The organism is Pyrinomonadaceae bacterium (assembly GCA_036277115.1).
In the GTDB taxonomy this organism is placed as follows: Bacteria; Acidobacteriota; Blastocatellia; order Pyrinomonadales; family Pyrinomonadaceae; genus UBA11740.
In genome coordinates, this window is sequence record DASUNM010000023.1 from 748939 (window position 1) to 979624 (window position 230686).

The 230686-nt window shown below is 56.6% G+C and carries 194 protein-coding genes and 1 riboswitch (2 of these 195 running past the window's edge); of the genes, 89 read left to right on the forward strand and 105 right to left on the reverse strand.

Annotated elements, in window-relative coordinates; translation table 11 throughout:
• The 27 genes from VFX97_10100 to VFX97_10230 form a co-directional block, all read left to right on the forward strand.
• Positions 1-304, forward strand: partial view of a phage tail sheath C-terminal domain-containing protein gene (locus tag VFX97_10100; protein HEX5703537.1) — the end only. Its footprint begins 1715 nt before the window's first position; 304 of the gene's 2019 nt are visible here — the last part of the coding sequence; its start codon lies beyond the left edge, outside the window; its stop codon occupies positions 302-304.
• A gap of 3 nt (positions 305-307) precedes the next feature.
• Complete coding sequence (locus VFX97_10105; protein HEX5703538.1) at positions 308-811, forward strand: phage tail protein; 504 nt, start codon at positions 308-310, stop codon at positions 809-811.
• A 17-nt stretch (positions 812-828) separates the two neighbouring features.
• Complete coding sequence (locus VFX97_10110; GenBank protein HEX5703539.1) at positions 829-2238, forward strand: hypothetical protein; 1410 nt, start codon at positions 829-831, stop codon at positions 2236-2238.
• A gap of 36 nt (positions 2239-2274) precedes the next feature.
• On the forward strand, positions 2275-2445 hold the full coding sequence (locus tag VFX97_10115; protein HEX5703540.1) for a hypothetical protein: 171 nt from the start codon (positions 2275-2277) through the stop codon (positions 2443-2445).
• Complete coding sequence (locus VFX97_10120; GenBank protein HEX5703541.1) at positions 2438-3520, forward strand: contractile injection system protein, VgrG/Pvc8 family; 1083 nt, start codon at positions 2438-2440, stop codon at positions 3518-3520. The genes VFX97_10115 and VFX97_10120 overlap by 8 nt, the downstream gene beginning before the upstream one ends.
• Positions 3517-4191, forward strand: a complete 675-nt coding sequence (locus VFX97_10125; protein ID HEX5703542.1) for a phage baseplate assembly protein V — start codon at positions 3517-3519, stop codon at positions 4189-4191. The genes VFX97_10120 and VFX97_10125 overlap by 4 nt, the downstream gene beginning before the upstream one ends.
• A 2-nt stretch (positions 4192-4193) precedes the next feature.
• Positions 4194-5858: a hypothetical protein gene (locus VFX97_10130; GenBank protein ID HEX5703543.1), complete on the forward strand. Its 1665-nt coding sequence runs from the start codon at positions 4194-4196 to the stop codon at positions 5856-5858.
• Positions 5855-6244 (forward strand): GPW/gp25 family protein, encoded by a 390-nt coding sequence (locus VFX97_10135; GenBank protein HEX5703544.1) that lies wholly within the window; start codon positions 5855-5857, stop codon positions 6242-6244. The genes VFX97_10130 and VFX97_10135 overlap by 4 nt, the downstream gene beginning before the upstream one ends.
• Positions 6245-6250: 6 nt before the next feature.
• Entirely contained in the window at positions 6251-8413 is a 2163-nt protein-coding gene (locus VFX97_10140; protein HEX5703545.1) for a putative baseplate assembly protein, read from the forward strand.
• Between the two features lie 3 nt (positions 8414-8416).
• Positions 8417-10918: a phage tail protein gene (locus VFX97_10145; protein HEX5703546.1), complete on the forward strand. Its 2502-nt coding sequence runs from the start codon at positions 8417-8419 to the stop codon at positions 10916-10918.
• A gap of 10 nt (positions 10919-10928) precedes the next feature.
• Entirely contained in the window at positions 10929-12581 is a 1653-nt protein-coding gene (locus VFX97_10150) for a hypothetical protein (GenBank protein ID HEX5703547.1), read from the forward strand.
• Positions 12574-14589 (forward strand): ATP-binding protein, encoded by a 2016-nt coding sequence (locus VFX97_10155; GenBank protein ID HEX5703548.1) that lies wholly within the window; start codon positions 12574-12576, stop codon positions 14587-14589. The genes VFX97_10150 and VFX97_10155 overlap by 8 nt, the downstream gene beginning before the upstream one ends.
• A 19-nt stretch (positions 14590-14608) precedes the next feature.
• Complete coding sequence (locus tag VFX97_10160) at positions 14609-15973, forward strand: hypothetical protein (GenBank protein ID HEX5703549.1); 1365 nt, start codon at positions 14609-14611, stop codon at positions 15971-15973.
• A 15-nt stretch (positions 15974-15988) separates the two neighbouring features.
• Positions 15989-17515 carry a hypothetical protein gene (locus VFX97_10165; protein HEX5703550.1) on the forward strand — a complete coding sequence of 509 codons (1527 nt, stop codon included), beginning with the start codon at positions 15989-15991 and terminating at the stop codon, positions 17513-17515.
• 48 nt (positions 17516-17563) lie between these two features.
• Entirely contained in the window at positions 17564-22036 is a 4473-nt protein-coding gene (locus tag VFX97_10170; protein ID HEX5703551.1) for a DUF11 domain-containing protein, read from the forward strand.
• A gap of 155 nt (positions 22037-22191) precedes the next feature.
• Positions 22192-24747, forward strand: coding sequence for a DUF4157 domain-containing protein (locus VFX97_10175; protein HEX5703552.1), 2556 nt, complete (start codon positions 22192-22194; stop codon positions 24745-24747).
• A 19-nt stretch (positions 24748-24766) separates the two neighbouring features.
• Positions 24767-25321, forward strand: coding sequence for a hypothetical protein (locus VFX97_10180; GenBank protein HEX5703553.1), 555 nt, complete (start codon positions 24767-24769; stop codon positions 25319-25321).
• A gap of 155 nt (positions 25322-25476) precedes the next feature.
• Positions 25477-29151, forward strand: a complete 3675-nt coding sequence (locus VFX97_10185; GenBank protein HEX5703554.1) for a DUF4157 domain-containing protein — start codon at positions 25477-25479, stop codon at positions 29149-29151.
• Positions 29152-29173: 22 nt separating this feature from the next.
• Positions 29174-32155, forward strand: coding sequence for a DUF4157 domain-containing protein (locus VFX97_10190; GenBank protein ID HEX5703555.1), 2982 nt, complete (start codon positions 29174-29176; stop codon positions 32153-32155).
• A 47-nt stretch (positions 32156-32202) separates the two neighbouring features.
• Positions 32203-33090 (forward strand): hypothetical protein, encoded by an 888-nt coding sequence (locus VFX97_10195; GenBank protein HEX5703556.1) that lies wholly within the window; start codon positions 32203-32205, stop codon positions 33088-33090.
• 123 nt (positions 33091-33213) lie between these two features.
• Positions 33214-34014 carry a hypothetical protein gene (locus tag VFX97_10200; protein HEX5703557.1) on the forward strand — a complete coding sequence of 267 codons (801 nt, stop codon included), beginning with the start codon at positions 33214-33216 and terminating at the stop codon, positions 34012-34014.
• A 242-nt stretch (positions 34015-34256) separates the two neighbouring features.
• The gene (locus VFX97_10205) at positions 34257-34676 is read left to right on the forward strand and encodes a hypothetical protein (protein ID HEX5703558.1); all 420 of its coding nucleotides are present in this window, start codon (positions 34257-34259) and stop codon (positions 34674-34676) included.
• Between the two features lie 385 nt (positions 34677-35061).
• Complete coding sequence (locus tag VFX97_10210) at positions 35062-36234, forward strand: patatin-like phospholipase family protein (GenBank protein HEX5703559.1); 1173 nt, start codon at positions 35062-35064, stop codon at positions 36232-36234.
• Positions 36235-36257: 23 nt separating this feature from the next.
• Positions 36258-38171, forward strand: a complete 1914-nt coding sequence (locus VFX97_10215) for a S8 family peptidase (protein HEX5703560.1) — start codon at positions 36258-36260, stop codon at positions 38169-38171.
• A 20-nt stretch (positions 38172-38191) separates the two neighbouring features.
• A complete protein-coding gene (locus tag VFX97_10220; protein HEX5703561.1) occupies positions 38192-39364 on the forward strand; it encodes a hypothetical protein in 1173 nt (390 codons plus the stop codon).
• Between the two features lie 1048 nt (positions 39365-40412).
• On the forward strand, positions 40413-42203 hold the full coding sequence (locus tag VFX97_10225; GenBank protein HEX5703562.1) for a S8 family serine peptidase: 1791 nt from the start codon (positions 40413-40415) through the stop codon (positions 42201-42203).
• A gap of 34 nt (positions 42204-42237) precedes the next feature.
• Positions 42238-44406, forward strand: a complete 2169-nt coding sequence (locus VFX97_10230) for an EAL domain-containing protein (protein HEX5703563.1) — start codon at positions 42238-42240, stop codon at positions 44404-44406.
• 55 nt (positions 44407-44461) lie between these two features.
• Here VFX97_10230 and VFX97_10235 read toward each other — a convergent pair whose 3' ends face one another.
• The 21 genes from VFX97_10235 to VFX97_10335 form a co-directional block, all read right to left on the reverse strand.
• Positions 44462-44872, reverse strand: coding sequence for a response regulator transcription factor (locus VFX97_10235; GenBank protein HEX5703564.1), 411 nt, complete (start codon positions 44870-44872; stop codon positions 44462-44464).
• Positions 44873-45102: 230 nt separating this feature from the next.
• Positions 45103-45747 (reverse strand): response regulator transcription factor, encoded by a 645-nt coding sequence (locus tag VFX97_10240; protein ID HEX5703565.1) that lies wholly within the window; start codon positions 45745-45747, stop codon positions 45103-45105.
• Positions 45748-45761: 14 nt separating this feature from the next.
• Positions 45762-46925 carry a PAS domain-containing sensor histidine kinase gene (locus VFX97_10245; GenBank protein HEX5703566.1) on the reverse strand — a complete coding sequence of 388 codons (1164 nt, stop codon included), beginning with the start codon at positions 46923-46925 and terminating at the stop codon, positions 45762-45764.
• 33 nt (positions 46926-46958) lie between these two features.
• Complete coding sequence (locus VFX97_10250) at positions 46959-47321, reverse strand: response regulator (GenBank protein HEX5703567.1); 363 nt, start codon at positions 47319-47321, stop codon at positions 46959-46961.
• A gap of 387 nt (positions 47322-47708) precedes the next feature.
• Positions 47709-48335 (reverse strand): response regulator, encoded by a 627-nt coding sequence (locus VFX97_10255; GenBank protein ID HEX5703568.1) that lies wholly within the window; start codon positions 48333-48335, stop codon positions 47709-47711.
• A complete protein-coding gene (locus VFX97_10260) occupies positions 48332-50299 on the reverse strand; it encodes a PAS domain S-box protein (protein ID HEX5703569.1) in 1968 nt (655 codons plus the stop codon). Before VFX97_10260 ends, VFX97_10255 begins: the two co-directional genes overlap by 4 nt.
• A gap of 334 nt (positions 50300-50633) precedes the next feature.
• Positions 50634-53771 (reverse strand): carboxypeptidase regulatory-like domain-containing protein, encoded by a 3138-nt coding sequence (locus tag VFX97_10265; GenBank protein ID HEX5703570.1) that lies wholly within the window; start codon positions 53769-53771, stop codon positions 50634-50636.
• 237 nt (positions 53772-54008) lie between these two features.
• Entirely contained in the window at positions 54009-54947 is a 939-nt protein-coding gene (locus tag VFX97_10270; GenBank protein ID HEX5703571.1) for a BamA/TamA family outer membrane protein, read from the reverse strand.
• A 313-nt stretch (positions 54948-55260) separates the two neighbouring features.
• Positions 55261-56262 carry a hypothetical protein gene (locus tag VFX97_10275; GenBank protein ID HEX5703572.1) on the reverse strand — a complete coding sequence of 334 codons (1002 nt, stop codon included), beginning with the start codon at positions 56260-56262 and terminating at the stop codon, positions 55261-55263.
• A 163-nt stretch (positions 56263-56425) separates the two neighbouring features.
• Complete coding sequence (locus tag VFX97_10280; GenBank protein ID HEX5703573.1) at positions 56426-57613, reverse strand: hypothetical protein; 1188 nt, start codon at positions 57611-57613, stop codon at positions 56426-56428.
• 69 nt (positions 57614-57682) lie between these two features.
• Positions 57683-58477: a DUF4239 domain-containing protein gene (locus VFX97_10285; GenBank protein ID HEX5703574.1), complete on the reverse strand. Its 795-nt coding sequence runs from the start codon at positions 58475-58477 to the stop codon at positions 57683-57685.
• A gap of 51 nt (positions 58478-58528) precedes the next feature.
• Complete coding sequence (locus VFX97_10290) at positions 58529-59257, reverse strand: hypothetical protein (GenBank protein ID HEX5703575.1); 729 nt, start codon at positions 59255-59257, stop codon at positions 58529-58531.
• 48 nt (positions 59258-59305) lie between these two features.
• Complete coding sequence (locus tag VFX97_10295; protein ID HEX5703576.1) at positions 59306-60463, reverse strand: formylglycine-generating enzyme family protein; 1158 nt, start codon at positions 60461-60463, stop codon at positions 59306-59308.
• A 355-nt stretch (positions 60464-60818) separates the two neighbouring features.
• The gene (locus VFX97_10300; protein HEX5703577.1) at positions 60819-61211 is read right to left on the reverse strand and encodes a hypothetical protein; all 393 of its coding nucleotides are present in this window, start codon (positions 61209-61211) and stop codon (positions 60819-60821) included.
• A gap of 237 nt (positions 61212-61448) precedes the next feature.
• Positions 61449-63902 (reverse strand): arylsulfatase, encoded by a 2454-nt coding sequence (locus VFX97_10305; protein ID HEX5703578.1) that lies wholly within the window; start codon positions 63900-63902, stop codon positions 61449-61451.
• A gap of 143 nt (positions 63903-64045) precedes the next feature.
• Positions 64046-65008, reverse strand: a complete 963-nt coding sequence (locus VFX97_10310; GenBank protein HEX5703579.1) for a DUF2950 domain-containing protein — start codon at positions 65006-65008, stop codon at positions 64046-64048.
• 26 nt (positions 65009-65034) lie between these two features.
• Positions 65035-66243 carry a DUF3300 domain-containing protein gene (locus VFX97_10315; protein ID HEX5703580.1) on the reverse strand — a complete coding sequence of 403 codons (1209 nt, stop codon included), beginning with the start codon at positions 66241-66243 and terminating at the stop codon, positions 65035-65037.
• Between the two features lie 68 nt (positions 66244-66311).
• A complete protein-coding gene (locus VFX97_10320) occupies positions 66312-66908 on the reverse strand; it encodes a hypothetical protein (protein ID HEX5703581.1) in 597 nt (198 codons plus the stop codon).
• A 16-nt stretch (positions 66909-66924) separates the two neighbouring features.
• On the reverse strand, positions 66925-67842 hold the full coding sequence (locus VFX97_10325) for a transporter (protein HEX5703582.1): 918 nt from the start codon (positions 67840-67842) through the stop codon (positions 66925-66927).
• Positions 67843-67980: 138 nt separating this feature from the next.
• The gene (locus VFX97_10330; protein HEX5703583.1) at positions 67981-68676 is read right to left on the reverse strand and encodes a DUF2490 domain-containing protein; all 696 of its coding nucleotides are present in this window, start codon (positions 68674-68676) and stop codon (positions 67981-67983) included.
• A 128-nt stretch (positions 68677-68804) separates the two neighbouring features.
• Positions 68805-69335, reverse strand: coding sequence for a DUF4136 domain-containing protein (locus VFX97_10335; protein HEX5703584.1), 531 nt, complete (start codon positions 69333-69335; stop codon positions 68805-68807).
• A gap of 509 nt (positions 69336-69844) precedes the next feature.
• Here VFX97_10335 and VFX97_10340 point away from each other — a divergent pair.
• From VFX97_10340 to VFX97_10370, 7 genes are all read left to right on the forward strand, one after another.
• Positions 69845-70783 carry a protein phosphatase 2C domain-containing protein gene (locus VFX97_10340; protein HEX5703585.1) on the forward strand — a complete coding sequence of 313 codons (939 nt, stop codon included), beginning with the start codon at positions 69845-69847 and terminating at the stop codon, positions 70781-70783.
• A 75-nt stretch (positions 70784-70858) separates the two neighbouring features.
• Positions 70859-71884 carry an OmpA family protein gene (locus VFX97_10345; protein HEX5703586.1) on the forward strand — a complete coding sequence of 342 codons (1026 nt, stop codon included), beginning with the start codon at positions 70859-70861 and terminating at the stop codon, positions 71882-71884.
• 372 nt (positions 71885-72256) lie between these two features.
• On the forward strand, positions 72257-73003 hold the full coding sequence (locus VFX97_10350; protein ID HEX5703587.1) for a hypothetical protein: 747 nt from the start codon (positions 72257-72259) through the stop codon (positions 73001-73003).
• Positions 73004-73332: 329 nt separating this feature from the next.
• Entirely contained in the window at positions 73333-74571 is a 1239-nt protein-coding gene (locus VFX97_10355; protein HEX5703588.1) for a VWA domain-containing protein, read from the forward strand.
• Between the two features lie 294 nt (positions 74572-74865).
• The gene (locus VFX97_10360; protein ID HEX5703589.1) at positions 74866-77460 is read left to right on the forward strand and encodes an oligopeptide transporter, OPT family; all 2595 of its coding nucleotides are present in this window, start codon (positions 74866-74868) and stop codon (positions 77458-77460) included.
• An 18-nt stretch (positions 77461-77478) separates the two neighbouring features.
• A complete protein-coding gene (locus tag VFX97_10365) occupies positions 77479-78303 on the forward strand; it encodes a hypothetical protein (protein ID HEX5703590.1) in 825 nt (274 codons plus the stop codon).
• Between the two features lie 27 nt (positions 78304-78330).
• Positions 78331-79323, forward strand: coding sequence for a VWA domain-containing protein (locus tag VFX97_10370; GenBank protein ID HEX5703591.1), 993 nt, complete (start codon positions 78331-78333; stop codon positions 79321-79323).
• On the opposite strand, the gene VFX97_10375 is transcribed toward VFX97_10370, so the two are convergent.
• From VFX97_10375 to VFX97_10385, 3 genes are all read right to left on the reverse strand, one after another.
• Positions 79307-80068, reverse strand: a complete 762-nt coding sequence (locus VFX97_10375; protein HEX5703592.1) for a TMEM175 family protein — start codon at positions 80066-80068, stop codon at positions 79307-79309. The two genes, VFX97_10370 and VFX97_10375, sit on opposite strands and share 17 nt — an antisense overlap.
• Positions 80069-80254: 186 nt before the next feature.
• Positions 80255-80776 (reverse strand): TlpA disulfide reductase family protein, encoded by a 522-nt coding sequence (locus VFX97_10380; protein ID HEX5703593.1) that lies wholly within the window; start codon positions 80774-80776, stop codon positions 80255-80257.
• On the reverse strand, positions 80754-80957 hold the full coding sequence (locus tag VFX97_10385; GenBank protein ID HEX5703594.1) for a DNA gyrase inhibitor YacG: 204 nt from the start codon (positions 80955-80957) through the stop codon (positions 80754-80756). Before VFX97_10385 ends, VFX97_10380 begins: the two co-directional genes overlap by 23 nt.
• 207 nt (positions 80958-81164) lie before the next feature.
• Between VFX97_10385 and VFX97_10390 the strand changes: the two genes are divergently transcribed.
• Positions 81165-82163 (forward strand): hypothetical protein, encoded by a 999-nt coding sequence (locus tag VFX97_10390; protein ID HEX5703595.1) that lies wholly within the window; start codon positions 81165-81167, stop codon positions 82161-82163.
• A gap of 23 nt (positions 82164-82186) precedes the next feature.
• On the opposite strand, the gene VFX97_10395 is transcribed toward VFX97_10390, so the two are convergent.
• From VFX97_10395 to VFX97_10405, 3 genes are all read right to left on the reverse strand, one after another.
• Positions 82187-82720 carry a hypothetical protein gene (locus tag VFX97_10395; protein HEX5703596.1) on the reverse strand — a complete coding sequence of 178 codons (534 nt, stop codon included), beginning with the start codon at positions 82718-82720 and terminating at the stop codon, positions 82187-82189.
• An 86-nt stretch (positions 82721-82806) separates the two neighbouring features.
• Positions 82807-83835: a site-2 protease family protein gene (locus VFX97_10400; protein ID HEX5703597.1), complete on the reverse strand. Its 1029-nt coding sequence runs from the start codon at positions 83833-83835 to the stop codon at positions 82807-82809.
• A gap of 210 nt (positions 83836-84045) precedes the next feature.
• Positions 84046-84333, reverse strand: coding sequence for an HU family DNA-binding protein (locus VFX97_10405; GenBank protein ID HEX5703598.1), 288 nt, complete (start codon positions 84331-84333; stop codon positions 84046-84048).
• 229 nt (positions 84334-84562) lie between these two features.
• Between VFX97_10405 and lepB the strand changes: the two genes are divergently transcribed.
• From lepB to carA, 4 genes are all read left to right on the forward strand, one after another.
• Positions 84563-85258: a signal peptidase I gene (gene lepB, locus VFX97_10410; protein ID HEX5703599.1), complete on the forward strand. Its 696-nt coding sequence runs from the start codon at positions 84563-84565 to the stop codon at positions 85256-85258.
• A gap of 1 nt (position 85259) precedes the next feature.
• A complete protein-coding gene (locus tag VFX97_10415; protein HEX5703600.1) occupies positions 85260-86663 on the forward strand; it encodes a tetratricopeptide repeat protein in 1404 nt (467 codons plus the stop codon).
• A 196-nt stretch (positions 86664-86859) separates the two neighbouring features.
• On the forward strand, positions 86860-87705 hold the full coding sequence (locus VFX97_10420; protein ID HEX5703601.1) for a TIGR00266 family protein: 846 nt from the start codon (positions 86860-86862) through the stop codon (positions 87703-87705).
• A gap of 58 nt (positions 87706-87763) precedes the next feature.
• On the forward strand, positions 87764-88858 hold the full coding sequence (gene carA / locus VFX97_10425; protein ID HEX5703602.1) for a glutamine-hydrolyzing carbamoyl-phosphate synthase small subunit: 1095 nt from the start codon (positions 87764-87766) through the stop codon (positions 88856-88858).
• A gap of 5 nt (positions 88859-88863) precedes the next feature.
• On the opposite strand, the gene VFX97_10430 is transcribed toward carA, so the two are convergent.
• From VFX97_10430 to acs, 5 genes are all read right to left on the reverse strand, one after another.
• The gene (locus VFX97_10430; protein ID HEX5703603.1) at positions 88864-89448 is read right to left on the reverse strand and encodes a PIN domain-containing protein; all 585 of its coding nucleotides are present in this window, start codon (positions 89446-89448) and stop codon (positions 88864-88866) included.
• A gap of 43 nt (positions 89449-89491) precedes the next feature.
• Positions 89492-90730, reverse strand: coding sequence for a VWA domain-containing protein (locus VFX97_10435; GenBank protein HEX5703604.1), 1239 nt, complete (start codon positions 90728-90730; stop codon positions 89492-89494).
• 43 nt (positions 90731-90773) lie between these two features.
• Positions 90774-92036 (reverse strand): AI-2E family transporter, encoded by a 1263-nt coding sequence (locus tag VFX97_10440; GenBank protein ID HEX5703605.1) that lies wholly within the window; start codon positions 92034-92036, stop codon positions 90774-90776.
• A gap of 33 nt (positions 92037-92069) precedes the next feature.
• Complete coding sequence (locus tag VFX97_10445) at positions 92070-92453, reverse strand: hypothetical protein (GenBank protein ID HEX5703606.1); 384 nt, start codon at positions 92451-92453, stop codon at positions 92070-92072.
• Between the two features lie 298 nt (positions 92454-92751).
• Complete coding sequence (acs, locus tag VFX97_10450) at positions 92752-94710, reverse strand: acetate--CoA ligase (protein ID HEX5703607.1); 1959 nt, start codon at positions 94708-94710, stop codon at positions 92752-92754.
• Positions 94711-94901: 191 nt separating this feature from the next.
• On the opposite strand from acs, the gene VFX97_10455 reads away from it, so the two are divergent.
• Positions 94902-95372, forward strand: coding sequence for a hypothetical protein (locus VFX97_10455; GenBank protein ID HEX5703608.1), 471 nt, complete (start codon positions 94902-94904; stop codon positions 95370-95372).
• A 55-nt stretch (positions 95373-95427) separates the two neighbouring features.
• On the opposite strand, the gene VFX97_10460 is transcribed toward VFX97_10455, so the two are convergent.
• On the reverse strand, positions 95428-96144 hold the full coding sequence (locus VFX97_10460) for a hypothetical protein (GenBank protein ID HEX5703609.1): 717 nt from the start codon (positions 96142-96144) through the stop codon (positions 95428-95430).
• A 196-nt stretch (positions 96145-96340) separates the two neighbouring features.
• Positions 96341-97300, reverse strand: coding sequence for a hypothetical protein (locus VFX97_10465; GenBank protein HEX5703610.1), 960 nt, complete (start codon positions 97298-97300; stop codon positions 96341-96343).
• Between the two features lie 376 nt (positions 97301-97676).
• Between VFX97_10465 and VFX97_10470 the strand changes: the two genes are divergently transcribed.
• Complete coding sequence (locus VFX97_10470) at positions 97677-98516, forward strand: hypothetical protein (protein HEX5703611.1); 840 nt, start codon at positions 97677-97679, stop codon at positions 98514-98516.
• Positions 98513-98830, forward strand: a complete 318-nt coding sequence (locus VFX97_10475) for a hypothetical protein (GenBank protein ID HEX5703612.1) — start codon at positions 98513-98515, stop codon at positions 98828-98830. Before VFX97_10470 ends, VFX97_10475 begins: the two co-directional genes overlap by 4 nt.
• A gap of 1543 nt (positions 98831-100373) precedes the next feature.
• On the opposite strand, the gene VFX97_10480 is transcribed toward VFX97_10475, so the two are convergent.
• From VFX97_10480 to ftcD, 13 genes are all read right to left on the reverse strand, one after another.
• Positions 100374-100616 carry a hypothetical protein gene (locus VFX97_10480; protein HEX5703613.1) on the reverse strand — a complete coding sequence of 81 codons (243 nt, stop codon included), beginning with the start codon at positions 100614-100616 and terminating at the stop codon, positions 100374-100376.
• 1111 nt (positions 100617-101727) lie between these two features.
• Positions 101728-102462: a PEP-CTERM sorting domain-containing protein gene (locus tag VFX97_10485; GenBank protein HEX5703614.1), complete on the reverse strand. Its 735-nt coding sequence runs from the start codon at positions 102460-102462 to the stop codon at positions 101728-101730.
• Positions 102463-102732: 270 nt separating this feature from the next.
• Complete coding sequence (gene lgt / locus VFX97_10490; protein HEX5703615.1) at positions 102733-103566, reverse strand: prolipoprotein diacylglyceryl transferase; 834 nt, start codon at positions 103564-103566, stop codon at positions 102733-102735.
• A gap of 38 nt (positions 103567-103604) precedes the next feature.
• On the reverse strand, positions 103605-104132 hold the full coding sequence (gene lspA / locus VFX97_10495; GenBank protein ID HEX5703616.1) for a signal peptidase II: 528 nt from the start codon (positions 104130-104132) through the stop codon (positions 103605-103607).
• Positions 104129-107068 carry an isoleucine--tRNA ligase gene (gene ileS, locus VFX97_10500; GenBank protein HEX5703617.1) on the reverse strand — a complete coding sequence of 980 codons (2940 nt, stop codon included), beginning with the start codon at positions 107066-107068 and terminating at the stop codon, positions 104129-104131. The genes lspA and ileS overlap by 4 nt, the downstream gene beginning before the upstream one ends.
• Before the next feature lie 251 nt (positions 107069-107319).
• The gene (locus tag VFX97_10505) at positions 107320-107880 is read right to left on the reverse strand and encodes a hypothetical protein (GenBank protein ID HEX5703618.1); all 561 of its coding nucleotides are present in this window, start codon (positions 107878-107880) and stop codon (positions 107320-107322) included.
• Positions 107881-107882: 2 nt separating this feature from the next.
• A complete protein-coding gene (locus VFX97_10510) occupies positions 107883-108344 on the reverse strand; it encodes a YtxH domain-containing protein (GenBank protein HEX5703619.1) in 462 nt (153 codons plus the stop codon).
• A gap of 165 nt (positions 108345-108509) precedes the next feature.
• Entirely contained in the window at positions 108510-109349 is an 840-nt protein-coding gene (locus VFX97_10515; protein ID HEX5703620.1) for a hypothetical protein, read from the reverse strand.
• Positions 109350-109498: 149 nt separating this feature from the next.
• Positions 109499-110032, reverse strand: coding sequence for a DUF4112 domain-containing protein (locus VFX97_10520; GenBank protein HEX5703621.1), 534 nt, complete (start codon positions 110030-110032; stop codon positions 109499-109501).
• A gap of 112 nt (positions 110033-110144) precedes the next feature.
• On the reverse strand, positions 110145-111824 hold the full coding sequence (locus VFX97_10525; protein ID HEX5703622.1) for a M1 family aminopeptidase: 1680 nt from the start codon (positions 111822-111824) through the stop codon (positions 110145-110147).
• 154 nt (positions 111825-111978) lie between these two features.
• A complete protein-coding gene (locus VFX97_10530; GenBank protein HEX5703623.1) occupies positions 111979-114198 on the reverse strand; it encodes a peptidylprolyl isomerase in 2220 nt (739 codons plus the stop codon).
• Between the two features lie 135 nt (positions 114199-114333).
• Positions 114334-114951: a polymer-forming cytoskeletal protein gene (locus tag VFX97_10535; protein ID HEX5703624.1), complete on the reverse strand. Its 618-nt coding sequence runs from the start codon at positions 114949-114951 to the stop codon at positions 114334-114336.
• Positions 114952-115176: 225 nt separating this feature from the next.
• Complete coding sequence (gene ftcD, locus VFX97_10540) at positions 115177-116106, reverse strand: glutamate formimidoyltransferase (GenBank protein ID HEX5703625.1); 930 nt, start codon at positions 116104-116106, stop codon at positions 115177-115179.
• Positions 116107-116163: 57 nt separating this feature from the next.
• On the opposite strand from ftcD, the gene VFX97_10545 reads away from it, so the two are divergent.
• On the forward strand, positions 116164-117141 hold the full coding sequence (locus tag VFX97_10545) for a stage II sporulation protein M (GenBank protein HEX5703626.1): 978 nt from the start codon (positions 116164-116166) through the stop codon (positions 117139-117141).
• A 10-nt stretch (positions 117142-117151) separates the two neighbouring features.
• On the opposite strand, the gene VFX97_10550 is transcribed toward VFX97_10545, so the two are convergent.
• The 18 genes from VFX97_10550 to VFX97_10635 all read right to left on the reverse strand — a co-directional run bounded on the left by VFX97_10550 (position 117152) and on the right by VFX97_10635 (position 144134).
• A complete protein-coding gene (locus VFX97_10550; protein HEX5703627.1) occupies positions 117152-118471 on the reverse strand; it encodes a DUF58 domain-containing protein in 1320 nt (439 codons plus the stop codon).
• Between the two features lie 128 nt (positions 118472-118599).
• Positions 118600-119550 (reverse strand): MoxR family ATPase, encoded by a 951-nt coding sequence (locus tag VFX97_10555; GenBank protein ID HEX5703628.1) that lies wholly within the window; start codon positions 119548-119550, stop codon positions 118600-118602.
• Positions 119551-119701: 151 nt separating this feature from the next.
• The gene (locus VFX97_10560) at positions 119702-121117 is read right to left on the reverse strand and encodes a DUF4350 domain-containing protein (protein ID HEX5703629.1); all 1416 of its coding nucleotides are present in this window, start codon (positions 121115-121117) and stop codon (positions 119702-119704) included.
• Positions 121118-121124: 7 nt separating this feature from the next.
• Positions 121125-122198 carry a DUF4129 domain-containing protein gene (locus VFX97_10565; protein ID HEX5703630.1) on the reverse strand — a complete coding sequence of 358 codons (1074 nt, stop codon included), beginning with the start codon at positions 122196-122198 and terminating at the stop codon, positions 121125-121127.
• A 13-nt stretch (positions 122199-122211) separates the two neighbouring features.
• Positions 122212-123294: a hypothetical protein gene (locus tag VFX97_10570; protein HEX5703631.1), complete on the reverse strand. Its 1083-nt coding sequence runs from the start codon at positions 123292-123294 to the stop codon at positions 122212-122214.
• A 93-nt stretch (positions 123295-123387) separates the two neighbouring features.
• The gene (locus VFX97_10575) at positions 123388-123999 is read right to left on the reverse strand and encodes a hypothetical protein (GenBank protein ID HEX5703632.1); all 612 of its coding nucleotides are present in this window, start codon (positions 123997-123999) and stop codon (positions 123388-123390) included.
• Positions 124000-124029: 30 nt separating this feature from the next.
• Positions 124030-124611 carry a hypothetical protein gene (locus VFX97_10580; protein ID HEX5703633.1) on the reverse strand — a complete coding sequence of 194 codons (582 nt, stop codon included), beginning with the start codon at positions 124609-124611 and terminating at the stop codon, positions 124030-124032.
• Positions 124612-124777: 166 nt separating this feature from the next.
• Positions 124778-128140 (reverse strand): TonB-dependent receptor, encoded by a 3363-nt coding sequence (locus VFX97_10585; protein ID HEX5703634.1) that lies wholly within the window; start codon positions 128138-128140, stop codon positions 124778-124780.
• 299 nt (positions 128141-128439) lie between these two features.
• Positions 128440-129111, reverse strand: coding sequence for a hypothetical protein (locus tag VFX97_10590; protein HEX5703635.1), 672 nt, complete (start codon positions 129109-129111; stop codon positions 128440-128442).
• A gap of 17 nt (positions 129112-129128) precedes the next feature.
• A complete protein-coding gene (locus tag VFX97_10595; protein HEX5703636.1) occupies positions 129129-129782 on the reverse strand; it encodes a hypothetical protein in 654 nt (217 codons plus the stop codon).
• Positions 129783-129860: 78 nt separating this feature from the next.
• A complete protein-coding gene (locus VFX97_10600) occupies positions 129861-130763 on the reverse strand; it encodes a hypothetical protein (protein HEX5703637.1) in 903 nt (300 codons plus the stop codon).
• 178 nt (positions 130764-130941) lie between these two features.
• Entirely contained in the window at positions 130942-134613 is a 3672-nt protein-coding gene (locus tag VFX97_10605; protein ID HEX5703638.1) for a TonB-dependent receptor, read from the reverse strand.
• A 437-nt stretch (positions 134614-135050) separates the two neighbouring features.
• Positions 135051-135704 (reverse strand): hypothetical protein, encoded by a 654-nt coding sequence (locus VFX97_10610; GenBank protein ID HEX5703639.1) that lies wholly within the window; start codon positions 135702-135704, stop codon positions 135051-135053.
• Positions 135705-135825: 121 nt separating this feature from the next.
• On the reverse strand, positions 135826-136707 hold the full coding sequence (locus VFX97_10615; GenBank protein ID HEX5703640.1) for a hypothetical protein: 882 nt from the start codon (positions 136705-136707) through the stop codon (positions 135826-135828).
• Positions 136708-136956: 249 nt separating this feature from the next.
• Positions 136957-140751: a TonB-dependent receptor gene (locus tag VFX97_10620; GenBank protein HEX5703641.1), complete on the reverse strand. Its 3795-nt coding sequence runs from the start codon at positions 140749-140751 to the stop codon at positions 136957-136959.
• A gap of 387 nt (positions 140752-141138) precedes the next feature.
• Entirely contained in the window at positions 141139-141723 is a 585-nt protein-coding gene (locus VFX97_10625; protein HEX5703642.1) for a class I SAM-dependent methyltransferase, read from the reverse strand.
• A gap of 9 nt (positions 141724-141732) precedes the next feature.
• Entirely contained in the window at positions 141733-142737 is a 1005-nt protein-coding gene (locus VFX97_10630; protein HEX5703643.1) for a tetratricopeptide repeat protein, read from the reverse strand.
• A gap of 47 nt (positions 142738-142784) precedes the next feature.
• Positions 142785-144134, reverse strand: a complete 1350-nt coding sequence (locus VFX97_10635) for a DUF512 domain-containing protein (GenBank protein ID HEX5703644.1) — start codon at positions 144132-144134, stop codon at positions 142785-142787.
• Positions 144135-144381: 247 nt separating this feature from the next.
• Between VFX97_10635 and VFX97_10640 the strand changes: the two genes are divergently transcribed.
• Both VFX97_10640 and VFX97_10645 read left to right on the forward strand, forming a co-directional pair.
• Positions 144382-144801 carry a response regulator gene (locus tag VFX97_10640; protein ID HEX5703645.1) on the forward strand — a complete coding sequence of 140 codons (420 nt, stop codon included), beginning with the start codon at positions 144382-144384 and terminating at the stop codon, positions 144799-144801.
• A 247-nt stretch (positions 144802-145048) separates the two neighbouring features.
• On the forward strand, positions 145049-146254 hold the full coding sequence (locus VFX97_10645) for a pyridoxal phosphate-dependent aminotransferase (GenBank protein ID HEX5703646.1): 1206 nt from the start codon (positions 145049-145051) through the stop codon (positions 146252-146254).
• A gap of 9 nt (positions 146255-146263) precedes the next feature.
• Here the strand turns inward: VFX97_10645 and VFX97_10650 are convergent, their stop codons facing one another.
• On the reverse strand, positions 146264-146836 hold the full coding sequence (locus VFX97_10650; protein HEX5703647.1) for a hypothetical protein: 573 nt from the start codon (positions 146834-146836) through the stop codon (positions 146264-146266).
• A 113-nt stretch (positions 146837-146949) separates the two neighbouring features.
• Here VFX97_10650 and VFX97_10655 point away from each other — a divergent pair, with 113 nt between their 5' ends.
• From VFX97_10655 to VFX97_10670, 4 genes are read left to right on the forward strand one after another with little or no spacing between them, the layout of a single operon-like run.
• On the forward strand, positions 146950-148992 hold the full coding sequence (locus tag VFX97_10655; protein HEX5703648.1) for an Ig-like domain-containing protein: 2043 nt from the start codon (positions 146950-146952) through the stop codon (positions 148990-148992).
• Positions 148993-149040: 48 nt separating this feature from the next.
• Positions 149041-149271, forward strand: coding sequence for an addiction module protein (locus VFX97_10660; GenBank protein ID HEX5703649.1), 231 nt, complete (start codon positions 149041-149043; stop codon positions 149269-149271).
• A complete protein-coding gene (locus VFX97_10665; GenBank protein ID HEX5703650.1) occupies positions 149268-149507 on the forward strand; it encodes a type II toxin-antitoxin system RelE/ParE family toxin in 240 nt (79 codons plus the stop codon). The genes VFX97_10660 and VFX97_10665 overlap by 4 nt, the downstream gene beginning before the upstream one ends.
• Positions 149508-149562: 55 nt before the next feature.
• Positions 149563-150042 carry a DUF6265 family protein gene (locus VFX97_10670; GenBank protein HEX5703651.1) on the forward strand — a complete coding sequence of 160 codons (480 nt, stop codon included), beginning with the start codon at positions 149563-149565 and terminating at the stop codon, positions 150040-150042.
• Positions 150043-150082: 40 nt separating this feature from the next.
• Here the strand turns inward: VFX97_10670 and VFX97_10675 are convergent, their stop codons facing one another.
• The 8 genes from VFX97_10675 to VFX97_10710 all read right to left on the reverse strand — a co-directional run bounded on the left by VFX97_10675 (position 150083) and on the right by VFX97_10710 (position 157277).
• Positions 150083-150697, reverse strand: coding sequence for a cytochrome P460 family protein (locus VFX97_10675; protein ID HEX5703652.1), 615 nt, complete (start codon positions 150695-150697; stop codon positions 150083-150085).
• Positions 150698-150701: 4 nt separating this feature from the next.
• Positions 150702-151877, reverse strand: coding sequence for a hypothetical protein (locus tag VFX97_10680; protein HEX5703653.1), 1176 nt, complete (start codon positions 151875-151877; stop codon positions 150702-150704).
• 1 nt (position 151878) lies between these two features.
• Positions 151879-153108, reverse strand: a complete 1230-nt coding sequence (locus VFX97_10685; protein ID HEX5703654.1) for a hypothetical protein — start codon at positions 153106-153108, stop codon at positions 151879-151881.
• A gap of 16 nt (positions 153109-153124) precedes the next feature.
• A complete protein-coding gene (locus VFX97_10690) occupies positions 153125-153901 on the reverse strand; it encodes a carboxypeptidase-like regulatory domain-containing protein (protein HEX5703655.1) in 777 nt (258 codons plus the stop codon).
• Between the two features lie 77 nt (positions 153902-153978).
• Entirely contained in the window at positions 153979-155130 is a 1152-nt protein-coding gene (gene argE / locus VFX97_10695) for an acetylornithine deacetylase (GenBank protein HEX5703656.1), read from the reverse strand.
• A 120-nt stretch (positions 155131-155250) separates the two neighbouring features.
• A complete protein-coding gene (locus VFX97_10700) occupies positions 155251-156738 on the reverse strand; it encodes a formimidoylglutamate deiminase (GenBank protein ID HEX5703657.1) in 1488 nt (495 codons plus the stop codon).
• An 11-nt stretch (positions 156739-156749) separates the two neighbouring features.
• Entirely contained in the window at positions 156750-157088 is a 339-nt protein-coding gene (locus VFX97_10705; protein ID HEX5703658.1) for a hypothetical protein, read from the reverse strand.
• On the reverse strand, positions 157089-157277 hold the full coding sequence (locus VFX97_10710) for a hypothetical protein (protein HEX5703659.1): 189 nt from the start codon (positions 157275-157277) through the stop codon (positions 157089-157091).
• 92 nt (positions 157278-157369) lie between these two features.
• Here VFX97_10710 and VFX97_10715 point away from each other — a divergent pair, with 92 nt between their 5' ends.
• Together VFX97_10715 and VFX97_10720 are read left to right on the forward strand one after the other, a co-directional pair.
• A complete protein-coding gene (locus VFX97_10715) occupies positions 157370-157924 on the forward strand; it encodes a DUF2721 domain-containing protein (protein ID HEX5703660.1) in 555 nt (184 codons plus the stop codon).
• Positions 157925-157941: 17 nt separating this feature from the next.
• Positions 157942-159006, forward strand: coding sequence for a radical SAM protein (locus VFX97_10720; GenBank protein HEX5703661.1), 1065 nt, complete (start codon positions 157942-157944; stop codon positions 159004-159006).
• On the opposite strand, the gene VFX97_10725 is transcribed toward VFX97_10720, so the two are convergent.
• Positions 158969-160996, reverse strand: coding sequence for a SurA N-terminal domain-containing protein (locus VFX97_10725; protein ID HEX5703662.1), 2028 nt, complete (start codon positions 160994-160996; stop codon positions 158969-158971). The two genes, VFX97_10720 and VFX97_10725, sit on opposite strands and share 38 nt — an antisense overlap.
• A 125-nt stretch (positions 160997-161121) precedes the next feature.
• On the opposite strand from VFX97_10725, the gene VFX97_10730 reads away from it, so the two are divergent.
• A complete protein-coding gene (locus tag VFX97_10730; protein HEX5703663.1) occupies positions 161122-162201 on the forward strand; it encodes a TerC family protein in 1080 nt (359 codons plus the stop codon).
• A gap of 302 nt (positions 162202-162503) precedes the next feature.
• Here the strand turns inward: VFX97_10730 and VFX97_10735 are convergent, their stop codons facing one another.
• Positions 162504-164318, reverse strand: a complete 1815-nt coding sequence (locus VFX97_10735) for an SLC13 family permease (protein HEX5703664.1) — start codon at positions 164316-164318, stop codon at positions 162504-162506.
• Positions 164319-164495: 177 nt separating this feature from the next.
• Here VFX97_10735 and VFX97_10740 point away from each other — a divergent pair, with 177 nt between their 5' ends.
• Together VFX97_10740 and VFX97_10745 are read left to right on the forward strand one after the other, a co-directional pair.
• Positions 164496-165377 (forward strand): hypothetical protein, encoded by an 882-nt coding sequence (locus VFX97_10740; GenBank protein ID HEX5703665.1) that lies wholly within the window; start codon positions 164496-164498, stop codon positions 165375-165377.
• A 206-nt stretch (positions 165378-165583) separates the two neighbouring features.
• On the forward strand, positions 165584-165943 hold the full coding sequence (locus VFX97_10745; GenBank protein HEX5703666.1) for a hypothetical protein: 360 nt from the start codon (positions 165584-165586) through the stop codon (positions 165941-165943).
• Between the two features lie 57 nt (positions 165944-166000).
• On the opposite strand, the gene VFX97_10750 is transcribed toward VFX97_10745, so the two are convergent.
• Together VFX97_10750 and VFX97_10755 are read right to left on the reverse strand one after the other, a co-directional pair.
• Positions 166001-167107, reverse strand: coding sequence for a hypothetical protein (locus VFX97_10750; GenBank protein HEX5703667.1), 1107 nt, complete (start codon positions 167105-167107; stop codon positions 166001-166003).
• Positions 167108-167143: 36 nt separating this feature from the next.
• Entirely contained in the window at positions 167144-168163 is a 1020-nt protein-coding gene (locus VFX97_10755; GenBank protein ID HEX5703668.1) for a hypothetical protein, read from the reverse strand.
• A 192-nt stretch (positions 168164-168355) separates the two neighbouring features.
• Here VFX97_10755 and VFX97_10760 point away from each other — a divergent pair, with 192 nt between their 5' ends.
• Entirely contained in the window at positions 168356-169456 is a 1101-nt protein-coding gene (locus tag VFX97_10760; GenBank protein HEX5703669.1) for a hypothetical protein, read from the forward strand.
• A gap of 99 nt (positions 169457-169555) precedes the next feature.
• Here the strand turns inward: VFX97_10760 and VFX97_10765 are convergent, their stop codons facing one another.
• Positions 169556-170110, reverse strand: coding sequence for a hypothetical protein (locus VFX97_10765; protein ID HEX5703670.1), 555 nt, complete (start codon positions 170108-170110; stop codon positions 169556-169558).
• 394 nt (positions 170111-170504) lie between these two features.
• On the opposite strand from VFX97_10765, the gene VFX97_10770 reads away from it, so the two are divergent.
• The 5 genes from VFX97_10770 to VFX97_10790 all read left to right on the forward strand — a co-directional run bounded on the left by VFX97_10770 (position 170505) and on the right by VFX97_10790 (position 176312).
• Positions 170505-172121 (forward strand): GWxTD domain-containing protein, encoded by a 1617-nt coding sequence (locus VFX97_10770; GenBank protein ID HEX5703671.1) that lies wholly within the window; start codon positions 170505-170507, stop codon positions 172119-172121.
• 162 nt (positions 172122-172283) lie between these two features.
• A complete protein-coding gene (locus VFX97_10775; GenBank protein ID HEX5703672.1) occupies positions 172284-173873 on the forward strand; it encodes a GWxTD domain-containing protein in 1590 nt (529 codons plus the stop codon).
• A 144-nt stretch (positions 173874-174017) separates the two neighbouring features.
• On the forward strand, positions 174018-175100 hold the full coding sequence (gene rlmN / locus VFX97_10780; GenBank protein HEX5703673.1) for a 23S rRNA (adenine(2503)-C(2))-methyltransferase RlmN: 1083 nt from the start codon (positions 174018-174020) through the stop codon (positions 175098-175100).
• A 43-nt stretch (positions 175101-175143) separates the two neighbouring features.
• Positions 175144-175689 (forward strand): protein-disulfide reductase DsbD domain-containing protein, encoded by a 546-nt coding sequence (locus tag VFX97_10785; protein HEX5703674.1) that lies wholly within the window; start codon positions 175144-175146, stop codon positions 175687-175689.
• Between the two features lie 89 nt (positions 175690-175778).
• Positions 175779-176312: an RDD family protein gene (locus tag VFX97_10790; GenBank protein ID HEX5703675.1), complete on the forward strand. Its 534-nt coding sequence runs from the start codon at positions 175779-175781 to the stop codon at positions 176310-176312.
• Here VFX97_10790 and pgeF read toward each other — a convergent pair.
• A complete protein-coding gene (gene pgeF, locus VFX97_10795; protein HEX5703676.1) occupies positions 176304-177194 on the reverse strand; it encodes a peptidoglycan editing factor PgeF in 891 nt (296 codons plus the stop codon). The two genes, VFX97_10790 and pgeF, sit on opposite strands and share 9 nt — an antisense overlap.
• Between pgeF and acpS the strand changes: the two genes are divergently transcribed.
• Positions 177169-177552: a holo-ACP synthase gene (gene acpS, locus VFX97_10800; GenBank protein HEX5703677.1), complete on the forward strand. Its 384-nt coding sequence runs from the start codon at positions 177169-177171 to the stop codon at positions 177550-177552. The genes pgeF and acpS overlap by 26 nt on opposite strands.
• Here the strand turns inward: acpS and VFX97_10805 are convergent.
• Positions 177535-179097, reverse strand: a complete 1563-nt coding sequence (locus VFX97_10805) for a M20/M25/M40 family metallo-hydrolase (protein HEX5703678.1) — start codon at positions 179095-179097, stop codon at positions 177535-177537. The two genes, acpS and VFX97_10805, sit on opposite strands and share 18 nt — an antisense overlap.
• A gap of 40 nt (positions 179098-179137) precedes the next feature.
• On the reverse strand, positions 179138-179653 hold the full coding sequence (locus VFX97_10810; GenBank protein ID HEX5703679.1) for a DinB family protein: 516 nt from the start codon (positions 179651-179653) through the stop codon (positions 179138-179140).
• Positions 179654-179816: 163 nt separating this feature from the next.
• On the opposite strand from VFX97_10810, the gene VFX97_10815 reads away from it, so the two are divergent.
• On the forward strand, positions 179817-180350 hold the full coding sequence (locus tag VFX97_10815; GenBank protein ID HEX5703680.1) for a hypothetical protein: 534 nt from the start codon (positions 179817-179819) through the stop codon (positions 180348-180350).
• A 54-nt stretch (positions 180351-180404) separates the two neighbouring features.
• On the opposite strand, the gene VFX97_10820 is transcribed toward VFX97_10815, so the two are convergent.
• The 3 genes from VFX97_10820 to VFX97_10830 are packed head-to-tail and all read right to left on the reverse strand — an operon-like array spanning position 180405 to position 183814.
• The gene (locus tag VFX97_10820) at positions 180405-181589 is read right to left on the reverse strand and encodes an FAD-dependent oxidoreductase (protein HEX5703681.1); all 1185 of its coding nucleotides are present in this window, start codon (positions 181587-181589) and stop codon (positions 180405-180407) included.
• 5 nt (positions 181590-181594) lie between these two features.
• Positions 181595-182140: a YetF domain-containing protein gene (locus VFX97_10825; GenBank protein HEX5703682.1), complete on the reverse strand. Its 546-nt coding sequence runs from the start codon at positions 182138-182140 to the stop codon at positions 181595-181597.
• A gap of 21 nt (positions 182141-182161) precedes the next feature.
• Positions 182162-183814 (reverse strand): M20/M25/M40 family metallo-hydrolase, encoded by a 1653-nt coding sequence (locus tag VFX97_10830; GenBank protein ID HEX5703683.1) that lies wholly within the window; start codon positions 183812-183814, stop codon positions 182162-182164.
• A 248-nt stretch (positions 183815-184062) separates the two neighbouring features.
• Positions 184063-184262: riboswitch (TPP riboswitch) on the forward strand.
• 189 nt (positions 184263-184451) lie between these two features.
• Between VFX97_10830 and thiC the strand changes: the two genes are divergently transcribed.
• Both thiC and VFX97_10840 read left to right on the forward strand, forming a co-directional pair.
• Positions 184452-186371: a phosphomethylpyrimidine synthase ThiC gene (gene thiC / locus VFX97_10835; GenBank protein ID HEX5703684.1), complete on the forward strand. Its 1920-nt coding sequence runs from the start codon at positions 184452-184454 to the stop codon at positions 186369-186371.
• Positions 186372-186859: 488 nt separating this feature from the next.
• Positions 186860-188728, forward strand: coding sequence for a hypothetical protein (locus VFX97_10840; GenBank protein HEX5703685.1), 1869 nt, complete (start codon positions 186860-186862; stop codon positions 188726-188728).
• Positions 188729-188862: 134 nt separating this feature from the next.
• Here the strand turns inward: VFX97_10840 and VFX97_10845 are convergent, their stop codons facing one another.
• From VFX97_10845 to VFX97_10855, 3 genes are read right to left on the reverse strand one after another with little or no spacing between them, the layout of a single operon-like run.
• Positions 188863-189642: a DUF4440 domain-containing protein gene (locus VFX97_10845; protein HEX5703686.1), complete on the reverse strand. Its 780-nt coding sequence runs from the start codon at positions 189640-189642 to the stop codon at positions 188863-188865.
• An 18-nt stretch (positions 189643-189660) separates the two neighbouring features.
• Positions 189661-190251 carry a hypothetical protein gene (locus VFX97_10850; protein ID HEX5703687.1) on the reverse strand — a complete coding sequence of 197 codons (591 nt, stop codon included), beginning with the start codon at positions 190249-190251 and terminating at the stop codon, positions 189661-189663.
• Positions 190248-190565 carry a PadR family transcriptional regulator gene (locus VFX97_10855; protein HEX5703688.1) on the reverse strand — a complete coding sequence of 106 codons (318 nt, stop codon included), beginning with the start codon at positions 190563-190565 and terminating at the stop codon, positions 190248-190250. Before VFX97_10855 ends, VFX97_10850 begins: the two co-directional genes overlap by 4 nt.
• A 540-nt stretch (positions 190566-191105) precedes the next feature.
• Between VFX97_10855 and VFX97_10860 the strand changes: the two genes are divergently transcribed.
• The 9 genes from VFX97_10860 to VFX97_10900 all read left to right on the forward strand — a co-directional run bounded on the left by VFX97_10860 (position 191106) and on the right by VFX97_10900 (position 197331).
• Complete coding sequence (locus tag VFX97_10860; protein HEX5703689.1) at positions 191106-191441, forward strand: hypothetical protein; 336 nt, start codon at positions 191106-191108, stop codon at positions 191439-191441.
• A gap of 53 nt (positions 191442-191494) precedes the next feature.
• Complete coding sequence (locus tag VFX97_10865; GenBank protein HEX5703690.1) at positions 191495-191629, forward strand: hypothetical protein; 135 nt, start codon at positions 191495-191497, stop codon at positions 191627-191629.
• A gap of 107 nt (positions 191630-191736) precedes the next feature.
• Complete coding sequence (locus VFX97_10870) at positions 191737-192201, forward strand: nuclear transport factor 2 family protein (protein HEX5703691.1); 465 nt, start codon at positions 191737-191739, stop codon at positions 192199-192201.
• Between the two features lie 176 nt (positions 192202-192377).
• The gene (locus VFX97_10875) at positions 192378-193196 is read left to right on the forward strand and encodes an AraC family transcriptional regulator (protein HEX5703692.1); all 819 of its coding nucleotides are present in this window, start codon (positions 192378-192380) and stop codon (positions 193194-193196) included.
• Positions 193197-193391: 195 nt separating this feature from the next.
• Positions 193392-193799 carry a DUF1761 domain-containing protein gene (locus tag VFX97_10880; protein HEX5703693.1) on the forward strand — a complete coding sequence of 136 codons (408 nt, stop codon included), beginning with the start codon at positions 193392-193394 and terminating at the stop codon, positions 193797-193799.
• A 3-nt stretch (positions 193800-193802) separates the two neighbouring features.
• Complete coding sequence (locus VFX97_10885; GenBank protein HEX5703694.1) at positions 193803-194375, forward strand: DUF5655 domain-containing protein; 573 nt, start codon at positions 193803-193805, stop codon at positions 194373-194375.
• Between the two features lie 567 nt (positions 194376-194942).
• Positions 194943-195455: a hypothetical protein gene (locus VFX97_10890; GenBank protein ID HEX5703695.1), complete on the forward strand. Its 513-nt coding sequence runs from the start codon at positions 194943-194945 to the stop codon at positions 195453-195455.
• Positions 195455-196237: a hypothetical protein gene (locus tag VFX97_10895; GenBank protein HEX5703696.1), complete on the forward strand. Its 783-nt coding sequence runs from the start codon at positions 195455-195457 to the stop codon at positions 196235-196237. The genes VFX97_10890 and VFX97_10895 overlap by 1 nt, the downstream gene beginning before the upstream one ends.
• A 47-nt stretch (positions 196238-196284) precedes the next feature.
• Positions 196285-197331, forward strand: a complete 1047-nt coding sequence (locus VFX97_10900; GenBank protein HEX5703697.1) for a hypothetical protein — start codon at positions 196285-196287, stop codon at positions 197329-197331.
• Positions 197332-197792: 461 nt separating this feature from the next.
• On the opposite strand, the gene VFX97_10905 is transcribed toward VFX97_10900, so the two are convergent.
• The 4 genes from VFX97_10905 to VFX97_10920 all read right to left on the reverse strand — a co-directional run bounded on the left by VFX97_10905 (position 197793) and on the right by VFX97_10920 (position 201246).
• On the reverse strand, positions 197793-198680 hold the full coding sequence (locus VFX97_10905) for an isocitrate lyase/phosphoenolpyruvate mutase family protein (protein HEX5703698.1): 888 nt from the start codon (positions 198678-198680) through the stop codon (positions 197793-197795).
• Positions 198681-198775: 95 nt separating this feature from the next.
• Positions 198776-199768: an MvdD family ATP-grasp ribosomal peptide maturase gene (locus tag VFX97_10910; GenBank protein ID HEX5703699.1), complete on the reverse strand. Its 993-nt coding sequence runs from the start codon at positions 199766-199768 to the stop codon at positions 198776-198778.
• On the reverse strand, positions 199765-200763 hold the full coding sequence (locus tag VFX97_10915) for an MvdC family ATP-grasp ribosomal peptide maturase (GenBank protein ID HEX5703700.1): 999 nt from the start codon (positions 200761-200763) through the stop codon (positions 199765-199767). The genes VFX97_10910 and VFX97_10915 overlap by 4 nt, the downstream gene beginning before the upstream one ends.
• Positions 200764-200859: 96 nt before the next feature.
• Complete coding sequence (locus tag VFX97_10920) at positions 200860-201246, reverse strand: microviridin/marinostatin family tricyclic proteinase inhibitor (GenBank protein HEX5703701.1); 387 nt, start codon at positions 201244-201246, stop codon at positions 200860-200862.
• 366 nt (positions 201247-201612) lie between these two features.
• On the opposite strand from VFX97_10920, the gene VFX97_10925 reads away from it, so the two are divergent.
• The 14 genes from VFX97_10925 to VFX97_10990 all read left to right on the forward strand — a co-directional run bounded on the left by VFX97_10925 (position 201613) and on the right by VFX97_10990 (position 214351).
• Positions 201613-202422, forward strand: coding sequence for a class I SAM-dependent methyltransferase (locus VFX97_10925; protein HEX5703702.1), 810 nt, complete (start codon positions 201613-201615; stop codon positions 202420-202422).
• A 9-nt stretch (positions 202423-202431) separates the two neighbouring features.
• Entirely contained in the window at positions 202432-202959 is a 528-nt protein-coding gene (locus VFX97_10930) for a GNAT family N-acetyltransferase (protein ID HEX5703703.1), read from the forward strand.
• Positions 202956-203258: a hypothetical protein gene (locus VFX97_10935; protein HEX5703704.1), complete on the forward strand. Its 303-nt coding sequence runs from the start codon at positions 202956-202958 to the stop codon at positions 203256-203258. Before VFX97_10930 ends, VFX97_10935 begins: the two co-directional genes overlap by 4 nt.
• Entirely contained in the window at positions 203258-203767 is a 510-nt protein-coding gene (locus VFX97_10940) for a DinB family protein (protein HEX5703705.1), read from the forward strand. The genes VFX97_10935 and VFX97_10940 overlap by 1 nt, the downstream gene beginning before the upstream one ends.
• A 4-nt stretch (positions 203768-203771) precedes the next feature.
• Positions 203772-204191, forward strand: coding sequence for an MmcQ/YjbR family DNA-binding protein (locus VFX97_10945; protein HEX5703706.1), 420 nt, complete (start codon positions 203772-203774; stop codon positions 204189-204191).
• A gap of 19 nt (positions 204192-204210) precedes the next feature.
• Complete coding sequence (locus VFX97_10950) at positions 204211-204663, forward strand: hypothetical protein (GenBank protein ID HEX5703707.1); 453 nt, start codon at positions 204211-204213, stop codon at positions 204661-204663.
• 151 nt (positions 204664-204814) lie between these two features.
• Complete coding sequence (locus tag VFX97_10955) at positions 204815-205705, forward strand: hypothetical protein (protein HEX5703708.1); 891 nt, start codon at positions 204815-204817, stop codon at positions 205703-205705.
• Between the two features lie 89 nt (positions 205706-205794).
• Complete coding sequence (locus tag VFX97_10960) at positions 205795-208074, forward strand: VWA domain-containing protein (GenBank protein HEX5703709.1); 2280 nt, start codon at positions 205795-205797, stop codon at positions 208072-208074.
• A 16-nt stretch (positions 208075-208090) separates the two neighbouring features.
• Positions 208091-208528, forward strand: coding sequence for a PaaI family thioesterase (locus VFX97_10965; GenBank protein ID HEX5703710.1), 438 nt, complete (start codon positions 208091-208093; stop codon positions 208526-208528).
• Between the two features lie 310 nt (positions 208529-208838).
• Positions 208839-209513: a head GIN domain-containing protein gene (locus VFX97_10970; protein ID HEX5703711.1), complete on the forward strand. Its 675-nt coding sequence runs from the start codon at positions 208839-208841 to the stop codon at positions 209511-209513.
• Positions 209514-209668: 155 nt separating this feature from the next.
• Entirely contained in the window at positions 209669-211837 is a 2169-nt protein-coding gene (locus VFX97_10975) for a VWA domain-containing protein (GenBank protein HEX5703712.1), read from the forward strand.
• A gap of 33 nt (positions 211838-211870) precedes the next feature.
• Entirely contained in the window at positions 211871-212524 is a 654-nt protein-coding gene (locus tag VFX97_10980) for a YceH family protein (protein ID HEX5703713.1), read from the forward strand.
• A 117-nt stretch (positions 212525-212641) separates the two neighbouring features.
• Positions 212642-213442, forward strand: a complete 801-nt coding sequence (locus tag VFX97_10985; protein HEX5703714.1) for a hypothetical protein — start codon at positions 212642-212644, stop codon at positions 213440-213442.
• Positions 213443-213517: 75 nt separating this feature from the next.
• Positions 213518-214351: a hypothetical protein gene (locus VFX97_10990; protein ID HEX5703715.1), complete on the forward strand. Its 834-nt coding sequence runs from the start codon at positions 213518-213520 to the stop codon at positions 214349-214351.
• Between the two features lie 6 nt (positions 214352-214357).
• On the opposite strand, the gene amrA is transcribed toward VFX97_10990, so the two are convergent.
• Positions 214358-215797, reverse strand: coding sequence for an AmmeMemoRadiSam system protein A (gene amrA, locus VFX97_10995; protein HEX5703716.1), 1440 nt, complete (start codon positions 215795-215797; stop codon positions 214358-214360).
• Between the two features lie 201 nt (positions 215798-215998).
• Between amrA and VFX97_11000 the strand changes: the two genes are divergently transcribed.
• Positions 215999-217261 (forward strand): NAD(P)/FAD-dependent oxidoreductase, encoded by a 1263-nt coding sequence (locus VFX97_11000; protein HEX5703717.1) that lies wholly within the window; start codon positions 215999-216001, stop codon positions 217259-217261.
• 72 nt (positions 217262-217333) lie between these two features.
• On the opposite strand, the gene VFX97_11005 is transcribed toward VFX97_11000, so the two are convergent.
• The 9 genes from VFX97_11005 to VFX97_11045 all read right to left on the reverse strand — a co-directional run bounded on the left by VFX97_11005 (position 217334) and on the right by VFX97_11045 (position 226705).
• Positions 217334-218557: a hypothetical protein gene (locus VFX97_11005; GenBank protein ID HEX5703718.1), complete on the reverse strand. Its 1224-nt coding sequence runs from the start codon at positions 218555-218557 to the stop codon at positions 217334-217336.
• 470 nt (positions 218558-219027) lie between these two features.
• Positions 219028-220548 carry a lamin tail domain-containing protein gene (locus tag VFX97_11010; GenBank protein HEX5703719.1) on the reverse strand — a complete coding sequence of 507 codons (1521 nt, stop codon included), beginning with the start codon at positions 220546-220548 and terminating at the stop codon, positions 219028-219030.
• A gap of 264 nt (positions 220549-220812) precedes the next feature.
• A complete protein-coding gene (locus VFX97_11015; GenBank protein HEX5703720.1) occupies positions 220813-221712 on the reverse strand; it encodes a hypothetical protein in 900 nt (299 codons plus the stop codon).
• Positions 221713-221720: 8 nt separating this feature from the next.
• Complete coding sequence (locus tag VFX97_11020; protein HEX5703721.1) at positions 221721-222287, reverse strand: hypothetical protein; 567 nt, start codon at positions 222285-222287, stop codon at positions 221721-221723.
• 252 nt (positions 222288-222539) lie between these two features.
• Positions 222540-222719, reverse strand: a complete 180-nt coding sequence (locus VFX97_11025) for a hypothetical protein (protein HEX5703722.1) — start codon at positions 222717-222719, stop codon at positions 222540-222542.
• Between the two features lie 219 nt (positions 222720-222938).
• Positions 222939-223205 (reverse strand): PqqD family protein, encoded by a 267-nt coding sequence (locus VFX97_11030; GenBank protein ID HEX5703723.1) that lies wholly within the window; start codon positions 223203-223205, stop codon positions 222939-222941.
• 164 nt (positions 223206-223369) lie between these two features.
• The gene (locus tag VFX97_11035) at positions 223370-224437 is read right to left on the reverse strand and encodes a radical SAM protein (GenBank protein HEX5703724.1); all 1068 of its coding nucleotides are present in this window, start codon (positions 224435-224437) and stop codon (positions 223370-223372) included.
• A 14-nt stretch (positions 224438-224451) separates the two neighbouring features.
• The gene (locus VFX97_11040) at positions 224452-225504 is read right to left on the reverse strand and encodes a hypothetical protein (GenBank protein HEX5703725.1); all 1053 of its coding nucleotides are present in this window, start codon (positions 225502-225504) and stop codon (positions 224452-224454) included.
• 292 nt (positions 225505-225796) lie between these two features.
• Positions 225797-226705 (reverse strand): hypothetical protein, encoded by a 909-nt coding sequence (locus VFX97_11045; protein HEX5703726.1) that lies wholly within the window; start codon positions 226703-226705, stop codon positions 225797-225799.
• Between the two features lie 238 nt (positions 226706-226943).
• Here VFX97_11045 and VFX97_11050 point away from each other — a divergent pair, with 238 nt between their 5' ends.
• Complete coding sequence (locus tag VFX97_11050) at positions 226944-227336, forward strand: phage tail protein (GenBank protein ID HEX5703727.1); 393 nt, start codon at positions 226944-226946, stop codon at positions 227334-227336.
• Here the strand turns inward: VFX97_11050 and lepA are convergent, their stop codons facing one another.
• From lepA to VFX97_11065, 3 genes are all read right to left on the reverse strand, one after another.
• A complete protein-coding gene (gene lepA, locus VFX97_11055; protein ID HEX5703728.1) occupies positions 227337-229136 on the reverse strand; it encodes a translation elongation factor 4 in 1800 nt (599 codons plus the stop codon). It abuts the gene before it with no gap.
• A gap of 105 nt (positions 229137-229241) precedes the next feature.
• Positions 229242-229715: an energy transducer TonB gene (locus tag VFX97_11060; protein ID HEX5703729.1), complete on the reverse strand. Its 474-nt coding sequence runs from the start codon at positions 229713-229715 to the stop codon at positions 229242-229244.
• A protein-coding gene (locus tag VFX97_11065) for an aldehyde dehydrogenase family protein (GenBank protein ID HEX5703730.1) crosses the window boundary here: on the reverse strand, positions 229715-230686 show its 3' portion. The gene runs 585 nt beyond the window's last position; 972 of the gene's 1557 nt are visible here — the last part of the coding sequence; the start codon falls outside the window, past its right edge — the gene reads right to left on this strand; the stop codon is at positions 229715-229717. Before VFX97_11065 ends, VFX97_11060 begins: the two co-directional genes overlap by 1 nt.

A 230686-nucleotide genomic window follows, 5' to 3' on the forward strand; every position in this document is an offset into this window, starting at 1 on the left:
ACGCGCGATCGAGCAACAGATGCAGTGGGTCGTGTTCGAGCCCAACAACAAAACGCTGCGCACTCAGGTGCGACTCGCGCTGCAAAGTTATCTGCGGCAGCTCTTTCGTCTGGGCGCTTTTCGCGGCGCGACTGAGGACGAGGCTTTCTTTGTGCGCTGCGACGATACCAACAATCCGCCGTATGTCGCTGATGCGGGTCGGCTGATAGTTGAGATCGGCGTCGCGCCGGCTGAACCGCTTGAATTCATTGTGCTCCAACTGACGCGCGGCGGTGACGGCACGCTCACGCTCGAGGAGAAGTAAACGATGGCCGACCTACTGCTGCGGTCATTCAGATTCAAAGTCACGCTCAAGCGGGCGGCAGTGGCGGCTTCGTCTCAAGCTCCTCCCGACCGGCCGGTTGGGTTTGAGCTGGCCGACGGGGCCTTTCAAGAGTGCAGCGGGCTCGAGATTGAAATGGACGTGCAGGAGTACCAGGAAGGCGGACGGAACGACGCGACGATCCGCCGAGTCGGTCGCGCAAAGTACAGCCCGATCGTTTTGAAGCGCGGAATGTTCTACAGCGGCGAGAACGGGCCGGCGAATCCGTCGCTTTGGAAATGGCTGCAGGACGTCGTCAACGGCGTGCGTCCGGTCGAGCGCTATGACGGAACGGTCGAAGTGATGAGTTCAGGCGAAAACAGCTCGGCGACCTGGACATTCGATCGTGGCCTGCCGATGAAAGTTCGCGGGCCTGAGCTAAATGCCAAAACAGGTGAGGTCGCGATTGAAGAGCTACACATCGCACATGAAGGTCTGAGATTGGTCTAGCAATTCAAGTCGGAACGATGGAACTGCAAAAAGCAAAAATCACTCAACTTGGCGCGCAAGACCAGGCCGGCGAGTCGTTCGATGTTCAGTTCAATCCGACCTCACTGCGGCTGACGCTTACCAACAAGGCCAGCGGCGGCACCAACTCGCGAAATCCGGTGCGGCAGACCGTCGGCCCGAGTGAGAGCACGCTCGCGGTTGATTTGATCTTTGACAGTGCGGATGAAGGCACGACGTCCGAGCCGGTTTCAGTCCGTGATCGCACGCGCAGACTCGAGCTGTTTCTCTTTCCGCGCAGTAACGAAGAACATGCGCCGCCGCGGATCCGATTCGAATGGGGCGACATGATCATGGACGGCACGGTGGACAGTCTCACCGTTGATTTCGATCATTTTGCCGCCAACGGCGCGCCCTTGCGCGCGAAGGTCTCGCTTTCGATCAAGGGTCAGGATCGCGAACGAGAGTTGCAGCCGATTGAACCAGGCGCGAGACAGGGGGCGCCAGCACCGGGTAGCGCTTCGAATAGTGGCCCGGGTTCCGGTGGGCCAGGTTCCGAAGCTACCGGAGCGCCGGCGGCCAAGGCGGCCAAGGCGCTGGGCGGCGAGAGTGCGGGCGAGTTGGCGGCAAGATTGGGACTGGACCCAGCGGCATGGCGAGGATTGCAACTTGGCGGGGAGAGCTCTCTCTCTTTGTCAGCCGGCGCGGAAATCGGTTTCAGCGCGGGTCTCAATGTCAGCGCCGGACTCGGCGTCACGTTAGGCGTTGAAGCCGGTGCTTCTGCGTCACTCGAAGCGTCGTTTGGACTGGAAGCGAGTGCGGCCGTAAGTGCCGTCGGCGGCGTCGGAGGAGGAGCCCAGCGGGCGTCGGGATTTGCGCTATCGGCGGCCGGGGGCGTCAGCGCGGCAATCGAATCCGTGCAAGCGGCCAAGAACCAAGCCGCGGAAAAACAAGCGCGGACTGCTTTTCAAGCGCCGCCGAAACAATTACCTGCCCCGGTTGCCGCCGACCGCGCGCTGCCGAGCGCGGTTTCATCCACCCTGGGGTCGCCGGGCGCTCAGCCAAAGCCTCCAGAGCAGAAACGCGTCCCACTCAAACAGGGAGGTTTGCCTTCGCCGGCAGCGCAAGAGACTTCCAGGTCTGCGCCGCGGACCCCGCGCGCCGATCCGCGCGCAAGTGGGTACGGCTTTGGCGTCCCGCTGCGCGACACAGTTGGACACGCAGCCGACCGGCGCGCTGAGTCAATCCGAGGCGATGTTTCGCTCAAGCCAAAGATCGACGGCGGCGATCCGCCGATCACCAGTGATCCGACGACGCCGGGTTGGATTGCCTTGCCGGCGCATGGTCGTGGCCGGACGACGGCCGACAAAATGCAAACGCGACTGCGGCCAAAACGCCCGTGTGGCTGTGGCGGTGGATGCAAACATTGAAAGCGGAATTCCTTCGCGAAGTCTTAGGGACGATTTATGCCAGTTCACGTTGACGAGATGGTTTCTGAGGTCACTGCCGAAGCTGATGCGCCGGCCGCCGGCGGGGCCGAACCGATGAAGTGGGAAGAACTCGCAAAAGTGCGCGACATGCAGGCGCAAATAGCTCGCGATCGCTGGCGCACTGCGGCTGAAGGTTACGATGACTGAAGCGCTACTGGATTTTGCCGGTCCCATCTTCGAAGTCGATGGCCAGGCCAATGTCGAAATGCCCCGCGACATCCTGCGCCTGGAAATTGAAGAATCAACCGGCGGGCTAAAGACGCTGTCGGCCCGTTTTGTCGGGCCGGGCCCGCCTCCCGGCGGCGGCGATCAGCAGCTGCAATATCTCGACGGAGTGGCGGTTGATTTCGGGAAGAAGATTTCGGTTGTGCTCGGGGCGCCGCCTGCCGCGTTCACAGTTTTCACCGGCTGGATCAGCGCCATCGAAGGCGACTTCAAAGAAGGCGCACCTGAAGTCGTCATCTTCGCCGAAGACAAACTGATGAAACTCAGAATGACACGTCGCATGAAGACCTACGAAAACGTGAGCGACGCTGACATGGCGAGCGCTATTGCCGGAGAACACGGGCTGACCCCGGAAGTCGATGCTGACGGGCCAACGTACGATCTCGTCCAACAGTGGAACATGAGCGACCTGGCGTTTCTGCGCCAGCGGGCCCGGAAGATTCAAGCCGAAGTCTGGGCTGAGGACGAAAAGTTATGTTTCAAGACTCGCGGCAAAAGAACGGCGACAGAACTAAGTCTTATACAGGGCAAACAACTGCTGCAGTGTCGCGTGCGCGCCGATCTGGCCCATCAGCGAACGAAGATCAAGTTGAGCGGATTTGATGCGAGCGAGCGCGATCAAATAGACGAGGAAGCGTCGGCGGACGCGATTCAGGCCGAAGTCTCAGGCGGAGAGACCGGACCGGCGGTTCTGCAGCGCGCTTTCGGCGAACGCGTGTCATATCGGGTGCGCGAAGCCCCTCTGAAATCAACCGAGGCGTCGGACTGGGTGAAGGCGGAAATGTTGCGGCGTGCGCGCGCCTTCGTGACCGTCGTCGGCACTACTCGCGGGTCCGCTGACATGGTTGTGGGCAGCAAGTTAACGCTCGAACGGACCTGCCATCCTTTCGATGGCGCCGGTTACTACGTGACCAAAGTTCGTCACACCTACGATCGGGAGGACGGATTTCGCACCCACTTCGAAGCCGAACGAGCGACAGTTCAGGAGGGATCGTGAGCCAGCCAATCGCGGCCTTTGCACCAGATGGTAGCGCGCAGCGTTACTTCGGTCTCTTTCCGGCAATCGTGGTTGACATTGTCGACCCGGACAGCCTCGGCCGAATTCAGATCAAGTTTCCCTGGCTGGGCGCCGATGGAGACTCGGTGCGTGCGTGGGCAACCCTGCTGACGCCTTATGCCGATGACGATCAGGGATTTGAAGTCTTGCCCGAGGTGGACACGCAGGTCGTCGTTGGTTTTGAAGCGGGCGATTTGAGGCGGCCGTACATCGTCGGCTCAGCGTGGAACGGAAAAGAAGCGCTGCCTGAAACGCCAACCGCCGCGAACAACAAACGGTTGATCAAATCACGCGCGGGTAGTCTGTTCGAGTTCGATGACACTGCGGGCGCCGCGAAGGTGACCATCTCGATGCAGAGCGGTCACAAGGTCGTGCTCGACGACGCCGCGCAGGAAGTAACAGTCCAGCACTCGAATGGTTGCTATCTGAAGATGAACATCGCCGGCCAGGTCCAGATTCAAGCGAACGCCACGGTGGAGATCACCGCGTCAGCGCTCAATGTTCACTGCCCGGTCGCGACTTTCGACGGAATCGTGAATTGCACGACTTTGATTGCGAGCTCGGCGGTCGTGTCGCCTTCTTACACGCCGGGCGCAGGAAACATTTGGTAGTCATGAAGAGTCACCCGTGGAAACTTGTGGGTCCGTGGTATCGCTGGCAGCGTCCGGGCTTGCCCAGCGCGGGGCGTCTGTCTCGTCCCGTATTTCAGAAATATGACGGCTCGAATTTTGTCGACGAGTTTCTGAAAGATCCACAGCGATCACTCAAGTTCCTGACTGAAGACTTTGTTCATCAAGTCGGGACTTTGCCGCCCATGAACCCGGAAACATTCCAAGGCAAGACGCGGCGACTCTCGGACCTGGCGTACCTTCCCACCACGACACGCAAACTTTTCCTGGATACGCACAAGCGTTTCTACCTGGTCGTTTGCGAGCTGCACTGCGACATGACGGGATTTCCATCGGTGACTCCCGATCAGGTCTGCGACGCGGGTTTCGTCGTGCGCCGTCGCATTTTGAAAAATCTGACGAACAGCGCCCGCGAGGGTGTGAAGCCGATTTTCCTGAACCTGACCGCGGCGCAAAAGACGCTGGGCGAGTACGCGGCCTTCGAACCTGAGAAGCAATTGCCGGCCCTGAAAAAGACTCTGGCGCGGCAGGGTGAGGCGATGCTGGCGGGGGCGATAACTGACTCGCTCGGTCGCAATGAAGACCTTGCGAAAACCAGAATTCGCGAAGAGCGAACCAAGCTGGTTGAATGGGCCACCCGCTACGGCGTGTCACTTCAACTGCAGGGCTGGAAACAAATTCGCCAGGGCGTTGGGCAATGGATCAATGTCGGCGCGGACGAAAAGGCGCCGCTCAGCGAACAGGTTTTCAAGCTCTTTCCGTTGATTCCGGATCCGCGCGACGAAAAGCATTCAGCCAAAGGCCGCACGATCTATTTCGGCGTGGTGCCGACCGGCAGCGCGGATACTGACGAGTTCGGCAACGCTCGGTTTGATGAAACGACGCCGTACGAAATCCACTGCTTCGTGAGCCGGCACAAACACGAACCGCCGGCGCCAAACTGCTGTGGCGACATTGTCTGGAGCTTGCCTACTGAGACCTATCAACTGGCCTCACAGTTCGACCTCGTGGGGACCAACAACCGTCCCGTCTCGATGCAGCTTCCCGATCTCAAAGCTCTGCAAGCCCAGGCGAGCGCGTTGCCTCCCAACGAATTGGCGCCTTTCCGAATGGTTTCGCCGCCCGATTCGAACCTGGAAGTTACTGCCGACAAGAATGGCAAGGTCCTGAGCAGCGGCATGTCGAGCGAGATTTGCTCGTTCTCAATTCCGCTGATCACGATCGTGGCAACTTTTGTTTTCAAACTCTTCCTGCCCGTCGTCGTCCTGCTCTTCGGTTTGTTCTTTTTGCTCAAGCTGAAGTTTTGCATCCCGCCAACACTGAGCCTGGATGCGGGCGTCGCCGCGGAATTGGACGCGACGCTGCAGCTCGGGCTGGACGTGAGTGTGGATGCGAAGCTCGCAGTGGGAACCGATCTTGGCAACGCGATCGACGCCGGTTTACAAGCCAACTTCGGCGGCGATGTCATGGCGGGTTTGAAAGGCGGCGTCACTGCGCCTGATGGCACCGTCCGGAGTCCCGCCTACGGCCCGCGACCGATGGGCGAGATGACAGACAGCATCGTGAAATCCGGTAACGAGGCAAACGCGCCTTCGGTAACGGCCAGGATTCAATTTGAAGAACACGTGGAGGCGGTGGTGGTCGCATGACAACGCTGACTTTTCTGGGCACGGGTTGGAACGCGCCGATGCGGCCTGACGATCGCAGCGGCCGGTTGGACTACGCCGGCGGGCCAGAGAAAGTGCGCCAGTCGATTGAAATCATTCTCGACACTGAACCCGGCGAGCGAGTGATGCGACCGACGTTTGGTTGCGGGCTGCGCCGTTTCCTGATGAAACCAAACACCACAGGGACCCGCGCTTTGATTCAACGGGAAGTTGGAATCGCTTTGAAGACGTGGGAGCCGCGGATCGAAGTTCAGCACCTGCAGGTTTCTCCGGGCGATGACCCAGCGTTGGTGCTGATCGAGATTCTATACATTCACAAACGTGACGGAAGTCCGGGCAACTTGGTGTACCCGTTCTACCTGGAGTAAGCCGGCGTGGCAATCCCGAATCCCATACTCGATGATCGCTCGTATCAGCAACTGCGCGATGAGCTGGTGCTGCGCATTCCGGTCTACACACCGGAGTGGACGGACCACAACGCCAGCGATCCCGGGATCACGCTCATTGAGCTGTTTGCCTTTCTTGGCGAAAACCTGCTCTACCGCTTTAACCAGATTCCGGAGGCGGCGCGGCTGGAGTTTCTGCGCTTGCTGCAGATTCCGATGCGGCCGGCAGTCGCGGCGACCGCCCTGGTCACCTTCACCACCGACAAACCCAAAGGTGTGGTCGTTCCGGTCGAAGCAGGATTATGGGCCGGCAAGCTGTCATTCGAAACAAAAGTCGAAGCTAAAGTCTGGCCAATCTCATTTATGGCCGTGGGCCGCGTGAGAACCGCCGATCCTAACCCGGAGGCAGAGCCGGAAGTAAGCCAATCGGCCGCCAACGTGATCGATGCTCTGCGGCCGTTACCGCCGGGGTCCGCGCCGGTTTATTACCAAAACCAAACTGTTGATTTAAAGAATCCGCCGGTTGATTTCAGCAAGACCGTCGACGGCAAGCTGTGGATCGCCGTGCTGAAAGAGAAAGGTTTTGACGAGGCCGAGATGGGCGGCGCCTTGTTGAATATCGGTCTGACGCTCGATCCCGTTTTCGCGTCAATGGATGAGGTGGCGGCTTGTCCTGGCGCCGGCGCAACGACCAAGGCGCCGGCAGTCGAGTGGAAAGTCTCGACCGGAAAAATCAATGCGGGTAAGCCACAATACCTGAGTATCGCTCAGGAAGCAGACTCGACGCGCGGGTTGAGGCAGGACGGTGTCGTGCGCCTCCGGCTACCACAGGATACAAAGCAGTTCGGAAAGTTCACGGTCGATGACCCGGCCAAGCTTGGCACCGGTGATTTCCCGCCGGCTCTGGACGAAGAGACTGAAGAGAACATCTTTTGCTGGCTGTCAGCGTTTCGACACGACGGCAGTTTGTTCGATCGAGTTCTCTACGTCGGCGCGAATGCTGCGGAAGTCGATCAAACGAAGAAGGCTGGTTTGGAATTCCTCGGCATCGGAACGGGCCAACCGGATCAGCGTTACAAACTCGTCAACAAATCAATCAAGCCGAGCAGCGCGAAGCTTGACGTGGACGAAGGACCGCGTTGGAGCGAATGGACCGAAGTCGACAGCTTCCACGCCAGCCAACCCGACGATCATCACTTTGTGATTGATGTCGAAGCAGGCGAAGTGCGGTTCGGCAACGGCCTGCAAGGGCTGCCGCCGCAGCTTGGTCAGCGGATTCGTGTGCGCGAGTACCGGTTCGGCGGCGGCGTCGAAGGCAACGTTCCGGCAAAGGCGATTAGTAAGGTCGCCGAATTTCCCGAGGTGAAGGTCAGCAATCCTTTGCGCGCGCATGGCGGCGCCGATGCTGAGTCCATCAGCGACGCGCTTAGCCGAATTCCGGGAGAGTTGCGCCGCCGCGATCGCGCCGTAACCGCGACTGATTTTCAGGAGCTGGCGTTGGCCACTCCCGGGGCTGATGTGGGCCGCGCTGAGTGCCTGCCACGGTTCTATCCACCAACCAAACAAGGCGGCAAGGCCGGCGTCGTGACCGTAGTTGTCTGGCCCCGCGAGGACGCCGCGAATCCGAATGCGCCTTCACCCGATCGTAATTTGCTCCGCGCGGTTTGCTCGTGGTTGGACCAGCGGCGACTGGTGACTACCGAGCTCTACGTCGTGCCGCCGACTTATCGCAAAGTCGCGGTCGCCGTCGCCCTCGAAGTGAAGGCCGGCTATGGAATCGAGGCCGTCCGGCACTGGGTTGAGTTAGTGCTGCGGCAATACCTCGCGCCGTTGCGGCCGTACGGTCCAGAAGGACAAGGCTGGCCACTCGGGCGACGGGTCCATGGGCCTGAGCTGGAAGCGGCCGCTTTACAAGTCGAGGGGGTGAAGTTCCTCAACGAACTGAAAGTCGCGCGTTTGGATGAGAGATCCAATTCGTGGATAGAGGGCTCAGTCACGCTGGAAGACTACGAAGTGCCTGAGCTGGCACAGATCACGGTGGTCGAAGGCGCGTCGGTAATTCCGTTTGATGCTTCCATTGAACCGCCGCCGCCTAAGGACGGGCCCGTGCCTGTGCCGGTCCCAATTCCGATCATTCGCGAGGAGTGTTAGTTAATGCCTGCACCGCGTCCATTTGCGCTAATTCGCACCAACGACCAGTGGCTTCGTGCCTCGCACGAAGACACGGCGCTGGAGGGCGAGGTGGTGCGTCTGTTTTGGCGGGACAAAGTAGAGATAGAAACCGGTGAATCGTTTGACGCGGCCGGCGCCGGGCTGGCTTTCGATGGCCACTGTCGTCTGTATCACATTAACGCGAAGGAAGAACGCATCGAACGAACGCGGTGGTCGACCGACGACTCGCTGAAGATAAGTGAGCAATCTCTGACGGTGTTACAGGTAGATCAGTCCCGCGGGTTGCTGTTGTTGGACGCCGGCAGAAAACATGGTTTCTACGCAGGGGCTTACTTTGTCGCTTACGAGCTGGACGAAACTTCTTCTGGCACCAGCCGACGGTTGACCGATCTTCGCATCGTCTCGGTCAGCGGCGAGCAATCGTGGGCCGAAATATCGATGGCCGCCGACGCGCCATTCGTTGCGGGCCAGCGGGTGCTGCTGGTCGATCCAGGGAGTGAGCCGGTTTCACTTTTTGAAAGTGAGCGACACGAGAAGCTGGGCGACTTTGTTCCTGTGCAGCCCCTCTCTCCGGGTTTTCGGCCACGCGCACTCGCGATTGACGAAGACGAGCGGTTGTTCGTGGCAGACGCAGAGGGCAGGCGAATACTGATTTATGATCTCTGGTCAAACCGACTGCTTCGTCAAGTGCAACTTGCCGCCGACCCGGTTGATCTGGTTGCCGACGGAAAAAGAGTCTATGTGCTGCTGGCCTCACCGCCGGGATTGGTTCGGCTCGACGCGCGCAGCCGTTTTCAAACGGTCAAGCTGCCGTCGGAAATTACAAACGCGCAGCGAATCGCGCTTAGTCCCGCGCGCGAGCTGTACGTGCTCGAGAATGCCGGCCAGGCCAATGCGCGCGTAGTGAAACTTAGCAATCCGACCTATGTCGTCGATGAAAAGTTTGCAACCGATCTCGATTTTCAAACAAGCGATCCGACGCTGACCGGAGTTTGCACCGCCAAAGACAGCGTGATGGTGATTGCGCGGCGTCCCGCTGACGACTTTGCTCGCTACTGCGTCGGCGAAAAGAAGCCGATCAAATTGCGGCCGCTTACCGCGCGGGGCTACGACGGTTTAGGCATCGTGCGCACGCCAGACGGACAGATTGGTTTCAGGACCGGACAAGCTTTTCGCCAGGCCGTGGCCGCGCGACTCCGTTACTACACAAAAGGCAGCGTCACAACTTTCGCGTTGGACAGTGGTGAGTTTCAGACGATTTGGGGACGTCTGTTTCTGGATGCCTGCATCCCGAAAGACACGGAAATAACCGTCAGGTGCATTACGGCCGATGAGCCGCCGCAAGAACCGACGCCGCCGTCCTCGCTGCCGAAAAACATAAAAGATCCGTCACTGCTGCCGCGGCCGCTCGACAACCCGCCACTGATGGCGCCACCCACGCTAGTGTCGCAATTGAAAGCCGCGCCCCCGCAGACCCTGCATCAACGGGTGACGGGCTACGAACAACCGTGGGTGCGGCGAGCAGAACATGATTCGTTTGAAACCTACGAAGCACCCATCATCGCCGGCGCCGGTCGTTACCTCTGGGTGCTGATCGAAATGGTGGGTAACACGCGCGGCACTCCACGGGTGCGCGCGCTGCGGGCGGAATACCCGACTCACGACTACCTGCGCCGGCTTCCGAAAACACTGTCGCGCGACGAGCAGGTGGCGGATTTCCTGAGACGTTACCTGGCGATGTTCGAAGGACAGCTTGGCGAATTGGAAGGCAAAGCTGATGCACGCGCCACGCTGCTCGATCCACGCAGCGCACCGGCTGAGATTCTGCCGTGGCTGGCGAGCTTTATCGGGCTCTTGGTTGACGAACGCATGGCCCGCGCACCGCGCCCCGGCGGAAAAGTCGCTGATGTTCGCCGCGTGCTGATTGCGGAAGCCATTTGGTTGTTCCGTTTTCGCGGCACCGTGCCGGGACTGCGCCGGTTTGTGGAGATCTACCTCGAAATCGAAACGATTCTGATCGAGAAGTTTCGCGTGCGCGGCTTGGGAGGCGCGCTGCTGCCGGACTCGGCGGGCGTGGCGACTAACTCAATTCTCGGCGCCGGGTTTCGCGTCGGCGGCGCCGTTGGCGAAAGCGAAACTCAACTGCTCGGCGCCACGATCGACGATGCTTTTGAAACGCATGCGCACCGGTTCTCTCTGATTATTCCGGGCGCGCTTACTTCGGTGCAATTGGATGTAGTGAACCAAATTCTGGATTTGCATCGTCCGGCGCACACGCTGGTCCAGGTCTGCACGGTAGACGCTGGCATGCGCGTGGGGCGCGGGTTACATGTCGAACTGACTTCGATCATCGGCCGCAGTGAAGGGTTCAGCCAGTTGCAATTGGGCGGTTCGACGTTGGGCCGCGGCTCGATACTCGGTCGGCCGGACGCCGGCACCGTAATCGGCGGCAGTCACCTGGGCGGAGACAGCCGAGTAGGTTGAGAGGAACGTCGTGGAAGTAGCAATTCACCGATTTGAAGCGCAGTACCGGTTGGCGCCGCCGACGGCGGTAGCACAACGCAGATTAGATCAATTGAGCACCGAAGTTCTGAGTAGGGCGTTCCAGATCGCCGTTGAGCACGAAGGTATCGACGACGCAGCGGAGGTGTGCATGCGCAGTCTATTTGCGCAGGTGCGACTGCGTTTGGATACGGCCGACGAGGCGATCGTGTCGAGCTGGGGCGCCGCCCTGGCCGCGGAAATCAGACGGGTTTTGCGGCACGGCCCAACGACAAACGTGGCCGTCTACCATTCTCGACGTCAGGCACTGGTCGACATGGCATTGGGTGTCGCGCGCGGTGATCGAAGCCGCGCATGGGCGTGGCGGCAACTTGGATTGTGGACCGCGGGACAGACTTCCACCGAGATCGCAGTCAGCGAACTCGTGAAGGCGCTGCAACGAAACCCCGCAATGGTGGTTGCCACCTTGCGGGCAATCGCTCAGCTCGGGTGTCTGAATTTGTTGGCGGCGCGTTTAACCGCCGTGCATTGGCAGGAACTGGCGCGCGCAGCTCTCTTCGAATTTCGCGGGGTGACCTCGGTTGAGCCCGGTGAGTCAGGGCCGTCGCCGCGTGCGGTTCGCGCGGCCCGAAACGTGCTGAAAAGATCCTCGGTTCTCAACGCGATCATTTTGGAGGGGCCGCCGCAAATGGATGCTGCGCGAGCTGTCGCCGCGCTTGCGATTCTCGATGTCGACCCGGGCCTGGTGCGGAGCGACGCCGCGGCAAGCGTCATCGACCTGATCGCCGATGCCGTTTGCGCAGCGAAGGTCGAAGCTCGAGATGGCTTGCGCGCGACCGATTCGGAAGAGACGCGATTCCCTTCCCAGCGCAGATTGACAACGGAGCAAGCGGCGCGCGATCGCGACAATAACCTGATCCGAGCCGCTGAACAAAGGTTGCGGGGTCCGGAAGATTCACGCGCCGGTCGCAAGCAGTTCGGCTCTCCATCCTTGTCGAAAGAAACGATCGCGGCCGAGCTCTCGCAAACAGAAACCGGGCGCCGGGTCGCCGATTATTCTTCAAGAACACAACGCACAGATGTCAGCCGCGCATCTTCCGCCCAACAGCGTTCGGACAAGGAAGCAGCACTCGTCGATCTGCGGCGACGCGCAATCTCGCGTTACGGCGGATTGCTTTTCCTGATCGCCGTAATCGAAGCACTGGATCTCACGACCCAGATTCTGAATGGCGAAGTGTTAGGAAGTCGCCCGCTCGCCTGGACTCTGCACCAGTTGGCGCTCGTGCTCGCACCTGTCGAACCGCACGACCCGGCGGCCCTGGCATTCGCCGGTTTACCGCCTGACATCAAGTGGCCGTTCGCGGGCGAGCCGCCTCTCGAGCAACACGAAGCGCTCGAGCTGAAGGCGCTCGCAGGTCAGATTGAGTCACATCTGTCTTCGGTGGTTGAGCTTGATGAGCTCACGGAGGTTTCCGCGTTTCAGTTTGTAATTCATCGCCGGACAGAGATCGTGGCCGAGCCCGGTTGGATCGAAGCGAGATTTTCATTGGAAGACGTCGCGACCGAAATTCGACGCGCGGCATTGGATCTTAACCCCGGATTTGTTCCGTGGTTGGGCGTCGTGATCATGTTTGTTTATGAGTAATGAGAAATCAAAGCCGCCGGCCCAGGCTGACGTGACGGCCAGGCTGACTCGCGAAGTGGGAATCCTCGCGGGCCGGCTGGCGCGTTTTCTTTCCAGCTCGCGCTTGATGGGAGACGCTGTCGCCGAGGGCCAGGGCTTTTTGCAGGCGTTTTTCGAAATAGTGTCTGAAGGCCGGCCGCTCGATGCGTGGTCGTTAAATCCTCTGGACCGGCGACCCGCCGGAGAACCTCATCCGTTCGATCGGCTGACTGAAACACTTTCGCTTTCACCGATCGAGGCTGAGCTGCTCTTGCTCGGCGGACTCTGCGAAGAGCACGAGGGTTTCGCGGCGGTCTTGCGTTCACTTCACCCCCGCGCCGAGCCGCGCGTTTCAGTCGGATTGGCGGCGCGCATTCTGGGTGAAGACCGATTGGATCGGCACGCGCTGCGCCTGTTGTTGGAAACCAGCGCGGTCGTGCGCAGCCGCACCCTGCGGATCACCGGCGACGGACCTCTGTTCGAGCGATCGCTCCAATTGCCGGAAGCCCTGTGGTCGGCGCTGCACGGGATTGAAGTGTGGCCCGCGTCAGTGAACGTAGTCGACGAACCAATTGTGACGGTGGGACTCGATGAGTGGTTTGCGACTACCACAGCTCGGCGGGCGACGCTCGCGATCCAACGTCGCGAAACCTGCACGATAGTTGTGACCGGCGACAACGACGACACGGCTTTTGAGCGTGCCCGTGCTTTGGTTGCGCATTCCGGAGCGCGGTGCGCCGGCATTCTGTTGCCGGCGGCCAGTGAACCAGGTCTCGAAAGCCTGATTCAAGTCCACTCGCTGGCTCGAGGCGCGGTTCCTGTCGTCAAGCTTGCGCCATCAATTGAGCCGAGCCAACCAACCGTTTCGCTTTTCAAAGACTTTCCTGCCGTAGCAGTTGGCAGCGGTCGTTCCAGCGCCGCCTGTGCCGCGCCCGGACGACGGCTGGTTGCGGTCCCTGTCGAACGGTTGCTGCCCGCAGCACGGAAACTCATCTGGAGTGACGCACTGCCCGAACTGGCGTCGCAGGCGCCGTTTCTGGCAGCTCGTTATCCGGTGGAACCGGCTCTCGCGAAGGCCGTCGCTGCCGATCTCGCGTTGGTCGCGGACCTTGAAGAACGCGCGCCCACGGTCGACGACGCGGCGATCAGCATTCACGCGCGCGGCAACATTTCATTTTCGCCCGGCGTCCGATTGCTCCGCCCGGTGGCCAACTGGCAAGACCTCGTCCTGCCGGCAGATCGTTTGGAGCAATTGCGCGAGGCGGTCGCCCGTCTGGAACATCAGATGCGCGTCTTTGATGACTGGGGTTTTCTGCGGAACCGCGGCGGCGCGCGCGGTGTGCGCCTTTTGTTCGCGGGTCCCCCGGGAACGGGCAAAACTCTTTCGGCGGAAGTATTAGCCAACGCGCTCAAGATCGATCTGCTGGTTGTCGATCTTTCGCGCGTGGTTTCCAAGTGGATTGGCGAAACTGAAAAAAATCTTTCGGGTGTTTTTGACGCTGCCGAGCGAGGACAGGCAGCCTTGTTCTTTGACGAGGCCGACGCGCTCTTTGGTAAGCGCACTGAAGTCGTCGACGCGCATGACCGTTACGCCAATCTGGAGACTGCCTACCTGCTGACGCGTCTGGAGCAGTTCGAAGGACTCGCAATCCTGGCGACCAACCTGCGACAGAACATCGACACTGCTTTTCTCCGCCGCCTCGAATTTGTGCTCGATTTCGAAGAGCCGGATCGTGAGGAGCGGCTGGCGCTTTGGAAGTGTCATTTGCCCAACGATGCGCCCTTAGACGACGAGGTGAATCTGTATGAACTCGCCGCGCTCTATCCAATTGTGGGGGCGATGATCCGCAATGCCGCCGTGGCCGCGGGATTTCTCGCCGCTGCCGACGGCGTGCCGATCGATCGCCACCACTTTATCCATGCGATCCGTCGTGAATACGCAAAAGCCGGTCGCTCGTTTCCAGGCGCGCCTATCGGTCTTGCCGCTTGATTAAGAAAGGAAAAAATTTATGGCTGACCCAACGACAATTGTTCAGTACGCGCAACAGCGAAGTGCCAAGCTTTCCTCGGCGTTAGCCGCCGCCAAACTCCAACTGGCCGACGCGGTTAGCACCATCGGTACTGAGCGCGCCAAGTTAGACGCGGCGACGACTGACTTCGCTTCACTCGAAGAACAAATCGCCGCGATCAGGGCAAAACTTTCCGCGATTCCCACCCCGGCCGATGGCGATTTGCTGCTCGCGCAACTCGAGCAGGCGATTATCGAATCGCGCGCGAAACGGGCCGCCATCACGGCAGCCAAGACTGCCATGCAGGCGGCCCAGAGCGTGGAGACATCGGCCGCGGCGGATGTCACTAGCTTGACTGCGGAAGCCGCGAGGGCCGCGGCGTTTCTCACCCAGGCTGAGGCGGCCAGTGTTGACCGTAACAAGTTGACTACCGACCTCGACGGGCCACTGTCGTCACTAAACGCCGATGCCGCGAAAGCCCTCGATGAAACCAAACCGGCTGGAGCCAACTTTAAGAAAGCAAAAAAACGGGTGGGAGACGATTTACCTAAGCCGTTGCTGGACCGGGCGCTGAAAAGACGAGAGGCCGCCGCGGAACGGATCGCAAAGCTGACGGCCGCCCGGCAAACCGCGGACGCTGCCGTGCGGAAAGAACGCGAGAAGAGCGGAGCTATCGCCCTTGCCGCAAGTTCGTGGGTGACGCTGGTGCGCGCCGAGGCGGCCGCGCGTGAATTCGTGAACGCCGGCAAGAGTCGGTTTGATCAAGCAACCACGAAACTGGCTCAGGTTGCAGATCCAACCGTGGCTCCGCTTACCCCTGAACAGCTTGGCCGCTTAAATGCGCCCGATCCCTTGAAGACCAGCCGCAAGGACGCCGCCGACGAAGAGAAGGCGGTGGCTGCATTGCACAAGACCTTCGAAGATAAGCAAAAGGCCCTCGCCGACGCGATCGTGGCGGCGAAGGCGGAGCCGGACGATGCGACCAAGCAAACCGCGGTCACGACCGCCGAGGGAGAAGTGGCTACTGCGAAACAACTCTTCGAGACGGCCCTGGGCACTTATCGAGGTGGAAACGAACCAATCATGAATGCCTGGGAAGCAGCCGTGCCTGATGCGACGTGGCGTTTGCTACACGACTACGCGGAAGCGGTCGACACCCTCAAGAACATGCCGGACCCGGCCGTGCTCAGCAAAGACGTGAAGGACGCTGAGAAGAATTTCGTGGCGACGCAACTGGTGGCCGACAAGAGTGCGAACGTGCTGGTTGATCTAACGACCGAGCAAAGACAACGCGCGGCCCGGGAAGAAAGTGAGTTACAGAACAGCGCCGCGAATTTGTTCGGAGCTTTGCGGGGAGATAACTGAAAAGAGGAGACGCTTATGGCTAGCCCGTCTGACATCGGAACGAGCCAGGCAGCCGACACCAGTGGTGCCGAGTTACTGCCACTCAGCCCGTTCGATTCCTTGAAATATCACTTTGGGATGCTGCTTGGCGTTGATGACTTTGAAACCGAACAGGCTTATCACCGCGCCAAGATGCGATTGCATAACGCCTGGCTGCATCGGCAGGGCGTAGTCTGGGGTTACGGAGTCGGCGTTGAGAATGATCGCGGAGAAATTCGCGTCAAGGCCGGTCTGGCGTTGGATGCTGCCGGTCGCGAATTACATCTCGACGAAGACCATTGCGTTAACGTCGCGGAATGGTTTGACAAGCACAAGGGCGACCCCGGGTTTGATCTCGTACGTGATGCCTTCGATGTGCACGTCGTCATTTGCTTCAAGGCGTGTCTGGACCGGCAGGTGCCGGCACTGCTGCAGCCGTGTGATAACGGCGGCACTGGCACCACATATTCACGGATTCACGAAACCGTAGAGATTAGACTGTTGCCGGCGCTCGCTGGCGATCGGGCCGAGCCGTATCGCCGTCTACGCATATTGTTCGGCATTGAGGAACCTCAGCCGCTTGATCAGGCAACTTTCGATCAACTTGCGGCCGCAACAGAACTTCGCCCCGAAGATAAACAGCGCCTTGATACCGCGAAGGCGGATCGACAGGTTCTGACGAGCATCGACGAAATTGAAGCGCTGGGCGTCGATCAACAAGCTGCCGCATTGCTCAAGGCTTTCCACGAGTTTGCCGCGCTGGACGAAATCGACTTACAGCCCGCGACCAGCGACGGGCGTCGTCTGCTCTTTCCGGGCACGGACGACGACTGCGTCGTGTTGGCCAACATCACGGAACTGAAGCTTACCCAGCAGGACAAGAAGTGGATTCTGAGCGGCGGCAAAGTCGACAGCTCAGTGCGGCCATCGCACGTGGCGACGACCACGATCCAGGATCTGCTCTGCGGGCGATTCGGAGCGAGCACGTCGCCAAACGCGGACACCGGCCCGCGCATCGATCCTGCTTCGGTTGCTTTGACGTCGAACGCAGTCATCTTCACCAGCGACAAGCCGCTGCACCCCGCGAGCATTGCACCGATCGCTTTCTCGGTGACCTTCTTTGACACCGCGCAGGGTTGGCGGACGTCCAACGTCACCGCCGCTTCATACGCTGGTGACGAAACGAAAACGATTTCACTCCAACTGGATGGCGAAATCAGCGGCCTCGTCCGGCTAATGGTCTCTGGCTCAGGTCCCGCTCCCATTCTGGGTGCGGACTTGGTACCGCTGGCGGGCGCTAAGGGTGGACCACCTGCCTCGCCGCACAACGGGCGTGATTTCGTTTTGATGAAAGACTTTGACGTGACGCCGGAGGATCTGGGTGAAGAGGGGCTTTCCGCGGACCCCGAAAACGGCGGCGGCGGGAACGAAACTGAGCCTGTCGCGGACACCAAAAACGGCGGCGAGCCAGGGCCGAGCAGGGCACCACGCGCGGCGCGCAAACGAAGCACCTCACGGAAATAGACTCGGACCGGTTAGTAGCGAAGTTGTTCGAATAGAAAGGAACCGAACATGGCGACGAAAGAATCACAAGCTCTCGTCCTGGCGAGCGAAGCGAACGGTTACATAGTTATCCCGCAACCCACACCCCTGACGCGGCTGAATTACTTTGATGGAAAGTTTCTGCGCGCCAGCGATCTGAAAGCGGAGCAGGACTACTTGCGGCAGCTCGTCGCCTTATCTAACCAGGCTGGCGGCGCCGGCGTCGCCTACGGTTTCGATGTAACGCTGACCAAGGATGTAAAGGGTGACCAGCTCGAGATCGGCGCGGGTCTGGCCATCGATCCGAGCGGCCGCGTGCTTTATCTGCCACGGAGTGTCTCAATAGATGTCCAGCAGTTGATCGAAAAGTCGCGCTCGGACACAAAGTCCTTCAATGAGATAACCATCCGCGGCAAAGGCAAGTTTGCAGAGTGCGAGATTCCTCCTCCTAATGCGCCCGAGGTCGACAGTTCCCAACCGCGAGACGTTTACAGAATCGTAATTTCGGCTGCCGACGCCCTCTGCGGTGAAGAAGACGTCTACGGAAAGCTGTGCGAAGAAGCTTGTGCGACCAGCACCGATCGCCCGAACGCGATTGAGGGCATCCTCGTGCGCGCAGAACAGCTCAATTTGCGCACGCCCCTGCCGAATCCAAAAGTTATCGCGCTGACGCAGACGCATTTTCGTTCCCGGGTGGCCGCTGCTTATTTCGAAGACGAACGCCGCCGCATCGCAAGCTTGATATCAAAGTCGGGATTGGGACAAGAGACCTGGTGTCTGGGCGCGGACGCCGCAGGCGGAAGCGGTGTCGCGATCGGCGTGATTGCCCGAGGCGCGGCAGCCTTTCTCGATGCCTGGATCGTGCGGCGCGAACGAATCTCTCCTGAGGCCAAGCGCTACTGGCAATGGCGCATGATGATGCGGCCCTGGGACGTTTTTCTGGCCCAGGTACTTCAATTTCAGTGCCAGCTTCGCGACCTGTTTTCGAAAGACGATGCGCGTAAAGGCGACGACGACCCTTGCGGTGGCGCGCGAAGTGCGCTGAAGGACGCGGCTGCGACGATTTCCGAGCTCCGAGAATTCTATGTGTCAACGGCGCAACGCTTCACTCTGCTTAGGGAGAACCGGGAAGAGGCGACTACCTTCTCCGGCGGCATATCGAAGCTGACGACGCTGAATGACAAGTTGGCGGAAGTCATCAAAGGCCTGGGCACTTCAGTCACCAGTGATCGCGTGTTGATTAACGGCGGGATCGTCGAATTGCCGAGCGCCGGATATCTGCCCGTGGTGCCCGGCGAGGCCGCGCCCATCAACCAACAAGTGCGACGGCTGATGGGTGAAGGCGTCGACCTTCGTTTCTGCGTGGTCCGTCCCGACTATGTCGCGCACGCTTTGGAAGAAGCCCAGCACATGGAGCGTATCTCGCTGCTTCAGGGTCTGGAGGATGCCGAGCGTAAACCGGAAGTCGACATTCTGGTTCCGAACGGCGAGGTGCTCGAACAGAAACAGCTCAGTCCTGGTTCGGGTTTCGAAGCCAGCGTCGATCTCGGTAGCGGCCTGATAGCTCCTGTGAGAATTAGCGACGTAGCCTTGCCTCCGGAACAGCCGATCAATTTGAGAGGCGCGGCCCGCGTTGAAATTTTGCCGACCGGAGGCGGCGCATTCTATCTAAGTGCCCAACGGCAACAAACGCGAACAACTGTGGGTCAGATTTCCGGCCCCATGATCGTGGACTCAAAGACAGTCACTCGGGAAGACAGCCGCATAGTCGGCGCTGACAAATCCGCGCACGTTAGCGGATTCGGTGCCGCCGCCGCAGACTCCAAAGCAACCGTCAATACGGACACTGTCGGCGATTTTCTATCCGTTGCCACGCAGTCACCCCCGCGTTTGGGACTTTGGATCAGCCTGCGTTGCGACCCCAACGTGTTCGGGCTCAGGCGTGGCGACTCAGCCAACATTGATGCGCACGCGATCCTGGCCAGCGGCGCCGAGAGGACTCCCCTGCTCGAAGTGGAGTTGCACGGGATCATCCGAATCACGCAACCGACCGTTACCAGTGGAACGACCCAGAAAGTCACCGGCCATGTTGAAAACGCGCGACTTTCATTTCGCGGCACGGTGTTGGGAAACGCGCAAACAATCTCGAACGGCCTCGTTGACTTCGATGTCGTCGCCGAGCTGCGTAACAAGTCAGCGATCACAGTGCGAATTGACGGTCAGAAAGATTTTATTTTCACAGCTGATTGGGGTCAGGAGCCATTGCAGGTTTCCGCCGAATTCGCCGGCCTCTTGCTGAAAGGCAACACCCGGACAGGAGGGAAAACGTTCGCGTCCGCCAATCTCAAAGAGGATGCCGACGTCCTTTCTGACCAAGACAAGAGACATGTTCAGGCGGTGGCAGCCTTAGAGCTGATTGCCAAGATTCTCAACGATCCGGATTTTGCCGACGCGAAACGACGTCTGCTGTTTCCACCGCCGCCGAAACCGGTTGAGGAGTTGCTGGTGCGCGGCACCATGGACTGGGTCTTGTTCCATCGCCGTCGCACGCGCCGCTGTGAACCCGACGTGGTTCCAGCGCCGGTGCCGCTGCCGCCACGCCGCTATATTTTCTGGATGTTAGTGGCGGCCAATGCCGAGGCCGTGCGGACTGTCGCCGCAGATCTCGCTGCCGGAACGCCGCTCAACCGCGAACTGGTTTTCATGAAACGCGTCGATATCGTGGAATTTGAGCCGGGCCTCGCGACGTTGATTTCCGAACCAGACGATGTCGTTGAGGATTGGAAGCTCACCGATCCCGGCCCAAGGATCGCGCATGCCGCCATTGCCAGCGCCACCGCCAACGACGGCGACGCCGTTGCGAATAGCCGTCTGGGGCGGCTGGAAAAAACCGTCGCCGGGGTTTCCAGCGCCACCAACGCAACCTCGCAGGTACTGGCAACGGTGCATCCGGAGTTGGCCGTCGAGAACACGGACGGCTTTGTTGCCTTTATAACTCTCAGGGAAACCAGACCCGTATGTCACAAGGTTTCCACCTCGCGAGATCCTCGTGAATTCGAAAGAGTTCTGAAGGTAATAGCTGAAGGCAACCTGGATGACATTACGGGCATTTCTGAACTAGGACTGTTAGGCACAGCCGAATTCAAAGGCGGCACGGCTGAGGTCCTCACGCCGGACAGCGCTTCCGATCCGAAGACCTGGCGCCAACTGGGCGATACAGCGGAAGCGATGATAGTCGTCACCTCTAACCAGGATGATGACGCCGTTCCAATGGCGCAGGCTAAGCTCATCCTGGATCGCGTCGGCAGTCGGATCGAAGCTCGAAGTGTCAAAACCCCCGGTAAGCTGCCGACTACCAGGATACCTTGTCCGGCATTCTCTGTGGTGCTCGTACAAGAGGCAGAACAAACGGTTGCTTGCCGTCTGGACGCGAGGACCATCATTTTTGTGGCGACACCAGGGTCCCCTTCAACGGAACAGCTCACTATCAACAACGATTCAAAGACGGACTTCAAGGTAACCCTTACGACGACCACGGCACGCTTTGCCGTGACGTCGCCCAAGACTCCATCCGTAACCGTGGCGGCCGGGAAATCGATCAAGGTGGCAATTCAATACTCGCCGGCGGCAGGAGGTACGAGCGGCGAAGACAAGGACACACTTTCGATTATTACCGAACCGACTGCGGGCCTGTGTCCTACGGTGGCGTTGGTGGGCCAGCCAAAACCAGCTCCGCAGCCCGCGGATCTGAGCATTACAAAGAGCGCCAACGCGTCGACGGTAACTTCCGGCAGTACGATCACCTACACGATCACATTACGCAACGGGGCTTCAGTCGCAGCCACCGACGTGAATGTTACTGATCAGTTACCGGGTAAGGAGGCTTTCCTTAGCGCGCGCGTTGTCACCGGCGCGGGATGGGGCGACCCGGTCGCACCCCCAAAGGAAACGATTGGTGGCACGGTTGTTTTTTCGAAAGCAAGCATGGGCGCCAACGAGACTGCCACGTTCGAGATCGTTATTAGAGCCGGCGGCATCGGGCCAGTTATTAACAACGTGCGTGCGCAGGCCAAGAATGATCCGAATCTTAGTCAGACGAGCGTCACCGTGAATGTGGTGCAAGCTTCGGTTACGCGAAGAGCCCTGCTCATCTTTTCAAATCTTTTCGACGGGACGCGCGTTCCTGATGGAACCACGAGCACCGAATTCACCTTTGTCAACGAGCTTCCGAGCGGGACCACACTGGAAAGCACGCTCAAGGGCGCGAATATTCGTGGAACTGATGCCCGCGTAACATTGGCAACGACGGGAACCCTGGATTCAGGTGCCGCGAAACGGGCCACGGCCGTCGGCGACGCTGTGAAAAAGGTTGGCGCTGTAAGCTCTTTGAGTCCGAATTCCCAACAGCTGAGCGCGGCCGACCGGGCATGGCTCGTGCGAAACAAAATTGACATAACGAACATCGACGACGTGATCTTTGTGGATCGAGTAATCCCCGGCTAGAGCGCGGAAGGTGTTCGCTATTCGTAACCGGATCGCGCCGAGCGACCTGCAATCTATTTGGAGGTGGTTGGGCCTTTCATGAGTGAGCAATAGTTTCGTTGTCCGGACGGTCGGCCCCGTCCGCACGCACATGCACGCAGTTCAACCGTGGTGGAATGTTCGCCTCAGACAAAAAATCCGCCAGTCAGCAACCGGCGCCGGCGGAGGGAGAGAAAAGCGGCGCTCAACGCGAAGCCGCGCTGAATCCAATCTGGCGATCGCTCGCCTTCAACTCATATCCCGTTCAAGCGAAGCTCGCCGTAAGCCAGCCTGACGATCCGCATGAACTCGAAGCAGATCGCGTCGCCGATCAGGTGATGCGAATGGCAGCGAGCCCTCCCGACCGGCCTTTGATCACGCCGCTCGGTCCATTAGAAGCGTCACGCACGTGCGCTGCATGTGAAGAAAACAAACAGCAATTCGTCCAGCGGAAGTGTGCCGGCTGTGAAGAAGAAGAGGAAGGACAACGTCTCCAACGTCAAACATCCGCCGGAACTACCGCGCGTCCCGCGGTGCCATGGCAACTACTGGGAACCCTCGGAGCAGGCGGCCAGCCGCTCGATAGAGCAACGCGCTCTTTCTTTGAACCGCGTTTCGGTCGCGATTTTAGCGGCGTCCGCGTGCATACCGGAGGCGCCGCGGAGCAATCTGCGCGCGACGTCCAAGCCAAAGCTTATACAGTTGGAAGCGACATTGTATTTTCGGCGAACCGATTTGCGCCGACCACTACCGAGGGAAAACGGTTGCTTGCCCATGAGCTAACTCATGTGGCGCAGTCGCCGTCGATTACAGCAGGTGGGACGCGTTCCAACGGCAGCCCGATCATCTATCGCACGCCTGAGGAAGCGGAAGCACTTGTCAGCCGCCATACTTCATGGGGGTTTCTTAGCGAGGCTGGGCTCGGTCAGGAACTCTTGCAGATGGCTCTTCGTGGTGAGCTTGCCCTGATCGATGAAGTCTTCACGGCGTTAGGTTCGACCGACCGTGACGACGTAGCGTACGAGCTCACGCTCGCGGCCACCGATGCAGACCTTGTTCAACTCGCAGGTACCAGCCCAGGCCGTCGATTACTTGACCGAGTCTTTGACGAGATGACGGCGGGAAGCGTGGCTGCCGAAGAACAGGCGCAGGCGGATCGGATTCGCCAGGTCACCACGCGCGCAACCGTCAGCGCGAGCGACTTTGATGCCGCCGCAACCTCAGGCCGAACAAAAATCTTCCCGTTTCGCCTGCCGGGTTTCACTGTATTTAACGACGCCCCGATCGAGGCGCGGCGCGTGCCGGGCGGAATTTGGGCCCATTCGTACGTGCGCGTGCTCGGCACAAGTGAGTTCCGGCGCGAAACGTCAACTCTACCGACGGACTATTTCCTCGGCGGAATCACGCTGCCTGAGAGCGAGGTCATCGGCGTTCGCCTTTACGATCAGGGCGGAATCATCCACTACACGACGCCGCTATTCCTGATCCAGCTCGCCAATGCCACGACCCAGCAGGTTCTGGAGAAGATCATTGAAGCCGCCGGAATCGGATTGACGCTCGGCACTGGTGCGTTGGCCGGTCTCGGTGTTGAGGCAACTCTGGCCGCCCGCGTGTTGCTGTGGGCTGATCGCGCGGCCTTCATCCTGGGCACGCTTACATCCGTCTTGCGTGAACATCGAAGTTGGATAATCGAGAACTTCGGCCGCGGATTCATGGATGCGGTCGATGTCGTGCATAGCGCGGTCGCGATCTACGGAATGGCCCGGATCGCCATCGAGGCGCCGCGCATGATCAGGAGCTTGAGGGACAGCTACCGCGCATTCCGCGAGGCAGCGGAAGCCCGGGGTTCCACGTTCGCGCCAGCCGAACAAACCACCATCCGCGAAGTCACCCAGAGCACGGACGAATTGATCGATCAAGTCGATAACATTCGAGGTGCACGTACGCCTGGTTCGACCGCGCCGCGAGAGACCGCGGAGCCGTTGCCCGGTACCGCCGGGCCTGAGGCGCCTGTTCCGGCGACTGAGCCCCGACCTTCGCCAACCACCGAGCCGAGCACGCCGAGCACAACGCGAGAGCCAGTTGCCGAACCATCTGCGACGGAACCGATGGCGCCCGCCGCGGCCGGCGCCCGGGGCAGCTATCGCCCGACGCAGGCGGAACTCGAAGGATATGCTGATCGGGCCTGGAGATTTCTCGGCGGACGGGGGGCTCGTCCGGCCGTGGTAGAGACGCCTCTCCCGCCGCGAACTGCGGGACGGTTTGGATCAGATCCCCCGACGATCGAGATCGGCACGGGCGCGGAAAGCGCCGGCCACGCCATCAATACTGTTTGGCACGAAGCGACGCACGGCCGACTGCGTCAAATATTCGGATTCCTGAATGAGCATTTAGGACATTCGTGGAGGCGAACTCTGCTTCGACCCCTTGATGAAATCGCCTCGTACTTCATGGGTGGCCTTGGTCGTGTCGTCCAGGGACCTACCGTGTTCAGCCGCCTGAGGGGACTTTTGGAAATGTTCGCAGCGCCATTTTCGGCATGGGGATCGATGGCCAATCTTACAGAAAGGCTACTGTGGATACCCCACATGCTGGCTTATTTGGCGGCTTTGGTCACAGCAGAAGTTCTGATTCTATTGCGTATCTTGCGACCACGTGAACCAGAACCACGTCATCCTTCCTCTACTCCGTGAGGTGCGCCGCGTTGAGCGATTGGCGCGACATCTCGCTGAGCCTGTCGATCCCGCGGAAGCGTGGGTCGCGTTCCATACGTTCACGCCGGAAAGCAAAGATGCTCCGGGATGGCTTGATCGTCTAATGGCGCCTGCTACGCATCGCGTTCGGCGAGAACCCTACGGAGACGTGGTGCGTTTTGAGCGCGATGGCTTTTTCATCACTGGCCGGGTGCCCTTCACGGGAATCGCGTTGCCCGACGGCGGTAGTGTGGTCGCGTTTCGCGCGATGGTCCGAAAGGATCTAGCACCGGTGGTACTACGCTTTGCCGCAGAGCGGCTGTGGGCTGCGCATGGTTGGAGATTTCCGGAGGATCTCACGCACCCGATGGCGTTCGCCGCCGTGCTTGAATTGGCTTTTGCGGGTGACTATCAATGCCGCTACCGCCCGACACCCGGCGCCGCAGCGAGAGAGACCGAAGGTTACTTGCCCTTGGAAGCAATCGCTCCGCCCTACTGGCGCGACGATAATGTGCAGCTCCGGTGGGGGCCGAAATCGCTAGGGTTCTATTCGGATCGGTTCGGTTGGTTTTAGTCCCCAACCCTCGGCACTCGACAGCCGCCAACGATGCTTTGGGAGGCGAATCAAACGTTGCTTGATTGCCGGTGTCACCAGAGAGACGCTGTTCAATGTGGATCGTGAAGGACGAGTGTCGGCTCTGCATCCCTAAACATAAATAAGGAATTCGCGTGGGCAATTATTTCAAAACTCAGAAGGCGCGCGTACTTCGCAAAGCTGATGCGGCGAAAGCGGAACCAGTCACCGAGACGCCGGAACTCGAGCGTAACGAAACATGGCAATCACTGGCATGGGCGCCGGTGGCCCTCCACGCAAAGCTCGCCATCAGCCGTCCTGACGACCCGGACGAGCGAGAGGCTGATCGAATTGCCGATCAGGTAATGCGGATGGCAACTCCGCAATCGGAAGTTACCCATGGCTCGACGGCTGCTCCAAGCTCACTAAGAGTGCAGCTTAAGTGCGCTCCGTGCGTCGAAGACGATGAAGAGCAAATGGTCCAACGCAAGTCTGGTGCTTCCGGGAAGGAAGAGCTGGCGCGGAAGGAACTGAGGCCGCGTGTCCCGTGGGCAACGACGTCGCCGGCTATCGTTCGCGCCGCCCTGAGCTCGCGCGCCGAACCGCTGGATCTGACGACGAGGTCATTCATGGAAGAGCGATTCGGCCGTGACTTCGGCGGCGTCCGAGTGCACACCGGAACTCAGGCCGAAGCTTCCGCGTCACAGGTTAACGCGCGCGCTTTTACCGTCGGCCGCGACATAGTTTTTGCTGCCGGTGAGTACTCGCCTGCGTCGGACCGCGGCCGCCGCTTGTTGGCTCATGAACTAACTCACGTGGCCCAGCAGGCAGCGGCCGGTTCAGGGCAAAGCCACGGTCCCGCAGGAGCAACCGCTGCACACCCACCCTCCGCAGCGCCGGCGGTCGCCCAACTTTCTGCGCCAAGAATTCAGCGTGAAGGACCTGACGACGAAGCGCCGACAGAAGGATCACTACTTTCGCCCGAGTCACTTGAAGAACTTCGTCAGAACGCAATCGAGCTTTCGTTGGATGATGAGCAGTGGCTGGCCGACAATTTTCCGGACGGCTTCACCCTGCGCCGGCAGACCGTTGATATTTTAACAATCGGCGGCAGCCGCGCTAACGGCTACAAGCTGAGAGGCGTGCAAGTGGCCGCCCCGACTCCGCTGGAGTCCGGCGTTCAGGCGTGGTTCTTTCATGTCGACAAAGGCCGCGCGATTCTCGTGAATTCTACGCGCACGGGCGAGGGCGTGATGCTCGATCTGGGAACGGGCGGCACCGGGGGCGCGGCCCGTTTGATCGAGGCGCTCGAACGAGTCATCGGCGGCGGCTTGGGCCGAGCGCCGGAACGCGCGATTGTTTCTCATACGGACGCCGATCACATGCGGGCGGGCCGCGACTTTCTTGGGACGGCAACCTTTTCGAATACCGCGATTCAGATCGCGGCTGAACAACTCAACAGCGCGGTCGGCCGCCGCGATTGGCGAAACATGGGAATCACGCTGGCCCCAACGCAGCAGCTAATTCAAATCCAAGTAACCGGCGGGGCCACCGGAGGCGGTGCGGTGCACGAGAACCGTTTGGTTTATGACGGCTTCGTGATGACTGAATTTCGATCCGTAGCCGCGCACCGTGCCTTGACGGCCCCCGGACGGACAACTTTCGACAAGAACGCCACCAGCCCGGTCACGATCGTCACTGACTTGGTCACCGGCGAGCGCATGCTCTACACCGCGGACGGCACCGGTCGTCTTTTCAACGAGGTGATAAATGCCGTCGGCGAGCAAGCGTTCGTGAGACTGTTGGGCGGAGCCGGTCCCGGCGGCGCGCTGCGGACCGTCGAGTATCCGCATCACGGCGGCCGGGTGTCAGGTGGCCCCGATGTCTCGGGAGTATTGAGGATGCTGCGGCTATCCTTCGAGGCCAGCAACGGGCGCGTGGACTTTATTACTCAAACCAGTAACCAGTTCGCCGGCGCGCCGGGGGCTTCGATTCGCTTTCTCGATCTGGTCGGCGTCGACGTTGAAAGAATTACGGGCGGTACAGCCGCCGCCGGAACTTCAGAGGTAACGCGGTTGCGGGGCACCACAACCGAACGAGTGACTTTGGATGTTTCCGGAATTCGTAGCGCCGTCACCATGGCCCAGACTTATGAGACGGACATCATGGTGGCGTACCAACGCTTGCACGAGTTGCGCGTGGTTCAGGAGCGCGCCGGCACTTTACACGAGGGGTTAACCGGCGCGGGTGTCCCGCGTCCGCTACTCGAGTCGGTATCGCAGATACGCACTGATCTACAGAGTTCCGAAACATCTTTGCGCACGGCCGCCGGACGGGTGTGGGCGGAACTCGGCGTGGCCGCGGCGGCCGCCGGTGGAATGCGCAGCACCGCGGACATGACCGCCGTGAACGCTGAGCTGCGGCTCCTCTCGGCTGAGGTTACTCGAGTTGATCCGACCCAGGCGCGGAATGGTCTGCAAGCTCACGAGCTCAATCTTAATGCGTACGGAATGTGCTTTGTGACTTTGGCGCGAATGCTTTCGGCGCTGCACGGCGAACGCTACGAAGAGCTGAATCAGCTGCAGAGCCGCTATCGATCGCTGGTGATCGAAGCGCGGGCCATGCTCGGGCCCGCGGAAGTCGCCGAGCACGTCCGTTCATCCTGGGCCGCGACGCGCGCTGAATGGACACCGGAAAAACTCCAGCGAACCGGCGCAGCGCTCGGCTCAATGTCCGCCGCTCGGCGCGGAATGATGACCGAGTACCGGGCGGACTTGCTGCAATCACTCGGGCGGCAAATGCAGCTACAAAGGCTGATGGAAGAATCGATGGGGGGCCGGACCGTCTACGGTCCAGGCGGTACGGCGGTCATGCCGGCGAGCACCCGCATCGGGGCCGGCTTCATGGCGCTGATCGAAATCGCACGCATCGGCCTTGAGTTGGCGGTGCAACTCGAAGAGGCGAATGCCGCTGCCGAAGCAACTGCGTCGCGGGAACGCGTCGAGGGCGCCATGACCGTTCTCTGGTGGTCTGAACAGGGCGCGACCCCGACGCTCGCGCTGGTGCAGCGTGGGTTCCTGGGAGGCTACAACGTTGTTTCGAACGCCATGTCCCAGTCCGACCTGTGGGATGTCGCTCGCGGCAACTCGCCGGCGGACACACCTGAGCACGAGAAGATCGTAGTCACGAATGTGCCGGATGAAGATCTCCAATTTATAATCGCCCGATACTATCTCAGCACCTTTACGTTGGCGGATTGGCATCGCGCCAACGCGCAGAATCCTTCCGGTGAAACGTTCCGCCATTTTGAGGATGGTTGGGGCGTGCGATTGTGGGACGAAGAAGAAAAACGCTATATGTACATCATCAAAGAGGCGATTCAAACTCCGCTCGAATCGCTCCATCGAAATCTGGAGGCGGGAACGCTTGAATCCATGGAGAGAATGGAAAGTGAGTCCGAAAGCGGGGCCGCCACCCTGAGTGATACGGCCTGGGTCTTCGGACAGGATCGAGTGGCATGGGTATACAACCGCGCCGGGGGCGTGGAAGAGATTGATTTTGACGCAGTGCATCCGCGGTTTATACGCACCGGCGGGACGAACTGGATGTTTGGCGAGGAACTAGTTGTCGTGCGCGCGATCGATATGCCGACCTACAGGCGACTCAGTGAGTACTACTGGAAACGTGTGACGGGCACTTGGATCGGGGCGGGCGGCGGTGGTTACTCGTACGATGTTTATCGAAATCGGGAAGGGCTGGCTATGGTGCGATCCGAAAACCTGACCGCTGCGCCGGCGACGTCGAGCAGCGAAGGCAGCACCGGCGGTTGATCGCTAAAGCGAAGGCAGTCGAATGTTTACGCAGCAAACAAATAAGAAGTCGCCTGCCACGGCTGAAACCCATTCACCGAATCATTCGGACGCTGAACCGAAAAGCGCTCCGCAGCCTAACGAGCTTTGGCAAAGTCTCGCTTTAGAACCGGCCCAAAGTGAAATTGCGTCAACCTCCGCTGCGTCCGCGCCCGGCGGCCCAGCCAAGAACGTTGAGGGCACGGATGGAGCTCGTTTCCACACCGGTCCGAATGCGGCCGCTGCCGCTGAAAGCCTTGATGCCGCCGCGTTCACTGTGGGACGAGATGTGTTCTTCGGCCGGAATCAATTCGCGCCCGGCACGTCTTCGGGTGATCAGATCATACGGCACGAACTGGCCCATGTGGCTCAGGCAAATAACAGCACGATCAGTCCGCACCAAAGTTTGAACGTGGCGGAGCCTTATCATGCCGCGGAAGCCGAAGCCGAACGCATCGGCGCCGTCGGTGGACACGCGGCCATGCGCGTTAGCTCGCCCACCGTATTTCGCGTCAAGCCTACGGCGACGACCGTGGCGCGGCACGACAAGGATCACATCTTTGGAAACCCGGCCGCCGTGCCGCCTCTCGCCGGGCTCAACCTTAGGGATTTTGAAAAATATACGGAGCAGGAGCAGGCAGATTGGTTTGTGCATCCGACCTTGTTGCCGGCGGATCGAGCTTTTCTCTGGGAGATGCTTCTGCTGTTGGGAGAGGGATCCTACATCCGTCTGGCGATCGGCGATGTAATGTTGTCCGAGCTGAAGGCGATCCCCGCGGCCGACTGGCCAGGCCTGAAAGCTTTCTGTCGCGGCATGGGCCGGGACCAGCACACGGTTCAAATCTTTCCCCCGCTTCCGCCGCTCGCCGATCGGATCGCGCTCGGCAAGACGCTGTTCGACCTGGAACAAATCATTCCGCCGGCGGTCCTCGAAATAACCGTTTCTCACTCACAACTGCAAAGACTTCAAGCGTCGCCTGCACTGATGACTTTGCTCGCTGAATACTGGGCAAACTTTGAGCCGTTTCTGGAGGCGAGCTTTTCACCTGCTCCAGGAGGGTTGGGACCAGAGTTCGAGCGGGTGCTCGCTTTTCTCACCGCCCTCGGCGGACCAGGACTCGCACCGTTGCTGCCACTTAAGGGCGGCTCGCCCGCCGACCGCTGGGTGCGAAACCTGCACCGGTTCCCGCTTCCCATGCTGAATCAACTGGTGGCGAACCTGGGAGACATTTCAGGAAAACATCCGTTGGTCTTGATTCTGCACACCGGTCACGACGCGCCCGCTGCGTTTCAGGACGCGGCGAAATTGTTTTCCGACCTGGTGCAGAATGTCGGCGTCAGCAGCGGGATGTGGGGCCTTTGGGATATGACTAATCTCGTCCTAATGATTGAAGGCCAAACTTCGATCGCTGATATGGCACTGCGCATTCCCACGATCGCCAGTACCTGGGGTCACAAGGACAGCGGGGGGGTCCGACGAATTAATCAAACCGTCATCGCCGGCCATGGCTCAGGCCATAGTGTCGCCCTGGCGGGAGCTGGTTTGCCGGCGCCGGGAAGTACTCACTATCCGGAAGAGAGCCTCAACCCCGTCGCGAATAAGAAGCCCACCGAGGATTTGTTGGACGCGCTTGGAAAGCACATGGACCCGGCGACGGCGCGCATCCTGTACGCGGGATGTCTGGTCGGGTCACGCACTGTCGCTGCCGGAACACCGGCAGCCGCGATTCCAGCCGCGGTCGCCGCCGATCAGAGCCTGGCGCAATTCACCGAAACTCGTTTAGCCGGAGCCGGCATTCCCATCACGCCGGGCGTCACGGTGCAAGCGGCCCGTGGCTCAGTGGGACTCGCCGCACTCACGAGCCTGTACGATCCGGCGACCGGCCAACTCAAGCCAAACTATCCGAGTGACCCGAATGTTTTTGGTGCGCCGGGCGCTTATGCGGGCACCGGATTGGAGCCCGAAGGAGTTCTCAGAGCGGCGGTCGAAATCGCCGCCACGATCTCACCCGGAATGGCAGAGCTAACCTTGCGCTCGCGCATGATGATGCCCGCCAGGCCTTTACATTGGTACGACATCATTACCCGCATGCTGGTGCCATTGGTATTGCCGGCGCCAGCATTGCCGCCGACTGGGGTGAACATTGAGTTAGTCAATGAGATGGCGAACGTTGCCCAAGTGCCATTCCTGGTGAAATGGCCAAAGTTTAATGTTACCGCGCACACCTTTGTCACACGTTTGAATCCTAAGGCATTTGCCGCCGATGTCTATACCGGGTTGATCGGCACGGCGTTATACACAGGTGTTGCTGGGCCGGACGAGAAGCGTCTGCGGCTGATGGTTGACCAGGGCAACTTCCGTCGCACACTGGCGCCGGCGGATCTATTGGCAGGCATTCTCGCAACCGGTCTCAATGCCACACAGTTGCAAGTTCACTTGAATGTCACGCCGGCTGTGTTAGGCGGGCACGAGGCGACGCTGATGCCGCTCGCGCCGGCGCCACCTGTCGAACAGATCAGGCTGGCCCTGGCGTGGTTTGGTCGGGACAATACAAATGCACACGTCCAGGCTTTTCTCAAATCGCTGGTGGTCGTCGCGGCGGGGGCGCCGCCGGCCTTCAATGCGGCGGTCAGTGCCGAGGTAACCGCAGCAGGAAAAGATGAAACGGACATTCTCACGTCGCTTGGATTCAAAATGGTCGCCACCGGAGCGGCGATTGGGGGAGGACCTCCGCCTCCTTTGGCGAATGTCCGCGTCCCAGGCAGCGTAAAGAACACCGAGTTCGTCGATGCCGAGCATCCGTATGTCGCTACCGTTACCGTGCCTATCGCCAACGTCCGGCCTTCGGCGTCAACCGCAAGGCCGCCAATCGGCACGGTTAAGCTGGGAGCCACCGTCACCGTCGCCGGTTTTGCCGGCGACTGGGCAGCAATCGATTTCAACGGCAAACTAGGTTTCATTAATAGGAAGTTGATCACACCATAATCCGGAAATCAGGTGACAAGGATCTCTCGAGTGAAAAGCGCTTAAGTATGTCTTCGATCGAAATCGGAACATGGACGCCGATCGGCCCAACCGAAGGCGGCGCGACCATCGCGATCGCCGGTGACCTTACGGCGGTCGCTGGGCCAGGACATGTGGTGGTCTGGACCGGCACGCAGCGAGTCGGCCGGGCGGACGCGCCCTGCCCCGCGCCGGGCACACCTCGGTTTCGAAATGGCAAGTTGCTGTGGGGGCCAGGCGTTCTCGATCTCAACACAAACAGCTATGAAGTAATCGAAACCGCATGCCCGCAGATTTTGCCCGGCGGTGGTGAGCGACCGACCGTATATGCGTGGTCGCCGAGCGGGGCCAGGTTGGTCGCGAGTTATTCAACAGGCGACTCTGATCGCCAGACGAGAGTCACCCTCTTCGACGGTGTGGCCGGACAGCCCATTGCCGATCTTTGGCGCGGCAACGAATTGCCGCCGCAGGCCGTTTGGGTCGGACAAAAGGTCGCCGTAATAGGTTTTCGCGAGCCGCGATTATTCGATCTCGCCAGCGGCGACGCGCGCGGCATGCTCCCACTGGATGCCGGGACAATCACGCGGCTTGATGCTGACCGAGACGAGCGCTTCCTGATCGCCGTGGATCTTAATCGATCCGTTGTTTTGATCGATCAATCTCGATTGACTGTGGTGGACCGTTGGCAAGGCCGGTGGCAAGACGCCGCGATCTCGCCGGATGGAACGTTTCTTTCGGCTTTGGACATGGAAGGCAGAATGCATTTCGCATGTCTCAGTGAACGCGGCTTTCAAACCCTTGGAGAACCCGATGAGTCCATTCGGGCTGGTTCCATCGCGCTGAGCGACAGCGTAATTGCCGTCGCTTCCGGGGGCGTGGCCGCTCGAGCAAGTTTGCGCATCAATTGCGCGGATTGATTTACTCACCTTTCACCTCGCAAAAACATTTGAGCTGCGTCTCAAGAACGTGGTAAACATGCCTCGTTGCTGTGAAACTTCTGGCCGATTAAGTGACCACCGGCGAGAGACAGGCCAACCAGCATGTTTGCACTCAGCTTCGAAAAAGATCCGGCCAAGACGCTCGCGCGATCTCCGGCGACCTGCGCGAATGACTGTAAGTCGTCAGCCCAGCCCAACCAGGCATGGCAAACTTTGGCGACAGACGTGCGTGCTTTGAAAGCGCCGGGCTGCAGTTGCCGCGCCTCCTCTCCGGAAACGGCCAGTCCCGAAACACTGATGGGCGGCGATGACTATCATCGCGAGCATCAGTGCCTCAGCATGCCCGATTCTGACAAGCCAAAAAGAAAGCCATTCACCGAGCGCGAGAAAACCCGAGCAATGTTTGGTTTGATTAACGCCAAGGCCATAGCTTCCCGCGCGTACATGAACCTGGGGAATCGCGACCCCTATCACTTGAAGAAAGCCGAGACCGCTTTTGGAAAACCCGTAAGCTTCGAAACGCTCGACAAACACGTCGCGCTGATCAGATCCACACTTGATCGGGTGGTGATCGACAAGAATCTGCTGGCGGCGACCTGCGACGAGGAAAAATGTAATACCGGGCTTAAGAATGCCGTCGCCATAACGCTGGATGACTTGAGCGCCATCGTGCTATGCCCGTTTTTCTTTGTGCAGCCCGGCCGCACGTTGGCGACAACGATTCTTCACGAAGCCGGACACATGGCGCACATCGACGTCCATTTCGAGCCCGGCAAGGAACAGTATTGCTCGGGCGGCGACAACATCAACTGCGGCGACATCTGCCCGATTACTGGTGAGGACCTGCTTGAAAACGTCGATGCGTGGATGAGATTCATTTACTGCGTTGCGATGAGCAGCTAGGTCGGACGTCTTCCGAAACGGGTGCAACCTCTAACAAAATGATAAGTTATGTCACTACTTGTTACTCTTTGCAGTGACTGCTAAAGTGCGTTCGCAATGCGGAGGTCAGGGGTCGATCCCCCTCTGCTCCACCAATAAATCTCCAATAACAATTTCCAATAAAAAATCTGGCTGATAACTTATCCGTTGTGATACAAAGTTAATTGCGCCCCGGCCCCGATCATCCCTCTCAACTTAACGTTATGGGTTGGCTCACTGATCTATTTGTAGACGTTCCCCTTTCGGCGGAACTGCGCGAGAAGTTAGCTGCGGTTGAGGCTGAGAATGATGCCCTCAAGACAGACAACCTGATTCTGAGAGATGATTTGCGGGAAACGAAAGCTCAAACGCTTAGACTGCAAAAACAGCTTGATGGATATACGCACCAGGCTGAGCTTGATGAAGCCGACATCCGCATATTGAAGGAAGTAGCCCTCACTAGCGAACCTGCCGCAACATACCTTTCAAAGAAGCTGAATATCGATTTCGGCGTGATAGATTTTCGTTTGGCCCAGCTGACGGAAACCGATTACCTCAGCGCGTGGAGTATCGGTGGGGTTGAACGGTATTCACTCCGACCAAAGGGCCGGGAATATCTGATTATGCATAATCTCGTTTCCTGAGGCGCCAGTTCCGAGAACAAATATCAGCTCCTGAACCGCTGGATTCTCGGTTCCTCAGTTTCTGGCAAAGTCTCGATCCCCTCTGCTCCACCAATGACTAAAGGGGTTTTTTCAGCTAACTTCTCCGCGAATTGTCGGAGTTGTCATCCGTCTCGATAAATTCCATGTTCGGAAAGCAGCTTTCTTCGAACTCGAACTTTTCCAGAAACGGGAAGGACGACGAGACATAAAGACTAGTGATTTCCAATAACGTCTTTTTCGACGTTGAAGCAATGCCGGCACGGCATCTCTTTTTTCTGATTGCCTGGAAAAACAAGAAGTGAGACCTACCCGCGAAACGAAAACCCACATCTCGCCATATACGTTAGAACAGCGCGCACACTCCATGAGTTATCCTGGCACAGGTTCACCGGAAAGCGTTCAACCCGTCAGCGCTTCAGCCGCGGAAACAACAGCCCCGCGGCCCGGCATCGCGCTTTGTCTGTCGGGGGGCGGGTATCGCGCGATGCTCTTCCATCTCGGTACTCTTTGGCGACTCAACCAGCTCGGAATTCTCCGCAAGTTGGCACGCGTTTCGAGCGTTTCGGGCGGGTCGATCACGGCCGGCGTTCTCGGCCTGGCGTGGAAAAAACTGCGATTCGGTAACATGGACGTCAGCCCGGATCTTGAGGAGCTCGTGATTAGGCCCGTCAGAGCACTCGCCAACCACACGATCGACCGTGGGTCAATCATTAAGGGCATACTTCTTCCGCGACAGAGCATCGCGGATGAAGTGGCCGACTCCTATCGCGAATATTTGTTCGGCAACAGCACGCTCCAGGATTTGCCGGCCGACAACGAGGGACCACGCTTTGTAATCAACGCCACCAACGTGCAGACGAAAGTCTTATGGCGATTCAGCCGTCCTTACATGGGCGACTACCGCGTCGGCCTTGTCAAAAATCCGACGACGGAGCTTGCGGTTGCAGTCGCCGCTTCATCAGCTTTCCCCCCGTTCCTTTCGCCCGCAGAGCTGGAACTGCGAACGTCGGATTTTGATGCAAGCACACCTGGCGTCACCCTCAAAGACGAAGCTTACCGGACAAACGTGGTACTGACCGATGGCGGCGTCTACGACAATCTCGGTTTGGAAACTGCATGGAAGAGTTACGATACGATCCTCGTGAGCGATGGTGGAGGCGCTGTAAGCGACGAATCCGATCCCGAACGAGACTGGGCGCGCCACTCTTATCGAATCCTGAGCCTGTTCGATCATCAGGTGCGGAGTCTCCGTAAGCGTCAGGTTATCGACTCTTACAAACTTGGCGCGCGCAAAGGTGCATACTGGGGCATTCGAACGAACATTGCCGACTATGCGCTACCCGACGCAATGGCCTGTCCGTTCGCGCGCACTATTGACTTAGCAAACGTCGCAACGCGTTTGAAAGCACTCGACACGACGTTGCAAGACAGAATCGTCAATTGGGGCTATGCTGTTTGCGACGCCGCGTTGCGCAAGCACGTTGACAATACTCTACCCCCGCCCGGGAATTTTCCTTATCCGACCGCGGGAGTTTGAATCTCACCTAGAAGGAGACCCCCATGGCGACAAAGAAACGCCAGCCCTCGAAGACGAAAAACACCATTCAACGTGACGAACTGGAGCAGTTGATCTACAGGAACGCTGGTCCGAAACGCTTCACGCAGGATTCTCCGGTGATGCCTGATGTATGGTTCGAATTTGGCAAAAGTCCGAACGGCAGAGTCGATCTCCTTATGAATCCACATTTCGAAGCTTCACCGGGGCGCGTGGCCAAGTTACTCGAAGACCGATTACTCATCGAACAGCAATCAAAGACGGCCAGCAAATTCGGTTGCGACGAGAAGGGCGGCTACGACATTGCTTACAACCAATCTACAGTCGTCGTTCGACTCTGCTTCCATGAATTAGTTCGTGTTGTGTTGCCGTTGACACCGTGGTGGACCAGGTATGTGTGGCCGGACAACGGTAAACAGATACGGCGCTTTGTGGAAGACAAAAAAGTCCGTGATGCTATAACCCGCTTGCTCGAGGGTGACGAAGATGAGCCGCTAATCGGCCACGTTAATCCTCAGGTCTTCTGGATGATGAAAGTTATTGGCACCATCGGCGCCGTTGCACAAAGTAATACCGGAAGTCGAAGAACTGCGATTACTGCCAAAGCAATCGTCCAGGCGTGTGCCAACCTGGTCACCGATCTGCAATCGCCCGATGAAGTGAGCCCACCGCCTGTTTGGTCTGTTACTCGGAACCGCGAAGCTTCAGTGTCGGTTTGGCGGTCGACAATGGCCGTAAAAGCCGACGCCGCGCGACGACTCTTCGAAATAGACTGTAGCAATCTAACCTGGGCCATTATGGATAGCGGCATTGATGCTCGTCATCCCGCTTTTCGCATCCGTGATAAACAGGGTCAGCCGGAAGTAGACCCGTTCAAAACTCGCATCACTGCAACCTATGACTTCACGGTGATCCGTCGGTTGTTGAGGTCCGAAAAGGAGGCGGAAGCCATCGATGAAGCGGCCGCCAAACCGGGTCTCGCCAAGGCATTGAAACGTCTCAAAAACCAACCCGAGAAACTGAAGCAGTTGCGGACAAGCCTTCAGAGCGGACGTGAAATAGATTGGGACTTTCTTAAGCCACTCATCCAGGTTCCACATGACGAGAACTACCCCGTTCCCAAGCACCAGCACGGTACTCACGTGGCGGGAATAATCGGAGCCGATTGGCGACTAACAGACCCTGTGCCGCCTCCCGACGATCACGCAATGAGCGGTGTATGCCCCGATATTAAGCTTTACGATCTGCGTGTGCTTGACGATGGAGGCAGAGGCGACGAATTTTCCGTGATGGCCGCAATGCAGTTTGTCCGTCATTTGAACGCGAACAAGGACATGATGATGATTCAGGGCGTGAACCTGAGTCTCTCCATCCGCCATGACGTCTCCAACTATGCATGCGGAAGCACCCCGGTTTGTGAAGAAGCAAACAGGCTCATCGGCGCGGGCATCATCGTAGTGACCGCCGCAGGCAACAACGGCTATCTCTATTTCCTGACTGCGAACGGAATCCCAGAAGAAGGGTATCGGAGTATAAGTATTACAGATCCGGGGAACACAGAGAGCGTTATTACTGTTGGCGCCACGCATCGCGATAGCGCTCATCTTTTCGGCGTCAGTTATTTTTCGAGTCGCGGACCGACGGGAGACGGCCGCATTAAACCCGATCTTGTAGCGCCAGGCGAAAAGATAGTAAGCACCACTCCCAACAACAATAAATTGCGAATGGATGGAACCAGCCAGGCGGCGCCGCATGTTAGCGGCGCAGCGGCTTTGCTCCTGGCGCGCTATCCCGAACTAATTGGCCGGCCCACGCGCATCAAGGAGATCCTGTGCAAAACGGCGACTGACCTCGGCCGCGAGCGTTATTTCCAGGGCGCAGGAATGGTCGATGTCCTCCGTGCACTTCAATCCGTCTGATCCACACAAGGAGAAACACGATGTTATTCACACTCGAAGCATTGCAAGCCAAACATGGCGATTCCCTGATCCTGCACTATGGCAAGCCTAAAACGCCGAAAATGATTGTGATCGATGGCGGTCCAGCCGGAGTTTACAAAGCAAGCCTGAAACCGCGTCTAAACGAATTGAAAGAATCGCGGAGTCCCGACGAGGCTTTGTCGATCCGGATGTTAATGGTGAGTCATCTCGACGACGATCACATCAATGGCGTCCTCGCTTTTTTGGACGATCTAGCTGACAAGCAGGATCAGAATCAAGAGATTCCGTACAACATAGTGACGCTCTGGCACAACAGCTTTGACGATATTATCGGGAGTGAGAACGACGCTGATGAGTTGATGGCCGCCTCGCTGCATAAGCCGGTTAAGCCCATTGCCAGCGGAGGTGCAATGGCCGCGGGACTTCCCGTGAGTCTGTCAGGCAGCGCGATTGCGGCGAGTGTGCCCCAGGGGCGCGACGTTAGAAACATCGCAAACAAGCTGGGACTTTCGATCAACACTCCTTTTGAAAAATTGGTCCAAGCACCTGTCAAAGGTAAGAAGGTCGTACCGATTGGCGATGGCCTCAAGTTCACCGTGATTGGACCACTCAAGGACCGCATCGAAGAACTTCAGCTGGAGTGGAACACTGTGATCAAGGCGAAGGGCCTGGCCAAAAACGAGAAGGGACAGGCGTTGGCAGCGGCGTTTCTCGACGAGTCGGTCTTCAATCTGTCGAGCATCTGCGTGCTCGCCGAGGCTGGCGGCAAAACGATGTTGCTGACGGGCGACGCTCGTGGCGACCATGTTCTGAAAGGCTTAACGGGGGCGGGTTTACTCAAGAAGGGAACGATGCACGTTGACCTGCTGAAGCTTCCGCACCACGGCAGCGATCGCAACGTCGAAACCGACTTTTTCCGACAGATCACTGCCGATCATTACGTAATCTCGGCAGACGGAAGACATGGCAATCCGGAAGTGTCAACTTTACAGATGATCTCCGAGGCGCGCGGAAAGGATAAGTACACGGTCCACCTGACGAATCGTGAGTCACGTCTCACTAAGTTCTTTGCGGCTGAGAAGAAAAAAGGAAAGAAATACGACGTCGTGTTTCGTGATGACAAGGAATTCTCACTTTGGGTCGACTTGGGTGATGACGCGCTTGAGGATTGATTTAAGGCGCTCTCTGGCGGACGGCGGCGGTGAACGACGCGCGTCGTCGTGAGATCGGTACTTGTACACCACTTTCGAGTACTGCGACCGAAGCTTCGGTGCGAGCGTCGGAGCCCCGGTTGCTAACATGAAGTTAAGTTGACAGTAACCGCTCGGCAGTACCCAGCAAAACAGGTCTTTATCAAACAGCTCGGTACTCGCAGCTGTTGAGCCGACGTGCGCAAATTCCCGCTTATCGCACCCAGCTAACATAGCGAATGATTCAGACATGAATTCACCGCTCGAAGAAGTTGATACCGGTCATGAGTCCAGGTTGATTCTGTGACGACATAACCGCGGCTATGACTCTGCCATTTCATCCGTAACAGAAAACATCGGACGAGAGAGCGGCCAAAAACCCTTCGTGGTTAGATGTAATCATCGTTATATCGATATTTATCATCTCTCCAATCCTGTATGTATCCTTACGGGTTACGATTCTTTAACTTGGTAACCTGATCCCATTCAATGCCAAGATCTGGGCGAGACTTGATCGAAATAAGCTTATCCTCCGACTTCGATTTTGGGTTTTTTCTGGTCGCCGATAAGTTCGGATCGATGATTAACCAGAGCAACAGCTAGCAAAAAAATCTACATCCTTCTCAGCCTCCGAGAGTCATAGCCAGAATCTTAAGATTCAATTTCGCCAGGTTTGCCACAATAAACTCTCACTGATCCTTTCGCGGATCCGTCAGCCTGACGATTCACCTTGACCGGCAGTCATTCACGATGACTGAGCACAGCTTCCCGCTAAAACTCTTAATCACATTTTTCAGCGGCAAACGCGTACTCGCCGAAATCAAGAACACGGCACGATCGTTGCTCCGCGCGTAGGTGCCCCCGCGCTTTACTTTCCTCTTCTTGTGCGGTTTGAAGGAGGTTCCCCAACGTGGTTGGATTCCGGCACAAACGTGCGACGCTTATCTCGCACTTCGTAATCTTAGCCATTCTGGCTTTTACGACTCCGCTTCCCCGGGCGCAAGCTCAGTTATTAAACCTCAATCAGCTCGTGAGTACCGTCAAAGTGTCTGCCGACCTGGGCAGCCTTCTGCAGAATCCTTTGAGCGCTCGGCAAGACGTTATCGTCCAGCTTAACGGACCGCTTAGTCTTACTCTTCGAACGTTAATTGCCTTACTCGGCGGACAGATAACTGCAGAGTTCGGCAACTTCGATATGATTGCGATCAGGCTTCCGGGCACATCGTTGTTACAGCTCCTGGCGCTGCCGGGCATCGTGTATGTATCTCCCGATCGGCCCACCGTTACGATGGGCCATATAACGACGACCACGGGAGCCGATGCCGCGCGCACTGGTTCGCCTTTGACGCCGGCACTGAATGGCAGCGGCGTCGGAATCGCCATTCTGGATTCGGGTATCTACGACTCTCATAAATCGTTCACCGGAACCGCCAACAACATCCGGGTCATCGCTAACAAGGACTTCACGGGTGAGAACCGTACCGACGATTCTTTTGGTCACGGCACTCATGTAGCTTCCCTGGCCGCCGGTAACGATAGTGTAGCCAGCGGCGCCTATACGGGGATCGCTTCAAATGCAAACTTACTGGACGTGCGCGTGTTAACCGCGAACGGTACCGGTACTACGTCGGGACTCCTGAAAGGCCTCAATTGGGTGATGAGCAACCGTGCCCAATACAACATTCGTGTTGCCAATCTGAGTCTCGGCGCTCCGGCCGTGGATTCGTATCAGTCAGATCCAATCTGCAAAGCCGTGCGAAAGCTCGTGGACGCGGGCGTGGTCGTCGTGGCCGCGGCCGGCAACAATGGCACCGATGCTCAGGGCCGCAAGGTCTACGGACAGATTCATTCACCGGGGATCGAGCCCTCGGCACTGACGGTGGGCGCATCGAACAGCTACGGCACTGATTCACGTCACGATGACACGGTCACGACTTTTAGCTCCCGCGGACCGACACGCGGGTCGTGGACAGACGGTTATGGCGTGAAGCACTACGACAACTTGATCAAGCCGGATATCGTAGCGCCCGGCAACAAGATCGTTGGCGCGGAATCACCAAACAACATTCTGGTAAGCGAGCATCCGGAACTTGACGCCGGAGTCAGCAGCGACGCAGCACGCAAAATGATGCGGCTGAGCGGCACTTCAATGGCCGCGCCGATAGTGGCCGGAACCGCCGCCCTTCTACTTCAAGCTAATCCGAAGCTCACTCCTAATTTGATTAAGGCAATCCTCATGTACACCGCCCAGCCACTGGCCGGCGCCAATACGTTCGAACAAGGAATGGGTCAGATGAATATAGAAGGGGCAGCGAAAATCGCGCGCCTGGTCCGGACGGATTTGCTAAATTCGAATCAGTTGGGAGCCCCTTTACTCACGGGCGCGGTTCCTGATCCCTACTCAACCATCGGCACTTACACCTTTAGTTGGTCTCGCGGCATGCTGTTGGGCCACACGTACGGCGTTGGTACGCCGCTGATTTCCCAGTATCAGAACATTTACCGCCAAGGCGTTCTCATGACTGACGGCGTAGCCATAAACAATGGCGTTATCGCCGGCGACACTACATTAATAAAGGGGGGAATCGGATTTGGCCAGCACGTTATGACAAGCGATGGAGTGATTGCCGGCGACGGAATTATTTTCTGCAGCACGACGATCCTATTCGGAAACGGCGTGATTGCCGGTGATGGAGTCGTCGCGGGCGACGGAGTGATCGCCGGCGACGGAGTGATCGCCGGTGATGGCGTGATCGCTGGGGACACCCTCGCTCGTGGCGACAACACAGCCGGCATGGCGTCAGTCAGAGAGGACGATTAACCCGGCGACTTTAGGTCGTCAGAAAAATCTTGTTATGAACGGCCGTGCATATTTCAGGTGGCTTGTGATCGCGACCGGACTGGTATTGTTCGCGAGCACGGTTTACCAGCTACCCCACGAGCGGGTCGATTTGCGCCTCGCTCTTTTGGCCGCGATCACGCTTATCGGTGCGTCTCGGCTGGCCGTGCCCATCCCCGGAATCGAAGGTCGGATTACCGTCTCTGACACGATGGTGTTTCTTATCCTGCTGCTTTATGGCGGCGAAGCGGCGGTACTGGTTGCGGCCTTCGAAGGCGCATCTTCAAGCCTGCGCATTAGCCGCAAAGCAATCACGGTTCTGTTCAACGCCGCAGTGATGGCGATATCGACGCTGACCGGCGTGACTATTTTGCGCATGTGGTTTGGCTATGCCATTGAGACGCCACCGCACTTCGGCACCGGCCGGCTGATCGGCGCGCTCGCGATTTTGGCACTCGTTCATTATTTCGTGAACTCTGGTTTGGTGGCGATCGATCGCGCGCTCAAGACCGGCGATTCGATGGTCTCGACCTGGCAGCAGCACTATCTCTGGACGTCGCTCACATATTTCGCCGGCGCCGCGGCCGCAGGAACGGTCGCGCGATTGTCAGCCGACTTCGGCTTCTTTCCAGTTTTTCTCACGATGCCGGTCATCGCGATAGTTTATTTCACCTACCGCACGTATATGAACAGCGTCGCCAACGCGGAAGCGCAGGCCATGCGCGCCGAGCTGAGCGTCGAAGAAAAGCAGCGTTACATCTCAGAGCTTGAAATGGTCCGGAAAGAACTTCACGAAAGCCGCGAGTATTTCCGCCACGCGTCGCTGCATGATCGGCTCACTGCCTTGCCTAACCGCGCGCTGCTGGCCGATCGGCTCCAACAGTCAATAAATCGCGCACGCCGGCGTCCCGGATATCTGTTTGCGGTGCTTTTTCTGGACCTCGATCGATTTAAAATCATCAACGACAGCCTTGGTCACGCCGCCGGCGATCAGCTTTTGGTCGCGGTTGCGGACCGGCTTAACGAGGCGGTGCGCTCCGTTGATACCGTGGCCCGACTGGGTGGAGACGAGTTTGCAGTTCTCCTTGATGACATTCAGGACACAGTCGAGGCGCTACAGATTGCCGAGCGACTTCAGGCGCTGGTCCGTCAGCCAGTAATGCTGGATGGTGAGGAAGTCTTTGCCACCGCGAGTATCGGGATTGCGCTGAATGTGACGGGCTATGACGATCCGGAAAGTATCCTGCGCGATGCGGATAGTGCCATGTACCAGGCCAAGCAAAGCGGCAAAGGCCGGCACGAATTGTTTGACAAGAATATTCAAACCCGCGCGCTGATGGCCTTGAAGATGGAGAATCAGCTTCGTCGGGCCCTTGAGCGCGGTGAATTCTTCTTGTGCTTCCAGCCGATTGTGTCCATCGAGAGCGGTGAGATCAAAGGCTTCGAAGCCTTGATTCGCTGGCAGCATCCGGAACTCGGGCTGGTCCCACCGAGCGAGTTCATTTCGATCGCCGAGGATGCCGGCCTCACGGCTAAAATGGGTGAATGGGTATTAGGTGAAGCCTGCAAAGAGCTGGTCACCTGGCGAGAACACGGGCTAACCGATTGTTTCGTGAGCGTCAATCTGTCCGCTACGCAGTTTGCAGATGCCGGTCTGGTCTCTCACGTTGATCGGATTCTCAAGCGGAATTGCCTGCCACCGGCCCTGCTGCATCTGGAAATTACGGAGAGCGTGGTAATGGAACATGCCGAGCGCGCTTGCACGACTCTTAATCAGTTGCGCGCGCTGGGTGTGCATTTGAGTATCGACGACTTCGGCACCGGCTATTCATCGCTGAGCTACCTGGCTCGCTTTCCCATCAACAAACTGAAAATCGATCGCTCATTCATCGCCGAAATGATGACTTCGGATGAAACCCTGGAAGTCGTGCGCGGCATCATTACCCTCGCCTCGACATTAAAGATGGATGTGGTGGCTGAAGGAGTTGAAACCGAGGAGCAGCGACGCATCCTGAACGCATTGAATGTCCCGTACGCGCAGGGCTATCTCTTCTCACGTCCGCTGGAAGTAGACCAGGTAATTGGATTCATCGCCTCCCGAACGACCACGCCTCAAACCGCTACGCAACCGCAGGCCCAGATAGGAATCGATGCCGCGCAACTGCAAAGTATTGCCGTCAATTAACGCCCAGTTGCTTTACACATATCGGGCGCTTTAGGTTTAGCCGTAAATCGTCAAATTATGTTCGCAGCGCGTTCAGCCGTGGTGAGGGCGAGACGAACAGGCGACCGGCGAGAGCTTCATGGATGGCGAGGCACAAATCCGACGTCATTCGGCTTTTAACCACATAGCCTAACGCGCCGCTCGTTAACGCGGCTTCCAGAAAATCAGCATCGTCGTAAACGGTCAGCACAACCACTTTCGTTTTCGAGCCGCGCGCGTGAAGTTGTGCAGCGGCGTCGATTCCGCAAAGCCCCGGCATCGAGATATCAACGACGCAAACATCGGGCTGCATCGTCAGCTCAGCCTCCATCAGGGCGCTACCATCCCCGACCGCCCCAACTACCTCGAATTCGTCCTGCAAGAGGCTGATCACCCGCTCACGCATCTCTTTGTGATCGTCGGCCAACAGAATGCGTGCGCGCGTCAAATCGTCCTCTCCTTCAAATTGTTACCTTAATGGTTAGCTGAGGTCTTCGTGTAAATACAGGAAGCCACTTGCCCATAAGTCTGGCTTGGCAACATGGAATCCTATTCGAAAGACTCCCCCGAGAATACTGTTAAAAGTGACAGTGGGATGGTGAGAAGCGGGAGCCCGCGGAGCGGAGGCGTAGCTTAAAGCCATGGGGGCGTAAGCCCCAGATCGAATGGCGCCCAGCCCTAGACCGTGGCCACCAGCGAGTTGTTGATCGCAAACCGGATCAGATCCGCACTGCTGTGGAGGTGAAGTTGTTCCATCATGCTGTACTTGTGAAAGGCTACGGTACGCGGAGTGACGTCTAACATATAAGCCACTTCCTTCATCGAGCGCCCCTCCACCAGCAATTGAAGGACTTCCTTTTGGCGCAGTGTGAGATGGTTGGGGTTCTTGTTTCGTTCCACCTGATGAAAGAAGGACCCGGGTACGTCGCCCTGTGGGATTAAAGGGGTTAAGTAGGTTCGGCCCACCAGAGCCAGTCGTATCGCCTGAATCAACTCGGTCGCGGCCGAGTTTTTCACCACGTATGCCGACGCTCCCAGCCGAAAAGCTTCCGCAGCCATGTCGGCGTCGAGGTTCATCGTTAGGAAAACCAGCTTAACTTTCGGCAGTAATTGCTTGAGCCGCTGTCCGGCATTAAGGCCGTTCATATTCGGCATATTGATATCCAGCACTACGACATCAGGCTTTAGTTCTGCGGCACCGTTAACCAGTGCTCGACCATCAGTAAAGGTGCCCACCACTTCGAAGTCTGGTCCCAGCAAATTCTTGATTGCATCCAGTAATAGCAGGTGGTCGTCAGCAAGTATTATCCGGGGGCGTTTCATATCTTTTCTCCTGTTCAATAAAACTGAGCACTTGGCTCTGCCTGAGGGCAGAGACTTCGGACAGGAACCACAATGTCGATTTGGGTGCCGATGAATGGTTGGGATCGGATTGAGATTCTCCCGCCCACCAGGCGCAGACGCTCTCTCATGCTGATAAACCCCAGCCCATTTTTTGTTCGCGATGATTGCATATCGAATCCGCAGCCGGCATCCGACACGTGCAGGTGCACTCCCGTTGAGTTTTTTCGTAAGACAACCTGGGCCCCATGTGCCCCGCTGTGCCGGGTCACGTTTTGTAGTGATTCCTGGGCTATCCGAAAGACGCACAACGTTACTTCCCTGGACAACGGGGCGGGAAAACCATTCTGATAAAACTCGATCTTGATCTCGCACCGTTCGGATAGTTCGTCGCACAGGCTTTTGATCGCAGCGGCGAGTCCCAGATGATCGAGCTTGGCCGGGTGTAACTGATAAGAGAGGCGATGAATCTCTGAAGATATTTCCTGGGCCTTTGCCCCGAGCCCGCTGACCAGCGCGCTTAAGTCGTGAAGGCCTTCCGGTATCTTCCGCCGCAGCTGTTCAAGTTCGATCGACATGATCGCGACTTGCTGATTTAGATCGTCGTGCAGTTCTCTCGCGACTCGACTGCGTTCCTCTTCCTGAGCGTTGATTAGCCGGCCACCGAGGTTGCGGAGCGCTTCCTCTGCCTGTCGGTGCCGGGTGATGTCCTCACGAGTTAGCAGAACGCGAAAGCGATTCGTGCCCGGCAAATCGAGCCGGGCCGCGTGCATCAAGAACCACACCGGCCCCTCGTTGCCGGCAACCGAATATTCGCGATGAAACTCGCGTTCGCGGCCTTCGAGAATCCCCTGAATGTTTTCGGCCAGCGCATGGAACCCTTCGGCAGAAGATTTACCAATTCCCAGAAAGCTGCTCTTCCAAGGCGTGGATCCGCCACGATCATCCGGCTCCACTAATGGGCCCCACGCGGGACTGACATACAGCAGCGTCCCCAGTTCATCCAGAACCGCGACACCCGCCGCGCACGTGTCCACAATTCTTCGCAGAAATACGTCACCGTCGACTTCGCCCCCTTCAACGGTCGCAGCTACCGGAAAGCGACAAAGCCGAGGTCCAAGTTCGCTGGCGATCACGATTTGTGCAATGCTCTTCGACATTATGTCTAAGTCATCGTCTCTGCGGTCGTGCCGCTATTTAGTTCTGCACGCGATTGGTTGGCTCAGCGCCAGTTCAATGGCGTCGAGCAGTGCATGATCGTCGACAGGTTTGCGGAGATAAGCCACGGGCATTCCGTCCAATGCTCGGTTGCGCGTCTCATCGGAATCGTGGCCGGTTATGATTATTACGGGCACTCTCGCGCAGGACTCGGCCATCCGCGTTTGGACCTCGAAGCCGTTCACAACAGGCATGTGCAGATCCAGCACGATGCAGTGGGGCCGACGGTCCGAAAGGGATTCGAGGAACTCGGCGCCGGACGGAAAGGTTTCCACGTCCATACCAGCCGAACGTATCAGTCGGCTCAAAGCTTTACGGATGGGTTCTTCGTCGTCCACGACAGCAATTAGTGATCGAATCTTAGTCAAGATGGGCGCACTGTAGCGGGAGCGGGACGAAGAAGATATTGGACCTTGGGTTATTAGACTTTAGGTCAATAGGTGAGGAGACGTCGTCATTTGATTGAGTTGAAAAGGAAACGCAGGAATGAGGCCGAAGGGCCAGGAAGGAATAGCCGCGACCGTTAGATTGTGGTCCCCAGCATTGAAGTGATCCAACGAGGTCCGAAGGACCGGCATGAACATTGATATGTCGGCCCGTCGGGCCTCGTTTGTTTCGATTGGCGATTGTTACCCCGACCTGACGGTCGGGGCTATTCCATCGCGGCCCTTCGGGCCTCAGGTAATTGACGGCTGCTTCGCGCCTGGTGACGAAGATCAACGCGACTATTCGATCATCCGGTTCGTTCCCAAGCGCTCGGTCAGGCGGACAAGTTCGGCCACGGAATTCACCTTCATTTTTTCCATCACGCGGGCGCGGTGGACTTTGATGGTCTGTTCGACTGTACCGAGATTAAGGGCGATCTGCTTGTTCAGCTGTCCTGTGACCACATGGTTGAGAACTTCACGTTCGCGCGGCGTCAGCGTGGCCAGCCGTTCCTGGATGTCATCCATCTCGGCGCGGTGCTGCCGCTCAATGCGATCCTTTTCGAGGGCGGTGTGAACGGCTTTAAGCAGGTCTCCGTCATGAACGGGCTTAATGAGGAAATCCGAAGCGCCTCCCTTCATCGCCTGCACGCTCATGGGAACGTCGCCACGGCCGGTAAGGAAAACGATCGGAATCTTGCTGCCTATCGCCTTTAGCGCCGCTTGCAGCTCAAGTCCATTCAAGCCGGGCATCGCGACGTCGAGCACAAGACAACCAGCGCCGCGAGGAACGTGCTGCTCCAGAAACTCACTGGGCGAACTGAAAGTGGCGACCTTCAAACCAGCCGATCGCAGCACGCGCGCCAGACTCTTAAGCACGTCCAGATCGTCGTCCACCACAAAGACTACTGGCGAAATATCGTTCATGACCGCAGTTCCGGTTTCACGGGAATCGTGAAATAAAATGTAGTCCCGCGCTCCGTATTGTTCGCCGCCCACAATTTCCCGCCATGCGCGTCAATGATCGTGCGACAGACGGATAAACCCAGTCCCATACCATGCGGTTTGGTGCTGAAGAATGGCTCGAACACCTTCTCAAGATTATCCGGCGCCAGACCAACCCCTCGGTCAGCTACGGAAAGGCAGATCCCGCCGTTATTCATTTCAGTGCGGATGATGAGTTTGCGATCGGCGGCCGGACCGCTGGCAATGGCGTCGCAGCCGTTCATCACCAGGTTCAGCACGACCTGCTGCAACTGCACCCGGTCTCCTACAATGGCAGGCAGTTGGGGCGCGAGATCCATTTGCCCGGTTACTCGCTGATTGAGCAAATCATTGCGCACGAGCTTGAGAACTTCACTGACCACCTCATTGAGATCGAGAGGTTGATGCTCAGCCGTGCTCTTTTTGAGCAAGAGGCGCAAACGATGGATTACCTCACCAGCTCGTTTGTCCTGATTCACGATGTCGCCGAGGATATCGCGCACTTCGTCAAGATCGACATCGTCGTGCGCGAGAAAGCGCTGCGCCGCCTGCGCGTTGCTGAGAATGGCGGTGAGCGGTTGATTCAACTCGTGCGCGAGTGAGCCGGAGAGTTCCCCCAGCATCGTCACTCGCGACAGGTGCGCCAGTTCCGTTCGATGCTGTAGTTCCTCGGCTTCAGCCTTTTTGCGGGCCGTTATGTCACGGGCAATAGTCGAAGCGCCCATAATTATGCCGCGCTCATTCTTGATGGGCGAAATTGTCAGAGAGACGTCGATGCGGATTCCTTCTTTGGACACACGCTGCGTTTCCAGATGATCCACGGTGCCGCCGCGGCGGAGTCGTTCAAGAATTTCCTGCACTTCACCTTTCAGTTCAGGAGGAGCCAGGATCGAAACATGCTGCCCGACAATTTCGCTGGCAGTGTACCCATAGATCTTTTCGGCACCGGCATTCCAACTAATGATTATTCCCTCCAGCGTCTTACTCAAAATCGCATCATCCGAAGTCTCGACGATCGTCGCCAACTTACTGTTTGCTTCTTCGGCTTGCCTCCGTTTGGCGCGTAAGAAGAGTAGCCAAACGATACCCAACGCCTGGAGAGCTATGAGTGCGACGGCTCCAACAATGCGCCATTTGTATAGCTCCCAAACCGAAAACTCCTTGTAACGGACAATGCTTCCCGGTGGCAGCCTGGATTCGTCTATGTTCCACCGGCGTAGTTGTCGCCAATCAACAATGTTAACGCTGGGAATAGTTTGCGGCGGAATACTCTGAGCGCTCTCGCCGGCGAGAATGCGTAAGCCCAGTTTTCCAGCAGCGAAGCCGAGCGCTTCATAACTGAGCAATCGCCCACCGACAATTCCATGGTCAAGGTAAATCTCTGACGATGCATAGATTGGGGCCTGCGAGGTCGAGGCTAGTTGAGATACCACATCCGGGCTGAAGTACCTTTTACCGTTGCGGTCAACATTGAAGTTAAGAAAAATTACGACAGTCTTGTCCGGCAGCACTGCGAGGTGCTGACGTGCCTCCTCGACAGTCATGTCGGTGAGATAGGTTACCGACACCCTGCCTTCATACGCACGAAACTCCTTCTGCGCGAGCGTCATTAGGTCCCTGTCTATAGCCGCGTTACCAGCCGTGACCACAACTCTTTGCGTTCCGGGTTGGGACGCGAGCGCCATGTCCAGGGTTGGAGAAAGCTCCACCCTTCCCCAGACGCCGGTAATGTTTGATCGCAGGTCAAGGCCTGCCACCCGTCTTTCGTCATTGACGAGAAACACGATCGGAACGTTTGCGAAGAGTTCGCTTCGATGCTGCACCAGAAATTTCAAGGCTGGGTTTGACATTGAAAAGATCAGGTCAAGTTGTACTCCTCCATATTTCCGTTGTAGTAGCTTGACCATTTCCGCGTCATATTCTTCGGTGGGCACCCGAAAACTATCCAGGCTCTCGTAGTAAATTTGGATCGGAGACGTCGAACCCTCTTTGAGAGTTGAGCGGATAGCGTTATTGACAAGCACCGCGGGAGGTCCAGTAAGCCCGTCTGAATAGAACACCAGAACGTTCTTATTCGGCTCGTCACCGAGAGCAACGGAAGGACGAAGGAGAAGTAGCAGGGAGCAGCCCAGAACAACCAGCAGCTTTTTACTCACCAACGGCCGGAAATTCAGTTGACCAATTCTTTTGAGCGTCGTTTGCAAAGGTTTTTGAGTTTCGCGGCGTTCCGACACCGTTGCACTAGAACAGGAATTTCAAAGCAAACTGCAACTGGCGCGATGAACCCGAATCGCCAGTGGGAAAACGAGTATTGGAAATCTGCCCGAAGGTCGCGCTGCCGACTACCCGGCCAGGCTGTCCGAAACTAGCGTGATTAAGCAGGTCGAAGACTTCTGCGCGGAATTGCAGACGCATCTTTTCGTCGAGCTTGATGTTCTTGAGTATTGAGAAGTCGACGTTACTAAAGCCGGGACCGATGATGACGTTGCGCCCGAGACTTCCAAAACGGGGAACCGCCGTGAACGCACTGGTATCCAACCAGCGATCGACTCGGCCAACATTTTCAACGGGCCCCCTGACGTCCGGACGGAGTGTGTTTGCCACGCCGTTGACTGCGGTGTTCGTGGTAATGATGTTAACCGGATTCCCAGTCTGCGCTTGAAGGATCACCGAAAATTGCCAGCCTTCCTTGAGGCGATTCCCCTTGAACGGCAGCTCGTAAATTCCGCTTACGACAAGACGATGACGAGCATCGAAATCCGACAGCCCGCGATCATTTCGCAGGTCATAACTGTTCTGCACCGTGATAACCGTCGGCGGTGCGTTTATTGAGTTGTAATCGATTGACTTGGACAAGGTGTAAGAAGCACTGAATTGCAGGCCAGATGAGAAGCGGCGGCTGACTGTGGTCCAGAGCGCGTTGTAACTGGAGTTGCCGGTGCCCTCAATCTGGGTAATGTTGCCCAGGCTCGCGCCTGGCAGGACTGGACTCGAGGCGGACAAGAATGGATAGGGTCGAACGCCACTGGTCGGCTGATTGAGGTTGCGCGAGATGCGCAAGTGCGTGCCCTTCGAACCGAAGTAGCCCACCATCACCGCCAGACGGGGAATGATTTCGCGTTGGATGTTCAGGTTCCAGGATTGCACGTAAGTGTTCTTATAGTTGTGATCAACGCTTACAAGTGAAATGCCGGAAGCGCGCGCCAGGTCGATCGCGTTGTTGAGCCGAACCGTTCCCGTGAAACTGAGCGGCGTCGCATTTGGAGGGTTGGCGACTGCGTTTGAAACAGCCTGGACCGTAGGCTGCTCAGTCATGATCGCGTAGGCAACGCGAACGGATGTCTTGCCGTCTCCGAATGGATCCCAGGCCACGCCAACCCGGGGCTGAAGGTTCTGGGCATTTGTTTTGTAGACCTGATCGATATCACGACCGACATTAACCAATGCGACCCGCGTTGGATCAAAGACGTAGAAACGGTTGAAGCGTTCGTTTGGACTCATGTTCCACTCGTAACGGAGGCCGAGTTCAAGAGTTAGATTTCGCCGCCACTTGAAGCTGTCCAGCGCGAAGAAATCAAGGGCCCCCTGTGCGATGCTGCCTGACCGGTTGCCGAGTGTAATAGAGAACGAGTTGGCATTTCCGGCGACGAATGCAGCGACCGAGGGAAACTGAAACACGCCTGAATCGAGCGTATTATTGTTATTGTAAAACCGTCGAAACTCGCCGCCGAACTTGAGTGAGTGCCGGCCGCGCAATTGGCTGAGCGTATCTGAAGCAACAAAGCTGGTGTCACCACGCCCGGTCGGAATCTGAGTCGGTCCGCCAAAATTGAGTCCGCCCGCGACGTTGATCTGAGGTAGCGCACCGACCTGGTTGATGCCGTTGCGAATACCAAAGTCGGCCGGATTTAGCTGTGCTCCCGCCACGGCCGTAAATGAAACACGGTTAAAGCCGAACCGCGCTTCGTTGACCATATTGGGCGTGAATATGTGCGTATAATTCAGCGTGAATATCTGGCGAAAGCCGTGCCGGACGTCGCCGAATCCCGGAATAGTGTTTCCCAGCGCGGTTGGTTCGCTACGCTCGTCGCGCTGCACCGCGTAGTAGCCGTGTAGCTGGTCGCTGTTGTTGAAATTATGATTGACGTCCAGCGCCCACTGATCAACGACGACTGCCACTGGCGCCGAGCCGACAAAGCGGACCGCGCCGGACGCGTCTGTAAAGTTCGCTCGCGGAATTAGGTCAACCAATTTCTTGATCACCGGGTCGGTAACTGATGCGCGTTGAGCGTCGCTCAGCACAAGAGTGTTTACGTCAACGCTCTGCCTTTGTCGTAATCCCTCATAAGAAAAGAAAAAGAAAGTCCGGTTCGTCCCGTTATAGCTAAATGGCGACCCGCCTTCCCCGAAGCGGGGGAACAGGATGGGACCACCGATTGAAGCGCCAAACTGATTTCGTTTGAATGGCGGCGGCCGGCTTGAAGTAAAATTAAAAAAGTTTCGCGCGTCGAGCGCATCATTTCGAAAATATTCCAGCAGCTCACCATGGAATTGGTTTGTTCCGCCGCGAGTGGCGATATTGACGATCGCGCCTGAGTTGCGTCCGTATTCAGCGCTGAACGTCGAGTTGTCGACCTTGAATTCCTGAAGACTACTTATTGGCGGCAGGAAACTGATGATGTTATTGATCTGATCATTCAAGTTGATGCCGTTGATCTGATAGTTGACCGTCTCTTCACGATTGCCGGCTGTGTTCAAAGCAAACGATCCCTGACCGCGCGCCGGTAGCGCGAGGTTGCCATTCTGAGGCGGCGTGACCGAGCCCGGCACAAGCAAGCCTAAATCTATAAAATGGCGACCGTTTAGCGGCAGCTCCTGGACTGAGCGTTGATCGATTACCTGCCCGACTGAAACGGTGGCGGTCTCAACAAGCGGCGTATCAGACGCGACATTAATAGTCTTGGTAATACTGCCAATTTCCAAACGAAAGTCCTGAACGACGATGCGCGCGACTTCGATACTTACGTGCTCAACTAGCTCTGTTCTAAAACCTGAGGCTTTAACTTCCAGGCGGTAGTTGCCAACCGGCAGCGCCGCTATCTGATAATGGCCATCGCTGTCAGTCTCTCCGGTTCGTGCGAATCCGGTTGCCTTATTCTGTGCTGAGATTTGTGCGCGAGGGACCACGGCGCCATTCTGGTCGAGAACTCTTCCTTGCAAGACTGCAGTGGATTGGAAGCGCAGGCGCGACGACGCGCCCACTTGAGATACGAAGACAAACGGCATCAGGCCAATTAACAGAGACGATGCGGAGATGAAGAGCCGCCCTTCACGAAGGATCGGCGAAAGAAAATCGGGGGAACAGAATGTCCGGCTCATATTCGGTACTGCTATTTCTTGTCGCGTCAGGCTAAAACCCGAGTAGGTGAAACTACTCTCTTGAACTTTCGAGGACGTCTACAGATCCCTCGTGGAGCTTCCTTGTTCGAAGCTGATAATGGCTTACAGGATGCGGATGATAGTGATCACGGCTTCAAGTTACGGAGGATCTTACTCAAGAAGGGTAGGCAATGGAAGTCTAAAGTTTGGGGGAACCCGAAGCTGCGCCGCATGCCGCTAAAACGCCTCGCCGATTCCAATCGACAAAGTGCGACCGGCTCTACCTACAGCGAAGTCGATGCGGTAGTTGATGTGGTTCTTTTTGTCGAGTTTGAACCGCAAACCTGCTCCCGCCGCCGGCAATAGTTCGTCACTGCGAAACGCGTTCCACCTGTTTGCAATCCCGCCAATTCCACCAAACGCGACCACCCCAAACCTGCCCTTCAGCTCGCGCCGGTATTCCGCCTGAGTGGCAAACATGCGTCGATTCTGGAACTCGCCGCCCGTGTATCCGCGCAGGTCGCTATTCACGCCAAACATACACAGATCGTAAAAGGGCACACTCTGGTTCGCTGAGCAGATCATTCCCCGGTAAGCCAGGACTTGCTTACTACCGACTGCGCGGTAAACGTTGTACTCGACCTTATAGTTTTGGTATTGCCGTTTGCTACCCCACGACTCATCAAAGAAGTCGCCGGTCGCTTCAAACAACGAACCCTTCGTCGGATAGAAAGTGCTGTCTCGTTTGTCGCGCTGAATGTGAAAGCCCAGCGCTACCGTGGTCGCCTGCAAATCGATCGGAGGAATTTCGAAACCGCCCGGGGTTTGTGGCCCATCAAGCCGGGTATAGATCTTGCGGTGCTGATAACGAGGTCCGACAAAAATATTCTTCCCGACGTTGCGCATGAATTCGCCGAAGAAAACCGTGCCTCCCCCCTGGATGGCAACCTTGACGGCCTCCCCTCCCGGACGACGCCCGACACCATAGAAGTCAAAATTGACGCGCCCCTTCGCGATCGCGAACGTCGTTTGATACTTGTTCTCGCTGAAATACAGCCGTCCGCCCAGGCCGCCTCCGCGGGTGCCGCTGTTCGTGAAAGCGCCCACGACTCCCACCGTAAAAGGCGGCGACAGTTTATCTTCCTGGTTAAGCTTGAAGACGTAACCAATTGCCAAGACCAAGCCTGCTCCGATCGCCGGACTCGAAATAGGAATGGGCGCGATGATCAACTGTCCGCGTTTGGGCTTTTTAGGTTGCGCGGTTGTGGGGTCTTGCGCGGATGAGGCCGAAGCCTTTGGTGTTTTTTTAGCTGTTGTTTGAACAAGGGAATTGGATGATGTCGGCTCCGTCGGCCTGGCTTTGATGTTCTCTTGCGCGTTTGCAGACGTCACAGTCTGGGCCCGGACACTAACAGCGAGAGTCAAAACCAGTGTCAGGGTGAATGACAATCTAATCGCGCGACCTGTTGTTCTTGCATCGAGCATAAATCTAGAACTTGAATCCCAATCCCATGATTGGTCCACGCTGGTTCATGTCGTAGATGAAATTATTCTTGTTGTACTTTACGTCGAGGACGCGGTAGCCAAATATCAAGGCAACTTTCGGGTTGACGTTGTAGCCACCGCCGGCAAAGAGTTGCCAGGTAAAGTCTGACCCACCACCACCGAGATCAAACTTGCCGGTAACGAAGACCTTCGGCGACAGAGCGGCCCTGCCGCGGAGCCCGGCAATCCCATCGACCCAGTTCCGGCTGCCCTGCACTTGTGTAGCCGGCAGGATGCCAGCACCGAAATCGAGATCGGTGTTTACATGCCACACGCGAATGCCACCCAACACGTCCACAAACTGCCCTTTTTCCGGGTTGGCAAACACGCGGTAACCCACCTCCGGATCAAAAATGAGAGTACTGAACCTCGCGTTGACATTAGAAAACAGCGGACCCGGAGTGGCTTTATTGTCCTCGATAGTTACGTATTCCAGGTCGGTAAGCAGCACGAACTTGCCCTTGCGCGCTTCAAACGTGCCCATCAAAGCGAACTTCAAAGCACCAAAGATATCGCCGAAGCTCATATCAACCTGGGCGGTGCGATTGCCGACTCCACCGGTACCGTGAAGACTGGCGAGCCAGAAGTACGGACTAACTTGAAACTCCCAGTTGTCTGACGACGCTGGTTGCGGGCTTGTCGTAGTGGTGGTGACGGCCGGTCCTCTCCCCTTAACTGCAACTCCGGTTGTCACAGTCGAGTTGGCGTCAGCCCTAAGCGACGCTGAATCTTCATCACGAGGACGGACCTTCGCCACCTCCGATCCAGTGGTGCCTTTCGCGGAAACAGTTTTCGTTTCGCCGGCTGTTTCTTTCGTCTCGCGTATCAGTTCGGGCTTTGAGGTAAGACTATTGACCGCCCCAGGTGTTTGAGCGGAAACACTGATAGCACAGGCCGTCATCAGTATGATGATTGCTGCGCTCGCTTTATGTGGATTGGGTGACATTCTGCTCCTTCAAAGAATCTTTGGACTCATAAACCCGGCTAAGATCAGAGTGTATAGAGGTGGAAAGCCCGCGATAACTGTCATTTCTTACAGGTTGGAATGCGGCTTTAAGGGAGTTATGCCGTGCAAAGAGGCAGGTCTATTAAAACCAGCTCGATCTTCGTTAGACGAGAATCTTGATCAGCCGGCGAATCAGTTCCTCCAGGGAAATGACCGTTAACGTTAGTGGCAGAAGCGGCGCGACGGTGGCGGCGGCGAGCCTTACCGCATCCTTAAGTCCAAACGGCACAAATCGCGTTTCTTGAACGACCGCAAAACTGTTTCCGAGGTCGGTGAGAGATTGAATGTCTCCGCTGCCCAGAAGTTCCTCGCGGGACGCGCCTCCGTCTATCCACTTCTCTTGAAACTTCTGAACATAACGGCTAGTCAGCCGGCCGTAGTCACGCAAGCCATTGCGTTTGGCGCGTGACAGATGCGGTGTGAACACGAGGAGGGGGCTCAGAACCAAGAGTGTAAAGAAGGCCACCAAACCCCCGGCTTCGATCTTGAAGGCCATGAGGTCTTGTCCCTCGAACCAGACTCGACTGGCAATCAGGCCGGCTAGCAGGGCGCCCTGGGCAAAGAGGATCGGCGCAAAAGCGTAGGTGCTGGAGCCGAGAAAGCCGAGACCCGCAGCGCGATCCGGATGTGTGGCAATTAGTCGAAGTTTCAGCTTTGAAACTCGCCAAAGAAACTGAAACCAGATGAAGAACCGCCAATACCAACGCAACAGAATGAATTGGAATAGCGGGATGCTCACAAACGCATACCAATACCCAGCAAGTGTCAGTTGCCACTGCGAGCCATCGGACGTTGCGTACCAGCTTCCTATTCCGGTGGCGATCTGCGCCCGCCATACCCATAGTCCAACTGTGTAGACCAGGATCAAAAGGCCAACTTCGACAATCCGCGAGTTGCGTGGCCGCATAGCCGCCGCGATGGCGGCGTGGAATCTCGGGATGTCTTCGCGAACGACAATCCTTCGATCTACAAACATCGTCACCACCGGCCGAAGGCGTGAATGAACGAGCAGCTCGGCAGCGATTAGAATGGGTAATGCGATCAGAAAACGAACGTGTGCTTCAATGTCGTAAAGGAAGGGAACCTTAATTGTGCCCCCAAAGGCATGCCCGCCAACGAGAGCCAACAATAACAGCGGCAGCCAGGCAGCTAACGCAACCACCACGGCGCGTCGGCGCGTCCGCTCCAGTTCAGCTCCCGATAGACCTGCCCGTCGGTACAATTGGAACAGCGGACCGCCGAGCACCAGGGAGAAGTCCGGAGATTCGACTAAGATTTCGGGCTTGGCCATGCGTAGCGCTTCATCTGGCTTCTAATCAGTTCTAGCCACAGTTCAGATTTGTGTCCTTTTTCAACGCCTTCACGGAATACTTTTCATAAGCTGGTCGTAGACTAGCGTGTACGGATCCGCCCCAATTCCAAGATCGCCGCGAAACGGGCGGTCGAGGGAAAGGATCATGAAAATCACCAGCCCGATGAAGATCGCCAGCAACAGCACCTCGAGTATGTGCAACCGCGCATCTTCGACTTTGAAAAAGAAGCAAGCGCTCAAGCTGATGAAGGCACCGACGATGACTACCGCCCACATGACCTTCGGCAACCCGGTGCTCACCGCATCGAGGCGCATGCGGCGCGCCTGGATCAGGGTGTTGTAGGCGCGCAGAGTTTCGCCGTGCAAAAGCTTCTGGCCTTCGGTGGCCGGTTCGAATTTTGTCAACGCTACCTGAAAGCGGGTCATGTGTTCGATCCCACCGCCCGGAACTTTTCCTTGTTGCTGCAACGGCCAGGCTTCGTCAATTACATACCGGTTGTAATCGCGAAGTCCCTTCTGTAGTTCTGTGCGGCTCGGGTCGGGATAGCTGGTCACATCGCGGTAAAGCGCATTCAGTGCGGTGGCCTCCCCGGTAACGACCTTCTGCGTGTCGGAATAGGTTTGGAATACGGTCACAGCGATCAAAGCCACCGCCAGGCCATAGAACACCATCACCGACTGCAACATGGCACCGGTGAATTCCGAGTCTCCCGCATCAACGCGCAGTCTCGGAAGCACAAGACGGCGAACCAACAGCGATCCGCCCACTGCGAACAGGCACAGGGTTGCGATGATCACCGTGCCGGCGATCCAAAGCGGAATATCGAAGAGAGTCTCAAACACGGTATGTATTTTGAGAGCGCGGGCGCCCTCGCTGGCCACGCGTGCACGCGATTAATTGAGCGCGCGGTGACCGCTGTTCTCAACGACGACCGTGATTTGTTTCGCCTTTGAATTGAGGACCGTTCGGCTTGAATAACTGGTTCCGTCAGGCAGTTGGCTAAAGCCGACCTCGAGCGTAATCGCGTCTTTTTGAGATTCGAGCCATGTCGCCACGTTGATCCCCAGGATCGTGTTCGATTGAATATTCAGGGTCGCCGAAAGCAGATCGCCTGTCTTTATGAAATCGTGGAAGCTCACGCGGAAAACCCGGTTTGGCTCGACGGGCTCGACGGCAACCTTCTTGGCGTTTTTTGAATAGGCGATCAACGCGGGATCCGGTGGCACATATTGATGGACGAGACTGGCGGCCTGTTTCATGTAATCCGTCATCTCACCTGTCTTTTTCGCGACGATGCGACTCTTTATTCGGCCACGTCTTCTACCAGACGACTGCTCTTGCGCCGGTGCAGCTTCGCCAATGGTCACTTTTTGGATCTGGCCGTCGGCTCCGTAATAACAGCGGTTCTGCTTCTGAGACTTCACTTCGCCTTTAAGGCTGACCGTGGTCGTCTCTATCCATTCGTATTTACGCAGGCCCGCCATGCTCTGCTGCACCGCCTGCTTTAGTGTGGCCACGCGCTGCTCTTGTTCAGACGCTTGGCCGAAGGCGACGGCGGTGATTACAAACACCGCGAGAAACAGCGCCGCCCTTGTCATGAGATTTTTTCTGTGGTTCCACATGTTCCTGATCTCCAAATCGATCGCTTTTTTTGCGTTAGGTTCGGTCTTCTAACCTTGCTTCGGCGCATCCTTCACGCAACGGAAGCCAAGATGATTGCTGGCCGAGCGCACTTCGCCTTTGCCCCGCGTGCCCACCATATAGCGAGTGCAATACTCGTCTGTGCAAAGGAACGAACCGCCGCGGTGCACCCGCTTAGGCACATTTGGTTCGCTGGGGTCATGGCTGCTGGATGGGCCCTGAGGGTTGCGCGCGACACCGCCTTGTTGGGCCAGAGTTGAATAGTAGTCGGCGCGATACCAATCGCTGGTCCACTCCCATACGTTCCCGCCCACATCAAATAATCCGTAACCGTTGGCCTGAAACCGCGCGACCGGGGCAATGCCCTTAAAACCATCCTCGCCTTTGTCGGCGCCCTTCACCGGAAACTTGCCCTGATAAATGTTTGCCGGCCATTTGCCATTTGGCTTTAAGTCATCTCCCCAGGCATAGGTCTTTCCGCTGAGTCCACCGCGTGCGGCAAACTCAAATTCAGCTTCTGTGGGCAAACGCTTCCCGGCCCACTTCGCGTAGGCCTCTGCATCTTCATAAGCGATGTGTACGACCGGAGATTTCTCGCGGCCTTTCAGATCGCTTTGTGGCCCATCCGGATGGCGCCAGTTAGCACCCGCGACATAGCTCCACCACTGGTAATGATCATGGAGTGAAACAACCGGCCGCGGCGCAGGCGAAAAGACAACCGAGCCGGCCACCAGGTTTTCCTCGGGCGCATCGGGAAACTCTTCGCGGGTGGGCTTGCGCTCCGCCACGGTCACGTAGCCAGTCGCTTTCGTGAACCGTTCAAACTCTTCATTGGTAACTTCGGTTTCGTCCATGAAAAACGCATCGACCGAAACACGATGAATCGGCCGCGCGTCATTCATCGGCTCGTCACCCCCGCAGTACATTTCCGTCGCGACCGGGTCAAGCGAGCCCATCGAGAACTCACCGCCGGGGATGTAGACCATTCCTTCCGGTGGCGCGCTGGGCGCCGAAACCGGATTCGTGATCGTTGCGGCAAAATTGGGTTGGGCGTTGGGAGTGACTGCACGGCTCTTTGTGGCTGAGCTCACACCAACCTTCTGTGCCGGCGAGCGGAGCAGCAGCCATGCCAGTAAGGCAACGACTGCCAGTGCGATGGCAAGGAGGAGCACCGTTCGACCGTTCATCGCGCGCTTATTTCCTTGAAATCTTATCGCCCTTGTCATGGTTGTCATGTCAGCCTCTCGTTTTCTGAAAGTAAGCCGTGGTTAGAGAAGGTCCGAACGGGCGTGACTGCCCAACTCATCGCTACCGCCCTTAGCGTGAACCAGGTTAGGAGTGTATCGGCGGCGGAATTGGACAGTAACTGTCAGTTTTGACAGGCGCGAGAGGGAAGATAGCTGAAAGGCCTCGGTGCGTTTCTTGGTGAATCTTTGTGCCTCTATGGTGAGTGTTCCCCCGGTAAACCCACCACTGAGACACAGAGAATCACAAAGGTGGCACAGAGGAAATCGAACCGGTTATTACTGACCGATGATAACTTCAGAGGCTGGATAATTTTCGGCGCGTAAACCAGATATTCGAAGCGCACCATATGCCGAGACCAAGATGTAAAAGGATCGCCGGCCAGAGCAATGCACTGCGCTGCTCCAAACGAGTGCCGGCATACACGAGCACCAGCGCGGCGGCAAAGTTATAAAACAGCATCGCCTGGACCACTCCACTGGCGGGGCTCCCCCGTTCGCCGTTTCTTGCTTGCCAACAGGCAATGGCAAGCGAAAGAAGCGCCGCACCGGCAATCCGCGCTGCGACCAAACCGGGATCTGTCTCCAGCGGCGCGCCGAGTAACACCGACGTCGCGAGGCCAGGCATGAGAAGCAAGGTGAGGCCGGCACCCGCTTCTACCACTGCCGCGATCATGAGTAGAAGTTTCATGGAGATCTAAGTGGGATCGACTCGCCGTTCCCCCTCCTCGCGTAAACCATGACCGAAGAGTATCTGCGAGTGAATTGGCCGGTAACTGTCAGTTGTGACAGGGGCTGGTCACAATTAGACGTAAACATTCAACGAGCTACGGAGCAGCTGGTCCCGCCCAAAAAAAGAATCGGCTGTAACCATCAAGGGTCACAGCCGATCCAAAGCGCACGGACGACCAGTCACGCACACTTTTAACTAATTGGCCCCGGCCATTCGGATGGCAGTTTGACGACGAGCTTTCTCCGCTTCCGCAGCATCGGCCGCCGCCGGTTTCAACTCGACGGTTACCTTGTGGATCTTGCCGGTGAACTTGAAGGGTATCTCGTAGGCCTTCGTAACCGCGGTACCTTCATCCAGGCCGACGTCGGTCCCTTCGTCCGCCGAAAACATATTCGCCTGGGTATTGTCGATGCGTCCCGAGGCAACCTCTTGCCCATTGACAAAGATCTTGCCTACACCACCTTTACCACGCCCGCCGCCGTCATACGCAAACTCGAAACGGATCGTTACCTTTCCGGCAGGCAAGGCCTGGGTCGAAGAAACCGTGTACTCATGCAGCCCGAGGTAGTTATAGGTATATGACGGCTTGCCGTCCTTTACGTACAGACTCCACCCGCCAAAGCGCCCGGCCTGGGCCAGTATCGCTCCGTTGACGGCAGCGCCGCCGGGGCTCTCAACCTCAGCCGTGATGTTGTGCGACATATTCTTAGCGTTGATAAAGACGTTCTCCGACATTCCGTGCATGCCTTCGTACACGGTCAGACTTTGGCGGCCGTTCATTAGATCCGGCCGTCCTGCGACATTGGGGATCAGTCGTTCAATTCCCCGATCGTCTATGGGGAGCACGCGGTTCTTCTCGGCTTCTACCAGGAAGGCCGCCTGCATCTCCTTCAATTTCGCCGGGTTTTGCTTGGCAAGATCATTCGCCAAGCTGAAATCATTTCGCATGTCATAAAGTTCCCAGATATCGTCTTTCATGGGACGGCGAGGAGTACCTTCCCACGGAGCCCGATGGATGGTTGCTGCATACCAACCGTCCTTATAAATGGCCCGGTTCCCAAATATCTCAAAGTACTGCGTCTTGTGCCGGTCGGGCGACTTAGCATTATCAAAGCTGTACATCATGCTTACGCCGTCCATCGGGATCTGCACGGTGCCATTGACGCTCTTCGGTTCGGGCAGTCTTGCTGCTTCGAGGATCGTCGGGGCGACATCGATAACGTGGTGCCACTGCGTGCGGACCTCATTCTTTGCCTTGATGCCCTTGGGCCAGTGAACGATCATGCCGTTTCGCGTGCCACCGTAGTTCGACGCAACCTGTTTAGTCCATTGGAACGGGGTGTTACCTGCTACGGCCCAACCAGCGGCCATGTGCGGGTAGGTGGTGGGATCGCCCCAAGTATCGATATTCTTGAGCATGTCGGGCACGGTCTCAGGTACTCCATTAAAATAAGTCATTTCGTTATAGAGGCCGTTCATGCCGCCCTCGGCACTCGTCCCGTTGTCACCGAGGATGTAAAAGATAAGCGTGTTATCGAGCTGACCTGTAGCGCCGATCGCGTCAACCAGACGACCGACCTCGCTGTCTATATGCTCACCAAAGGCCGCAAAGACCTCCATCTGGCGTGCGAACAATTTCTTTTCGTCAGCTGAAAGCGTGTCCCAATCCTTGATAGCCGGGGGTTTTGGAGCAAGCTTTGTTCCTGCCGGCACCACGCCGAGCTTGATCTGGCGTGCGAGCGTTTCCTCGCGCAGTTTGTCCCAACCGCCGTCAAACTTACCCTTGTACTTTTCGATCCATTCCTTCGGTACATGGTGCGGTGCGTGGGTGGCACCCGGAGCGTAGTACATATAAAACGGCTTGTCGGGTGTCAGCGATTTTATGCCCTGCATCCACTCGATCGCTTTATTGGTCATGTCGGTTGAGAAGTGGTAATCAGTTTCCTTCGAGATCTCTACCGGTGTCATTCCATCGTAAATGAATGGCGCCCATTGATTCGTCTCACCACCCATGAAGCCGTAAAACTTGTCAAAGCCGGCTCGGGTGGGCCAGCGGTCCGTCGGGCCGGAGGGGCTGACTTCCCAAGCCGCGGTTTCGTGGTTTTTTCCAAATTGCGCCGTGCTGTAGCCATTAAGCCTGACCATCTCTGCCAGGTAAGCCACGTCATCCGGCCGGCTGCCGGTGTTTCCCGGAAACGCGGTCGCGGTTTCGGCGATCGCACCGAAGTTGACCACATGATGGTTTCGTCCCGACATCAGCGCCGCACGAGTCGGAGAGCAAAGTGCCGTGGTATGAAACTGGTTATATTTAAGGCCGGTTGCCGCCAGCCGCGTCGCGGTCGGCATGCGGACCGGTCCCCCAAAAGCGTCTGACATTCCGAATCCCATGTCGTCGATCAGTACGATGAGCACATTCGGCGCACCGTCAGGCGCCTTAACCTGAAACCTTGCCGGCGTCTGAGCTTCGCGTACGTCCTGCGTCGTCAGCTTTGGGATCATGGGGTGCGGAATCGGAAGTATGGTGCGGTCAGTCGGGTAAAGGACCTTCGCTGGTTGAGGCTGCTGCGCCGAGACAGGAACGACTGCCAACGGAGCTGCCAGAAGCGCGACTGCAAGCAGTTGAGTTACGAAAGCTCTAAATCTATCCATGATTTTTCTCCTCGTGATTCCGCGATCGCATTCGCGGCACTGGTCCGATGATTAAGCGTTTTACATTCTTGGCGGAAAACCACCTCTGGTGAACTGTCAAAACTGACAGCTCGCTTGTTCTCAAACGGCGTCTCGTTAACCGACTAGTCACGAACTAACTTCCAGGTTGAATCCGGATTGTATTCAGTCATCGAGCCGGCAATCTCCGCGGTTCGCGCGCCGAGATCCTTTTCATAGACGCGGCCCTCCTGATTCACGACAAAAGTCATCACGCCCGAATTACCCCACATGGCCGGATAAGCAACGAGGGCAAACCCGCCAATCATGTTGCCGTTGATGATGTAGTTGTAGGCGCCACCGGGCGCGCTCGGTCCCTGGCGCGTAAGAATCTTGAAGTGGTAACCGTGAAACGGAGCGGCAGTTTGCGTTCCCGATCCTTTTTTGCGGGTGTAGCCTTCGTTCGCCGCCAGCGCTACGAGCGGACCCAGAGGACTCGGTTCTTCATCACCAACAACTTCCCAGTACAGGCCATCCTTTTTGCCGGCCGAGCTGAGTAGCTTCACTGCGTACTCCGACACCTGGTCCCCATCCCAATCGCCATTGCCGAAATAATCGTCCTGGGCCAAGACATACGCGCGGCAGACAAGCGAGGCATCGATTTCATTGCCACCGATGCGGCGGTTGTGAACTTCCTCCACGCCGTTCTCAATGTCGAAACGCCACTGATTGCCGGCCTTGATGATGGGTATGGGAAACGGCCACTTGTCATTGCCGACTATCAGCGTGACTTTCTGATCACTTTCCTTTTCGAGCTTCGTGCCTTCAGAGATAAAGGCGGACAAGTCTGAAAGATCATTAGCGTCTGAGACCGGGTCACCGGAGAGGAGCTCCTTGATTCGTGGGCCAAAGATCCGCGCCAGCGAGGCCCGGTCCCTGGCCTGGGAAGCAGCCACCAGCGCTCGAGTAGCTTCTTCGGGACTCGAGAAGAGTTGCTGTTGAGCCTGCGCCGATGCGACGACCGCCGCGCTGAGGGTTAAGACAATCAATGCAACCAGGTGCAAGCTGCGCCCGGCGAAATAATGTTTGTTACTGCTGCGGGTTTTCATGATTAGTTCTCTTTCGTACTGATAAATTAATTTCGCCGCCTCCCACCACCACTGAACGAACGAGTCTGTTGCGCGCTGGCGCGGCTGGCTTGTCCACGTTGACTCGCGGCTCTGGTCTGCCCGCCGCTGCGGAACCCACCAAAGGCCGAGGATCGCGGCTGCTGCGTCGCGGTTCGATTTGTAGTTCCTGTATTCGTATGCCCGCGCATTGAGTTGACGCGCGCGTCGTTGGCATTGATGTTCTTGCTCGAGACGCTATTGCGGTTCACGTTGTTCGTGTTGACGTTGTTGCGGTTCACGTTGTTCACGTTCACATTGTTCACATTCACGTTGTTCCGATTGACGTTGTTCACGTTCACGTTGTTGTAGTTAACGTTGCGGTGCACGTTGTTGTAGTGGTTGATGTTGTTGTAATTGACATTGTGATGGACCACATTTCGGTTGACGTGGATGGTCGAGTAACTGCGATTGACGTACACGCTGTTGACGTGAACGTAACGTGAGCTGGTACTGATCCAGCCAACTCCGTGCCAACCGTGGTAGAAGACTGTGTGTGTATGCCAGTTGCAGTCGTTGTTAAGCCAGGCACCGATCGCCAGTCCAACGCCAAACGAAATTGCCGCAGTAGCAATCACCGTCCCGGTGGAGGGACCTGACGGCTGCTGCTGAACGTAGACGACCTGCGGGTTGTAAGTCGGTACATAGATTAGCTGGGGATTAGCCGGCACAATCTTGATTACTTCCTGCTCCACAATCACAGTTTGCTGTGGCGTAGTGGCCAGAAAACCCGCCTTCTTCGCTAGTGACCGAAGTCGCTGGACAGACTTCAACACGTCCGCCGACTGATTGACGTAAGCCTGGCCCAAAGCCGTCGTCCAATCGAGCTTGTCGCTCATCATGTAGACCGCTTGCGGGTAGTGCGCGATCGACCTGACCGAGACATCCCATGCCTGGTTATCGACACCCGCGGTGTTGTTATTGTTGCCGCGCAACCAGCGCGCGGCCTGTTCGACTTGATCGACGAAGGTCGAAGCGGGAAACATCTGCGCCAACAATGGATCCGGGTAAAGCGCAATCGGCGCCAGCAGGTTGTCCATCTGCTCGGCGGAGAGCCCTTCAGGAAGGATGGCAGCCGGTATGTTTCCCGCGGTGCTCCGTCGAGTGGCAGCTTGCGTGGCCACCGTCAAATTGGCGATCAGGCACGAGAGCAAGCAAAACATGATTGTCTTTTTCATACTCAAAGAATCTCCCTCTGGTCTGTGGCAAAAATACTGTCCCGGCCCAGTCGCGCTGCCCCTACGGACTAATTCCTGCGCACGTTTCTCAGTTTGATCGGATCCATTCCGAGATACTCAATCTCGAGCTTGCCGTTCTCAATCTTCACCTGAGAGGCGTAGAGCAGAATGCCCTCGCCGACTTCTTTCCCTTTCTTATTCCTCACGAGATCGAGCACTACAATTCCGAGTTTGTAATCCGTGGACCTGCTTCCGCCGTAGGCTTCTAAAAAGCCAATCGGACGATCCGAGACAGCGATGATTTGGCGGCCGGTCGGAGTTTTACGGGAGCGGATCAGTTTCAGGTCAAAAAACCCGACGCGCCGGCTCAGCGATGCGTGGCCGATGTCCTTCGCCTTTTCGAGATCCTTCACCAGTGCGTCCTGCCCGCCCTCGACGAGAACACCCGCCAGTCGCTTGGTCGTGGCATCGCTCGTGTAACGGTTAATCCAGATATCTACCCAAGCCGTCGCGGCGGCAGCTCGGGGTAGACTGGCCACCGCGCTGAAATGTTCAGTCTTGGGCTTTGGTTTGGGCTTGGGTTTTGATTGCTCGTTCGTCTGTGAAAATGCGGCGACACTGACGCAGCAGATTGCGAACAGCAAACCGATTAATCTTTTCGTCATATGCTTTTGTCCCTTTCTAAAAACTCTTGCCAACTCCAACCACTACGGTGACACCCTGCGTGCGATTGCGGGCGCCAAACTCGGGAAGAACTCGCACCAGGAAGTTGAGCTTTTTGGTCGGCAGGATTACTCCCAGCTCCGGGCCGATCGCGAACACGCGATCCTTGTTGCCGGCCGTGAGCGCGGGAACAGCCGTTCCTGAATCATTCGTCAGTTGGAATTCGGCATATCCAACGACGCCAAACTGCACGAGTTGTTTCCCCTGGTTCTGAACAAAGATTTTGCCGACGCCGGCTTCAAGCGTCATGTTGTTGCCAACTTTCAGATCTTCGTGACGCTTCTTCTGGTGAAACTCCCAGTTGGTGCTGAAAGAAAATTGCGTGAGCTTGGATTTATCCAGATAAGCGGTGGTAGCAAACGTTATCTGATGGCCCCAGTAGTCCGTGGTGGTCGTGTCATTCCCGGTCTCGTCAAATTTCCCCGTGGGCGCCACGAATCCATAGGCCAATTTGACGTCGGCCTTCTTCAGTTTCCACCCGAGATTGATCGGCTCAACGTAAAGGTCGGCTATGCCCGTAGGACTGGCCCCCGCACCGAGACGAGGAAGGGACACCGGCGTATTTACAATCGGCACGGCGACAGCCATGCCATAGTTAGCACCAAGAAATTTCGCTTTGGTCGTGTAGGCGAGCAGATTCACATCAACCAGCAGGTCGAGATCAAAAACGAGTGGTGACGTGTTCCCATTCTGATCTTTAAATTTCGTTGATGGATACCATGTGAATAGATTCGCGTAGGTGATTCCTTCGGGCGTCTGCATGCCCGAGTTGAGTCCAGCGGTTCCAGGAATATATTGGCCACGCTCCTGGGCCATGGCCGGCAGCGAAATGATGACCAGCAATAAAAGACAACCCAAGGCGGCTCGACATTTCATTCGACTTCTCCTCTAAGGGGTTCCCATCTAATGGCTTGAAGTGTATCGGCGTGCCGACGGGCGGGTAACTGTCAGTTTTAACAGGCGCTCAACGGAATTTCTGAAGGGGAATGTCTGGGGAATCTGCCCGGCACGAAATCAGAAGTAGATACTCAAGGCCGCGCCGAAGGCTTTTATTCGACTCGGCTGCGAGCGTGAGTCGTTCTGACGGGTGAAGAAGAGATCCAGCACCACATGGCGTTTGGGATCGGCCAGCTTGATAAGGGGAAAGCCCTTCTTGAAAGGGACCTGGAGTCCAACCGTGAGACGATTTCGATTCCACGTGTCAAACCGGGTGTCGTAGTAGACCTCCGCCGAGGAGTAAGGCGTCAGCTGACGCCCAAGAACTTCAAACTCTCTCTCAACCGTGACGCGATTACGATACCGAGCGGAAAACTGCCCATTGACCCAACGGAAATCTTCCCGATTTCTGTCAGTCAACAACACGTCCAGAGGTAGAGGATGTCGCAGCGTTTGTTCCAGGACGATGCGGTGCTCTTTGAAAGGGTCGCCTTCGCTTAAAGCAAAGCCGTACCGATATCCTCCGCGCAGCATGAATTTCCGGTTGACTGTGTAATCAAGGTGAATGCCGACCTGCCCTTCAAGATTATCTCTGGTCTCTTCAGCCTTAGTGACAGTGCCCAATAGGAACAGCTTGATCTTTGGACGGAGTGGGATAAAGACATCGACTTCTGGCCAGAATTGGAATTCTGCGGCGTCTTGCGCGTAGGTCGCCGTGACCGGCAATACCAAGAACATTACCAGGCAAAGAATCTGCACTATCCTCGGCTTCATCTCATTGCCTCTGGTGACTAACCCGGACTTTGGTAACAGCTGATCCTTCGGAAACAGGGCCGCACCGGTTTATCCGGGTTCATTTGTGGGCGCGCAAGGGTTCCCCAATTGAGCTTTTCCTCAAGAGGTCATTTTTTGACGGGATACTTACTGAACATTTTTTCGACGGACTTTTTCACTACGCTCTCAACACTCTTCGCATCTGCGGCCGCGTCCCCGGTCGGGCCATGACTCAGCGTTTTCTTGGCGATCGCACGCCAGACGTATCTCTCCGTCTTATGATCTTTAAGATCCACCACCAGCGTGCCTTTATTCACATTCATGGGCGGGGGTGGGCGATAAACTGCGCCCGTAGCGTAAGTGACCCGGCTGAAGGAGATGCCGCTCAGTTGCAGATCAAGATCCACCGCGGCCGCATACATGACCTGCAGATCGCCTCCGGCCTCAACCTTGGTGAGTCCTCTCGCCGCCATTTGCTGATCGACGGCGTCAATGATCATCTGATCAATGAGCGGATTTCGAGCCGGCATTCCCTTTACCCAGAAATAAGTTTTGTACTGTGAGAAGTCGACTGCTTTGTCGAGCTGGACCTTAACGCTCTGGCCCCAGACCGGATAAGCGAACAGAAGAAACACCAAACAGATTATTGCTCTTCTCATTTTTCCCTCTCGATCTGAAGCTGCAATGCCGCTGCTGCTAACTCGTCTTCATCCTGGAGTGTATTGCCGCTAACGTCGGGGTCGCTACTGTTAACTTTGACAGGTTAGAAACTGCTCGGGGGCCGAACCAGCTGCGAAGCAGCGCTGATAGTTAAGCCCAAGGCGAGTCTGCGAGCCTTGGGTCAACGACCCCCGAGGTGGGCAAGCCCCGAAGGGGCGACAGCGATCATTGTTAATCGGCGGGCCCTGGTCATGAACCTTCTGTCGCCGCTTCGCGGCTCGTCGACTAATGAATCAAAACCCAAGGCTCGCCAAGCCTCGCCTTGGGCTTAACTACGTCCGCTGCTTCGCAGCTGGTTGACGTCACCCCAGGGTCCAGTATTCAGACTTTGTTGGGCATCCTTACCTGTATGTTTTGACAGTATTCGTCCTCATCGCAATTCCCATAGCATGCAGTCCTTCTGAGAGATCCGCGGGTGTCGGATTAACAGGGCGATACGCGCGATTCTATGAATCCAAATAGAGACATTGAGGATGACGACGACACAGTCGACACGTTAGCGCCCGGCGCAATGCCCCATCTTGCATTGCCGCTTGATCCGGCCTCGGCAAAGGTAGAGGTGGACGTCGCCGGCATGACGCATACGGGACATGTCCGAACAAACAATGAGGATCACTATCTCTGCGTGCGGATCGAGCGATCGCTGAAGACGATGATGACGAACTTAATCGGCGGATCGCTTCCGGAACGTTTTGATGAAGTCGCCTACGGCATGCTGGTGGCGGACGGAATGGGCGGGTATGCGGCCGGCGAAGTTGCCAGCAGCATGGCGCTGGTCAAACTCATCGAGCTGGCGACCGAGACGCCCGATTGGGTGATGCGAATGCAGAAACGCGAGAACGCCGACCGCGTCATGCAGCGCATGACTGAGCGCTTCCGCATAATCGACTCAGCGATGCGCGTCCAGGCCGAGGGCGATCCATCACTTCTCGGAATGGGTACTACCTTGACAGTGGTGGCGAGCCTGGGAGCGGAGCTATTTGTCGGACATCTCGGCGATTCGCGCGCATACCTGTTCCGAAACAAACGACTCCACCAACTGACCCGCGACAACACGCTGGCGCAGGAATTGATCGATGCGGGCATAGCGCGAGCCGAAGACACCGCCACGCAGGCCATGCGTCACGTCCTTACCGCAGCCCTCGCTACCGGCGACCAGGCCGATCCGCAAGTGCAGCGGTTTCATCTTTCACACGGCGATCAAATTCTTTTATGTACAGACGGTCTTACTGGAATGGTGCGGGACGAAACGATAGCTAAGATTCTGAACGATGCGGACTCATCCAACGCGGCGTGCCAAAGCTTGATTGACCAGGCGCTCGCGGCCGGTGGCTCTGACAACATCACTGTGGTTTTGGCACGGTACCGGTTTCCCGCTTCAAGGTAATACCTGCGGAAGTCATGCTCGAAACAAGTCGCGATTCAATTCCAAACTCATTTATTAATTTCAAGGAGCAAACCAATGAGAAGTAACAGACCAGGAATCGCCAGGCTACTGGCATTCGCTTTTGTTTTTATTATTACTGCCAGCGTAAGTGCGCCGGCCCAAAACGCAAGCAACGTCCGTCCGGTACAAGTGGCGCTAGGACAGAAGCAAAAAGTTCAGGGCGTCGTCAGTGTCCGCTCCGGCGATTCGTTCAAAGTCCGGGACCCTGCGGGCAACGAAACTACGGTGCTCTTAATGGCTGACACAGACGTGACTTCCCATCACCGGAGTCGTCTGAGGAAAAAGCACTACCCAATGACCTACATCATGCGCGGTCTTCGTTTGCAAGCTCAAGGCAGGGGGGATGCAAACGGAAATTTGGTCGCGGAATGGGTCAGATTTGATGAGCAGGACCTGCGAAGTGCTCAGGCTCTCGAGCAGACCGCTGAACTGGCCCAGGAAAACGAAGCGAGGATTAGAGCCGCAGAAGAGGCCGCTCGAGTGGCAGAAGAGAACGCGCGCATCATGGCCGGGCAAATCGCGGAAAATACGGCGCTCGCCAATGACGCCCGGGCGAAGGCTGAAGCGGCACAAGCCCAGGCCGATGCAGCTTATAAGGCTGCCGCGTTAGCCAACAACCGTATCAACGGACTCGATGATTACGAGCAGCTTCGGACCGTCTTCGTCCTGTTTAGAGTGAACAGCAGCATCATTGACCCATCTGCCAGGAAGCTGATCGATGAAGCAGCGGCCTGGGCCAAGGAAGAGAAGGCCAAAGGTAACGCAAACGGTTGGCTGGTTGAAGTAGTGGGATTCGCAGATAAGACGGGCAACACGGCGAAGAATCGGGCCCTGAGTGAACGTCGTGCAAGGGCCGTGATTCAATACCTGGTTGGCGTCCATGATTTAGATCTGCGGCGGCTGGTCCAACCCTTTGGATATGGTGATTCCAAACCCGTCGCCAGTAACAAGACGGCCGCCGGGCGCGCAAAAAATCGCCGGGTCGAAATCAGGATTTTGCAAAATAAGGGAATTGCGAATACGGTTGGTTCAAACCAGTAGGGAATGACCTCTCAATCGCGCCCGGCTTCTTCTTTGAAGTTCGAGGCTCAAAGCTGCGCTTCGTTCTTTCGGTGGGAACGGAGCGCAGATTGCTATCCAGGCATGCGTGACGAGGCCACCCTTCACGATCTCTGTTTCGTAACCTGCGACGCAGGTAAGACCGAATTTCCCTCAGCAGGCGAACCATGCTGTGGTAAACTTGCCCGTGCTGGAAATGCGGGTTTGCATGTTTTTCGGGTCGCTCTGTGCGCACTTTCGTCACGTTTTTCACAACCAATTCACTTCGCTAATCATCAACTGCAATAGCACTGCTCTCCTCGATTTGCCTCGCGCGAATCGGCAAACAAATTCTTTCTTCCGTTGGAGGTCGCTATGAAAAAGCTAGTGTTGCGCTCGGCCATCGTCCTGGTCGTAGGTTTGGGATTGACCCTGCCCGTACTGGCGGACACGATTCGTTTAAGGGATGGCAGCGTTATTCGCGGCGAGATCGTCAGCTTTCGTAACGAGCAGTTCACGATTCTGGTCGGCAGCGGCACGCGCGGGCGCAAGAGCCGCATAACCGTCTATATGGAAGACGTCGAATCGATCGAATTCGACGGCGCGGCAGCGGACGAAGGTGGCAACACCTCCACCACGCCGACGCAGCCGAATAACCAGCCACCGGCCAATACGCGGCCTTCGAACAATCCACCGGCATCACAGCCGGCGAGCAATCCGAACACTTCATCGAACCCTACCTTCTTTCCGGTGAACGTGCGCGTGCGTGCGGACAATTCGACAAACGGTTGGACAAACAGCGGCCTGGTTGTCAGGCGCGGTCAGCGTTTGCGAATCAATGCGACGGGGCGGGCAAACCTTGGCGGCAACCGGTTTGCGACACCGGACGGACTGGCAAACGTCCAGGACCGCGAGAAGCTTATGCGGACGCAGCCGACGGGTGGCTTGATCGCCGTCATTGGCGATGACAACGACGATTTCATTTTTGTCGGCAGCAGCCGCGACTTTGTAGCGCAACGCGATGGCGTGCTTTTCCTCGGCATCAACGAAGGAAACCTGAGTGACAACACGGGCACTTTTGAAGTCGTGATCGAGGCCGAAGCCGGCGGAAACCCGCGCTAGTTCAGGGTGTAGGGGATAGGGAGTAGGGTGTAATGAAGAGCCAAAGCTTGAGCCTTCTTACTTAAGTTTGTTCTTAGCGTCCGGCCAAGGAACCGGAACTCCAAGACAAAACCGCCACACCCTAACCCCTACACCCCATACCCTGGATTTAGCGGTTCTTACCGACACCCAACCCCCTACGACCCAAACCCCAGTTCTTCCAGGTAAACTCGGCCACCCCCATCAGCATCACACCTCAGACCGCGGCCCGGCCAGCTTGACCCGTTTTCGGGCGCAACCTATAGTCCAATTCCCAGCTGAACCGGCCTGTAGTTGAAAGGTACGTGATGATGAAGTTTCGTTTTTCCCAACGATTGGCAGTTTTCGTCGTTCTGGTAACGCTCGTTTTCGGCACTCAGACGATTTCGCTTTTGGCGCAGTCACGCCGCCAGCCGCCCACATCCGATCAGAAAAAGAACAAGCGACCGCCGCAAGGTCAGGAGACTGGCGAGAAAGAGCAAGAGCCTTTGCCGACCGACATTGTCGGCAAAGAGACCGAGACGGTTAAGGTCAGCACCAGCCTGGTCAATGTTGACGCAGTCGTTTTCAACAAAAAGTCCGGTCAGATTACGACTGGGTTAAAGAAGGACAACTTCGAACTCTGGGTTGACGGCGTCAAGAGAGACATCACGAACTTCTCGACACCCGAAGCGCCCATCACCATCACGCTCGTGGTTGAGTACAGCAAGCTCGGCCAAATGTTTGGCTTTTACGGGAGCGGCGGCCAGGAGGCGGGCCAACTGGAAGTAATTCGTCCGACCGCAATGTTTCTTTCGCAGTTCATCACCCCGCAGGATTATGTTTCGGTAATCGCATACGACATGCGGCCGACGCCGCTGACAGATTTCACGAACAATCCGCAACGGATTCAGCAGGTGATCAGCCTGCTGCTTCGCAATACGCCGGCCTTTATTGAAACGAATATGTTCGACGCGCTGAAGTTAACGCTGGTCGGCGGCCGTGCGGATTCCGTGGTGCTGGAAGATGCCAAAGAGCGCACCACCGAATATGGCGGCATGGTGAGCGTCGCCAGCGATCGTCGCAAAGCGGTCCTGCTGGTCGCGTCGGGCATCGACACTTTCAGCAAGATCAACTTCGACAAGATACGAAAGATCGTGCAGAACTCGGGCATTCCGATTTACATCATCGGTACCGGCAAAATGTTCGAGAAGAAGTTCGGCGACGGAATGGATCCCGGCCGCGGGAGCATGATCCTGGGCGTGCCGATCGACAGGATGACTTTTCTGCAAGCCGACAACACCCTGAAAACATTTGCCAAAGATACTGGCGGCACCTACTACCCCGTCACATTTGAAGGTGAGTTGCCGAACGCGCTCAACTCGATCAATTCCCTGCTGCGCAATCAATACAGTCTGGGATTCAGCCCCGGTGACATCCGGGACGGGAAGAGCCACAAGATCGTGGTCAAAGTTGATGTCGATGGCGACGGGACGACTGACGAGAAGGTATATACCGTGAAAGCTCGTGAAGTGTTCATCGCGCCAAAGGCGGACACGACGAAGCAGTGAGCAGTGTGCAGTAGGCAGTAAGCAGAATTAAGCAAAAGGCAGTAGCGGAGATCGATGGATCGATCTCCGCTTTTGTTTTGGTCAATCTGGCCTTCGGCTTTCGACCTGCTGCTTGCCTACTGCCTTCTGCTGTCCCCTTCTGCTTTCCGCTTAATGAGTTCCGCCCCCTGCTCACTGCCCACCGCCCACTGGTTTAAGTGCTTGCTCTACCGCGTTCGCCGCGTGTAAAGTAGCGGCGGACAATCCCTTAACAATCTCCCCGCTTTTGCAAAACTCGTTCGGAGGTCAGAACTGATGCCGCGTGAAGTCATCAGCCCCGAGGAAGCCGCCCGTGCTCAGGAGTTTCCTGATCGCGTGGGGTTCAAGCCAGACAATCCATTTCTGGCGTCGTTTCGTCCGTACATCGATGCGCGAACCGTCATTCCTGAATTCACCGCGCGCGCATTGATTCTCGGCACGCTGCTCGGGATTATCTTCGGCGCTTCGTCGCTGTATCTGGTCCTGAAAGTCGGCTTGACGGTCAGCGCTTCAATTCCCGTCGCCGTCATCTCGATCAGCATCTTCGCCTTGTTGTCGCGGTTAAAGATCCGCAACGCGACGATCCTCGAAAACAACATCGTTCAGACCGCGGGTTCGGCGGGCGAGTCGATCGCCTTTGGTGTCGGCGTCACGATGCCGGCGATCATGATTCTCGGTTTCGACCTCGAGCTGACGCGCGTGATGCTAGTCGCGGTGCTCGGCGGCTTGCTGGGAATTCTGATGATGATTCCCCTGCGCCGCGCTCTGATCGTCGCGCAACACGGCTATTTGAAATACCCGGAAGGCACAGCCTGCGCCGAGGTTCTAAAAGCCGGCGCTTCGGAAGAATCGCGCGCGGCGGCTTCGGCTGACGCCAAGGCCGAAATGCAAGCACGCGATGCCGGCGGCGCACACATCGGCGCGAAAACAATCTTCACCGGTTTCGGCATCGGCGTGCTGTATCAAGCGGCCCACCGTGCGTTTTACACCTGGAAAGAAGCACCCGAAAGAATCTTCGGCGCGCCTTTCAACAAAGGCTCGCTCAGCGTTGAAGTCAATCCCGCGCTGCTCGGCGTCGGCTATGTCATCGGACCACGCATCGCTTCGATCATGTGCGCGGGCGGCGTGCTGGCGTACCTGGTTTTGATTCCGGCAATTGCGTATTTCGCCGGTGGCGAAACTACCGGCGCCGTTGCGCCCGGCACCAGTCCGGTGCGCGGCATGAGCCCCGGCGCAATTCGTAACAACTACATTCTCTATATCGGCGCGGGCGCAGTGGCGGCCGGCGGCATCATCAGTCTGTTTCGCTCTCTGCCGACGATTTGGCATGGCATGAAAGGCGGGTTAGCCGACCTGCGCGGTGGTAAAGCAGCCGCGGCGCGCGCGGAACGCACCGATCAGGACATTCCGATGAAGTTCGTGCTCGCGGGCATCATCGCGCTGATCGCGATGATCATGCTCTTCCCGCAACTTGGATTGCAGCAAAACTTTTTCACGGCGTTTCTCGGCGCCATCATGATCATCGCTTTTGGGTTTTTGTTCGTAACTGTCTCTTCACGCCTAACCGGCGAAATCGGTTCATCGTCCAATCCCATTTCCGGCATGACCGTCGCGACGTTGCTGCTGACGTGTTTGATCTTTCTGCTGATGGGTTGGACTGGACCGCCGTATTACGTCACCGCTCTATCGATCGGCGCGATCGTTTGTATCGCCGCGTCGAATGGCGGCACGACGTCTCAGGATTTGAAAACTGGTTTCCTCGTCGGGGCTACGCCGAAGTTTCAGCAGTACGCGATTCTCGTCGGCGCGCTCGCATCGGCTCTGATTTTGGGCCCAATTCTGATCGGCCTGAACGACCGCGGCACGGTTTACGCTCGCCGCATTACGTTTGCCAAAGTTGACGACAAGGTCGCTTCCTTGCCGCCAGACCAGAGCACCGGCCTGACGCCGTACACTGAAGAGTTAAAACCCGCCCAAGCCGGCGACTACCGGCTTCTTGTTCGCGACGCGAAGAGTCCGAAGATCGAAGGGTTGGACGAAGGTGAATATTTGGTGGATCCGTCAGGCAAAATCCTCTACAAGGTCGAGCGGAATTTCACGCCTGAGCTTCGGGCGAACCCGAGCCAACTCGGGCACGAAGAACAATTGAAAGGGCCACAGGCCGGCCTGGATTCAAACACCTATCGTGTCTGGCACAAGACCGATACGAACGGCGGCCGCGCCGGGCGCTATCTGGTCGACGCGCAAGGCGTGCCGCAATATATCGTCGATCCGGCCATCAACGGTCAGAACAAGATGCGTCCCGACGGTTCGACGGTCGAAAAATTCGACGCGCCAAAAGCCACCCTGATGTCCTACATCATCAAGGGCATCCTCAATCGCGAATTGCCCTGGAACCTCGTTTTGCTTGGCGTGATGATTGCCATCGTGCTCGAGATGGCCGGTATCCCTTCGCTCGCATTTGCGGTGGGCGTCTATCTGCCGTTGTCGGCTTCCAGTCCGATTTTCATCGGCGGGATGGTGCGGTGGTTAGTCGATCGGCACTTGCGACGCAAGCACGCGCAGCTTACCGAGGAACAAATCGTCGCTGAAACCGACAAGAGTCCGGGCGTGTTGATGGCCTCAGGCTACATCGCGGGCGCGGCGATCGCGGGCATCATCATCGCGTTCATGTCGGGTTACTTCACCGAAACCTCCGCTGCGGCTAAGGAATGGATGTTGAGTCACAATCCGTTCTTCGACGAGCCGCCGGGACATGTGAAGGGCTACGCTGACCTGTTATCGCTAATCCCATTTATCGCGATTACTGTCTTGCTCTACGCGGTGGGTCGTGAATGGGTTCTGGCGAGTAAGAAGAAGCGCACTGACTAACAGGCCGGGTAAGGAAACATGATTTATCTTCGTAGAAAGCTGACTCTCCCACGCAGTCTGTTCGTTCGTCTGCTCCTGACGGTATTTGCGGTCACCGCATTGGCGGGCTCGCCCGCCGCGTGTACGGCAAAGACATCGTCACCCAATCTGGCCGCCCAACCGCGTACGCCTTCTGATGTCGTCCGTGAATTTTACAAAGCGATGCGCGAGCACCGCTTCCAGGAAGCCTTCGCGTTGACGATCTACAAACCTGCCGTCGAAGGTCTGAATGCCGAAGAGATGGAAATTCTGCGGCCCGGGTTTGAAGAGAAAGCGGCGCAGATTCCCGCCAGTGTCGAAATCATGGGCGAACAGATCAGCGGCAAGATTGCGACTGTCTTTGTAAAGGTGCCTGCCGATGTTTCATCGCCGCAGGTCAATTCGCAACCGCTGAACCTTACCAACTCAGGAGGCACTTGGCTGATCGGCAGCGAAGCCGATGCGGCGGAAGTAAAAAAAGCCGGACGCCGGTATTTTCTTGACGCGCTCATCGCCGAGCATGAAGGCGACGTCGAGGACATTCTGAAACGGCTGGTCCTCTGGCAAGGGGTTTACAGCCAGCAGCACGGGGGACAATACGGGGATTTTCCGGCGCTGATTAAAGCCGGCATGCTCGGCGCCAACGTGATCGATCCGAAACTCAGCGGCTACAACTTCCGTATAACGGTCGGCAAAGACGGCAAGAGTTATGTGGCCAACGCTGAACCGTTGCATCACGGCAAGACCGGCAAGCTCTCATTCTGGATGGATCAAACCGGGCTGATTAAGAGTGCCGATAACGGCGGCAAACCGTTTAAACCTTAACTCTCTCCTCGCGAAACCTTACTTACCATGATGAATAAGAACCGCATCCGTGTGTGGCGCCTCCTCCTGCTTTCCCTGTTTGCGTTGGTTCCATCGTTCCTCGCCGCGCAGGAAGTCGATCCGAGCGAAGTCATCCGCGTGAACACCGACCTGGTCGTTCTCGACGCGCAGGTCATTGATCGGAAGACGCGTAAAGTTTTCGGCCCGCTTCGTAAAGAGGACTTCGAAATCCTGGAAGAGAATGTAAAGCAGGAGATCGCTTACTTTGGTCAGGACCAGTTGCCGCTTTCAATTCTGTTACTGCTCGATGTCAGCCGCAGCGTTCGGCCGGTCATCGAGCAAGTCGGTGAAGGCGCCAACAACGCTCTGCGTCAACTGAAACCCGAAGATGAAGTCGCGGTGATGGCCTTCGCCGATTACCCAAAGCTCATCCAGCCTTTCACGAAAGACCGAACGCTGACGGCGAACAAGATAACGGTTGCAAGCCAGGCGGAACTCGGCGACGGAACTTTTGTGTATGAGGCAATGCTGGTGGCGGTTCAGGAAATAAACAAAGGCACAAATCCGGCGAACCGCCGGGCGATAATTCTGATATCGGACAACATCCCCAGCACCGGTGACGAGGATTATGTCGCCAGATTACAGCGCGAGCTGGCGGAATCCGGCACGGTGGTTTACGGGTTGACCGTGCGCGGCGGCTTCGCGAAAGTCTTCAACGTGCTAACGCTGGGTAAAATTAAAGCCATCGATGTTTATGCCGAAGAGACGGGAGGCGAGGTCCTCGGCGCCAATCAAAGCGAAGTCGATTCACGTTTGGGTGAGATGTTCACGCGGCTCCGCACGCGCTACACGATCGGCTATCGACCGCCTGAGACAAATGAGGAAGGCGCATTTCGGCACGTTAAAGTTCAGCTGGCTCCCGCGATCATGAAAGCTAACAAGAAGCTCGTGGTGCGTTCGCGGCGCGGTTATTACTTCCGCAAGAAGCCGGGAACGATTCCGCCTAGGCCTCAGCCATGAGCTGGTTCGCCAGCTTTTTTCGCCGGCCTCCGTTCCATTTTCCGTGGACAGTCATGACAACCGGCGTCACCATATAAATCATTCCCGCAAAACCTGCGTATTGGCCCCCGCCAATGATCGCAATCGCGAGCGAAACTAATCCGATAGAGACGTTCAGCAGGCTCTCCCGAATGTCCGTGCGCGTGTCAAACGTTTCCAACTCCGTCAGTTCCAACTCAACGCGCTTGCGGTACGCGCGCCAATAGAGCAAGGCAAAGACGGCGAAGACCGCGACATATCCCACGCCGAAAATGATCATGAGATTCGCAACCTGATTGGCGTTCTCAACCATGCCTTCGACGGTTCCATTCGGCAGACGCACTTCGCCGTGGCCGCCCGTAAATTTGTCGATGAGTAAGGTGAAAAGGAACTTCAGCGGATAAACGTAGAACAGCACCACAAACAGCAGCACGGCGTTGATGACAATGGTGAGATTGTCATTCAGGCCATAGCGACGGAAAAACTTGTATTGATTGAACCAGACAACGAACAGTAGCGCGAAGCAAATAGCGAAAGCGCCAAACCCGCGCATTACTCCCATCAGCGCGTCGTAGGTCTTCGGCACTTCCAGCGCGACCACCAGTAACGTGATCGAAAAGGCGAAAACCGCATCGCTCAACGCTTCGATGCGCGAGACTTCATGACTGCGCCAGCGAAACTTTCGCGGATCGCCGACGCCTTTATCGATGAGTTTTTCTCGAATCATTTCATTCACACCTCGCTTCAGTGAGGTCGAAAAAAGAACTTTGTGATTCTCTGTGTGATCTCCGTGCCTCTGTGGTGAAGGTTTTCATAAGCAATTTTCACCACAGAGACACGAGGAACCCAGAGTTAGCCAGAGAGCCAATGTTTCTGACAGACCGTGAGCAAGGTGAAATTTTGCCCGGCGAGTTTACTTTTTCAGCGCGGCCTGCACAACAGTTTCCACTTCAGCCACGCTCTCTTCGCTAAAGCCGATGAAGTGCTTGACGATTCGGCCGTTGCGGTCGATGACGAATGATTGCGGAATGTTCTGATTGACGCCGAGATAACGATCGACGAAATCCGTATCGGGAGTCGCTAGCGGAAACGGAATTCCATACTCCTGCTTGAACGCCGGCACTTCTGCGTAGTCCTCTTCGCCGCCAACATTCAGCCCGACGATTTGCAAACCTTCAGCTTCGTACTTCCGATGCAAAGCAATCAGGTGCGGCATCTCTTGCCGGCACGGGCCGCACCATGTCGCATAAAAGTTCAGCAGCAAAACCCTGCCGGTGTAATCGCCGACGGTGGCGCGCTTTCCATCCTCGAAAACCCATCCCGCGGGTCCGCCGGGATTTGGCGGAGGGGTAACGCTCGGGCGACACGCGAACCCGGCCAGCGTTAGGAGTATCACTGCGAGCAGGCTGAACCTAGCGGGACGGATTCTCTTCATCAGTTTTGTCGGATGGCGGCGAGTCAGAAAGCTCGGCGGCGTCAATCTCCCGTCCCGGCACGCGATACTCTTCTTCGGCCCAGCGGCCGAAATCGATTAGCTGGCAGCGCTCGGAACAGAACGGCCGCCACTGATTGTCCTTCCATTCGACGGGCTTTTTGCAGCTCGGGCATTTGTGCACAAGGCAAAATTACCGGAGCAGTTACGAGAGCGCAAGCCAACGGGACAATAGCCGACCGTAAGGGAGGGCGTAGATAACCGGGGTTTTACGCCCTCCCTTACGGTCGGGCTACTGCCCCGCTTTCATTCATAATTGTCTCGCTCCGCCAGGATCTTTCATTGAACACCACGCCCAGGCCGGGCGTAGAATAAGACCGGGAGTAATTCAATGGCCGACTACAAAGAAAAACTGGATGACCTGCATCGCGCGGCGAAACGCAAAGCGCAGGAGCTGGACGAAAAGCTCGGCGTTAGCGGCATCGTCGAAGACACCGCGCGCGTCGCGGGTGACGCCGCGCGGCGTGGCGCGCGAACAATTGCGGACGGCGCGGGTCAACTCAAGGGGCAGGCAGAGCGATTCGCCGACGACCCGAAAGTGCGCGAGACGGCGCGTCGCGCGGCCGACGAAACCAGGCGACGCGCGAAAGACGCAGGTCGCACCATACGCGATGCCGCGGGTGACGCCGGGAAAATCATTCGCGACACCGCCGGCCCAGCCGGCAAGAAGGCTGAGAAGGCTTTCGACGATGCCGTCAATTACGCGACGACTGCTACGAAGGTGGCCGGCACCGGCCTGCGCGCGACGAAAGCGTCAGCGGCGGCGACGGCAGGACTTCTCAAAGCGAAAGATTGGGTCAAAGAGAATCCCGGTAAAGCGGCGGCCGTTTCGGTTTCACTGATTCTCGGTATTCGTGCCGGCGCGAGCTTTCCCGGCATCGATGCGGTTCTTCTCGGCGCGCATCCGCACTGGCTGACGCATTCGGCGTTGCCGGTAATCGGATTGAGAAAGCTTTACGACAAGTTCGACGACTATCTCAAAAAGCAGGAAGCGTTGATCGCTGCTGGTCAACTCGATGACGCCGAACGCGAGCGCGTTGAGTTTCAGCGCAAAGCCGCAAAGTATGTGGGCGCGCCCTTGCTCGGCGCTTTCAGTTGCGCCGCGGGCGCGGCGATGTTCGCGCAAATCGGTTCACCGACCGGCATCGTCGGCGGGCCGGTCAGTTGGCTGCTCGGCGGCAATCCATTTCTCGACGGCGTCTGGTTGTTCGCGAACGGGGTGATCTGCTTCCACCAGGGCTACAAGTTTTTCATGATCGCCCTCGCGGATCAGGATGACGTGAAGAAGGTGGTGCGAGAGATTAAGGGGCTGCTTCCCGCCGCTTCCTGATCGTAGGTCCCGCAGCGACCTGATTACGGAACATCTTCGATAGTGGGATTCTTCGATTGCGCCCCTTCGACGAACTGCTTCGAGCTCGCCAGAAGCCGGGCCTCAACCTGGGTAAACTCAGGCGCGGTGGTTGACACTTGCTTTCCGTCTTCACCAATCCACCTGATCAATTTGTCGTCTTTGAAGTAGTAGCGATTCTCGGTCGTCCGGACGACCTTCCCGGTCAGCGGTCTGTTGTAATGCGAGTGTTTGCGAAAGATGAAGATGAGTTTGTCGTTCGCGTAATAGAATTCGTCGGTGGCCCTGCCCATCTCGCCATAAAACGTCGCCGTAATCTTTACAATTGATGGCCCCCTGGTAAACGCGACCAGCTCGCCGCCTTCCGCTGAGAATCCCAGCAGTTCCTTCTTGACCTTCTTATACCTGGCGGCGCCGCGATTGATGGCGGCGTACTGCTGACGAATTGTCTGAATCGGGTCTGTGCCTTGAGCCTGAGCTTCATACACAGCCAAAACTGCGAACAGTGCCATCGCGACGGCTGCTGAGATTTTCTTCATTCGTGTCTCCTGCCCGCACCTCGACGGGTTCAGTAAACCGGCGGGCGGTAGCCCGCCTCTAAACTAACCTGCTGGTGTCTGCGGAATTACGTAATCGTAATCGGAAACGGTAAAAAGCACAGCACAAAAACGATCAAGGTGACCATCGCGACGATCTTCCGCGCCAAGCCAAGCGGCTCCATCTGCTGCGGCTGCGGATGACGCATGCGCAGCACAACCGCGAGCAGCACGACGTAAACAAAGCCGCTTGGACTGCCATGCCAGAACCAGCCGAGCACCGACACCACCGCCATGCTGACGAACGCGATGCGGCCAATCCACCAATGCGCTCGCTCGCCCAAAACTGAAAACGTTCCATGTCCGCCATCGAGTTGCCCGACGGGCATCAGGTTCAAAGCTGTGACCAAAGCACCAAACCACGCGGCCAGATAAAACGAGTTTACGATGCCGTCATCCAGCCGAATTCCAAATGCCCAACCGATCAGACGAAACAACAAAGGGTCGTTAAAAGTTATGCCTGACGCTCCCGGCGGGACGACTTGATGTTGCAACGTCAGCAATCCGGCAAACGCGATGGGCACCATGACGACAAATCCGGCCAACGGTCCGGCCAATCCGATGTCGAACAACGCGCGACGCGAAGGTATGCTCGATTTAATTCTAATGAAGGCGCCAAAAGTTCCCGGGACCAGCAGCGGCGGCTGTGGAATGAAGAAAGGCAGCGTCGCATCGACGCCGTAGTAGCGGCAGAAGAAATAGTGTCCCGATTCGTGCGATGCGAGAATCGCCAAAAGCGAACCCGAGAAGATCACTCCCTCTTTCAGAATCGCCGGATTAGCAAACGCGTACCGAATCAGCTCGAAAACCGCGAGGACGTAATACCAGGGTATCAGCCACAGCGAGCCCACGAAGCCACCGGTATCCGCCGAAGTAGTTGGATCTCCGCTCGCCGCGGGCAGCGACATCACGATTCCGCAAATCGTCGTGGTGGCAAACGTTACGAGGAGTAAGCCGATGTGCAGCGCCCATTGACGCGCGGTGAGTTTCGGCAAGCGGCCCCACGCTTCTGCTGTCCGGACACCACGCGAGTTTGAAGGTTTGTTCGAATCAGGCATGCGACATGCGAAATCTATCCGATACCACAATCTTATTGTGCCGTTAGGCACGCGAGGTTTATAGCCATCTTCCCCTCTTTAGAACTAAGCCCGGCGGAATGAAAGCACCGCTCTCATTCCGCCGGGCAATCTCAATCCGCATCCCGGCTATAACATTTAGCGCCTAACGGCGCTTGGCGCTCGCGCCCTGCTTATTAAATCGCGCGAAAGTTATGTATCCGCCAAACCGTCTTCGTGCGCCTGCAACTCTTTGCCCGGCTTGAAGCGAATCGTCTTCCCCGATGGAATCGCCACTTCCTCGCCGGTGCGCGGGTTGCGGCCGATGCCGCGTTTGCGCGGTTTCACCACAAAGACGCCAAAGCCGCGCAGCTCAATCCGGTCGCCGCGCGCCAGTGCGTCTTTCATTGAGTTGAACAGCGCGTCCACCGCCTGCTCTGCTTTTAGTTTTGGAATTCCCGTCTGGTCGGCGAGACGATTGATGATATCAAGCTTAATCACTTTAGTGCCTCCGTTGCGGCGCGCGCCGACTGGTTCGATTCTGACTTTGAAGAGTTTCTTGAACGCGTCGGATGATAGAAAGCGGCGATGCGCACTGTCAAGTTTTCACCGTCTAACTATAGCCGGAACGCTTGCCAACCATAGTTTGACAGGCAAGGAACCGAAGGCTAACCTCGAATTTGCGTGCGTTGAGCAGCCAACTCGCCGGCGTCGCACAACTAAGTAAGACATGTTTGGCAAGCAACCCACAGTTCCGCCGTTCGGCACCATCGACGTCAATGACGACACGGACATCGAAGTGCAGCGACCCAAAGAAGTCGCCCGTAAGCATTTCTGGCAAGAGTCGCGGCTCCTGTTTCGTGATCTGCTTTTCGCGCTCATGGTGCTGGCGCTGGTAATGGTCTTCATTATTCAACCGGTTAAGGTTGAAGGCACCTCGATGCTCCCCTACCTGCACGACGGCGAACGCATCTTCGTCAACAAGCTTATTTACTACGATGAATATCGCTGGGCGCCGAAAGTCTATCGCGGCGACATCGTAGTGTTCTGGTTTCCCGAAGACCCTTCAAAGAGCTACATCAAGCGCGTGATCGGATTGCCCGGCGACACAGTCGAAGTGCAGGAGGGTCACGTGCGCGTGAACGGGCGAGACCTGGACGAGGCTTATCTCGATCCGCAGTTCAACATGTCGCACGCCAGCCGCCCGCCGACGTACGTCAAGCCGGGTTACTATTTCGTGATGGGCGACAATCGCGACAACTCGAGCGACTCGCGCATTTGGGGCCTGGTGCCGAAGAAATACGTTTACGGTAAGGCGCTGTTTCGGTATTGGCCGCTCAGCACGGCGACCGTAATTAAGCGCGACATGCGCAATGGCTCAGTACCACCGGGAAGTTATCGCGGGGAATCCGGCGACGAGAGATGAGGTGGCACAGACTGTTCAGTCTGTGATCCGCCGTGTGCAGCAGACCCCAGACTCAAGTCTGGGCCACGTAATGACTGACTGGCTGCGATTCATTGGAATGATCTTTTACGCGCCGCTGCGCGGGATACGCGAAGTGCGCGATCGCGGCGGACTGCTACCCGCATTTATCTGCGCCTATCTTTCGCAGCTTCTTTATCTCTTCGCGGTGCAGTGGCTGAGCGGTGACCGGGCCTTTCTGGCGCGTCCGTCAGTCATTCTTGCCAACCTGTTCCATGCGGCGACGGCGCTGTTGCCCTTCGCGATTGTCTTAGTGCCGCTGATTGCACTGATCGCAAACCTTTTCGATCGTCGCGGGAGTTTTGGACTGGTCCTGCAACAGGAATACGCTTCGCTTGCTTCGGTCATTTTCTATGTGCTGATCGCGGCCAACCTGATGACGATTTTGATTGCCACCTTCTTTCACTTCAGCGGCGTGCAGGCAGCTTACGTGGCCAGCACCCTGCAGCAGGCTGAGCAAATCAAGTCGCTCTTTAACTTGCCTGCCGAAGTGCGCGCACAACTCGATCAGGAATTGCGCAATCCGGCATTCATCGCGGGCAGCTTGTTTCGCACGGTCAAGATCGCTCTATTCACCGTCGGCGCGCTGGAAACGGTCCGCAAAGTTTTCCGCATGTCGATTCTGCGTTCCCTCGCGGTCCTCGGGCTGACTTACGCCGCGGCCTTCGCGCTGTCGCCGGTTTGGACGTTGTTGTTTACGACAGTCGTGGGGTCGCCGTTCATCCTGCTGATGCTGTTCTTTCTGCTGCGCGGCTATTTCGGCAGCGTCGTCAGCACACAGCGCGCGCGCGGGGCGTTCAAGCAAAATCTGGAAGCAGCCACCATCAATCCGCGCGATTCGTCGGCGCACTACAACCTCGGTTTGATTCACCAGAACCGCGGCGAGCTGGACGAGGCGCGCGAGCGATTTCAACGCGCGATCGACATCGATCCGGACGAAACTGACGCGCACTATCAGCTCGGCCGTATTTCCCGCTCGCAGAATCGCCTGGCTGAGGCGATTGGCCACTTCGAGCAAGTCGTGCAGCGCGATCAGTACCACTCGCAGAATGAAATCTGGCGCGAGATTGGCGCGACGTACATTGCGGCCGGTCAGTTCGCTGACGCACGCGAGGCTTTGCAGAAGTTTCTTGAGCGACGCGAGAATGATCCGCAGGGTCTGTACCTGATGGGCCGCGCGCACGCTGGCCTCGGCGACCAGCAGGAAGCGGCAAGCTCAATGCAGGCTTGCATCAACGCCGTGAAAACTGCGCCGGCGTACAAATATCGCGCTGAGAAGCGTTGGCTGCACGAAGCGCAACAGTTTTTGAAGGGTAAGAAACGCGAAGCGGTGAGTAGTGAGCGGTAGTGACCTTATTCCATCAGCAGACAAGCACAACGCATTTTCCATTTATCATTTTTCATTTATCATTTTCCATCTGAACCCGGTGATGGCGGGGCGTTCAAAGACGTTCCCTCCGTGCCTTAGATAACAAATGACAGCTGTCAAATGACAAATGGAAAATCATTAGTTCTGCTCACCTTCGTATAAAGGAAGCAACATCATGAACTGTCCTAATTGTGGTGCGCCTGCCGTGGCAGGCGGTTTTTGTGGGGGCTGCGGCAAGCGCGTCGAAGCCCGTCAAGGGGCACAACCCGGCACGATCAACCTGGACATGGACGGCGAGGGCACGGGCCGCGGCTACACCTATCACATCGAACATCAGCCCGCTTTTTCGCTCGCGGTGCTTACGCTGCAACCGGAACAGTCGATCATGGCGGAAGCCGGCGCGATGGTTTCGATGTCGGCAAATGTTGAGTTGCAGTCGCAAATGAAGGGTGGCCTGTTAGGCGCCTTGAAAAGGGCCGCCGGCGGCGAATCGGCCTTCGTCTCGACATTTACCGCGCACAATGGACCGGGAGAAGTCACGCTCGCGCCCGGCGCGCCTGGCGACATCGCCGCGATCGAACTGAACAATCAATCGTTCTTCGTGCAGTCGAGTTCCTATCTCGCCGGCGACTCCAGTCTGAATGTCGATACGAAATGGGGCGGCGCGAAATCTTTCTTCGGCGGCGAAGGTTTGTTCGTGCTGATGGTGCAGGGCCAGGGGCTGCTGCTCGTTTCTTCATTCGGCGCCATTCATCGCAAGCGACTGCAACCCGGCGAGCGTTATGTCGTCGATACGGGTCACCTCGTCGCCTGGGAAGGCACAACGCAATACACTCTGCGCAAAGCCGCCGCGGGTTTCTTTCGCAGCATGGTTAGCGGCGAGGGCATCGTCGCCGAGTTCACCGGACCCGGCGAGTTATTAATTCAGACACGCAACCTGGCCGCGATGGCGGGATTGCTGAAACCGTTCTTCCCGTCGCAGGGTAGCGGCGGCGGATTCAATCTCAATCTGGGCGGCTAGTCCGGGGCAGTGGCCCGACCGTAAGGGGCGCGCGCTAATAGATTCCTCTGTGACCTCTGTGATTAATTCACGCAATGCCATTCTCGCTCTTGAAGACGGCCGCGTTTGGCGCGGACGCTCGTGGGCTGCCGAAGGCGAGTCATGCGGCGAGATGGTTTTCAACACTTCCATGACGGGTTATCAGGAAGTGCTCACCGATCCGTCTTACGCGGCTCAGATCGTCTGCATGACGTATCCGCTGATTGGGAACTACGGCGTCAACAAAGAGGATTCCGAGTCCTCGCGGCCCTGGGTTGAAGGCTTCGTCGTGCGTGAAGCCAGTCGCATGCACTCCAACTGGCGTGCGGAAGAATCGCTCCCCGATTACTTAAAGCGTTGGAACATTGTCGCCATCGATCACATCGACACCCGCGCCCTCGTGCGGCACATACGGGATAAAGGCGCGATGCGCGCGTGCCTCTCGACCACCGACGCTGATGCCGAAAGCGTGATCGAAAAAGCACGCAAATCTCCGCCGATGGAGAATCGCGAACTCGCCAGCGTCGTCACTACGACCCGGCCTTATGAATTTCCGGCTGCCGGAGCGGAACGTTTTCACGTCGTGTGTTACGACTTTGGCGTGAAGTTGAATTCTCTGCGTGAGCTGTCGCAAGCCGGTTGTCGCGTGACCGTCGTGCCCGCTTCGACGCCTGCAAATGAAGTGTTTGCGATGAAGCCCGACGGCGTGTTTCTTTCAAACGGTCCTGGCGATCCGGCTTCGATGAACAAGGAAGTCGAAGAGGTGAAGCTCGTCGCACAATCAGGCACACCCACATTCGGCATTTGTTTCGGTCATCAACTGCTCGGGCGCGCGTTCGGTGGAAAGACTTTCAAACTGACTTTCGGTCATCGCGGCGGCAATCAACCGGTCAAGGATTTTCGCGACGGCCACGTCGAGATCACTTCACACAATCACGGGTTCGCGGTGCAGGCTGATTCACTGCCACCCGAAGTTGAAGTCACCCACGTCAATCTCAACGACCAGTGCGTCGAAGGCATGCGCCACAAAACGCTCCCCATCATCTCAGTCCAATACCATCCGGAGGCCGCTCCCGGCCCACACGACGCCGAACATCACTTCAAAAGATTTATTGATTTGATGGAGAAGCGGTGACTGTTTTAGGGATACGCGACTTTTTCCCCGTTGATCTCAATGTGACCCGCTCGCTTTAGCCCGTCGACCACCTTGGTGATTTCTTGCGTGGATAGGTCGCGAAAGTGAGACAGAATGGTGCGTTGCAAAGCTCTAACTGTGGCAGGGCGAGCCTTGTTAGACGCAATCCGCTTCTCGTAGAAATCTGCGGCGCGGTCCTTTGAATTCGCTTTCTCTGAAAGCTTTAAGGGCGGAATGTCCGAGAGTGATGCGACCCTGGAGCAAGAGATCTTCTGCTCTCTTAGATGTTTGACGAGCGGGTCAAAGCCCTTATCCTTGGAAATAATATGAAAGCACGCGTCTGGCTCGGCGGCAGAGAACTTGCCGATGTAATAGGCGATGTGAAAATCCAGGGCGTCTTTTCCTTTGTCGCTGACTTGGACATAACTGCCACTGTCGCCGAGCGAATGCACGGCAAGCACTATCGCTGAATCGATCCGCTTCTGATTTGCGCCCAGAAAGACCACAACCCGAAAATGCTTGTGCTTAAGCTTCTCAACAGACTCAGGCTTAACGTTCTCCGAATCAATCAGAACAAAGTTGGTGCGCATTCTCATCACCCATACTCAGGGGTCAGAAACGAATCGTTTCCAATCAACGTGGGATCGCGTAATAACTAGTGCGCCCCTCGACCACATACTCAGGATGGCCGCGCACTTCAATTCGCACTTTCCTCAGGCCTCCGTCAATGGTCTTATTTGTCGGATAGTAGCTGATGATATAGCGGTGATTTATATCTTCCAGAATTCGCCCATAAACTTTGCCCGCGTCTTTCTCCGACTCTAAAAATGATGTCCACCCGCCGGTTAGGTCGGCGACACGGGCGGCCGCGGTTTGCCCCTTGATCATATTTCTCGTAGCCATTTCTAAGAACTGCTGACGAAAGCCTTGTGGAAGCTCAAATGAATTATTTGAGTTTGGGTTCGGTTTGGGCGGGAGGCGTTCCATTCCGAACCACATATCTTTGTACTTAGCGCGGGCTAGTCTGCGCCTTTCCGCTACTAGCTCACTACGTGTGGCAATCTCTTCCTGCGGAACGTCAATCATCCGGATATCAGGTATCACGGTGTAAATCTTGACGCGCGATCTCTCAGCCTCGGAGTAAACGGTATTTAAGTCATAGGCGGATGGCCCCTGATTCTCCCATCTGACGGCTTCATCCCCGTCCGTTTGAAAAATGATGATTGGTCTCTTCCGGCTCGTATCAATCAACTCTCTAAGAGTCGCCAACAGCGCACTAAACTGCTTGCTGCGAGTGTGGTAACCATTAATGCTCAGCTTTCTGAGCGAGTCCAATGTCTTTTTTAGTTTGCTCTTGTCTTTAGTGAAGCCAATCGCCAGCTCTACGTCATCGGTTACGATCGCCATCTCATCCGACGGCGCGAGCTGATTAACTAAGGCCTTGGCCGCATCAATGCTGGCATCCAGGTAAGCAAACTGGCTTTGGCTTCGATCAAAGATAAGCACAATCGAGCGCGGCAAGCGCGCGGCATCATCACCGACCGTCAAACTCGCAACCGTTTGAAGTTCATTATCTTCGGCGATTACAAAGTCATCTTTAGTTAGCCCCGTAATGTAGCGTGAGCTAGTGGCGTCTTTGACTAAAATATCCAGACTGACCAGCGAGGTATTTACCCTGACGATGTCTTCGACTCGTGGATCGGGTTCAATCGGCTTCTGGCCTAATTGTTCTTTTGTTTCGCTCTTAAGACTAGAGCCGAAAGGAGAAGGTTTTTCGGTGGATTGCGCGGAAGTGGAAATGGCTGACAGGGCGAAGATTAAAACTGTGATTAGAAGCGCTGATGAAAATTTATTCCCTAAGTCGTTTTTCATACCTGCCTCCGATTAAGAAATATTTAGTTCCGTATAGGCGCCACTATTCCTCTTCTTTCGGTATTTTCAATTCACCGGTGACCAGATCAGGACGGGCTTTGGCCATGTCTTCGGGTGTGGTCGTCGCGGTGGGATGAAGCGCTTCGTCTTCAGCCGTCTCGCCGTCAAGTGCGGCGTCAACAACGGCTTCCTCGATTACTTCCGCAATCGTTTCGCTGCCGCGATGCTCGAGCCAGTGGCGATAAGTAACCGTGAGAATTGCGATCACGGGAATTGCGAGAAAGATGCCGACTACCCCGGCGATCTCAGCGCCGGCAAGAATCGCGAGAATAACCGCGAGTGGATGCAGGTGAATTCCTGTGCCGATGATGCGCGGGTAAAAAACATAATCCTGGACGATGCGCAGCACTCCGAGGAACAGCAGCACGATGAATGCTTTGGTGAATCCGAACTGAAGAAGGGCGAGCGCGGAAGCCAAAACAGCAACCACCAACGGTCCGACTAACGGCACAAACTCCAAAATGCCGGCAATCAGCCCGAGCACGAGGGGGCTCGGCAAGCCGAACAGCCAGAAGCCAATGGTGCAAATGATGCCGATCAGCAGACACGCGATGAGCTGCGCGCGGATGTAAGCGGCAAGAGTGCTATTGATGTCCTGAAAGAATTCGTCGCCGCGCCAACGCAGACGCCCGCGCGGCAGCATCGCCAGCACTGAACGCCGAAAGGCGTCGGCATCCTTCAGCATAAAGAAGCTGAGGATCGGAATCAGCACCAGCCAGGGAATGAAGATGACGTAATGCACCATGCCCTCGGCGGCGATGGTGACGAGATCACCGACCTTCCCGATCAGCCCCTCTACGTACTTGGCCAGTCCTTCCGGCATGCGTCGTCCGCGAAAGTAACTGCTTATACTCTCGGTGCCGCCCCGAATCTTCTGGTAGTACGCGATCGCTTGTTGTTTGAATTCGGGAAACTGTGCGCTGAGTGAGGGAATGAGCAGGTAGATCGCCAGGCCAATCCCCACGAACAACACGATGTAAACGATCGCAATGGCCAGGCTGCGGGGAATGACGCGCTCGCGGCCGCCGATTCTGAGCGGTTGCTGGACCAGATCGACCAGCGGCGCAATCAGGTAGGCGAAGAAGATCGAAAGAACAATAAGGAGGATTAGTGGCGTTAGCCGGTAAGTAATCCAGAGCAGACCTGCGACCAACAGCAGGAGCGCGAGGATTCTCAGCACAGCCCGCGTCTGCAGCCAGGTATGGGCGACGGCCTCTGAATGAACAGTTTCCTTGGGGTCGTTCATTGCTCAGGTAGCTTGCGGGTCTCGATTTCCACACTACAACTCGTCGTCGTCGAGTTCGTAGTCAGCTTCGTTCATCTTGATCATTGCTTCATGCCAGATGACTCCGCGCCATTCGTCGGTTTCCCCGACCAGTTGCAAAGCGGCCTGCGGATGGCCCGGGTTCCGCTCAATGCGCAGCACTTCGGCGATCACCCGCAGCTTCTCGCCGTCGTCGTCCATCACCAGGAGATTGACTGTGCTCCCCACCGGCGGCAGGACGCGTTGGAAATGGACCAGTGTGCCTTCGGGACCGACGTTTTCAGTCTCTCCTTCCGAGATCACATGCGCGCCATCGGGCGTGTCCCATTCAGCGCGAATTGGAAATGCAGCAACGTATCTGGGGCCTGAGCGGTGTTCCGCCATGACTGTGTCGGGCATCAACGACTCCTCTTTGGGTGAAGCAGGATCCAACGGCTGCATCATACAAGGAAAAGCGGGATTTGCAGAGAGGAAGTGTGTGTTGCGGCTTCGCCCAAAGGCCATCACGCACTTGAGTAATCCAGAACGCCGTAGGCGTTCACTAACCTTCAGCCCAGGGTTGCCAGAGTTCCTCCAGCAATCAATGAGGCTACCCAGCGAGTTGCCCTGGGCTGGAATTTGCAAACGCCTCTCGGCGTTCTCTCCAAAGCGGTCAGGGTTGATTACCCAAGAATGGTTTCAGAGGGAGAGGGCTTTCCTACTCTTCGTCGCCGCGAAGTTTTTCCAGGACGGAAAAATCTTCAAGCGTCGTGACATCGCCCGCGACGGCTCCGCTGGTAGCAATCTCGCGCAGCAGGCGTCGCATGATCTTGCCGGACCGCGTCTTTGGTAGCGCGTCGGCGAATCGAAGATCGTCAGGCCGCGCCAGCGCCCCAATTTCTTTGGCCACGTGCTGGCGCAACTCTTCTTTCAAGGGCTCAGAAGCTACGCGATCGCCTTCCAGGGTCACGAACGCGACAATCGCTGATCCTTTCAGATCGTCGGGCTTGGCGACAACGGCAGCTTCCGCGACGGCAACGTGTGAGACAAGCGCGCTTTCGATTTCAGCGGTTCCCAAACGGTGACCGGCAACGTTAATGACGTCGTCGATGCGGCCCATGATCCAGAAGTAGCCGTCCTCATCTTTCCGCGCGCCGTCGCCCGCAAAGTAGACGCCGGGAATTTGTGACCAGTACTGCTGTTGGTAACGCTCGTCATCGCCGTAGATGGTGCGCAACATTGAAGGCCACGGCTTTTTGATCACAAGATATCCGCCTTCATTTGCTCCCACAGGCTTGCCGTCCCGCGTCATTACGTCAACGTCGATACCGGGAAAAGGCTTTGTTCCCGATCCGGGTTTCGTCGGCGTCGCGCCAGGCAGAGGCGTGATCATGATCGCGCCCGTTTCCGTCTGCCACCACGTATCAACAATTGGGCAACGCTCTTTCCCGATAACGCGGTGGTACCAAATCCACGCTTCGGGATTGATCGGCTCACCTACGGTGCCGAGCAAACGCAGCGAAGAGAGATCGTGTTTCAAGGGCCACTGTTCGCCCCACTTTATGAACGCGCGGATCGCCGTGGGCGCGGTGTAGAGAGTGTTCACTTTATGCCGCTCAATGATGTCCCAGAAGCGATCCGGCTTAGGCCAGTTCGGGGCGCCTTCATACATCAGCACCGTGGCGCCGTTCGACAGCGGACCGTACACGACATAACTGTGACCCGTGACCCAACCGATGTCCGCCGTGCACCAGTAAACATCTTCGTCTTTGATGTCGAACACCCATTTCGTGGTGAGGTGCGCCTGCAAGAGATAGCCGCCGGTCGTGTGCAGAATGCCTTTTGGCTTCCCCGTCGTGCCCGACGTGTAAAGAATGAACAGCGGATGCTCGCTGTCGAGCTCTTCCGCCTGGCAATTCGCGTCAACTGCCTCCGCTAGTTCGTGCCACCAATGATCGCGCCCGGATTCCATGTGAATCTCGCTGCCGGTTCGTTTGACGACAATGCAGTTCTTAACCGACGGCGTCTGTTTCAAAGCCTCATCAACCGCGGGTTTCAGCTTTACTTCATTGCCCCGTCGCCAGCCACCATCGGCCGTCACGACCAAATTGCACTGGGCATCGTTGATGCGATCGATAAGCGCCGTGCTTGAAAAACCGCCGAACACAACTGAATGAGTCGCGCCGATGCGCGCGCACGCGAGCATCGAGATCGCCAGCTCAGGAATTAGCGGCATATAGAGCGCGACGCGATCGCCTTTCTTAACACCAATCTTTCTTAGGACATTCGCGAAGCGACAGACTTCTGTGTGTAGCTGCTGATAAGTCAGCGTGCGCGCGTCGCCGGGTTCGCCTTCCCAAATCAAAGCAGCCTTGTTACGCCGCCAGCTGGACAGGTGACGATCGAGACAATTGTGAGAGATGTTTGTCTTGCCGCCGATGAACCACTGCGCGTGCGGGGCTTCCCACTTCAAGACCGTGTCCCACTTCGTGAACCAATCGAGCTCACTTTCAGCCATCCGCGCCCAGAACTTTTCCGGATCGGCGGCTGCTTCGGCGCGCAGCGCTTCCAGCTCTTCCATTGATTTGAAATGTGCGTTGGCAGCGAATTCGGCTGGCGGGGGGAAGACTCGCTCTTCGTGCTGCAGCGATTCGATGTTGGTTGCAGGTGTTGACATGGTGGCTGCGTATATTACAACAGCCTAACAATGAAAGCAGGGACGCAACCTGACGTTTCGCTCTGATCTTTCGTGCGAAGAAATACTTCTCCAACTTTGGGCATAACTGATGTAACGCCGAAACGGTGCTCCCTGAGTCCGAACCCTCGCCGGTCCGTGTAGGCGGAAAATTGCCCAACAAGGAGACATATATGCCTGGAACAAATTCTCGTAATCTGACTCTGACCCGCGAAGGAACAAACGTCAGAGTTACCGTGACATACAACGCGCTATTCAGTGCATTTGAACGCGCCTTGGCCGGTCTTGGAATGCAGTTCGTCGAAAGAATTTCGACACTCGGCATAGACCCGCCCGGATCAACCACCGGAACAGTTCTGGCCGGCGGTGACTTCCCGCCGCAAGTGATCCCGGTGCCACCGGGCGCTGGGCCGATTTCGATTCCGCGAAGCCGGCAGATCCTCATGACCAGGACTCAACTGGATGAAGATGGAACCCCTTTTGTCTTCGCTGATTTCGATGCGGACGAGATTAGATGCCGCATCCGAATAGAGTCGCGTGGCCTTCCGGCCGCAGTCACGCCCGATGAATTTACCGATCAAGAGGTATTAGGGCTGGTGATTACCCCTGGGGTCAACGCCGCGGCAGCAGGATCACAAACGTAAGAATTCAAGCGGTGACAGATCAGGGGCAGGTTAAAAACTGCCCCTGTTAAATCTTTCACCAGCCTGTCGCGAACAACCCGCTGGCACCTCGAAGGCCAATGCGTTGATAGGCCGAATAAGCTTTCGCTGCTCGCATTCGAACCTGCTCGTCAACTTCGTGATTCAACCAACCATCTAAGGCGGCTGAGAGAATGTAAGCTTCCGGCGCCATCAGGTTGGTCGTCCACAACAAGGGCTGTGCTCCCGTACTGCGCAAAGGCTCAGTGAAGTAACTCTTGCTCGCGCAAGCCAGGATGATGGCTTCCCGTTTCTCCTTATCACGTTTCTTCGGAATGGCACTGAGCTGGAAATCCATCAAACCGTTGTGGCCTATGTAGGCAAGCAGATCGGCGCTGCCACCCACGTGAATTTCAACTTCCTTACCGTCCACTGAAACAATTAGCTTCTCGCCCGGAACGCCTGCCGCCGCGTCGAGAAAATCCTCTGTAGCTCGCTGGATGTAACTGCCGCGATAAGCTTCCGCGATCAGAAACGCTCCGGTCCGGCGATGCCGGAATACGACACGATCGAGTATGACCAGGGGCAACTTGGATGACGCGTTCGACGGAGTAAGCGCCTGCCAATCTCTGTTCTTATTGAAGAAAGTCCTAACTCCGAACGCCGCGCCCCAATAGAGATTCGTGGCCGGATTATCTCCGTTTCCCAGACTCGCCGAGACCGGCACGATGCCCTGGTTCACGTTGTCGCACAGAGCGACGAACACATGAATCACGGGGACAGAGTTTTTTGTGAGCGGGGGTTCAGTGATCGTTGAGGGCGCCGATTCGCGGACAGAGGCAAGTTGTGGCTGCGAGGCTGGAGCGCAGCCTGGAATGGCGAGAACGAGGCAAAGAAGAAATGCTCGCAGCATCGGCAACCTTCAGAATGTTTGCTTAGACGCCGCGTCAACCGAACCTGTTCCAACTATCTCAACTAGAGGAGAGTTCTTCCACAATTTCGCGCATGACCACGCGTCCGCGCTCCACTTCATCGGGCGCAAACGAAATCGCGCCGACGACTGCGTGTCCGCCGCCACCGTAACGCTCGCAGATGGTCGCGATGTTGTGACGGCGCGGCCGGGGCGCCCAGGGGTTCGAGCCGACCGAGATTTTCGTGCGCTTTGGCGCGCGGGTGAGCGCCACCGTATAAGTCGCTTCCGGAAACAGATAGTAGGGGATGAACTTGTTGAAGCCTTCGAAGCCCTCGTCCACCAGATCGAAGTGCACCACGTCGTGCTCGCAAACTGCTTTGCGCTTGATGGCTTCAAGGGTTTCGCGGTGCAGCTTCAGGATCGGCTGAAACCGCTGTTGTATCTCCGGGCTGGTGGCAACCTCGTTAAGCGGTCTCACCGTGAGGTCGCGGATGATTTGTTCTATGACAGATTCCTCCGGCGTGCCTTCGATCACCTGCATAAGTTGCAGCGCGGACTCTTTCAGCTCGACACACTGCGCGGCCGATTCGTAGAGCGCGCCGTCGATGATGTGCGCCCAATGAATCAGCTCTTTCAAAGGCTCAGGATTGAAGCCAAACTTTGTCTGCGCCACATCCGCGATGAATTCCGTGCAGGACTTTCGGGTCGCATCGAGAAACTTTCTGCCGGATTCATCGGCGCGAAAGTGCGCTTCATCTTCAGGAGTGAGAAAGGCGGATTGATGATGATCGAACCACCAGGTCAGCTTTTCAGACGGCGAGTATTTGAAATCGACGATGGCATTTTCGTCGCCGTCAAACATGTCGCGATCAAAGAGCAGGTTATTCGGGCGATGCAGCAACCCACCGTAACTAACTTCAGCGTTGGGATGTATTCGCTCTTGATAAAAACGGGTGAAGGTCGCCGCCGAAGCGACGCCATCAAAACAATGACCGTGGTAAAGGACGCGAAGTTTCATACGTAGATAAAAAGCTGGTCATCTTAGCAATTGCGCGATACTTAACGCCAGCAAGGTAATTCAACCGGTAGTGTCCTAATTTGAAATCCTTACCGGAATAGTGGCCCAATGCGAATTGCAAGCACTCCCAGCGAGATCATCACGATTATTGCCCCGATACTTGAAATGACACACCCAGCCTTTATTCCTTGCACATCTTCCCGGTTCTTAGGACGGTTACTTATCCACCCTACCAACTGGCCGAAGCCGACGATAACGACACCGATCACCAAGAACAGGATTGGATACCACATAGGTTAGTCCTCATTAAACAATTCCGTAGTACACTAAATGGTATGTAGACAGATGGGAATATCGGTAGTACAGTATTCCCACGATGGCAAACACGTTACCGAAAGACAAACAGATTCAAGTGACAGCGGCGCTAGCCGAAGGTAATTCGATCCGGTCTATTGAGCGAATGACTGGGATTCACCGGGACACGATCATGCGCTTAGGCGTCAAGGTCGGTCAAGGTTGTGCGCGTCTGTTAGACGCGAAGATGCGCGGCCTCGATTGCCAGCGCCTTGAGCTGGATGAGGTGTGGGGCTACATCGGTAAGAAAATGCGCCACTGGCAAGTTGGCGACGATCCGACCTTTGGCGATGTTTGGACATACTGCGCGATTGATGCGGATACCAAGCTAGTCCCTGCCTATCGTGTCGCCAGTGCGCGTGACCATTACCAGACCACGGAGTTTATTGCCGACTTAGCATCGCGTCTTAACAACCGCGTTCAGATTTCAACCGATGCGATGAACGCTTACGAAGAGGCCATCGAAACAGTGTTCGGAATGGATGTTGATTACGGTCAGATCGTAAAAACCTATCAGTCGGAGGACGGTAGAAAAGAGTACAACCCCGAGCGTCGTTACAGCCAACCGCGCATCGCTTCATCTAAGAAAACCGCGATGGCTGGCAATCCTGAGTGGGCACTAATCAGCACGTCCTACGTTGAACGGCTGAATGCCTCAACTCGTTTGCACATGAAACGGTTGGCGCGTCTGACTCATGCGTTCTCTAAGAAGTTTGAGAATTTCGAAGCTGCGGTTGCGTTGAATTTCGCCGCTCACAATTTCGTCAAAACGCATCGCACGTTGAAAATGACACCCGCGATGATGGCCGGAGTGACTAACGACTTTTGGAGCTACGGGGATCTATTCGAGGCGGCATCGTGAATCACGAAGATTACATCGCAGAGTTACAAGCGGCGATCCTCAACGTGCATGGCGCTCAAGCTAAGCACGTTGAGACCGTTGCAGTAACAGAAGAGTTTGAAGGCAAAACCGTTTGGCAAGGTGAAGTCGAAGTGTTCGACATACGCGGCCATCCGAAAGCGAAACGGTGTTATGGCTGGGGGTACTCAACCGATGAAGATAGAGGGCGGCGATACGTTGCGGTGTTAGAACTGCCGCCCGTTGATTCACCACAGACAGCAGTTCAAGCGGCTGTGATTTCGGAGATCAAGAATGCCAAGAAAACAAAAGCCTAAAGTCGGACGCCCTAGCTTGGGCAAGGATGCTAAGAGCGTAGTTCTACAATCCCGCGTTCAGGAATCGGAAAAAGAGACCTATCAACGCGCAGCAAACGCCGCCGGGAAAGACTTATCAACCTGGATTCGCGAGACTTTGAACCAAGCGATCAAAGCGTGATATTCTCCGTCCGGGCTGGGGGGTTCGGAAGACGTAGGAATCGAACCTCACGGTGGTATCAGCACCGCGCCCTATCAGGGTGTAAAGGCCTTACGTGGAGCCAACCACGGGGACGCCTTCCTTACTTTGACAATCTGTTTGGCCTAGACCTCAGAAGGGGCTTTTGATTTACGGTCTGAACCCCTTCTGAGGTTTTTCTGTTTTACGCCCCGCCAAGTCGGCTCTTAACGGTGCTGGCTCTTCTTCTCATTCCACTTGCCCTCACGCTTGCGGCATCTTAAATCGGCCACGTCTGCCAATTCCGCCGGATAACCGAAACAGCCGACCCCCAGTAGCACCTCTGGAAAATCGGCTGTTCCGTTGAACTCGCAAACGCGAGCAACCCCAATTCTATTCGCGGCTGGTGCTATACGCCGACGTACCTTGGAATTACAGGCACATACTTCTATTATCCAGCCGTTGTCCCGTTTATAGCACCGAAAGCGGCCCTCTAGAGCCGTGAAAACGTGACATGCCACCCAAGCCGTGTCCGCCACGTCTAAAAAGACTCATTAAACGCGTGAATGCGGGTTCAGCCGACGAAGCCCACGCGTTAAGGCAAATCCTGCGCGCTTTCCACGCTAGACGCCAGAACAAGGGCGCGGACACGATTGCAATACAGAGCCTCAGTGAAATCACGATCAATCTCACTGAGTACAAGGTGACCGTAGTTAGCGAACTGGCCAAAGCTTTAGACGAGATCGACTCATGGCGGGTGGTTGACTCAATCCGTGAGTGCGTCCACCCGACTTGCAGCCAGATATTTTGGGCTGGCAGGGCCGACAAGGAAGCTTGTGACAAACATGCGCAACAATGGCGCAAGACGAGGCAAAGGCGAAAGGAAAGGGAGAATCAGGCGGAGGCCCATGCCAGACGCGAGGAAGCTCAGCTAAAGAGGACGATAACCCGGCTCAGCCCGACAGCCCATGCTGTGATAAGCGCGATTATGGCGAATCAGAAGCGGGTCTTTCTAAACATTGATGATTCAGCCGCTTCTTACCTTTACGGGACGGTACTGCACGTGCCGAGTCGGTACATCGTTCGCCAAACACTCACGATGCTAGTTAGGCGCGGATACTTAGACTACTTTGAGGATGTTAACCATAACGAGGATCGCTACTCTCCACGACAGAAGTTAATTGACCTTTGGTCAAGCATGCAACGCAAGCCCACAGACGAGTAAATAAACTAAATCTATCAACGGGGTTAGGCTTCCGGCATGGAAGAACACACGTCCAACAAAGGCCTAATTGAGATTGCAAAGCCTTCCGAACTATGCGTAGAGCTTCACACCGTCGTCATCAAAGGCCACCTCATTTGCGACTCGATAGAAAACGGCTCGGCCTAAGGCATCAGTCCAGCCGGAATTGCCGCAAACAGCCGGACGTGAGCGCAATTAGAACAGACCATAGGAACCATCGGCATGTTTTCGCCGCCAATGACCATGTTTCCTGCTGCATCAAGCACTGGGGCGGCGATGAGGCTGCCTAGTTTCCAGTGGTTCTTACGGCACGCTGGGCAGTCGAGGCTGACTCCCTTTGAGGTAAACCACGACTGAATTTTGTTCTGCCGTTCTTGGATTGTCATGAGGGCTTCCTTCCGAGGATTTTGGGATTTAGGGTTAGAGCGAGAGCCTTATATCACCAATCCAAAGGGCTTCACAAAGTAAAAGGGCGACGCCGTTCGCTTCAGAGTAACGTCGCCCTAGATGTCTCAAACGATAGAGGCCTATCTATCCGAGACTGGTTTGTTCAAACTGAACGCCGATGATCATAACCCCAGCGTCAAGTAACGATCTTTTCCTAAGTGGCAATTTATTGGCGGGGCGACGGAGCCAATAGCCCTGCCAATGCGCCTACCGCAGCAGAGCCCAGCGATATTAGAGCGTCGGGAACCCCCGAGGCAGTATTCGCTAGGTATATGGTGCCGATAATGGCTATTACTACAACCAGACCCAGCGAAATGACTACTACTCGGTAAATCCACGCGTCCGATTGAAGAGGAGTTACGAGGTTTGCAATCGCATTCACGGGGTCTGCTTTTATCTGCTCTTGAAGTTCGGGATCGTGAGCGACCCTTTCTGCTAGTTCACTTGCTGATTGTACTCTCACTTGATTTTCTCCTTGAGGCGGAAGGGTTTGAGGAACGAGCGGCTTATATCACCGATCAGGGTGGGTTACAATGGCTAGTCGGACAACTGGCGTGCCACAAAACCGTAGTACAGATTTCAAATTAGGACACTACCAATTCAACCGGTAGTGTCCTCATTGAAATCTAGAATTTCCAGACCCAACGATTTCTTTACATTTCGCGGCGTATAATCGCGGTGGCCGCCAATGGTTCGTCGGATCACACTTGGTATTGTTATCGGAACTGCTTTAGGAGTTGCTGTCGCGGTCGTCTGGGTTTCCATCAATTGGATCTTAACGGCCCGGTCTGGTACTGCTCCTGTCCTCCCGTATGTCAGATATATCTACACAATTACCGCAACATGGTGCGGTTTCTGGGGTGCAGTACTTGGTGGGGTCGTGGGCGCGGCAGTCGGCCTTAACCATCGCCGAAAACGGAAAAATGACGCCGTGAAGTAACAAAACAAAAGCGGCGAAGCTCTCGCTCCGCCGCTGATTAGTGCCGCCCCAGTTTTACGACCGTTCAGATTGTCGCTCCGAACTAGTTCGGACTGAGTTAGGGAAATCTATCAGACTTCGAGGGACTTACCCTCTTCTTTCAGCGCACGCGCCAAACGTTTCCGCCGGCGGACTGCCCCAGCCGTTCCCAACACTCCAGTCCCGAGCAGGAAAAGCGTGGCAGGCTCCGGCACGGCTGACTGTTGCGCGGCCGTAATTTGCCCAGTCAACGAAGCGGTCTGGCCCGGATCAAGCGCCAGGTCATTGACCGAGAACGAAAAACTGCCATTTCCGCAGGTCGTCTGTTGACCGGGAACGGTCGTCGCCCCGCAGTTCGTGTCGGCAAACGTAAAGAGCTGCGGCGTGTTATTGAAATCCACAAAAATACCGCCGTCGTCGGCAGCTCTGACTGCGCCCGTGATCGTCGCGATAAAGTTCGTCGTGCTGCTGCCGTTTATCCCCTGAGGGGCAGTAAAGGTCACTTGCATCGTGAAGAGGGTGTTAAAAGTATTCGGCGCAGTGCTTAGAGTGAGTGAACCCAGGTTGTTTACGTTGGCGCCGGGATTCGGGTTGCCGCCGAGCCCGCGAAAGCCATTGACGGTCGTCCCGGAAAACGTAGCATTGCTATAGGTCCCGCCGGGAATCGAAGCGGACGCGCCGGGTGTGCAACCGGCCCCGAAACAGCCGTTAGTGAAGCCGGCGATGAATACCTCATCGGCGCGGGCCGATCCTGCTCCCACCGTCAGAATCGTGAAAAGAGCGACGACCAAGCCAAAAGCTTTGGCCGCCGTTGTTAAAGTCCTCATAATTGTCCTCCGAAAGAATTGGCACCGGCTGAATGTCCGGCACACAAGCGAGTCGCATCCCACGGCGACGCGGCTGGGTGCCGGCTAAAACTCTGCTTCGGCGCGTTCCGGGGCAACTGAACGTTACGAAGAGAACTGTGGATAGACTGAACGAAGAATCAAAACGGACAATGAACCTTAAGTTCCAGAAGTCATTTTGAAATAGTCAGGGTGAGAGGGTCGGTCGCGGGCCAAGTCTTGAGACCCGATATTTGTCGCGCCGTGGAAGTGTCAGGCTCGGGCACGGGTTGGCTCTCCCGCTTCGTTCAGAGCCCGTGATTCGCTCGCTCGTCGCCAGCGCGTTACAAACAGAATTAACGCGCCAATTCCCACCACGAGCCCAATGATTTGTGAAGTTGAAAGTCCCGTCAGCGTCGTCAGCCCGAGAATGTCGCCACGCGGATCGTCGCGGACAAACTCAATCAGGAATCGCACCGTTGCATAAAGGATCGCGTAAGCGAGAATCACCTGGCCGCTAAACTTTTTCCGCTTGTGCAGCCACAAGAGAAAACCGAAAACGACCAGCATCACAAGCGATTCGTAGAGCTGCGTCGGATGAAGATGCACCCCGATGGGGACGCCAGTGATTTCATGCCCTTCTGGGGGGAAGCTAACGCCCCACGGCAAAGTCGTCGGTTTGCCCCAGCAACAGCCGGCGAAAAAACACCCGAGCCGCCCCAGCACACTTCCCAGCGCGATGCCCGGCGCGCACGCGTCGGCGGTCTTCCACCACGGCAGCTTTCCACGACGCATCAGCAAGTAGCCGGCGATGATCGCCCCCAACAGGCCGCCATAGAAAACTCCGCCTGAGCGCAGGAAATCGAGCGAGAAAAGCAGCAGCGGATTTTGCCGGTACTCAGGCTCAGTCAGGAGCATCAGGAGTTTTGACCCAACGAGAGAAGACAGCAGCAGCCACAAACAAAGATCGTAGATCTTATCTTTCGGCAATCCATCGCGCACCGCCAGCTTAACGGTCACAAAGATCGCGGAAAGAAATGCCAGCGCGAGAAACACGCCATACGCGTTGACGGGAAAGTTACCGATCCGGAAAAGAATTGGATGCATGGGCTAGTGAACAGTAAGCAGTAAGCTGTGAGCAGTTCTCATGACTCTGAAGCCGCACCCTCTTTTGCTAAGCGGGACCTTTGCTCTTTGCGATGTGCGAAGATCATGTCGTAGGCCAAAAGCAGTGCTCCACAAGTAATGCTCGCATCGGCGACATTGAACGTGGGCCAATGGTATTGACCAGCATGCACCAGAATGAAGTCGATTACGTAACCGAGCCGCACGCGGTCAGTTAGATTTCCAAGAATGCCGGCCAACAACAGCGCGCAGGCGCCCAGAACCCGATCGTCATTGCGCGGCGTGCGAAAGAAGTAAAACAAGACAGCCACCGCGGCCGCCGCGGCCAACACCGCAAAGAACCAGCGCCCAAACGCGCCGCCTTCCTGCAACTGGCCGAATGCTATGCCCGGATTCTCAGCGTAAGTGAAATCGAGAAAGCCGCTGATAACGGTGACATCCTGGACACGCAGGCGCCGCACAGCCCAGGCTTTGCTCGACTGGTCGAGTAGATAAATGCCGAGCGACGCGACCAGGTAACCGATACGCCATGGAATGCGGGATTTCAATTCAGTTCAATCTCCTGCAGCGCCGTCACGCACCGCTCGCACACGGTCGGATACTTTGAAGCCTCGCCCACCCGCGTCGAGTAGTTCCAGCACCGCTCGCACTTTTCGCCATGCGCACGCGCGACGGTGACGTCGATCGCGTCCGCGTCCATCTCTACATTTGCCTCTAACAACTGGACTTCAGAAACGATGAAGAGATAGCGCAGATCGTCTGCGTGCCGCTTCAGGTTGTCATACGCATTTGCGCCAGCCGAGATTTCCACGCGCGCTTCGAGCGAGCTGCCGATCAGTTTGGCGATGCGCGCATCTTCCAATTTGCCGAGCACCGCATCGCGATAGCCGAACAAGTGCGCCCACGAGGTCAACAATTCTGCGTTGTCTGCTTCGCTCGCGGCGGGCAGCAGCGCGAGATGCACGGACTCCGCGCGCGGCTCATGCTCATCCGCGGGCAAGTTCTCCCAAATCTCATCAGCCGTGAAAACCAGGATTGTCGCCAGCATCCGCGCTAGCGCATCCGCGATTCTATAAAGCGCCGTCTGCGCAGATCGCCTGGCCGCATTGCGCGGGCCGAACGTGTACAGACGATCCTTGATGATGTCGAAATAGCGCGCCGACAAAGTCACGGTCGAGAACTGATGCAGCCTTTGATAGACCCCGTGGAAATCGTAGTCGCGGTAGGCATCGCGCACATCGACGATTGCTGAATCCAGCTCAGCCAGGGCCCAGCGATCGATTTCGAGCATTGCGCGCTCAGCGACACTGTCGCGTGCCGGCTCAAAACCGGCGAGATTGCCGAGCGCAAAGCGCGCCGTGTTGCGCAGCTTGCGATAACCGTCGGTGACGCGCTGCAGTATTTCATCTGAGCAGCGCATGTCTTCCATGTAATTGGACGACACGCACCACAGTCGCAGCGTCTCTGCGCCAAGTTTTGGAATGACTTCGTCCGGCGAGACTGCATTGCCCAGCGACTTGTGCATCGCTTTGCCCTGCGCATCGAGTGTCCAGCCATGACAGATCACTTCGTCATAAGGAGCGCGATCGTGAACGGCGAGTCCCACCATCAGGGACGAGTTGAACCAGCCGCGAAACTGGTCGCCGCCCTCGATGTAAACATTGGCCGGCCACCGGAGATTTTCACGACCTTCCAAAACCGCGACGGAAGATGAGCCGCTGTCGAACCAGACATCGAGGATGTCCGTCTCTTTCGTGAACTCAGTCGCGCCGCACTCCTCACATTTGAAGGCTTCCGGAAGTAATTCGGCAGCTTCGCGTTTGTACCAGGCATCGGCGGTCTCTTTTTCGAAGATGTCGGCGACGTGCCGGATGACACCTGCTTCGGCGACGACGTGCTGGCACTTGGCGCAGTAGAACGCGGGAATCGGCACACCCCAAACACGCTGCCGCGAAACGCACCAGTCCGGCCGGCCTTTGAGCATGTTGCGCATGCGCTCGCGGCCCCACGCCGGAATCCATCTCACTCGTTCATCCACATCGCGCAAAGCCATCACGCGGAGTGAGTTTTCGTTTGGCGCCGGTAAATGATCGGCGCCCCTCTCCGCCTGCGGCGAGGGAGAACCCCCGCCTTCGTCCATTGAAATAAACCACTGCGGCGTGGCGCGAAAGATGACCGGGTGCTTGCAGCGCCAGCAGTGCGGATAACGATGATCGTAATTTTCGCTGAACAGAAGCACGCCCTGTTCGCGCATGAAATCAACGATCTTTGGATTCGCTTCGAACACTGTCAGGCCGGCGAAGTGTTCGACCTCGGAAGCAAAACGGCCGGCATTATCGACGGGACAGTAAATTTCAAGCCCGTACTTTTTCCCGATTACAAAGTCGTCGTGACCGTGTCCGGGCGCAGTATGCACGAGTCCGGTTCCGGCTTTCGTTGTCGCCGACTTATCGCGCGCTTCGCTGACGTCGAGCTCGGTTTCCGCGTCAGCTTCGCCACCCATCGTCACGTGCTCACCAACCATGAAAAGCGATGGGCGATCGATCCAGGGGTGCTTCGCTTCCAGCCGATCTAGTTTTGATCCGGGAAAGCGGGCCAGCACTTTCGGCTCCGCGAGGTTGCACCGTTTCGCAACCACGTCCAGTAATTCAGCCGCCACCAGATAAACTTCATTGCCACTTTCAACCGCGACGTAATCAAAATCCGGATGCACGGCGATACCGAGGTTGGCAGGCAAAGTCCAGGGCGTGGTCGTCCAGATCAGCGCAAACACTTTGCGGCCGGCGAGCGCCGGATCGATCTGCGCGGGATCGCTTTTCAGCGGGAACTTCACATAAACCGATGGACTGCTGTGCTGATCGTATTCGACTTCAGCTTCGGCGAGCGCCGTCTGATCGTGAATACACCAGTAGACGGGTCGCGCACCTTTGTAGACGAAGCCGCGCTCAACGAAGCGCGCGAACAGCCGCGCCGTCTCGGCTTCATAATGATCGGACATCGTGCTGTAGGGGTTTTCCCACTCGCCCAGAATCCCGAGCCGCTGAAAATCTTTCGTCTGACGCTTCAGCGCATTCGCCGCAAACTCACGACACGCGCGCCGGATGCTCAGCGGCGGCATGTCCTTCTTCTTCTCGCCAAGCTTCCGCTCAACGTGCAATTCAATCGGGAGGCCGTGACAGTCATATCCCGGCACGTACGGCGCGTCGTAACCCAGCATCGTGCGCGATTTGACGATGAAATCTTTCAGAATCTTGTTCATCGCCGTGCCGAGATGGATGTCCGCGTTCGCGTAAGGCGGCCCGTCGTGCAGGATGAACTTTTCGGAGCCCGAACGAGCTTCGCGGATTTGCTCGTACAGCTTCATGTCCGCCCATTTCTTCAAACGAGCGGGTTCGGTCTGCGGCAGATTGGCCTTCTGCCCAAAACTGGTTTTCGGCAGATTGACAGTCTTTTTTAGGTCGAGTGTGGCTTCGTCAGTGGCCATGTTTGACTAGTTAATCAAAAGCGAAATAGTAACAGATTTAAGAAGCATCGGTAGACCGGAGCGCAGCGTCTCGCTTTCCGAATGAAGTCAGTACCACCCGCGTCAGTGGGTGGGTCAGTAACTCAAGGAGCGCTTTAACCCATCGCTGACGCGGATGGTACTGACCTCGCTGCGCAGTGAAACAAAAAGCCCGAACCACGTTGTCGAGACGATGGTTCGGGCTTCAAAGCCTTTCGATGTTCTCTGCCGGGTTAGCCGATAAACATCTCATCGTCTCCATAGCTGCGGTCAATTGGACTGGGCGACGGCGCGACCAGGACCTCAAGGCCCCGCCGCAAACCTGCCAGGATCGCCGCGAGTTCGCGTGCCGGCTCAATTACCTTCCGTTGCAGGAACTCAGTCGTTGTCGCCACGCGATCGTGAGTCGTATCAATCGCGCGACTAACCAATTCGACCTTCTCTTTCGCCATTTCGGCAGTGTCGTCCACGAGCAGCGTTAAGCCGCGCACCTCTTCTTTAATCAGCGCCGCCGATTCTGACAGGTGCATCGTCGCCGTCGAGAGATGGCCGGACATAACGTTAACCTGCTCGGCAATCTGACGCCCTTGCACCGCGATCTTCTGACCCTGTTCGGTCAACGCGTTCGCGCGCACAATCAACGGATCAAGCTTCTCTTCGACGCGCTTGACCGTGTTGACCGCCCGCTTCACCGAAACGGCGATCGCAATCATCGCCGCGGCAATCACAAGGAAAGACACGGCGATGATCCCGGTAATGATTACCAACCAAAAGAGAGGATCGTTCGCGTTCATACTTACATCGACTTCTCAGGCGTGTAGGTCGGCGCGGCTTCCGTGCGGCCGGAGAGTTCCGTCTTGCGCTTCTCTTCGACGTACGCTTTCTTTCCGGCTTCAACGGCGGCCGCCAGTGAACCAGCCTGCGACGACACGGTCTCCTTCGTTTTGGCTACGACTTCGCCGGCCTTTGCCGATGCCGTGTCATACAAGTCAGTAGCGCGTTCGCGTGTCGCTTCGTAGTACTCACCGGCGGTTTCGCGCGCAGAGTCGTACATCTCAGTCGCCTTGGTGCCCAGTTGTTGCGCGGCCTCTTTCGATTTGTCGATGCCTTTACGTGTGGCGTCAGCGATGTCGCTGCGCAGCTCTTCACCTGACTTCGGTGCAAACAACAGCGCCAGCACGGCTCCGATGCCCGCCCCCACCAGGAAATACGTTAATCGGGTCGAAATTCCGTCCCCATAGTCACGATCGTTACCCATAACAATATCCTTTCTAGAGAGGCGAATCCCTGTGAATCCGCCAGTAAATTCAAGTTTTTTGGATGATGGCTGCTCGCGACTATAACAAACACCGCGGAAGGTGCGCAAGGAAACGTCGTTTCTTCATCGCTGAGCCACAACTTGAGTAGATCAGCGGAGAGAGTGTCAGCGAATTTTGACAGCCGTTACCTTCCCCTGTTCGATCTCCACAACATGGCCCTTATATTGAAGGATTGTCTTCTTACGGTCGGCTGTCGTAACTATGGCTTGGGGTTTTCCGAGGATCCGAACGACCTCCTTTTCTTCCATACCGGGAACGATCATTTCCTCGTTGTACAGCTTGAACAGCGCCCACTTGGCGCAATCCCGGATCCGCTCGTTGGAGTGATGGAGAGCAGCATCGACATGTTTCCTTCCATAAACCTTGCCAATCATCATAAGGAGTTGAGTCGGGAAAGCGTTCGAACATTCGTACCAGAATGCATCGAGAAAGGGGGCGTCTGCTGGATTCGTGGGACCTCCGCTGGTTCGCATGGGCGGCGCATCTGTGCTTCCGGAAAAAGCGGTGCTATAGGTTGCTATTGTTGACCACTGCGATTCGCCCGTCGGCACCAATAAGATCTTTCCATCGATCTCGGCTGAGAGGTAAAAGACTGTGCCGGTTGTACCTCGCGTGAGGCTGTACGGGCTGTCGGGTAGTAGCGGCGCTTTGTAATACCTAGTCCCGATAGCGGTTCCCACGACCGTAATCGTGAAGGTCAAGTCGCTAGGCCCTTCTCTATTGACGACCTTGAGCCCAGCAGCAGAAAGAAATTCTTCGGCTAGCGCTACCAATGGCAGATTCATGTTTGCTCCTTCGGGAAGTTTTTGAGTGACGGCAATGCGAACCGTGGTAGCGGCCCGAAACCTCTCGAAACGCCGTTCATCAAAGTCTTGGCCCTGAATTGTCAAGGGGAGAAGGAAAAGAGAGAGAACGACCAAGGCTGTTTTTGTTTGAAGAACCATCGCTGCCCTCCAGCCGCAGGGATAGGAATTTTCATCTCGGCTAACGCCAGCCAGACCAATAAACAGCGTCACGTACGCGGAAGTCTACCCCGTTTGGATCTCGGATGGAACTGGCCTGGCCGGAGGGTCCGGTCCAGCGCGACGGGCGGTTACATGAATTGTAAGCGCGAACTGATGAACACGATGACCGTCGCGACGAGAATGATTGAGCCGAATAACAACGTCAGAAGAAAAGCCACGACCCCGCCCACAAATAGCCAGTCGGTGACGCGACCCTGCCGCAAATCCGTACCCGAAACCGTCGCGCGGGCGCGCAGCAAATTCAGATTGCGCATGTTCGGCTTCCACCAAATGGCGAAGAGGTCGCCGGCCAGGGGCACAAGACCGCCAATGAAATAGATCGCAATGTTAAGCGCCATCCGCAGTAGCGTGACCTTAGGCACTCGATAACGGACCGCGGAAACCAAAAGATAAAGCGCGATGATCGAAGTCGCCACATCACCAATGCCCGGGACCAGATCGAGGATCGCATTCAAGCCAAAGCGCCAACCCAGTACGGGCACACGAAACTGGTTGTCCATGAACTGGCTGAAGACTTCCAGCTCACGTTCGACTTGAATCGTTGTCGGACGAAGAACCTGACGATGCGAAGACACCGGTTCCAATTGCGCTTGAGTAGTCATTTGTACTTTGTGCTTCGTACTTTGTGCTTTGACGTGAGATTCAGGAGGCCTTAAATCCAGGGGAACTTGCAAGGGAGAACTAAGAACAAAGTACAAAGCCCAAAGTACGGTCTTACCTAATCCGTGTCATCTGTTGCCAAAAAAACCTGCCGACGCGAGAGAATACGTTGCCACCCGTTTTCGGGTCTTTCACCGGCAATCCCAGCTCGGCGGCGAGTTTTGGATCCGGAGGCGCAATGTCTTCATCGCCATTCTTACTCGCCAACCAACGATCAAAAGTACGGCTCACGGTTCGTCTTTGTTCGACCGAAGCCTCTCCCACGACGGCGCCGCGTAAATCGTCCATCTGCGCGACTTCAAATCGGTTTGCGGCGTAATACTTGGCCAACGCGGCAAAAAACTTCTCGTCGCCAATCATTTTCCGCAGTGCTTCAAACATCAGCGCGCCTTTCCCGATGACAATGGCTGCGTACTGAAACGAGTTCCGGTACTCGCGCGCCGCGCGATTCGCCTCCATGTCTTCGCCGCCGAAAGTGCGATAGAGCTTGTAAACGCCGCGCAGTTGTTCCTCCAGAGCGACTTCAGCTTTCTTTTCGCCGTGCACTTCGCGGTAGTAAAGCAGAGCCGACCAGTTGGCCAGCGCTTCATCGAGCACCGGCTCGCGGCTTGGATCGTTGCCGACGGATGTTCCCCACCATTGATGAGCAACGACATGCGCGACTGTCCATTCCAGACTCTCTTCAACTGAGGCCCGCTGTTCTCGAATGATATCCGGCATGCTGCTGACGGCCGGCGAATCAAAATCCAGGTAAAAAGCGCTGGCGATTGCGGCGAAGCCAGAGAACTCCGCGTTGCTGAGCGTGGCTACCAGCGGCGCGTCAACCAGGCTAATCGTCCGCAGCGGCAGCGGGCCGATGCGCCGGACATAAACATTGGCCGCGTCGGCCGCGATGGTTAAAGCCCGCCGCGCGGCCGTTTCATGCTCGTTGCGATAGATCGAACGAATCGTGATGCCGCTGATGACGCGCCGCTCCGCGCGCATGTTGCTGCCCGCGACGACGACAAAGTCGCGCAGGCTCTCGGCGGAAAACGTCGCGACTGTTCGTCCCTCCTTGCTGGTAACGTTGGACGCCTCGACCGGGGTGAAGACCGAAACGCCGTGGGGACCATCGATGGTCACTTGATAATCAGCGACGTCGGTGACCACTGAGTCGCCGATGCTCGGTTCCATCCGACGCAGCCAGTCGTCGCCGGCGCGAGCCGCGAGGACCGGATACCAACTGCCGAGTAACAGCACGCCCCGACAACGAAAATTGATCGCGCGTGCGCGTCGCATCTCGCGCGCGCTCCCGATCGCGGCGCTGACCTGTTGCATGACATGCGCCACCAGACCAGTCTCTTCCGGGTCGATCTCCGGCACCGAGCCTTTGAAAGTAATCACGACCTCGGTGGCTGCTTGAGGCGCGATCAACTCGCGGAGGCTGATCCGCAAAGTTGTGTCCTGATCCTCGAGGGTGAAGGGGATGGGCGCGTTTGTGTTCGCGGTGCGTACTTCCAGGACTTCGAGCCGAGGTTCGTCGGAAATTGCGTCACCACTCGCTGTTTTTTTCGGCGGCAAGTAGCCGGGCACCCGCAGATTCGAATACAGGTGAAAGTACAGGGTCGAGGTTGCGCGTGTCCCTCGATTGACGAAGCGTACACGTTCCGTTCCAGTGTAGGTGCGTTTGTCGAAATCGAGCGTCAGTTGAATGTCGTAACGGTGGCGCTCGTTCGAAGCTTCGGTTTGTGCCACCACATCTCCACCACAGAGGGCACAGAGAAGAAGAACGGCAAAGGGCAAAGTGTGAAGGGCGAAGCGCCGATCGTGTTTTGGCGATCCGTCGTTGTTAGCCCTTTGCTCTTTCCACTGAGCTCTTAGCGGCTGTCTGCGTCCTCTGTGGTTGAATCTATCTTTCATTAACAACTACCCGTACGATTCGATCGCCGCGCGCGATCCGATCGACAACTTCCATTCCGCGGATGACTCGGCCAAACACCGTGTAGCCACCGTCGAGATGGGGCTGCGGCGAGTGCGTGACGAACCACTGCGAACCGCCCGTATCCTTACCGGACAAAGCCATCCCGACCGAGGCGCGTTCGTAAGGTACTTCGTTAACTTCACAGCGAATCGAGTAGCCAGGGCCGCCGTTTTGATCGCCGCGCGGGTCGCCCGCCTGCACGACAAAATTCGCGACGACACGCGGAACCGTCTGTCCGTTGAAGTAACCGCGCTTCGCAAGCTGAAGAAAATTATCCACGTTGAGCGGAGCGTCTTCCGGCAAAAACTCGATCGTGAACGAGCCTTTGCTGGTCACAACAGTGGCCGTCGGTTTCTTTCCGATGCGCGCAATCGCTCGCCGGTAGTCCGCTTCGGTGTTCTTTGTTTGCACCGTCCCGATGCGATCCGAAAAATCACCAACCGCGTTCGCCTTCAACAGCGACGCAGCCCGGCGTCTCAGCAGATGATCTTTCGCATCCAACGCCGTCTTAATTGCGTCATTCGCCTCTTTGTTCTTCTGTTTCGCGAGCGCCCCGAGAATCGCCAGCGCCGCATCGTTGTCCGCGTCACGCATCGCAACCGGCAACGCATCAATCAACGCGCGAGTGTTCGCTTCGCCCGGCGGTTGTTCTCCGAGCAGCTCGGCTGCCGTCGCACGGACGATTACGTCCTGATGAAGCAACCGACTTGAAATCGTCTTCTGAAGGTCCTCAGGTTTGAACGCCGCGTACGCGCGCAGAAATCCAGAAATGGAAATGTTTTGCACCGGAGTGCATCTTTGACCGCCCAGCAGCGTCCCTGGGGGCACTCGTAACGGTGCGATGCGTCGCCGCGGTTGAGCGGGGGGACAGCTAAGCGCGCGATAAATATAGTCTCGGGCCGCCTCTTTATTGCCGATATCAACAATCGCCATCCCCGTCTCAATCGTGGCGATCTCAGATAGGCCGCTGGCAAGGCTTGCTGTGTTCTTTCGCGCGGAGTTCAGCTCGGTCACGTACTGTTGGGGCGCGACACGCGCGAATGCGACTTCAACCTCAACTGCATTGCTATCGGTGAGCTGGCGCAATCGCTTTAGAAAATCAATCGCCGTTTGGTTATTGCTATTTGGCAGCAGACGCCCGAGAACCGTCACGATTTCCAGCAGTTCATTCCGCGGTTCAATCGCAAACTGCCCGCTCACCTTTTCGAGTTTCAGGAGATACTCACCTCGTTCGAGCAGAGGCTGCACCGCGCGCGCATCTTTCAAGCTCGCCAAAGAGCGAAGTGCGCTGATCCCGACGCGCGAATCCGAATCATGCAGGGCGCGATCAAGCAGCGCGTCGAAGGCCTGCTTGTCTTCGATGGCGCCGAGCAGGCGCGCAGCGTTCGCCCGCACGATTGGATCGTTGTGCTTTAGCAACTCGCGCGCCTTGTCATTCCCGTCCTTCAAACGCAGCCGCGCGAGCGTATTTAGTGCGTCGGCCACAATTCGCGAATCTTGATGATCAAGACATTGCGCCAGTAGTTTCCCCGCCCCGTCAGGCTTGGCGCGCAGCACGGCAGTCAGCGCCAACAATATCGTCAATCGATTGGCTTGCGCACCACGACCGAGTTCAAACCTTAACGTATTCACGATTGGCGCCTTCGCGATGTCCAACCAATCGTCGTCCGGCTTCGCCGCGCCCGGACTGGTCACCGCGGCAATAATCTTCCCGAGAGCTTCCACGGCGCGCGCTCGCACCTCCGCCGGAGCTGTTTGCACACCGTCAGTTTTTAGGACTTGGGTCAGCGCGTACGCCCCGCCACCCGATTCAATCTCGCCGAGCGCAAATGCTGCCATTTGGCGCACATCAACGTCGCGATCGGTCAATACTCTTTCGGCAAGCAGCGGCACGGCGCCTTCGTTGCCAATGCGGCCGACCGCCAATAGCGCGCGCTTTCTGATTTTCGGATCGTCGTGCGCGATCAGTTTCTCGAGGTCGCCGTCCCAGCGACGGGTATCTTCTGCGCGGATGATTTGCAGCAGAATTATTGGATCAATCCCCGCCGTTACCTCGCGGGGTGCGCGCGTGCGCTGCGCAAAAAGAGGCGGAGCAAGAAACAGAACGGTGACTGTCAGAAAAGACAGTCTCAGGATTAGATGGCTCATCATGATTTGGTGTCCGGGGGTGTGCCCAAATTGTACCTTGCGACAACTGATTGTGGTGAGTCCGCAACGACGCGCAAACAAAAAGGACGGACAATCTGCCCGTCCTTCAAGGTTCAGTTTTGATTTAGAGTAGTCTTAGCTCGCGGCGGCAATGCTCGCCACTTTGGGCGCTTCAGCCTTGACCTCGGGCTTGGGCGTGTCGATCACGTTCTCTTTGCGCTCGACGCGGGCCGGCTTTTCGGATGCAGCCTTCTGCTGAATCATCTTGCAGCTTCCTTCAAACACAGCGCCCTGCTCAATCATCAGCGACGGAGTCTGAATGTTGCCGTTCAATTTTCCCGCGCGGCCGAGTTCGATGCGTTGCGTGGCAATGATGTCGCCATTAACGGTGCCCTGGATCGTGGCGATGGATACTTCGATGTTCGCATCGACAACGCCACCGGCGCCGACTATCAACGTGCCGCTCGGTGACGCGACGCGTCCCGAAAACTTGCCATCGATGCGCAACAGCGATTTGAACGTAGCCTCGCCGGTGATGGCTGTGCCACTGCCGACAAAACCGCTCAAGGTGCCGTCCTTAATCTCGCGAGCGATGGTTTCGCTCTCGCTCAGAGCCCTTTGGGCCGCGGGGACCTCGGGGGCTTTCTGTTCAGGCTGATACGGTGCGTATGCGCGCTGACTGTAATTGTCCGCGCCGGGTTGCGTTGGGGTCGGGCTCTTTTCTTCGTTAGGGTTCTTTCCCATCCTCAGCATATGACTAATCCTCCGATTAAGTATTCAGCGGAAACTAGTCCCGACCGCCTTCGGGGCGACGAACACTTAACTCCGCTGCGAACCTGGAGACTGACCGACCGCCGGTCAGCCGCTGTGTGTGGGGCGCTCCCTCGAGCGGGCAGGAATAATAAACAAAGGAGGCAAGGCTGTCCAGCAGTTTAATTTCCTCGTGGGCCAAGCCCAGCATAAGCGCATGGTTAGACCTTACTGCGGCAGCAAATTCTCGAGAATGAGGTCTTCGTGAAAGTTTTCCAGCAACGGGAAGTAGGCCGCGTCGCGGTCCAGGGCAGCCCTGGGAATGAGCCCGACGATCTCCGCCCCCTGAACTTTTATCTCCAGGCGCGTGGCTTCCGCACGCACAGCGTCGAACGCGCGCGCGATCGAAGTCTGTTCGTAATTGATGAGGTTCATCGACACCTGCACAATGTGGCGCGACTGCAAATCAAACCCGAGGGCCTTCACAAACGGCAGGCCACCGTCACGTTCGCGCACGACCCGCGCAATCCGGCGCGCGATCAGAATGTCATCGGTTTGCAGAGTAACGTTGAAGGCGATCAGGAAAGGTCGCGCGCCGATGGCGATTGCTCCCGCCGTTTTGTGCAGTCGCAACTCGCCCACGTCGGGTTTGCGATCCGGATTCGTCGCGATCTCTTCGCGAAGCGCTTCGAAGCCTTTGCCGCGCACATGTTCCAAACGCTCCCGGTCTGAGCGCAGCGCCGCCCGTTCGTAGTAATAAACCGGAATTGAAAGCTCGCGCCAGATTCTTTCTCCTGCTTCACGGGCGAGCGCGATGCAGTCTTCAATCGTGACGCCGCTCACCGGAACGAAGGGGAGCACGTCCGTCGCGCCAATGCGCGGATGCTCACCCCCATGCTGTCGCAGATCGATCAGCTCAGTGGCTTTCGCGACCGCGCGGACCGCCGCTTCGACGATCGCTTCAGGTGGAGCGACAAACGTGATCACGGATCGATTGTGATCCGAATCGATGTGACGATTGAGAACAGTGGCTCTGTCCACCGCTCTGATCGCTTGCGCGATCAGTTCCACGACCTCGGGCTTGCGGCCTTCACTGAAGTTTGGTACACACTCAACCAGACGGTACTTGGTACTTTGAACTTTGGTCTTTGGATCCACTCGCACGAAACGTCCTCGCTCAAAGCACAAAGTACCAAGTACAAAGTACTAAGCACAATGCCGCTTGATCGATTCATCAACCAACGCAAGAACGCCTGGCAGCGTTTAGAACAGCTGTTGGAGCTGCTCGATCGGATGACGATGCGTCGGCTGCATCGCGAAGAGGTGCGCGAGCTTGGCCGCATCTATCGCCGCACCGCTTCAGACCTGGCGATCGCCCGCGCTGAATCGCGCGACCCGCGTCTCATCAACTATCTGAACAGCCTGGTGATTCGCGCCCACGGCCGCATTTATCGGGCCAATGCCCAGGGCGGTCGCCGTCTGGGCACATTTTTCGCACGCGATTTCCCCCGAACTTTTCGCCGCACCTGGCGGTACACGGCGACGGCTTTTGGCGTCTTTCTTTTATTCAGCGCGGTGGCTTTCTTTGGTACCCGTTATGACCCGAATTTCTCGGAATTTGCAGGGATTACGGCCTCATGGAAGGCCCGCAACACAGACCAGAAAAGACGCTGGTGGGAACGAATCAATCTCGAAAACCAGGTCGAGTCGGCCGGAATCCTGACCAACAATATTCGCGTAACTTTTTACGCGTTCGCGCTCGGAGCGATGTTGGGGTTGGGTACGTTGTACATCATGGCGTTGAACGGCGCGCTGTTCGGTTCGATCCTGGCGCTCACTTATCAGGCGGGTTACGGCAACGACCTGGTCACCTTCGTCGTGGGACACGGGGTCATTGAACTGACGTGTATCTTCATCGCCGGAGGCGCAGGCTTGCTCATCGGCACGGCGCTGGTGATGCCGCGCGATCTCACTCGCGCAGACGCTTTGAAATCGAGAGGGCTGGAAGCAGTGCGTCTGATTGTCGGCTGTATTCCATTGTTGGTGATTGCCGGCATCATCGAAGGCTTCATCTCGCCCGCGCCGATCAATCCCCTGATTAAGTTCACCGTCGCCGGGGTGACGGGCATCGCTCTCTACTCGTATTTGTTTCTTGCTGGACGCGAGAATGATGGGGAAGAGATGAGTCAGTAGCAGGGGATGCTCACAGCAGTCCTCTCTCTTTCACTCGCAGATAAGTTTCCAAGAGCTTCGGCACGAGTGCCGCGGCCGTCACATCCAACGCCAACCCGCCCTGCGATTCAACCAGACGCAAAGCCGCTTCGCGCTGATACATGATCTCTTCAGCAACTGACTGCGTGAACAAATCGTTTTCAGTTTCGGGAGTCTCGCGCACGACGGCTCTCAAGTCTCGATCCGCGATTGTAACCACCAGGGGCAGATGCCGTGGCCGCAGCAGTTTTAGCGACGTCAGCAATTCCGCCGACCCCTCTTCGTCAACCAAATCTGTCAGCACGACGACTAGCGAGCGCCGGCGGCTGTTAGCGGAAACGAACTCAAAGGCGCGCGAGTAGCTCGGCTCAATCATCTCAGGTTCGACCGCGTGCAGAGCTTCAAGCGCCGCATCGAGATGTTCAGCCCCACGCTTGGGCGGCAGAAACGTTTTGATGCGACGGCCGAACACCAGCAGACCCGCATTGTCTCCGGCGCGCGCCGCCGCCGACATCAGCGCCAGCGTCGCGTGCACCGCAAGATCCAGCTTTGATTCATTTTCCATCCGACCGGTCATCAAACGGCCGGCGTCCAGCGCGATTAAGATTGTCTGGTCTCGCTCCATCTGATACTGCCGCGTGACCAACTTGCCGCGTCGCGCCGTAGCGGTCCACGAAATATGCCGCATCTCGTCGCCGCGGACGTAATCGCGCAGCGACTCAAAGTCGCGCCCTTCGCCGCGCCACTGCGATTTGCGGCGCGCGGCGACAAATGAACGAGTGCCGAGCGCTTTCAATTCAGCTTCGCGCGCTCGGCGCATGTTCGGGTAAACCTTAACGGTGATCGGATCGCCAACCATCGTCTGACACCAGGACAATCGCCAACGCGAAAGATAACGAACGGCAATTCGGCCAAATGAAAATTGACCGCGTTTTGGCGGCTTCAGGCTGTAGATGAACGACGCACTGGTTTGGGCCTCAACCTCAAGCCGCGCCTCGCGCGTGCCCGTGAGTATCATCTGCGGCGGATATTCGTCCTTGAGAACAAGGTCGAGGTCGCGCGAAGTGTGATTCGCAACCTCGATGCGCACGTCCGTTTCGGCGCCGACAGCAAACCGCCCCCCAAAGTGACGGGCGATGCGCACGCTTTCTGGAAGTTTGCTATTCCACGCATCGAACAGCGCCGCGGCGATGATGATTAGGTCATAAGCGAGCGCGAGCCAGCCCAGAATCGGCCGCCCCCACGACAGGGAGATCGGGATCAGCCCAACGGCCAATAAGGCGTAGAAGAGTTTGCTGAATACAAAACGCATAAAGATGTCGGGTGTCAGCTGACGGGTATCGGTCGCATGGTATCAGGTGTCAGGTCACGTGTATCGGTCGTTCGCTCAAGCTCCTGCTGTCACCCGACACCCGACACCCGACACCCGGCACCCGGCACCTACCTCGGCACTTCAGAGGACTGCAGGATGTCACTGATCACTGAATCGGGTGTGGCGCCATCGAGTTCGGCTTCCGCGCGCAGCGTCAGGCGATGTCGCAGCACGGGTCGCGCGATGTCACGCACGTCATCGGGAGTCGCAAAGTCGCGACCGCGAATTGCCGACAGCGCTTTCGAACACAACAACAAAGCGACCGCGGCGCGCGGGCTGGCGCCGTAGTGCGCGGCGGCGTGATCGCGCGTGCGCCGAACAATGTCCACTATGTAGCGCTGCACGCCGGGCTCGACCCGCATATTTCGTACTTCGGCGCGACAGGCAGAAATCGCGTCCGGCGCCAGCGGCTGAATTTCAATATCGGTCAGGCGACGGGCGTTAAAGCCCGCATCCCAACGGGCCACCACCTGCTGCTCTTCTTCGGCTGACGGATACCCTAAGAGAATCTTCAGCAGGAAACGATCGAGTTGCGCTTCCGGCAACGGATACGTGCCCTCGTATTCGATCGGATTCTCAGTCGCAAGCACCGTGAATAGCGGCGACAGCGGATACGATTCACCATCGATGGTCACTTGACGTTCTTCCATGGCTTCCAACAAAGCCGCCTGGGTCTTTGGCGGAGTGCGATTGATTTCGTCCGCCAGGAGGAGATCCGTAAACACCGGGCCGCGACGCAAACTGAAATTCGACGACGCCACGTTGAATACATTTGTGCCGGTGATGTCCGACGGCATCAAGTCGGGGGTGAACTGAATCCTGCCAAAGTCGGCATTCAGAATCCGCGAGAGCGTCTTGACCGTCAGTGTTTTGGCGGTGCCGGGAACGCCTTCGATCAAGGCGTGACCTTCGGCCAGCAACGCCACCAGGATCTGTTCGATCGGTTCGTCCTGGCCGACAATTACTTTACGCAGCTCGCCGGTAATGTGTGCGATGGTGTTCGAAACGTATTCAGGCATTTGATTGGATGGTCACTTACTCAAAGGGTTCAGGTGATAGAGCTTTGTACTGTGAACTTTGAACTTGGTGCTTTGTGCTTGGTGCGTAGTGCCTGGTACTCGGAATGCTGATCAAAGCACAAAGACCAAAATACAAAGACCAGCCTTTGCTTCAGTCAGCTTGTTTCACGTCGCGCGATCGGGTGCGCAAGCCGAGCTTCGACTCGATGTCCCGGAGCCGTTGCGCGATGCGCAGGACTTCTTTCGCGTGTGTCGGCGCGCCGTTGATCGTCTCTTCACTCTTTCGCATGAGTGTTTCCAGCTCTGCGCGACCCAGTCCGGAGCGGATTGCGACACGACGGGCAATTTCCGCGCGCGGCGTGCTGTTGTTCACCCCGGCATATCGCACCAGCACGCGCCGCACGCGAGCGTAAATATTTTCCAGGGCCAGATCGTGAGCGCGAGCGCGTTGCTGCAACTCAGCCATCGACGCCACGAATTCCAATTTCGAACGGCGATCGACCTGCGGCAACGGCAGCGGACGAGCAAAACGACGTCCCTGTGACCACACAACTGCGATGCCGATGAGCGCGAGTTGCGCGCAAATGGCCGCTACGGGCGTACCGGAGAAATATTGAAACAGCGCGTTGTGCGTTGCGGGGTGGCCTTGATGAAATTCGTCAAATGCGATCATTCCCCCGCCAGCCGTCACCGCATTCAGAGCCAGCAGCAAATTATCGGCGCGGCTGATTCCGTTATTCGCTACGAGATAAGGATCTGACAGTAGAACGATCCGGCCATTGCCGTACGGATAATCGACCAGCAGCGCACCGCGCTTTTCACCAAAGTGAACCACGGGCGCAGTCGAGCGCTCGTTGTTCTTACCGGCCGGCGTTCCGGCTTCGGTTGTAGGCAGACCAACTCCGGGGGAGGGCTCACGCTCGTAGTCATCCGGCTCTTCTTCTTCATTATCAACCAGCTCGTCCACTTCGTCGGGCGTTGGCTGGCTTTCGGGTGTGCGCGGCGCAAACGTAATCGCACTCATGAATCGCGACGGCATAACTGAATCAACGTTGCGCGCCAACGCCGTCGGCTGTGCCGGTTTAAGCGGCGCCATACCCGAGGTCATCTGTTCGAAGTTATTCGGATCGAGATCATTCCATGGATAACCCAGCTGGTCGCTCGAAATCATCCACTCGCTGTCCGGTCCGAGCAAACCGGGATTGGGGTTTCGATCGACGATGACCAGCCGGCCGCCCGATTCGACCCATTGCATCAGTTCGCGAGCTTCACGCTTTGTGTACCCGACCTTCAGCGGGCCGATTACGACGAGTGTTGATGGCTTCGGGTCAGCCGAACCGAGCAACGATGACGTGCCCTCGCGCCAGCGCATAACCGGTTGGCCCGACTCGTCCAGAAAGTCGTAGAGGGCTTGCGTCCCCGTCTCCCCCGAATTGAAGGTCGAGCGATCAGGTGAAGCTTCGGAGTCCCCGGCCGACTCGACGCGCACGTACGAAGCCGCGTTAAGCGCTATCAGCACAACCACGACGGCGACCAGCGTGATGAAGATGAAGAGACGTTGACGCATCCTGACCTTAACGTGTCCCCCGGTTTACCTCGGTCGAACCTGCGGCTCTGACACCAAGCCGAAACGCTTCCCAGTCAGTGGGCGCCGGCGCGACAAAACCGTACCAGTGAATCTCAAAGCTGGCCGTAAGTTTGCGCAGCGCCTCGTAAAGCGCGTGCCGGTTTCTTACCGCCATCAGGTAATCGCGGTTTGTCTTGTGCTGGGCCAACATAAGGACTTTGCGATCGCCGAGTTCGCACAGCAGAGCGATATAAGCTTTGCGAATTGCGCCGCGCAGATCCCCGGTGCGCGCGAGAGCTTCGGCTTGTTCAAGCAGATCGCTGGCCGTTTGATCCGGTTCCAGCCGCTCGCCCAGCACAATGCGCGGCTCGCGTTTCGCCTTCTTCTTTCTATTGCCGCGGTTGCGCAAATAGCGCGGCAGAAGTTTCCAGATAAGAAACGCAATCAGCAGAACGGAAAAGCCGATTACGACGACCTGAGCCACGCCTGTGAAGGCTTGGCCGGTGCCAGGTTGCAGTGGCCCCACCCTCGGAAAAAGTTTAGCGAGCCAGCGAATGAATTCTTCCCACAAGCGTTCGATCGCGCTTTTTTCGGCTACGCTCTTGTCGTACTGGGATCGCCGCAGGATTTCGGCGAGTCGCGCTTTGCTCGCGTCTTTTCCCTCTGTCGAATCTGCCCACTTCATCTCGTCCAAACGCTCAAGCAGCGCGCGCAACTGCTCACGCGTTCTGGTGACGACGGCGGTTGCGCGTTCAGGCTGGTGGCCCGATTTCTCATACGCGGCGAGCGCCTCGTGGAACCACGCGTTGTCCACGTCGATGTTCTGACCGTTGAAAAGAACTGACTCTCGCTCCGGCAGCAGTTGCCGCAAACGCGCGATCGCGTTCTGCTTGATTGAATCGCGTTGCAACGGATCGTCGGTGTAGTAATCGGGCGCCTCGAGTTGTTGGATAGCACTGACCGACTGAGAGACGCGTGCGCGATAGTCTTCAAAGCTCGCCGCCTGCCCGCGGGCGCAGATGGCGAGGATGAACAGAGTAGCGACCGCCGCGACTCTTAGTGAATGAATTTTCGTACGCATCTACGGCAAACGATTACTGTAAGCCCAGAACATTTTGAGGTGGCATCGGCGCAGGCGGCGGCACAAATTGCGCCATGCGCCGCGTGACCAGCGCCGGCGCGAACGGCGAGATAACGCCAGGCAACTCCGGCATGGGCGGAAGCTGTCGCGCCGCCATCAACTCGATGTCGTAGCCTTCGTGTCGCACGCGCTCGTCCACGTAGAGCAGTGATAGCCCCAGCAGCCAGATCGGCGCCAGCAGAATATAGCTGCAATGTACGATGACTTCGTAAGCGATGGCATACCATGCGGGCCATTCAGAGCTGAACAATGAAATATTCACGCCATTCGCCCAGCCGTACCAGCCCAGCGGAATAATCAGAAGCGCGAGTGCCGAGTAGGTCGCAAAAAAAGTAAACAGCCCCATCGCCATAAGCCGACGGACGTTGCCGCTGGCCAGCGAAAAGCTGCGGCCGATCGCCGAACCTACGGTCCGTCCTTCCACCAGAATTGCCTGCGGCACATAGGCCATGCGTCCGGCCAGCAGAAAGAATAGGATGAGCGCGCCGACCGCGCCCGTAATGATCCCGACAACCACCACAATGGCGGTGACGAACTCGGGTATTACCGAAGCGACCGCGACCACGCCGACAAACACCACCAGCATGACGAGGTAAAAACCAAGAATCGCGAGCCACGAGCAGAAGGTCAGCCAGAGACCGATCAGAATACTCGCGCCAAACAAGCTCCAAAAACGCGACTTGACCGCCGCGTACGTCGCGCGAAAGCTGACCGGCTCGTCCCAGAGCAGATGCGCGACCAGGTTACGCGCTGCGCCCCCCATCACGATCAGGCTAAAAAGCGCGGCCGCCACCATTATTACCGCGCCACCCACGATCATGAAGAAATAGCCCACCATGCGTGCGGTGCTTGGCGTTGTACTAATGGCGTGAATCCCGATCGTGGAGATGGTGGAGCCGAGAGCAAAAACGACCACCGGCGGCGCGGCGATGCGAATCAGCGTGAGAAAGTGGCGCCGGTACAAACGCACCGCGCGATCGATCAGATCACCCGCGCCCAGCGGCGCCAGCGCAAGCTCGGCTTGAGCAGATTTCATGCTCGCCGATGATGTTGTTTTATTAAACTGAAATCAAGTGATTTGAGCGGGAGACTCGTGCAGCGATGTTAACGGACGTGATGTGGGGACGATCTATTGGCGCATCCACACTGAGCCGTCGGCGTAAGCTACGCGCACCAGCACGACCGCTTCGCTGAGACCTCGCCGTTCATGCTTATCCAGCGCATAAACGCTGATGGTCTTCGCGGGTGGCGAGGATACTTGAAAGGTCAGTTCCTTGCTCTTGCCCGGACCAATCTTCTCAACGCCGGTGAACTCGCGCCGGCCAATTTCGGCTCCGGTAGCGGCGTCAAAGAAAACGTAATCCCAATCGAATTCTGTGATTGTTTTGTCGCTGTCGTTCTTGATCCCGACTTTGTATACGAAAACGTACCGGGCTGGTTTGGGTGGACGAGCCTTAATTACCTGCTCGGCCCGAATTTCGCGTTCAACTTTGGCCGCTTCGATGGCGTTGCCGGTGCCACGGGCTCGTTCCAAGCGGCGCGCATCGACCGCTCGCCGTCGGACATCTTCGAAACTTTCAAATGCCCCGGCGAAAGGATCGCCTTCCCAGTTAATCCGTTCCTTGGCCCAGCTATATTTAACGATCGCCACTGAAGGATTGGTCGCAGGCGCCGGTGATTGAGCGGCCACTCCGCTGCCGAGAGCGACCGTAAGCGATATTAGGCATAAGATTTTTTTCATGACGTTTTTCCCACGAAGCGGGATTACGATCTACTCGGTTTTGCCGGTGACGTCGGATAGACGCCACACCGTACCGTCCCCGTAGAGCACCTCGGTAATCTCGAGCTTCAATTGAGTGCCGTTCGCCCCGCGAACCTCTCGCGAACTCTTGACTGTTTTCAGGTAAACATAGCTCTCGCCGGGCTTCAGGCGCTTCCGGCTGCGACGATCGATGCGCAAAACTTCACCGCCGCTGATTGGATCGGTGAAGACAAAAGCCATCCTAATAAACTTGATATTGTTTGGCGATTCGTTTGTTATTCTCACACTTGCCAGCCACCATACCGCGTCGTCACCATACTGTAGTCCTGCGGATAAGGCGCCAGTGGAGTCCCCTCTGTAGCTTAAACGGTTTCCCGGCAATGGCCTCGGATGCGGGACCCCGCCGACAGGAAAGCTTCCAACTGAAGTCTGCGGAAACAAGTTCCCCATTACGAATGCCGGGTATATCGGCTGCCAACTAACTTCTTCAGATTTTAAAGCTGGCGGAGAGGGTTGGGACGCTTGCGGAGTTTGCGCGAGGACGGCGCCGGTGGCGAATGCCACCACGATAAGGGCCAGGATCGTTTTCATGGCGACCTCCCGCATGATGCGTCGTGATTTAGCTATTCGTGCACTTGAAATTGACCGGCATATACCTAAGCGATCCAGGAGGCTGCCGTCAAGGAAAACGGGGGCCGAAGAACTACTTCAGCCCCCATCGGATGTGGCCCGAGCCTGAGAGGCTCAGGACGGTGATTTAGAAGACCAGTCGAGCGCCAACGATGATGCGGCGGTTGCCGCCGTCAGTCGTCCACTGGTTCAAGAAAGCGCTCGAACTAACCGCCGCCGTCGGAATACCAAAGTTGCGCGTATTGGTTGCATTGAACATGTCGGCCCGCAGTTGCAGCCGCGCGTTCTCGCCGATGCGCGTGTTCTTGATGATTCCGAAGTCGAGGTTACCGATACCGTCCGCGCGCAGGATGTTACGGCCGGCACTGCCGAAGCGCTGGCAGATGGTTGCCGGGGCCGTCAACGCGCCATTGCATGTCAGCGGCGCGAAGAAATTAAGCCCGCCAAGTCTGAACAGGTCTTCGGCGGTTGTGCTCGGCAGCGCCGCGGTTGAGTTTGCGCGAATCGCATTGCCGACCAGACCGTCAATTCCGTTCAGCGCGCCGGTTGGATCGGCGCCATTCAGTGGCGTAAACGGCGCGCCACTCTGGAAGGTAAAGAACGAGTTCACCTGCCAGCCGCCGAGTATTCGTCCCAAGACTCCATTCTGCGCCTGGTACCACGGCAACTCGTAAACAAAGTTACCCGATAGACGCAGCGGCCTATCGTAGGTCGAGCGAGCTCGATCATTCGGCAGGTCAAATGAGTTCTGGGCCACGGCAACTTCGCCGCCTGAGGGGTTGAACAACTCTGAAGCCGTATCGATGAACGAACTCCAGGTAAAGTGCAGTCCGGCACTGAAACCTCGACTCAGGCGCTTATCAAAACTGGCCTGCATCGAGTGGTAATCGGACTCCGCCCGGTTCGCGCGGAGTCGGACGATTCCGAGCGTGCAATTCGCCGGATCGACAGTCGTCACGCGGCACGGATCGTTGACACTGCCGTTTGGCTGCGCCGCAATGAATACATTGTTCGTCGGTTGACGCGGATTCCCGTCCACCGTTTGGAACAAATCGCGTCCGCGAGTGCCGACGTACCCAATTCGGAAAACGGAATCGCGCCCGAGTTCACGTTCGAATCCAAAGCTGAATTGGTCGTAAACCGGCGCCCGGAAATCCCCACCTACAATCGTCCGAGCAAACGTCGCCGGGTTTAAGCCTGCGGGCTGGGCTGTCGGTATGGCCGCGAACGCTCCGACAGGGGCCAGGTTGATGGCCGCCACGAATGGAAACGCACTCGCAATGTTCAGGTTGATGTTGATGAAGTTGCTGTCATGCGTGCGCGCATAACCGCCACGAACGACCAGCTTGTCTCCACCGGTTATCCAGCCAATTGGCCCGTCGCTTTCCGTCTGCGGATTCCAGTTAAAGCCAATGCGCGGCTGCCAGTTGTTGGTGTCCGCGGGTGGAACCGGGGTGAACCGGAAGCGCTCATCACCACCTGCGGAGGCGACGATGGCGTTATTAACCGGAACCAGATCGTCGAAGTTGTTCCCTGGCCGTTCGTACCGCAAGCCGTAAGTGAGCGTCAGGTGGGGCGTAATCTTCCACTCGTCCTGGGCGTAGTAGTAGCTGTCCCACCAGTAGTAATACTGAATCTCCTGCCCCCCCGGTAGTGGCCGATTAACTGTGGCTGCCAGGTCGGCGTTGTCGTCCACGAACCGTTGCAGCGTCGAATAGGAAAGGCGTCCGCGGATCGTCGGAACGAAGAAACTCTTTACCTGGTTGCGACGAATGTCCACGCCAAATTTGAAGGCGTGAGACCCTTTGATCCACGTGAGATTGTCGGTCACCTGGTACGTGTTGTTATTACGGAACTGAGGCAGGTTCACGGCCAAACCGATCGCCGTGCGATTGTTGGCGGCATTAAACCCCTGAAGGCCAAGATCTAAAATCTCGATCGAAGGAATGGTCTCCGACAGTGGGTTATCTGAGGCCGTAGTGGTTGCCAATCGCGACCAGGCGCCGCGAAGTTCGTTGATCACGTTCGAGCTTATCCGGCTCGACAAAACGAGGTTAATGGCCTGTGTGCGGAAAATATTTTTCGTGGTGAGGCCCGACGGCGTCACCTGGCCCTGACCGCCCGTATCTCCATCGTCATAGAGATAACGGAAGTTAATATCATTCGAGCCGGTCAGTCTGTGATCCACGCGCCATGAAGCCTGGTGATCGTCAAAGAACGATGAGGCTGAACCCGTAAGCGTTCCGGATGCCACCGGGATGCAGGATGCGTCGCGCGTCTGGCCCGCCGCCAGAGTTTTGGGACAGTTGGCGCCGGGAGTCAAACTAAACCAAGCCGGATCCGCAGTGCCCGTTCCTGCAGGTAGATGGGTCAGAAGCGCTTGAACCTGAGGGCGGTTCCCGACCAGGTTCTGAAGAGTTTGCCGTCCCGCCGCAGTCGGCGCGCCGATCAGGGTAAAACCTGAACCAAGTTGGCGATTACTCCAGCGCTGGTACGATCCAAAGAAGAACGTGCGGTCGCGGCCGCTGATGTACGAGGCGCCACCCTCGCCAAAGCGCGGGAGGTGCAGCGGTCCACCAATCGTGAAGCCCATCTGATTTTCAATGCGGAAGGGCCGCTTGTAAGTCTGACCGGCAGCGAGCGTCGAGCCTGACGGTCTACAGAAGCCGCTCGCCTTGTTCAGGTTACTGCAGGCGTTAAGCGCGTTTGAGTTATGGAACCAGAAAACCGTGCCGTGAAAGTCATTACCACCGGCGCGCGTCACCACATTCAGCACTGAACCGGAGTTCCGTCCATACTCAGCCAGGAATTGATTCGTGATCAGCCGCACTTCCTGGACGATGTCGGGATTGTTAATCGACTGTTGGCCACCAGCGACGCTTGGGTCGTTGATGTCCTGGCCATCGATCATGAAGTTGTTCGAACGGACACGTCCGCCGTTGGCTGAATAGCTAAGGCCGCTCGAAAATCCCGTCTGTCCGGAACCAAGTTGGCTGACGCCCGGCGCAGAGAGCACCACATTGAAGACGTTGCGATTTGGCGCGAGCGGTAATTCGGCGATGCGCCGCCCGTCGAAGCGGGTGGAAACCTCCGCGTTGCTGGTATTGAGTATCGCGGCGTTCTGTTCGACGACATTTACCACACCCGAAACACCTTCAGGATTCATGGCTACGTCGACCACCGCAATCTGATTGACGTCGAGTCCGATTCCGGTCTGGGTAAACTTTGCGAAACCCGATGATTCGACCGAGACCTCGTAAGGCCCAACGGGGAGCCCTTCCATGCGATATCGGCCGTCCTCGTCCGTTTCGGTGGTACGTGAGATGTTCGTCTGAGTGTTTCGGGCCGTAACTGTGGCCTTGGCAATCAGAGCATCTTTGGGGTCCTTAACCGTTCCGGTTATCGTGCCCGTGCCCTGAGCGAATGCCGCGCCTACGAACACGAACCCCAACGCGAATCCAATTGCTAGAACGCGAAGAGCGCTTTTCATAACCGCTTCGTCCTCCTTAAGTTTTTAGAAACTGACCCTGGCTTGTTCTCTCGAGCATCCGTCAACTGTGACTGAGGATGCGAATGGCTTTGCTGGGCTTTTAAGCAAGCAATGTTCCCGTAGAGGAGGTCCGATCAACCCTTGTCTTTCTCGCCTCAATTTGGAGGTTTTCTAGTTTTTTAAGTGAGCAATCAGACAGATTTGCGGCTGAAATTTTGGTTTTTAGTCCAAAATCTTGGATGGCGATGAGTGGCGGGACAATGCGGAAGACTGATAGTGAAGAGTCAGTTAGCCCGCGCTTAGAACGCAGCACACTTGCCCTTCCCAACCGGCGGTAAGGTTCTGGGCGTGGGCGGTTGCACGGTTGTCGGAAGCCTCCAACCGGTTCCGCCGTCGTACTCAACCTGCTCAATCACGATGTCTGACACCGATGACTGGCGCGGGTTGGTGAACGCGACGTTCAGAACTTGCGCGGGGAACCAGACTTTCACGTTCCGTGATTGGCCAGGGGCAATTGGCAAGTGACAGTAGAATTGCTTCTCAAGCACGACTTGCGAATTACGTGTCGGCCGGTAAGCCCAAACGAGTTTTGTAATTGATCTAGGGCCTTCGTTGGCAATGCGGGCGCGGATTTCGTAACCCTGATACGCCCGCGACGGACGCGACCGAGCGCTGTTTCTACTTCTAACATCGAGCGCCCGCAGATCTCGTTGGCGCTGCTGTCCGTCCTCACGGATCTCTTTCAACGACGCGATTTCAGGAGAATCCGTCCGGTCTCGAGTTCCCCGGCCCAGCGTCGGATTTATCTTCGGCGGATAAACCGTGGACGCACGACTGTAGCCGCCAATCCGCTTCTCTTTTACCTTCAACGAGGTGACATTCAGACCAGATGCACCTTGCCCACTTGTCTGGGCTTGCGCAGGTACAATCCCGCAACATGCCAAAATGAATAGGCACCTTAATAACGTCATCTCTTTAGTGATCCAACTCATAGCCCCACACATCTTCCAGCTTCAACGTTCTGGGTCGCTTCAGCAGAAAAGGTTGCGGCATTCCAGCCGGGACGCAACCAGGTTGTGCCGTCGGCGTATTCGATCTTGTTGATGACGACGACGCCTTTCGAACTACCAGGTTTTTCGCTTGCGGTCGTGACGTCGACGACCCTGGAGGGAGCGAGTGAAGTATACAGATCGAATTGTTTCTTTTGGTTCGGCTTCGCGTTTATTACACAGAAGAAATGCCGGTCGGATGGGTCGGGGACACCGTTGGATTCGTATTCCCACGCAAAGCTCTTGATGGCCCGGCTGCCGTTGTTCTTAACTTCCAAATGATAGAAGTAAAGTTTCGCGGTCTTCTGTGTTGAAAGGGCCGCGTTCACTTCTGTAGTCCTCAGTTCTGCGCGTCGTTCAGCCATGTCGCGGCGATTGAGGACCTCTTGCGGCTCGTTGCGACGCTGTTGATTGATTCGAATCGGCTCGTTTCCCGACTCGTCAGTCTCATGCACCGAACGAACCATGCTGCTGCGTCTTTGGTACTCGCCACAGCTGAACTTCAACACCGCCAAATCCGATGACTGTGGGCCCGTCTGAGTCTGCGTTGCGATGAGCAGCAGACTCAATGATGAGAGCATCAGAAATTTCATTTTTCGTCTCTCGTTTTACACCCGCGACCCGGCTTTAAAGGCAGATAGGATGCACCAGCTTCCACACCCGGTTACTAATTAGTTTGGTTTTGGTGCTTCATTGCCAACGACAAACTCGGACGGGTCAACCGGTGCATTAAACGTAAACTCCGCCAGATTGAAAGTCCAGTTAAGCAGTAGCGGACGAGTATTAGACTGAACTGAGAGTTCAAATTTGTATACGTGCGGCAAATTCAAGCCACCCTCAGTTCTAAAGTCTGAAAATGCCTCGTAGACAGTCAGACGCTGCGGTGCGCCGCGCGCCTCACCCGCGCTGGGCAAACGGCCGGGTTGACCGGGTATTCTCTGCTGCGCCGTCGAGTAAAATGTCTTTTCATACTCAGTTCGCACGTGCTGAAAAGTTTCCGCGTCGAAGAAGAGCGTAATGTTCAACTCCGACCCCTTGCGCGGCCGATATTTGATCGCGTGTACGGGCCGGTCACCGATCTTCTTCGCTCCCGAATATTCGAGCTTCGGGTTTTTCTCCTGAAGGTTGAGAAGCGGCCACGACTCAGAGAGCACGCCGCCCACCAGGCCCTCGCCCACAATTCCCTCGTTTTCCGCAAAGAAGTGTTCCAGAGGCGTGTGACGGCCCGGACGAAATTGCGTGACCGTCGTCTTGCTACCGTCAAATCTGAACGACATGGTAGGTTCACCCGCATCGAAATTCATGGTCACCATGTTCTGGCTGCCGCGGGAGGCCAGGACGACACTGCCGGCTGAATTGCCGTTCCCGCCCTCCTTAACGATCACTTCAACACTTCCTTTTATTCGAGTGCCCTTTGCCCGCGCGCGCGCTTCGGCCGATCCGATCGATGCGGTGTGTTTTGCGACTACGTCAGCCGGTGTCAGCTTTTGTGAAGTGGCCGGCACCACGCATAAGCCGACGGCAAGAAAGACGAAAGCGGAGGAAATGAATGCCGGTGCTCGAAAGATTTTCATCGCGATTCTCCAGGGTGATGCAAACGACTCGGGCCGGGTGGCGATACGATATTCATTCCCCGGGCCACGGGCAATAAAAACTTGATCTTAAAAGAGAGCCGGGCGCTGCCTCGTAAGACAACGCCCGGGAAAGGAAAAGTTTTCGCGGCTGCTTAAAACCCAGCCACAGAGCGTGGCGTTAGAAAGTGACTTTCCACGCCCACTGAAGAATTCGGTTTTCGAACGCGGCGTTGATCTTCCCGAAATTAGTGTCGTTGATGTCGAGCACGTTCGGGACCGAGAAGTTGGTGTGATTGAAGACGTTGAAAGCCTCGAGCCGCAGCTCGACACCGATACGCTCCTTAAACCTCGTCCTCTTAATCAGCGCCGTGTCTACGTTCCAATAACCGGGACCGTCGACCGGTGTCAGGCTCAAGCCGCCAAAGGTTCCCGCTGTCGGGTGCGTAAAGATAGTCGAGCTGGCTCGTCCATCTGTCGCGATCCATGCGGGGTTAACCAGCAATGGAAGGCCCGTGCCGCTCGCGGCAAACACTCCGGTGCCGGCTTGCAGTTGAGCCAGGGTCAGCGTTGTGTTGGGCGTGTTATTGCCCGATCGAGCGCTGCGATTGACGGTTCCACGTCCGGAAATAAACGTAATCGGTCTTCCCGTTCTCCACTGGCCAATGCCACTAATCTGCCAGCCGCCGAGCAGCTTGCTGGTCCAGCCGCCGCCGTTCCCGAATCGCTTACCGGGACCGAACGGAAGCTCGTACACAAAGTTGCCTTTGAATACATGCTGGACGTCCTGATTGAGCCGCTTCTTCTCAAGCACGTCGCCAAGAGTGTTGTCCAGATGCGGACTAAACTCGGCTTGCGATTGTTCAGAATTGGTAAAGGCTTTGCTCCACGTATAGTTGATCTGATAGTACCAGCCACCGCTCAGGCGCTTGCGGACTTCAGCTTGCAATCCGTGATAGCTGGACCAACCACCGCTGCCAATGTAATCGGTAACAAACGCGTTGCCGTTGTGCGGCAGGAAGAAGCTGGGGCAAAGGGACCGGGCCCCGCCGGTGGCCGGGGTTACGCAAGGCTGCGACACATTCATGTACGTGTTCCGGGCTGAGACGTACGTGGAGGCTAATTCGCCAACCTGACCCTGAGAAATCAGGTTTCGAATTGTCGCGTTCCCCAGGTTGCCGCGGGCCTGTGCGCCGGCGCCGAGCCGCGGGAAGATTGTCAATACCTGGCAACCGGTTGCGAGCGCCATCGCCGCGGTGCAATCAGGGTTGCCAAACTGCGCCAGGTTGGATTGGGCGCGCCGGAAGTCATCAAAGAACCCATTCTGGAAAATGAGCACCTGATTCGTGTCGAGACCGCGAGTCAACTGCACTCCGCGATTGCCAACATAGCCAATCGAGAATGCGGTGTCCTTCATGAACTCACGCTCGATACCGAAGTTCCACTGAACTGCGTAAGGCGTCTTCAGCTCGTACTCGGTGGTGAAAAGTGTCGGGGTTTGGCTCAGGGTGAGTTGGTCAACCAAGGTGCGCGGAACTAAAAACGCAGGAATAGGCACGGGCACAATTCCACCCCCGCTAACGGTTCCGGTCAGAGTGGAAATCGTGACGGCTGACTGGAGTCCCGCGTTGCCGGCCACCGAGGCGTTGTTAAGCACCGTCGCGTTATTGTCGATGGCATAGGCGATAGAAAAGCCGCCGCGAACGGAAGTCTTGCCCGAGCTAAACGGATCCCAGGCAAAGCTGAAATTCGGGGCCCAGTTATCAAGATCCTTGGCCAGGAATTCTCGACCGGTGCCTTTACCGGCAAAGTCGAGGACCGCGTTCGGGTTGGCCAGGACATTCAGGGATAGATCCTTTGGCATCAGTCCAAGGCCGTCTCTCTCAGTCACCGGGCCAATGTACTCGTAGCGGATGCCGAGGTTGAGAGACAAATTCTCTCTCGCTCGCCAGGTATCCCCCACATAAAACGCCAATGTGTCGTAATCGAGGTGGCGGATTGAACCCACACCGCGGGTAAAGCCCGAGGTGCGGCTGGCCACGTTGAACGTCTCGCTGACACTGCTAACTGCACCCGTGAGCAGCCCCAACAAACCGGTTGCGGTACCAAACTGCGTGTCGGAAAGGCCGCCGGGGAAATTAGTTGTGTTATTCGCGAGCGGCATCGTGTTTGTGGTGGTATTGAAGCCCACCGTGAACTGCGGGACGATGCCGGCGTCGTTAAAGTTCAGGATCCTGACCCAACGCGCCGTGCCGCCGAATTTGATCACATGGTTACCCTTCACCCAGGATGCGTTATCAATCAGGTCGTGATTGCGTGGCGCGCGTCCCTGTTGCAGGAAGTTCTGAATCGGGGTCGTGATGAGCGGCAATGTCAGGCGATACCCTTCCGAAAAATCTTCCCGGTTAAAGAACGTCGGGGTGCTGGAAGAGAACCCAAACCTGAGTTCATTACTGATTGTGGAGGTCAGGCTCGAATGCCAGGCCAGCGCGTAGCGCGGACGTGCCGACTCCTGGCCACCGCCCGGCAAGCCCGGAAACTGCTCGCCGATGTTGTTCAACTGAACGTCATTGGGCAGTTTCGAAAGGAAGTGCGAATAGATGCCTTCGATTCGGTTGCTGGAATTAATGTCATAGTCGAGTCGAAATCCGATGTTCCGTCCCGTGCTTCCGTTGGGCGTATTGAAACGGAATCCCGCCGTGTTGCGCGTGTCGCCGAGAGTGGTGTTGTTCGACGCAGGTGTGAGAGCAATCAACTGGGCAATGCGCGGATCAATCGTACGGCCGGAGAGCGTTAGCAAATTGACCGTATTCAACTGACCATTGTCCGTTCTAACGTAGGTGAAGTTGCCCGTGCGCGCCCCCGCCAGGAGAACGGTGCGATTCGGCGTGAAGTCCTGCGTCGCATCGGTCATTTCATAGAAGAAATAGAAAAAGAGCTTCTTCTTCTCAGTCAAGCTTGGGCCACCTTCACCAAACCTTGGCAGCGCAAAAGGTCCGCCAACATTGAAACCATACTGATGCTGAAGCAGTTTTGGTTTCGCCAATCCACTCACGTTGTTGAAGAAGGTGTTGGCATCAAACTTATCGTTGCGGTAGAAGTCATAAACTTCGCCATGATAGCTGCTACCACCACGTGGTGTGGTGAATTTGATCTGCGCGATACCGAGTCCTTCATCGGGCCCCGCATTCTGCGTGGTCACCTGAAACTCAGCGACGCCGGCGACGCTCGGCGTGTTTACGCCGAACAGCGCATCGGTGCGCACCAGGTTGTCGTTGATCTCAATGCCATCCCAGGTGATGTTCGAAAACGATCCGCGCATGCCGTTGATCACGGACTGGCGGACGTTGGTATTCGTGTTCACGCCGGCCATGCCACCTGCGATATTGATCGGATTCCGACCATTGAGTGGCAGGTCTTGCACTTGTTTGACATCGACCGTGGTCGCCAGCTTCGCATCTTCGGTGCGAATCAAGCTCTGCGCCTCCGACGCAGTGACTGAGACTGTTTGTGTGACTTCTCCAGGTTCCAGCGTGACGTTAATTACCGCCGGCTTATCAATGTTTACCTGCAGGTCGATGACCTGAGCTTTCTTGAATCCGGTACGTTCAGCAACGATTGAGTAGGGGCCGGGCTGCACGTCCGTGAAATTGAAAACTCCTTCGTCGTTGGTCTGTACCGTACGCTCTTGTTTTGTTTTCAGGTCGGTCAGAACGACTTTGACGCCGGGGACTACGGCATCCGAAGTGTCTTTGACAGTGCCGGTGACACGGCTGTTTGACGTCTGTCCAAAGACTACGGATGCCGCCGAAAACACGAAGACTGCTAGGGCGATAACACTAATTCTCCTCATTGGTAGGCTCCTCCAAAGGTAGGTCAAGTTTTCCGCGTGTCCGCGCGCGCGTTTGGTACTGAACTCACGCAGAACGCGCGGTTGAAATGTTCAGCTGTTCGTCGAAACTCACAAGCCGTTGAACCACTCGAACGGCCACTGCGATCAGTTTGTTAAGGTTTTAGGCAAGCTATGTTCCGCCGGGGTTGTGTTCCTTACCGGACGTCGAAGATTAACTAAACAAGCATTTCCGCCCCGATTGAGCCTCCCGGCCCGATCGGTAGTAGACGAAAATTTGGGATTTGATCCAAAATCTTGGATGATGGAGGGCTGAGATAGAAACGCTCTTAACGGTGGGGTTTCGTCAAAGGCGATACTTCCGCAGTGCTTCCCAATTTTTTGGCAAAGCCTTACCAGGATGGGTGCTTCGGCAGGGAATTGTGGAGTAAGAAGAGTCGTCAGAGTCCGACGCACTGGCCGATTTCGACCTTCTTTGTGACCTCGTCGGAAAACGTCGCTTGCTTCCAACCGGGCCGTACCCAGCTGGGCCCTTCGGCGTATTCGACCTTATTGATAACTACGACACCCTTCTTGTCTGTCTTTTGACCTGCGGACGTGGCGTCTACCACTCGAGAGGGAGCAAAGGGCGCAAGCAAATCGAATTCTTTCTTATCGTTCGGCTTGGCGTTTACTGCGCAGTAAAACTGACGGTCCGAAGGGTCGGAAACGCCGCTCGATCGATACTCCCACGCAAAGCTCTTGATCTTGCGAGTGCCTGTATTCTTTACCTCCAAATGGTAAAGGTAGAGTTTATCTCCCTTGTTAGCTGAGTTGGCCGCGTTTATTTCGACACGCCTCAAGGCTATGCGCTGTTCATTCATTTCGCGCCGGGCCTTTTCTACGGCCGTTTCATTTCGCGGTATTACCGGCGTAGAGCGGATAGGTTCCATCGGTTGATCGGGCTCCAGTACGGATGAAACTACCTTGCTCGGCTCGCGGTAAATCCCAGCGCTGAACTTTACAACGGTCAGTGGAACCGTTTGCTGAGTTTCTGTTTGCGCCTGGGTCGCCACAACAAACGCGGTAATGATGATGCACAGCGCCGGTCTCATAACATCTCCTTGGAATATACCGCCGTAACTGACGTGTTGCTTTCTCGCAATCCGCGGGCCGTGAATTCCATCATGTCCCGCGGAACTGAAACGTTCGGCGCGATCCCTTCGGACCGTCCGGTCAGCCTCCCTCAACGTCGAACTCTTTGCCGCTCATCGATTGATTGAAACTGAACTTTTGCAGGCTGATAACCCAGTCCAGCAGCAATGGCGCATTCCCTGATGAAATTTGCAGCTCGAACTTGTACGTGTGCGGCAGCGTCAGGCCGTTTTCCTCTTTGAAGTCTAAAAACTCTTCGATGACCTTGTAACGGGTATCAAGACGGCTACTCGAGTCGATGGGGCGCGCTCCCATGGTGGCAGCAATCACGCGCTCATACTCGGTGCGGATGTGGCGGAAGTTCTCAGCGTCGAAGTAAAGCTTCATCTTGAGGCTTGCGCCCTTGTTTGGCGTGTACTTCAGTTCGTGCGCCAGCCGGCCGTCGATTTTTTTGGTGCCGCCGTACTCCAGCTTCGGCTTACGTTCCGCGACATTCAGCAGTGGCCACGACTGCGAAAGCGTGCCACCAACCAGTCCCTCTCTAAACATCTCATCATGAGTGCGGAAAAATTCGCCGAGCGGCGTTCGCACGCCCGGGCGGACCTCTTTCACGCTGAGCTTGCGGCCGTTGTAACCGATCCTCTCCAATGGATAGTCGGCCCGCTCAAAGGCCATCATAAGCAGGTTTTTGTCTCCTTCCGAGGCCATCAGGGCGCTTCCGACCAGGTTGCCTGTGCCGCCTTGTTTGAGCGTCATTGCAGAGACGCCATTAATGATCCGGTTGCGCGCGGCGGCGCGAGCCTCGGCCGTGCCGATTGAATCAAGGTGCTTTGCGACCAACTCTTCCGGCTTCATCTTCTGTTCGGCGGTGACCGGGACGGTAGTCACGCGCGCGGCGACAATGAAGAGGAACGCGACAACGAATGCGGCGAGGGCGCGTGGAACAAGACGAATATTTCTCACTGTTGAAAATCTCCTTAAATGCGTGAACTTCAGAGGTTGAACTATATCAGCGTCAATTCGGCCGCCTCTCATGTGAGTGCACTGAGGCAGGGGAGAGTTGCCTTGAAAACGCGGGCGGATTCTAACACGAGCGGCGCAACACACGCATGGCTCGCGCTGACCGCACTGGTGAAAAAAAAGGGCGACGCTCCTTGCCGGAAACGTCGCCCGAGGTTGGCGGCCATGATCATGCGATCAGGCCGGGTTAAGTTAGAACTTCAACTTCAGACCGAATTGCATCACTCGCGGCGCAAACGAGCTGGTGATCTGACCGAAGGCGCCCGAGTTGATGTTCTGCGTCTGGCTAACGTCGAAGGCCGTGTGGTTGAGGACATTAAAGGCCTCAGCACGGAACTCGAGGTTCACCTTTTCGGTGATACTCGTGGTCTTGATCATGCTCATGTCGAGGAAGAAGACCGACGGGCCACTGACCGGCGTAAGCTGCAAGCTGCCTACACTACCCGACAAGGGGTTGGTCAGGAACGGGTTTCCACCTGGCTCAGGAGCGGTCGCGTTGGCGCGAACGGCTGAGATCAAGGCCGGATCGAACAACACCGGACGACCGGTTGCGTCGAAGAACAGGCCGGTGCGGTCCTGTAGCTGCTGAACCGACAGCGTTGAGTTGACCGTATTGAGACCCGAGCGGCCTGCACGGTTAAGCGTGGATCGGGCCGAGATGATCGCGACCGGCTCGCCCGACTGCCAACGCATCAAGCCGTTAACACTCCAGCCGCCGAGGAGCTTGCCCGCTACTCCACCCCAGTTCGCCCATCGCTTGCCAGGGCCGAACGGTAAATCATAAACACCGTTAGCCTTGAACACGTGGGTAACGTCGTTGAAGCTACGCTGCTTTTCAATCTCCGTGCCGAATCCCAGGTCCTGCAGACCGGCGAAGTTGCTCTGGCTTCCTTCGAAGTCTGTCATCGCCCGGCTATACGTGTAGTTCGCCTGGAAGTAGAGGCCGTCGCTAAAGCGGCGGCGAACTTCCGTCTGCAAACCGTGATACCACGAGTTGGCGCCATTGATATAGGCGTCAGCGATGAAGGTGTTCGGGTTAGGCAGGAAGTCGGTGACCGGAATCGTCGACACGCCTGCGCCAAAGAAGAACGTACGGTTTGCGCCCGCATAGAACTCAGCCAGCGCACCGGCCTGTCCCTGCGAGATCAAATTGCGCACGCTCGCGTCAGTTAAGAACCCGTTCAAGCCCAGACCAGCGCCCAGGAGCGGAAGGTAGGTCAGTGCCTGACGGCCGGGGCACGCCACCGCCGTTGGGTTCGGGTTACCGGCGCAATTCGTCATGTTGAACTGCGCGCGACGGAAGTCGGCCAGGTACGCGCTGTCGCGCACCTTCAACTGGTTGTAGTCGATTCCGCGCGTCAGCTTCGTACCACGGTTGCCGACGTAGCGGACTTCAAGCGCGGTATCGGCGAAAATTTCGCGCTCGATACCGAAGTTCCACTGCTGGACGTAAGGCGTCTTGAAGTTCGGCTCAAACGTAAAGAACGCACTGGCAAATCCAAAGTCCGTCAGGTTCTGTGCGACGGTCCGCGGAACCTGGAAGACTGGTGGCGCGATAAGCGGGACGCCACCGCCGCCACCGGCGACTGTGCGGCCGGCCACTGAGGCGCCGGTTAGTGTGCGCGTCGTGCCGACCAGGCCCGGGTTGCCGCGGATGGCGTTCAGCACCGTGGTGATGTTGTTGTCGATCACATACGAGATCGAGTAGCCACCACGGATCGAGGTCCTGCCGTCTTCCCACGGATCCCACGCGAAGCTGAAGTGCGGCGCGAAGTTATTCGTGTCGTTGTTGAAGAAACCGCGACGGTCTCCGCCGGAGGCGAAGTCGAGCACGGCGTTCTGTTGCAACACGCTCATTTCAGTGTTCGTCGGCATCAGCACGAGGCCGAGGCGCTCCGAGGGCACCGAGATGAACTCATAGCGCACGCCCAGGTTAAGCGACAAGTTGCTTCTGAAACGCCACGTGTCCTGCGCGTAACCTGCGAGGCCGAAATAGCGGAAGTCCTGTTGCTGGGTGGCACCCGCGACGTAGCCCTGGGTGCGTGTGGCGGCGTTGAATGTCTGCGTGCCCTGCGAAATCGGGCCCGTCAGAATTGCCAGCACGCTGCTGGCGGTGCCGAGGTCCGTGGCGCCGATGCCGCCGGGGAACAAACCAGCCGACAGCGGAGTGGGCGTGCCCGTGGCACTAAACCCGATGTTGTACGAGGGCAGAATGCCCGCGTCGTTATAGGGTCTAATGTAGTTGTCACGGAAGTTGCCGCCAAAGCGAAGGGTGTGATTGCCCTTCACCCACGATGCGTTGTCGATCCACTCCCACGTCTTCACGTCGCGTCCCTGCGGCAGGAAGTTATCCTCCGAGTCAGAGATGAGCGGCTGGACGAGCTGATAACCGCGGCTAAAGGTTTCGTTCGTAAAGAACTGAACGTTGTAGAAGTTGAAGCCGAAACGGGCTTCGTTGCTGATCGAGTTCGTCGGGGCCCACTGCCACGCGAACGAACCGCGCGGACGAATCGAATCCTGTCCGTCGCCAGGGGCGCCGGGGAACGGCTCTCCGCCTGAGTTCGGAAACAGGAAGGTGAAGCGGTTGAAGATCGCTTCAATTCGGTTGCGCGAGTTGATGTCATAGTCAACGCGAAAACCCCAAAGGTCACTCGTGCTGCCTTGCGGCGTGTTGAAACGGAATGTGCCGGTGTTCGACAGCGTTCCGGAGTTCGGAACGTTCGCATTAAACAGGTCGCCCGTTGTCGGGTCATTAGGCAGCGGCGCTCGGCGCGCGAGTTCCGCAGTGATCGGGTCAACCGGGCGGCCCGTCAGGGTCAGCAGGTTGATGGTTTGAATAGATCCGTTCGTGACGCCCGGAGGACACGCCGGCGCGGTGCCCGCGCCGCAGGTTGCGCGATAGCGGAAGATGCCATTGCGCGCATCGTTCCTCAGGAAAGTGCGAGTGACGCTGGCTTCCTGCTTGGTGCGCGTGCCTTCATAGAAGAAGAAGAAGAACAGCTTGTCTTTGCCGTACCACGAATCGCCGCCTTCTCCGAACCTCGGGATCCGCATCGGACCGCCGATGTTAAAGCCGAACTGGTTCTGAAGTAGCACCGGGCGCGGCAGGCGTAAGTCGCCGACCTGCGCGCGGCCGGAAACAACTGCCAAGTCGGAAGCCACAAAGCGACCGGCGGCGTTGTTAAAGAAGGTGTTGGCGTCCAGGACGTTGTTGCGATGGAACTCAAAGAGTTGGCCATGGAACTCGCCGGTACCGCGCGGGGTAACGAGCTTCAGCTGCGCCACACCCAAACCGTCGGCGGCGCTCGCGTTCTGCGTCGTCAGCGTGAACTCCGAAACGCTCGCCACACTCGGGGCGGCGACGCCGAAGAAGCTGTCCGTGCGAATGAAGTTATCGTTGATGTTGATGCCATCCCACGTCAGGTTGGTGAACGTGCCGCGCAGACCGTTAACCGATGCCGTGCGCGTGCCTGAGCCGCTTGAGTTGACGCCAGCCTGAAGTCCGGCGAGCGTGAGCGGGTTACGACCGTTGAGCGGCAGGTCTTGAATCTGACGCTCGAGAACGGTGTTCTTCAACTCTGCGTTCTCGGTGTGGACGACCGCCTGCGCGTCGGACGCGGTGACCGTCACCGTCTCGCCGACGCCACCGACTTCCATGTCGATGTTGACGGTTGACGTCTCGTTGATGTTGACGGTCAGATCGGGCACCGTCGTTTTCTTGAAACCTGAGGCCTCAACGTCGACGGTGTAAACACCGGCGCGTAAATCGTTAAAGGCGAAGCTGCCGTCATCGCCGGTAGTGGCTGTCTTGACGGCCTTGGTGGCACTGTCTGTTAGCGTCACCGTGGCGCCCGTGATGGCCGCGCCTTGCGGGTCTTTTACGGTACCGCTGACACGCGTGACGCTGCCTTGGGCGAAGGCGCTGGAGGCGATGAGGCCACAAAGCGCAATCGCCACCATAAATCGAGCAAATGCGTTACTGAACATTCCAAATCTCCTTTTGCTGGTTATTCCTTCGGATCAAATGACTAAAGGGCACGAATGGTTGAAAGTTCTGCAAGAATTATGCCGACTGGGGAACGCGGCTCAAAAGCGTCGAAACCTCTTATTTACACGGCGGGGAAGATATTGTTAAGTCCAAAATATTGATGATTTTGGATCGATTTACAAATCCATGAACGGAGTGATCGACCCACGCTTGTCATCGCTTCACTAAACGTACAAATTCTTGGATCTTTTTTCGCAGTCGATTGATTCAGCAAGCCGCGAAAAGGATCGTTGTGGGAATGAAATTTATCGTCGCGAATACGAAGGTCCTGGCAGGCACTTAAGCCTTTCAACGGTGACGGTGAGATCAAAGTCCGGTGACGTACGTCATGTTCCTTTCACGACCTGGAACTCCATCTGAAGCTCTTTCCCGCGAAAGACCATGTTTAGGTAGAACTCCCAGAATTTTCTGGTGAAGCGAAACGACGGCCAGCGCTGGTCGAGGTTTACCAGAAACTCCAGTCCGATCGCGCGCCAGAGGTTGGCCAGGGTCACGTAAGTGCGGATGGCTTTGAGGCGAACTTCGGTGTAGAAGGGAAAGAGTTGGCGATCGTCGATGAAACAGTTGAACGAGTAGCTATTAAAATGATTACGGTGCGTCGGGTCGGTCGCCCAGTCGGGATTTGTGTAATGCGGCGTCACGATCATGAGGCGGGCGCCCGGCTTCGCGATGCGATGTAGCTCAGTGACCAGCGACATCACGTCCGGCACATGCTCAATCACGTGCCGGCAAACAATCTCGTCAAATTCGTTGTCAGGGAATGGATACGGCACAACGCCGAGGTCGTGCACTACATCGGCGTGCGCCCGCGGATTCGAATCGATGCCGATTGCGCCCGGGACTTTGTTCCAGCCGCAGCCGACGTCAAGGATCTTGCGAGCCGGGTTTACTTTGTCGTCGGCGTTCGTCATGCGAAGGAATCAATTCTTCTTATTGGCTTTAATGTAGCCTTCCAACTTCTGCCGCTCGGGATAGTTCGGTTGCTTCTTGAGAAACTCCTCGTACTCAAGCGCCGCTTTCTCTTTAGAACCCCCCGCGTCGTAGATCCAAGCGAGGCGCAAATGAGCCTGGGGATAACCCAACCCGGCGGCCGAATTCAGATGAAGAATTGCCTTGGGTCGCTGGTCCATTTGCGCGTAGGCGTCACCGAGGAGCAGATTCGCTTCGCCCGAATCGGGTTGCAATCCGACGAGCTTTGTCAGAGGTTCGACTGCGTCAGCAAATCTCTTTTGTTTTAGTCGCAGCCTGCCAAAATCGAGCAGTGCGAGCGCGAAGTTCGGCCGTGCTGACAGCGCGCTCAGATACGCCTGCTCTGCTTCATCATACTTTCCCTGGCTGCCGAGGAGCGTTCCCAAAATTGTCTGGGCTTGATAGTCAGCTTTGTCGCTGGCCACCATCTGCCTCAACAAAGAGATTGCCTGATCGTAATTCTTATCGACGACCGCGTCTTCTGCTTTCTTGAACAGCCGCTTGTTGGTGACGGTTCGTTCATGAACATCAGCAGCCGAGATCGTGCCACCCTTCGCAGCATCACTTAGCGGCTGCCACTCGAACGCAATGTCGTGCTGAAGTCCGTATGGCGCATGCAGGGACGACAATATTATACGGGTTCGCGACACTTCATGATGATCGACTTCGACGGCCAATTCATACTCACCTGGCGGCAAATCGGAAAAGCGGTAACGGCCGCCGCTAATGACCGTCTGTCTTCCGAATTCAGGGCCGGTCGGGCGCGCGCGTTCCTTATCGGACGGGCGGAAGAGGATCACGCTCGCCTGAGGAGGGGTGGCGCGCTGGGCGGCTCCTTTGACCGTGATCTTAACTTCACCGAATATACTCGGATTGTCTCTTTGGGCGAGGCCACAAATACTGGCCGTTAGAATCACAGAGCAAACACCGGCGAGTCGAAAAAATTTAATAGTCATGATCCCACCGCACAGCAACGCCGAGCCAACGGTTGGCTGTGACTAAATCAATTTGGGTTCGCGATCATCGAGGCAAGCCCCTGGAAATCATGGGCGTACACAGGCACATCAAAATTCTCGCACAACTCCTCGAACCGCATGCCGTCGAGCATTACTGGTTCGTCGCTCTTCAGTGCGACTTTCGGAATAATGACAAAGTCGCCTGACACCTGGCGACGGGCAGCGACAAAATCACCGCCGGTGAGTAAGCCGGCCACGCTCACATCGCCGCCAAAGTATTCGTTGGCCACACCCAGAACAGTGACGCTGGTTCCGAAACGCTGATTAACTCGGTCGATGAGTTTCGTCAACACGGGAGCGAATAGCGTTCCGGTCATAATCGTTCCCGAAAGAGGCTTCGCTGACGGACGGACTGAACCGCGTTCCAGCCTGCGCATCAGAGATTCGAACTCAGTCGCGAAGCTGCGCACCATGCCGATGCCGTCTTCAATCTGCGGATACTCGCCATAATGTTTGCGCGCAGGAATCGCGCGGCCGGCCTTGAGATAGATCTCGTCGCCAAGAAAAGCGAACGTTGTTCCCAGTCGCCCGCGGAGGTCGCGCTGCATCTCAGACACTGCGCGAATCGTTTCGCGGCAAAACTCAGGCGTGACCGGCGTCAGTCGCGGATCATTCAAGTATCTAGTCAAACCCAGCGGCACGATCGCGACGCTGGTAACTTTCGGATGCAGCGCGGCGAGGTCGTTAACGGTGCGTTTCAAAATCTCGCCATCATTAATCTTCGGACAGAGCACGACCTGAGCGTGAATTTCAATTCCCGCGTCCATCAGCCGTTGCAGCTTCCCGGAAATGTCTGCCCTCGTTTTGTCGACCCCCAGGAGGTAGGCGCGCACGTCGAGATCGGTGGCGTGGACTGAGACGTATTGCGGGGTCAGGCGCTGTTCGATGACGCGCTTCATCTCGTCCTCGCTGATCGAAGTCAGCGTGGTGTAGTTGCCGTAAAGGAACGACAGCCGCACGTCTTCGTCACGCACGAACAGCGACGGCCGCGCCGTTTCCGGATTTCCTTTGCAAAAGCAAAACAGGCATTCGTTGGCGCACTGGCGCGGCACGATCTGCTCGAAACTGATTCCCAAGTCCTCAGATTCGTCGCGTTCAATATTAAGTTCCCAGTCTTCGCCGCTGCTTTTGCGCACGTCGATTGTCAGTTCAGTTTCGCCGGCGGTGTGAAAGCGGAAATCGAGATAATCCCGCACCGCGCGCCCGTTCACCCGCATGATTCGATCACCGCGTTCCAGTTCCAGCTCCGCGGCGATTGTTCCCGGTGACACTTCAAAAATCTCGACACCGCGACGGCGGAGTTGGGTTACTGCTGGTGTGACGGCAAATTCGTACATGAAAAATATCTAGCTTCGTCGGCGACTATCGGTAGTACAGGACCGGGATCGTAAAGGACGTATGCGTCGTATAGACCTATGGGTCCTATGAGTCCCATAAGGCTTACCTCATGAACCCACGAGTATAACAAAGGCGCGACCGTTTCCCATTTCGGTAAACCCGTTGACAAGTCCGAAAGCGCAGCTTAATCTCAGATTTACTGAACTAAGTTGTTGACTCGCCTCTTTTCAAATCGCGTCCCCAATCATGAGTGAAGACGAATCATCGCCATTGCGCGAGGCGGCGACCAACGGCGCCGACTCGCAACCTTGCGTGCTGCTGGTAGAGGACGATCGGTCGGTCAGGCGATATCTGGAGGTCACGCTTCAGCGTTCTGGTTATCGTGTGCTGACGGCTGAGGACGGTCTGGAAGCAATGAAGGTGGCCATGTCTGCGGCGATCGACGTCGTGGTCACGGACGCCATCATGCCGAACTTGAGCGGCCAACAACTCGCCGCGTTTCTCCGGAAAAATCCGAAGCTCTCGAGTATTCCGATCGTGCTGCTAACCGGCCAGGAGAATAGAGCAGCTTCGTCCAATGTTGAGGTGATGATTGACGCGTTCCTCTACAAGCCGGTAAAGGCCGATGACTTGAAAGCGTGCCTGAAAACCGTCCTCGGGAAATAATTCAACATCTCGTCCGTTACGGCTCGCTTCGCGGTAGGCTAAGCCTGGTTTCTTTTAAGTGCGAAAACGTTTCGGAAACCCGTTCTCAGATTCTTGATCCGCCCACCGCTCTGAAGCTAGCTTTGGCCGCGTAACGTCTCTTCCGCACGCTTGTCCGACCGGGAAGCTCTGGTATATTCGGTGGGCCGTCCTGCCGAGCAGCATGCGGTCGATCGAGCGAGGTAGAGCTATCGTGAATGGAGTCGTATTGAGCAAAATCGCACTTTCCCGTCGGGCTATCGAAACGCCGGCATCTCCGATTCGAAGGCTGGTGCCGTACGCCGACCGGGCCAAGGCCCGCGGCATCAAGGTCTATCACTTGAACATTGGCCAGCCGGATATCGAGACTCCGGCCGAGATGATGGACGGATATCGGAACGTCGATATCAAGGTGCTCTCTTACGGGCCGTCGCAGGGCTTGAAGGAATATATTGACGCGCTGGTTCTTTACTATAGGGGCGTAGGGATAGAAGTTCGGGCTCAGGACATTCTGGTGACGACCGGCGGCAGCGAGGCAATAATGTTCGCGCTGGACACGGTGGCTGATGCCGGTGACGAAGTCATTGTCCCGGAACCTTTCTACACCAACTATGCGGGATTCGCGTCAACTGCCAGCGTCAAGCTCGTTCCGGTGACATGTCTGGCCGAGACGGGTTTTGCCCTGCCAGCCAAAGCGGAGTTCGAAAGAGCCATCACCAGCAGAACCCGAGCAATCATTTATTCCAACCCGGGGAACCCGACGGGTGCGGTCTTCACCCGAAGTGAACTGGAAATGCTCGCGGAGTTATGCGTCGAGCACGGGCTCTACCTAATCGGCGACGAGGCGTACCGCGAGTTCATCTACGACGACGACACCGAACACACGAGTGTCCTCAATCTACCCGGGATCGAAGACCGGGCTATTTTGGTGGATAGCGTGTCCAAGCGTTACAGCGCATGTGGGGCTCGGATCGGCTGCGTCATCAGCCGGAATGCGGAGTTGATGGCCGCAGTATTGAAGTTTGGACAGGCGCGGCTTTGCCCACCGACGGTGGACCAGTTGGCGGCGATGGCTGCGGTGAAGGTGCCGGACAGCTACTTCGCCGAGACGCGTCGCGAATACCAAAGCCGCCGAGACCTGGTATGCGATGCAATCGCGAAGATACCGGGGGCGGTCTGCCTCAAGCCGCGGGGCGCATTCTACGTTATGCCCAAGTTACCGATTCGCGACGGCGAAGAATTCGCGATCTTCATGCTGGAAGAGTTTCAGCTCGACAATGAGACGGTGATGGTGGCGCCGGCCGAAGGATTCTACGGGACCCCAGGCATGGGCAAGGATGAGGTTCGCATCGCCTATGTACTCAACTGCGATGATCTGGCGCGGGCCATGAAGATCCTCGCGGCTGGGGTGGAAGCGTACAACCGAAGTAGATGACCGCGTTACTTACGGCTTTGCCGTTGGTGACGGCGTCGCTTTCGACGCGGGCGCTTCGATCTTCAAACTGTTGCGCACTGCCTCCCACGTCGGCGCGGCTTTCTTGGTGGCCTTGTCCGGCCCGAACAAGGTCAGCACAACCAGGCGTTCCCCCACGGTCACCCAGTAAATCCCCGCCTCACCAGGTTCACGATCGAGTACCGCGGTGATGCGCACGCCTTCCGCGTCAGCGCCGGCGATCTTCGTAGTTGCCGTAACGCGCTCGGGCTTTGCGCCCATCCCGACGAACTGTTTCTCCGTGTAAGCCAGATAAGGCTCAATGATCTTGGCCTTTGCGAGGGCCAGTTTGTCGGGGGTGTTTACCTTGCCGCGGTGGACGAAGAACTTGATCATCGCACCACTATCGTCACCCGGACTCAGGGTGAGTTGCTGTGCGTCAGAGTTGCTTTCGTCGACAATCGTCCAACCGTTCGGATAGTCGAACGACAGCCCGTCTTTCGTAAAGTGTTTGTTGTTTTGCGCCGCGACGCCGACGGCCATCACCAACGCGAACGCAAAAACGCAGACAATTGCTCGCTTCATTTCTCCTCCAACTGCAGGTTCAGGGTTCAAACTTTAGTTCGTTTTCGAAAAAGCGGCAACCGCCGGCCGTTCACGCTGGGACGATTGCCAGTCTGAGAGAACTTTGCCTTTTCATGAGGCCATTGAATAACATGGCGCACCTGGTTTCATTTGCGAATGCGGAGGTTCGGATGCTCGTCTTCAAACGTCTAACACTCGTCACTGTTTCAATCCTGCTCTTTCACGTTGCGGCGCATGCTCAGCCGGCAGGCCCCGTCGCCACCGTGGAAGTCACGGCTTCGCAAAAGGAGGCAGATGTCGGTCAGACGGTAAAGCTCACTGTGGTCGCGAAAGATGCCGCCGGCAACGTCGTCAAAGAATCGCCATCGACTTACTTTGCGGGCCCTTTCGACGCCGCGGTTGCGGACGACAACGGCGTGATTAAGCTGGTGGCGCCGGGTGAAGTTATCGCCGGGGCCATCGTCGGCGGCAAGACGGGCGTAACGACGATTCGCGTTCGGACGGTGGGCGTCAAATCGATTTCCGTCAGTTCACTCAAATATCCTTTGATTGTTGGCAGCGTCATCCAACTCGAAGCCACGACACGCACGGCCAGTGGTGACCCGCGCAAAGGCGTTCCCGTAACCTGGTCCTCTGACAAACCAGCCATCGCGACGGTTGACGCGGCGGGCGTTGTCACGGCAGTCGCGCGTGGAAAAGCCACCATCACGGCAGCGTCAGGCGAGGCGAAGACGACGACTGCAGTTACCGTCGCCGGGAATACTCTCAGTTCGATCAAGGTCGAGCCGGCATCGGCCAACGCACGCACGGGCGACGTGGTTAGCTTCAAAGCAAAGGGAACTCCGAATGACGCGTTCACCCCGCGCTGGACGGTGAGCGGCACCGGCGCGACGGTTTATCCTGATGGCGCATTCGTCGCTGAACAACCGGGCACGTATGTCGTCACCGCTACCGCCGGAAATGTTTCGGCGACTTCATCGATTCTGGTTGCGCCGCGCAACGCGGAACGACAACTAACCGTTGTGGGCCGGGCGAGATTCAAAGACGTTCAGGCCGCGGAAGTCTGGCTCATCGGGAATTATGCTTACTACTCGACCATTGCCGATCACTTCGTCGTCTATGACATTTCGGATCCGGCGAATCCGAAACTGACTGACACGGTGAAAGTCGATGCGCGTCTCATCAACGATATCAGCACCACCGCTGACGGAAAGATCCTGGTGATTTCCCGAGAGAACGCTTCGAGTCGCAAAAACGGCATCGCGTTCTACGACACCTCTGATCCCGCGCACCCGAAACTGATTTCTGAATACACAGCCACCGTCACCGGCGGGGTGCACAGCGCCTTTGTCGATGGCCATTACGTTTACCTGACCGACGACGCGACGGGCTCAATGCGCGTCATCGATTTCGCGGACGTGAAGAATCCGAAAGAGGTCGCGCGCTGGCAGACCGAACCGCAGCATGCGACGTTGGTGCGCACCAAAGACGGCGAGACGACGGCCGGGCGTTATCTTCACGATCTCCAAGTGAAGGATGGTCTGGCTTATCTCGCTTACTGGCACGACGGCCTGGTGATTCTCGACGTCGGAGCCGGAATCAAAGGCGGCAGCCCGGAAAATCCAAAGCTCGTCAGTCAAATTCGTTTCAATCACTACGAGCTTTACGGCGATGGCTGGCTCGCGGGCACGCACTCAGTTTTTCGCTACAAGAATTATGTGTTCGTGGGCGATGAAGTCTTCCCATCTATCTTCGACCTTAGTTCGCGGCGCCGAGTTCCAGTGCGCGGCACAACGCACGTGATAGACGTTTCCGACATTAACAACCCGCGTAAGGTTGCGGAATACGAGGTGCCCGAAGGCGGCGCGCACAACATGTGGGTTGAGAACGATGTCATGTACATGGGTTACTACAGTGGCGGCGCGCGCGTGGTCGATGTTTCCGGCGAGCTGCGTGGTGATCTCTATCGACAAGGTCGCGAGATGGGCCGGTTGTTCACCGCCGATCCCGAAAGCTTCCGTCCGAACTTGCCCTTAACCTGGGGCGCGCAGCCACACAAAGGCCTGATTTACTTCAATGACATCAACTCCGGGCTGTGGGTGGTGAAGGTTGGCGAGAAAATCGAAAAGGGATCCACTACGAGCCCTGGTCAGTGAATCCAAGAATTGAAAAGCAGTTGTCGGTAGGCGTATTGTTTTCTCATTATGAGCACGACGGTTGAACAACTCGCGGAACAAGCCATGATGTTGCCGCCCGAGTCGCGTGCGAAACTGGCGGATTTGCTGGTGGAGAGTTTAGATTCTGCCGAACTGGGTCGGATTGAGCAGTTGTGGCTCAGCGAGGCCAAACGACGACGCGACGAAGTTCGCGCTAAAGTTAAAACCATTTCCGGCCCGGAGGGCCTTCGCAGAGTTCGCGATACGCTCAAGCGATGAACTGGGAGTTCCACCCAGAAGCCTTGGACGAATACGAGGCCTCCGCGGCTTACTACGCGGCACAAGATCCTGACCTTCAAGTTCGATTCATCGAAGCAATCGAAACTGCGATCGATCAGATTCTGGAATCGCCAACGCGCTGGCGGGTGATCGACGAAGATGTTCGTCGCTCGTCTCTGTTGCGCACGTTTTTCCCTACGGTATTCTCTACACAATCGCACGCGACTTTGTTCTAATAATTGCGGTCTTGCATTTCAGCCGAGAGCCGAATTACTGGAAGGATCGAATCTCATGAATCTAAGATCGGTGACGATCGTTTTGGTTCTGTTGGTTGGATGGGTCATCGTACGCGCCCAAACACCGAAACCCACCATCAATGATCTCTCCTGGTTCGCCGGATGTTGGGAAGCAAACCTTCGCGGTCGTCAGGTAAACGAGCAGTGGATGAAACCCGGCGGCGGGATCATGCTCGGGATGGCCCGCACAGTCTCTCAAGGCAAAGCCGCCGAATTTGAGTTCACCCAGATTCGCGAAGACAAAGATGGCGCGATTTACTACGTCGCGAAACCTTCCGGCCAGGCTGAAGCTTCATTCAAGCTCGTGAAGCTGCAGAACAAGGAAGCTGTCTTTGAAAATCCGCAGCACGACTTTCCGCAGCGAATCATTTATCGCTTGCAGCCTGATGGCTCGTTGTTCGCCCGCGTGGAAGCGACGGTTAATGGTCAGTTGCGCGGAATCGACTATCCCTACAAACGCGCGAAATGCGAGTGAGGCGGCACGAGTTCAGGCTCAGAACCGAAGCTGCGCCAGCTTATTTCAGTTTGTTGCGGACATCATCCGTCAGGTAAGTCCGGAAAACGTAATCTGAATGTGGAAAAGTCACGTGGCAGCTCTGGCAGTTGCTCAGTTTCCCGCGCGACTCCAATTTGGTTCCGGTTCCGTCAAACACTGCATATTCCCAATCACCGCTCTTCGGATTGAATCCCTTTTCACGTTTGATCATTACGGTCAGAAGTTCGGGGGCCTCACTCGATGGTTCGGATAACTTCTCTTTTACAATCACTGAGCCTTGCGGAAACTTCGGCGAGGCCTGTTCCATCATGGCTTTGCGGCCCGATTCGTTGACATAAACCGTAATGTACTTTCGGTGATGAGGGTTGGTCCCGCCAAAAATGTTCGCGCCACTTGGCGAAAGCGAAATCCCGCAGAGTCCGGCAGTCTGGGCATTCATAACTTCGGGTTTGGGATTCACCTTCGTCCAACTTCGATAGCCGGCGATCGCCTTCACCGCGTCTGGAGCGTCCGATCCAGATGCAAGCTCGCGCGAAAGGACCGATCGGAGCGCCGGATAATTGATTGCCAAACCAATTAACAGGATCGTTGCCACCGTAAAAGCCGGCAGCATCCGCCGTTCTTTCTTGATCATTGGCTCATCCTCCGTTCGGCGCTTCAGTTTTATAGAAATCGATTCCCGCTGCTTGCCGGGGAACGTCAACGGTGGCGACGGTCTTCATCGCTTTTAAATCGATTATCTCGACCGTGCCTGGTTCATTTCCGACACCTTCCACCGTGACAAAAGCATAAAGATCGTCGGGCGAGATGATCACGCCGTGCAGCACCTTTCGTTTTGTCGGCAGGCGCGCGAGTTCCTTTCCGCTCTTCAAATCGTAGATTGAAACCGACTGATCCCGTTTGTTCGTCGCCACCAATCGTGCGCCGTCGCGGGTGATCGCAAGGTTGTATACACCGGCGCGCGCCGGGATGCGACGCACAAGTTTCCAGGTGCCCGCATTGATTTCGACGATTTCACTCGACGCATTACAAGCGATGTAGATCGTCAACCCATCGATTGAAGGTTGTGCCCAGGTAGGCTGGCACGAAACGTCGCCAGGTTTGGGCGCTTCCATGCCATGGCCGCCGGTATGCTTCATCGGCTGAGACATTCCAGTTGTATTGGTCTGCACCTTCGGCGCGCCGGACATGCCGAGTTCTTTCCCCTTGGTGACGATGAAATGCCGGCCGACCTTGAAAGTGCGCGTGTCGATCTCAACCAGCATGTCATCCATCATGCACGCCGAATATTGCTTCGTGCCTTGCACATTCAGCCGCGAACCGTGCGGCATCGTGCAGGTTTGAATCCGCGCGACTTCCGTCATCGTCGGCGTTGAGACGACCGAAACAGATGATGGCACCATGTCGCCGTGCAGATTGAAATTCACGACAAACAGGAACTGCCCGTCCGCTGAGACGTCCATCGTCGCGGGAAAGTAACTGAGCGTGGCTTTTCCAACCACGCTGTCGTCTTTCGTCGAATACTTCCAAACTAAACCGAAGGGCCGTCCGTGTCCGATGGAGACGTAATAAAACTTCCGGTCAGGAGACATGACGATGCCGTGCGGCCCGTCGATGTCGATCGGCATGTCGCCGGTGTCCAGTTCGCGCTCAACGCGCGCCCCGTTCGATCCGAAACGCACGCGCGCGATCTTGTCCGCGCCTTCCGAGACGACATAGAAAAGGTAATCCTTGTCAGGCTTTGATTGCGCAGCCGCGAGCGACGCACAGACTAGGATCAGGAGGACGGCGATGCGGCGGTGACCGGTGGGCATGTCACGGTTTCTTCTGTGGTGGAGGCTTGAGTACTGGCGCGGTCTCGGGTTTCTTCGGCTCGTCTTCGGGCGGATCAGCGGGGAAATCAGTTTCATCGATGTCGGTAATCTTCACTTCCGTACCGAACTTGCGATAGCCGCGAAACAAAATGTCGTTGCGCGTCTGCTCAGTCCGTGAACCCAGGCGACTGGTCAGCTCGATCAAAGCGCGCGAGGGCAGCAGGTGCGACACCTCATTGATCGCTACCCATTCGTAATCGATGACGCTGCGCGCGGCGGTGATCGGAAAGTCCGGCGGAATCTCTACTGAAATGGTCTCGAGCCGCAGGACGCGATTGTCGTCGCGATCCACCCAGATGCGGCCGCGGTAGCCGACAATGGTCCCCACGGGACTGGCATCGATACCGGCCTGGAACTGCAAACTCTGCTTCGACAGCTCTCGTTTGACGGAGTACTCGTATACAACCGTGCGGCGACCGCGCAACGTATCCGTGTCCACGGCTTCGAACTCCGCTTGCGTCGCCGGTTCAAACAATTGCACCAGCATCGAGACGTATTCGCCGCTGGAAGTCGTGCCGCCAATTTTGTTGCCGTAGTTCGATCCTTCCCCTTCATCAACATTCGGCGGCATGCCGTTTACGGAAAGAAGTTTGTACTGCTCGCCCAGGTTCTGCCGGTAACTAACGGCAATCGACAGCCGGTCGTACACGTTCCAGTTGCTCGTCGTGCCGATCGCCCGCGACCGCGCGATCTGTTGCTTCACCAAATAGTCCGGCATCTGCTGCGTCGCGCCGAGCGTCGCCTTGCGCGTGCGCTCTAACAATTCAGCGGCTTCAGCAGCGGAAGGCCGCACGGCGAGCGCCGGATTGATGCGGCGGCGATTTGCTTCTTCCAAAGTGTGCCGCAGCAACGTGTCGTTGCCACTCTTCGTCGCAGTCAGGCTCAGCAGACCCGGCGTCAATGGGAATGCGATGCCACGCTTTCTGATCTGATCAATCAGGCGGTCACGCTCTTCCGGATGTCTCGGCAACTGGTAAAGCAGCGCCACGTATTCCTGATTCGTGAGCGGCGGCCCCTGCTGAAGTTCGGTTGGTTCAGCAAAAGGCGAATTGTTCTGCGCCGAGGCTGTAGCTGCGCACACGAGCATCAGCATCATCACAGTGAAGGTCAGCGCGTAGCGCGCGCGCCGCAATGACGATGAGGTATTTCGCAAAACAACAAGTAGCGGCATGGGTAACACGAGTCGCCTAGGGGATCGGAAGTCTCCGAAAGATGTCACTGGTAATAGTATAAGTTAGCCCCGGCTTTGTCGTGTCAACCATCGGTTCGACTAAAACAACGCCTACTAAAACCTCCGTCGCCGGATCAGCAACGGTCAGAATCAGCGTCAAAGTCACAGTTTCCTTTGCCGCGATGGTGAGTTGAGCGATTTCGAGTTTTTTGAAGCCCGCCGATTCCGCAGACACATCATAAACACTCGCTCCGAGCGCTTCTGTCCGAAAACGACCTTCGTCATTTGAAGCGACCTCAATTGATTTCCCGGATTTTCTGTCGGTGATCTTAATCCGCACGCCCGCCACATAAGCCCCGTTAGCATCAACCACCGTGCCCGTAAAGGCGCCGGGTTCCGTGTCGGATTCCTTCCGGGAAATGGTTACCTGTTGCTTACACGAAGGGTGATCTTTTTTCGATGGGCTCTGACCAAACGCTGAGGAAGTTAAGGCGACCAGCGTCGCGAAAACCGCTCCCGCAGTTCGCGCGACGCGCCGGCGGATTGCGCGCAAGCCAACCGGGCAATCTTTGGTGATAACGGTTCCGTCCGATCGGCGATAAATCCTCCCGCAGATCCGACCTTCAGTCTCGGTTATCAGCGCCACCGCCTGCTTTCGCGTCAGCTCAGCGATGTTGTACACGTGCAGATTACACAGACTGCAAAAGCGCGCGCGATTATCGCCCGTCATCTGGTCCCAGTTCATGGGGCAGGGTGAAGCGATGCGAAGGTTTTTCAGCGGATCCGGTTTCATTGCTCGATTGACGGGAACGTCTTAGGCGGAGATTCGACTCCGGCGCATTAAATCAGGTTGCCTGCCGGCGCCCAAGCTTACAGGCAAAAATGGGCGATAGCTGCGCGCAGAATGCCCACGCAGCGAGCTAGTTCATCCACGGGCACAAATTCGCCGGTGCGGTGCGCGACGCGAATGTTTCCCGGACCGAAGACAACAGCTTGAGCGCCGAGCGCAATCATACTGGGCGCTTCCGTGCCGAACGCAACGGTGCCCGGAGCTTTCCCTGATGCTTGCTCGAGGAACTTAACCAGGTCAGAACCGGTGGGCGTTTCGAAGCTGTCATCGGCACGATCAGCCTCGATCTCACAAGCGAACTCCAGATCGACTTTCTCTAACTCTGAAACTGCGGCACGAACCAGATTCAAGACGAAATCGGCTGGTTGACCCGGAATAGTTCGCCACTCGAGCGTGAAACGGCACTCGCCGGGAATTACGTTCTTCGCGCTGCCGCCGTTAATGAGACCAATATTGAGAGTTGTGTAAGGCGGATCAAATCCAGTGTGCGCGTCACTCTTCACGTCTTCGGCAATCGCTTCGATCTTTTCGATCAACTTCGCGGCGCGAAAGATCGCCGACGCACCGATTTGCGGATAAGCGCTGTGAGCTTCGCGGCCATGAACGGTCACATGCGCGAGACAGTATCCCTTTCCCGCGCGCATCGGTTGCAATGAAGTTGGCTCGCCAACGATGGCGTGCCTGGCGGTGAAAGGCTTCGCGTCAGCCAGACGCTTCGCTCCGAGACAACCAATCTCCTCATCTGCGGTGAACACCAACGCGAGCGGTTTGCGAAGCTTCGCGATGTCGATGCTCTCCACCGCGGTCAGCGCCGCGGCGATGAACGCTTTCGTGTCGCACGCGCCGCGCCCAAACAGCTTGCTCTCGCGTTCGGTCAGGGTCAGCGCTTCCTTCCAATTTTGATCGTAAGGAACGGTATCGGTGTGACCGACGAGCGCGAGCTCCGGGGCACAGACTTCAGTCTGTGAACCGGCAATTTGAGAATCACAGAGTGAAGTCTGTGCCACCAGATTTATTTTCTCGATCCCATGTTCATCAACATGTGGAAATCTCTGAATTTTAAATCCGAGGGCCTCGCAACGCTTTTGCAGATACAAAACAATTTCCGCGTTCGAGCGCGCGGATACAGAATCAATGGCGACGAGTTCGGCTAAGGTTTGTTCGACAGTCATTTTATGAAGAAGCGGGGCGAGCCCGCCTTCCCAACCTGAGAGATTAATTCGGCGTCGTTGTCCCTTCAGCTTGAAAGACGTTCAACCACTTTCAATCGGTCAAATAAATCCAGCTCAAGGTCAGGAAGGTGGGCTTGCCCCCGCTTCATCCCACAGTCGCTTCTGCAACTCACCAAAGCGCTCAACAACTTCTTCCTGAATCAAGTGCTGTCCGTCGGAAACGATCGGCTTTCCCCCGACGACGACTTCGCGCACCGCGGCACGCGACGCGGAAAACACAATCGACGAGAGCAGATCGTTCGGTGAAGCTCCCGCTATTGAAGGATCATTGAGATCGACTGTGAAAAAGTCGGCGGGTTTTCCAACGTCCACTGTGCCGCTCGGAGAACTGATGCTGCGTACGCCGTTAACTGTCGCACAGTCGAAGAGATACGCCGCGAGTTGTGATGGCGCATCCGCGGACAAAGGCGTCCGCGCTCCCAGTACGACCCGCTCCATCTTCTGCAGACGCAGGTGATACTCCAACTCGCGCGCCTCTTCAAACGGATCGATTTGCACGTGGCTGTCAGTTCCCAGACAGATCGGCACGCCATGTTTGAGATATTCATCCGCCGGCACAACGCCGTCGCCAAGGTTGCGCTCCGTCGTCGGACACGCGCACACCATCGCCCCCGTCCTGGCGAATGCCGGCATCGCTTTCGGCGTTACGTGAATCGCGTGAACGGCGGTGAAGCGGTCGCTCAATAATCCTTCCGTTTCTAACAGAGCGATCGGCGTCCGGCCGTATTCTTCGACGCACGCTGAAACCTCAGCCGGCTGTTCGGCGACGTGCATATGCACGCTCAGGCTAAGTTTGTTCGCGTGAGCGATCACTTCGCGCAGGTATTCCAGCGGGACAGCGCGTACGCTGTGGGGCGCAACACCAGTCCAGGCGGTCGGTGCGCGTGCCTCTGGCGTGCCTGGGTTGTTCGACGAATTAGCACTCCGGAGCAGTGCGGACCCTAAATCATCGACATGTCGAAGGTAACTCACCGCGTCGGGCTCGATGAATCGCGCCTGCTGCGGATTGGGATCACTGCGAAAGCCTGATCGAACGTAAGCGACTCGCAAAAGCGCGATGCGCAGTCCGACGTCGCCAGCCGCGCGGACAACTTCTTTCGCCAGCAGATTCGGATCGTCGTAAGGCTTTCCGTCCGGCGCGTGATGCAGGTAGTGAAACTCGCCCACGGCGGTGATCCCGCTCAAAGCCATTTCCAGGAACGCCATCCGCGATGCGTCGTAAACGTCTTCCGGCGTGAGCCTCGTCGCCGCCGAGTACATCATTTCGCGCCAAGTCCAGAAGCTGTCGCGATCCCCAGTGCGATATTCGGTGCGCCCGCGCAGCACCCGCTGAAACGCATGCGAATGCGCATTCACCATTCCTGGGAGCATCGCGCGATTCGTCAGCCGAACTCGTTTTTCATCTCGGAGTTCTGCGACGCGCGGCAGACTTACGATCGTCCCGGAAGCATCGCAAACCAGCGCTCGCCCGCTCTCAAACCGGCCGCCCGTGTAGATGAAATCCGGCAGCCACGCGATCGACGCATTGAACTTTTCGGCGTTCGCCATAATCACTTGGCTTAATCGGAGAACTTTGGCGGAGGGGGTGGAGCTGGAAAAACGTTATGCCTGGGTTTGGCCCTCAGGATCCGAATCACCACAGTCACACTGAGTATTGCGGTTCCCAGAGCTAACAAATAGATCAACGCCTGCGTGCCTGTCGAAGGTTCTTCATCCCAACCCCACAACACGCTTCCCATCCCAATCAGAATTCCCGCCGCCGCGAAAACACCCACCTCAGCTCCTATCCATGCACCGATCGCTAAAACGCTCCAGCCCACGGCGCTGCGATTTCTTTCGCGCGCAAGTTGGGTCATCTTTTTGGGCAGCCAATAGAAAAGAAAAAAGAGTTCGAGCATCTACTTAGTGCTGGAATTACGTTTCGCGTTTGGTTTTCGCTTTCGCGCCCGAGCGCCCCCGAACGGCAGGCCCACAGTGCGCCCCATCGCCACGCCACCGCGGCCTGAAGGCGCGCGGTCTTCTGTTTCCGACGACGCCTCAGGACGGTTTCGTGGCGATTTCTTCGGTCGCTTGTTCTTTGTCGCCATCTGAATTTCCTTCTTGTCGGCGAAGCATATCACACCGAGAATTCTTCACGTTGCGTGAGCCACAGCGGTTGACTACTATCACTTCACAGACCATGGATGGTTTATCCGCATCACTCGCCGTGCTGACGGCAATGATTACGCCGGCCGTTTTAATTTCTGCGAGCGGCACGATGATTCTCTCCTCTTCCGTGCGTCTGGGGCGTGTCGTGGACCGCGTTCGATCGCTCTCAGATCGATTGCTGGAGATTTCGCGGGAAGGCTATGAAGAAGAGTTCCTCGAAGAGCGCCGGGCGATGCTTTACGATCAACTCGACAAACTGACCAGCCGATCGCGTCTGCTGCAGCGTGCGCTTACCAGCTTTTATCTCGCTGTCGGTATTTTCGTGGCGACCAGTTTCGCCATCGGCGTTGTCTCGTTCAGTTCGACGAGAAGGTTTGGATGGATTCCAGTTGCGTTTGGTCTGGTCGGCGCTTTCTTTCTTTTCTATGGCAGCATGCTGCTTGTCTTTGAAGCCCGGCTCGCGTTAAGCACCACCCACTCGGAGATGGATTTTATCTGGCGCGTTACCAGACGCGTCGTGCCGCGGGAACTGGTCGAGCAACACAAGACACATTACGTGCATTTCAGGAAAAAGAAATCACCGTGAAACCCGGGGCCGATGTAATGATCGAACATCAACTTCCAAACGAGCCGTCATATCTTAATCTGCTGCGGGCCGGCGAACTGGCGCGCCGTGTGGAAACGCTCGAAGCCTTGCTCGAATGTTGCACTGTCTGTCCGCTGGATTGCGGCAACAACAGAATGCAGGGTCAGTTGGCTCGATGTTACTCCGGCCGTCTGCCAATAGTTTCTTCCTACACTCCGCACTTTGGCGAAGAGCCGCCACTGACAGGGACACGCGGCGCCGGAAATGTCTTTTTCGGCAACTGCAACCTGCGCTGTGTCTACTGCCAGAATTATCAGATCTCGCAAACGCACAAAGAACAAATCAAGAATGAAGTGACGCACGAACGTCTCGCTGAGATGATGCTCGACCTGCAAGCGCGCGGTTGTCACAACATCAACTTCGTTTCGCCGACACATTTCGCACCGCAGATGGCCCGCGCGATTTTGCTCGCGGCGGAAAAAGGTTTGACCCTGCCCATCGTTTACAACACCAACGCGTACGATTCGGTTGAGGTGCTGCGCCTGCTCGAAGGCATCGTCGATGTTTATCTGCCGGACTTGAAATACGCTGAAGACGAAGCGGGATTCCTGTTTTCAAAGGTGCGCAGCTATGCGCCGGTTTCGCGCGCCGCTCTCAAGGAAATGTTTCGCCAAACGGGTGCTGAACTGTTTTTCGACGAAGGTGGTTTGTTGAAACGAGGTCTGGTCATTCGCTTACTCGTTTTGCCCAATGATATTGGCGGATTGCGCGAGTCACTTCAGTGGATTCGCGATGAACTCGGTCCGCGCGTCGCGGTTTCTTTGATGGCCCAGTACTACCCGACCAATGTCGCGGGCACCAACCCGCGCTACACCCTGCTGTCGCGCCGGATTAGCGAGTCTGAGTGGCTGCGCGCCGTGGCGGCGCTCGATGAATTCGGAATGGAAAACGGCTGGATGCAGGAGTACGACGGCTCGGCGTTTTACTACCGGCCTGATTTTTCAGACCGGGAAACACCCTTCCACGACGTCCGCGACTTCGCGACTACTGCGTCGGAATCTGCGGACGCGTCGGCACACTGATGTCGGGTTGTGCCTCCTGATACTGCGCGAGCACTTCGTTGTAAACCTTGATGTCGCCGTCCTGCTTCATCTGCTGCAGCACCTTGGCCAGATAGTCTTCGAAAACTTGATCCTTGCGTTCACTGTGCGCAGTTTCCATCAGGGTGTCGCGCTGCTTGGTAAACTCCGCCATGTCGGCTTCCGTGCGCTTGGTAACGCCGATCACGAGATAGTTCTCGTTGAGAAACACCGGGGCTGACAACACTTCGCCCGCCTTGGCTTTGTCCAGCGGCTGGTCGAGGATGGTGCTCGACCCGAGGTCGGCCAGAGCGGTGCCGATCTTGTAATTAGCTTCGGCCTTCGCTTCCAGCCCGTACTTTTGCGCCGCCGCTTTCAGATCCGCGGGTGTCTTCGCGCCGGCAATGATGTCTTTGGCAGTTTGCTCGAGTTGCGACTTCGCCTTTTCCTGTTTCACCGCCGTGACGACTTTGTCTTTCACTTCGTCGAACGCCGGGATGCGGGGGTCGCGTATCTCGACCAGCATCGGTACCGCAAACCCATCCTTCACCGGCGTGCGCTCGCCCACATCGTTCGGATTGTTCAGCGGCGCGATGCCGTCTTCGAACTGTTGCGAGCTGCCGATGTTCGGCACGTTATCACCCGGTTTTACAAACGGTGTTTCGCGCACCATATCGGCCGGACTCATGTTTGCTTCGGCCGCGAGTTCCTGCGCCACCTTCTGCGGATCTTTGGTTGCTTTCAAACGATCCTGGGCCTTCTGGGCGATGCCTTGCGCGATCTTGTATCCGCGGTTATTGCGCGCCGAAATCAGCAATTCGGGCTTGGCCATCTCGAAAGTTTTCGGGACCGATTCACCGCGCCGCAGAATGTAATAAGCGTTCTTGAATTTGATGGGGTCCGTCACTTGCCCGGGCTCCATGTCGAGCGTCTTCTGGAAGGGATCGTCCGGGTTGGTAATGCTCTTCTTTACGAGTCCCGCGACGCGTCCGCCGTTCTTCGCGGTCGCGGCATCTTCTGAATTCCCTTTGGCGAGCTCGGCAAAGGCTTCTTCGGTCGCAGTGGCCGACTGGCCGCGAGCCTTCGCCACCAGCTCGTTGGCCTTCTTCAGCACCTCAGCATCCAGATCTTCGCGCACGACGCGCAAAACGATCTGCTGCGCTTTAACTCCGGCGATCTTGAATTCCGGTTTAACGTTTTGGAATTCCTCCTGCAGCTCGTTGTCACTCACCTGAACTTTTGCGCCGGCTTTGTTTTGATCGAGAAACACATAGCGAATCTTTTTCTGCGGTACGTCGATGCGATATTCGGTCTTGTGCTTTTCGTAATAGTCCTTCAATTCCTGATCGGCCGGCTGCATCTTCTCCGCCAGCTTCGCGGTTGAGACGGCGACATAAGTTAGATCCAGAGATGAATTCTTTCGTTTGTACTCTTCGCGCACTTCGTCTTCTGAAACTGTGACGCCGGTGGTGACGAGCGCTTCCAGTTTCTCGCGCGCGATGTCGCGGGCGATTCCGCGTTCGAAAGCAGCCACATCGCCGACGCGCTCCTGATATTTCGCCATGTCAAAGTTTCCGGAAGCGTCCACCAGCAGAAACTTGCCCGCCGGATCACGGAACAAGTTTGCGATGCGTTCTTTGACCTCCCATTCAGAGGCGCCGAGTCCGAGTCGCTCAGCTTCCTGCGAAGTGACGCGGCTCGCGATCAAGCTGTCGAGAATCTTTTCATCACTGTAACCCATGCGCGCCAGGCTTATCTGGCTGCCGAAACGTGAGAACTGCTGCTGCAGGTTCTGTTTCTGTAACGTGAAATCGGCGACGGTGATTTCCTCGCCGCCAACCACCGCCAGGACTTCGGTGCTCTTCGTCGGATCGATACGAGCCGCGCCGCCGCCGGGCCGGAAAAACAGAACAAGGCTGATCGCCATCACCGCCACAAAAGCGAGAATCAGGATGTTGCGCGTGCGCTCGAGCCGGCTGAGTTGTTTAAGCATAGATAAGACTTCTCCGTATTGATGAAACGTCGAATTCTAAAGGACAGACAATCGGGCTGCAACTTGCGAGCACCCGATTCCGATTTTGCGTGCGCGGACAAGCGAATGATATTTTATCCGCATCGATGCAAATTGCTGTTTCTACCCTGGCATGGATTGGATTCTGCGTTTTTGTCCTTTTGATGCTGGCAATCGACCTCGGCGTCTTTAATCGCAAGCCTCACGAAGTCAGTTACAAAGATGCGACGATTTGGAGCGCCGTCTGGGTGACGCTCGCGCTCGTCTTCGCGGCTCTGTTGTTTGGGCCGTTGGGCTGGGAGCTGTTCGGAGAGGCGAGAAATCAGAAGGCGCTCGAATTTCTGACGGGTTATCTGATCGAGCTCTCGCTTTCGGTCGATAACCTGTTCGTCTTTGTTCTGATCTTTTCGTACTTCAAAGTCCCTGCGAAGTATCAGCACCGCGTGCTGTTCTGGGGCGTGATGGGCGCGCTGGTGATGCGCGTCATCATGATCCTGGTCGGCAGTGAATTAATCGAGCGCTTTCATTGGGTAATCTACATTTTCGGCGCTTTCCTGGTGTACACGGGCGTGAAAATGTTTCGCTCGGAAGAAACGGACATCGAACCGGAAAATCGCGCGGTGGTGAAGTTAGTCACCCGTTTTGTCCCCATCGTACGGCACTATGAGCGACGAAAGTTTTTCACCGTCGTCAACGGCAAGCGCGTGGGAACGTTGCTCCTGCTGGTGTTGATTGTCGTTGAATTTACTGACCTAGTTTTCGCGCTCGATTCGATTCCGGCAATCTTTGGCGTGACCACCGATCGGTTCATCGTTTACACCTCAAACGTGTTCGCGATTCTCGGGTTGCGCACATTCTATTTCCTCCTGAAAGGCGTCATCGACAGGTTTCATTATTTGAAGTACGGCCTGGCGACCGTGCTCAGTTTTATCGGCGTCAAAATGCTTCTGCCCCTGGGCGCGCAGATTGCGGCAAAGGGACTGGCGGCGATGGGATTTCAAGAATTGGCTCATCGGGTCGGCGAATTCCACGGCATCGGTACCGGGTGGGCTCTGGGCGTTGTCGCGCTGGTTCTGGGGTCATCGTTGGTGGCCTCGATAGTCTGGCCGCGGCCCGAGCCTCTGCCGAAACTGACTGACAGCGGATTTGAAAAACTGGGATTTAACGAAGACGAGGACTCAATATAGCCGGCGGCTCTGTATTTGTGGTGGATATTGGGACAGTAAAAACGACATCGCCCCGAGGGCGTTTCCCACGGGGCGACGGAGCGCGCGCCGGAAAGCTCCGGCAGCATTTTTCGGAAACGGTGCTTAAGTCACCTAAGCTGTAGGAAGTCTCGGTGTTTGACTTCGCGCCCGCTCAGCCCCAAGTGTTGTAGGAACCAACGAGAACAGCCTTCCTTTCGTCTTGGTAAGTTCCCTGAGTCTAGTCCTCGCACTCTTTTCGGTCAAGTAGCAGTTTGACCGCACCCGCGGCATACAGCCTTTCACTAACCCGGCCAAAGCATCGGAGCCAACATTACTACGACGAGTGCCGCAGCTACGGTTAAAGGCGTGCCGACCTTTACGAAATCACCGAACCGATAACGACCCGGTCCATAAACCAGAAGGTTGCCGTGATGTCCGATGGGCGTGAGAAATGAGACGACCGCGGCCATGGCAACGGTCACGACAAAGGCCTCAGGCGGCTGGCCCAGTCCCTCGGCTAAAGCGACGGCGACCGGCGCAAAAAGCGCCGTCGTGGCGGCGTCGGACATGAACTGTGTAATCACCGCGACGACTGCAAAGAGGACCAGCAGAACCGCTCGCTCCGGCCACCCGCCCACCGCCTGCTGAAGCCAACCGGCGAACATTCCTGCCATTCCCGTCTTTTGCATAGCGACGCCCAGCGGAATGGCGCCCGCAATGAAAACGAAGATCCGCGAGTCGATGGATTCATACGCCTGACGGATGCCTATACAACGGGTGAGAACCACGGCGACCGCGCCCGCCAGCGCGGCCATTTCGATCGACATCAAGTCGAAAGCCGCGAGCAAAATGGTTAACAGCATGATTAGTCCCGATACCCAGGCACGTCGCCGCAGTTTCGATTCCCCGTGAAACGGAACCATCATCAGGAATGCGGGATCGGCGGCCACTCTTGCCAGCGCGTCTTCATCGCCTTCAAGCACAAGGACGTCGTTCGATTTGAGACGGACCTTCGAAATCTCCTGATCCAGCCAGCCGTCCTTGCGCCACAGGCCAACCACCACGGCCCCGTATCGCCTTTGGAAATCTATCTGCTTCAGCGTTCGGTTAACCAAGTCTGATTTGGGGGCGACCACGGCTTGAACAAACTCTTCCTCCTCGTCGTCGCCGTTTCCGTTGACGTTGACTTTCGGATCGGTCCGGTCGCCGAACAACTTGATCGGATGCAGGTCGAGATTCGGTTCCTCGCGAATGGCCACTAACTCGTCAGGAGGCGCACGCACAATCAGCACGTCGCCCTCTGTTAACACCTGTTGTTTGTAAGGTGCGCGCAGACGCCGGCCTTTGCGAAGCAATCCGAGAACCTTGAAATGATATTTCTTGTCCGCTTCGAGATCATCGACCGAGCGCTTCAGAAACGGAGACTTCTCAGTAATCACAATCTCGGTCAAATAGTCTTCGAGACGAAAGTGGTTGGCGCGATCCTCCGGGGCGTGACGCGATGGAAGGAGAAACCGTCCCACAAACAAAACGAAGACGGTGCCGACCACAGTCAGCACCAACCCAATCGGCGCAATGGAAAAAATGCCAAGGCCGCTGCGCCCCGATTGCTGCAAAGTGTTGCTCGCGATCAGGAAAGCCGGCGCGCCGATGATTGTGATCGCCGTCCCCAGTGAGGCCGCGAACGACATCGGCATCAGGAGTTTTGACGCAGGAATGCTTCGCTCGCGCGCCAGGTTCAGAGTAATCGGCACCATCATCGCCGTCGTCGTCACGTGATGCGTAAACGCCGAGAGCACGGCTACGGACGGCATAATCACCGCGATCGCGCGCGTGAGGCTCCTTCCCGCCAAACGTCCAATCCAACTACCGATCGTGTCTGATAAACCGGTGGCGTGCATCGCCGCGCTCAACACAAAAATGGCGGCGATGACGATTGCGGGTTCGCTGCTGAAGCCTGAGAGCGCGTCCCTCGGATCGAGTACGCGGGTGACGTACAGCGCGATGACGACCATAACCGCGACCAGATCCGAACGGATCCACTCAGTTATGAAAAGCACGATGGCCGCGGTGAGAATAAGCAGAAAGAAAACCTGCTGCGGGTTCAGTCCAAACAAAATTATTTCTCCTTGATGCGCGGCGGCAGGGGGGCGTCCGCGTCCCGATGTACGGGCGTGAAAATGTTAAAAGGGGTGTCCGAAGGGTAATACGCCGCCAGCATTCACAGCAACCGCCGCCTGGCGGACTTGCAAACGTCCTTTTCCTTTGGCACGGTACGAAGCCTTGGATTAGCCATGAAGATTACGGTCTCGACTCCGAGCAATTTCAACTTCCGGCGCACGGTGATGAGCCACGGTTGGTACGCCCTGCCGCCGTTCGAATTCGATCAAGACAAATGGACGCTCGCACGCGTGATCGATCTCGGGTCAGCGAATCCGGTCACCGTTACCATTTCCGAAGGGAAACGGGGAATGCTGGTTAAGTCCTCGCGGGCGGTCGGCAAGCGAGCCGCAGAAAAGATTGGGCGCGACGTTCGGCACATGTTCCGTCTCGATGACGACATGAGTCTCTTCTACGAAGCCGTTTCCCAGCAGCCCGAATTTACCTGGATTGCGACCCAAGGCGCCGGTCGTTTGCTGCGATCGCCGACTGTCTTCGAAGACCTGGTGAAGATGATTTGCACGACGAACTGTTCATGGGCGCTGACGGAAAAGATGGTGTACAGCCTGGTCAACGAACTTGGCCGCGAATCTAACGACGGCCGTAAATCGTTTCCCACGGCGGAAGTGATGGCTCAGCAATCTGAGAAGTTTTATCGGGATCGAATTCGTTCCGGTTATCGCGCGCCCTACTTACAAGAGCTCGCCACACGCGTCGCTTCAGGCGAATTGAATGTCGAGAGTTGGCTGCACGCGGAACTCCCACACGATCAATTCATGAAAGAGCTGAAGGGCGTGAAAGGCGTCGGCAATTACGCCGCTGAGAATCTGCTGAAGTTGCTGGGACGTTACGACGGATTGGCGCTGGATTCCTGGATCCGCGCGCAGTTCGCAAAACTGCGCAATCAGAACCGCAAAGCCAGCGACAAGAAAATTGCGCGCTTTTATTCGCGCTTCAACTCATGGCGCGGACTGGCGCTGTGGTGCGATATGACTCGCCTTTGGCTGGAACCCTGAGCGCGCAAAAGCCTAATCGCGTGAAGGACTGCCTCGCCTGCGCGTAATCTTCCATCAATCTGGATCGATCATCCAAGTCGTTGGATCTAAAGAAGTTTTTGAAACTTCGCAGACCGCTGCCGCGTTACATCCTTCACAGAGGAACGACCGACGCAGGTTGTTCGAACCAATTTTAGAGTCTCAAAGAAAAACAAGGAGAGTAAAAAATGAAAAAGTATTTATTTCGGTCGTTCGTTGCAGTAATCGTATTGTCGCTCGCTACAGTTACGGCGTTCGCAAAGGTCAAGAAAGTCAGACTGGCGTTTGCCGATGACGTGATGGTGAGCGGAACTTTGGTCAAGGCGGGAACCTACGAGTTCCGCTTTAACGATGAATCCGGCGAGCTTTCCATCCTCAAAGAGGGAAAGGTGCAGGTAAAAACCACTGCACGTCTCGAAGCGCGAAGCGATAAAGCCAAGTACACAGCAATCCGCACGCGTCAGTCAGGCAATGTGAACGAATTTACGGGTCTGGTTTTCGACGGGCAAATGCAGGAAGTTGTCGTGACGTCTGCGACGGCTCGTTAACCGTCAGCCAATTTCAAACAAAACGGGAGGCGCTTCGATGGTTCATCGGAGCGCTTTCTATTTTGCCTGCTCAGGCCCCGTTCGATATCTGAGTCCCGCCCCCATAATCTTTTGCAGCAGCGCTTCGTAATCAACGCCGCAGTGCTGGGCTGAGTCAGCGAAATCTTCGTTCAAGGCAATCTGCGGATTTGGATTTGCTTCGAGCAGGAAAATCTGACCGGCGTCAGTAACACGATAGTCCAGGCGCGCATAACCACTCAGGAACAACGTGCGGTAAATCTTCTTTGAGAGCCGCTCGATCTTCTCGCGCATTTTCTTATCTATCTCCGCGGCCTTTGTTACCACGCCGACTTTCTCCTGGTACGCCGGATCCCATTTCAGTTTGGACGTCGCAATGTTCGGCGCGCCTTCCGGCAGTTTTTCAATCACCAATTCCCAGGGCGTGTAGCACTGCAGCCGTTGATTGCCGAGGACGCCGACATAAATTTCGCGACCGGCAATGTACTGCTCAGCAATCGCATGCGTATTCGTCTGGCGATGAATGAACTCGACGCGCTCGGCGAGCTTCTCGTCGTCGTTCACGATCGACGCGCGCGCGATCCCGACGGATCCTTCTTCGCTGATTGATTTCACCAGCAGCGGGAACTTCAGCCGCTTCGATCGCTTCACCACGCGATTCATGTGAAAGACGGCGAAGGCCGGCACGTGAATGCGATGATAGGCAAGGACCATTTTTGACAGTGCCTTGTCGCGACAGATTGTCAGGCCCCGCGGATTGCAACCGGTATAGGGCTGTTTCATCAGCTCGAGATAGCTGACGACGTGCTGATCGTAGAGCGGATAGCCGTGAAACTCTTCCAACAAATTAAAGGCAATCTGCGGTTTGAATTCGAGGAGTCCGTTACCGATAACACCCAGGTTGTTGTAAACGCCGACCGGCAGAACTTCATGGCCCATTTTCTTGAGCGTCGAGATCACGTCCCACTCAGTTTTGAAGGGCGCAATTTCTTTAGGCGTCAGATCGTCGATGGAATCCGGCGGCACGAGATCTTCGTGACACAGAACCATCACGCGCAGTTTCTTGAACGTGTCGCCGTTTTTAGCGGCGGCTTTGGAACGCCTCGGCTTTGCCGCCGCTTTTTCGTTATTTCCGTTTGCGTTCATTCTGAGTTCCCACTCCCTGGGGAGAGGGAGCACCAATCACAGCGCGATCCGGTAATAGCCCGAATGCACCACGTTCATTGTTTGCACCGTCAGCATGATCAGCAAGTGGCGTTTCAACTTTTCGTCGCCGCCGACAGCGCGCAGCTTCAGTTGCGCGGACCGCTCAATCATTAACTCGAGCACATGATCGATGGCGTAGCCGTGCACACCCGTTCCTTCCGAAACCAATTGCTGAATCTCCGGCGCCACGCGCCGCACGAAACTCGCGGCCGTCTCGCGAGCCCGATGTCGCGGCTCGCTCGAAAAAATTCGCCGCAAATCGTTGTCGAGATAAGCCGGCCATTCAAACGCGTACTTCTTTCGCTTGCGGTCGTAATGCTCACGCAGCGTAATCCGAATCTCCGGCAGCGTTTCGACTTTCTTTCGCAGCCTATTCTTCGGACGCGTGCCCGCGATCTCGCCCACGAGATCATCGACGTACTCAAGCTTGCGCACTGCCGGCCAGCCGCGATAACGACGACGCCAATTCGAGCGCGGCTGCAACCAAACCGCGAACGTCTCAGCAAAATCTTCCGCAGGATGAGCTTGCGCGTACCACGCATCGAGATTCAGGACGTAACGGCGGCTATTCGGCTTAGGTTTGTAGGAGGGCGGATATTTCTGGGTGAACGATCCGAAGGTGCGAATCCATTGCCGCTTGAAATGCAGCCGAAACGCGTTATCGATTGCATGTCCGGCTTCGTGACGCAGGATGCGCATGCATTCGACGTCGGTGCCGCCTTCGACTTCGCGCATGAACTTCCGTTCCAGCTTCATCAGACGCGGATGCGCGAGATAAAACGGGATGGCAAACCCGGGCACGCCATCGGGTGTGAACCATTCGGCCGACAGCCACACGTGCGGCTTGTAACGTATGCCGCGATCGTTCAGCTCGCTGTAGAGACGTTTGATGTGAGGTTCAATGAATGAACCTTTGATCTTAATTGGCAGGTCGCAGATGCGCGTGTCCAACAGCCGTTCATCTGAAACCAGGCTCCATCGGAAACGCGTCGGCACGGAGGGATTGTAGCCGCTGATTAGTTTGCCGCGCCAGAGAAATCGGAATCTCGACCTATCTGCAGCATGGGTTGACTCGACTGATGAATGCTAGCCAAAAGCGAAGCAGGCATACGGGTTGTCGCCAAGACTTCGCATTGCTAGAATCACCGGCCTCTCAACGCTCTTGAACAAGGTCTCACGGAGGTGTTCATGAAAAAGTTGTTACTGGTTAGTTTCACGGTTCTAATTCTTTCGGTCGCTAGCGCGGCGACGGCAGTCGCGCAAGCCGATCAGCCGACCCTTCAATACGACTCTCTCCAGATTACTGCCAGGACCAACAACTCGTACAAAGGAAACTATGACGTGTGGAGTTGGGTGCCGCGGTTTGAGTTCACGGTCAACGGCCCCATCCCGAGCGGGGGCCAGCTCTACGTCGAGGTTCAGCAGCCTGGCGGCAGTGCGCCGTGGCTCAAGTTCGACTGCGACACTAAAGAGACGCAGAAGGGTTACTGGTGGAGGACTGGCGAGTGCGGAGGTCGTGAGGTTGAGGACAAGAGCATCCTGCCCGTCGGTATGGTCAATTTCGCCATCAAGATGCGGAACGAGCTTGCCGGCACAGACACAACGCTTTTCACCGGCAAAATGAAAGTTGCGAAGACGCTAACGAATGAGGTCGGCCCGAAGGCTGCGCAGAAGTTCGTCTACTATGTCGATCACGACTGGAACCTGCCAATCGGCTACATCTACTACACGGCGGACAGCGTTTACGGTTGGGACTACCCGCAGTTCAATGCCGCCTTTTGGGTACGCGGCGAGGCTTACAAGGTTGAGCCGCACCTCTTTTACAAGGGGCAGGAGATCGGCCGCCAGTTCCTCGACGGCATGCAGGTAGGCAAAGCCAGTTGCGGCACCAAAGTGGAGAACAACACCACGCACTACGTCAACGACTCGATGCCGCAGAAGGCGAAGTGGGCGCGCGTCGAGTGCTCCTTCTATACCGTCAAGCAGTGGGACAAGACCGACGGAGGGAAGGGGCAGCCGAACACCAACGAGATGTTCAAGATGGCATCGAACCCTGGCGAGTACGAGATCAAGATACTCTGGAACAACAAACTGGCGCGGTCGATCAAGTTCACCGTCGGGCCTGACGGGAAGCTCGACAACGGCATCGCCACCGCGAACAAGCTCGGCATCGATCGTGTCGTTGTTCCGGTGCAGGTACTTGGCGATCAGGACGGGGTCTGGGACAAGAACGCCTGGAAGACCAACGCCTTCTTTGGAAATCCGCTGACAGGATTTACCTGGCCGTAATTTCAGTTACGAGCGGTTTTTACGAAAACGAAAAGAGCCGCGAGGGGCGATACCCCCGGCGGCTCTATTTCTTTGTCCGAAAAGCCTTGTGGCTCGAACTTACTGTTTGTTGAAAACCAGAGTGGAATCCTGTACGCCGCGCGGCGATTCGCTGTGACGAACGATGGTCAGCACTTTGCCGTCGGCCGACAGCGACATCTTGTCCGTGGTCGTCGCCTTGAAGTCCTGCCCATTGACACTACCAGCGCGCACGGACATTAGCTCGAGCGTCTTGCTCGCGTCTGCCCAGGTCGCTTTCATGGTGCTCGTACCGCCCATTTGCCCACCGCCCTCGCTGGTCACTTCTTTGCCATCTAGATTGAAGGTCTGCGGAGGGGCCGGACCGCGTCCGCCACCCATGCCGCCGCCGCCACCGGCACCGCCAGCCGGGGGCTGACCGCCCTCAACTTTCCATTCGACTGAAATCGTGTTGTCGGTTTGAGTGATCACGCAGGTGATTTTCTCAGCGTTTTGCATCCGCTGACTAAGTCCCTGACTCTTCTCTTTATCAAGAGTCCAAGTGCCGGCAAAGCTGACCGGAAGGCCGCCTGTCGTGCCGAAAGCGGCCAACGCCAGGGCGGTTATGAGCCCCGCCGCAATAATTAACTTTTTCATCAGAATCCTCCGTTTATTTTTTGAATCGGTAGTCCCGGTTGTCTGCCGTTAAGACGCGCCCCGGGCAAAAATGGTTACGAGCATCGTTCGGGGCCAGCTTTGCACAAAGAGTCGGCTTTTCGCGTTCTCCCCTCTCCGCAAGCGGAGAGGGGGTTGGGGGAGAGGTGACGAGCGCCGCAACCCCCACCCCCCCTTACCCCCTCCCCGCTTGCGGGGAGGGGGACAACGCGCCCCCGTAAATTGCCGCAAAGGCAACTTTTCAGCGGGTTTAAGGCATCTTGACTCTGCTCAGAGCGAAACTTAAAATCCGACATTCGTTCCGTGTCCGCGCTTCTCGTGATACAACACCAACGAGCATCTTAACGTTCCCGAGTTTTTGCAGGAGTATTTCGCTATGTCATTTCCCAAGTCGAGCCGGCTGGCCGTTGCCATCCTCGCTTTAGCTTTCGCCGCCGTTCCGCTCGCGGCCCAACCGAAGAATCCTCAGGATCCATCCGAAAAGCCGCGCAAGGTTAAGGAAGAGCTGAAGAAGGCTTACAAAGATTGGCTCGACAAAGACGTCGCCTACATCATCACTGACGAAGAGCGTCGGGCGTTTAAGAAGCTCGAAACCGACGACGAGCGCGAGCACTTCATCGAAGAATTCTGGCGCCGGCGGGATCCCGATCCGGATACAGATGAAAACGAGTACCGCGAAGAGTATTACGAGCGCATCGCGTACGCGAACGAGCACTTCGCATCCGGTATCCCTGGTTGGAAGACTGATCGCGGTCGGATCTACATCATGTACGGCAAGCCGGACGAGAAGGAAACACATCCGTCGGGCGGCATGTACAACCGCGAATCGTATGAAGGCGGCGGCTCCACTTCGACTTATCCGTTTGAGCGTTGGTTCTATCGATACATTGCGGGCGTCGGATCCGGCATCGAGATCGAATTCGTTGACCCGACAGGCAGCGGCGAATACCGCATCGCGCGCAATCCGGACGAGAAGGACGCACTGCTGCATATACCCGGCGCGGGCTTGACCCTCGCCGAATCAATGGGTCTGTCCGACAAAGCCGATCGTGTGGTGAACTCACAGGGCATCGGCATGGCCGGCTATCGACGCGAGCAGGACAGTCCGTTTTCGCGACTGCAACTGTTGGCTGATCTTAACCGGCCGCCGCAGATCAAGTTCAACGATCTTGCCTCGGCGGTGAACACCCCGGTCATTGAGGACAATCCGCTGAACTTTGACGTGCGCGTGGACTTTTTCCGTCAGTCGGATGAGCGCGTGATTACCGCATTTACGATTCAGACCGACAATAACAATCTGGTATTCCAGGACAGCGGTGGCTTGCAGCAGGCGCAGCTGAATATCTTTGCGAAGATTACGCACGTCTCTGGTCGTCGCGCCGGCATCTTTGAGGATCCGGTGATCACTCGCGCGACTCCGCAAGAGTTGGTCGAGGCGAAAGAACGCAAGTCCGCGTACCAGAAGGCAGTGGCGCTGATGCCCGGCCGCTATCGCGTGGATGTAATCATTCGCGACATCGCCTCAGGCGCGACCGGCGTGCGTCACATCGGCTTCGAAGTTCCGAAGTACGATCCGAACAAGCTGTCCACTTCAACCCTGATCCTGGCCGCCAAACTTGAAGGCCTCGGCGAGCAGCCCGCCGTCGGCATGTTCACCATCGGCAACGTGAAGGTGATCCCGAACGTTTCCGGAACCTATCATCGCGGTTCACCCATCGGCGTCTATATGCAGATTTACAACGCCGGGGTCGATCAAACAACGCTACGTCCGTCAGTGGACGTTGAGTACGCGTTGATGAAGGACGGCAAAGAGATTGGTAAGCAGACCGAAGACTGGCGCGGCAACAGCGATTCAGGCCAACGCCTGACACTGGCGCGGCTGGTCGATTCGCGCGGCCTGAACCCCGGCGACTACGCCATTGAAGTTCGCGTTAAGGATCGCGTCAGCGGTCAGAATTTGGTGCAGTCGGCGAAGTTTGCGATTGTGCAGTAGCCAGGGACTCTTGCACCGGCTCTCGATTGAGTAAATCGAGGGCCGGTTTTACTTTATCCCCAAGACGTGGCGTTTAGAGGCGGGCTACCGCCCGCCAACCGTGGAATAGAAAAGGGCGGGCAGCAGCCCGCCTCTAAACTTTTCTTTCAAAGGACCCAACCAATGTTCGGCACTCGAATCATCCTTATCTTCTCGGCGCTGGTCGTGACGGTGAACATTAGCGCCCAACCTGCAACGAAAAGCGGTGACCCGCAGGACAAGCCGCGCAAGGTCAAACAGGAACCACACAAAGCGTTCAAGCAATGGGTGCAGGAGGTCGAAACGATCATCAGACCGGGAGAGTTGAGCGCATGGAACAAACTGCAAACCGACGAGGAGCGCGAGCAATTCATCCTCGAGTTCTGGCGCCTGCGCGACCCCGACCCGGACACGGAAGTGAATGAGTATCGCGAAGCGTACTTTGAACGCTTGGCTTACGTGAATGAGCACTTCGCGGCCGGCATTCCCGGTCATAAAACCGATCGCGGAAAGATATATCTGAAGTACGGCAAGCCGGATGAGATTGAATCGCACCCGAGCGGAGGCATGTACACACGTGCGTCGTACGAAGGCGGCGGCACAACCTCAACCTATCCTTTCGAAAAATGGTGGTATCGCCACATCCCGGGTCATAACGACGTGGAAATCGAGTTCGTCGATCCGTCGGGCACCGGTGAGTACCGCATCGCTCGCAATCCTTTTGAGAAAGAGGCGCTCCTGCGCACACCCGGAGCCGGCGCAACCTTCGACGGCGTGAGCCAGGCCGACCGGCTGACGGCGGCGGGTGGTTTCGGAAATCCATTTTCATCGCGCGCCAAGGATTCACCATTCGAGTGGATGGACCTGATCCGTTTGCGAGATGAAGCACCAAAGGTCAATTTCGATCGCGATATCGGCACCGGAACGAGTTCGCCGATCACCGACGACAACGTTCTCACTTCAGATCTTCAGATCAGCTTCTTCAGACAGTCGGACGATCGCGTCATCGTCGCGTTTACCGTGCAGGCTGATAATCGGGATTTGGTCTTCCGCGAAGTGGGCGGACTTCAGACGGCGCGGCTGAACATTGCCGGTCGCATCATGAACGTGTCGGGCCGGCGCGTCGGTTACTTCGAAGATGCCGTCACCACCACCGCCACGTCAGCTGAGTTGATTGACGCAAAAGAAAGGAAGTCGGCCTATCAGAAAGCGCTGCCGATGCTGCCAGGCCGCTATCGCATCGACTTGCTGGTCCGTGATGTGGAATCGGGCGCGGCAGGCATTCAGCACATCGGATTCCAGGTCCCGAAGTTTGGGAAGGATCTTGCCGCATCGTCGCTGGTTTTGGCGTCAGTCCTGGCTAACGTCTCTGATGTTCCGGCCTCGCGACAGTTCGTGATTGGCGACAAGAAAGTCATTCCGAATCTGACCGCGACTTACCGGCGGGGTTCACCCATCGGCGTCTACATGCAGATTTACAACGCCGGGGTCGATCAAACAACGCTGCGTCCCTCGGTGGATGTTGAGTACGCGCTGTTGAAGGACGGCAAAGAGATCCGCAGGCAAACCGAAGACTGGCGCGGCAACAGCGATTCAGGCCAGCGCCTGACCCTGGCGCGGATGGTCGATTCGCGCGGCTTGAATCCCGGCGACTACGCCATTGAAGTTCGCGTTCGGGATAGCGTCAGCGGTCAGAACCTGGTGCAGACGGCGAAGTTTACGATTCTGCAGTAAGACATTTCACCCGGTCGCTACCGCTCCCGGTACTGACTACATCGGTCCGGCGCTCCTGATAATCAATCGGAACGTCGCGATGGAGTCAGTACCGGGAGCGGTAGCGACCGGGTGCTTTTGCCAGTGCTAGAATCAAATCTCACCATGCAGTCTGTGCAACTTATAGGATTAACTCAGGCCGAGCTTTCGGATTTTGTGACGGAACTCGGTGAGCCGGCCTATCGCGGCCGCCAACTGTTTTCCGCGCTTCAGCGGCGGCGCGTGCGCTCGTACGATCAGATCACCGATCTGCCGAAGGAGTTTCGCGCGAAACTTCAGGAGCGCGCGGACATCTCAACTCTGAAGGTCGAATCGCGTTACATCTCGACCGACGGCACGCGGCGCTACCTGATGAAGACGCACGACGGCCGGCCCGTCGAGACTGTGTTCATTCCGGAAGAGCGGCGCGACACGATTTGTTTCTCTTCGCAATCGGGCTGTCCCCTGCAGTGCACTTTCTGCCTCACGGCGCAGCTCGGCCTGTTGCGGAACCTGACCGCCGGCGAAATCGTCGAACAGATCATCGTGGCGCTCAATGACGCTTACGGTGACGGCATCAGGCCGCCGCGGGGTACGAACCTCGTCGGCATGGGCGCGGGCGAGCCGTTTCTGAATTTCGAGTCTTTGATGAAAGCGCTGCGCGTGATGAGCGATCCTGACGGTCTGTACATCGTCCCGAATCGCGTCACCATTTCGACGGCGGGCATCGCGCCGCGGATTCGCGAACTCGCGGGCGTTTCCGACCGGCCGCATCTCGCTGTTTCCCTGGCGGCGCCAAACGACGAACTGCGAAACGAACTGATGCCCATCAACAAGAAGTGGCCCTTGGACGAACTACTCGATGCCTGCAAGGAATTCGAGAAGTCACTGAAGCCCGGCGAGCGGTTCACCTTTGAGTACGTAATGCTGAAAGGCGTTAACGATTCCGACGAACAGGCGCGACAGCTGGCGAACCTTATTAACCGGCACGCGCTGCGCGCCAAAGTAAATTTGATTCCCCACAATCCGGCTGAGCCATTGCCTTATCAGCCGTCCTCCGCGGACCGCGTGGAATCGTTCCGTGCGATTTTGGAATCCAAACGCGTGTACGCGTTCGTGCGCAAGCCGCGGGGCCGCGACATTCTGGCCGCTTGCGGTCAATTGGCCGCGCGAGGCGAAACCTATCAGGCGCCGGTTTTGATTCGCTAGCAACCGCGATAAAATCTCAGCCATCATAAGCAGAACTACAAACATGAAAAGACCAATTAAGAAACTTATATTGACGACACTTCTAATCTGCGCCGTGGTAGTGTGGACGCCGCTCTCCGCGGCCACGCCGGCGCCCGAACCCAACATCAGCGTCGTAGGCTATTTTTCCACTGACAAAGCCCAGCGCGGCCGGCCCACACGCGTTTCAATCGTGATCGACATTCCCGGCGGCTATCACATCAACTCGAGCCGGCCGTTAGAAACTTATCTGATCGCGACGTCAGTCAAAGTCGAGGCTGAGAATGGCCTGCGCCCCGGACCGGTCAGCTTTCCCCGCCCACTGCTTAAGAAATTCAAGTTCTCGCAGAAGCAGTTGTCGGTTTACGAAGGCCAGATCCGATTGAAATTCAATGTGACGGTACCGGCGAACTATGCTGACGACTCGGGAAAAGTGAAAGCACGCGTCAGAATGCAAAGCTGCAACGATGAAGTCTGCTTCGCGCCAAAAAACTACGATGTGAATTTGAAGATCGGTGTTGTTGGTGCGAATGATGCGGTGAAACGAATCAACGGCTGGGCGTTTAAATAAAGCTTGCGCCAAACTCCCTTTCGGAGTAGCTTGCCCGCAGGCCCAACTCATCGGGCACCCTGAATCTAACCGGCGAAACAGATCCCCTGATGTTTCCGTCATATAACGAACCGTCCTACGCAGGTTTTTGGATACGCGTACTCGCCTATCTAATCGACACCCTTTTGATATCGATCGTTTTCTGCCCTCTCGGTTTCGGGTTGGGTCTGCTCGGTGCGGCGGGTGAAATCGATGAAAACGATCCCGCGTGGGTGGGTATCAATCTGTTGCTGAACGTCGTGTCGGTTGTTGTTGGTTGGCTCTACTTTGCCCTGACGGAAAGTTCATCCTGGCAAGCAACGGTCGGAAAAAGACTGCTCAAGCTAAAGGTGACCGACATGGAGGGTCAGCGAATTAGCTTTGGCAAGGCCACCGGGCGGTACTTCGGGCAGATTCTGTCCGGAATGATTTGTGCTATCGGCTATATCATGGTGGCGTTTACGGAAAAGAAGCAGGGCCTTCACGATATGATGGCCGGCACATTGGTCGTCTGGGATACGCCACCACTTTATGACCCTCCACCGCCACCTGATTTCGCTTATCGCGGCGGCCAAAATCCCGGGCCTTATAATTCGTCACTGTGATCTGCCAATAACGGACATCAGCCGTCCCACCCGGCCGTAAGTCACCTTCTCGCGCCGGTAAGAAAAGAAAAGGTCAGTGCGCTCCATCGTGCAGAGCGGCGCGACGTGAATCTTGCCGGGCTCGAGACCGGCAGCAACCAGTTGCTCGCGATTGGCTGTTTGCAGATCGATACGCGCATGGCCGTCGCGCGTGGGAGCGAACAGTTTCTGGGATTGCGGAAAGCGATCGGTGAACTGCTCGATCACTTCCACACCGACTTCGTAACAGCACAGATTCGCCGCCGGACCAATCGCGGCGCGCAGGTCCCCGGGCTTAGCGCCGTACTGCTCTCGCATCTGTTCGATTGCGCGGCGCACAACCGACGCGGCCGTGCCGCGCCAACCGGCATGGACCGCAGCGAACGCACCCGACATCGGATCACCAATTAGAACCGGCACGCAGTCGGCAGTTTTCACGCCCACAAGAACGTGCGGCACGTTACTGACCAGAACGTCGCAGTATTGAGCTTCGCCGAGCACGCCCGGCGCCGGCTGCGCTTCGGCTTCAGTGCGCACGACGCGCACGTCGGCGCCGTGTACCTGCCAGCATCCCGTCAAAGTCCATTCGCCGGTAAACAGTTTCAGAAAGCGCCGCCGGTTCTCGTAAATATTCTCTGCCGCGTCTTCGTTAAAGCCGGCAAGGTTCAGCGAATTTTCCGGCATCGGACTGACGCCGCCCAGCCGGGTCGAGAACGCATTCGCGAAACCGTCCTGCTCCAGCGGCCCGCAAACCAATGCCTGCACGCCATCGCGTTCGCGCCAGTAGAATCCGGCGTCTTGGAGCGCGGCGTCATTGCGCTTAACATCTGTCTCGCCCGTGATCGTCTCTATCGGAATCGACATCATTGAAGTTAGCCGCGTGCGCGAAACCATCGCGCGCACGCCGCGCTTTGCCGAACGCGTCTTTACCGACGCCGAGCGCGCCTACTGCGAATCGCGCGGCGCCGTGGCCGCGCAACATTATGCCGCGCGCTTTGCGGCAAAAGAAGCCGCGCTCAAAGCTTTGCAAACCGGGTGGAGCGGCGGCATCAGTTGGCAGGACGTTGAAATTTCAGCGAAGGAGTCGGGCGCGCCGTTGATTACTTTCCATGGCCGCGCGCGCGAACTCTACGAAGCGTCCGGCGCTACGACCGCGCACATCTCAATTGCGCACACCACCGAACACGCCATTGCGGAAGTGATTTTAGAGAAGAAAGACTAACCTGGGAGCGCGGGCATCCTGCCCGCAGTTCGTAAACGCCGAAGATTCCTTCGGCTTAATCATCATCACCGCCGCCCACGTCTCAATCCCATCCCAGAGATTCTGCAAACGAATGTTCTCGTTCTCAGCGTGCTGATTGTTGTCGTAGTTTGCAATCGGCACCGTGATGGTTATCGTCCGCAGATGATCGGTGATGATCGACAAAGGCAGACTGCCGCCCAAGGTCGGCAGCCGAACGATCGGATCTGTCGAAGTTGATTGCACCGCCTCGATGACCGCAATTGAGATCGGCAAATCCATCCGCGTCCGTTCGGCGTTGTAGCCACCTGTGCGCGTAACAACTTTCGCAATCAGTCCGTGCTGTTTCCGTTCCGCTTCCGTAGGATCGTGATCGATTACATGGAAGCCTTCCCTCCGAATGTGATCGATCAAACGTTGCGCTTGCCGCTTATGATCGTTTCCTTTGACCAGCCGCAGATCGAGCACTGCCGTAGCCGTCGTGGGAATAACGTTCCGCGCCAGCGAGCCCACGTCGCCGCTGCTGATACCGTTGATATTCAGTGAAGGTTCGTTGATCAATTCCAGCAGGCTCTTCCCTTTGCCTTCCGTTTTCGCGAGCCCAAGCTGCGCACGCAACTGATCGTCGTAAGCCGGCGCCTCGGCAATCGCGCGTCGCTCCGCTTCTCCCAGCGATTCGACGCCGTCGTACCAGCCGTCGATTTTCACGCGGCCGTTTTCATCTTTCATCGTGGCGAGCAGACGCGCCAGCGTCATGCCCGGGTTCGGCGCCCAGTTGCCGTAATGCCCGCTGTGCAAAGGCCGCGTCGCGCCGTACACCGTCACATCAACGTTCACATCTCCGCGCACGCCAAAGACAACTTGCTTGCGACCCGACTGATGCACGGGACCGTCACAAATGATCCACGCGTCGGCCTGAAGTAGGTCTCTATGCAGGTCGAGCATTTCGCCGAGATGCGGCGAGCCGGCTTCCTCTTCGCCTTCGAAAAAGAATTTGACGTTCACTGCAGGCTTGAGCCCGCCCGCTTTTAAAGCATCGAACGCGGTGAGAATCGCCATCACGCCGGCTTTGTCATCAGAAGCCGAGCGCGCATACAAACGCCACTCCGGATTGATCTCGCCGCGCGCCGGCAGCGTCGCGATCTTTCCGTCCTTTTCCAAAGCTGCGGTGCGCCAGGTTGGATGCCACGGCGGCGAAGCGGTCCACGCTTTCGGATCAACCGGCTGCCCGTCGTAGTGCGCGTACACGACAATCGTCTGCGTCGCGCCCGGAATCTTCCATTCGCCGTAAACAGCCGGCGGCGACTCTTTCGATTTCGTCTCGAGCAGGCGCGGATTCAGTCCGCGTCGCTGCATCATCTCGACAATGAATTGCGCACTGCGTCGAATGTTTACCCGATCAGAGGCGACGTTGGGGATGGAAAGGAGTCGAGTGAACTCGGCGAGGATCTGTCGTTCGTGCGCGCGGCGATAGTCGCGAACTGAAGATTGTCCGGCGGAGAGGGTCGCCGTGAAGATGACGAGCATCGCCGCAAAGTATGACCTTTTCGCAAAAGGAATCATCCGCTTAACCAACCTGATACCGCTCGCGCAAAACGCCCATGTGGTGGCGCACGTGACCCACCATTATGTAGACCAACGCGCGCACCGACACCGGCGCGCCATTTGCGATACCCATCCGCGTCCATGCCGTCTCATCCAGGGTTCGCAACATGGCGATATTTGAAAGCCGCACCAGACGGAACTCGCTCAGCAAATCCTCGAGCTCAACGTGTTCGTACGGCGCGTTCGGCATGTATTCGTCCTGGTCAAAGCCCGGCAGGTCCTGCGTCTCGCCTCGAGCAATACACAGCACGCGATAACCAAAAACGCGCTCGCCGTCGATCAGGTGACCAACGATTTGGCGAATAGTCCATTTGCCTTCGGCGTAAGCGAACGTTTCGCGCTCAGGCGCCACGCGATCGAGCAACACATCAAGCGCGTCGATCTGCGAACGCATCGCCGGCAAGATTTCGTCTTCAGTCGCATGCGACACGTAAGTCTGATAAGGGGGCGCGTATTCAGTTTCGGTTGGACGGCTCATGATGAAACCTCTTCGGTCCGGGTTGGTTGATGATCGGAACGCGCATCATATTGCGAGTTTATAAGTCATGCAACGGTAATAAAGGCGCCCCGCGAGCTGTCAGCTTGCCCGGTGCCTTGTCTTTACAACGACGCAGTCCCGACGATTCGGGATTGCGATACTTATGCTCCGCCCCTCTCTTGCCCTGCTCATCCTGTGCTTTTGCTGCGCCCTGGCGCATGGCCAGTCTTTTGCCCACCGCGAACACGCTGCGAATCAAGTCACTGATGAGGCCACTGCCGATCAGGTCGTCGCGGCGCAGGCGATTCTTCTGCTGAAGCGGCTGAATGACGATGTAATTGTTTACCGATCGCTGGGAGAGTTTGAGGAAGGTCGCCAGTTGGCCCGCGTCCCGTTGGCTACTTTCAAAAGAAATTTGATTGAAGTTGGCGCCGGGGCTGAGGAGCTCGCGTCGCGATTGCCCCCGGGGCGTTTGAAATCAGAGATTCGCAACGCGCTCGCCTCGTACCGCGACGGTGCATACTGGTGGGAAAAAGCTGATCAGCCGCGCGTGGTTCACGTTTCTGAGTTGCAATCGACCGATAACACCGTCACGCCGAGCGTTCTTTTCTTCCGCGCGAACCTGCCCTACACGGTCGCCATCCACTGGCGACAAGCAAACAAACACCTTCAACGCGCTGTCCAATATCTCCGTTAGAGTACGGTACGCATGCCACCGGCATGCTGCACGCCAGAGGCGTGCGTACCTGAATTACGATTCGTGGATTTGCTTGATGGCCTGCGCACTCGACGCCAGCGCGCCCTGCATCCATGAAGGCAACATCGAAAGGTGCTCGCCCGCGAAGTGAATTCGCCCTTCCGGCTGAGCGAACAGCAGCAAACCGCCGACGCCCGCGAAGGCCCACGCGCCGCGTGCCCATTCGTCTTCGTTCCAACATTTCGACGTGCCGGTCTCGAAGTTCTCGCGCACCCCGGGCAATAGCGAATCGAGTTGCTTGATAGTCGAGTCAACTCGCTCACTCTCTTTCATCGCCGCAATCGGTTCGGCGGTGCCCGGCCGCGCGTAAGTCATCACGATGCCGCGGTGTCCCGGTTGGTTCCACGTCGGCTGCCACACTTCGACGCCGTCTTTAGTCAGACCGAATCCGCTCAAGCCAAGTTCTTCCCACGAACGCTTCTTCGTTTGCAGGTAAACGCGCGAGACGTTGACGTAGTCCAGCTCGTTGATTGCTTTGACCTTTTTCTCAGAAAAGTTCTCGGGGAACTTAATGTTCCGCAACACCGAAAACGGCACGGTGGACAGGATGCGGTCAGCGGTCAGCGTTTCCGCCTTGCCGTTTTGGGTGAAGACGGCGCGCGCGCTTGTCTCGTCTTGCTCGATTCGGACAACCGGCGAGTTGTAATGAATCTTGTTCGCCAACCGCTCAGCAAAGGCCTTTGGTAAGAGATCGTTGCCCCCTTTAATCTTTGAGAACCGTGCTGGAGAACCGCCGAGTTCACTCCCAAAGGTTTTTCCCAGCTCTTTAACCAAGCGGTCGATCTTCACGCGTTTCATGCCACGATCTTCGGCGATCAGAGCCGATAGTTGAGACGGATACATCGGCACGAGTGGGAGTCCGAAGAGCTTCACGTACTTCAAAACCAAATCGTGATCGTGCGGAATGCGCGCCGCGCCGGCTTCCGCGTACAAACCGTCAGCAAAAGGCTCGCGCAAAGTTTGAATGCGGCCACCCGGTCGCGCGCGCGCTTCAAGAATCGTGACCTGATGGCCCAGCTGCGTCAGTTCGTAACCCGCCGCGAGGCCCGCGATTCCGCCGCCGATAATGATGACTTTCTTCGAAGCGGCGCCGACCGTGATAAACGGCACCCGTGCCAGCGAAACACCGGCGAGTGTAAGCGCGCTGCGCTTGATAAATGTACGGCGATTTATCGGCATCGTGATCAGCCAATCGTGGATTTCTTTTGCTTCGGTGAAGGGCGGTCCTTATCTTCTTTGGAGTAGCGAATCACGCTCAGGTGGCCATCCGGTTCGAGAAACGCACGCTTGACCTCCGCATAGTCCTCGACGCCTTGCAGGCGAAGTTGCTCGGCCAAATCACTTTCCCTGAGCAATTCTGAGCGTAGGTTGCGACGTTGAACCCGGCCGTTCTTGATCAGCAACAAAGGCGGAGAATTGAGCAGGCTGTGCACCCAGCGATAACGAAATGCGAGCCAGTCGAGACCATAGTTCCACGCGAAGATCGTCGCCACCAGAATGGCGCCCTCGGTCAGCGAGCGATATTCGCTGGCCATGGCATTCTGCGCGGCGTCCGCCACCAGGACGATAACCAGCAGGTCAGGAGTGCTGAGGGCGCCCGGATCACGTCGAAGCAACCGCATCAGCGCGAGGATAAACAGGTACATCACTGACCCGCGCAGAATGATCTCTAATGGATGAACCGTGGGAACGAACAGACCGTGCCAGTCGATGACAGTGAGGAAGAGCATGAGACTCCTTCGGGAGAAATTTTATCCACGCGGGCGTCGTGGTGTTGGTCGCGGCGTTGGCGAGGGCGTCGGCTCGGCGGTCGCGCGCGGCGGTCGCGGCATCTCCTCTGTCTTAAACCGCGGCAACAGTTCATCCCGCATCGCAAGTTGATAAACCGCCCACGCGATCGTCGCGGCGTTTTTCTTCACATCGTCTTCGATGATTCGTTCGTAAGTGTCGAGATTCGTGTGCCAGGTATGCGAGTTGTACTCGATCGGATCAATGCCCATGCCGATACCCGGTAACCCCGCCTGATTGAACGAAGTGTTGTCAGATCCGCCGAGACCGCGGCTGCGCGTCGCGATCGCACCGACCACACCGACCTCTTTGAACGGTTTCAAAATTTCCCGCACGATGCCGGCGCCATCGGGTGGACCGAACACACTTGCGCCGCGAATACGACCCGTACCACTGTCGATGTTGAAGTAACCACCGAACTTTTCGTAACCGGGCTTCGGACTCTCGAAGGATCCGAAGGTGTCTTTCACGTAAGCCTGCGATCCGAGCAGCCCCTGCTCCTCACCACTCCACAACGCCACGCGAACCGTGCGGCGTGGTCGTACGCCCAACGTTTTCAGAATGCGTGCCGCTTCCATCATGATGGCGCAGCCGATCGCGTTGTCGGTGGCGCCGGTCGCCGCGTGCCATGAATCCAAATGGCCGCCGAGCATGATTACTTCGTCCGCCTTATCGGTGCCGGGAATTTCAGCAATGGTGTTGTAGGAAGTTTTGCCTTCGGGATACACGCGGTTGACGATGTTGAATTCCAGAGTTACCGGCCTGCCATCGGCGAGCAGACGCGTGATGCGACCATAGTCTTCGTTTCGCATCACCACGGTCGGAATGGCTTTATTCACATCAAACGTCCGGTTATTGAAAGCGCGGATCTGTCCATGCTCGCGGCCGGCATCGTTCACCCGAACCAGCGCGCCGTTGGCTTTCAAGAACGTATCGAGCTGCTCGTCGATCTGTCTGTTCGTCAGCGGCGTCGGCGTTCCGGGAACAGGGGTCGGAGTTGGTGACGGCGATGGTCCGGCAAATTGCTGCGGCCGGGCGTTCGGACCGTAGCGCTGCTCCGCCAGCTCGTCCGTCAATCGTTTCGCCGGCGGATTGATATTGACCGGCAGGATCGCAGCCTTTCCGATCATCACAACGCGTCCGCGCACTTTCGCTTTCTGCGTTTCGAAGAACGCGGTCAACTGCCCCTGCGTCGGCCGGTCCGGGAGAATCACTTGATAGGCATTCGCACGTACGATGCCGCGCGTGCCTGGCGTCCACGCCAGCGCTTCCGCGACGAGTGCGTCTTTCACGGGCGCGACAATGTGCGCCGACAATCTTTCGTTCAGCCATCCCGGATGCTTGAAGTCCCATGCGTGAAGATGCCCGTTCGAAAGTCCCCACGCCGTCATCTGCTTCACCGCCCACTCAGCCGAACTCTTGTGATTGGGCGAGCCCGTGAGCCGCGGACCGTACACGTCGGAAAGCATGTGCATCGTCTTCATGATCTGCGAGTTCGTCATCGCTTCTTTGCGAATCCGTTCGAGCAGGTCTTTGTCTGATTGCGATTGAGCAAAGGTCGGCAGGCAAAGCAGAGTTGAAATCAGGGCGATAGCAACAGCACGGCGATGCAGCATCAACTTGTCTCCGAAGTGTTCAGGTGTGGTAAAGCAGCGAGATTATACAGGTATGAAGTCAGTACCGGGAGCGACCGGGGTTCCCACGCGGGCAGCCCGCGTGGGGGGGTGGTTGCGACCTGGTGGCGTTCCACGCCGCCGCCGGCTCTGTGAGTAACCACCCGATCGCTACCGCTCCCGGTACTGACTTCAAGTAGCCGGTTGCGCCTCACCTGCAACGGTTCTACAATTCGTGCGTTGACAACTGAATAACGTTTCGGGGGAGCCGAAGTCGGAATGACTGAGGCTGAGAGTCCGAAAGGAATTGCGGATTTCGGATTGCGGATTGCGAATTGAACGAGCTTTAAAGCCAATTCGAAATTCGCATTTCGCAGTTCGAAATTCCGGTGGGAGACCCCTTGAACCTGATACGGCTAGCACCGTCGAAGGGAGAAACAGCCATCATGCGGAGGAGTCCTCAAGGGGCAGTCCGCTTAGTGCGAGATGACCGTTCCATCCTTTTCGAGGGTGGAGCGGTTTTTTAGTTTTGCTTTGTGAAACTCTGTGACTCTCCGTGCCTCTGTGGTTAACTTCCTGTCATTCACCACAAAGGCACAGAGGATCACAAAGTTTCACAGAGGTTTAATGGAGAAAGATCATGAGCGCCGCAATCAAACCAACCAAAATCGACAGCACACTTCCAAACTCACGTCGCATCTACATCGACGGCGAACAACCGGGCGTGCGTGTGCCCTTTCGCGAGATCGATCAAAACCCCACCCGTAATTTCAAGAATGAGTTGGAAGAGAATCCGCCGGTGCGTGTCTACGACACGAGCGGCCCGTACGGCGATCCATCTCAGAAAACGGACGTGCGCGAAGGACTGCCGCAGTTGCGACGCGAATGGATCGTTTCGCGTGGCGACGTGGAAGAGTATGCAGGCCGCTCAATCCAACCGATCGACGATGGCTATCTGACGTTCGACGCGGCGCAGAACGCGCGGCAAAAAGATAAGGGCCGGCTGGAAGACTTTCCGGCGCTACGCCGCACGCCTCTGCGCGCAAAAAAAGGCTCATGCGTGACGCAAATGCATTACGCGCGCCGCGGCATCATCACGCCCGAGATGGAATTCATTGCTATCCGCGAAAACCTCGGGCAGGTACGCGCGCGTCTCGCGCGCAACGGCGGCTCGCCGGAGGCGAGCGTACCCAGGGATTCACTCAACCATCAACACCGCGGCGTCTCCTTCGGCGCCTCAATCCCCGAATACGTCACGCCCGAATTCGTCCGCGATGAAGTCGCGCGCGGACGCGCCATCATTCCCGCCAACATCAATCATCCGGAATCCGAACCGATGATCATCGGCCGCAACTTCCTGGTGAAGATAAACGCGAACATCGGCAACTCCGCGGTGCTCTCTTCCATCGATGACGAAGTCGAGAAGATGCGCTGGTCAATCAAGTGCGGCTCAGACACCGTGATGGATCTTTCCACCGGCAAGAACATTCACGCGACGCGCGAGTGGATTCTGCGCAACTCGCCGGTGCCCATCGGCACCGTGCCGATTTATCAGGCGTTGGAGAAAGTCGGCGGTAAAGCGGAAGAGCTAACGTGGGAAATCTTCCGCGACACTTTGATTGAACAAGCCGAGCAGGGCGTGGATTACTTCACCATTCATGCCGGCGTGCGTCTGCCTTTTATTCCGATGACTGCTCGTCGGACGACCGGGATCGTAAGTAGAGGTGGCTCGATCATGGCCAAGTGGTGTCTCGCGCATCATGAAGAGAGTTTTCTTTACACGCGCTTCCGCGAGATCTGCGAAATCATGGCGGCCTACGACGTTTCGTTCTCGCTCGGCGACGGTTTGCGTCCCGGCTCGATTGCTGACGCGAATGACGAAGCGCAGTTTGCGGAACTTGAGACCCAGGGCGAGCTGACAAAGATCGCCTGGGAATACGACTGCCAGGTAATGAACGAAGGTCCCGGCCACGTTCCCATGCACCTCATCAAAGAGAACATGGAGAAACAGCTCGAGTGGTGTCAGGAAGCGCCGTTCTACACGCTCGGCCCGCTCACCACCGACATCGCGCCCGGCTATGATCACATTACGTCGGCCATCGGCGCCGCGATGATCGGCTGGTACGGCACCGCGATGCTCTGTTACGTCACGCCGAAGGAGCACCTAGGCCTGCCGAACAAGAAAGACGTGAAGGACGGCGTTATCGCCTACAAGATCGCGGCGCATGCCGCCGACTTAGCGAAAGGCCATCCCGGCGCCCAATATAGGGATAACGCGCTATCCAAGGCTCGCTTTGAATTCCGCTGGGAGGATCAATTCAATTTGTCGCTCGATCCAGAAGTCGCGCGCGAATATCACGACGAAACCCTGCCGCAGGAAGGCGCGAAGTTGGCGCATTTCTGTTCCATGTGCGGCCCTCATTTCTGCTCAATGAAGATCACGCAGGACGTGAGGGAGTACGCAGCGCAGAAAGAGATTGATGAACAAGCGGCGTTGGATGTGGGGATGAAAGAGAAGGCGGAGGAATTTTTGACGAGTGGTGGGGAGATTTATCAGTAAAGGACTCATGTCATAACTCTCGCGCTGGATTCGGAATTCAGCACTGACGCTGCGGAGTCCGCGCAGCGGACGATCGAGAATAGCCCAGCGATTCATCGCTGGGATCAGAATCACAATCAAGTCGTAGTCCGTGAAATGGACGGCCGAATTTTTGGAGTGCGGCGGCTTGACGCCGCTTTCATTTCGTAAATCCAAAGCGCTGATAAGTCAGCGCACTCCAAATCTGTCGCCCGCTACAGCGGGCTTGGTTTATTAATAACCGCTAACCCAGCGCTGAAGCGCTGGGCTACTTTCAAACGTCCGCTAGGCGGACGAAATCTGCACCCTTCCTCGCGGTCGGGCTACTGCCCCGTTGGCCTTGAGCTCCGGTGCTGATTTTGCGCCGCTCTCCAAAAACCTCCCCACACACAACCATCTAACTCCCCGGCTGAAGCATCAGAAAGCGTGGAAATCCACGTCAGTCTGAACCTCGCTAAAGGCGGTAAACGATGAAGCTAGCTCTCCTACTTATTCTGCTGATCTCCGTTGAGGCGCTCCCACAACAGGTACCCACAACCGAAAAGGAATTGAAGCGGCAGCGAGAGTATGCTCAAGCTGTTTCGATGGTGGAGCAAACGGCCGCTGAAGCGCCGCTCTGGGACGACAAGAAATCCGCGGTCCTCGCCCTCGCAGATGCGGCGGACCTCCTCTGGAAACAGACGCCGAATGCGGCGAGGAAATGGCTCACGAAGGCTTGGGAGTTGATCGATTCAGTACCGGAAGAGTCGCTGGATCCGAACCTCAAAGAGTTCTTCAACCGGTCAAATAAGACTGACCTGCAATCAAGCGTCCTGCGCGTGGCTCACACTCACGATCCCGCGCTGGCGGACACTTTCGTCAAGAGCCTGGACGATAAAGAACTAACTGAGAAGAAAGAGCGGGGGGCCTTTGATGATCGAACTGCGCGCAGCGAACAGTTTCTGAGGCTGGCCCAACAGGCGGTCAATAGCAACCCGGACCTCGCGTTTGCTCTCGCGCAAAGAAGCCTCGCGGATGGCCTGTCCTTTACTCTGCAGGATGTACTCACCGGCCTGCGGCGAAAAAACGTTGAGCTCTCCAATCGCCTTTTTGATTTGGCCCTCGCGCGCTTCGGCGCCGGCATCCCCGACCCGAGTGAGGCAGAAGTGCTGGCGGGTTACCTGTTTCAGCCCGGCATGACCTATTCGACGAACAGCGCGGGTCAGGTGATCGTGTCGATGAATCCAATGCAGCAAAACGAGGCGGTGGTGGCTCAAAGCGAGCCGCAACGCGCCCGAGCATTTTTGGTGGCCGCGTATCAGGCGTTTCTAACGCGGCAAGTTGTGGTGGAAACTCCTGAAGCCAAAACTCGCGCGCAGAAAATTTGGGTTTTTGGCACGCGGAGCCTTAGTCGCTACCAGACCCACGCGCCGGAATTCGCCGGCCCGGCTCGAGATTTTCTGGAACGGTTGCAAGCTCAAATTTATCCGGAAGGTCGCGGCAATCCCTTCTCGTCGAATCGGCAATCTGGGTCCGGAAGCAACACCGCGACAAAGCCCCGGACTGACAAAGAGATTCTCGACGATCGCATTACCGCTCTGGAAGCCCGAGCCGAGAAAGAAACCGACCCGGCGGCGAAGAAGCTGGCATACATTAATGCAGCTCTTGCCGTCGAAGCCACGGATTATGAGCGCGGGAAGCGAATTGCCGAAAAGATCGCCGACGATGATCTGAGCGCTGAAGTTGTTTCGTATGTTTTCTATCGGGCCGCTCTGACTTTGGTAACGAAGAAAGAGATCGACAAAGCATTAGAACTGGCGACGAAGCTCGGCAACCTGCAACGTCGATCGATGGTGAAGCTTGCCATTGCCCAAAGCCTGCTTGCGGGTGCGGTTGATGAGAAGCCGGCAGCAGATGAGTTGACGGTGGATCAGCAAAGGGCGATTGATCTACTCAGCGACGTTGAACGTGACATCAAGAAGGAAGGTCCATCAGCCAATACGGCTAAGATCCTACTTGGACGCGCAACCCTCCTCGGAAAACTGGACAAGGCTCAGGCTTTGCTCAGTCTTAACGACGCCGTGTCAGTAATTAATAGACTCGAGACCTTCGACATGAACGACCCGTCGGCTCCTCGGCTTGGTCTGCGTCTGTCGGCGAGATCAGAAGCCCTGCTCGACTCTCCGCGGGTCGGATTCAGCTTTCGCCGGGCCTTAGAACCGTTAATCGCTACTGAATTTGAGAACCTCGCCGAACTCGCCGGCAGGTTCAGCCGCAAGGAAGTAAGGGGTATCGGCCGGTTGGCGGTTGCGAAGTTATATCTTCAAACTGCAAGTGATAGTCGCAGTGCTGCCCGCTAAAGAAGTCTCAATCAATGAGGGACGTAGGCGCGGCATGTAGTAGCCCCGGGCGTAAGCCGGGGACATTCCCACAAACGTCTGTGACTTGCGCCTCCCCTTACGGTCGGGGTACTGCCCCGGCATCGGGCGCGAAACTACTTCGTACGCGTGGCCCGTAGATCGGCGCCATTAATCCGCATGATGGCGTGAGTTACTTGTCCCTTGCGATTGCGCATGAAAATTACCTGGGCATCTCTGCCTTTCAGGAAGAACTCCGCTTCGGATTCCGGGAACAGCTCGGCCGGAGGCCGCCCCTGACTGGTGCGCGTCTCAGTTCTTTCCGTGGGCACCGCCATTAGACGCTCTCCCTCTTTCACCACGTCAAAGTCGAAGATCGCACTCTCATAATGGCCCAGGTAATCGTCGTAAACCTTCGGGTCGATTTTCACGGCGGTGCGTTCAGCCGGAATCGCCTCTAAATATTCGGCGAGCAGCTGCCAGCGTCCTTGCCGCTTTATGTAGGTCCGCATGTAACGGGCGTAAGCAACACCTTCGCGGTTGTTGTCTTCGCGTCTCCGCCGTTCAACGCGACGGCCAATCACCACCGCGCTGTCCTCATTGATGGTGACGCGCGTGTCTTCGGCCGTCAGCGTAAGCGTTGGATCAACGGCAGTCGATTTGAGATAGCCAATCAGAGTCTTCTTGTTCCCGATGTCCCGGCCCGACGTGAAAATGAACTCGTCGGCGATGAGCCGTTCGCTTTTCGCGACGTCCCTTTGCAGGAACGCGTCACGTTGCTCTCGCTCAGTTTTGAGAACCTCATCCGCCGCCGTCTTCTGCGCTTCCGTCTGATTACCGACCGTCTGGCAGAGAGTGACGATTGGTGCGGCAGCTATTACCAGAGCGACCAACAAGATGAATTTCAGAATCAGCATGGGATTAGTTCCTTTGTTCTATGTAATCGGATCTCGCCGGGAATTTCTGTGGTAAGCCAACATCATCACGAGGGCGTAACCGGCCCCGATCAGTAATGCCAGGTAGCCCATGTTCCGGTGCGGAGGCAGCGCGCCGTAGATATGTATGAGCATTGACAGCACGCCGGTAAGCACTACGAGCCGGCGCACGGCAGGCCACTGTCGTAACATCGCGATCGCTGAAATGATGAACAACACACTGACCACGAGGGCCGCTAAACTTAAAAGGAACGGTTGCACTTTGCCACCGAGTATTCCACCCATGACAAACTCCTGCCCCGCGCCGAATCCCAGCGCCAACGCTACGAGAATGTTGAGCACGACCAGAACCAGTCGCGCTCGGTTCTGCTGAAAGGTGGCCACGTCGCGCGTGGCGCCGGCGACTCTCGCCGTCAGATCCATCTTGCTATTCATGTTGAGCCAGCCCCATTTCTGAAGCACTTGCCAACGATGGACAATCTCGGCTTCCCACTCGCGGCGCCAGTCCGGACGCGATTCGGCCGGCACCAGCAGGCTCAGGGCGTGAACAAAGCGCAGGTAAATGGTTGGACTGTCGAAATTGAGTCTCATACGGTTGAGCGCTTCGGCTTTTTCGCCAGCGTGCCCTCCAATCGGCGATACCGGCCAATCGCGTCGGCCAATGCTTCTTTGCCAGTCCCGGTCAACCGGTAATATTTTCGCGCCGGCCGCTGATCTTTGTGCGCAGTCGCTTCGTCTTCCCACTTGGATTCGACGAGGCCGCCCGTTTCCAGTCGCCGCAAAGCCGGGTACACGGTGCCGCTGGGCAGGCCGGTCACGTCCATGATGTCGAATCCGTATCCGTAGCCCTGCGCCAGCGCCTGAAGGATCGCCGTTCCCGAAAGCGAAAGATTAAGTGTAGCCATCTGCGTCACGGTGTATAGCATACTACATAGCCTCCAGGCAAGCGGATTCAGATCGGGAACCCTCTGTGGTTAAGAAGTTCGCAACCGTCGAGCTCTGCCCAAGGAAGTCTTAGGTGTCGTCGGCGCGCGCTCATCACCGCCAGTCCGCGGAGCGGACGCCAGCATAAAGCCTGGGGCGCAAGCCCCAGGATCGAGTCAAGCAAAAGTGAGCAAGCTCGCGAAGCGGGCGGCAGCCGAATCATTTGGACGAATGTTAAGCGTTACGGCTATCACCCGCTTCGCGGGTTAATTGATATTTTTGGTGCTTTACCTGGGGCTCACGCCCCAGGCTCTATGCTGACGTCCGCTCCGCAGACTAAAAGAGGTGATGCGTCAAGTGTGTTAATGGCCCTCGCAAAGCCTCGCCTTGGGCTTTACTATGACCGTCCCGATGAATCGGGACTCGACTCTTAGTTCGCCGGGACTCTTCGACTATTAGGTCGCCGAATTTTTTGGGCAAAGCCCAACCGCCCGAAACTCAGTGTGGTACCCTCCCGGCCGATGAAGGTCGCCTCGCGAATTCTCTGTACTACGGTCTTTATTCTCACCTTCTTTTCTGCGGTCGCAGCCAAACCAATTCGTCACTATGTCTTCTTCGGAATGGATCGCGAAAGCATTCCGCAGGCGAAAGGGTTCCTCGAAACGCCGGCCTTCGAAGGCGCGCAGGTTTCTTATTCATGGCGGCAGCTGGAACAGGGAAAAGGGAATTATGATTTCAGTCTGATTCGCGAAGACCTGGCGTTCATGAACGCCCACGGAAAGCGACTCTGGATACTGATTACCGATGTCGCCTTTAGTGACCTCTGTCTTTCACCGGTCGCCATTCGCCGGGCATAAAGTTCGCGTAGGTCAGCGCGATCGATTTCGGAAACGCGCGCTTCAACACTTTCATGACGGGAAAACGCATCACGATTGCCGAGCAGATCGCATTTGCCCGCGACTACCTGCGCGCAGATTTCATCTTCTGGTGCACGGAAGAGCCTTACTTTTCTAATGATTTAGTCGCTTTCATGAGGGCGAGGTGATTCGGGGCAGTAGCGCACTCCAGAATCAAACGACCTGCGCTGTGATTGACGGCAATCTTCTTTCTGATTAACTTCCACAATCACCAAATGTCCTGAAGGAGAAGGTCATGAAGAAAGTTTTGTGTTCTGTAATTCTTGCTGTCGGTTTTGGCTTAACCGTATACGCCCAGACTGCGCCCGATGCGGCGGAGCTGACAAAGCTCCTGAATGATTTTCTTGCCGGTGCGTCGCGTAACGACGTAGCGATGCACGACCGGTTCTGGGCTGAAGACGTTATTTACACCGGCTCGGCGGGGCGGCGGCGCGGCAAGGCCGACATCATGAAGGATGTGCGTTCGGCTCCGGCGCCGAAGCCGGGCGATGCCAAGACTACCTACACCGCTGAAGATGTTCGCATTCAGCAATACGGGAACACGGCGATCGTCGCCTTTCGCCTGGTGGGCACGACGGAAAAAGACGGGAAGACCGAAGTAGCGAATTTTCTGAACTCAGGCACGTTTCTAAAACGTAATGGCAAATGGCAGGTCGTCAATTGGCAGGCGACGAAGGCAGCCGAGAATGCGAATCGTTAGGCTTGAACTTCGGCTCTTCAGTCCAAGTCAGGCGCAAGTTTCGAGCGTACCAACCGAAGGGATCGCTCTTAAATGCAATCCTGCCTGCCACAACGTTGGCTTCACAAATCGTGACCGACGAACTCCCTGAACCGTCTTGAAAATCCTGATAATCCTGTCAAACTATGCGCCCGTAAATGATTCTCAAGATTCACATCCCCGCCTTTCCGCTTAATCAGTTCGTCGGAAATTTTGTTTATTACGAAGGATTGAATCCCGAGCACGCGATCGATCGTTTCCTGCCGGACGGCAACACGGAAATCATTTTCGATTTTCACGATACACCGCAATATATCTACGACAACGAAACGCTCAAAGAGATCCAGGCGTGCCATCACGTCTGGGCGTCAGGCGTGCGCACCGGATACATCTCGATTCCTTCCGGCCGCCAGGCCGCCATGTTCATCATCGCGTTCAAGAAAGGCATGGCCTATCCGTTCTTTCCCGTGCCGATGAACGAGATGGCCGATCGCGTGGTGGATGCGGATCTTTTATGGGGAAGAGATCTGGGTCATCTGCGCGAGCACTTGCACGAGATCCGAGACATTGACCTGAAGTTTGCCGCAGCCGGAAGATTTCTACTGAAACACTTTCAGAGAAAGTTCAGTCTTAATCCGGCAGTCGAGTATGCGCTCGCGGAGATCATTCGGTCGCCCGATCAACTTAATCTCGGTCGTGTGAGCCAGCGGATCGGATATTCGCAGAAGCATTTCATTTCAATGTTCAAGCAGCAGGTCGGAGTCACGCCGAAGGCCTACGTAAAGATCATGCGTTTCCAAAAAGCAATTGCCGAGATCGAAGCCAACGGCGAAGTTGATTGGACCGGAATCTCGGTGGATTGTGGCTTTTACGATCAGGCCCATTTCATTCACAACTTCAAATTCTTCTCAGGCTTCACACCCGAAGAATACCTCCAACTGAAAAGCGACACGTTGAATTACGTGCCGGTGGCGTAACTATCCGCAGGGTGACGTTTCATTCACACCTAGCTTTAGCGAGGTGGCTGGAGTTTTGTCGGGCCGATTTAGCCGTTCTAGAATGCGCTATGCCCACCGGCTGAAGCCGGGTGTGAATGAGAAGCCTTTAGCTCCACTCCGAAGGTAAATTTTTTCCAATACGGCGCGCCAAATCCCGCGTAGATTCGGCACGCTATGGAAAACCCCTATATCAACCACCTGGCTGTTTTTGTGTGCGCGCTGCTGAGTTTGGTAATCGGCGCGCTCTGGTATTCACCCCTGCTCTTCTTCAAAGCCTGGCAGCGACAAACAGGCCTTACCGACGAGCAAATCGCCAAAGCAAAGCCAATCAAAACTTACTCGCTGACCCTCGTGCTGGCGTGGATCATTTCCTACAACCTGGCATTCTTCCTGGGCGGCAGCGGAACCACCTGGCGCTTCGGCTTGATTGCGGGGCTGCTGGCCGGCGTGGGCTGGGCGGCGACAATGTTCACCATCATCTCGCTGTTTGAGCAGCGTTCATTGAAGTACATCCTGATCAACTGCGGTTACATCACGGTCTATTTTGGGCTGATTGGATTTTTGCTGGGCATCTGGAGGTGACAAGTGGCGACGAAAACATCCGGCGAGATCGAAAAAGAATTCATCGATAATTTGAAGACATCCACCGGCAAGTCAGTGCCGGAATGGATGAAGCAATTAAGCGCTTCAGGAATCACGAAGCGCAACGACCTAATCAAGTGGCTGAAAGAAAGACAGGGCTTCGGTCATATGAATGCGTCATTGCTGGCGGGGATCCATTTGAACAACGGCAAGCCCGTTTACGGCAACACCGAAGACCTCTTGGATAATCAGTTCGCCAAGGCCGCGGACATGCGGCCGCTCTACGAATCCTTCATCGCATTCGTGCAGAAGCATTTCGGAAACTCGTCGGTGCTGCCGAAGAAGACTTACGTTTCGATTTTGGAAAAGCGCGAATTCGCCGCCATCAATATCAAGCCAAAAGAGCTGCGCATCGGATTCGATCTGGGTGACCGGCCGTTCGATGAGACAGTGAGCAAATCAAAACTGTCGGGGCCGATGCCCCGCATCTCTCACATGCTGGTGCTGACGGACAAAGCGCAACTCAACAGTGAATTGATCGAGCTGTTGAAGAGTTCGTATCAAAGATCTCACTAGGCAGCCGGCTAATCAGACGCGAATGGCTTTGCCTCAAAAGTCAGAGAGTTCCAAGTGTGTTATTCACAACGGGGCTTCAGCCCGGTGATCTTTGGCAAGACGAGATCCGTGAACCGTTTCAACGGCAATAACATACTTGACTCATCGATCAACGATTGTTCATGAATGAGTCAGCCCGAAGGGCTGAAAGATAGTAGCCGGGGGTTGAGCGCGTCAGCGCGATACCCCCGGATCGAAGTGTATGTAATCTCTGACCCTGAAAGGGTCACAGAACTCGTCTTGCACCCCTTCAGGGTGCGAATTCTAGTCGACGTGTCCGGGGGGTTACGCTTCGCTGCGACCCCCGGCTACTCTCTTGCAACCCTGCGGGTTGCGAAACCAATTGATGCGTCAAGTATATTGAAACGTTTAAACGGTTTCCGCTGCTCCTAAGCTTTCAGATCACCCGGCTGAAACGGGGTGTGAATGAGAGCCTCCCCGAAAAGCGGCGTTTGTTTATTTGGCGACTAACCCAGCCCTAAAGCTCTGGGCTACTATCAAGCGTCCACCAAGCGGACGCCGGTAGGAATGCGCAAACGCAAAGTCGCGGTGAAGGTAAATGACCTGATGCAGCAGGGCTACGTCTACTATCTCACCGAACCCGCCGGCAAAAACTTTCATCCTGACTTCAAACCAGAACTGACGCCGAAAGAGATGCTCGAGCTCGGTGTGTTCGGCGGAAGGTACTTAACTGATTGCCGCAAAGAATTCCCGGCGGCGTGGTTCAAACGCGCAAAGCTCTGCCACGAAAAGCACGATGCGAAACTCAATTTCTTCGAAGTGAATGCGTCGCAACCGCTTGCCGTCTGGAAGAAGAATGGCTGGATCTATCATGAGGATCCGCGTGGCTGGTTCCAGTGGTATTGCCGTTACTACCTCGGCCGCCGCTGTCCTGACGACGAGCGGCAAATCAAACGTTGGCGCGCGATGCGTCGCCACATCTCGCAAATCAAAACGAACTGCCCGGCCTGCGCGCTCGATTGCCGGCGACGGCAGCGACAGGCGCTGCTGCACTGGGCTTACGACGCGCGAAAAATCTGATGCTCAATATTGAAACCGTCAGACTGCTGCTGACCGTCATTAGCGGACTCTGCTGGACGATTGTTTACATCGACGGCATTCGCGTCGGCTTCCGTGACAAGTCCTACGCGATTCCGTTCTATGCGCTGGCGCTGAATTTTGCGTGGGAGTTGCTCTACACCTATCACGGCTTTCGCATAAACGGTGTCGATGCGCAGAATATTTTTAGTGCCGCCTGGCTGACATTTGATATCGGGATTCTGTACACGTACTTCAGGTTTGGGCGGAAGTATTTTCCGGACATCGGTGCCTTGGCAACAAGTGGATTGCGATCCGAAAGGGGCGTCGAGAGCACCCCACGCGAGATGCTAGCGCGGGGACCCCGCACGCCGCCGCACTCCAAAAGCGGGTTCATTGGATGGAGTGTGCTCGGGCTGGTGACCGCGTTCGCCGTTCAGTATGCGGTCATTAGGGAGTTCGGAGTCGCGAAGGGCGCCGCGTATTCAGCATTTCCACAGAACCTCATCATGTCGATTCTGTTTATCGCGATGCTGGCGAGACGCGGCAACCGTGAAGGGCAAAGTATTCTAATCGCGGTCAGCAAATGGATCGGAACACTGGCGCCCACAATTCTATTCGGCGTAGTTGGCCAAGGTGGCTTCCCAAATGGCAGTTTTCTCATTCTTACGGTAGGACTGTTCTGTTCCGTCTTCGATGTGATTTACATTTGGCTCCTGGTGAAAACGAAAACCGGCATTCACACTAATGAAGTCATGAACAATTTAAGGTTGGGATCTCGCTAATGAAAGTGAGGCTCTGCCCGACAAAGTACTTCAGGGGACGAGAAACAATGAAACTTCGAAGAATCACGATAGTTGTAGTTGCCATCGCCGCTGTCCTGGCCCCGTCACTAACGCAGCTCGCACAGACTTCAGGCGGAGCAGCTCCGGTATCTGTCGCACCGGCCAGGCGTGTTCATCACTACGTTTACTTTGGAATGGATCGCAATGAGCTTAAAAATGCGAAATCGTTCCTCGAGACGAAACAGTTTGAAGGCGCGCAGGTTGCCTACTCGTGGCGGCAGCTCGAACAGGGAAAAGACAATTACGATTTCAGGATAATTCATGAGGACCTCACATTTCTAAACTCACACGGCAAGAAACTTTGGATTCAGTTTTCGGATGTGACGTTCAGTCCGGAACGCATCAACGTGCCGCAGTACCTGCTGAAAGATCCGAAATACAACGGTGGCGCTGACAAGCAATACAAAAGCCATGACGACAAGGACGAAAATCCCGAGCACGAAGGATGGATGGGCCGGCGTTGGGATCCGGCGGTGCAGGAAAGACTGCACAAATTGTTTGTAGCCCTGGGCAAAGAGTTCGATGGCCGCATTGCCGGAATCAATCTGGCTGAGAGTTCGGTCGGGGTTGGCCGGACCGGCAAACTGTGGCCCAAAGGCTTCACCTATGGGATTTATCGCGACGCCGTCATTGCCAACATGAAAGCGTTGAAGCGCGCCTTTCCGAAATCGATTGCGATGGTCTATGCCAACTTCATGCCGGGCGGACGGCCCTATCTCGAAGCAGTTTACAAAGCCGCGCGTGAATCTAACGTCGCGGTCGGTGGACCAGATCTGATGCCGTTCCGGCCGTTTCAACGCTCGAACAGTTATCCCCTGATCCGCGAATCAGCGGGAAAAGTTCCAACCGGCCTCGCGGTGCAGGATGGAAACTACTCGGACGTGAACAAAGAGACGGGCAAGCGCGCCGACATTGCGGAGTTACTGAAATACGGCAGCGAAGAACTCAAGCTGGACTACATCTTCTGGTGCACGGAAGAGCCCTACTACTCGCAGGAGCTGATCCCGTTCATGCGTGCGGCGAAGCGCGGCTAGTAATTTGTAATCATCTCGAAATTGACTTGCCTCTCTCACGAGGATATCGTCCGCAGGCGTTTTGCAAGTTATTGATCTGGGTCTCCAAATCAAATCAAAGGGGCTAAAAATGATGAAGCGACTAGTAGTGTCGTTTGGGCTCTTGATTCTCGTTACGCTTGCGGTGATTTCTTTTGTGTTTGCCTCTCCAGGATCGCGGGAGTCTGGCAAAGATACGACCCGGGAAGAAACTCGCGTGGTTAGCGAGCTTCAGCGGGAAACAGGTGCGGCTCGGTCGTCGTTTTGCTGCGCCGGTTGCAGCCGCAGCAGCCAGGGAGCGCGGTTCAGCTGTACGGGATGTAGCCCGACTAATAGCTGCCCCGCAGGCAAAATTGCGGTCGGCTGTGAAAACTACACGTTTGACCCGTCGTCCGGAACCTTAACCTGTTTCTGACAGCCAGGCGTAAAGCGGGGCTCGTTGATTATTTCAAAGAGGGACCGCGACTACGGCCTAGAAACAGATCGTTCAATTCGCCGAACGGTGCGGCATGGGCGAAGCTCGCAAAGGAACCGCTCTTCTGGATTTCCTGGGCGGCGGCGATGAATCCGGCCCAAGCCGCACGCGCCAGCGCGCCGCCAATCGATATGCGGCGCACGCCGAGATCGGCAAGCTCCGCCACGGTCACGTGGCAGTTGTTGGTCGAGACCAGAACATTGACGGGTTTGGGCGCGACCGCATCCACGATCGCTGAGATCTCTTCCGCATCGGTAACGCCCGGGGCGTAGAGACAATCGGCGCCGGCATCCGCGAAGGCGACGAGTCGCTCGATTGAAGTGTTGAATGGATCGGGAGTACCGACGAGATATGCTTCACAGCGAGCCGTTAGCACGACGCGAGGATCGCCTGATCCGGTCGCTACCGCTCTCGGTACTGACACGCCGTCGATCGCGGCGCGCGCAGCTTTGATTCGCTCCACCGCCAAATCAAAATCGTAAAGCGGCTCTTCGCTCTGTCCTGAATTGTCTTCAATCGACAAACCGGCGACGCCCGTCTGGACGCACAACCGAACGCTCTCCGCAACGCCTTCAGGATCGTCGGCGTAGCCGTTTTGAAAATCTGCGTTAACCGGCAACGACGTCGCTTCAACCAGCTCGCGGAAGTGTTCGAGCATCACGTCGCGCGTGACGAACTCCGGCCCATCTGGCAGAGCTTTTGAGAAAGCGAAACCCGCGGACGTCGTCGCCAGCGCTTTGAATCCGAGGTGTTCCAGATAGAAGGCTGAACCAGCGTCCCAGGGATTCGGCAGCACAAAGCAGCCCGATTGGTGCAATGCCCGAAATGTTTCAATTTTGGATGATTGTTTCAACATGATATGCGGGCGAGGTCAGTACCGGGAGCGAACCGGGGTCCCGCGCGGGCAGCCCGCGTGGGGTGGTGGTAGCGACCGGGTCTCAACATTCTCTCTCATAACGTGTGTTCGCGCCGGAATGCCCGTCCCAATAGCACGTCGGCGATGGCCGAAGAAATTTTCAGTCCCGGATGGTCTTCGAGCCAGAAAAATTCGCCTACCGGATTGATTTCCAGAAACACATAACGGCCGTCAGGAGTGAGCACAAAATCAATCGCACCGTAGTTGAGGCCGAAATAATCCATCAATCGGAGCAATTGCTGCTCGAGGCTGCGCGGCAATTCAAACCTTTGCCACTCCTTCATGAGCGCAACGCCATCTTTTCGCCAGTCGTGTTGCGCCGCCCTGGAAACCTGCGAGTCAATGGACGCGGTAAACACCCGATCGCCTACCACGGTAGTACGCAACTCCAGCGACTTCGGCAGTTGCTCCTGAAAAGTCATTGGACAAAGATTAAGCCCATCCAAGTCCGCCAAATCTTCGCGGCTGACTGGATTGGTGAAGACGACCTTCTCGACCCCATTCTCATAAACGGCAAATGACGAAAGCATTTTCGTGACAATCCCAGCTTCGCACCCTTGCGCAAATGCCCGCACAGCGTCTGCGTCGTTCGTGATCAGCGTTCGCGGAGTATCCAGGCCCAGTTCTCGGGCCACCTGAAGCTGAATCTGCTTATGCTCGGCGCGGCGAATTACCGGTTCGGGATCCATGCGAAACGCTTTCAGGCTTTCCAGCATTCCTTTCACGGTCCGGCTTGATTCATCCATTGAGGCCATTCGTAGTTGCGGGTCGATGCTACGCGGAATTCGGGCCCCAATTTCCAATCTGCGATGCCAGATCGCAGTGACTTCCTGTAAATCCACTTCACCTTGAGCAGAAATCAGCCGCAGCCTTTCGGAGCCTTTGAGATACTCGGCGATCAGGCGCACTTCGGTCGGAAATCTGTCGGTGTCAAAACGGAATGCGCGGCCGCCCTGGCTTTCTATTGCCGTCATGACCGAATCGACGCTTTGATTGTCCAGGCTCCGCGTGATGATGAGGACCGTCATGTCTGAACTCCTTTATCAAGGAGCGCTTCAGCGATCGCTTCCGAGATCGGGTAATCAAGGTCGCGCTCCAGCATTCCCCACTCTCCTCCCGAATTGACTTCGAGAAAGACGTGCTCACCTCCGGGGGTCCGAATCAAGTCAATCGCGCCGTAGACTAATCCCAACTTCGACATCAACGCGCTGAGTTTCGTGAACACATCGGCCGGCACTTCATCGCGCCGCCAATGTACATCCTCAGGTGAAGAAAGCCGCCAGTCTACCTGGCCGTCTTTTGATCCGCTCGCGTCGATGGCGCCCACAAACATACTGCCGTTCACAAACGCGATGCGTAGCTCGCAGGCCTTCGGAATCTGCTCCTGAAAAACCATGGGGCTGTGGCGCAGCATGTTTCCATCGGCCACGTCCCGGCTGGTTACTTCGCTGGTGTGGACGAATGCGGGCGCAGCATCCATGCTGATTGAGATCGGCGTGAGAAGTTTGGCGACCATCTTTTTGTTTACTTCTCGAAAAAAGCTCCTCATTTGGACGGGATCATTTGTCATGAGCGTCCTCGGCACCGTCAGCCCAACCTCCTGCGCCGTTCGCAGTTGCCACAATTTGTTTTCAGCTTGCCGATCGTTCCGCGGCTCATTTACCCACCGCGCGAAAGAGAGGCCGTTGAGAAATGATTCAAGGGCGGCCATCGATTCGCGCATGCACATGCCCTGGAAATCAGGGTCGAGATCCTCGGGAAGGCTTGGCCACCAGATCTTTCGCGCCCAAACTGCCCGGATCGCGCTTGCGTCGACGCTCTTTGCGCCGTCCTTAATCACATGGGTGACGGCGCGGCCGGTGAATTTGGCAATTAGTTTTGTTTTTTCAGGAAAACGATCGGTGTCAAAGCGAAAAGTTTTCACACCCCGGCGCACAAGAGCAGCGGCGACTCGATCAACTGTGAAGTAGTCCCCGCTGTGCGTCAGCATTAGCACCGTATCGGCTGTTGACCGGCTTCCCATCTTGGTCTTCGGGAGGGCGCAGCCGCGCCTTCGTTTTAAAGAGATAAGGACACCGGGGCAGGTGTCCTTATCCATCTTGCACGAGGTGAGCTCTTCCTATTTTCCCTTGAGTGTCCTTTTCTTCTTGAGTTTAAAGGTCCCTTCCTTGGCCGCGACGTTGGCCTTCGGCACCGCCGTCTTGGAAATGTATTCAGCGTTGTAAACATACTCGTCGCGATCAGACGGGTATTTGAGTGTCACTAGCTTGGCATCTCGAAGCTTTTCCGGGATGTCCTCTTTGGTCAGGTAGTGAGGAAGATAGACCAGCTCATCCTTGTCCGATGGAGCCTTCATGGTCACTGGACCAGCGGCGGCCTTTTTGTAGCTGAGGCTTCTGCTTCCGCCAACTTTTGCGCTGGCCGACTCAGGATCCTGTCCCTCAAGATATCTCGCAAAAAACGGTTTCGCATTTCCCGTCTCTTCTTGTTTCTTTTGTTTGCTCATACAGCAGTCTCCTTTTGGTGAGTTGTGAAGTCCGACTCTTCCGTAAGCATTACGCTACGTGAGTCCTTCAGGAGGCAAAGGGTCATGCTTTTTAGGGATGACCCTTCGCGATTTGGCTCTGATTCCGGCCGTCGATTTGAGGGTCGAATGAGAGTCTCAAAGGAAAAGAAAACATCAGTTACTTTTCGGCGCGGACTCTATCACAAAGCGGGCTGCCAGGACTAGGCAGTTTAGCGCGCGGTAGTGGGCATTTGAAGAAAGTGGCACGGGCGTCGGTGACGTGAACAAGCGCAGGATGCGTGTGACAGCACAAAGACGCGCAAAGTAGGGACATTACAACGGTGTCAGGCGTGATATAAGAAGGTCATGCCCACAGAAAATGTCGCCTTCATCGGATCGATTCCCGAGAACTATGACCGCTATCTTGGGCCCGTCTTGTTCGAACCTTACGCGAAAGATTTGGTTGAGCGCCTCAACGTCTCCGAAGGTGGCTCGCTGCTTGAGGTCGCGTGCGGAACCGGGATCGTGACGCGGCGGTTGCGGGATCGTCTGCCGCCAAGCGTGAAGATCGTCGCAACTGACCTGAATGAAGCGATGATTAATTTTGCCGCGCAGAAGTTCCGCGCAGACGAGAACATCGAATGGAAGCCGGCCGACGCTCTCGATCTACCGTTCGACGATGGGTCGTTCGACGCGGTCATTTGTCAGTTCGGTTTGATGTTCTTCCCTGATAAGCAACGGGGAGTGAGCGAGGCGTTTCGCGTGCTGAAGCCGAACGGCCAGTACACCTTCAGCGTTTGGGATGCGATTGAGCGCACCGATCTGGCGAAAGCCACCGAGACTGTCATCAAGCAGTTCTTTCCCGAGAATCCGCCGGACTTCTACGACATCCCGTTCTCGTTCCACGAGCAGGACAAGCTTCAGTCGGTGCTGATGACCGCCGGCTTCCGCGAGATCAAAATCGACGTCGTGCCGTTTCCGTGCGTGAGCGCGTCGGCGCGCGATGCCGCCCATGGATTGATTCACGGCAATCCCGTAATCAATGCCATCAATGAACGCGATCCGGCGAAGGCGCCGGAGATCGAGGCAGCATTGGCCGAGAAGATTGCCGCGCACTTCGGCGATACTCCGGTCAACGCACAAATGCAGGCGATTGTTTGCAGCGCCCTTCGCTGATTTGAAGAAATGTTCGAACTCGAAACCCACAGGCTCACGCTCCGACATCTTTCGCCGGAGACTGATCCAGAATTTATCCTGCGACTTCTGAACGAGCCGTCGTTCCTGCAATACATCGGCGACAAAAACGTGCGCACACTCGACGACGCACGCGCCTATATTCGCAATGGCCCGATGAAGAGTTATGAAGAAAACGGTTTCGGATTGTACCGGGTCGGCCTGAAAGAAGACGGTCGCGCGATTGGAATCTGCGGCCTCATCAAGCGTGACACCTTGCCTGAGCCCGACGTTGGATTTGCTTTCCTGCCTGAGTACTGGAACCAGGGTTACGCGCATGAAGCGGCGGCCGAGGTGATGCGCTACGCGCGCGAGGAGCTGCGGCTTGATCGCATTCTTGCGATTACTTCGCCCGACAATGAAGCTTCGGGAAAGCTGCTCGGAAAGATTGGATTACACTTGCAACGGACGATTCGATTGTCCGACGACGCGGACGAAGTTAAGCTGTTTTCGACAGACAACAAACCGTCAGAGCCATGAAAGAACTGCCAATCGCTTGTGAGCTGACGCCCGCGGAATTGGAAGCCCGGCGGACGGGTTTGTTGCCGGGACTGCTGGCGCAAGCCACGGAAGGCGTTCCGTTGAGCAACGGATTTCGATGGCGATTTGCGCCGTCAACCGAAGTCCTGATGGCGGCGGTGAACACCATCGATGCCGAGCGGCAGTGCTGCCGCTTCCTGAAATTCGTATTGACGACCGAGCCTGACGGCGGGGACGTGTGGCTCGAAGTTACCGGGCCCGACGGCACGCGGGAATTTCTTTCGACTCTTCTCAGCTAATGAATCTAAACGATCTCAACGATCTGTTTCGGCACATGGAGTGGGCGGACGCGAGCGTTTGGCGCGCCGTGCTTTCGTCAGACGCTGCGCGTGCGGACACCAAGCTGCACGAGTTGTTCTATCACGTGCACATGGTACAGCGCGCGTTCCTGCGCGTGTGGCAGGGCGAGACCCGGTTCACACCGTTTGCGACTTTTGACGAAATCGCACCGCTGCTCGAATGGGGACGCAGTTACTATCATGAGCTCTATGCTCGGGTGGAAAAGTGGACCGCGGCCGATCTATTGAGCACGCTCAACGCGCCCTGGGCTTCGCGGCTTACCAAACCGCTCGGCCGCGAGGCCGCGGACACGACGCTTGGGCAAACCGCGCAGCAAGTCGCGATGCATAGTCTCTATCATCGCGGCCAGGTAAACGCGCGCCTGCGCGAACTTGGCGGCGAACCGCCCCTGGTCGATTACATTGCGTGGCTTTGGCTGGGCCGACCGGAAGCGGATTGGAACTTCTAGATCTATGAGTCCGAAAGCAAAACCGAAAGACGGCAAAGAGCAAATTGAGCGCGTGCGGCGCATCTGTCTTTCGCTTCCCGAAACATGGGAGAAAATATCGCACGGTGAGCCGACGTGGTTTGTCGGCAAGAAAGTCTTCGCGATGTTCTCGAACAATCATCACGGTGACGGCCATGTCGCGGTCACGGTGCCGGCAGCGATCGGGATTCAGGAAATGCTCATCAAGAAGTCGCCGAAGAAGTTTTATAGCCCGCCGTACGTAGGCGTGCGGGGTTGGATTGGTATCGAAGTCGATCGGGTCAGCGACAAAGAACTCGAATTGCACCTTCGTGAGGCCTGGCAACTGATCGCTCCCGCGAAATTTCATCAGTTGCTGACTCCCGAAGTTAAATTCCCGAAAACCTCGAACCGCAAAACCACGTAGTAAGCTGCAGGAGTCGACGATGTACTGTCACGCTTGTGGAATCGCGCTGTCGCAGCCGACGAAATACTGCAATCGTTGCGGCGTCCAATTGATCAACCAGGATCCGACTGGCGAGGTCAAACGGACCGAAAAGCGGCTGGATGAGTATCTCGATGGCTTGTTTTGGATCACGGTCTTTGGCGTGGGCCTGATCTTCGGCGGCATGGTAGTGATGAAGAAAGTCGGCCTCAGCGACTTTTTCATTTTCGCTTATCTTCTGATCAGCTCCACCGCCTTCCTCATTAACTTCCTGATCAATTTGTCCGCGGCCCGGCGTATCGGCAGAAAGTCGCACGATCTTCCCGGCGCTGACGAACGGCAGACCGGCCAACTAGGCGCCGCCACGCCTGGGATACTTCCGCCGGCGACCAGCGTGACCGACCACACCACACGTTCTTTCGAACCTATCTACGCAAAGCGAAAAACAGAATAGGCTTAAGTCGCCAAGCGCATGGTCTTGTACTTTGCGGGCCTTTGCGTCTTGGCGTTTGCCGCTGTCGGTGATTGAATGGATTGTGTTGAATGACCGCAGCTCGCTCGATCAGGCGTTGCGGTAGATGGCGCCGATGCGCGAAACGAATTCTATGAAAAAACCGATTCGTATTCTGCTGCAAACTACTATTCCCTTCGCGGAAGACGACTGGCATATCGGCCGGTTTTCATTGTTACGCGACGAGTTGGTTTCCCTGGAAGATGAATTTGGAAAACCACTCTTTGAAGTAACCACTCGGAATCGCGAAGCAGACTCAGCCGGAAACGATCCGGTACTCAGCATGCTTGATCAATCTGAATTTGCCGAGCTGTGGTTGTTTGCGATTGATACCGGTGACGGGTTGAGTGAGGCCGACTGCCAGGGCATCACGCGGTTTCGTCAGCGGGGCGGGGGCGTCCTGGCGACGCGCGATCACGAGGATCTGGGGCTTTCGCTTTGCACTCTGGGCGGCATTGGCCGGGCGCATTTCTTTCATTCTAAAAATCCTGAGCCCGATACCTCCAGACACGTTGCTGATGATTCGCATACAACTTCGATCTCGTGGCCCAACTATCATTCCGGCGCGAACGGCGACTACCAACGCATTACGGTGAGTTCTCCCCATTACGTTTTGCGCAACAAGGCGTCCGCCGCTGGCTTCATTGAATTCTTGCCGGCCCACCCGCACGAAGGGGCGGTCGGCGTGCCGGAAGGCGAGGATCAGGGCCGCGTTATTGCGACCGGCGAAAGCAGGACAACCGGACGGGCATTTAATCTCGTGGTTGCCTTCGAGAGTTCGCGCGACGACCACGGCAACGACCTCGGCCGCGGCATCGCGGACTCAAGCTTTCATCACTTCGTGGATTACAACTGGGACCCGGACAAGGGTTGTCCGAGCTTTGTGCTTGAGCCGCCGGGCGACGGTTACAAACGTAACCCGCAAGCGCTCACCGATGTCAAAACGTACGTGCACAATTTGGCTATCTGGCTCGCGGGTTACTAGCCTGGGCGTCAGCCAACCGCGCGATCGGATTGAAGAGCTTGTAATTGATTCACCCTCGGTGTCTAATCTGCCGCGGTAAGATCGAGGCAATGAGCAAGAGACCTTTTCTTCCCTTTTTCGCGTCACTGCTTCTGGTGTGGCCCACGCACGGTCAAGAGCCTCAAGCGCAAAAGTCTGAGACCAAACCAAACAAAGCGGCGGCGTCTTCCACTCAAACCCCGCCCACCAAAGATGAACAGGACGACGTGGTGAGAATTACCACCGGCCTGGTTCAGCTCGATGCGGTGGTGACCAAAGACGGCAAGCAGGTCACGGATTTGACCGCAGACGATTTCGAAATCAGCGAAGACGGTCGGCCGCAAACGATTACTCACTTTTCTTACGTTTCAAACATTCGAGCGACCGCCGAAACCAAACCTAATAGCCCGCCGGCTGCGTCTCAGGAAAAAATGACGACCGCGCCGGTTTTGCCGGCACTCATTAAGCCACACGAAACGCGTCGCACGATTGCGATCGTGGTGGACGATTTGGGTATCTCGCTTGACAGCATGCTGTCCGTCAAACAGCAGCTACGGAAATTTGTTGACGAGCAACTGCAACCCAACGATCTGGTAGCCATCATTCGAACTGGAGGAGAAGTCGGTTCGCTGCAGCAATTCACCACTGACCGGCGTCTGCTGCACCGGGCAATCGAGAGTCTGCGTTGGAATCTTTGCAGCCGCGTCGGCAATTCTGCCCTGGCGCCGTCGCCCGGTCTCACGGTCCCCACGAAGACACTTGGCACGGGTCAGAATGCGGTGGGGTTGTGTGCGAACGTGCATGGCGGTCCGTTGAAGGGCACCGTGCGCGCCCTGCGATTTATCCTGCAAGGCATGCGCGAGTTGCCCGGTCGCAAATCAATGGTGCTGCTGTCTGACGATTTGCCGCTGGATGTTCCCGATCTGGACTCGCTTGAGCGTGGACCGATTAGGCCGCCGAATCCGATCGGCGATGCCCCGGACTCCGACAAGATCAGAGGCATTGACGAGACTCAGTTCGGCAACGAGGGCGTGCTCCGCCGGATGGCTGAGATTGCGAATCGCTCGTCGGTTGTCATCTACACAGTCGATACGCGAGGAATGAAGGCGACCGGGATCACCGCCGCGGACAACCTCACTCCCAGCGGACCAGGGACGAGGCCGACCGGGCCCTCTTACCTATCCACTAGGACGCTTACCATGCTGAACGATCGCTCGGGCCAGATGCAGGACGCTCGTGGCGGCATGTCGCTGCTGGCCCGGCAAACCGGGGGTTTTCTGACTAGCAACTCAAACGATTTTGGGCTGCCCCGCGTGCTGTTGGATCAGGAAGGTTATTATCTAATCGGCTATCGACCGAGCGCGGAAACCTTCAACCGGGCCTTTCATAATATTAAGGCGCGGGTAAAACGGCCGGGCCTGACTTTGCGGACACGCGAAGGCTTTTATGGCCTCAACGATAAAGAGGTAATGCCGAACCGGCCGGCCAGCCGCGACCAATTGAACGCGGCCCTCATGTCCCCCTTTGGCAAGGTAGACATTGAGTTGCGCATGACCGCTCTCTTCGCCAACACCAAATCGGCCGGTTCAGCGGTTCGTTGCCTGCTTCACTTCAACCCTGACGCGCTCACTTTCAGCGACCAACCCGATGGCGCTCGCAAAGCGAAGTTCAATCTGAGCGGGATACTCTTCGGAGACAACGGCGGCGTCGTTGACCAGGTTATCGAGACCAGGACCCTGCGGTTGAGCGGCAAAGATTACGATCGAGCGCAACGGGAAGGGCTCGTTTATCAGTTGGATATGCAGGTTAAGAAGCCTGGTTCTTACCAATTCCGCGCTGCGGTGCAAGATGCGACGTCGTCAAAGACCGGGACCGTCGGCCAAATTGTCGAGGTCCCCGATCTTCGCGCCAGACGCGTGGCGATTTCGGGAATCACGATCTCAACCGGCGGCCTACCCGTCGCAGCTCAAGGGTCTGACCAAAACCGCGCCGGCGATGATCAAGAGACGGTTGACATCGGCCAGCTCGCGATCCGGCGCTTCCGCCAGAGCTCAAATCTTTTTTATGCCTATGTCGTCTATATGGCCCAGATTGACAAGACGAGCCGCTCTCCCTCATTGACCGCAGAGGCCAGAATTTTCCACGACGGCAAGCTCATTTACGCGGGCGCTTCTAAGGCGATCGATACTGCGGGTCAGGCGGACCTTGACCGCATTAGCGCGGGCGGAGGCCTGCAACTTAATTCGCTGAAACCCGGCGAATATGTTCTTCAAATTATCGTCACGGACAGGCTCGCTAACGAAAAGCTGGGTACCGCGACCCAATGGATCGATTTTGAAATCGTCCCATAGAAGTGAAAACCTCGACATGGCTGGTGCCAACGCTCCTAATCCACACTTTGCGGCTGATGTCACAAACAGCTTCGCGCAACAAGCGATCATGAATCTGATTAGCGCACGGCTGGCTCGGGTCGAACCCGGCGTCGTGGAAATTGAGTTGCCGTTTCGCGCGGATCTAACTCAGCAAGACGGATATCTTCACGCGGGAGTGATCACGACGGTGGCGGACTCCGCGGCCGGTTACGCGGCGTACACTCTAATGCCCGCCGGGTCGCGCGTGTTGAGTATTGAATTCAAAGTGAATCTGTTGCGGCCGGCGCGTGGTGAATTGTTTGTCGCCCGCGCGGAAGTCATCAAGGCCGGGCGAACACTGACTGTCGTACGCGCGGATGTTTTTGCTACGGGCGCGAATTCTGAAAAAGAATTGATCGCCACGATGCAGGGCACGATGATGTGTCTGCGATAGCTTCGGAAGCATTCGGGAGGTTGTCCCTTTGTGTTTCTCTGTGGATCTTTGTGTCTCTGTGGTGAGCCTCCCGCGAAGATTCCACCATTGAGACACAGAGATCCACGGAGACCCGGAAAGATTGTTGCCGTTAGGCACGAAAATGTTTATAACTCCAGCTCAATCTCAGAACCGAAAGCCCAGATCGAGCGTAATGAATCTTGTCGCTCCTCCGGAGCTGGAGATTCTTCCAGACGGTGAACTATAAATATTGCGCTCCTAACAGACCGCGGCCAATGCTAACCCGTTTCCAATCGAAGAGGACTCGAAAATGCGAAAACGTTTATTGGTTTCAATCTTAACGGTCGCCGTTCTATTCACATTCTCCGCCTGTCGCCATTTCGGCAAAGGCGTTCAAGGCTCCGGAGTTCGCAAGGCTGAGAAGCGAGACTTGCCGGCTTTCAAGTCGATCGAAACCAACGGCGCTTTTGAAATCCGGGTCACCTGTCAGAAGGAAGCCAGTTTTGAGATCGAAGGTGACGATAATCTTCTGCCGTTAGTCAAAACTGACGTGCGCAACGGGGTTCTCCGCATTTATAACGACGGCTCGTATTCGGCGACGCAAGCGATCGCCGTGCGCATAACGCTTTCGGATCTTGAAGCAATCAGTTCGACGGGAGCGGCCGACATTGAAGTCGCGAACGTGAAGAACAACCAACTCAGTATCAGTTGGCAGGGCGCCGGAAGAATTGAAGCCACGGGCGATACCAAATTCATCCAGATAAGCTCAACCGGCGCCGGCGAGATCGACAGCGGGAAACTACGCGCCGAGCGTGCAAAGGTGTCGGTCACCGGAGCCGCGCACGTCGATGTCTATGCGAGCCAGCAACTCGACGTCACAGTTTCGGGCGTCGGACAAGTTACCTATGGCGGAAATCCACCGGTCGTGAATAAGAGCGTGACGGGACTCGGCAGCGTGAATAAGAAAGAATCCGGAAGCAGCTGATCGCCCAGCGCGTCGCACCATTCGGAACCTATCCGCAACTAACGCTAGTTGCCTCTTTGAGGGGTTAGTGCTCTAATTCGTTCAGTGGTGCCTGAACCAGCCTCTCCTGCTATTCCTGCTGTCCTGCTTAGTGCTCTTCCCTGGAGGTAACGAACATGCGTTGGAAAGCTTTTCTTACGTTAGTCGTCGCGGCGTTAGTGTTGCCGGTACGCGCGCAACAACCGCCGAAACAGGATCCACCCGCGCCCTGGCGTGTCACCACCCCCGTTGATCCGTCTCAGCAGGACAAACGTCAATCAGAGGACGACGATGAGGTCGTGCGCATCACCACGAATCTGGTGCAGATCGACGCGGTCGTAACAAAAGACAACAAGCTGGTAACTGGTCTCACGGAGGACGATTTTGAAGTCCTTGAGGATGGAAAGCCCCAGTTCATCAAGAGCTTCTCGTTTGTCTCAATGGTGAAACCCGCGGATCAGTCCACGACGGGCACGGTAGCTTCGGCTAAAGCGAAAAACGCGGTGATGGCGCCCCCACCGACATTCAAACCCAACGAACCGCACCGCACGATTGCATTCGTTTACGATGATATCGGCAGCTCCGCCGGCACGATCGGACAAGTAAGAAAACAGATCCGGAAATTCATTGAAGAGGAAATGCAGCCCAACGATCTGGTGGCCATTATTCGCACCGGAGGCGAAGTCGGCGCGTTGCAACAGTTCACGAACGATAAGCGGATTCTGCTGCGCGCGGTTGAAAATTTTCGTTACAGCACGGCGAGTCGCCTGGGTGTTTCAATGTTTCCTTCAGGTATGGATTCGCTGGCGGGTGGCAGTCGCGGCGGGGCATATGCCGGACAATCATTGGAACAGAGCCTGCGGGTGTTACGGTTTATTCTGCTCGGCATGCGAGAAATCCCGGGGCGCAAGTCAATGATTCTGCTCTCTGAGCATTTTCCGCGCGACACAATGTTCGGTCTCCCGCCAGACCGCAGCTCATTTCTCACGCGGGACACCATATCGTCAATTGGTGACGGTCGTTCAATGTTCAGCAACTACCGCGGCGTACAAAGGCTCGCGGAACTGGCGATTCGGTCGTCAGTGGTGATTTACGGCGTGGACATTCGCGGTTTAGTGCCTTTCATGATGGCGCCCATCGATACTTTTTCCAATCCCAATCCCAGACCCGCGGGTGATCAGCCATTTCAGGCGTTGCGAGCCCAAAGTCATTGGCTTCAGGACAGTCGCGCCGGTCAGGACTATCTGGCGAGAGAGACAGGCGGCTTCGTCATCAAGAACTCCAACAACTATTTCAGGCGCATCACTGAAGACCAGACTGGTTACTATCTAATCGGTTATCGTCCGACTGAGACGACGTTCAATCGCAGCTTTCACAAAATTACGGTCAGAGTGAAACGCCCGGGCCTAACGGTACGTACGCGATCCGGATTTTACGGCATGACGGACGAGGATACGCGCCCGATGCAATTAACGGGTCACGATCGCCTGAACATGGCACTGATGTCGCCGTTGGGCGCTTCGGATGTTGAAGTGCATTTGACCGCGCTGTTCGCCGCGGCGCCAAAGGTGGGCTCGTTGCTGCGTTCCTTGATTCATTTCTCCGCACAAGATTTGGAGTTCATTAAGGAACCTGGGGGACAGCAAACGGCCACCTTGAACCTGGCGGCAATCGTCTTTGGTGATAACGGCAACGTCATCGAACAACTCACCGAAACGCGCTCGATTCGTGTCGATGAAAAAGACTTGGATCGGCTAAGGGCTGACGGACTGGTTTACCAATTTGACGTCCCGCTGAAGAAGCCGGGAGCTTATCAATTCCGCGTCGCCGTACGCGATGCAAATTCATCTCAGATCGGAACGGCGCGGCAATTTGTCGAGGTACCGGATCTGAAGAAGAACGTGCTGACGTTGTCAGGCATCACCGTCTCACTTGAGGCGCAAGCAAACAGCAGCAACTCGCTGGTCACTGATTTGAGAAATGCCGCCATTCGCCGTTTCCCACCAGAATCCAACCTCTGGTTCGGCTACATTATTTACAATGCGCGAACTGACAAGGCTGGGGCATCGCTCACCGCCCAATCCAGAGTTTTTCAGGATGGAAAGCTTGTTCATGAGGGTGAGCCGCAGCCGATTGACTTCACCGGCCAGAGCGATTTGAAACGAATCTCAACCGGCGGCGGCCTAAAGCTTGGCAAGCTGCCTGCCGGCGAGTACCAACTTCAGCTTGTGGTCCGGGAGCAATCTTCCGGAAAAGAGAAGCCCCGCGTCGCATGGCAAATGATTGATTTTGAAATCGTGAAATAGGATCGGAACCCGGGCAGTCGGTATAATGCGCGCGTGTCGCTGCTTACCGAAACCGAAATCCGCGTCCTTGGCTCGCTGATCGAAAAGCAGATCACGACGCCCGAATACTATCCGCTGACGCTTCACGCACTCACCGCTGCGTGCAATCAGAAGAACAATCGTAATCCGGTGATGTCGCTCACCGAACCAGAAGTCGAACGCGCCCTCGACAGTTTGCGCGACCGGAACCTCGCTTACGTCTTTCATGGCAGCACGAGCCGCGTACCGAAGTTCAAGCATGTCGCACCTGAGATTCTGCAACTCAATCCGGCGGAACTCGCGGTGATGTGCGTGCTGATGTTGAGTGGGGCACAGACCGTCGGCGAAATTCGCACGCGCGGCTCTCGCCTTCACGAGTTCTCTGGACTGGAAGAAGTTGACGAGACGTTGCGCGGGCTCAGTGCGCGCGAATCCGAACCGCTCGTGGTGAAATTGCCAAGACAGCCGGGACAGAAAGATGCTCGCTATGTTCATCTGCTCTCAGGCGAGCCGGACCTGGCACACCTGGAAGCCGCCACCGCGGAACAGCCGGCACGACGCGCTGACTCGGCCCGCGCTCCTCAACTCGAAGAGCAGGTGCAAATGCTAAAGCAGCAGGTTGAGGAGCTGGCGAGGCAATTCGCTGAATTCAGAAAGCAGTTTGAATAACGTTCGACGTCACTGCCCTGTCAGGTGAATCAATGAATGCTGCCCGAGCGTTGCTGCCGCTCCTCTTAAACCGGTTTGCTCTTTTCGCCCGCCTTTGCTCAGGACAAGGCCATTCCTGTGTGCAGCGAAAATGCATTCGCCGCCGTGCGCCCACCGCCCAAGCTCACCTACCAGTGTTCGGAAAGTTTGATCGACAGTGACAGCCGGATTCTGCGTCTGCCGCGACGACGCGCGGCGCTCGCGCGTGTGGCCCAAACGCTATTTTCGTTTACCGATCCGGACTGGTGGGAGACAAGCGTGGCCGAGTTGAACGCTTGTGAACTTCACGCCGGCGCCGGCGAGTTAAGCGAGGAAGAGAAAGCGCGCTGGCGCACTGGAGATCTTTCCACGTGGCTTTTTGGCGATGAACAAACGCGCCTCGTACTGATTGCCGATCCGTGTTACCAGCCAGGCTTTAACGGCGCAAATGCATTTGTGCTTCATCGAAGCGATGGCCGCGTGTTCGCGACTCAGGTGCTGGACGGTTATTACTCGCGCGCTGACAATTCGGTGGGCATTAACTTCGCGAAGCTGAATGGCCAGCGAGTTATCGAAGTGACAACCGGCAACAGTATGCCGCCATCGCTGGTCAGTTATTTCTTTGCCATCGACCGTTCCGGACGTGCAATCCCGAAGAGAATCTTTCGTATCGATGGCCGCCTGACGAACGAAGTCCACTCGGCTATGCTCTTGGCTGAGCCTGGAGATCTCAACCTGCCTGCCAATGCGAGTGAACTGGGTATCATCCGCAATCGAAGACTCGTGCGGGGTTTCAGCGCTTACGAAGAACACGAACGCGGCCCGATCAATGCTGACGGCCGCAAGCTTCGCCGGATCGTCTATCGCTGGAACGGCCGCTTCTATTCGAGAACCAACTGATGTGCTGGGCGCTATGCCCGATTGACGATCGCCAGGTCAAGCGTTAACATCCGCCGCAATTTGGGAGGCTCGCTTATGTTTACTCGCCGGTTCTGTCTCGTTTTTTTCATTTCGCTCGTCTTCGCCTCAGCGGCACACGCTCAGTACAAACTGGAAACCTGCGAAGACTTGAATATCACTAAGAACCAGTACGGCGGCAGCGTCGTTGAAACGGCGGCATGCGTAAATCCGACGAAAACGTTCAGTCCGAAAGGAACGCTGCGCAACGTCCATATCCTCTACTCGTTTCCAAAGGTGCCGACGGGCGCCGGCGTGACGTTTCTGGTGACAAAAGACAACGCGGACGGCGAGCATGTGCAGTACATCGACTATTCAGTCTCGCCGAATCACACCACCGCTTACGCGCAACTGACAATTAATACACCGGGAAAATATTTCGTGCGCCTCGTGAACTTTTACAACAAAGCGCAGGTGTGGGCCACGACGGATTTTAACGTCGGCGCGGACACAGTGGGGCCGCGCGCCGCAGGCAACACCGCTGCGGGTCAGGGTCAGGTTTGGATCTGCAAGACCGTCGATGACGACTGGAACTGCGTCGGTGGATCGAACCAGTGGCAAGCTAATGTCGGCTTTGACGTGCTGTTTAAGAACCCCACCCCGGTCGGCGTAGATTTCATTGGCATCATTTTTCACCGGCAAGGCCCGGACGGCAAAGACGTTGAGTTCATCAATGAGTACCAACAGAATATCGGCGAGAAGAATCGTTTCTACGCTACCACCAATAACATGCTGAAGTTGCCTGCCGGAACCTTCAGCGTTTACATCATTGCCTGGGGCAAACGCGAAGTGCTCACGCATAACGGCAACCTGACGGAATACTTTGCGAAGATGACGCTGACGGTGAAGTGATTCTGGTTACTCAGAATGTCTGTCCGCGCGAAAGCGAAACAGTTTGACGGGCGCGCCGGACGGAATGCCGGCTTTCTGTAAAGCGATCTCTAATTGTTTTGCCGCCGTTTTGATACCTTCGAGAGCGGGGAGTAAGAGTCCGCGACGCCCCGATTCATCTTCCACGATCACGCCGTAGACTTTTGGATCCAGATCACCAGGCGTGCACGGCTCAGGCGCTGAAAGCACATCGACCGAATATTTCAGGTTCGGGAGTTCGGCGGCGCGCACGGGGGGAAAGCGCGGATCCCGGGTGGCAGCGCTGACCGCATTCGCGATGATCTCTTCGGCGAGTGAGTCTTTGACCGGATCGATTGTGCCGATGCAGCCGCGCAATTCGCCGTCGTGAGTCTTGATCGAAACGAAGCAGCCGGCCCGAGCGCCGAGCAGGTCAGTACCACCTGCGGCAGCGGTTGGGCCAGTGACACGCATGACTTCTCCAGTCGTGATAAAGGACTCGATTGTGCGGCGAGCGAGCGCGGGAATGAAGTCAGGACCGCCTGCAACCGGGGTCCCCGCGCGGGCATCCCGCGTGGGGTGGTCGTTAGCGGGCGGTTGATCGTCCGCAAGGTCTTGAGCGATAGCTTCGGACGTGGACGCGGAAGCAACCAGCTGCGCCACAAGATATCCGACGCCGAACGGTCCTTCGTAACTGAGGACTTCGCACGCCGGCCGGGTATCTTCAATTACACCTAAGGCCACCAGCATCGATCGATAACCACACTCACCAGCGAGCCGGCGCAGATCCCGATCGATAGTCGCGATTCGATGGGGTTGGCAGGATTGGATCGCTTCGACCACTGCTTCATCAAAACGGTGTGCTTCAGGATCAAATCCGGCCGGCGCACCGGGTTGTAACCGGTGACTGAGATCGCCGCTGGCAATAAATGCGACCGGCCGTCGCAACGTCGCGATCGCCTGACGGACGCAGTTACCAAAGCGCAGGTGATTCTCGTCCGAAAGGAAGCTGTACCCAAGCGCGACAACTCTGCCGTTCCATCCGTTCCGTTGCAGGAAATAGAGCGGCACTGCCGTTCCGTGATCGAGCTCGGCGCCAGGAATTCGCAGGGTGATTAAGTTGTGTTGTTCGGCGGCGCGCGTGATCTCACTCAGCAGCTCGGCATCCAGCGCCGCTTCGACGGTTGCTTCGGGGGCGCGAAACATCGAAAAGTTTCCGTAAAGCTTCGGGCCTTCGTAAGCGACGAACGCAACCGCTTCAAGGGGCGCATGCGGCGAAATCAGAACAACGGTTTCAGCGCCGCTGTCGATGACCCGCTGCGTCAGTTCAGCCATCGCACTAATGGAGTTTTGCACCGCGCCACACGACTCGCCGCCGACTTCAGGGACCATTATGGGCGGGTGCGGAGCAATGCCTGCGAAAACCAGTGAACTCGTGTGGTTGGCCATAGGCGAAACTCAGTCGGCCAAAGAGGTTATTAATCCGCTTGAATGGCGAGATTCTAGCACCGGTGATGTAGTGTCAGAAGCCCGAGCGTGAGCGAGGGCAAGTCTAAGTTGACGATCTACTTCCACAGCATGTCGTCTTAGGTGCCCACTCTCACGGTCAGGTTTCTGACACGGTGGCGAAGCAGTTATCATTACCCGCTTATGCAAGAGCTTGACGTGATCATTGTCGGCGCCGGGCCCGCCGGATCGTTTGCCGCGGAACGGCTCGCGCGCGCCGGCGTACGCGTGGCGCTGTTCGATGGTCGGCCGGAGGGCGAACCCAAGGCCTGCGGCGGCGGCGTAACCTCGAAAGCTTTGAAGGCCTGGCCGCATTTGCTTGAGGCCGTGGGCCGCACGATTGACGAACTCGACATGTACTCGCCGTCGGGCAAGCACCTTCATCTGAAATTGGAAGAGCCATTCGCGGTTTACTCGCGCATCGCCTTCGACACGTTTCTGCGGGAGCGCGCGCGGCAGGCCGGCGCGCATGTCTTCGCAGATAAGATCTCGGGGCGCGGCTTTAACAAGTTGCGCGACGACCCGAAGACGCTTCTCGATCCCGTCGCTACCGCTCCGGGTTCTGACACGGATGAGGCGTGGACGATCAAAACTAAAAGCGGCGCTGAGTTTTCCTGCAAATACCTGGTCGGAGCAGATGGCGCGAACAGCGCAATTGCGAAGAAGCTCGCCGGACCGCTGCCGCCGGCAGAGATGGAAGTGGCTTTTGGCTATCGTGCGCCGTTGCCTGAGTCAGGCGACGCCGCGACGGTGGTGGCTTTTCTGCCAAAGTGGGTTGGCTACGCCTGGGCGTTTCCGCGGATCGATCATGTGAGTTTCGGGATTGCGACTACGCAGGATGCATTCGATCACGAAGCACTCGATCGCCTGCTGTGGGATTTCATGGTGAGTTACTACGAAGTAGCGCACGGTGGTAACTTGCCCGCGATGCGTCTTTGGTCGCGCCAGGCTGACGACGCGCAACTTAACAAACTGCGACCCACAGCGGAGCGTTACGCCGCGCGCATCCCCGGTCTGGCGCCGCGCACCTGGGACACGCGGAAAGCCTGCGGCGCCGGTTGGGCTTTGCTTGGTGACGCGGCCGGATTTGCCGATCCGGTAACCGGCGAAGGGATTTACTATGCGTTGAAGTCCGCAGAACTGTTTGTGAATGCGTATCTGAAAGGAAAGCCGGAAGAATACGAAAGACTCTGGCGCGCGGATTTCGGTGGCGATTTGAAACGCGCGTCACAGATGCGCCGCCGGTTTTATGGAAATTTCTGGGGCGCGCCCTTTACCGACCGAATGATCGAGTTCGCACGCGGACATCGCGGCATACGCAAAGTCCTTGGCGAGCTTGTGGCCGGTGACCAGGGCTATGTCGGTTTGAAGAAGAAGCTGGCGCGTAGCGCGCTGAAGCCATTGTGAGCACAATCAGAACGTCAAAACAAAAGGAGAGGCCGTGAAGCCTCTCCTTTTTAGTTGCGAATGCTTTTCGGGTTATGGCAACGCTTCAACATTCAGAAAAAACTTGAAGCTGCCGGTTTGTTGAATACCCAAAAGGAACCTAATGTCGATCGACGCGCCGTTTGCTAGCGGGGTGGCCAACGTGACTGTTCCGGCTGACAGCGACGTATTGAACCCGCCACCGTTTGGCTGTGCAGGCGGCTGCTCCACGGTCGTGCCTTGAACCGTGACATTCGACGTCCCGGACCCGCATGGGGCGCGATCTACCGTCACAACTACGGCTGTCGAAGTGCGGGGGCGCAGGTCAGCAATGCCCGAGGGCGCCGGGAAGGTAGTCAAGTCGATGACGCGAAAGCGAAGTCGCGTCACATTCCCGCCGGTGTTGTTAGTTATCGTCCTCCGAATGTCGAGCGTACCGAAGGTCGAGTTCTGAGCCGGAACGCTGGTGAAGTCCCGCACCCGGTTCGGTGGCGAGGCGCTAGCTACACAGGGATCGAGAAGGGCGTCCGCAAACGAAGCATTCCGCTGAATCGGACTCGATAGGTTCTCGGGTCCCGGGGCTCCGAGCCGTTGTCCCGCGCCGGCCGACGTCCCATTCGTGTCTACAAAGACAAAGTCCGCAGCATTGTTGTTGGTGTCTTTCGGCGTGCTTATCGGACATGCACCAAATGTCGTGATCGATCCGCTCTTACCGCAGTTGTCCCGATAGAAGCTGTAATCAATTGAGAAGGGCGTTAGCGCCGGGTAGCCGGTCCCTTCTTTATAAGTCGTGTTGGCTTCAGACGTGGAGCCTACCGCATCCATTCGATTAGCGAGCGAGAAGTTAGCTCCTCCGACACTGTTGTTGAAAACAGCAATGCCGGCGTTGTCAGCAATGTTGGTGGTGTAAGTGGCATCGCCCGTTGCGGTCGTGCCATTCCCAGCCGGATAAGAAGCCAACGAGTATCCTACGGAATTGACACATAGGTAGTGGCCGCGATTAGGCACCACGGTGCCATTTGGAATCACGCAGCGCGTCGTACCATCCGAGGCGGCGACAGCGTAGCCGTCCTGCGAGCCGTCGGTTACGGCAGCCGTGACCGTGTGGTCAGCGCCGCTGTTGTTATAAAGTTCGATGAACTCGTCGTTGGCGCCGTTCGGCCCGCGGACGCGAAACTCACTGATGATTAATTGCGCCGACGCACTTTGATGCGCCAGAAGAACAAGACCCAAAACACCCAAAACCAAGAATGGAACCCGCCGCATAGCTAAATGCATTCTTATCTCCTCCTGAATGGTTTTTCATCGTCGAACTATCTGTAGGAGTTGATGAGGCGCCGCGGTCAAGGGCGACGTTTTGGAACATGTGCTACTAACAATGTCGTCATTAAAATCAAACTAGAGGTTAGTCGAAGTCAATGACGTCTGGATATCTGGAATTTGCCAAGAGTAATAGACAGGACAGAACCCTATCGTATGAAATCATAAGGCAATCAGATTTCGGGGGGACGCCTTTCGGCGAAAACATATTATTTTGACCGGCTGAGCCTGTCAATGTGTTTCTCAATGTGATTTCGCGACGGTCTTGATGCGAAAGTGCAAGAAAAAGGGAGCGGCAACTGCGCTCCCTTTTATGTTTGCCAGGAATGACCAGGACGTTTTTCTTAAAGCCAACTCCGCAATGGACCATTGAGCGGCCAACGACGACGCATTGCGTGTGACTGCCAAACTACTTGCATGGCTCTCGTTTAGGTTATGCCAGACCCGTTCAATGCCTCGATATTAACAAAGAACTTAAACGATCCCGTTCGCATCACGCCAAGTTTGAAGACAACGTTGCGGCTCTCGCCGGGCAGTATCGGGTTTAAGATCGTTATGACATCAGCCGAGAGACTCGAGTTGTTGGCTCCGCCGCCTGCCTGCTCGGGCGGCTCTTCCAAGCGGAGGCCGAGTACCACAACCGGGCCGCCTACCGGCTCGTCCGCCGAGGTAAGCGCGCGCAGCTCGGCGCATGATGGAGCCGAACAACCTGGTGTGCCGAAGGACGTGATGTTGATGACGCGGAAGCGCAGTCGCGAGATGGGCAGACCCGTGTTGTTTGTGATGGTGCGACGGATCAACATTGTGCCGAAGTCTGCGTTCGGTTCGGGGGTCGGGATGCGATCGCGGTTTGGCGACGACGAAGCGGGTACCGACGGATTGTACAGTGTTCCCGCTATCGTGGTGTTGTTCACGATCGGGCTTTGGAGGTTCTCCGGACCGGGCGCACCCAGCCGGGTAACCTGGAGCCCGGGGGTCGTCCCGACGAGCAGGAAATCCGACGCGTTGTCTGCAGTGTCGCGGGGCGTTACGGAGCTCAGGTCGCGATAGTACGTGTGTTCCAGGTTGGCCGTCACCACGTTCAGGATGCCGTTGCCTTCCTTGTAAAGTGCGGGCGAGTTCGTGAACCCAACCGCGTCGAGCCGCGTGGCCGCCGTAAAGTTTAAGCCGTTCGTCGTTGCAAAGAGCGCGACGCCGGCGCCATCGGGCACGTCAAAGTCCCAAGTATGGTTTGGAATTGTATGAGCGAAAGTCCCGCTCACCCCGTTCGGAACGCATGGAGCGGCCAAGGCGGCAGGCTCCGGGCCCTTCGCCGTAGAGAAAACGGCGCTGCCGTCGCCCCCAGGATAGTTACAAAGGCTGTAGCCGTTCGAATTGCCGCCGAGCCGGTGGCCGCGCGCTGGGATGAGGGCGCCGTTCGGGATGGTGAAGATCGGCCCCGTGATCGTCCCGTCCGATAAGGCGACTGTCCATCCGCCCGTCCCGTCAAGCGACTCGACGATGATGTCTGAGTCGGTGTTGTTATAAAGCTCGATGAACTCGTCCTCGGCCCCGGCCGGGCCGCGCAGACGTAGTTCACTGATGATGACTTCGCCGGCCTGGACCAAGGTCGGAGCGGGCAGCCCGCTTAGAGTTGGCGCTATGATCTTTGACCCGGGCGCTTTGGTCTGCGACGCAGCAAGCGCAGATTTTGTGACACGGCTATCTGACCCTGCCGTAGGTCGCAATCCACTTTGGATATTGTTTGCGGAAGCACTTGTTTGCGGAATTACGTTTGCCGGAATATTTGCTTGCTGAGATGCGAGAACACTCGGCAACAATATGCGGGCCACTTTCGCTCTTTTGCGCCGAGGTTTCCGCTTCTTCTGGGCAAACACGCTTACATCCAGAAGGGACAAACAAACCACTACCAATGTTGTCGCAACGCCCAATCGAACAGTTCTGTTCATGCTCCGTCCTCTCCTTTGAGTTCGCACGTTCGATACCGCACGTCACGAACAATGCTGATCGTATTCCTTTTTCAGGTCTGGTTGTGTAGGCCATTTTGTAAGCGATAATTCGAACGGTGTCAAACGAAAACTGGGCCATAGGTCTATTAAAAGTGTGGCGTAAGCGTGTCTTATTCAAATGAGTTTTGACGGGTGATGATCGTGTTGGCAGATAGTCTTTCAACCGGGTCTTCGCGCTGAAGTTTGGGCGCTGATTGATTTCGATCAGCGCGTTGCGGAAGACAACTTCAGTCGACGACCTAACTGGCTCAAATATGGAACTCTTTCGAGCTGGCCAACTAGTTGCGGCCAATCGACAAAGACGAGATAACCCGCCAGGTGGTAAGGGAACGAAATGTTCATGAAGAAGATCGTCGAAACATGAAAAATGATGCCGAGGGGCAGAATTATCCGCCGCGCCAGTTTGGAAAAAATCGCCAGCGGAAAAGCGAGTTCCCATAAGACAATCAGGAATGTGATCACGGCCGTAAATTCGAGGGCGCTGGGCAGCCAAAATGCCAGGCGATGTTGCGTAGTGTGTAGGTTATCCAACGAATGCAGGATCGCGACGGTCGGCAGGTTATCGGAATTGAAATATTCCAGCCCCGTAACACGCATCTTGATTACGGCTGAGCTGAAGTATGACCACGCCAGCAGACTTCGTAAGAGCAAAATGGGAAAGCCATAAACGACGTCCCCCAGGCGCGTCCGTGTCCGATGCAAAAGCGAATCGATTGACCAGGCATCGCCACACGGGGTGAACGCCAGAGCGATCAGCATGTAAACGACCGGCATCTCATCGTGATTAAAGTGACCAAAGCTGCGAACTAGCCCCTGATAAAAAAGAAACAGCAGCGCGGCCGATTTGGTAGAAACGCTGGTTAGGAATCCGGCGGATGCGGCGGCGAGCGAAACGACCAACGCGATTTTTAACACCAGCATTCCGCGCGGCGTTAGGACAATCTCGTAAAAGCTCCACGAGAAGAGTTGCATTAACCCGGTCGGTCGCATCAGCGTAATCGGCAAGCGAGCCAGATCGACAAACCCAGTCGCGAGCACATCGACCAACACGAAGCCAAAAAGCCCCGCACGAATACTGCCGAGCGCGGCCGCACTGGTCGGCACAAATCTTTTTAGAGTTCCACTCTCCATGTCTGAACAAAGCGGTCGTAGTGGGCGTAGCTACCGCCGTCCCAGCGATACGCATCCAGCCGCACAGCTTTTAACCGGTCTGGAGAAGTCTCGGGTAAACGCTCGTTGTAGATCGCACCCCAGGCACGGAGTAGTTCCGGCAAACGCGCGGCCGGCGGCAAGTGCGCAGTTCCACCGGTCGTGGAAAGTAATTCAAGATTGGCAGGATGCGGAGTGCGGATGGAAAAACTCTTGTTTTCGACCGCGGCGGAAACAAATCCCCACGCACGTCCGGCAAGCGCATTTGTCACCTCCACCGGAGGCAACGAAATAGTCTCGCCGGTCAAAGTCTCGCCGCGCAGGATGTAATAGTCGGTGCCGTCTTTCAGCCGCCCCCCGGACATCATCATGGTCGAGGCTGCGAACGGATAAAGGTTGCGGACGAACGCAAACGAAACCAGCAGTGGCCCGAACAAAAGGGCCGTCAGCAACGCGTAAGTGACAATCCACCGGCGTTCATTCGAACCAGCGGGCTTAGCGTCCTTATTCTCAGCACCGCTTGCGGTCATAGGTCAAGCCAGGGTCAATATAGTGCGTGGGCCAGGAAACTACGAAGGAGGGTGAAGACTTTGACGAGCTTCCACACGTGCCGTTCGCCGTAGATCTGCACAAACAAAATGGCCGGCTACGGCGCAAAAACAACGCAACAGCCGGCCTTCTTAAAAGATGGAAAGCGCCAACTCTCGAAGCGACGGAAAATGACTCTTCCATCGGGGACAACTGTAACTTTTAGTAAAGCCTTAGCAGTAAATTGAAAAGGCTCAGGGATTCGTTACGCCGCTATCTGTAAGTTGGAAAAACGTGGTGGCCTCGAGCACATCGACAGGCACCGAGATCTCAGGGACTACAAAAATCTTCTTCGCTGGTTTGGAGTCTTCGATCCCGGGCTGTGACTCAGCGGCACTAGCGCCCGTCTCAACACTCAAGTCTGACTTATTCACAAGGGGTTCCCTCCGATGTTCTTCAATGTCGGCCGGCGGCGGCCGCAGCGTAATACCCAGGCGTACAAACTCACGCCGATCGAATTACATGTTGTGGGGGGTGCAGCATTCTACGATTTTTTCTAAGCAGCGACAAGCACGGTTTTTGCCAAAAAAGTCGCACTCCTAACTCTTTGTTCAAGACGCGTGGAGCCGTCGCCGCAACGCTCCAGAACCGAATTAGTCAATGCTGACTAGCTTGTAATCCTGCAATTGCTGAACGATGGCTTGAACGTTTCGTTGAGCGTCTTCGGGCGTCACTTCGTAACTGGTGGTAAGACGTTTGGCGATCTCAACTATCGGGGCTTTATTCGCGAGACCTTTCCAAATCAAGGTCGCCGTCTCGTTAAGCTGGTAATACTTTTTGGTGTTCAGATCGACGAGAATTCCTTCGGTGCCGTCGAACTCCGTAAAAACGATGTGATTGTAGGGGGTAGGTTGCGACATACAACGTACGGACTCTGCCAACTCGAGCGTAGAGAATAGCATCCGCATTCCTGTATGCCCAGAAGCTCAAGCGGAAACCGAACGTGCGTGTTAGTTGGTGAGACTTCGGAACAGCTGAGTGTCCAGCGCTAAAACTCTGCACCCTTCAGTCTTAGGCTGGTCGGTTACGCAGGCACGTTCTTTACCACCGGCAATGCGCGCCGTCCCAACGTGCTGGTATCGATGTCGCGCCAGGGAGTTTTGCCAAGAGTCTGCAAACAGAACAAGCACGGCGAACCGACCGACAAGTCGGGCCGTTCATCCCGGGCCTGATATTCGGCCAAAGTTGTGCGCCACCTTTCAAGCTGCTGATCCGCAACGCGGCGCAGCCGTTCATAACCTGCGGCAAAACCTTCGGTGTTCAAATCCGCGGCGACATCGGCTTCACCGGCGGCGCCACGAAATCCTGACAGGTTGCAGCACAGTGTGAGATAGCCGCGATAATCGATGTGGCAGCTCACCCCGGCCAGCGGCGAGCACGGCGGTCTGCTTGAATCGATGTTGTAGTACCCGACGTCGAGTCGAATCGGCATCTTCAACATCTGCGCCAGCAACCCGATTTCCTGCTCGGCCATTGTCCGTTCCGGCGCCGTCAAACTAAGTTCGTGATCGAACTGATCCGAGGTCGGCAACAAGTGACCGAAATTCAGAGACGCCGCTCCCATCCGGGCCGCAAAAACTGCCAACTGTTCGAGCAGGGGAAGAGTGTCCTTGCGCACCACCACTTTGATGTCGAATGGCAATCCGTAGTGCCGACAACGGGCAAACGCCTGCACCAGGCGCACAAACGAGCCTTTACCTCGCCATTCATCGTGCGCTTCCTGCGTCGGGGCGTCGATGCTGAAGGCAACGTGCGTGACCGCGTCCCGATGGGCCGCAATTACGGGCCACACGCGATCGAAGTGCCAACCGTTAGTCACGAAGCTCGTCGTCAGCCCTTCAGCGGCGATGGCGGCAACGGCGTCGGCAAACTTTGGATGGAGTGTAGGTTCGCCGCCGGTAAAAGAGATGTGAGCAAGCTGGACCGCTTCACGCCCTTGCCGGGCAATCTCTTGCAAAAGCGAAACCGGAAAAAATCTGGCCGGACTGTGATAAAGCGCATCTTCGTCACGCAGGCAATAGCCACAATGCAAATTGCATATGTTGGTAAGTTCTACGCTGGCGCGTTGCGAACCGTAGGTGCGCTCGTGCATATCAGAAACCTATCCTAAGCGGAGCCCGTGTGTTCAAGCATTAACTCTGAAGCGCGCGTCGAATCGTGAAGCAACTCTTTTCCGGCGAGCACGATGAAGCCATCACATTGTCTCGCCAGTGCACTGAGCGCTTGCAAATGACCGGCGCTGGTGACCGGATCGTAGCATGACCATGGGCACATTTTAATTAACTGGGCCATGGTCTCGCTGCGCGTCAGCGGCCTGACAACGCTTTCTTCCGCACCGGTGATTTTCGTAAAGAAAATCGCTCGCGGTTCACACTCAGGCAGAAAAGTCCCCGGAAAAACCTCGTGCGGTATGAAAGACTTCTTCGCGCCATCAAACCACTCGTTATCCGCAAAGAGATCACGCACGCGATTACCGCTGGCTTCGACCGTTGATTGGGTGACGGCGAATGTCCGGCGCACGGGATAAGCTTTGAGGAGGTTATCGTGCGGTTTCAAAAACAGAACATCGTCCGTCAAGTATTGCCATCCGTTCGCCACGAGTTGCAGCGTAAGTGTGGATTTTCCACTTCCCGAAGGCCCCGCGATTAGGACCCCGCGCTGATTTTGAGGATTGACCACCGCACCGCTGTGCAGCTCGAACAAGCCGCAACGTCGCAGTGCCGTAGAGATCGCATAATTCACTATGAGCAGATCGTCGAGTGCGCGGAGGTCCAGCACCCGTCTCATCAGCACTTCAATTCGACGAGGCTGGTCGCCGTGCGCGACGACGCACGCATTCTTGAAATCAAACATACAAGTGCGGCCGTCGGTTGAACCAAGGCCGCCGCCGGAAATTTCAAATTGCTGGAAGGCGCCGTCCAGCTGGCGGGGCTGGTCTTGAAACTTCCAACTTATCGTCGCGTCAGGCGCGGGGCACGCGCTCGGGTGCACCGCTGTGTAGTAGTGTGCGTCCAGAAATTCGGCAAGCCCCGGGACGTCTGCGCCATTTGATTCGAAGAAAATGAAACGACCGGCTATCTCAAAAACGCTGCCGATGGCCGGTCGTTCAAAATATGTTGGTATCCCGGAAACGGGATCGGGACGGGTGGTACTTTCCATCGCACGAATGCTGCGAGGTGCTAGTTGGTTGGCCCGCTAGTCGTCGACTGGAAAAATGTCGTGGCTTCCAGGACGTCCACCGGTGCCGTTATCTCTGGGGCTATGAAGGCCTTTTTCGGGGACGTAGAGTTTTCGGCTGCGTCCGGTTTCACTTCAACAGTAGTTGTTTCGATAATCAAATCAGATCCATCCACGAGCGGTTCCTCCTGAGCTCTAAATAACGGCCGATGCAGCCTCAGCATATTACACGAACAGTGCGCGAACCAAGCTCTCATGGCGTGGGGCGCGAAATTTACGATTTCTTATCTGGGCCGACAAGCACCATTCGCAGGGGCTGCCGCTCGCCAATCATCAAGTCGGCTCGCACGTAGAGCTTGATGTTCGGACCCAACTCCTGAAGCGCTGACTCCAGGGACGACTTGATAATATTGACGGTCACCAAATCCGCCACTTCAGTTTTCACCTCGAGCGGGATGCCGATCTGGTTCGCGATTCCATAAAGCACGACAATCAGCGGCTGTTTCTTTGACTTAATGGATATCTGGCGATTTTCGAATTTGATCTTCAGGTCCTCGTCTTCCTCATCCTTGGACTCGAGACCCTCTTCGGTGTCGCCTTCAATCACCATCACGTCCGAAGTGCCTTTTACTACGGCGTTGAGGGCTGGCGGACGTTCGTTGTAACCCTGTAGAAAAATAGCGACGGGCCGCGGCTGTTTGCCGGGCGTGGTGTCGATTTCGTAGTCAATAAAAACCTGTGGCGCCAGCATCTGCATCGCGGGCTCGATTACCAGATCGGTGAAGTTCACAGTGACCAGGTGTTTTTGCGCGATCGGCGTCACTATCACCGGAATCTTCATTTGCTTCGACAGCTCGGCGGCAATCGCGCTCAGACTAATGTCCTTCGCCTTGAGAGAGACGCCGATGATTTGATCGTCGGTGACCTTCAGTGTGAACGGAAGCTTCGGGTCCTTAGTCGCCTCAGCCGTTTTGTTCTCAGGCCCGGCCGGTTTGTTATCAGATGTGGGCGCCTTGCTTTGAGGCACAGCCGCTTTGCTGTCAGGAGTGGACGCGGGCTTGGCCATTTCGCTTTGAGCGACCACTGACGGCAGAAGCGAAGCGAACGCTATCGCAAAGCACACGACCTGCAGAAGCCTGCGAACAACAACCTGGAGACTATACGAATTGATTTGGTATTTCATATCGAGGGAAACCCTGGTTTTGGCACCGTAACACACAACGGAAAAGAGAATCAATTTGCGGGCCGTTGTACGCTTTCTATTGGTGCGAATTCGGCCAGGAAGGTTGCTGGCCTCCTCGACTACCAGTATTGGTCAAGCCACGCACAAAGCGTATGATCCCACTGGATTAGGGCGGGAACTCTAACATTCAGGAGTTTTTAATCCGTAAAAGGCCCTTAAGGACCCGTAAGGAGGCGCGATGGCAAGCTACCCTGATTGTCCCTACGCACAGTTTAACTTTCTGATCGATCTCGGGCTGAAAGAAGTCCCGGGCCCTCACGGCGGGTTTCAGGAAGTTAGTGGCCTGCGGAAGATTAAGGGCTTAAACAAGGCGACGGATATAACTCTGAAGCGCGGCGTGATCGCTTCGGCTGCGTTGCAGGACTGGTTGGATGAGATACGCCGCGACCGTGAGGGAGCAAAACGGACACTGACAATCAGCCAGCAAAACGAGGAACACCAAACAGTACAAACCTGGAAGCTCTCGCGCTCGCGCATCATCAAGCACACTAGCGGACCGGTCAATGCCAAGGGGACCGACGTGGCAATCGAAGAGCTGGTGCTTGCGTACGAGCGGTTAGAGTTGGAGTAATCACTCGTTCACTTTCAAGACGGCAAGGAAGGCTTCCTGGGGAATCTCGACGCGGCCAACTTTCTTCATCCGCTTCTTGCCTTCTTTTTGCTTCTCGAGCAGCTTGCGTTTGCGGCTAATGTCGCCGCCGTAGCATTTGGCAATCACGTTCTTGCCCATCGCTTTCACCGTCTCGCGCGCGATTATTTTCGCGCCGATTGCCGCCTGTATGGGAACTTCAAAAAGTTGGCGTGGGATCAGCTCTTTCATCTTGGCGGCCAGGGCCCGGCCTTTCGCGGCCGCCGTGTCGCGATGAAGAACCAGCGACAGCGCATCAACGGGCTCGCCTGATACTAAAATGTCGAGCTTAACCAGATCGCTTTCCCAATAACCCGCCAAGTGATAGTCGAGTGAAGCGTATCCGCGCGAAGTTGATTTCAAGCGATCATAAAAATCGAGCACGATCTCGTTCAGCGGCAGTTCGTAAGTCAGCATCACCCGACTGGACGTGATGTACTCAAAGCCTTTCTGCTGGCCGCGTTTTTCTTCGAGCAGCGCCAGAATTCCGCCCAGGTGTTCTTCGGGAGTCAGAATTGTCGCGCGGATAGCCGGCTCTTCAATCTTTACCAGCCGGCCGGGATCGGGCATCTTTGCCGGTGAATCGATTTCGGTGACTTTGCCGTCAGTCGTAGTCACCACATAGCGCACGCCCGGCGCGGTAGTAATCAGATCGAGATCGAATTCGCGTTCCAGCCGTTCCTGCACGATCTCCATATGCAGCAATCCGAGAAATCCACAGCGAAAACCAAAACCAAGCGCGGTCGAAGACTCAGGTTCGTAAAAGAACGACGCGTCATTCAAACGCAGTTTATCCATGGCATCGCGCAGCTCTTCGTACTGGTTTGTATCCACGGGATAGAGACCCGCAAAAACCATGGGCTTGATTTCCTGATAGCCGGGAAACGGCTCGGTCGTAGGTCGTGCAGTTTCGGTAATCGTGTCACCGATCTGGACGTCGGCCACGGTCTTGATTGAAGCCGTCAGAAAGCCAACTTCGCCGACACCAAGTTGATCGATGGGTGTCGGACGCGGGCGATTCACTCCGAGCGTGTCCACCTGATAGTCGCGACCTGTGCTCATGAAGCGAATCTTCATTCCCGGACGAATGACGCCGTCGATCAAGCGAAACAAAACAATCACGCCGCGATACGAGTCGTACCATGAATCAAAAATCAGGGCCTTTAAAGGCGCGCTCGATTCACCCTTCGGTGGCGGCACATCCCGCACAATCGCTTCCAAAACGTCGGCGACACCTTCGCCCGTTTTGGCGCTGGTCAGAATTGCGTTGTGAGTTTCGAGGCCGATGAAGTGCCTAATCTCTTCGAGCGCTCGCTCAGGTTCAGCCCCGGGCAGATCGATCTTGTTGATGACCGGAATCAACTCCAGATTATTTTCGATTGCCAGATAAGTATTGGCGAGCGTCTGCGCCTCGACGCCCTGCGACGCGTCGACGATCAGGAGCGCGCCTTCGCAAGCGGACAACGAACGCGAGACTTCATAAGAAAAGTCCACGTGGCCGGGAGTGTCGATCAGATTGAGCAGATACGTTTGTCCATCACGCGCTTTGTAGTCCAGGCGCACCGCGTGCGCTTTAATTGTAATTCCACGCTCGCGCTCGAGATCCATATCGTCGAGCACCTGGGCTTCCATCTCGCGGCCAGTCACGGCTCCGGTCAATTCCAGCAGACGATCGGCCAGAGTCGATTTGCCGTGATCAATGTGCGCGATGATTGAAAAGTTGCGGATACGATCAGTAGTCATTCAGTCAGTTGTCAGTAGGCCGTGGTCAGTTGTTATCGAAAGCGATCCAACTGATTGTGCAACTGACGACTGACAACTGACAACTGACGGAGTAATCATTGAGAATCAGAAAACCTGAAACTGATATTCCACCTCGACCCAAACAGAAACAGGCTTACCGTCTTTCCTGGCCGGTTTGAACTTGATTTGGCGCGCGGCCGCAATCGCACTTTCCGAAAGACCGTGCGGAAGTCCGGTAATCACCTCTATATGTTTGACGGTCTCGTCCGCAGCCAGAATTGCGCGCAGGATCACGTAGCCACGCGTTATGTGACGCCTGGCTTCGCGCGGGAAGCTGGGTGGTGGTTTCCTGAGGATGTGGGCCTTTTCGTCCGTTTCCTTTGACGTATAAATTCGCTCGCCATCAACCATCTTGGGAGGAGAAGGCTTCGCGGCTTTGGTCGAATCGGGTGAACCTGTAGGTTCGGGAACGGCTGGCACGGGCGGCTTGCCGCCTGAGCCTTTATTGCGACCGGACTGAGCGTATGCCGCGGTTGAAAGCAGCGAGAGAAAAGCCAGGCTGATTAGAATTCGACGCATCATTCGACGTTATCGATCTGCGCCCGCTGCAGCGTGCCGCTGTAATCCACATACACCGATTTCCATTCCGAGAAGATGTCGAGCACCTGCGTGCCCGCTTCGCGATGACCGTTGCCGGTGCCTTTTGTGCCGCCGAACGGCAGGTGAACTTCGGCGCCGATTGTGGAAGAGTTAACGTAGAAAATGCCGGTGTACATTTCATTCATCGCATGGAAAGCGCGGTTCACATCCTGAGTGTAAATCGCGGCTGACAATCCGTATTGCACTCCGTTAGCGATTTCGATCGCCTCGTCCAGCGACCGCGCGGGAATCACCGCCGTGACCGGGCCGAATATTTCCTCTTGCGCGATCCGCATGTCAGGTGCGACATCAGTGAAGACGGTCGGCTCGATGAAATAGCCGTGCCCGTAATCGCCTTTCGTCAAATGACGGCCGCCGAAAGCGAGCGTCGCGCCGTCTTCGTACCGGCCCACGTCGATGTAGTTGGTGATCTTTTCGACCGCGTCCTGATTGATCACGGGCCCCACATCGACTTTAGGATCCGCGCCGTTCCCGATGCGTAGCGCTTTCGCGCGCTCAACCAGCTTGTTGCTGAACTGTTTGTAAACCTTCTTGTGAACGATCAGCCGCGATGACGCCGTGCAGCGTTGACCCGAAGTACCGAACGCTCCCCAGATCGCGCCTTCGACGGCGTTATCGACGTCCGCATCGTCCATCACGATAATCGCGTTCTTGCCGCCCATTTCGAGCGAGCAAATCGCGTTGCGATCGGCGCATGCCGAAGCTACGAGCCGTCCCGTATCAGTCGAGCCGGTGAAAGAAATCAGGCGCACCGCCGGATGATCCGTCAGTCTCGACCCCACGACCGAACCATCGCCCATGACGAGGTTCACGACGCCCGGCGGAATGCCGGCTTCTTCGCACGCTTTGACCAGGTTGTAAGTTGAAAGCGGCGTGTCTTCAGCCGGCTT

What these genes read in the sequence shown, in the direction of transcription:
- VFX97_10920 (HEX5703701.1), bottom strand. Translation starts at nt 201,246, where the DNA reads ATGAGCAAACAAAAGAAACAAGAAGAGACGGGAAATGCGAAACCGTTT.
- VFX97_10470 (HEX5703611.1), top strand. Translation starts at nt 97,677, where the DNA reads ATGGCAAACACGTTACCGAAAGACAAACAGATTCAAGTGACAGCGGCG.
- acs (HEX5703607.1), bottom strand. Translation starts at nt 94,710, where the DNA reads ATGTCAACACCTGCAACCAACATCGAATCGCTGCAGCACGAAGAGCGA.
- VFX97_10390 (HEX5703595.1), top strand. Translation starts at nt 81,165, where the DNA reads ATGGCCGACTACAAAGAAAAACTGGATGACCTGCATCGCGCGGCGAAA.
- VFX97_11035 (HEX5703724.1), bottom strand. Translation starts at nt 224,437, where the DNA reads ATGCACGAGCGCACCTACGGTTCGCAACGCGCCAGCGTAGAACTTACC.
- VFX97_10570 (HEX5703631.1), bottom strand. Translation starts at nt 123,294, where the DNA reads ATGAAATCTGCTCAAGCCGAGCTTGCGCTGGCGCCGCTGGGCGCGGGT.
- VFX97_10370 (HEX5703591.1), top strand. Translation starts at nt 78,331, where the DNA reads ATGATGAATAAGAACCGCATCCGTGTGTGGCGCCTCCTCCTGCTTTCC.
- VFX97_10220 (HEX5703561.1), top strand. Translation starts at nt 38,192, where the DNA reads ATGTTATTCACACTCGAAGCATTGCAAGCCAAACATGGCGATTCCCTG.
- VFX97_10610 (HEX5703639.1), bottom strand. Translation starts at nt 135,704, where the DNA reads ATGAGACCGGCGCTGTGCATCATCATTACCGCGTTTGTTGTGGCGACC.
- VFX97_10165 (HEX5703550.1), top strand. Translation starts at nt 15,989, where the DNA reads ATGGCTAGCCCGTCTGACATCGGAACGAGCCAGGCAGCCGACACCAGT.
- VFX97_10200 (HEX5703557.1), top strand. Translation starts at nt 33,214, where the DNA reads ATGTTTGCACTCAGCTTCGAAAAAGATCCGGCCAAGACGCTCGCGCGA.
- VFX97_10295 (HEX5703576.1), bottom strand. Translation starts at nt 60,463, where the DNA reads ATGAACGGTCGAACGGTGCTCCTCCTTGCCATCGCACTGGCAGTCGTT.
- VFX97_10545 (HEX5703626.1), top strand. Translation starts at nt 116,164, where the DNA reads ATGCCGCTTGATCGATTCATCAACCAACGCAAGAACGCCTGGCAGCGT.
- VFX97_10590 (HEX5703635.1), bottom strand. Translation starts at nt 129,111, where the DNA reads ATGACGTTATTAAGGTGCCTATTCATTTTGGCATGTTGCGGGATTGTA.
- VFX97_10115 (HEX5703540.1), top strand. Translation starts at nt 2,275, where the DNA reads ATGCCAGTTCACGTTGACGAGATGGTTTCTGAGGTCACTGCCGAAGCT.
- VFX97_10675 (HEX5703652.1), bottom strand. Translation starts at nt 150,697, where the DNA reads ATGATCAAGAAAGAACGGCGGATGCTGCCGGCTTTTACGGTGGCAACG.
- VFX97_10350 (HEX5703587.1), top strand. Translation starts at nt 72,257, where the DNA reads ATGAAAAAGCTAGTGTTGCGCTCGGCCATCGTCCTGGTCGTAGGTTTG.
- VFX97_10305 (HEX5703578.1), bottom strand. Translation starts at nt 63,902, where the DNA reads ATGGATAGATTTAGAGCTTTCGTAACTCAACTGCTTGCAGTCGCGCTT.
- VFX97_10380 (HEX5703593.1), bottom strand. Translation starts at nt 80,776, where the DNA reads ATGAAGAGAATCCGTCCCGCTAGGTTCAGCCTGCTCGCAGTGATACTC.
- VFX97_10555 (HEX5703628.1), bottom strand. Translation starts at nt 119,550, where the DNA reads ATGCCTGAATACGTTTCGAACACCATCGCACACATTACCGGCGAGCTG.
- VFX97_10290 (HEX5703575.1), bottom strand. Translation starts at nt 59,257, where the DNA reads ATGTGGAACCACAGAAAAAATCTCATGACAAGGGCGGCGCTGTTTCTC.
- VFX97_10930 (HEX5703703.1), top strand. Translation starts at nt 202,432, where the DNA reads ATGTTCGAACTCGAAACCCACAGGCTCACGCTCCGACATCTTTCGCCG.
- argE (HEX5703656.1), bottom strand. Translation starts at nt 155,130, where the DNA reads ATGACTGTCGAACAAACCTTAGCCGAACTCGTCGCCATTGATTCTGTA.
- VFX97_10965 (HEX5703710.1), top strand. Translation starts at nt 208,091, where the DNA reads ATGGCTGGTGCCAACGCTCCTAATCCACACTTTGCGGCTGATGTCACA.
- VFX97_10730 (HEX5703663.1), top strand. Translation starts at nt 161,122, where the DNA reads ATGCAAATTGCTGTTTCTACCCTGGCATGGATTGGATTCTGCGTTTTT.
- VFX97_10830 (HEX5703683.1), bottom strand. Translation starts at nt 183,814, where the DNA reads ATGCTGCATCGCCGTGCTGTTGCTATCGCCCTGATTTCAACTCTGCTT.
- VFX97_10625 (HEX5703642.1), bottom strand. Translation starts at nt 141,723, where the DNA reads ATGACGAACGCCGACGACAAAGTAAACCCGGCTCGCAAGATCCTTGAC.
- VFX97_10635 (HEX5703644.1), bottom strand. Translation starts at nt 144,134, where the DNA reads ATGTACGAATTTGCCGTCACACCAGCAGTAACCCAACTCCGCCGTCGC.
- VFX97_10990 (HEX5703715.1), top strand. Translation starts at nt 213,518, where the DNA reads ATGTTTACTCGCCGGTTCTGTCTCGTTTTTTTCATTTCGCTCGTCTTC.
- VFX97_10155 (HEX5703548.1), top strand. Translation starts at nt 12,574, where the DNA reads ATGAGTAATGAGAAATCAAAGCCGCCGGCCCAGGCTGACGTGACGGCC.
- VFX97_10925 (HEX5703702.1), top strand. Translation starts at nt 201,613, where the DNA reads ATGCCCACAGAAAATGTCGCCTTCATCGGATCGATTCCCGAGAACTAT.
- VFX97_10315 (HEX5703580.1), bottom strand. Translation starts at nt 66,243, where the DNA reads ATGAAAAAGACAATCATGTTTTGCTTGCTCTCGTGCCTGATCGCCAAT.
- VFX97_10245 (HEX5703566.1), bottom strand. Translation starts at nt 46,925, where the DNA reads ATGTCGAAGAGCATTGCACAAATCGTGATCGCCAGCGAACTTGGACCT.
- rlmN (HEX5703673.1), top strand. Translation starts at nt 174,018, where the DNA reads ATGCAGTCTGTGCAACTTATAGGATTAACTCAGGCCGAGCTTTCGGAT.
- VFX97_10325 (HEX5703582.1), bottom strand. Translation starts at nt 67,842, where the DNA reads ATGAAATGTCGAGCCGCCTTGGGTTGTCTTTTATTGCTGGTCATCATT.
- VFX97_10650 (HEX5703647.1), bottom strand. Translation starts at nt 146,836, where the DNA reads ATGAAGCGAGCAATTGTCTGCGTTTTTGCGTTCGCGTTGGTGATGGCC.
- VFX97_10715 (HEX5703660.1), top strand. Translation starts at nt 157,370, where the DNA reads ATGGATGGTTTATCCGCATCACTCGCCGTGCTGACGGCAATGATTACG.
- VFX97_10660 (HEX5703649.1), top strand. Translation starts at nt 149,041, where the DNA reads ATGAGCACGACGGTTGAACAACTCGCGGAACAAGCCATGATGTTGCCG.
- VFX97_10975 (HEX5703712.1), top strand. Translation starts at nt 209,669, where the DNA reads ATGCGTTGGAAAGCTTTTCTTACGTTAGTCGTCGCGGCGTTAGTGTTG.
- pgeF (HEX5703676.1), bottom strand. Translation starts at nt 177,194, where the DNA reads ATGTCGATTCCGATAGAGACGATCACGGGCGAGACAGATGTTAAGCGC.
- VFX97_10740 (HEX5703665.1), top strand. Translation starts at nt 164,496, where the DNA reads ATGAAGATTACGGTCTCGACTCCGAGCAATTTCAACTTCCGGCGCACG.
- VFX97_10805 (HEX5703678.1), bottom strand. Translation starts at nt 179,097, where the DNA reads ATGCTCGTCATCTTCACGGCGACCCTCTCCGCCGGACAATCTTCAGTT.
- VFX97_10260 (HEX5703569.1), bottom strand. Translation starts at nt 50,299, where the DNA reads ATGGTCAAGCTACTACAACGGAAATATGGAGGAGTACAACTTGACCTG.
- VFX97_10145 (HEX5703546.1), top strand. Translation starts at nt 8,417, where the DNA reads ATGCCTGCACCGCGTCCATTTGCGCTAATTCGCACCAACGACCAGTGG.
- VFX97_10855 (HEX5703688.1), bottom strand. Translation starts at nt 190,565, where the DNA reads ATGGCTACACTTAATCTTTCGCTTTCGGGAACGGCGATCCTTCAGGCG.
- VFX97_10950 (HEX5703707.1), top strand. Translation starts at nt 204,211, where the DNA reads ATGTACTGTCACGCTTGTGGAATCGCGCTGTCGCAGCCGACGAAATAC.
- VFX97_10335 (HEX5703584.1), bottom strand. Translation starts at nt 69,335, where the DNA reads ATGAGAAGAGCAATAATCTGTTTGGTGTTTCTTCTGTTCGCTTATCCG.
- VFX97_10230 (HEX5703563.1), top strand. Translation starts at nt 42,238, where the DNA reads ATGAACGGCCGTGCATATTTCAGGTGGCTTGTGATCGCGACCGGACTG.
- VFX97_10655 (HEX5703648.1), top strand. Translation starts at nt 146,950, where the DNA reads ATGAGGCCATTGAATAACATGGCGCACCTGGTTTCATTTGCGAATGCG.
- VFX97_11005 (HEX5703718.1), bottom strand. Translation starts at nt 218,557, where the DNA reads ATGCATTTAGCTATGCGGCGGGTTCCATTCTTGGTTTTGGGTGTTTTG.
- VFX97_10940 (HEX5703705.1), top strand. Translation starts at nt 203,258, where the DNA reads ATGAATCTAAACGATCTCAACGATCTGTTTCGGCACATGGAGTGGGCG.
- VFX97_10710 (HEX5703659.1), bottom strand. Translation starts at nt 157,277, where the DNA reads ATGGCGACAAAGAACAAGCGACCGAAGAAATCGCCACGAAACCGTCCT.
- VFX97_10550 (HEX5703627.1), bottom strand. Translation starts at nt 118,471, where the DNA reads ATGCGTTTTGTATTCAGCAAACTCTTCTACGCCTTATTGGCCGTTGGG.
- VFX97_10430 (HEX5703603.1), bottom strand. Translation starts at nt 89,448, where the DNA reads ATGCGCACCAACTTTGTTCTGATTGATTCGGAGAACGTTAAGCCTGAG.
- VFX97_10900 (HEX5703697.1), top strand. Translation starts at nt 196,285, where the DNA reads ATGAAACTTCGAAGAATCACGATAGTTGTAGTTGCCATCGCCGCTGTC.
- VFX97_10850 (HEX5703687.1), bottom strand. Translation starts at nt 190,251, where the DNA reads ATGAGACTCAATTTCGACAGTCCAACCATTTACCTGCGCTTTGTTCAC.
- VFX97_10445 (HEX5703606.1), bottom strand. Translation starts at nt 92,453, where the DNA reads ATGCCCGACACAGTCATGGCGGAACACCGCTCAGGCCCCAGATACGTT.
- VFX97_10945 (HEX5703706.1), top strand. Translation starts at nt 203,772, where the DNA reads ATGAGTCCGAAAGCAAAACCGAAAGACGGCAAAGAGCAAATTGAGCGC.
- VFX97_10890 (HEX5703695.1), top strand. Translation starts at nt 194,943, where the DNA reads ATGCGCAAACGCAAAGTCGCGGTGAAGGTAAATGACCTGATGCAGCAG.
- VFX97_10160 (HEX5703549.1), top strand. Translation starts at nt 14,609, where the DNA reads ATGGCTGACCCAACGACAATTGTTCAGTACGCGCAACAGCGAAGTGCC.
- VFX97_10170 (HEX5703551.1), top strand. Translation starts at nt 17,564, where the DNA reads ATGGCGACGAAAGAATCACAAGCTCTCGTCCTGGCGAGCGAAGCGAAC.
- VFX97_10135 (HEX5703544.1), top strand. Translation starts at nt 5,855, where the DNA reads ATGACAACGCTGACTTTTCTGGGCACGGGTTGGAACGCGCCGATGCGG.
- VFX97_10420 (HEX5703601.1), top strand. Translation starts at nt 86,860, where the DNA reads ATGAACTGTCCTAATTGTGGTGCGCCTGCCGTGGCAGGCGGTTTTTGT.
- VFX97_10505 (HEX5703618.1), bottom strand. Translation starts at nt 107,880, where the DNA reads ATGAACGCGAACGATCCTCTCTTTTGGTTGGTAATCATTACCGGGATC.
- VFX97_10750 (HEX5703667.1), bottom strand. Translation starts at nt 167,107, where the DNA reads ATGAACGCAAACGGAAATAACGAAAAAGCGGCGGCAAAGCCGAGGCGT.
- VFX97_10530 (HEX5703623.1), bottom strand. Translation starts at nt 114,198, where the DNA reads ATGAGCCATCTAATCCTGAGACTGTCTTTTCTGACAGTCACCGTTCTG.
- VFX97_10310 (HEX5703579.1), bottom strand. Translation starts at nt 65,008, where the DNA reads ATGAAAACCCGCAGCAGTAACAAACATTATTTCGCCGGGCGCAGCTTG.
- lepA (HEX5703728.1), bottom strand. Translation starts at nt 229,136, where the DNA reads ATGACTACTGATCGTATCCGCAACTTTTCAATCATCGCGCACATTGAT.
- VFX97_11030 (HEX5703723.1), bottom strand. Translation starts at nt 223,205, where the DNA reads ATGTCGCAACCTACCCCCTACAATCACATCGTTTTTACGGAGTTCGAC.
- VFX97_10720 (HEX5703661.1), top strand. Translation starts at nt 157,942, where the DNA reads ATGATCGAACATCAACTTCCAAACGAGCCGTCATATCTTAATCTGCTG.
- VFX97_10485 (HEX5703614.1), bottom strand. Translation starts at nt 102,462, where the DNA reads ATGAGGACTTTAACAACGGCGGCCAAAGCTTTTGGCTTGGTCGTCGCT.
- VFX97_10130 (HEX5703543.1), top strand. Translation starts at nt 4,194, where the DNA reads ATGAAGAGTCACCCGTGGAAACTTGTGGGTCCGTGGTATCGCTGGCAG.
- VFX97_11010 (HEX5703719.1), bottom strand. Translation starts at nt 220,548, where the DNA reads ATGAACAGAACTGTTCGATTGGGCGTTGCGACAACATTGGTAGTGGTT.
- VFX97_10205 (HEX5703558.1), top strand. Translation starts at nt 34,257, where the DNA reads ATGGGTTGGCTCACTGATCTATTTGTAGACGTTCCCCTTTCGGCGGAA.
- VFX97_10875 (HEX5703692.1), top strand. Translation starts at nt 192,378, where the DNA reads ATGATTCTCAAGATTCACATCCCCGCCTTTCCGCTTAATCAGTTCGTC.
- VFX97_10685 (HEX5703654.1), bottom strand. Translation starts at nt 153,108, where the DNA reads ATGCCGCTACTTGTTGTTTTGCGAAATACCTCATCGTCATTGCGGCGC.
- VFX97_10845 (HEX5703686.1), bottom strand. Translation starts at nt 189,642, where the DNA reads ATGCTGATTCTGAAATTCATCTTGTTGGTCGCTCTGGTAATAGCTGCC.
- VFX97_10210 (HEX5703559.1), top strand. Translation starts at nt 35,062, where the DNA reads ATGAGTTATCCTGGCACAGGTTCACCGGAAAGCGTTCAACCCGTCAGC.
- VFX97_10175 (HEX5703552.1), top strand. Translation starts at nt 22,192, where the DNA reads ATGTTCGCCTCAGACAAAAAATCCGCCAGTCAGCAACCGGCGCCGGCG.
- lgt (HEX5703615.1), bottom strand. Translation starts at nt 103,566, where the DNA reads ATGCATCCAATTCTTTTCCGGATCGGTAACTTTCCCGTCAACGCGTAT.
- VFX97_10690 (HEX5703655.1), bottom strand. Translation starts at nt 153,901, where the DNA reads ATGAAACCGGATCCGCTGAAAAACCTTCGCATCGCTTCACCCTGCCCC.
- VFX97_10605 (HEX5703638.1), bottom strand. Translation starts at nt 134,613, where the DNA reads ATGAGGAGAATTAGTGTTATCGCCCTAGCAGTCTTCGTGTTTTCGGCG.
- VFX97_11060 (HEX5703729.1), bottom strand. Translation starts at nt 229,715, where the DNA reads ATGCGTCGAATTCTAATCAGCCTGGCTTTTCTCTCGCTGCTTTCAACC.
- VFX97_10580 (HEX5703633.1), bottom strand. Translation starts at nt 124,611, where the DNA reads ATGAAAACGATCCTGGCCCTTATCGTGGTGGCATTCGCCACCGGCGCC.
- lepB (HEX5703599.1), top strand. Translation starts at nt 84,563, where the DNA reads ATGTTTGGCAAGCAACCCACAGTTCCGCCGTTCGGCACCATCGACGTC.
- VFX97_10905 (HEX5703698.1), bottom strand. Translation starts at nt 198,680, where the DNA reads ATGTTGAAACAATCATCCAAAATTGAAACATTTCGGGCATTGCACCAA.
- VFX97_10365 (HEX5703590.1), top strand. Translation starts at nt 77,479, where the DNA reads ATGATTTATCTTCGTAGAAAGCTGACTCTCCCACGCAGTCTGTTCGTT.
- VFX97_10725 (HEX5703662.1), bottom strand. Translation starts at nt 160,996, where the DNA reads ATGCTTAAACAACTCAGCCGGCTCGAGCGCACGCGCAACATCCTGATT.
- VFX97_10705 (HEX5703658.1), bottom strand. Translation starts at nt 157,088, where the DNA reads ATGCTCGAACTCTTTTTTCTTTTCTATTGGCTGCCCAAAAAGATGACC.
- VFX97_10275 (HEX5703572.1), bottom strand. Translation starts at nt 56,262, where the DNA reads ATGTCACCCAATCCACATAAAGCGAGCGCAGCAATCATCATACTGATG.
- VFX97_10680 (HEX5703653.1), bottom strand. Translation starts at nt 151,877, where the DNA reads ATGCCCACCGGTCACCGCCGCATCGCCGTCCTCCTGATCCTAGTCTGT.
- VFX97_11050 (HEX5703727.1), top strand. Translation starts at nt 226,944, where the DNA reads ATGGCAAGCTACCCTGATTGTCCCTACGCACAGTTTAACTTTCTGATC.
- VFX97_10760 (HEX5703669.1), top strand. Translation starts at nt 168,356, where the DNA reads ATGAAAAAGTTGTTACTGGTTAGTTTCACGGTTCTAATTCTTTCGGTC.
- VFX97_10565 (HEX5703630.1), bottom strand. Translation starts at nt 122,198, where the DNA reads ATGCGTACGAAAATTCATTCACTAAGAGTCGCGGCGGTCGCTACTCTG.
- VFX97_10330 (HEX5703583.1), bottom strand. Translation starts at nt 68,676, where the DNA reads ATGAAGCCGAGGATAGTGCAGATTCTTTGCCTGGTAATGTTCTTGGTA.
- VFX97_10825 (HEX5703682.1), bottom strand. Translation starts at nt 182,140, where the DNA reads ATGCTCTTCCTCACTGTCATCGACTGGCACGGTCTGTTCGTTCCCACG.
- VFX97_10375 (HEX5703592.1), bottom strand. Translation starts at nt 80,068, where the DNA reads ATGATTCGAGAAAAACTCATCGATAAAGGCGTCGGCGATCCGCGAAAG.
- VFX97_10815 (HEX5703680.1), top strand. Translation starts at nt 179,817, where the DNA reads ATGCTCCGCCCCTCTCTTGCCCTGCTCATCCTGTGCTTTTGCTGCGCC.
- VFX97_10600 (HEX5703637.1), bottom strand. Translation starts at nt 130,763, where the DNA reads ATGAAAATCTTTCGAGCACCGGCATTCATTTCCTCCGCTTTCGTCTTT.
- VFX97_10880 (HEX5703693.1), top strand. Translation starts at nt 193,392, where the DNA reads ATGGAAAACCCCTATATCAACCACCTGGCTGTTTTTGTGTGCGCGCTG.
- amrA (HEX5703716.1), bottom strand. Translation starts at nt 215,797, where the DNA reads ATGGCCAACCACACGAGTTCACTGGTTTTCGCAGGCATTGCTCCGCAC.
- VFX97_10120 (HEX5703541.1), top strand. Translation starts at nt 2,438, where the DNA reads ATGACTGAAGCGCTACTGGATTTTGCCGGTCCCATCTTCGAAGTCGAT.
- VFX97_10455 (HEX5703608.1), top strand. Translation starts at nt 94,902, where the DNA reads ATGCCTGGAACAAATTCTCGTAATCTGACTCTGACCCGCGAAGGAACA.
- VFX97_10355 (HEX5703588.1), top strand. Translation starts at nt 73,333, where the DNA reads ATGAAGTTTCGTTTTTCCCAACGATTGGCAGTTTTCGTCGTTCTGGTA.
- VFX97_10840 (HEX5703685.1), top strand. Translation starts at nt 186,860, where the DNA reads ATGAAGCTAGCTCTCCTACTTATTCTGCTGATCTCCGTTGAGGCGCTC.
- VFX97_10860 (HEX5703689.1), top strand. Translation starts at nt 191,106, where the DNA reads ATGAAGGTCGCCTCGCGAATTCTCTGTACTACGGTCTTTATTCTCACC.
- VFX97_10110 (HEX5703539.1), top strand. Translation starts at nt 829, where the DNA reads ATGGAACTGCAAAAAGCAAAAATCACTCAACTTGGCGCGCAAGACCAG.
- VFX97_10935 (HEX5703704.1), top strand. Translation starts at nt 202,956, where the DNA reads ATGAAAGAACTGCCAATCGCTTGTGAGCTGACGCCCGCGGAATTGGAA.
- VFX97_10280 (HEX5703573.1), bottom strand. Translation starts at nt 57,613, where the DNA reads ATGGCCAAGCCCGAAATCTTAGTCGAATCTCCGGACTTCTCCCTGGTG.
- VFX97_10595 (HEX5703636.1), bottom strand. Translation starts at nt 129,782, where the DNA reads ATGAAATTTCTGATGCTCTCATCATTGAGTCTGCTGCTCATCGCAACG.
- VFX97_10665 (HEX5703650.1), top strand. Translation starts at nt 149,268, where the DNA reads ATGAACTGGGAGTTCCACCCAGAAGCCTTGGACGAATACGAGGCCTCC.
- VFX97_11020 (HEX5703721.1), bottom strand. Translation starts at nt 222,287, where the DNA reads ATGACCGCAAGCGGTGCTGAGAATAAGGACGCTAAGCCCGCTGGTTCG.
- VFX97_10300 (HEX5703577.1), bottom strand. Translation starts at nt 61,211, where the DNA reads ATGAAACTTCTACTCATGATCGCGGCAGTGGTAGAAGCGGGTGCCGGC.
- VFX97_10820 (HEX5703681.1), bottom strand. Translation starts at nt 181,589, where the DNA reads ATGCCGATAAATCGCCGTACATTTATCAAGCGCAGCGCGCTTACACTC.
- VFX97_10700 (HEX5703657.1), bottom strand. Translation starts at nt 156,738, where the DNA reads ATGGCGAACGCCGAAAAGTTCAATGCGTCGATCGCGTGGCTGCCGGAT.
- VFX97_10240 (HEX5703565.1), bottom strand. Translation starts at nt 45,747, where the DNA reads ATGAAACGCCCCCGGATAATACTTGCTGACGACCACCTGCTATTACTG.
- VFX97_10670 (HEX5703651.1), top strand. Translation starts at nt 149,563, where the DNA reads ATGAATCTAAGATCGGTGACGATCGTTTTGGTTCTGTTGGTTGGATGG.
- VFX97_10480 (HEX5703613.1), bottom strand. Translation starts at nt 100,616, where the DNA reads ATGACAATCCAAGAACGGCAGAACAAAATTCAGTCGTGGTTTACCTCA.
- VFX97_10265 (HEX5703570.1), bottom strand. Translation starts at nt 53,771, where the DNA reads ATGAGCCGGACATTCTGTTCCCCCGATTTTCTTTCGCCGATCCTTCGT.
- VFX97_10340 (HEX5703585.1), top strand. Translation starts at nt 69,845, where the DNA reads ATGAATCCAAATAGAGACATTGAGGATGACGACGACACAGTCGACACG.
- VFX97_10510 (HEX5703619.1), bottom strand. Translation starts at nt 108,344, where the DNA reads ATGGGTAACGATCGTGACTATGGGGACGGAATTTCGACCCGATTAACG.
- VFX97_10575 (HEX5703632.1), bottom strand. Translation starts at nt 123,999, where the DNA reads ATGAAAAAAATCTTATGCCTAATATCGCTTACGGTCGCTCTCGGCAGC.
- VFX97_10255 (HEX5703568.1), bottom strand. Translation starts at nt 48,335, where the DNA reads ATGAACGATATTTCGCCAGTAGTCTTTGTGGTGGACGACGATCTGGAC.
- VFX97_10215 (HEX5703560.1), top strand. Translation starts at nt 36,258, where the DNA reads ATGGCGACAAAGAAACGCCAGCCCTCGAAGACGAAAAACACCATTCAA.
- VFX97_10360 (HEX5703589.1), top strand. Translation starts at nt 74,866, where the DNA reads ATGCCGCGTGAAGTCATCAGCCCCGAGGAAGCCGCCCGTGCTCAGGAG.
- VFX97_10195 (HEX5703556.1), top strand. Translation starts at nt 32,203, where the DNA reads ATGTCTTCGATCGAAATCGGAACATGGACGCCGATCGGCCCAACCGAA.
- VFX97_10770 (HEX5703671.1), top strand. Translation starts at nt 170,505, where the DNA reads ATGTCATTTCCCAAGTCGAGCCGGCTGGCCGTTGCCATCCTCGCTTTA.
- VFX97_10955 (HEX5703708.1), top strand. Translation starts at nt 204,815, where the DNA reads ATGAAAAAACCGATTCGTATTCTGCTGCAAACTACTATTCCCTTCGCG.
- VFX97_10535 (HEX5703624.1), bottom strand. Translation starts at nt 114,951, where the DNA reads ATGCTGAGGATGGGAAAGAACCCTAACGAAGAAAAGAGCCCGACCCCA.
- VFX97_11000 (HEX5703717.1), top strand. Translation starts at nt 215,999, where the DNA reads ATGCAAGAGCTTGACGTGATCATTGTCGGCGCCGGGCCCGCCGGATCG.
- VFX97_10970 (HEX5703711.1), top strand. Translation starts at nt 208,839, where the DNA reads ATGCGAAAACGTTTATTGGTTTCAATCTTAACGGTCGCCGTTCTATTC.
- VFX97_10910 (HEX5703699.1), bottom strand. Translation starts at nt 199,768, where the DNA reads ATGACGGTCCTCATCATCACGCGGAGCCTGGACAATCAAAGCGTCGAT.
- VFX97_10810 (HEX5703679.1), bottom strand. Translation starts at nt 179,653, where the DNA reads ATGAGCCGTCCAACCGAAACTGAATACGCGCCCCCTTATCAGACTTAC.
- VFX97_10345 (HEX5703586.1), top strand. Translation starts at nt 70,859, where the DNA reads ATGAGAAGTAACAGACCAGGAATCGCCAGGCTACTGGCATTCGCTTTT.
- VFX97_10520 (HEX5703621.1), bottom strand. Translation starts at nt 110,032, where the DNA reads ATGACTACTCAAGCGCAATTGGAACCGGTGTCTTCGCATCGTCAGGTT.
- VFX97_11045 (HEX5703726.1), bottom strand. Translation starts at nt 226,705, where the DNA reads ATGAAATACCAAATCAATTCGTATAGTCTCCAGGTTGTTGTTCGCAGG.
- VFX97_10960 (HEX5703709.1), top strand. Translation starts at nt 205,795, where the DNA reads ATGAGCAAGAGACCTTTTCTTCCCTTTTTCGCGTCACTGCTTCTGGTG.
- VFX97_10560 (HEX5703629.1), bottom strand. Translation starts at nt 121,117, where the DNA reads ATGCGTCAACGTCTCTTCATCTTCATCACGCTGGTCGCCGTCGTGGTT.
- VFX97_10190 (HEX5703555.1), top strand. Translation starts at nt 29,174, where the DNA reads ATGTTTACGCAGCAAACAAATAAGAAGTCGCCTGCCACGGCTGAAACC.
- VFX97_10790 (HEX5703675.1), top strand. Translation starts at nt 175,779, where the DNA reads ATGTTTCCGTCATATAACGAACCGTCCTACGCAGGTTTTTGGATACGC.
- VFX97_10585 (HEX5703634.1), bottom strand. Translation starts at nt 128,140, where the DNA reads ATGAAAAGCGCTCTTCGCGTTCTAGCAATTGGATTCGCGTTGGGGTTC.
- VFX97_10395 (HEX5703596.1), bottom strand. Translation starts at nt 82,720, where the DNA reads ATGAAGAAAATCTCAGCAGCCGTCGCGATGGCACTGTTCGCAGTTTTG.
- VFX97_10465 (HEX5703610.1), bottom strand. Translation starts at nt 97,300, where the DNA reads ATGAAACTTCGCGTCCTTTACCACGGTCATTGTTTTGATGGCGTCGCT.
- VFX97_11040 (HEX5703725.1), bottom strand. Translation starts at nt 225,504, where the DNA reads ATGGAAAGTACCACCCGTCCCGATCCCGTTTCCGGGATACCAACATAT.
- VFX97_10775 (HEX5703672.1), top strand. Translation starts at nt 172,284, where the DNA reads ATGTTCGGCACTCGAATCATCCTTATCTTCTCGGCGCTGGTCGTGACG.
- thiC (HEX5703684.1), top strand. Translation starts at nt 184,452, where the DNA reads ATGAGCGCCGCAATCAAACCAACCAAAATCGACAGCACACTTCCAAAC.
- VFX97_10745 (HEX5703666.1), top strand. Translation starts at nt 165,584, where the DNA reads ATGAAAAAGTATTTATTTCGGTCGTTCGTTGCAGTAATCGTATTGTCG.
- ileS (HEX5703617.1), bottom strand. Translation starts at nt 107,068, where the DNA reads ATGGCCACTGACGAAGCCACACTCGACCTAAAAAAGACTGTCAATCTG.
- VFX97_10765 (HEX5703670.1), bottom strand. Translation starts at nt 170,110, where the DNA reads ATGAAAAAGTTAATTATTGCGGCGGGGCTCATAACCGCCCTGGCGTTG.
- VFX97_10895 (HEX5703696.1), top strand. Translation starts at nt 195,455, where the DNA reads ATGCTCAATATTGAAACCGTCAGACTGCTGCTGACCGTCATTAGCGGA.
- VFX97_10515 (HEX5703620.1), bottom strand. Translation starts at nt 109,349, where the DNA reads ATGGTTCTTCAAACAAAAACAGCCTTGGTCGTTCTCTCTCTTTTCCTT.
- VFX97_10620 (HEX5703641.1), bottom strand. Translation starts at nt 140,751, where the DNA reads ATGTTCAGTAACGCATTTGCTCGATTTATGGTGGCGATTGCGCTTTGT.
- VFX97_10870 (HEX5703691.1), top strand. Translation starts at nt 191,737, where the DNA reads ATGAAGAAAGTTTTGTGTTCTGTAATTCTTGCTGTCGGTTTTGGCTTA.
- VFX97_10865 (HEX5703690.1), top strand. Translation starts at nt 191,495, where the DNA reads ATGACGGGAAAACGCATCACGATTGCCGAGCAGATCGCATTTGCCCGC.
- VFX97_10785 (HEX5703674.1), top strand. Translation starts at nt 175,144, where the DNA reads ATGAAAAGACCAATTAAGAAACTTATATTGACGACACTTCTAATCTGC.
- VFX97_10320 (HEX5703581.1), bottom strand. Translation starts at nt 66,908, where the DNA reads ATGACGAAAAGATTAATCGGTTTGCTGTTCGCAATCTGCTGCGTCAGT.
- VFX97_10435 (HEX5703604.1), bottom strand. Translation starts at nt 90,730, where the DNA reads ATGAAAAACGACTTAGGGAATAAATTTTCATCAGCGCTTCTAATCACA.
- VFX97_10400 (HEX5703597.1), bottom strand. Translation starts at nt 83,835, where the DNA reads ATGCCTGATTCGAACAAACCTTCAAACTCGCGTGGTGTCCGGACAGCA.
- VFX97_10105 (HEX5703538.1), top strand. Translation starts at nt 308, where the DNA reads ATGGCCGACCTACTGCTGCGGTCATTCAGATTCAAAGTCACGCTCAAG.
- VFX97_10640 (HEX5703645.1), top strand. Translation starts at nt 144,382, where the DNA reads ATGAGTGAAGACGAATCATCGCCATTGCGCGAGGCGGCGACCAACGGC.
- VFX97_10915 (HEX5703700.1), bottom strand. Translation starts at nt 200,763, where the DNA reads ATGGGAAGCCGGTCAACAGCCGATACGGTGCTAATGCTGACGCACAGC.
- VFX97_10630 (HEX5703643.1), bottom strand. Translation starts at nt 142,737, where the DNA reads ATGACTATTAAATTTTTTCGACTCGCCGGTGTTTGCTCTGTGATTCTA.
- VFX97_10440 (HEX5703605.1), bottom strand. Translation starts at nt 92,036, where the DNA reads ATGAACGACCCCAAGGAAACTGTTCATTCAGAGGCCGTCGCCCATACC.